General features: G+C 67.8%; 216 protein-coding genes and 2 pseudogenes (2 of these 218 running past the window's edge). 91 read left to right on the plus strand and 127 right to left on the minus strand.

Annotation, left to right across the window (positions count from 1 at the left end):
* The 4 genes in view from AB3K92_RS03515 to AB3K92_RS03530 are tightly spaced (at most 22 nt apart) and all read right to left on the minus strand, a layout consistent with a single transcriptional unit that may run on beyond the window.
* Window positions 1-711, minus strand: partial view of a GMC family oxidoreductase gene (locus tag AB3K92_RS03515; protein WP_369464445.1) — the start only. 960 nt of this gene lie to the left of the window's left edge; only the first 711 of its 1,671 coding nucleotides appear in the window; the start codon lies at window positions 709-711; its stop codon lies beyond the left edge, outside the window.
* Window positions 701-1,366, minus strand: a complete 666-nt coding sequence (locus tag AB3K92_RS03520; protein ID WP_369464446.1) for a gluconate 2-dehydrogenase subunit 3 family protein — start codon at window positions 1,364-1,366, stop codon at window positions 701-703. The genes AB3K92_RS03515 and AB3K92_RS03520 overlap by 11 nt, the downstream gene beginning before the upstream one ends.
* A complete protein-coding gene (locus AB3K92_RS03525) occupies window positions 1,363-2,214 on the minus strand; it encodes a hypothetical protein (protein WP_059555705.1) in 852 nt (283 codons plus the stop codon). Before AB3K92_RS03525 ends, AB3K92_RS03520 begins: the two co-directional genes overlap by 4 nt.
* 22 nt (window positions 2,215-2,236) lie before the next feature.
* Window positions 2,237-3,337: an enolase C-terminal domain-like protein gene (locus tag AB3K92_RS03530; protein WP_369464447.1), complete on the minus strand. Its 1,101-nt coding sequence runs from the start codon at window positions 3,335-3,337 to the stop codon at window positions 2,237-2,239.
* Window positions 3,338-3,467: 130 nt separating this feature from the next.
* Between AB3K92_RS03530 and AB3K92_RS03535 the strand changes: the two genes are divergently transcribed.
* Window positions 3,468-5,285: a thiamine pyrophosphate-requiring protein gene (locus AB3K92_RS03535; RefSeq protein ID WP_369464448.1), complete on the plus strand. Its 1,818-nt coding sequence runs from the start codon at window positions 3,468-3,470 to the stop codon at window positions 5,283-5,285.
* A gap of 40 nt (window positions 5,286-5,325) precedes the next feature.
* On the opposite strand, the gene AB3K92_RS03540 is transcribed toward AB3K92_RS03535, so the two are convergent.
* The gene (locus AB3K92_RS03540; protein WP_369464636.1) at window positions 5,326-7,104 is read right to left on the minus strand and encodes a glycoside hydrolase family 15 protein; all 1,779 of its coding nucleotides are present in this window, start codon (window positions 7,102-7,104) and stop codon (window positions 5,326-5,328) included.
* Between the two features lie 5 nt (window positions 7,105-7,109).
* Entirely contained in the window at window positions 7,110-8,093 is a 984-nt protein-coding gene (locus AB3K92_RS03545) for an SDR family oxidoreductase (protein WP_369464449.1), read from the minus strand.
* Between the two features lie 312 nt (window positions 8,094-8,405).
* Here AB3K92_RS03545 and coxB point away from each other — a divergent pair, with 312 nt between their 5' ends.
* The 5 genes from coxB (at window position 8,406) to AB3K92_RS03570 (ending at window position 15,230) form a co-directional block, all read left to right on the plus strand.
* Window positions 8,406-9,431, plus strand: coding sequence for a cytochrome c oxidase subunit II (gene coxB, locus AB3K92_RS03550; RefSeq protein WP_369464450.1), 1,026 nt, complete (start codon window positions 8,406-8,408; stop codon window positions 9,429-9,431).
* 13 nt (window positions 9,432-9,444) lie between these two features.
* A complete protein-coding gene (ctaD, locus tag AB3K92_RS03555) occupies window positions 9,445-12,084 on the plus strand; it encodes a cytochrome c oxidase subunit I (RefSeq protein WP_369464451.1) in 2,640 nt (879 codons plus the stop codon).
* Window positions 12,081-12,482, plus strand: a complete 402-nt coding sequence (locus AB3K92_RS03560) for a hypothetical protein (RefSeq protein ID WP_021159141.1) — start codon at window positions 12,081-12,083, stop codon at window positions 12,480-12,482. The genes ctaD and AB3K92_RS03560 overlap by 4 nt, the downstream gene beginning before the upstream one ends.
* A complete protein-coding gene (locus AB3K92_RS03565; RefSeq protein ID WP_369464452.1) occupies window positions 12,473-14,083 on the plus strand; it encodes a cytochrome c in 1,611 nt (536 codons plus the stop codon). Before AB3K92_RS03560 ends, AB3K92_RS03565 begins: the two co-directional genes overlap by 10 nt.
* 436 nt (window positions 14,084-14,519) lie before the next feature.
* Window positions 14,520-15,230, plus strand: a complete 711-nt coding sequence (locus AB3K92_RS03570) for a response regulator (RefSeq protein ID WP_048028930.1) — start codon at window positions 14,520-14,522, stop codon at window positions 15,228-15,230.
* Window positions 15,231-15,287: 57 nt separating this feature from the next.
* Here the strand turns inward: AB3K92_RS03570 and AB3K92_RS03575 are convergent, their stop codons facing one another.
* From AB3K92_RS03575 to AB3K92_RS03615, 9 genes are all read right to left on the minus strand, one after another.
* Entirely contained in the window at window positions 15,288-16,466 is a 1,179-nt protein-coding gene (locus AB3K92_RS03575) for a hypothetical protein (protein WP_369464453.1), read from the minus strand.
* Window positions 16,467-16,527: 61 nt separating this feature from the next.
* Complete coding sequence (locus AB3K92_RS03580) at window positions 16,528-17,340, minus strand: creatininase family protein (protein WP_048028934.1); 813 nt, start codon at window positions 17,338-17,340, stop codon at window positions 16,528-16,530.
* A gap of 173 nt (window positions 17,341-17,513) precedes the next feature.
* Window positions 17,514-17,912, minus strand: a complete 399-nt coding sequence (locus AB3K92_RS03585) for a RidA family protein (RefSeq protein ID WP_048028936.1) — start codon at window positions 17,910-17,912, stop codon at window positions 17,514-17,516.
* A 110-nt stretch (window positions 17,913-18,022) separates the two neighbouring features.
* Entirely contained in the window at window positions 18,023-18,799 is a 777-nt protein-coding gene (gene benD / locus AB3K92_RS03590) for a benzoate diol dehydrogenase BenD (protein ID WP_059677962.1), read from the minus strand.
* The gene (gene benC, locus AB3K92_RS03595) at window positions 18,796-19,818 is read right to left on the minus strand and encodes a benzoate 1,2-dioxygenase electron transfer component BenC (RefSeq protein ID WP_021159133.1); all 1,023 of its coding nucleotides are present in this window, start codon (window positions 19,816-19,818) and stop codon (window positions 18,796-18,798) included. Before benC ends, benD begins: the two co-directional genes overlap by 4 nt.
* Window positions 19,819-19,857: 39 nt before the next feature.
* Complete coding sequence (gene benB, locus AB3K92_RS03600; RefSeq protein WP_021159132.1) at window positions 19,858-20,346, minus strand: benzoate 1,2-dioxygenase small subunit; 489 nt, start codon at window positions 20,344-20,346, stop codon at window positions 19,858-19,860.
* On the minus strand, window positions 20,343-21,701 hold the full coding sequence (locus tag AB3K92_RS03605) for a Rieske 2Fe-2S domain-containing protein (protein ID WP_021159131.1): 1,359 nt from the start codon (window positions 21,699-21,701) through the stop codon (window positions 20,343-20,345). Before AB3K92_RS03605 ends, benB begins: the two co-directional genes overlap by 4 nt.
* 117 nt (window positions 21,702-21,818) lie before the next feature.
* Window positions 21,819-22,763: a catechol 1,2-dioxygenase gene (gene catA, locus AB3K92_RS03610; RefSeq protein ID WP_042974834.1), complete on the minus strand. Its 945-nt coding sequence runs from the start codon at window positions 22,761-22,763 to the stop codon at window positions 21,819-21,821.
* A 51-nt stretch (window positions 22,764-22,814) separates the two neighbouring features.
* Window positions 22,815-23,951, minus strand: a complete 1,137-nt coding sequence (locus AB3K92_RS03615; RefSeq protein WP_369464454.1) for a muconate/chloromuconate family cycloisomerase — start codon at window positions 23,949-23,951, stop codon at window positions 22,815-22,817.
* A 536-nt stretch (window positions 23,952-24,487) separates the two neighbouring features.
* On the opposite strand from AB3K92_RS03615, the gene AB3K92_RS03620 reads away from it, so the two are divergent.
* From AB3K92_RS03620 to AB3K92_RS03635, 4 genes are all read left to right on the plus strand, one after another.
* Window positions 24,488-24,997, plus strand: a complete 510-nt coding sequence (locus tag AB3K92_RS03620) for a DUF3592 domain-containing protein (RefSeq protein ID WP_369464455.1) — start codon at window positions 24,488-24,490, stop codon at window positions 24,995-24,997.
* A 365-nt stretch (window positions 24,998-25,362) separates the two neighbouring features.
* A complete protein-coding gene (locus tag AB3K92_RS03625) occupies window positions 25,363-26,769 on the plus strand; it encodes an ATP-binding protein (protein WP_369464456.1) in 1,407 nt (468 codons plus the stop codon).
* A gap of 406 nt (window positions 26,770-27,175) precedes the next feature.
* Window positions 27,176-27,442 (plus strand): hypothetical protein, encoded by a 267-nt coding sequence (locus AB3K92_RS03630; RefSeq protein ID WP_369464457.1) that lies wholly within the window; start codon window positions 27,176-27,178, stop codon window positions 27,440-27,442.
* Between the two features lie 212 nt (window positions 27,443-27,654).
* Window positions 27,655-28,560, plus strand: a complete 906-nt coding sequence (locus tag AB3K92_RS03635) for a DUF6602 domain-containing protein (RefSeq protein ID WP_369464458.1) — start codon at window positions 27,655-27,657, stop codon at window positions 28,558-28,560.
* A gap of 416 nt (window positions 28,561-28,976) precedes the next feature.
* Here the strand turns inward: AB3K92_RS03635 and AB3K92_RS03640 are convergent, their stop codons facing one another.
* Window positions 28,977-29,210, minus strand: coding sequence for a hypothetical protein (locus AB3K92_RS03640; RefSeq protein WP_009691834.1), 234 nt, complete (start codon window positions 29,208-29,210; stop codon window positions 28,977-28,979).
* Between the two features lie 974 nt (window positions 29,211-30,184).
* Here AB3K92_RS03640 and AB3K92_RS03645 point away from each other — a divergent pair.
* From AB3K92_RS03645 to AB3K92_RS03655, 3 genes are all read left to right on the plus strand, one after another.
* Window positions 30,185-31,657, plus strand: a complete 1,473-nt coding sequence (locus tag AB3K92_RS03645; protein ID WP_369464459.1) for a benzaldehyde dehydrogenase — start codon at window positions 30,185-30,187, stop codon at window positions 31,655-31,657.
* Between the two features lie 14 nt (window positions 31,658-31,671).
* Window positions 31,672-32,799: an NAD(P)-dependent alcohol dehydrogenase gene (locus AB3K92_RS03650; protein WP_369464460.1), complete on the plus strand. Its 1,128-nt coding sequence runs from the start codon at window positions 31,672-31,674 to the stop codon at window positions 32,797-32,799.
* A 175-nt stretch (window positions 32,800-32,974) separates the two neighbouring features.
* Entirely contained in the window at window positions 32,975-34,144 is a 1,170-nt protein-coding gene (locus AB3K92_RS03655) for a helix-turn-helix domain-containing protein (RefSeq protein WP_369464461.1), read from the plus strand.
* Window positions 34,145-34,389: 245 nt separating this feature from the next.
* On the opposite strand, the gene iaaH is transcribed toward AB3K92_RS03655, so the two are convergent.
* The 5 genes from iaaH to AB3K92_RS03680 form a co-directional block, all read right to left on the minus strand.
* Window positions 34,390-35,847, minus strand: a complete 1,458-nt coding sequence (iaaH, locus tag AB3K92_RS03660; RefSeq protein ID WP_369464462.1) for an indoleacetamide hydrolase — start codon at window positions 35,845-35,847, stop codon at window positions 34,390-34,392.
* Window positions 35,848-35,949: 102 nt separating this feature from the next.
* A complete protein-coding gene (locus AB3K92_RS03665) occupies window positions 35,950-36,663 on the minus strand; it encodes a helix-turn-helix transcriptional regulator (protein WP_059492958.1) in 714 nt (237 codons plus the stop codon).
* Window positions 36,660-37,094 (minus strand): hypothetical protein, encoded by a 435-nt coding sequence (locus AB3K92_RS03670; protein WP_059657909.1) that lies wholly within the window; start codon window positions 37,092-37,094, stop codon window positions 36,660-36,662. The genes AB3K92_RS03665 and AB3K92_RS03670 overlap by 4 nt, the downstream gene beginning before the upstream one ends.
* Before the next feature lie 138 nt (window positions 37,095-37,232).
* Complete coding sequence (locus tag AB3K92_RS03675) at window positions 37,233-39,392, minus strand: alpha-galactosidase (RefSeq protein WP_230963128.1); 2,160 nt, start codon at window positions 39,390-39,392, stop codon at window positions 37,233-37,235.
* Window positions 39,393-39,731: 339 nt separating this feature from the next.
* A complete protein-coding gene (locus tag AB3K92_RS03680; protein WP_059485871.1) occupies window positions 39,732-40,634 on the minus strand; it encodes a LysR family transcriptional regulator in 903 nt (300 codons plus the stop codon).
* A gap of 158 nt (window positions 40,635-40,792) precedes the next feature.
* Between AB3K92_RS03680 and AB3K92_RS03685 the strand changes: the two genes are divergently transcribed.
* Window positions 40,793-41,569, plus strand: coding sequence for an SDR family NAD(P)-dependent oxidoreductase (locus tag AB3K92_RS03685; protein ID WP_048028956.1), 777 nt, complete (start codon window positions 40,793-40,795; stop codon window positions 41,567-41,569).
* A gap of 28 nt (window positions 41,570-41,597) precedes the next feature.
* Here the strand turns inward: AB3K92_RS03685 and AB3K92_RS03690 are convergent, their stop codons facing one another.
* The gene (locus AB3K92_RS03690) at window positions 41,598-42,794 is read right to left on the minus strand and encodes a sugar transporter (protein ID WP_048028957.1); all 1,197 of its coding nucleotides are present in this window, start codon (window positions 42,792-42,794) and stop codon (window positions 41,598-41,600) included.
* A gap of 213 nt (window positions 42,795-43,007) precedes the next feature.
* Here AB3K92_RS03690 and AB3K92_RS03695 point away from each other — a divergent pair, with 213 nt between their 5' ends.
* Window positions 43,008-43,682, plus strand: coding sequence for an HAD family hydrolase (locus AB3K92_RS03695; protein WP_059492711.1), 675 nt, complete (start codon window positions 43,008-43,010; stop codon window positions 43,680-43,682).
* A gap of 106 nt (window positions 43,683-43,788) precedes the next feature.
* Here AB3K92_RS03695 and AB3K92_RS03700 read toward each other — a convergent pair whose 3' ends face one another.
* Entirely contained in the window at window positions 43,789-44,031 is a 243-nt protein-coding gene (locus AB3K92_RS03700; protein ID WP_021161537.1) for a DUF6566 family protein, read from the minus strand.
* A gap of 191 nt (window positions 44,032-44,222) precedes the next feature.
* On the opposite strand from AB3K92_RS03700, the gene AB3K92_RS03705 reads away from it, so the two are divergent.
* From AB3K92_RS03705 to treY, 11 genes and pseudogenes are all read left to right on the plus strand, one after another.
* The gene (locus AB3K92_RS03705; RefSeq protein WP_369464463.1) at window positions 44,223-44,918 is read left to right on the plus strand and encodes an MgtC/SapB family protein; all 696 of its coding nucleotides are present in this window, start codon (window positions 44,223-44,225) and stop codon (window positions 44,916-44,918) included.
* Window positions 44,915-45,253, plus strand: coding sequence for a hypothetical protein (locus AB3K92_RS03710; protein WP_059648549.1), 339 nt, complete (start codon window positions 44,915-44,917; stop codon window positions 45,251-45,253). The genes AB3K92_RS03705 and AB3K92_RS03710 overlap by 4 nt, the downstream gene beginning before the upstream one ends.
* A 37-nt stretch (window positions 45,254-45,290) precedes the next feature.
* Window positions 45,291-45,613 (plus strand): annotated as a pseudogene (locus AB3K92_RS03715) (endonuclease); the annotation flags it as partial.
* Complete coding sequence (locus AB3K92_RS03720) at window positions 45,517-46,005, plus strand: phage protein NinX family protein (protein WP_059675820.1); 489 nt, start codon at window positions 45,517-45,519, stop codon at window positions 46,003-46,005. The pseudogene AB3K92_RS03715 and the gene AB3K92_RS03720, both read left to right, overlap by 97 nt.
* 154 nt (window positions 46,006-46,159) lie before the next feature.
* On the plus strand, window positions 46,160-49,549 hold the full coding sequence (locus AB3K92_RS03725; RefSeq protein WP_369464464.1) for a maltotransferase domain-containing protein: 3,390 nt from the start codon (window positions 46,160-46,162) through the stop codon (window positions 49,547-49,549).
* Entirely contained in the window at window positions 49,549-52,962 is a 3,414-nt protein-coding gene (gene treS, locus AB3K92_RS03730) for a maltose alpha-D-glucosyltransferase (protein ID WP_369464637.1), read from the plus strand. The genes AB3K92_RS03725 and treS overlap by 1 nt, the downstream gene beginning before the upstream one ends.
* On the plus strand, window positions 52,959-55,166 hold the full coding sequence (glgB, locus tag AB3K92_RS03735; protein WP_059555748.1) for a 1,4-alpha-glucan branching protein GlgB: 2,208 nt from the start codon (window positions 52,959-52,961) through the stop codon (window positions 55,164-55,166). The genes treS and glgB overlap by 4 nt, the downstream gene beginning before the upstream one ends.
* Before the next feature lie 32 nt (window positions 55,167-55,198).
* Window positions 55,199-57,313, plus strand: coding sequence for a glycogen debranching protein GlgX (gene glgX, locus AB3K92_RS03740; protein ID WP_369464465.1), 2,115 nt, complete (start codon window positions 55,199-55,201; stop codon window positions 57,311-57,313).
* 8 nt (window positions 57,314-57,321) lie between these two features.
* Window positions 57,322-59,193 (plus strand): malto-oligosyltrehalose trehalohydrolase, encoded by a 1,872-nt coding sequence (gene treZ, locus AB3K92_RS03745; protein ID WP_369464466.1) that lies wholly within the window; start codon window positions 57,322-57,324, stop codon window positions 59,191-59,193.
* A complete protein-coding gene (malQ, locus tag AB3K92_RS03750; protein WP_369464467.1) occupies window positions 59,190-61,388 on the plus strand; it encodes a 4-alpha-glucanotransferase in 2,199 nt (732 codons plus the stop codon). The genes treZ and malQ overlap by 4 nt, the downstream gene beginning before the upstream one ends.
* Window positions 61,385-64,150, plus strand: a complete 2,766-nt coding sequence (treY, locus tag AB3K92_RS03755) for a malto-oligosyltrehalose synthase (RefSeq protein ID WP_369464468.1) — start codon at window positions 61,385-61,387, stop codon at window positions 64,148-64,150. Before malQ ends, treY begins: the two co-directional genes overlap by 4 nt.
* Window positions 64,151-64,258: 108 nt before the next feature.
* Here treY and AB3K92_RS03760 read toward each other — a convergent pair whose 3' ends face one another.
* A complete protein-coding gene (locus tag AB3K92_RS03760) occupies window positions 64,259-64,534 on the minus strand; it encodes a hypothetical protein (protein WP_369464469.1) in 276 nt (91 codons plus the stop codon).
* Window positions 64,535-64,645: 111 nt separating this feature from the next.
* Here AB3K92_RS03760 and AB3K92_RS03765 point away from each other — a divergent pair, with 111 nt between their 5' ends.
* The gene (locus tag AB3K92_RS03765) at window positions 64,646-65,896 is read left to right on the plus strand and encodes a phosphatidylserine decarboxylase family protein (protein WP_369464638.1); all 1,251 of its coding nucleotides are present in this window, start codon (window positions 64,646-64,648) and stop codon (window positions 65,894-65,896) included.
* An 18-nt stretch (window positions 65,897-65,914) separates the two neighbouring features.
* On the opposite strand, the gene AB3K92_RS03770 is transcribed toward AB3K92_RS03765, so the two are convergent.
* From AB3K92_RS03770 to AB3K92_RS03790, 5 genes are all read right to left on the minus strand, one after another.
* A complete protein-coding gene (locus tag AB3K92_RS03770; protein ID WP_021164227.1) occupies window positions 65,915-66,160 on the minus strand; it encodes a hypothetical protein in 246 nt (81 codons plus the stop codon).
* Window positions 66,161-66,422: 262 nt separating this feature from the next.
* Window positions 66,423-66,755: a DUF1488 domain-containing protein gene (locus tag AB3K92_RS03775; RefSeq protein WP_059648541.1), complete on the minus strand. Its 333-nt coding sequence runs from the start codon at window positions 66,753-66,755 to the stop codon at window positions 66,423-66,425.
* Between the two features lie 4 nt (window positions 66,756-66,759).
* A complete protein-coding gene (locus AB3K92_RS03780) occupies window positions 66,760-67,308 on the minus strand; it encodes a type 1 glutamine amidotransferase domain-containing protein (RefSeq protein WP_059524495.1) in 549 nt (182 codons plus the stop codon).
* Between the two features lie 258 nt (window positions 67,309-67,566).
* Window positions 67,567-67,932, minus strand: a complete 366-nt coding sequence (locus AB3K92_RS03785) for a hypothetical protein (protein ID WP_042978352.1) — start codon at window positions 67,930-67,932, stop codon at window positions 67,567-67,569.
* Window positions 67,933-68,017: 85 nt separating this feature from the next.
* On the minus strand, window positions 68,018-68,464 hold the full coding sequence (locus tag AB3K92_RS03790) for a hypothetical protein (RefSeq protein WP_175925481.1): 447 nt from the start codon (window positions 68,462-68,464) through the stop codon (window positions 68,018-68,020).
* Window positions 68,465-68,637: 173 nt separating this feature from the next.
* Here AB3K92_RS03790 and AB3K92_RS03795 point away from each other — a divergent pair, with 173 nt between their 5' ends.
* Together AB3K92_RS03795 and AB3K92_RS03800 are read left to right on the plus strand one after the other, a co-directional pair.
* On the plus strand, window positions 68,638-68,994 hold the full coding sequence (locus AB3K92_RS03795) for a DUF3175 domain-containing protein (protein WP_059707821.1): 357 nt from the start codon (window positions 68,638-68,640) through the stop codon (window positions 68,992-68,994).
* A gap of 42 nt (window positions 68,995-69,036) precedes the next feature.
* A complete protein-coding gene (locus AB3K92_RS03800) occupies window positions 69,037-70,356 on the plus strand; it encodes a cation:proton antiporter (protein WP_369464470.1) in 1,320 nt (439 codons plus the stop codon).
* 5 nt (window positions 70,357-70,361) lie between these two features.
* Here AB3K92_RS03800 and ligD read toward each other — a convergent pair whose 3' ends face one another.
* The 12 genes from ligD to AB3K92_RS03860 all read right to left on the minus strand — a co-directional run bounded on the left by ligD (window position 70,362) and on the right by AB3K92_RS03860 (window position 80,997).
* Entirely contained in the window at window positions 70,362-73,175 is a 2,814-nt protein-coding gene (ligD, locus tag AB3K92_RS03805; protein ID WP_369464471.1) for a DNA ligase D, read from the minus strand.
* A 22-nt stretch (window positions 73,176-73,197) separates the two neighbouring features.
* Complete coding sequence (locus tag AB3K92_RS03810) at window positions 73,198-74,268, minus strand: Ku protein (RefSeq protein ID WP_369464472.1); 1,071 nt, start codon at window positions 74,266-74,268, stop codon at window positions 73,198-73,200.
* A gap of 37 nt (window positions 74,269-74,305) precedes the next feature.
* Complete coding sequence (locus AB3K92_RS03815; RefSeq protein ID WP_021161221.1) at window positions 74,306-74,809, minus strand: DUF421 domain-containing protein; 504 nt, start codon at window positions 74,807-74,809, stop codon at window positions 74,306-74,308.
* Between the two features lie 12 nt (window positions 74,810-74,821).
* Window positions 74,822-76,927 carry a catalase HPII gene (gene katE, locus AB3K92_RS03820; RefSeq protein WP_369464473.1) on the minus strand — a complete coding sequence of 702 codons (2,106 nt, stop codon included), beginning with the start codon at window positions 76,925-76,927 and terminating at the stop codon, window positions 74,822-74,824.
* Between the two features lie 127 nt (window positions 76,928-77,054).
* A complete protein-coding gene (locus AB3K92_RS03825; protein WP_048028564.1) occupies window positions 77,055-77,441 on the minus strand; it encodes a DUF3022 domain-containing protein in 387 nt (128 codons plus the stop codon).
* On the minus strand, window positions 77,438-77,599 hold the full coding sequence (locus AB3K92_RS03830; protein WP_021161224.1) for a DUF1328 domain-containing protein: 162 nt from the start codon (window positions 77,597-77,599) through the stop codon (window positions 77,438-77,440). The genes AB3K92_RS03825 and AB3K92_RS03830 overlap by 4 nt, the downstream gene beginning before the upstream one ends.
* Window positions 77,600-77,645: 46 nt before the next feature.
* Window positions 77,646-77,834: a DUF3008 family protein gene (locus AB3K92_RS03835; RefSeq protein WP_021161225.1), complete on the minus strand. Its 189-nt coding sequence runs from the start codon at window positions 77,832-77,834 to the stop codon at window positions 77,646-77,648.
* A gap of 92 nt (window positions 77,835-77,926) precedes the next feature.
* Window positions 77,927-79,360, minus strand: coding sequence for an RNA polymerase factor sigma-54 (gene rpoN / locus AB3K92_RS03840; RefSeq protein WP_369464474.1), 1,434 nt, complete (start codon window positions 79,358-79,360; stop codon window positions 77,927-77,929).
* A 251-nt stretch (window positions 79,361-79,611) separates the two neighbouring features.
* Window positions 79,612-79,926, minus strand: coding sequence for a hypothetical protein (locus AB3K92_RS03845; protein ID WP_021161227.1), 315 nt, complete (start codon window positions 79,924-79,926; stop codon window positions 79,612-79,614).
* 25 nt (window positions 79,927-79,951) lie between these two features.
* On the minus strand, window positions 79,952-80,263 hold the full coding sequence (locus tag AB3K92_RS03850; RefSeq protein WP_021161228.1) for a hypothetical protein: 312 nt from the start codon (window positions 80,261-80,263) through the stop codon (window positions 79,952-79,954).
* The gene (locus tag AB3K92_RS03855; RefSeq protein ID WP_081052495.1) at window positions 80,260-80,508 is read right to left on the minus strand and encodes a hypothetical protein; all 249 of its coding nucleotides are present in this window, start codon (window positions 80,506-80,508) and stop codon (window positions 80,260-80,262) included. Before AB3K92_RS03855 ends, AB3K92_RS03850 begins: the two co-directional genes overlap by 4 nt.
* Before the next feature lie 183 nt (window positions 80,509-80,691).
* Window positions 80,692-80,997, minus strand: a complete 306-nt coding sequence (locus AB3K92_RS03860) for a hypothetical protein (protein WP_021161230.1) — start codon at window positions 80,995-80,997, stop codon at window positions 80,692-80,694.
* 149 nt (window positions 80,998-81,146) lie between these two features.
* Here AB3K92_RS03860 and AB3K92_RS03865 point away from each other — a divergent pair, with 149 nt between their 5' ends.
* From AB3K92_RS03865 to AB3K92_RS03885, 5 genes are all read left to right on the plus strand, one after another.
* Window positions 81,147-81,404, plus strand: a complete 258-nt coding sequence (locus AB3K92_RS03865; RefSeq protein WP_021161231.1) for a hypothetical protein — start codon at window positions 81,147-81,149, stop codon at window positions 81,402-81,404.
* A gap of 89 nt (window positions 81,405-81,493) precedes the next feature.
* Window positions 81,494-81,925: a CBS domain-containing protein gene (locus AB3K92_RS03870; protein ID WP_042976181.1), complete on the plus strand. Its 432-nt coding sequence runs from the start codon at window positions 81,494-81,496 to the stop codon at window positions 81,923-81,925.
* Window positions 81,926-82,013: 88 nt separating this feature from the next.
* Entirely contained in the window at window positions 82,014-82,496 is a 483-nt protein-coding gene (locus AB3K92_RS03875; RefSeq protein ID WP_021161233.1) for a PRC-barrel domain-containing protein, read from the plus strand.
* Between the two features lie 469 nt (window positions 82,497-82,965).
* Window positions 82,966-83,640 carry a UdgX family uracil-DNA binding protein gene (locus tag AB3K92_RS03880; protein WP_060309321.1) on the plus strand — a complete coding sequence of 225 codons (675 nt, stop codon included), beginning with the start codon at window positions 82,966-82,968 and terminating at the stop codon, window positions 83,638-83,640.
* On the plus strand, window positions 83,637-84,935 hold the full coding sequence (locus tag AB3K92_RS03885) for an Nramp family divalent metal transporter (protein WP_059620468.1): 1,299 nt from the start codon (window positions 83,637-83,639) through the stop codon (window positions 84,933-84,935). The genes AB3K92_RS03880 and AB3K92_RS03885 overlap by 4 nt, the downstream gene beginning before the upstream one ends.
* Window positions 84,936-85,024: 89 nt before the next feature.
* Here the strand turns inward: AB3K92_RS03885 and AB3K92_RS03890 are convergent, their stop codons facing one another.
* The 7 genes from AB3K92_RS03890 to AB3K92_RS03920 form a co-directional block, all read right to left on the minus strand.
* Window positions 85,025-85,633, minus strand: coding sequence for a DUF892 family protein (locus AB3K92_RS03890; protein WP_048028552.1), 609 nt, complete (start codon window positions 85,631-85,633; stop codon window positions 85,025-85,027).
* A 56-nt stretch (window positions 85,634-85,689) separates the two neighbouring features.
* Window positions 85,690-86,295 carry a DUF4142 domain-containing protein gene (locus tag AB3K92_RS03895; protein ID WP_042976183.1) on the minus strand — a complete coding sequence of 202 codons (606 nt, stop codon included), beginning with the start codon at window positions 86,293-86,295 and terminating at the stop codon, window positions 85,690-85,692.
* Window positions 86,296-86,331: 36 nt separating this feature from the next.
* A complete protein-coding gene (locus AB3K92_RS03900) occupies window positions 86,332-87,189 on the minus strand; it encodes an SDR family oxidoreductase (RefSeq protein ID WP_021161238.1) in 858 nt (285 codons plus the stop codon).
* Between the two features lie 128 nt (window positions 87,190-87,317).
* Window positions 87,318-87,884, minus strand: a complete 567-nt coding sequence (locus tag AB3K92_RS03905) for a hypothetical protein (protein WP_059485916.1) — start codon at window positions 87,882-87,884, stop codon at window positions 87,318-87,320.
* A 61-nt stretch (window positions 87,885-87,945) separates the two neighbouring features.
* Window positions 87,946-88,245, minus strand: a complete 300-nt coding sequence (locus tag AB3K92_RS03910) for a DUF2795 domain-containing protein (protein ID WP_021161240.1) — start codon at window positions 88,243-88,245, stop codon at window positions 87,946-87,948.
* Window positions 88,246-88,279: 34 nt separating this feature from the next.
* On the minus strand, window positions 88,280-89,308 hold the full coding sequence (locus tag AB3K92_RS03915) for an SDR family oxidoreductase (RefSeq protein ID WP_021161241.1): 1,029 nt from the start codon (window positions 89,306-89,308) through the stop codon (window positions 88,280-88,282).
* A 26-nt stretch (window positions 89,309-89,334) separates the two neighbouring features.
* Window positions 89,335-89,754, minus strand: a complete 420-nt coding sequence (locus AB3K92_RS03920; RefSeq protein ID WP_042976175.1) for a BON domain-containing protein — start codon at window positions 89,752-89,754, stop codon at window positions 89,335-89,337.
* A gap of 242 nt (window positions 89,755-89,996) precedes the next feature.
* Here AB3K92_RS03920 and AB3K92_RS03925 point away from each other — a divergent pair, with 242 nt between their 5' ends.
* Both AB3K92_RS03925 and AB3K92_RS03930 read left to right on the plus strand, forming a co-directional pair.
* Window positions 89,997-91,316: a glycosyltransferase family 1 protein gene (locus AB3K92_RS03925; RefSeq protein ID WP_021161244.1), complete on the plus strand. Its 1,320-nt coding sequence runs from the start codon at window positions 89,997-89,999 to the stop codon at window positions 91,314-91,316.
* The gene (locus tag AB3K92_RS03930) at window positions 91,316-92,362 is read left to right on the plus strand and encodes a UDP-glucuronic acid decarboxylase family protein (protein ID WP_192387960.1); all 1,047 of its coding nucleotides are present in this window, start codon (window positions 91,316-91,318) and stop codon (window positions 92,360-92,362) included. Before AB3K92_RS03925 ends, AB3K92_RS03930 begins: the two co-directional genes overlap by 1 nt.
* 19 nt (window positions 92,363-92,381) lie before the next feature.
* Here AB3K92_RS03930 and AB3K92_RS03935 read toward each other — a convergent pair whose 3' ends face one another.
* Window positions 92,382-94,694 (minus strand): ATP-binding protein, encoded by a 2,313-nt coding sequence (locus AB3K92_RS03935; protein ID WP_369464475.1) that lies wholly within the window; start codon window positions 94,692-94,694, stop codon window positions 92,382-92,384.
* A 101-nt stretch (window positions 94,695-94,795) separates the two neighbouring features.
* Between AB3K92_RS03935 and AB3K92_RS03940 the strand changes: the two genes are divergently transcribed.
* Window positions 94,796-95,506 (plus strand): PIG-L deacetylase family protein, encoded by a 711-nt coding sequence (locus tag AB3K92_RS03940; RefSeq protein ID WP_059862639.1) that lies wholly within the window; start codon window positions 94,796-94,798, stop codon window positions 95,504-95,506.
* On the plus strand, window positions 95,485-96,408 hold the full coding sequence (locus AB3K92_RS03945; protein ID WP_369464476.1) for a glycosyltransferase family 2 protein: 924 nt from the start codon (window positions 95,485-95,487) through the stop codon (window positions 96,406-96,408). The genes AB3K92_RS03940 and AB3K92_RS03945 overlap by 22 nt, the downstream gene beginning before the upstream one ends.
* Before the next feature lie 17 nt (window positions 96,409-96,425).
* On the opposite strand, the gene AB3K92_RS03950 is transcribed toward AB3K92_RS03945, so the two are convergent.
* Window positions 96,426-97,793: a sigma-54-dependent transcriptional regulator gene (locus tag AB3K92_RS03950; RefSeq protein ID WP_369464477.1), complete on the minus strand. Its 1,368-nt coding sequence runs from the start codon at window positions 97,791-97,793 to the stop codon at window positions 96,426-96,428.
* 350 nt (window positions 97,794-98,143) lie between these two features.
* Between AB3K92_RS03950 and AB3K92_RS03955 the strand changes: the two genes are divergently transcribed.
* On the plus strand, window positions 98,144-99,172 hold the full coding sequence (locus AB3K92_RS03955; protein WP_059813555.1) for a sigma-54-dependent Fis family transcriptional regulator: 1,029 nt from the start codon (window positions 98,144-98,146) through the stop codon (window positions 99,170-99,172).
* A 10-nt stretch (window positions 99,173-99,182) separates the two neighbouring features.
* On the opposite strand, the gene AB3K92_RS03960 is transcribed toward AB3K92_RS03955, so the two are convergent.
* From AB3K92_RS03960 to AB3K92_RS04010, 11 genes and pseudogenes are all read right to left on the minus strand, one after another.
* Window positions 99,183-100,133 (minus strand): glycosyltransferase, encoded by a 951-nt coding sequence (locus AB3K92_RS03960; protein ID WP_369464478.1) that lies wholly within the window; start codon window positions 100,131-100,133, stop codon window positions 99,183-99,185.
* The gene (locus tag AB3K92_RS03965) at window positions 100,123-101,211 is read right to left on the minus strand and encodes a glycosyltransferase family 9 protein (protein ID WP_369464479.1); all 1,089 of its coding nucleotides are present in this window, start codon (window positions 101,209-101,211) and stop codon (window positions 100,123-100,125) included. The genes AB3K92_RS03960 and AB3K92_RS03965 overlap by 11 nt, the downstream gene beginning before the upstream one ends.
* Window positions 101,208-102,209 (minus strand): glycosyltransferase family 2 protein, encoded by a 1,002-nt coding sequence (locus AB3K92_RS03970; RefSeq protein ID WP_369464480.1) that lies wholly within the window; start codon window positions 102,207-102,209, stop codon window positions 101,208-101,210. The genes AB3K92_RS03965 and AB3K92_RS03970 overlap by 4 nt, the downstream gene beginning before the upstream one ends.
* On the minus strand, window positions 102,206-103,951 hold the full coding sequence (locus tag AB3K92_RS03975) for a carbamoyltransferase C-terminal domain-containing protein (protein ID WP_059492685.1): 1,746 nt from the start codon (window positions 103,949-103,951) through the stop codon (window positions 102,206-102,208). Before AB3K92_RS03975 ends, AB3K92_RS03970 begins: the two co-directional genes overlap by 4 nt.
* A 3-nt stretch (window positions 103,952-103,954) precedes the next feature.
* Window positions 103,955-105,157 (minus strand): glycosyltransferase family 9 protein, encoded by a 1,203-nt coding sequence (locus tag AB3K92_RS03980; RefSeq protein WP_369464481.1) that lies wholly within the window; start codon window positions 105,155-105,157, stop codon window positions 103,955-103,957.
* Window positions 105,154-105,765: a D-glycero-alpha-D-manno-heptose-1,7-bisphosphate 7-phosphatase gene (locus tag AB3K92_RS03985; protein ID WP_369464482.1), complete on the minus strand. Its 612-nt coding sequence runs from the start codon at window positions 105,763-105,765 to the stop codon at window positions 105,154-105,156. Before AB3K92_RS03985 ends, AB3K92_RS03980 begins: the two co-directional genes overlap by 4 nt.
* Entirely contained in the window at window positions 105,756-106,505 is a 750-nt protein-coding gene (locus tag AB3K92_RS03990) for an SDR family oxidoreductase (protein WP_369464483.1), read from the minus strand. Before AB3K92_RS03990 ends, AB3K92_RS03985 begins: the two co-directional genes overlap by 10 nt.
* Before the next feature lie 183 nt (window positions 106,506-106,688).
* The gene (locus AB3K92_RS03995; RefSeq protein WP_059555958.1) at window positions 106,689-107,192 is read right to left on the minus strand and encodes a hypothetical protein; all 504 of its coding nucleotides are present in this window, start codon (window positions 107,190-107,192) and stop codon (window positions 106,689-106,691) included.
* A gap of 132 nt (window positions 107,193-107,324) precedes the next feature.
* A pseudogene (locus AB3K92_RS04000) lies at window positions 107,325-107,659 on the minus strand (ABC transporter ATP-binding protein); the annotation flags it as partial.
* Window positions 107,656-108,459 (minus strand): BON domain-containing protein, encoded by an 804-nt coding sequence (locus AB3K92_RS04005; protein WP_059485940.1) that lies wholly within the window; start codon window positions 108,457-108,459, stop codon window positions 107,656-107,658. The pseudogene AB3K92_RS04000 and the gene AB3K92_RS04005, both read right to left, overlap by 4 nt.
* A 192-nt stretch (window positions 108,460-108,651) precedes the next feature.
* Window positions 108,652-109,029, minus strand: a complete 378-nt coding sequence (locus AB3K92_RS04010) for a hypothetical protein (RefSeq protein WP_048028567.1) — start codon at window positions 109,027-109,029, stop codon at window positions 108,652-108,654.
* A gap of 277 nt (window positions 109,030-109,306) precedes the next feature.
* Here AB3K92_RS04010 and AB3K92_RS04015 point away from each other — a divergent pair, with 277 nt between their 5' ends.
* A complete protein-coding gene (locus AB3K92_RS04015) occupies window positions 109,307-110,899 on the plus strand; it encodes an ATP-binding protein (RefSeq protein ID WP_369464484.1) in 1,593 nt (530 codons plus the stop codon).
* Between the two features lie 10 nt (window positions 110,900-110,909).
* On the opposite strand, the gene AB3K92_RS04020 is transcribed toward AB3K92_RS04015, so the two are convergent.
* The 3 genes from AB3K92_RS04020 to AB3K92_RS04030 all read right to left on the minus strand — a co-directional run bounded on the left by AB3K92_RS04020 (window position 110,910) and on the right by AB3K92_RS04030 (window position 113,227).
* Window positions 110,910-111,233, minus strand: a complete 324-nt coding sequence (locus tag AB3K92_RS04020; protein ID WP_059485944.1) for a hypothetical protein — start codon at window positions 111,231-111,233, stop codon at window positions 110,910-110,912.
* 29 nt (window positions 111,234-111,262) lie between these two features.
* The gene (locus tag AB3K92_RS04025; protein ID WP_369464485.1) at window positions 111,263-112,468 is read right to left on the minus strand and encodes a zinc-dependent alcohol dehydrogenase; all 1,206 of its coding nucleotides are present in this window, start codon (window positions 112,466-112,468) and stop codon (window positions 111,263-111,265) included.
* A 120-nt stretch (window positions 112,469-112,588) separates the two neighbouring features.
* A complete protein-coding gene (locus AB3K92_RS04030; RefSeq protein ID WP_027792504.1) occupies window positions 112,589-113,227 on the minus strand; it encodes a MarC family protein in 639 nt (212 codons plus the stop codon).
* A gap of 134 nt (window positions 113,228-113,361) precedes the next feature.
* Here AB3K92_RS04030 and AB3K92_RS04035 point away from each other — a divergent pair, with 134 nt between their 5' ends.
* On the plus strand, window positions 113,362-113,580 hold the full coding sequence (locus tag AB3K92_RS04035; RefSeq protein WP_301862189.1) for a DUF6566 family protein: 219 nt from the start codon (window positions 113,362-113,364) through the stop codon (window positions 113,578-113,580).
* Window positions 113,581-113,621: 41 nt separating this feature from the next.
* Here the strand turns inward: AB3K92_RS04035 and AB3K92_RS04040 are convergent, their stop codons facing one another.
* Together AB3K92_RS04040 and AB3K92_RS04045 are read right to left on the minus strand one after the other, a co-directional pair.
* A complete protein-coding gene (locus AB3K92_RS04040; RefSeq protein WP_369464486.1) occupies window positions 113,622-113,999 on the minus strand; it encodes a DUF5594 family protein in 378 nt (125 codons plus the stop codon).
* Window positions 114,000-114,036: 37 nt separating this feature from the next.
* Window positions 114,037-115,569, minus strand: a complete 1,533-nt coding sequence (locus AB3K92_RS04045) for an FAD-dependent oxidoreductase (RefSeq protein WP_249456118.1) — start codon at window positions 115,567-115,569, stop codon at window positions 114,037-114,039.
* A gap of 236 nt (window positions 115,570-115,805) precedes the next feature.
* Between AB3K92_RS04045 and AB3K92_RS04050 the strand changes: the two genes are divergently transcribed.
* Window positions 115,806-116,966, plus strand: a complete 1,161-nt coding sequence (locus tag AB3K92_RS04050; protein WP_192387941.1) for an NAD-dependent formate dehydrogenase — start codon at window positions 115,806-115,808, stop codon at window positions 116,964-116,966.
* 34 nt (window positions 116,967-117,000) lie between these two features.
* Here AB3K92_RS04050 and AB3K92_RS04055 read toward each other — a convergent pair whose 3' ends face one another.
* The 5 genes from AB3K92_RS04055 to AB3K92_RS04075 form a co-directional block, all read right to left on the minus strand.
* Complete coding sequence (locus tag AB3K92_RS04055; RefSeq protein ID WP_059862665.1) at window positions 117,001-118,425, minus strand: PLP-dependent aminotransferase family protein; 1,425 nt, start codon at window positions 118,423-118,425, stop codon at window positions 117,001-117,003.
* A gap of 382 nt (window positions 118,426-118,807) precedes the next feature.
* On the minus strand, window positions 118,808-119,062 hold the full coding sequence (locus AB3K92_RS04060; RefSeq protein ID WP_021157957.1) for a hypothetical protein: 255 nt from the start codon (window positions 119,060-119,062) through the stop codon (window positions 118,808-118,810).
* A gap of 34 nt (window positions 119,063-119,096) precedes the next feature.
* The gene (locus AB3K92_RS04065) at window positions 119,097-119,552 is read right to left on the minus strand and encodes a DUF1269 domain-containing protein (RefSeq protein ID WP_048028537.1); all 456 of its coding nucleotides are present in this window, start codon (window positions 119,550-119,552) and stop codon (window positions 119,097-119,099) included.
* Between the two features lie 103 nt (window positions 119,553-119,655).
* Window positions 119,656-120,105 (minus strand): phosphate-starvation-inducible protein PsiE, encoded by a 450-nt coding sequence (locus AB3K92_RS04070; protein WP_042973791.1) that lies wholly within the window; start codon window positions 120,103-120,105, stop codon window positions 119,656-119,658.
* A complete protein-coding gene (locus AB3K92_RS04075) occupies window positions 120,102-120,512 on the minus strand; it encodes a LysR family transcriptional regulator (protein ID WP_369464487.1) in 411 nt (136 codons plus the stop codon). Before AB3K92_RS04075 ends, AB3K92_RS04070 begins: the two co-directional genes overlap by 4 nt.
* Window positions 120,513-120,880: 368 nt before the next feature.
* On the opposite strand from AB3K92_RS04075, the gene AB3K92_RS04080 reads away from it, so the two are divergent.
* The gene (locus AB3K92_RS04080; RefSeq protein WP_369464488.1) at window positions 120,881-121,942 is read left to right on the plus strand and encodes a Dyp-type peroxidase; all 1,062 of its coding nucleotides are present in this window, start codon (window positions 120,881-120,883) and stop codon (window positions 121,940-121,942) included.
* A gap of 176 nt (window positions 121,943-122,118) precedes the next feature.
* Here the strand turns inward: AB3K92_RS04080 and AB3K92_RS04085 are convergent, their stop codons facing one another.
* Complete coding sequence (locus AB3K92_RS04085) at window positions 122,119-122,508, minus strand: GIY-YIG nuclease family protein (RefSeq protein WP_021157953.1); 390 nt, start codon at window positions 122,506-122,508, stop codon at window positions 122,119-122,121.
* Between the two features lie 439 nt (window positions 122,509-122,947).
* Between AB3K92_RS04085 and AB3K92_RS04090 the strand changes: the two genes are divergently transcribed.
* The 4 genes from AB3K92_RS04090 to AB3K92_RS04105 all read left to right on the plus strand — a co-directional run bounded on the left by AB3K92_RS04090 (window position 122,948) and on the right by AB3K92_RS04105 (window position 130,005).
* Complete coding sequence (locus tag AB3K92_RS04090) at window positions 122,948-123,763, plus strand: family 1 encapsulin nanocompartment shell protein (protein WP_060375840.1); 816 nt, start codon at window positions 122,948-122,950, stop codon at window positions 123,761-123,763.
* Window positions 123,764-123,865: 102 nt separating this feature from the next.
* Window positions 123,866-124,135, plus strand: a complete 270-nt coding sequence (locus tag AB3K92_RS04095; protein ID WP_226193153.1) for a hypothetical protein — start codon at window positions 123,866-123,868, stop codon at window positions 124,133-124,135.
* 628 nt (window positions 124,136-124,763) lie between these two features.
* Window positions 124,764-127,601 (plus strand): ATP-dependent Clp protease ATP-binding subunit, encoded by a 2,838-nt coding sequence (locus tag AB3K92_RS04100; RefSeq protein WP_369464489.1) that lies wholly within the window; start codon window positions 124,764-124,766, stop codon window positions 127,599-127,601.
* Between the two features lie 124 nt (window positions 127,602-127,725).
* A complete protein-coding gene (locus tag AB3K92_RS04105) occupies window positions 127,726-130,005 on the plus strand; it encodes an FdhF/YdeP family oxidoreductase (RefSeq protein ID WP_059555803.1) in 2,280 nt (759 codons plus the stop codon).
* A 137-nt stretch (window positions 130,006-130,142) separates the two neighbouring features.
* On the opposite strand, the gene AB3K92_RS04110 is transcribed toward AB3K92_RS04105, so the two are convergent.
* Window positions 130,143-131,564, minus strand: a complete 1,422-nt coding sequence (locus AB3K92_RS04110) for a cytosine permease (RefSeq protein ID WP_369464490.1) — start codon at window positions 131,562-131,564, stop codon at window positions 130,143-130,145.
* Between the two features lie 402 nt (window positions 131,565-131,966).
* Between AB3K92_RS04110 and AB3K92_RS04115 the strand changes: the two genes are divergently transcribed.
* On the plus strand, window positions 131,967-132,890 hold the full coding sequence (locus AB3K92_RS04115; RefSeq protein WP_059485967.1) for a LysR substrate-binding domain-containing protein: 924 nt from the start codon (window positions 131,967-131,969) through the stop codon (window positions 132,888-132,890).
* Between the two features lie 58 nt (window positions 132,891-132,948).
* Here AB3K92_RS04115 and argE read toward each other — a convergent pair whose 3' ends face one another.
* The 8 genes from argE to AB3K92_RS04155 form a co-directional block, all read right to left on the minus strand.
* Window positions 132,949-134,112 (minus strand): acetylornithine deacetylase, encoded by a 1,164-nt coding sequence (gene argE, locus AB3K92_RS04120; protein ID WP_369464491.1) that lies wholly within the window; start codon window positions 134,110-134,112, stop codon window positions 132,949-132,951.
* Window positions 134,105-134,782 (minus strand): DUF1028 domain-containing protein, encoded by a 678-nt coding sequence (locus AB3K92_RS04125; RefSeq protein ID WP_059862671.1) that lies wholly within the window; start codon window positions 134,780-134,782, stop codon window positions 134,105-134,107. The genes argE and AB3K92_RS04125 overlap by 8 nt, the downstream gene beginning before the upstream one ends.
* An 8-nt stretch (window positions 134,783-134,790) precedes the next feature.
* Window positions 134,791-135,228 carry a RidA family protein gene (locus AB3K92_RS04130; protein WP_021157943.1) on the minus strand — a complete coding sequence of 146 codons (438 nt, stop codon included), beginning with the start codon at window positions 135,226-135,228 and terminating at the stop codon, window positions 134,791-134,793.
* 85 nt (window positions 135,229-135,313) lie between these two features.
* Window positions 135,314-136,654 carry a flavin-containing monooxygenase gene (locus AB3K92_RS04135; RefSeq protein WP_369464492.1) on the minus strand — a complete coding sequence of 447 codons (1,341 nt, stop codon included), beginning with the start codon at window positions 136,652-136,654 and terminating at the stop codon, window positions 135,314-135,316.
* 228 nt (window positions 136,655-136,882) lie between these two features.
* A complete protein-coding gene (locus AB3K92_RS04140) occupies window positions 136,883-137,329 on the minus strand; it encodes a hypothetical protein (protein ID WP_059623789.1) in 447 nt (148 codons plus the stop codon).
* A gap of 157 nt (window positions 137,330-137,486) precedes the next feature.
* Window positions 137,487-138,110: a hypothetical protein gene (locus AB3K92_RS04145; protein WP_369464493.1), complete on the minus strand. Its 624-nt coding sequence runs from the start codon at window positions 138,108-138,110 to the stop codon at window positions 137,487-137,489.
* A 29-nt stretch (window positions 138,111-138,139) separates the two neighbouring features.
* Window positions 138,140-138,433 carry a RebB family R body protein gene (locus AB3K92_RS04150; protein ID WP_021157938.1) on the minus strand — a complete coding sequence of 98 codons (294 nt, stop codon included), beginning with the start codon at window positions 138,431-138,433 and terminating at the stop codon, window positions 138,140-138,142.
* Window positions 138,434-138,538: 105 nt separating this feature from the next.
* The gene (locus tag AB3K92_RS04155; protein WP_048028512.1) at window positions 138,539-139,096 is read right to left on the minus strand and encodes an RNA polymerase sigma factor; all 558 of its coding nucleotides are present in this window, start codon (window positions 139,094-139,096) and stop codon (window positions 138,539-138,541) included.
* A gap of 404 nt (window positions 139,097-139,500) precedes the next feature.
* On the opposite strand from AB3K92_RS04155, the gene AB3K92_RS04160 reads away from it, so the two are divergent.
* Window positions 139,501-140,175 (plus strand): Crp/Fnr family transcriptional regulator, encoded by a 675-nt coding sequence (locus AB3K92_RS04160; protein WP_369464494.1) that lies wholly within the window; start codon window positions 139,501-139,503, stop codon window positions 140,173-140,175.
* A gap of 76 nt (window positions 140,176-140,251) precedes the next feature.
* Here AB3K92_RS04160 and AB3K92_RS04165 read toward each other — a convergent pair whose 3' ends face one another.
* The 5 genes from AB3K92_RS04165 to AB3K92_RS04185 all read right to left on the minus strand — a co-directional run bounded on the left by AB3K92_RS04165 (window position 140,252) and on the right by AB3K92_RS04185 (window position 143,281).
* The gene (locus tag AB3K92_RS04165) at window positions 140,252-140,575 is read right to left on the minus strand and encodes a RebB family R body protein (protein ID WP_059675304.1); all 324 of its coding nucleotides are present in this window, start codon (window positions 140,573-140,575) and stop codon (window positions 140,252-140,254) included.
* Window positions 140,576-140,780: 205 nt separating this feature from the next.
* Window positions 140,781-141,155: a RebB family R body protein gene (locus tag AB3K92_RS04170; protein ID WP_021157935.1), complete on the minus strand. Its 375-nt coding sequence runs from the start codon at window positions 141,153-141,155 to the stop codon at window positions 140,781-140,783.
* A gap of 186 nt (window positions 141,156-141,341) precedes the next feature.
* Complete coding sequence (locus AB3K92_RS04175; RefSeq protein WP_021157934.1) at window positions 141,342-141,674, minus strand: RebB family R body protein; 333 nt, start codon at window positions 141,672-141,674, stop codon at window positions 141,342-141,344.
* A gap of 108 nt (window positions 141,675-141,782) precedes the next feature.
* Window positions 141,783-142,436: a hypothetical protein gene (locus AB3K92_RS04180; protein ID WP_369464495.1), complete on the minus strand. Its 654-nt coding sequence runs from the start codon at window positions 142,434-142,436 to the stop codon at window positions 141,783-141,785.
* A gap of 386 nt (window positions 142,437-142,822) precedes the next feature.
* Window positions 142,823-143,281, minus strand: a complete 459-nt coding sequence (locus tag AB3K92_RS04185; RefSeq protein ID WP_059623794.1) for a hypothetical protein — start codon at window positions 143,279-143,281, stop codon at window positions 142,823-142,825.
* On the opposite strand from AB3K92_RS04185, the gene AB3K92_RS04190 reads away from it, so the two are divergent.
* Window positions 143,280-143,432: a hypothetical protein gene (locus AB3K92_RS04190; RefSeq protein ID WP_155635292.1), complete on the plus strand. Its 153-nt coding sequence runs from the start codon at window positions 143,280-143,282 to the stop codon at window positions 143,430-143,432. The two genes, AB3K92_RS04185 and AB3K92_RS04190, sit on opposite strands and share 2 nt — an antisense overlap.
* 161 nt (window positions 143,433-143,593) lie before the next feature.
* Here the strand turns inward: AB3K92_RS04190 and AB3K92_RS04195 are convergent, their stop codons facing one another.
* Both AB3K92_RS04195 and AB3K92_RS04200 read right to left on the minus strand, forming a co-directional pair.
* Window positions 143,594-144,025, minus strand: coding sequence for a hypothetical protein (locus AB3K92_RS04195; protein WP_027792478.1), 432 nt, complete (start codon window positions 144,023-144,025; stop codon window positions 143,594-143,596).
* 87 nt (window positions 144,026-144,112) lie between these two features.
* Entirely contained in the window at window positions 144,113-145,741 is a 1,629-nt protein-coding gene (locus AB3K92_RS04200) for a tyrosinase family protein (RefSeq protein WP_369464496.1), read from the minus strand.
* 935 nt (window positions 145,742-146,676) lie between these two features.
* On the opposite strand from AB3K92_RS04200, the gene AB3K92_RS04205 reads away from it, so the two are divergent.
* Window positions 146,677-146,832, plus strand: a complete 156-nt coding sequence (locus AB3K92_RS04205; RefSeq protein WP_021157927.1) for a hypothetical protein — start codon at window positions 146,677-146,679, stop codon at window positions 146,830-146,832.
* Between the two features lie 209 nt (window positions 146,833-147,041).
* Complete coding sequence (gene trpS, locus AB3K92_RS04210; RefSeq protein WP_369464497.1) at window positions 147,042-148,055, plus strand: tryptophan--tRNA ligase; 1,014 nt, start codon at window positions 147,042-147,044, stop codon at window positions 148,053-148,055.
* A gap of 113 nt (window positions 148,056-148,168) precedes the next feature.
* Here trpS and AB3K92_RS04215 read toward each other — a convergent pair whose 3' ends face one another.
* Window positions 148,169-148,579, minus strand: coding sequence for a VOC family protein (locus AB3K92_RS04215; protein ID WP_059853476.1), 411 nt, complete (start codon window positions 148,577-148,579; stop codon window positions 148,169-148,171).
* A 377-nt stretch (window positions 148,580-148,956) separates the two neighbouring features.
* Between AB3K92_RS04215 and AB3K92_RS04220 the strand changes: the two genes are divergently transcribed.
* Window positions 148,957-149,403: a hypothetical protein gene (locus tag AB3K92_RS04220; RefSeq protein WP_369464498.1), complete on the plus strand. Its 447-nt coding sequence runs from the start codon at window positions 148,957-148,959 to the stop codon at window positions 149,401-149,403.
* 22 nt (window positions 149,404-149,425) lie between these two features.
* Here AB3K92_RS04220 and AB3K92_RS04225 read toward each other — a convergent pair whose 3' ends face one another.
* The 5 genes from AB3K92_RS04225 to AB3K92_RS04245 form a co-directional block, all read right to left on the minus strand.
* On the minus strand, window positions 149,426-149,812 hold the full coding sequence (locus AB3K92_RS04225; RefSeq protein ID WP_059862689.1) for a VOC family protein: 387 nt from the start codon (window positions 149,810-149,812) through the stop codon (window positions 149,426-149,428).
* A 34-nt stretch (window positions 149,813-149,846) separates the two neighbouring features.
* Complete coding sequence (locus AB3K92_RS04230) at window positions 149,847-150,440, minus strand: SMI1/KNR4 family protein (protein WP_369464499.1); 594 nt, start codon at window positions 150,438-150,440, stop codon at window positions 149,847-149,849.
* A gap of 71 nt (window positions 150,441-150,511) precedes the next feature.
* The gene (locus AB3K92_RS04235) at window positions 150,512-151,432 is read right to left on the minus strand and encodes a bestrophin family protein (RefSeq protein WP_369464500.1); all 921 of its coding nucleotides are present in this window, start codon (window positions 151,430-151,432) and stop codon (window positions 150,512-150,514) included.
* Between the two features lie 163 nt (window positions 151,433-151,595).
* Entirely contained in the window at window positions 151,596-152,603 is a 1,008-nt protein-coding gene (gene cydB / locus AB3K92_RS04240) for a cytochrome d ubiquinol oxidase subunit II (protein ID WP_021157920.1), read from the minus strand.
* A 3-nt stretch (window positions 152,604-152,606) separates the two neighbouring features.
* Window positions 152,607-154,007 carry a cytochrome ubiquinol oxidase subunit I gene (locus AB3K92_RS04245; protein WP_021157919.1) on the minus strand — a complete coding sequence of 467 codons (1,401 nt, stop codon included), beginning with the start codon at window positions 154,005-154,007 and terminating at the stop codon, window positions 152,607-152,609.
* Between the two features lie 425 nt (window positions 154,008-154,432).
* Between AB3K92_RS04245 and fdhD the strand changes: the two genes are divergently transcribed.
* From fdhD to moaD, 5 genes are all read left to right on the plus strand, one after another.
* Window positions 154,433-155,302 carry a formate dehydrogenase accessory sulfurtransferase FdhD gene (fdhD, locus tag AB3K92_RS04250; RefSeq protein ID WP_369464501.1) on the plus strand — a complete coding sequence of 290 codons (870 nt, stop codon included), beginning with the start codon at window positions 154,433-154,435 and terminating at the stop codon, window positions 155,300-155,302.
* Window positions 155,302-156,516 carry a gephyrin-like molybdotransferase Glp gene (glp, locus tag AB3K92_RS04255; RefSeq protein ID WP_369464502.1) on the plus strand — a complete coding sequence of 405 codons (1,215 nt, stop codon included), beginning with the start codon at window positions 155,302-155,304 and terminating at the stop codon, window positions 156,514-156,516. The genes fdhD and glp overlap by 1 nt, the downstream gene beginning before the upstream one ends.
* Window positions 156,517-156,721: 205 nt before the next feature.
* Window positions 156,722-157,846, plus strand: coding sequence for a GTP 3',8-cyclase MoaA (moaA, locus tag AB3K92_RS04260; protein WP_369464503.1), 1,125 nt, complete (start codon window positions 156,722-156,724; stop codon window positions 157,844-157,846).
* 46 nt (window positions 157,847-157,892) lie between these two features.
* A complete protein-coding gene (locus AB3K92_RS04265; protein WP_021157914.1) occupies window positions 157,893-158,465 on the plus strand; it encodes a molybdenum cofactor biosynthesis protein MoaE in 573 nt (190 codons plus the stop codon).
* Window positions 158,466-158,517: 52 nt separating this feature from the next.
* A complete protein-coding gene (gene moaD / locus AB3K92_RS04270; protein WP_059623811.1) occupies window positions 158,518-158,775 on the plus strand; it encodes a molybdopterin converting factor subunit 1 in 258 nt (85 codons plus the stop codon).
* Between the two features lie 186 nt (window positions 158,776-158,961).
* Here moaD and AB3K92_RS04275 read toward each other — a convergent pair whose 3' ends face one another.
* The 5 genes from AB3K92_RS04275 to AB3K92_RS04295 all read right to left on the minus strand — a co-directional run bounded on the left by AB3K92_RS04275 (window position 158,962) and on the right by AB3K92_RS04295 (window position 163,527).
* Entirely contained in the window at window positions 158,962-159,168 is a 207-nt protein-coding gene (locus AB3K92_RS04275; RefSeq protein ID WP_059862694.1) for a helix-turn-helix domain-containing protein, read from the minus strand.
* A 926-nt stretch (window positions 159,169-160,094) separates the two neighbouring features.
* Complete coding sequence (locus AB3K92_RS04280) at window positions 160,095-160,445, minus strand: H-NS family nucleoid-associated regulatory protein (RefSeq protein WP_059485994.1); 351 nt, start codon at window positions 160,443-160,445, stop codon at window positions 160,095-160,097.
* 370 nt (window positions 160,446-160,815) lie between these two features.
* The gene (locus AB3K92_RS04285; RefSeq protein WP_021157909.1) at window positions 160,816-161,847 is read right to left on the minus strand and encodes an extracellular solute-binding protein; all 1,032 of its coding nucleotides are present in this window, start codon (window positions 161,845-161,847) and stop codon (window positions 160,816-160,818) included.
* Window positions 161,844-162,695 (minus strand): ABC transporter permease, encoded by an 852-nt coding sequence (locus AB3K92_RS04290; protein ID WP_369464504.1) that lies wholly within the window; start codon window positions 162,693-162,695, stop codon window positions 161,844-161,846. The genes AB3K92_RS04285 and AB3K92_RS04290 overlap by 4 nt, the downstream gene beginning before the upstream one ends.
* Window positions 162,682-163,527 carry an ABC transporter permease gene (locus tag AB3K92_RS04295; protein ID WP_113046059.1) on the minus strand — a complete coding sequence of 282 codons (846 nt, stop codon included), beginning with the start codon at window positions 163,525-163,527 and terminating at the stop codon, window positions 162,682-162,684. The genes AB3K92_RS04290 and AB3K92_RS04295 overlap by 14 nt, the downstream gene beginning before the upstream one ends.
* Before the next feature lie 662 nt (window positions 163,528-164,189).
* Between AB3K92_RS04295 and AB3K92_RS04300 the strand changes: the two genes are divergently transcribed.
* Together AB3K92_RS04300 and AB3K92_RS04305 are read left to right on the plus strand one after the other, a co-directional pair.
* Window positions 164,190-164,642, plus strand: coding sequence for a GNAT family N-acetyltransferase (locus tag AB3K92_RS04300; protein WP_048028446.1), 453 nt, complete (start codon window positions 164,190-164,192; stop codon window positions 164,640-164,642).
* 15 nt (window positions 164,643-164,657) lie between these two features.
* Complete coding sequence (locus AB3K92_RS04305) at window positions 164,658-165,677, plus strand: AraC family transcriptional regulator (protein WP_369464505.1); 1,020 nt, start codon at window positions 164,658-164,660, stop codon at window positions 165,675-165,677.
* A 156-nt stretch (window positions 165,678-165,833) separates the two neighbouring features.
* Here AB3K92_RS04305 and AB3K92_RS04310 read toward each other — a convergent pair whose 3' ends face one another.
* Window positions 165,834-166,235, minus strand: coding sequence for a hypothetical protein (locus AB3K92_RS04310; RefSeq protein ID WP_021157904.1), 402 nt, complete (start codon window positions 166,233-166,235; stop codon window positions 165,834-165,836).
* 409 nt (window positions 166,236-166,644) lie between these two features.
* Between AB3K92_RS04310 and AB3K92_RS04315 the strand changes: the two genes are divergently transcribed.
* The gene (locus AB3K92_RS04315) at window positions 166,645-167,568 is read left to right on the plus strand and encodes a recombination-associated protein RdgC (protein ID WP_042973774.1); all 924 of its coding nucleotides are present in this window, start codon (window positions 166,645-166,647) and stop codon (window positions 167,566-167,568) included.
* A gap of 357 nt (window positions 167,569-167,925) precedes the next feature.
* On the opposite strand, the gene AB3K92_RS04320 is transcribed toward AB3K92_RS04315, so the two are convergent.
* Complete coding sequence (locus AB3K92_RS04320; RefSeq protein WP_369464506.1) at window positions 167,926-168,273, minus strand: hypothetical protein; 348 nt, start codon at window positions 168,271-168,273, stop codon at window positions 167,926-167,928.
* A gap of 81 nt (window positions 168,274-168,354) precedes the next feature.
* Window positions 168,355-169,779: a PLP-dependent aminotransferase family protein gene (locus AB3K92_RS04325; RefSeq protein WP_369464507.1), complete on the minus strand. Its 1,425-nt coding sequence runs from the start codon at window positions 169,777-169,779 to the stop codon at window positions 168,355-168,357.
* 553 nt (window positions 169,780-170,332) lie between these two features.
* Here AB3K92_RS04325 and AB3K92_RS04330 point away from each other — a divergent pair.
* Entirely contained in the window at window positions 170,333-172,510 is a 2,178-nt protein-coding gene (locus tag AB3K92_RS04330) for a DUF4132 domain-containing protein (protein WP_369464508.1), read from the plus strand.
* Window positions 172,511-172,520: 10 nt separating this feature from the next.
* On the opposite strand, the gene AB3K92_RS04335 is transcribed toward AB3K92_RS04330, so the two are convergent.
* Window positions 172,521-173,933, minus strand: coding sequence for a PLP-dependent aminotransferase family protein (locus AB3K92_RS04335; RefSeq protein ID WP_059708966.1), 1,413 nt, complete (start codon window positions 173,931-173,933; stop codon window positions 172,521-172,523).
* A gap of 231 nt (window positions 173,934-174,164) precedes the next feature.
* Between AB3K92_RS04335 and AB3K92_RS04340 the strand changes: the two genes are divergently transcribed.
* Window positions 174,165-175,394 carry an NAD(P)/FAD-dependent oxidoreductase gene (locus AB3K92_RS04340; protein WP_369464509.1) on the plus strand — a complete coding sequence of 410 codons (1,230 nt, stop codon included), beginning with the start codon at window positions 174,165-174,167 and terminating at the stop codon, window positions 175,392-175,394.
* 40 nt (window positions 175,395-175,434) lie between these two features.
* A complete protein-coding gene (locus AB3K92_RS04345) occupies window positions 175,435-176,586 on the plus strand; it encodes a branched-chain amino acid ABC transporter substrate-binding protein (RefSeq protein ID WP_021157897.1) in 1,152 nt (383 codons plus the stop codon).
* 30 nt (window positions 176,587-176,616) lie between these two features.
* Here the strand turns inward: AB3K92_RS04345 and AB3K92_RS04350 are convergent, their stop codons facing one another.
* The 3 genes from AB3K92_RS04350 to AB3K92_RS04360 form a co-directional block, all read right to left on the minus strand.
* Window positions 176,617-177,525: a hypothetical protein gene (locus AB3K92_RS04350; protein ID WP_021157896.1), complete on the minus strand. Its 909-nt coding sequence runs from the start codon at window positions 177,523-177,525 to the stop codon at window positions 176,617-176,619.
* A gap of 89 nt (window positions 177,526-177,614) precedes the next feature.
* Complete coding sequence (locus AB3K92_RS04355; RefSeq protein ID WP_369464510.1) at window positions 177,615-177,938, minus strand: TfoX/Sxy family protein; 324 nt, start codon at window positions 177,936-177,938, stop codon at window positions 177,615-177,617.
* Between the two features lie 263 nt (window positions 177,939-178,201).
* Window positions 178,202-179,134 carry a GlxA family transcriptional regulator gene (locus tag AB3K92_RS04360; protein WP_042973773.1) on the minus strand — a complete coding sequence of 311 codons (933 nt, stop codon included), beginning with the start codon at window positions 179,132-179,134 and terminating at the stop codon, window positions 178,202-178,204.
* 83 nt (window positions 179,135-179,217) lie between these two features.
* On the opposite strand from AB3K92_RS04360, the gene AB3K92_RS04365 reads away from it, so the two are divergent.
* Window positions 179,218-179,934, plus strand: a complete 717-nt coding sequence (locus AB3K92_RS04365) for a DJ-1/PfpI family protein (protein WP_059621104.1) — start codon at window positions 179,218-179,220, stop codon at window positions 179,932-179,934.
* Window positions 179,935-179,970: 36 nt separating this feature from the next.
* On the opposite strand, the gene AB3K92_RS04370 is transcribed toward AB3K92_RS04365, so the two are convergent.
* Complete coding sequence (locus AB3K92_RS04370; RefSeq protein WP_021157892.1) at window positions 179,971-181,707, minus strand: site-specific integrase; 1,737 nt, start codon at window positions 181,705-181,707, stop codon at window positions 179,971-179,973.
* A gap of 473 nt (window positions 181,708-182,180) precedes the next feature.
* Between AB3K92_RS04370 and AB3K92_RS04375 the strand changes: the two genes are divergently transcribed.
* A complete protein-coding gene (locus AB3K92_RS04375) occupies window positions 182,181-183,392 on the plus strand; it encodes a tetratricopeptide repeat protein (protein WP_369464511.1) in 1,212 nt (403 codons plus the stop codon).
* A gap of 56 nt (window positions 183,393-183,448) precedes the next feature.
* Here the strand turns inward: AB3K92_RS04375 and AB3K92_RS04380 are convergent, their stop codons facing one another.
* On the minus strand, window positions 183,449-183,640 hold the full coding sequence (locus tag AB3K92_RS04380) for a DUF2964 family protein (protein WP_059486014.1): 192 nt from the start codon (window positions 183,638-183,640) through the stop codon (window positions 183,449-183,451).
* A 15-nt stretch (window positions 183,641-183,655) separates the two neighbouring features.
* A complete protein-coding gene (locus AB3K92_RS04385; RefSeq protein WP_021157889.1) occupies window positions 183,656-184,129 on the minus strand; it encodes a universal stress protein in 474 nt (157 codons plus the stop codon).
* 365 nt (window positions 184,130-184,494) lie between these two features.
* On the opposite strand from AB3K92_RS04385, the gene AB3K92_RS04390 reads away from it, so the two are divergent.
* Window positions 184,495-185,256 carry a 2-keto-4-pentenoate hydratase gene (locus AB3K92_RS04390; protein WP_042973772.1) on the plus strand — a complete coding sequence of 254 codons (762 nt, stop codon included), beginning with the start codon at window positions 184,495-184,497 and terminating at the stop codon, window positions 185,254-185,256.
* Window positions 185,257-185,638: 382 nt separating this feature from the next.
* Window positions 185,639-187,051 carry a 3-deoxy-D-arabino-heptulosonate 7-phosphate synthase gene (locus AB3K92_RS04395; protein ID WP_369464512.1) on the plus strand — a complete coding sequence of 471 codons (1,413 nt, stop codon included), beginning with the start codon at window positions 185,639-185,641 and terminating at the stop codon, window positions 187,049-187,051.
* A gap of 45 nt (window positions 187,052-187,096) precedes the next feature.
* Here AB3K92_RS04395 and AB3K92_RS04400 read toward each other — a convergent pair whose 3' ends face one another.
* On the minus strand, window positions 187,097-187,771 hold the full coding sequence (locus tag AB3K92_RS04400; RefSeq protein WP_369464513.1) for a helix-turn-helix transcriptional regulator: 675 nt from the start codon (window positions 187,769-187,771) through the stop codon (window positions 187,097-187,099).
* Between the two features lie 297 nt (window positions 187,772-188,068).
* On the opposite strand from AB3K92_RS04400, the gene AB3K92_RS04405 reads away from it, so the two are divergent.
* Complete coding sequence (locus AB3K92_RS04405; RefSeq protein WP_369464514.1) at window positions 188,069-190,249, plus strand: hypothetical protein; 2,181 nt, start codon at window positions 188,069-188,071, stop codon at window positions 190,247-190,249.
* Window positions 190,250-190,292: 43 nt separating this feature from the next.
* Window positions 190,293-190,982, plus strand: a complete 690-nt coding sequence (locus AB3K92_RS04410) for a DUF3142 domain-containing protein (protein ID WP_369464639.1) — start codon at window positions 190,293-190,295, stop codon at window positions 190,980-190,982.
* A 42-nt stretch (window positions 190,983-191,024) separates the two neighbouring features.
* On the opposite strand, the gene AB3K92_RS04415 is transcribed toward AB3K92_RS04410, so the two are convergent.
* On the minus strand, window positions 191,025-191,399 hold the full coding sequence (locus AB3K92_RS04415; protein ID WP_369464515.1) for a gamma-glutamylcyclotransferase family protein: 375 nt from the start codon (window positions 191,397-191,399) through the stop codon (window positions 191,025-191,027).
* Window positions 191,400-191,455: 56 nt separating this feature from the next.
* A complete protein-coding gene (locus AB3K92_RS04420; protein WP_192387913.1) occupies window positions 191,456-192,106 on the minus strand; it encodes a LysE family translocator in 651 nt (216 codons plus the stop codon).
* Between the two features lie 165 nt (window positions 192,107-192,271).
* On the opposite strand from AB3K92_RS04420, the gene AB3K92_RS04425 reads away from it, so the two are divergent.
* Entirely contained in the window at window positions 192,272-193,192 is a 921-nt protein-coding gene (locus AB3K92_RS04425; protein ID WP_042973769.1) for a LysR substrate-binding domain-containing protein, read from the plus strand.
* A gap of 126 nt (window positions 193,193-193,318) precedes the next feature.
* On the opposite strand, the gene AB3K92_RS04430 is transcribed toward AB3K92_RS04425, so the two are convergent.
* The 3 genes from AB3K92_RS04430 to AB3K92_RS04440 all read right to left on the minus strand — a co-directional run bounded on the left by AB3K92_RS04430 (window position 193,319) and on the right by AB3K92_RS04440 (window position 196,062).
* Window positions 193,319-194,155: an alpha/beta fold hydrolase gene (locus AB3K92_RS04430; protein ID WP_021157880.1), complete on the minus strand. Its 837-nt coding sequence runs from the start codon at window positions 194,153-194,155 to the stop codon at window positions 193,319-193,321.
* A 351-nt stretch (window positions 194,156-194,506) separates the two neighbouring features.
* Window positions 194,507-195,214, minus strand: coding sequence for a pirin family protein (locus AB3K92_RS04435; RefSeq protein ID WP_369464516.1), 708 nt, complete (start codon window positions 195,212-195,214; stop codon window positions 194,507-194,509).
* An 83-nt stretch (window positions 195,215-195,297) separates the two neighbouring features.
* Entirely contained in the window at window positions 195,298-196,062 is a 765-nt protein-coding gene (locus AB3K92_RS04440; protein ID WP_369464640.1) for an SDR family NAD(P)-dependent oxidoreductase, read from the minus strand.
* A 141-nt stretch (window positions 196,063-196,203) separates the two neighbouring features.
* On the opposite strand from AB3K92_RS04440, the gene AB3K92_RS04445 reads away from it, so the two are divergent.
* The 3 genes from AB3K92_RS04445 (at window position 196,204) to AB3K92_RS04455 (ending at window position 198,218) form a co-directional block, all read left to right on the plus strand.
* A complete protein-coding gene (locus AB3K92_RS04445; protein ID WP_369464517.1) occupies window positions 196,204-197,121 on the plus strand; it encodes a LysR substrate-binding domain-containing protein in 918 nt (305 codons plus the stop codon).
* Window positions 197,122-197,282: 161 nt separating this feature from the next.
* Entirely contained in the window at window positions 197,283-197,780 is a 498-nt protein-coding gene (locus AB3K92_RS04450) for an alpha/beta hydrolase fold domain-containing protein (protein WP_369464518.1), read from the plus strand.
* Between the two features lie 33 nt (window positions 197,781-197,813).
* Window positions 197,814-198,218 (plus strand): nuclear transport factor 2 family protein, encoded by a 405-nt coding sequence (locus AB3K92_RS04455; RefSeq protein WP_021157875.1) that lies wholly within the window; start codon window positions 197,814-197,816, stop codon window positions 198,216-198,218.
* 146 nt (window positions 198,219-198,364) lie between these two features.
* Here AB3K92_RS04455 and AB3K92_RS04460 read toward each other — a convergent pair whose 3' ends face one another.
* The 3 genes from AB3K92_RS04460 to AB3K92_RS04470 all read right to left on the minus strand — a co-directional run bounded on the left by AB3K92_RS04460 (window position 198,365) and on the right by AB3K92_RS04470 (window position 201,252).
* On the minus strand, window positions 198,365-199,111 hold the full coding sequence (locus AB3K92_RS04460) for a hypothetical protein (protein WP_060156423.1): 747 nt from the start codon (window positions 199,109-199,111) through the stop codon (window positions 198,365-198,367).
* 240 nt (window positions 199,112-199,351) lie between these two features.
* The gene (locus AB3K92_RS04465; protein WP_369464519.1) at window positions 199,352-200,152 is read right to left on the minus strand and encodes a phosphodiesterase; all 801 of its coding nucleotides are present in this window, start codon (window positions 200,150-200,152) and stop codon (window positions 199,352-199,354) included.
* A 269-nt stretch (window positions 200,153-200,421) separates the two neighbouring features.
* A complete protein-coding gene (locus tag AB3K92_RS04470; protein ID WP_369464520.1) occupies window positions 200,422-201,252 on the minus strand; it encodes an oxidoreductase in 831 nt (276 codons plus the stop codon).
* Between the two features lie 94 nt (window positions 201,253-201,346).
* On the opposite strand from AB3K92_RS04470, the gene AB3K92_RS04475 reads away from it, so the two are divergent.
* Window positions 201,347-202,318: an AraC family transcriptional regulator gene (locus AB3K92_RS04475; protein WP_059494068.1), complete on the plus strand. Its 972-nt coding sequence runs from the start codon at window positions 201,347-201,349 to the stop codon at window positions 202,316-202,318.
* Between the two features lie 45 nt (window positions 202,319-202,363).
* Here AB3K92_RS04475 and AB3K92_RS04480 read toward each other — a convergent pair whose 3' ends face one another.
* From AB3K92_RS04480 to AB3K92_RS04495, 4 genes are all read right to left on the minus strand, one after another.
* Entirely contained in the window at window positions 202,364-202,528 is a 165-nt protein-coding gene (locus AB3K92_RS04480; protein ID WP_192499573.1) for a hypothetical protein, read from the minus strand.
* 36 nt (window positions 202,529-202,564) lie between these two features.
* Window positions 202,565-203,254: a CoA pyrophosphatase gene (locus AB3K92_RS04485; RefSeq protein WP_369464522.1), complete on the minus strand. Its 690-nt coding sequence runs from the start codon at window positions 203,252-203,254 to the stop codon at window positions 202,565-202,567.
* Between the two features lie 281 nt (window positions 203,255-203,535).
* Complete coding sequence (locus tag AB3K92_RS04490; protein WP_369464523.1) at window positions 203,536-204,741, minus strand: MFS transporter; 1,206 nt, start codon at window positions 204,739-204,741, stop codon at window positions 203,536-203,538.
* The gene (locus AB3K92_RS04495) at window positions 204,738-205,103 is read right to left on the minus strand and encodes a RidA family protein (RefSeq protein WP_060088600.1); all 366 of its coding nucleotides are present in this window, start codon (window positions 205,101-205,103) and stop codon (window positions 204,738-204,740) included. Before AB3K92_RS04495 ends, AB3K92_RS04490 begins: the two co-directional genes overlap by 4 nt.
* A gap of 139 nt (window positions 205,104-205,242) precedes the next feature.
* Here AB3K92_RS04495 and AB3K92_RS04500 point away from each other — a divergent pair, with 139 nt between their 5' ends.
* From AB3K92_RS04500 to AB3K92_RS04525, 6 genes are all read left to right on the plus strand, one after another.
* Entirely contained in the window at window positions 205,243-206,061 is an 819-nt protein-coding gene (locus tag AB3K92_RS04500; RefSeq protein ID WP_059555872.1) for a TrmB family transcriptional regulator, read from the plus strand.
* A 94-nt stretch (window positions 206,062-206,155) separates the two neighbouring features.
* Entirely contained in the window at window positions 206,156-207,013 is an 858-nt protein-coding gene (locus AB3K92_RS04505; protein WP_369464524.1) for a PhzF family phenazine biosynthesis protein, read from the plus strand.
* Window positions 207,014-207,265: 252 nt separating this feature from the next.
* The gene (locus AB3K92_RS04510) at window positions 207,266-207,943 is read left to right on the plus strand and encodes a hypothetical protein (protein ID WP_369464526.1); all 678 of its coding nucleotides are present in this window, start codon (window positions 207,266-207,268) and stop codon (window positions 207,941-207,943) included.
* A 335-nt stretch (window positions 207,944-208,278) separates the two neighbouring features.
* Window positions 208,279-209,205 carry a ribokinase gene (gene rbsK / locus AB3K92_RS04515; protein ID WP_059555877.1) on the plus strand — a complete coding sequence of 309 codons (927 nt, stop codon included), beginning with the start codon at window positions 208,279-208,281 and terminating at the stop codon, window positions 209,203-209,205.
* Window positions 209,206-209,246: 41 nt separating this feature from the next.
* On the plus strand, window positions 209,247-210,620 hold the full coding sequence (gene fucP, locus AB3K92_RS04520) for an L-fucose:H+ symporter permease (protein ID WP_059862737.1): 1,374 nt from the start codon (window positions 209,247-209,249) through the stop codon (window positions 210,618-210,620).
* A gap of 2 nt (window positions 210,621-210,622) precedes the next feature.
* Complete coding sequence (locus tag AB3K92_RS04525) at window positions 210,623-211,675, plus strand: aldose 1-epimerase family protein (protein WP_369464527.1); 1,053 nt, start codon at window positions 210,623-210,625, stop codon at window positions 211,673-211,675.
* 34 nt (window positions 211,676-211,709) lie between these two features.
* Here the strand turns inward: AB3K92_RS04525 and deoR are convergent, their stop codons facing one another.
* The gene (deoR, locus tag AB3K92_RS04530; RefSeq protein ID WP_021157862.1) at window positions 211,710-212,480 is read right to left on the minus strand and encodes a DNA-binding transcriptional repressor DeoR; all 771 of its coding nucleotides are present in this window, start codon (window positions 212,478-212,480) and stop codon (window positions 211,710-211,712) included.
* Between the two features lie 146 nt (window positions 212,481-212,626).
* Here deoR and deoC point away from each other — a divergent pair, with 146 nt between their 5' ends.
* From deoC to AB3K92_RS04550, 4 genes are all read left to right on the plus strand, one after another.
* On the plus strand, window positions 212,627-213,307 hold the full coding sequence (deoC, locus tag AB3K92_RS04535; RefSeq protein ID WP_059585868.1) for a deoxyribose-phosphate aldolase: 681 nt from the start codon (window positions 212,627-212,629) through the stop codon (window positions 213,305-213,307).
* Window positions 213,308-213,657: 350 nt separating this feature from the next.
* Entirely contained in the window at window positions 213,658-215,193 is a 1,536-nt protein-coding gene (locus AB3K92_RS04540; protein ID WP_369464528.1) for a catalase, read from the plus strand.
* Between the two features lie 93 nt (window positions 215,194-215,286).
* Window positions 215,287-215,928, plus strand: coding sequence for an ankyrin repeat domain-containing protein (locus tag AB3K92_RS04545; protein ID WP_059494050.1), 642 nt, complete (start codon window positions 215,287-215,289; stop codon window positions 215,926-215,928).
* 108 nt (window positions 215,929-216,036) lie between these two features.
* A complete protein-coding gene (locus tag AB3K92_RS04550; RefSeq protein WP_060375867.1) occupies window positions 216,037-216,903 on the plus strand; it encodes a DUF2071 domain-containing protein in 867 nt (288 codons plus the stop codon).
* Window positions 216,904-216,911: 8 nt separating this feature from the next.
* On the opposite strand, the gene AB3K92_RS04555 is transcribed toward AB3K92_RS04550, so the two are convergent.
* Window positions 216,912-217,859, minus strand: coding sequence for an ATP-binding protein (locus tag AB3K92_RS04555; RefSeq protein WP_060148284.1), 948 nt, complete (start codon window positions 217,857-217,859; stop codon window positions 216,912-216,914).
* 26 nt (window positions 217,860-217,885) lie between these two features.
* Window positions 217,886-218,794 (minus strand): DMT family transporter, encoded by a 909-nt coding sequence (locus AB3K92_RS04560; RefSeq protein ID WP_027792389.1) that lies wholly within the window; start codon window positions 218,792-218,794, stop codon window positions 217,886-217,888.
* A 90-nt stretch (window positions 218,795-218,884) separates the two neighbouring features.
* Between AB3K92_RS04560 and AB3K92_RS04565 the strand changes: the two genes are divergently transcribed.
* Window positions 218,885-219,685 (plus strand): helix-turn-helix transcriptional regulator, encoded by an 801-nt coding sequence (locus AB3K92_RS04565; RefSeq protein WP_042973765.1) that lies wholly within the window; start codon window positions 218,885-218,887, stop codon window positions 219,683-219,685.
* A 25-nt stretch (window positions 219,686-219,710) separates the two neighbouring features.
* Here AB3K92_RS04565 and AB3K92_RS04570 read toward each other — a convergent pair whose 3' ends face one another.
* Both AB3K92_RS04570 and AB3K92_RS04575 read right to left on the minus strand, forming a co-directional pair.
* Window positions 219,711-220,196 (minus strand): DUF1772 domain-containing protein, encoded by a 486-nt coding sequence (locus AB3K92_RS04570; protein WP_059856117.1) that lies wholly within the window; start codon window positions 220,194-220,196, stop codon window positions 219,711-219,713.
* Entirely contained in the window at window positions 220,193-221,023 is an 831-nt protein-coding gene (locus tag AB3K92_RS04575) for an NmrA family transcriptional regulator (protein WP_113047641.1), read from the minus strand. The genes AB3K92_RS04570 and AB3K92_RS04575 overlap by 4 nt, the downstream gene beginning before the upstream one ends.
* Window positions 221,024-221,116: 93 nt before the next feature.
* Here AB3K92_RS04575 and AB3K92_RS04580 point away from each other — a divergent pair, with 93 nt between their 5' ends.
* From AB3K92_RS04580 to AB3K92_RS04600, 5 genes are all read left to right on the plus strand, one after another.
* Window positions 221,117-221,782 (plus strand): TetR/AcrR family transcriptional regulator, encoded by a 666-nt coding sequence (locus tag AB3K92_RS04580; protein WP_059555889.1) that lies wholly within the window; start codon window positions 221,117-221,119, stop codon window positions 221,780-221,782.
* Window positions 221,783-222,510: 728 nt separating this feature from the next.
* Window positions 222,511-224,175 carry an AMP-binding protein gene (locus AB3K92_RS04585; RefSeq protein ID WP_369464529.1) on the plus strand — a complete coding sequence of 555 codons (1,665 nt, stop codon included), beginning with the start codon at window positions 222,511-222,513 and terminating at the stop codon, window positions 224,173-224,175.
* A complete protein-coding gene (locus tag AB3K92_RS04590; RefSeq protein ID WP_060331873.1) occupies window positions 224,172-225,059 on the plus strand; it encodes a hypothetical protein in 888 nt (295 codons plus the stop codon). The genes AB3K92_RS04585 and AB3K92_RS04590 overlap by 4 nt, the downstream gene beginning before the upstream one ends.
* On the plus strand, window positions 225,038-226,168 hold the full coding sequence (locus tag AB3K92_RS04595) for a 3-oxoacyl-ACP synthase III family protein (protein ID WP_369464530.1): 1,131 nt from the start codon (window positions 225,038-225,040) through the stop codon (window positions 226,166-226,168). The genes AB3K92_RS04590 and AB3K92_RS04595 overlap by 22 nt, the downstream gene beginning before the upstream one ends.
* Window positions 226,165-226,237 carry the start of a ketoacyl-ACP synthase III gene (locus tag AB3K92_RS04600; RefSeq protein ID WP_369464531.1) on the plus strand. Its footprint extends 926 nt past the window's final position, so the window shows 73 of its 999 coding nt (coding positions 1-73); it begins with the start codon at window positions 226,165-226,167; its stop codon lies beyond the right edge, outside the window. Before AB3K92_RS04595 ends, AB3K92_RS04600 begins: the two co-directional genes overlap by 4 nt.

The raw sequence follows: 226,237 nt of genomic DNA on the forward strand, positions 1-226,237 counted from the left end.
GTTGGTCGCGCAGCCGGCAATGCAGAAGCCGCGATACACGCACGGGTGCGCGCGACCGCGCGGTGCGGACAGCGTCGCCAGCGGAGTCGGTGTCCAGCCGATGCCGAGGGCGTCCGCGCCGCGCGCGAGCACCAGCGCGGCCGCATTCAGTTCATGCGCGCGATACGGATAGCGCGGGCGGGGCGGTCCCCACGGGTAACGCACGGGCCCGCTGATCTTCAGCGCCTGTTCGACCTCGCCGTAGTAGCGCCACATCTCGCGCCAGTCGAGCGGCCAGTCGACGCCGTAGCCGAGCGCGGTACGCGAGCGAAACCACTCGGGCCGGAAACGCAGCGACACCATCGCGAAATGCACGGTGCTCCCGCCGATCGCACGGCCGCTGTTGTTGGTGCCGAGCGTGAGCGGATCGGCGCCGTCACAGATCCGCTCGTCGGTCCAGAACAGCTTGTGCTGGTGCGTCTCGTCGGACGCGAATTCCTCGAGCGGCCGCCACCACGCGCCTGCATCGAGCGCGACGACCGAGAACCCGTATTCGGCGAGCTTGCACGCGAGCGTGGCGCCGCCCGCGCCGGTGCCGACGATCACGAAGTCGACTTCGTCTTGGTCGCCGAACATGCGCATCGGCGACCAGCCGCCGACGCGCAACGGATCGGGCGCGCGGCCATCGCGGCCGCGCGGCGTCTCGGGAAACGGCGATGTGTCAATGGCCATCGCGGTCGCCCTCGTCCACGCGCGCTTCAGCTTCCCAGGGGTCACGCCGGTTGAATCCCATCCGCACGTAGCCGCGCGGGCTCGCGGGGCCACCGAAGCCGATCTCGTTCCAAGCGAACGGGTGGCTGTAGTACGCACCGCAGATATCCATCAGCACTCGCTTCGCGAAGAACGTACGCGGATCCATGCCACCCCAGACCGGCGCGACGCTTCGATCGATTTCGCCGTGCTGCACCGCATGCAGCAGCACGTCGGCGTCGTTCGCGTCGAGCGAAGCGAACGCGCGGCCGTGCGCATGGTGCGCCATCGCGTCGAGCGCGGCGAGGCCGGTCTGCCAAGCGGCCCGCAGCGGCGGGAGACGCGCATCGCGGTAGCCGTCACCCTCATCAGCCGCGAGTCGCGCGTCGAGCAGTGCCGCCGTCGGGACCACGCCGGCATCGCCCGGCTCCTGCGGCACGATGCGCGCGCACAGCGCATCGAGCGTCGCGAATCGTTCGGCATCCAGATGACGCGGCGCGGCGTCCTCCACCCGCAGCCGCGCATCGATCGCGCGACGCGTTGCGTCGTTCCATGACGGCGTGTCACGTTTGGCAAGGACGTCGTAACCCGCATAGCGCGGCAGCGCGACCGCCGTGCTGCCGCGCACACCGCTCATTGCCCTTCCCCTTCGGCGAGTGCGGTGGCGGCGAGCCCCGCGATCGCGAGTGCGGTGAAGCCCGGCGGCGCCGGCAGCGGCGGGCCGGACAGTACGTTCTGCGCCGCATTGCCCCAACCGCCCATCTGCCGCGCGACGCCGCGCGCATGGAACGCGACGCCGACGGTCCCGAGTACCGCCGTCGCGCGCAGCCACACGCGGCAGAACCGCAAGTCCGCGCTCCGGCGCGACAGCGCGAGCTGCGCGGTCGCGAGCGCGGCAATCGGCGGTACGACGAGCGGCGCGAACATCGCGCGATGCTGGAACGCACCGCGAAAATGCAGCAGCCCGACTTCGCCGAGCGTGCCGACGAGCCCCGCCGCGACCAGCGCGGCCAGTGCGCGCCCGGCCGGCAGGCCGGCGAGCCGTGGCGCCTCGGCCGGACTCGCGCGCAGCCGCTCGCCCGCCGCGCCGAGCGCGCCCGCCAGCAACAGCGCGAATGGCGCGCCGAGCGGTGCGCCGTAGAACAGGTTGTGCCAGCTGAAGCCGCCGGGCCGCTTCGTCACGTTGTACAGGTGGAATGCAGCGCCCGCGACACCCACTGCGGCCGACGCGACGTGCACGGCGTCACGCAGCCGGTGGCGTGCGGGCGTGTCGTCCGCGTGGCCGTGCACGCTCGCGATCACCGACAGCGTCGACATCGCGAGCGGCGCGAGCATCGCGCGATTGTGAAACGTGCCGCGATAGTGTTCGACGCCGCTGTCGGCGAGTACCGAGCCGGCCAGCAGCAGCGCGCTTCGGTTCAGCAGCCGTACGGCGTCGGCCAGCAACCTGTCGCGCTCGGCGACGCGATCTCGGGGGTGTCGCATCGTGCCTCCTTGCGATCGGGATTCAGAGTGCGAAATCGCGCAGGTCGGCCGCGCGCAATTCGAGGCCGAGCCCGGCGCGCGTCGCATCGATTCCGAGCGTGCCGTCGACGAGCACCGGCGCGCCGTCGAACAGCATTCGCTCGATGCGCACGTGATCGTGAAACCACTCCACATGACGCAGGCGCGGCGCTACGCATCCGACATGACGATGCAGCGCGGGCGCGCAATGCGCGGACAGGTCGACGTGATGCGCATCGGCCAACGCGGCCGCGGCGAGAAAACCGCTGATGCCGCCGCAGCGCGTCGCGTCGGCCTGCAGCACATCGACCGCGCGTGCCTCGAGCAGGCGCAGGAAATCGTCCGGCGTGTACGCGTACTCGCCGGCCGCGATGTCGACCCGCGCGCCGACGTGCTCGCGCACGAACCGCAGCCCTGCGACGTCGTCACTGCTGACCGGCTCCTCGAACCAGCGAATGCCGTAATCGGCGGCGGCCTGCGCGAACTCGACGGCGGTGCGCGGCGCATACGCGCCGTTCGCGTCGACGAACAGGTCGACACGCGGCCCGAGCGCGTCGCGTGCCGCGCGCACGCGCGACGGATCGCGCACGTCGTTCGCACCGACCTTGATCTTGCATGCGCGCACGCCTTCGGCACGCCACCCGTCGAGCTGCGCGGCGAGCGTGCGCATATCGTAGGTCGTGAAGCCGCCGCTGCCATACACCGGCACGCGTTCGCGCACGCGGCCCAGCAGCAGCGCGAGCGGCGCGTCGGCGAGTTTCGCCTTCGCATCCCACAGCGCGGCATCGATGGCCGAAATCGCGGTGGCCGCGATGCCGCTACGGCCGATATTGCGCACGGCGCGCCGCATCGCATCGACGGCGGCCGGCACGTCGACCGCCGGCCGGTTGCGCAACACACCGGCCAGCAGCGACGTCACGAGCGGCACGGCGCTCGCGTCCGTATACGTATAACCGAGCCCCGTCACGGGTCCCGCGTCGATCTCGACGACGATGACGGTCGTCGCGGTCCACGCGTAGGTGCCGTCGGCTTCAGGCCGGTCGGTCGGCATGCGGTACGCGCGAGCGCGCACGTCGTCGATCGCCGGTGCGGTGGAAAGTGCCATCGTTGCGCTCCGGTCTGCTTGCAACTTGCTCGCGGACATTCGGTGCAACCGGTGTGCCTGACGCCGGCCGTGCGGCACAGGCCTTGCGCGACGGTCTGCATCGGCTCATTCGGATCCAAGGAGAATCGGCATGGCGACAGTGGCGGATTTCATCGTCGAGCGGCTGTACGACTGGGGCGTGCGCCGCATCTACGGCTACCCGGGCGACGGCATCAACGGCTTCTTCGGCGCGCTGCGCCGCGCGGAAGGCAGGATCGAATTCATCCAGGCACGCCACGAGGAGATGGCGGCCTTCATGGCGTCCGCGCATGCAAAATTTACAGGCGAGCTCGGCGTCTGCGTCGCGACGTCGGGCCCCGGTGCGTCGCACCTCGTGACGGGCCTGTACGACGCGCGGCTCGACCACATGCCGGTGCTCGCGATCGTCGGCCAGCAGGCGCGCGCGGCACTCGGCGGCCACTACCAGCAGGAAGTCGATCTCACCGCGCTGTACAAGGACGTCGCCGGCGCATTCGTGCAGCTTGCAACCGTGCCGGGCCAGGTGCGGCACCTGGTGGACCGCGCCGTGCGCACCGCGCTCGGCGCACGCACGGTCACCGCGCTCGTGCTGCCGAACGACCTGCAGGAACTCGACTATTCGCCGCCGAAACGCGCGCACGGCACCGTGCATTCGGGCATCGGCTACACGGCGCCGAAAGTCGTGCCGTATGCGGACGACCTGCGGCGCGCGGCCGACGTGCTCAACGCGGGCTCGAAAGTCGCGCTAGTGGTCGGCGCCGGCGCGCTGAAGGCGACCGACGAGGTGATCGCAGTGGCCGACCGGCTCGGCGCGGGCGCCGCGAAGGCGCTGCTCGGCAAGGCCGCACTGCCGGACGACCTGCCGTGGGTCACCGGCTCGATCGGGCTGCTCGGCACCAAGCCGAGCTACGACCTGATGACGGAATGCGACACGCTGCTGGTCGTCGGGTCGGGCTTCCCGTATTCGGAGTTTCTGCCGAAGGAAGGCCAGGCGCGCGGCGTGCAGATCGACCTGAAGGCCGACATGCTGAGCCTGCGCTACCCGATGGAAGTCAACCTCGTCGGCGACAGCGCCGAGACGCTGCGCGCGCTGCTGCCGCTGCTGAACGAGCGTCGCGACACCGCATGGCGCGACCGGATCGCGAAATGGAACCGCGACTGGCGCGACACGCTCGCGGCGCGTGCCGCCGCGAAGGCGAGCGCCGGGGGCGGCGTGAATCCGCAGCGCGCGTTCACCGAACTGTCGCCGCGCCTGCCCGACGACGTGATCCTGACGAGCGATTCGGGCTCCTGCGCGAACTGGTACGCGCGCGACCTGATGATACGGCGCGGGATGATGGGGTCGCTGTCCGGCGGGCTCGCGTCGATGGGCGCCGCGGTGCCGTACGCGATCGCCGCGAAGTTCGCGCACCCGGTGCGCCCGGTGATCGCGATGGTCGGCGACGGCGCGATGCAGATGAACAACATGGCCGAGCTGATCACGGTCGCCAAATACTGGCGGCAGTGGCCCGACCCGCGCTGGATCTGCATGGTGCTGAACAACGAGGACCTGAACCAGGTCACGTGGGAACAGCGGGTGATGGAAGGCGACCCGAAGTTCGACGCGTCGCAGCAGATCCCGAACGTGCCGTACTACCGCTTCGCGACGCTGCTCGGCCTGAAGGGCATCTACGTCGACGATCCGGAGCAGCTCGGCGCCGCGTGGGACGAAGCGCTCGCGTCTGACCGGCCCGTCGTGCTCGAGGTGAAGAGCGACCCCGAGGTGCCGCCGCTGCCGCCGCACGTGACGCTGCAGCAGGCGAAGCATTTTGCCGAGACGCTGGTGAAGGGCGATACGCGCGAAACCGGCGTGATCGTCGGAACCGCGCGGCAGGTGCTGTCGGCCGTGCTGCCGGGCCACGGCGGACACGGCGGAAAGGACGGGACGTAACAAAAACACGCGCGTGCGCGGAACGGCGCGACGCGGCGCGTCAGCCGAAGTCGACGTCGTCCCGCCCGTCGCCCCGCAGCGCGAGCGCCGTGTTCACCAGTCCGACCTGCGCGAGCGTGAACGGAAAGTTTCCGCACATGCGCCGCGCCTTCACGTCGTACTCCTCGGACAGCAACCCGACGTCGTTGCGCAGGCCGAGAAGCCGCTCGAACAGCGCGTGCGCGTCGTCGTCGCGCCCCTGCATCCGGTAGACCTGCGCCAGCCAGAACCCGGCGGCGAGAAACGCGCCCTCCTCGCCTTCGCAGCCGTCGGCGAAGCGCGGCGGGCGATAGCGGAACGGCAGACCGTCCTCGATCAGTTCGCGCTCGATCGCGGCAACCGTCGCGACGACGTGCGGGTCGCGCGCGTCGAGCATTCCCGTCAACGGGATCAGCAGCAGGCTGATGTCGAGCCCGTCGCCGTCGAAACGGTCGGTGAAACGGCCCAGTTGCGCGTGGTAACCGTGCTGGAGGACCTCCGCCCGCACCGTATCGGCCCAGCGCCGCCAAACGTCGAACGGCGCATGATGGCCGAATGCGCGCGCGGAGCGATATGCGCTTTCGACCGCGGCCCAGACCATCACCTTCGACGACGTGAACGGATGGCGGCCGCTGCGCACTTCCCAGATCCCCTCGTCCGGCTCGCGCCAGATGGTCGCGAGATGCTCGATCAGCCGCCGCTCGAGCGTCCACGCGTCGTCGTCGGGCGGCAGCCCGTGGCGGCGCGCCTGGTACAGTGCGGCCAGCACCTCGCCGTACACGTCGAGCTGTTGCTGTTCGGCGGCTGCATTGCCGAAGCGCACCGGCCGCGCGCCTTCGTAGCCGGCCAGGTGGGCGGCCTCCCATTCGTCCGCGCGCCGCCCGCCGTCGGCCGCATACAGTACCTGCAGTTGCGACGGATGATCGGCAATCGCGCGCACGAGCCAGTCGCGCCAGCGTGCCGCTTCGTCACGATATCCGCAGCGCACGAGCGCGCGCAGCGTGAAGCTCGCGTCGCGCAGCCAGCAGAACCGGTAATCCCAGTTGCCCGAGCCGCCGAGGCATTCAGGCAACGAACTCGTCGGCGCCGCGACGATCCCGCCCGTGTGCACGCTCGACAACAGCTTCACCGTTATCAGCGCCCGCTCGGTCGCGTCGCGATACGGACCGTCCGGCGCACCGGACGCGGACCACGCACGCCAGAACGCGTGCGTGTCGCGCAGCGATGCGTACGCATCGGGCACGGCCGGCGGCCGGTCGTAGGAACGCGCGTAGCTGATGCAGAAGTCGGCCTGCTCGCCAGCCGCGATGCGTGTCGTGCCGACGAGCCTGTCGCCCCGCACGTCCAGCCGCGCGTCGGTGTCGAGCCACATGGCATCGCCGCCCGTCATCATCCGCCAGCGCCGGCCGAAGCGTCGGCACCACGGTAGCGCGCGGCCGTAGTCGAAACGTACGCCGAGATCGATGTCGAGCGCGACCGTCCCGCGCTCGCCGCGCACGCTGCGGATCAGGCACGGATCGGGCGCCGCCCAGCTCATCCAGTCGATCACGACGACGCAGCCCGATGGCGTGTCGAACGTCGTTTCGAGAATCGCGGTGCCGGGCAGGTAACGACGCCGCGCATGGGTCGAGCCTTCGCGCGGCGCCAGCCGGAAGCGCCCGTTCTCCGGCGTGCCGACGAGCGCGGCAAAGCACGGCGGCGAGTCGAAGTCCGGCCAGCACAGCCAGTCGATGCTGCCGTCGCGTGCGACGAGCGCGGCGCTGCGGCCGTCGCCGACGATTGCGTAATCCTCGATCCGCATCGCGCTCACCGGTTCCATCTGCGGGCCGCGGCGAACGCCGACGCGAGCACCGCGACGGCTGCGCCGAACGCGACGACGCGCGACACGCCGAGCCCGGCGTCGGCGCCGGTGCGACGCGCCTCGGCGCCGAACGCGCCGCGCGTCGCGTGGCGGCCCGGCACGCTTTCCCACAGGTTCGAGACCGGTGGGCCGGCCGGCTCGGCACGTTGCTGGCCGCGCACGGCGGTCTGCGCAAGATAGCGATCGAAGCAGCCGGGCGCGATCCCGTTCGCGACGATCGCCGCGAGCGACGACCAGCCGACCCAGCGCTCGCGGCATGGGTGGCGCGCGGCGCGCACGATCGCGTCGGCCGCGACCTCCGGCGCGTAAACCGGCGCGACGGGACGCGGCGCGTGCGGCAGGACCGATTCGGCCCAGTCGAACTGCGGCGTGTCGATCGCGGGCAACTGCACCATCGTCACGCGCACACGGCTGCGCGCGTGCAGCAGTTCGCAGCGCAGCGCGTCGGTGAAACCGCGAATCGCGTGTTTCGCGCCGCAGTATGGCGCCTGCAACGGAATCGACCGGTACGCGAGCGCCGAGCCCACCTGTACGATCGTGCCGCGATTGCGCGCGCGCATCCGCGACAGCGCCGCCCGCGTGCCATACACGCAGCCCAGATAGGTGACGGCCGTCACGCGCGCATAGTCTTCCGGTGAAATCTCGTCGAACGGTGCGAACACGGTGACCATCGCGTTGTTGATCCAGACGTCGAGCGGGCCGAGTTCGGCCTCGATGCGTTGCGCGGCCGTGTCGAGCGCGGCCGCGTCACTGACGTCGACCGCGATCGGCAGCGCCCGGACGCCATACGCCCGCACTTCGCAAGCGGTGTCGTGTAAAGCGCGCGGATCGCGCGCGAGCAGCGCGACGTTCGCGCCGCGCCGCGCGAATGCATGGGCAGTCGCACGGCCGACACCGGCGCTCGCCCCCGTGATCGCAACGGTCTCCACTTCCGGTCCCTCCTCTGTTGCCAGATCGCCGCCGTGCCGCCACGCTCGCGAACGCACCGCACCGTAATGCGATCGGTGCAGCAAGCGGCATGCCGGGCCGCGTGCCGCCGTTGCGATCCGTGCATCAACCGCGCGGGCACGTCAAACGTCAAGCGTCAAAGCGTGCGCCAAATTTACAACGGTGCGGTAATGCACGGGACGCTGCGCGCGCAACGCGCTCGAAAGCCGTCCGCGCACGGGAATTGCTACGCCACGCACGGGTGTCCGATTGCTGTTCTGTTCTCGCGCCGTCGATCCCGGCAAGGAGCCGCGTTGCCCGTTCCGCTGTCCCTGAAACCGCGCCACGTCGCGTGCATGGCCGTGGCGGCCTGCGCGGTCGCGCCGGCCGCCGCGTGCGCGGCCGCCGAACCGCTGCCGCTCGCGTACGCCGCGCATGCAGCCGGGCCGGCCGCGCAGCCGGTGTTCGTGCTCGGCTGGGCGCTGCTCGGGCTGTGCACGTTCGTGTGCGTCTCGATCGCCGCGCTGCTGCTGCTCGCGGTGTTTCGTCGTCGCCCGGGCGCCGGCAGCCCGGGCAACGGCCTGATGTTCGTGACCGTCGGCAGCGGCGTGTCGATCGTGCTGCTGTTCGCTGCGCTCGTGTACATGCTGTGCGTGCTCGGCGCGGTCGCGTCACCACCCCGTCCGCCCACGCTGACGATCGCCGTGACCGCGCACGACTGGTGGTGGGACGCCCGCTATCCGGCCGGCACGGGCAACGATGCGTTCGTCGTCGCGAACGAACTGCACATCCCGGTAGGCGAGCCCGTCGCGATCGAGCTGAACAGCGCCGACGTGATCCACGCGTTCTGGGTGCCCCAGCTCGCAGGCAAGACGCAGGCGATTCCCGGCCAGACGAACCGGCAATGGCTGCAGGCCGACCGGCCGGGCGTCTATCGCGGGCAGTGCTCGCAGTACTGCGGCGCACAGCACGCGCACATGGCGCTCGAGGTCGTGGCCGAACCGCCCGCCGCGTTTCGCGCGTGGCTGGCCACGCAGCGCCAGCCGGCCCCCGTGCCAGGCAGCGACGCCGAACGGCGCGGCCGGCGCGTGTTCGGTGCGCGCTGTGCGGGCTGCCACGCCGTACGCGGCACCGATGCGACGGGCGATGCGGGCCCCGATCTCACGCACGTCGGCACGCGCCGGCTGCTCGCGGCCGGCACGCTCGACAATACGCCCGACAACCTGCGGCGCTGGATCGCGCATGCGCAGCAGATCAAGCCGCAATCGCTGATGCCGTCGATTGCGCTCGCGCCGCGCGACGCGGACGATCTCGCCGCGTATCTCGCCACGCTGCACTGAACCGAGGATGCCGATGGCCATTGCCCGCGACACGCCGCCCCCGCTCAGCCGCGTACCCGATCTCGGCGAAGCGCCGCCCGGCTCCCCGCACGAGCGCGCGCTCGCCGAGCTGTGGGAATCGGCACCCGGCTGGCGCGGCTGGCTCGGCACGGTCGACCACAAGCGCATCGGCCTGCGCTACATCGTCACCGCGTTCGCGTTCCTGCTGCTCGGCGGCGTCGAGGCGCTGGTGATGCGCATCCAGCTCGCGCGGCCCAATGCGACCGTGCTCACGCCCGCGCAATACGACTCGCTGTTTACGATGCACGGCGTCACGATGATCTTCCTGTATGCGCTGCCCGTGCTGTCCGGCTTCGCGAACTACCTCTGGCCGCTGATGCTCGGCTCGCGCGACATGGCGTTCCCGCGGCTGAACGCGTTCTCGTACTGGGCCTTCCTGTTCGCCGGGCTGTTCCTGTACGCGAGTTTTCCGCTCGGCGCGGTGCCCGACGGCGGCTGGTTCAATTACGTGCCGCTCACGTCGCTCGACTACAGTGCCGGCGCGAACATCGACATCTATGCGCTCGGGATGATCCTGCTCGGCATCTCGACGACCGGCGGTGCCGCGAACTTCGTCGTCACGCTGCTGCGGATGCGCGCGCACGGGATGTCGATCGACCGGCTGCCGATCATCGTCTGGGGCACGCTGACGGCATCGGTCGCGAACCTCGTCGCGGTGCCGTCGGTGAGCCTCGCGTTCCTGCTGCTGTGGCTCGACCGCAATGCCGGCACGCATTTCTTCGACGTCGCGAACGGCGGGCGGCCGCTGCTGTGGCAGCACCTGTTCTGGATGTTCGCGCACCCGTGGGTGTACGTGGTCGTGCTGCCCGCGATGGGCATCGTGTCGGACGCGCTGCCGACCTTCTGCCGGCGGCCGCTCGTCGCGTACGAGGCCGTCGCGGTGTCGACCGTCGCGACGATGCTGATCGGCTTCGAAGTGTGGGTGCACCACATGTTCGCGACGGGCATCGCGCCACTCGCGCTGGCGTTCTTCGGGGCGGCGAGCATGCTGATCTCGATCCCGAGCGCGGTCGCGGTATTCGCGTGGATCGCGACGATCTGGACCGGCCGCCCCGTGTTCCGCACGCCGTTCCTGTATTTCGCGGGTTTCGTGCTGATGTTCGTGATCGGCGGCGTGTCCGGCGTGATGACCGCCGCCGTGCCGCTCGACTGGCAGCTCACCGATACGTACTTCGTCGTCGCGCACCTGCACTACGTGCTGCTCGGCATCAACGTGTTTCCGGTGCTCGGCGGCGTCGCGTACTGGTTCCCGAAATTCACGGGGCGGATGATGAACGAGCGCTTCGGCAAGCTGACGTTCTGGGTCGTGCTGGTCGGCTTCAACCTTGGCTTCTTTCCGATGCATATTTCCGGGCTGCTCGGGATGCCGCGCCGCATCTATACCTATCCGGCCGGGATGGGCTGGGATACATCGAACCTGCTGACGACGATCGGCTCGTTCGTGTTCGGGATCGGCATCGTGATGTTCGTCGTCAACGCGCTGACGAGCGCGCGGCGCGGTGTGCGCGCCAGCGAGAATCCGTGGGGCGCGGCGGGTCTCGAATGGTCGGTCGCGTCGCCGGCGCCCGTATACAACTTCGCGGTGCTGCCGCTCGTCGCGTCGCGCCATCCGCTGTGGGAAACGCGCGACGATCCGGCGCGCACCAGCCTGCGGGTCGGCTACCGGCTCGCGGACGGGCGCGAGGCGCTCGCGGTCACGCCGCTCGCCGCCGCGCCGAGCGCGATCCTGAAGATGCCCGACGACAGCTGCATCCCGTTCGTGCTCGCGCTGCTCGCGACCGCCGTGTTCGCGGCGCTGCTCGTGCGCTCGCCGACGCTCGTCTGCGCGGCCGTCGCCGGTTGCGCGATCGCGACCGCCGCGTGGCTGTGGCCGCGCCGCGTGCTCGGGCAGCGCGCCCGCCTGCCGGCACGCGACGACACGCAGGCGCCGGCCGCCGCGGCCGGGCATCACCCGGACGAACCGCCCTCCGCGACGATGCCGCGCGGCGCGCCGGCCGCGTGCATCGAGCCGCTGCCGGTCGGCAGTCAAGGTGAACGCGCGGGCGGCTGGTGGGGCGTGCTCACGCTGATCGTGACCGAGGCCGGGCTGTTCGGTTACCTGTTGTTCTGCTACTTCTACCTGCAGTCGCAATCTTCCGCGCCGTGGCCGCCCGAAGGCATGCCGAAGATCGGGCTCGCGGCCGCCAATACGGTCCTGCTGCTGTCGAGCAGCGTGTTCGTGTGGCTCGCCGAGCGCGCGCTGCGGGCCGGCAGCCGGCCGCGCGCGGTCGCGATGCTCGTCGTCGCGCTGGTGCTCGGCACCGCGTTCGCGCTCGTCCAGCTGCACGAATGGCGCGGCCACCCGTACGGCCCCACCGCGCATCTGTACGGCAGCCTGTACTTCACGATCACCGGGTTCCACCTCGCGCACGTCGTGGCCGGTCTCGCGATCCTCGCGCTGCTCGCCGGCTGGACGGCCGCAGGCTTCTTCGGCCGCGAACGGCGCGTCGCACTGACGGTCGGCGGGCTCTACTGGCATTTCGTCGACTTCGTGTGGCTGTTCATCTTCACGGCACTGTACGTGTCGCCTCACTGGCTCAGGAGCCCGGGATGAACGGCGCGCGACGCTCGTGGACACCGTGGCTCGCGATCGCGGCCGGCCTCGTCGGCGCCCCCGCGCTGTGGTTCGCGCAAATGCTGGTGTCCGAAACGCTCGCCTCCACCGCGTGCTATCCGTTCGGCATCGAGCAGGCCGTGCCGCGCTGGGCACATGTTGGCGCGTGGCTCGCGCTGATCGCAGCGGGCGCTTTTGCGCTGGCCGCGGCCTGCGCGACGTGGCTCGCACACGCATGGCGACACCGGCACGATGCCGATGCGCCCGCCATGGCACGCGACGACAGCACGCGCTTTCTCGCGCGCTGCGGGATGCTCGCCGCGCTCGGCTTCGTGATCGGTCTCATGTTCACCGGGATCGTCACGGCTTTCGTGGGGCCCTGCACTCCATGGCACTGATCCTGATTCCGAATCCGAAGCCGCCCGGGTTCGCGCGGCTTCGCGTGCCGGGCCGCCGCACCGGCGTCGCGCTTGCGATATGCGCCGCGCTCGCGGGCTGCGGCCCGCACGACGAGAAGGGGACGAACGACAATACGGCACAAGCCGCGTCGTCGGCGTCCGCGCCGACGATCGAGCCCGACGCCGATTCGAATGACTGGCATTTCACGCGGATTCGCGAATCGGTGCCCGCAGCCAGCGCGGCGATGGCGGCGCGCGCGAAAGACGATCCACGGCTTGCGCCGCTGCGCTGGGCCGGTGCTTCTGGTGCTTCTGGTGCTTCTGGTGCATCCGCGCCGCCGGGCCCGGTGCCGGACGCCCGAACCCGCCGCCCGGCCGTCGCGGCCGCTGCCGCCGATACCGACACCGCGACGATCGCGCGCGGCCGTTACCTCGCCCGCGCCGGCGACTGCTCGGCATGTCACGACGCGGCCGATCACACGCCGTATGCGGGCGGCCAGCCGGTGAATTCACCGTTCGGGCCGATCTATGCGCCGAACATCACGCCGGACCCGGTACACGGGATCGGCAACTACACGCTGCGCCAGTTCGACAATGCACTGCGGCGCGGCGTACGCGCGGACGGCGGCCGGCTGTATCCCGCGATGCCGTACCCGTCGTTCGCCCGCCTGAGCGACGACGACGTGCGTGCGCTGTACGCGTATTTCATGCGCGGCGTCGCGCCATCCCCGAACGTCGCCAGGCTCACGCAGTTGCCGTTTCCGTTCGACCAGCGCTGGGCACTCGCGCTCTGGAGCACCGCGTTCGCCAACCGCGACCGGTTCGTGCCGCAGCCGTCGCAATCGGCCGAATGGAATCGCGGCGCGTATCTCGTGCAGGGGCCCGGCCACTGCGGCGCGTGCCATACGCCGCGCGGCCCCGGCTTCAACGAACGCGGCTACGACGAGCGCAGCGCCGCCTTCCTGACCGGCGGCATCAACGACCACTGGTTCGCGCCGAACCTGACCGGCGCGGACACCGACGGCCTCGGCAGCTGGTCGGTGGACGATATCGCCGCCTTCCTTCGTGACGGTCATGCGGTGCGCGGCGCGGTGTTCGGCGCGATGGCACCCGTGGTCGGCGAGAGTACCGCGCTGCTCACCGACGCCGATCGCCGAGCGATTGCCGTCTATCTGAAATCGCTGCCGGCGCGCCCGACCGCCGCGACGAATCCGCTGGGCATCGGCACCCCGCGGCTGACGGCGGCCGGCCCGCGTCCGGAAGGCGGCCAACAGGCGCCCGGCGCCGGCGTGTATGCGGGCTTCTGCGCGCGCTGCCACGGTGCGGCCGGTACCGGCGTGCGCGATCACGGGCCGCCGCTCGCGGGGAATTCAGCCGTGCTCGCGGCCGACCCGACCAGCGCAATCCGCATCGTCGTGGAAGGCGCCCGCCCGGCTCCCGGGGAGCCGGGGATGATGCGCCGGATGCCGTCGATGCGTGGCACGCTGACGAGCAGCGAGATCGCATCGGTGGTCAGCTATGTGCGCGGCGCGTGGGGCAATCGCGCGGCGCCGGTGTCCGAGCAGGAGGTGAGACGGTTGCGCAAGGCGATCCGACGGTAGCGCGAAGGCGGTCTCCCGCGTCGATACGGCGGGCCATACGCCACCCGGCAGGTAATATTTTGTAATGATATGTAGAGCAATCTTTACCGGTTTTGCTCTGGCAAGCGCGCGCAACGCCCGCACGCGCGGCGACTTCGCAAACGTTTCCGCACGAACGACACCCCTCCCGGTATTTCAGCCGGTTGCACGCCGGGTACCGCTCCGAACGTGTTTACGCGTACATCGCGTCGTTCGACTAAACACGACACCGCCCCTTCATGCGTTCGCGTTCCTGCAACGCGACGATGCCCCGCCCGCAGCGAGACTCACCGAACGATGCAGATTTCGCCACATTCTGCCGGAATGTTTCTCAGTATCATGCGCGTCTCTTCGGCTTCCCCATGTTCGGACGGGCCTGAGCGCTCGCCACTTTCCCGTTTCGCCCCCTCGTTTAGCGATGCCCATCCGAATCCTGCTCGTCGAAGACGACGTCCCATTGTCCTCGCTGATCGCAGACTATCTGCGCATGCATCAGTACGAGGTGGACACGCTGTTCGACGGCACCGACGCCGTGTCCACGATCGTCGCGCGCCGCCCCGACCTGGTGCTGCTCGACATCAACCTGCCGGGCAAGGACGGCTTCGAGATCTGCCGCGACGCACGCATGCAGTACGACGGCATCGTCATCATGATGACGGCCCGCAACGAGCAGTTCGACGAGTTGCTCGGCCTGGAATTCGGCGCGGACGACTTTCTCCGCAAGCCGATCGAGCCGCGCATCCTGCTCGCGCGGATCAAGGCCCACCTGCGACGGATGCGCTTGCGCCCGGTCGACGGCGCGCCGGCATCGCCGCAGCGATTCGAGTTCGGCAAGTTTTCGATCGACCGCGCGGATCGCAAGATTCGCCTTCCCGACGGCAGCGCGCCGCGCCTGACCTCGACCGAATTCGACCTGCTGTGGGCCCTCGTCTGCCGCGCCGGCGAAGTGGTCAGCCGGGAAGACCTGACGCAGCTGTTACGCGGAATCGAGTTCGACGGCTTCGACCGCTCGATCGACGGCCGCATCTCCAAGCTGCGCCGCAAGCTGCGCGACGACCTGACGGAACCGAAGCGCATCAAGACGATCCGCTGCAAGGGTTATCAGTTCAGCAAGCATGCGTGGGAGTGAGGCACCGCCGGTCGTGACACGCGAGCGCACGACCGCGCGCCCTGACCGTCCGCCGCCCTACCGCATGTTGCCGGTATGGCCCAGCGAATAGCGCCCCGGCTGCGGCCACACCGTCAGGCCGTGCGGCTCCATGCCGACGGGAATCGATCGAACCGTGCCGCTCGTGGTGTCGATCGCGTAGACGACGTCATCGAAGCGGCCCGACAGCCACAGCGTCTTGCCGTCCGCGCTGACGTTGCCCATGTCGGGGCTGCCGCCGCCGGGGATCGGCCAGTTCGCGACCACCTTGCGCGTCGCGAAGTCGAGCACCGATACGCTGCCCTTGCCATGGCGCGGCCCGTGGACGAGATTGGAGCCGCGATTCGCGATGTAGAGCTTCGTGCCGTCGCGGCTCGGATACAGCCCGTGCGTACCGACGCCGGTCGGGATGAAACCGGTTTTCGCGAAGCGGTCGCCGTCGACGACGTATAGGCCGTCCGCCATCATGTCGGCGACATAGAACAGCTTGCCGTCCGGCGACACGCGGATGTCCTGCGGCATCCCTTTCCGGTCGAGTTCGAGGTAACCGAGCACCTTGCGATTCACCAGGTCGATCTTCGCGAGCTTGCCGCCGAACTCGCACGTGAAGAGCGCATACCGGCCGTCGATCGAAAAGTCCGCATGGTTGATGCCCTTGCATTGCGGCACCTCGAGGCTCGATTTCAGCGCCATCGTGCCCGGGTCGTGGAAGTCGAGCCGCGCATGCGCCTCGGCCACGACGATCGCCTCCTTGCCGTCGGGCGTGAAATACATGTTGTACGGATCGTCGACGCGCACTGCCGGGCCGGGCTTGCCCGTCTTCGGATCGATCGGCGTCAGGCTGCCGTCGGTGCGCCCTTCCGCATTGTTGGCGACCCACAGCGTCCGCAGGTCCCATGCCGGCACGACATGCTGCGGGCTGCGGCCGACGGCAAACCGGTCGACGACCTTGTACGTGGCCGGGTCGATCACGTAGACGTCGTTCGATCTTAGGTTCGGCACATAGATGCGCGACAGCGCGCCCGCCACCGCCGCGCTCATGCGGCCGGCCTGGGCCTCGCCGTACAGGTTGTCCGGGTTGATGACGGGCGGCATGCCGGGTACGGCCGCGACGGCGGACGCCGCGATCGCACCCTGGGCGCAAAAGCCGGCCAGCGCAGCCGCGACGACGATCGCGGGACGGGGGAAGCGGATATGAAGGCGAAGGCGCGGTTGCATGACGATGTCCCGGTTCGATGGCATGGAACGACGGCAAAGGCGGCGCAATGGCGCGGCGGCGTCAGCGGCCGGCGGTTTCCTTTCTGATCGCGTCGACGGTGCGCGACACGATCGCGTCGGTGCCCAGCCGGCCGAGTTCGACGCTCGCATGACGCGGATCGCCGCCGTAAACGCCGTCGACGGCGCCCGGCTTCGCGGCGTTGCGCAGCTTGTCGACCCTGACCATGCCCGGCGCGACCGCCAGCAGCAGCGACGTATCGGCCAGCCCCGCGTGCGTGCCGATGTCCGCGGCCGGCACACCGTGCTCGCGCAGGAGTTGGTCGTAACCGTCGGAGCTGGTGCCGTAATACTCGGCCGGCACGAACGCGCGCGCGCCCGTGCCGGCCCACGACTTGTTCAGCCGCGCGACCGACTGCCGGATGTCGTTCTGGTAGCCGCCGTGATCGCCGAGGAACACGATGTTCGTGAAGCCGTGGACCCGGAAGCTGTTGGCGGCGGACTCGAGGGTCTTTTCGAAGACGTCGTCGGGCACGGTGATCGTGCCGGGAAAGCGCATGTGCGAGGTCGGCGGCGCATAACCGCCCTCGGGCACATAGGCGATGACGGGGGCGACGATCGCGTTGCCGAGGCCTTGCGCGATCCGCTCGGACAGTACCGCGACCCGCGCATTGTGCTTGCCCAGCGCGACGTACGGCCCGCTTTGCTCGGTTGCGCCGACCGGGATCAGGATGGTGGTCTTGCCGGCCCGGATGCTGTCGCGCAGTTCGGTCCAGGTCATGTCTTCGAGCCGCACCGTGGCGGGCGCCTGGGCGAGCGCGGCTTGCGCGACGGTGAAAGCGACAGCGGCGAAGACGGCGCGTGGCAGGCATTTCATCGCGGATTCTCGACGGAAGGAAAGAGATGACGCTGCGTTCCCTCGCACCATAAACGAACTCGCGCGACTTGTCGCCGACCGCGGCGTAACGACGCACGCCCGACGTCGCGAGAAAGCATTTCGTCAGGATTGACCGCTGGATCGCGACGTCTCTCGTTCCGTGCCCGCACGCGTCACGCCGGCAACACGGCCACCGCCTTGATCTCGACGATATAGCCGGGCGCGCCGCCCAGCATGTGCGCGCCGACCGCCGTCCATGCCGGCTTCGGGTGGGCATCGAGGTAGCGGTCGCGCACCTGCATGAACAACGGCAGGTCGCGCATGTCGGTATGGAAGGTCGTCAGGTCGACCACGTCGCTGAACGATGCACCCGCCGCGTTCAGTACCTGCTTCAGATTCTCGAACGCCTGCACGATCTGTGCTTCACGATCCTCGACGAGTTGCATCGCCGCATCGCGGCCGATCTGGCCGGATACGTACAGCGTATCGCCGACCTTCAGGCCGGGCGCATAGCCGATCTTCTCGTACACCGCTTCCATTCCCGCCGGAACGATGGCTTTGCGATCACGCATGGGAGTCTCCGTGGCCGGCGTCTTCGCGCCGGCCGGTTGGTGGGTGGATAGATGGATGGGTTGTCGACGAACATCCTGGACACATGCCAGGCGGCGCGACGACGCACGACTCAACCCGTATCGCCGCCCGCGACCGGCAGCACCGTGCCGGTGATGTAGCTCGCCTCGTCGGAGGCGAGGAACAGGATCGGCGCGACCTGCTCGTCGAGGCTGCCGTAGCGTTTGAGATACGCCGATTCCGTGACCTGGCGCACGGCTTCGCCCATCCATGCCTGTTCCCGTTCGCTGTCGCCGGCCGCATTGCGCGGCACGCGGCGCGGCGGTGCGCTGGTGCCGCCCGGCGCGGTGGCCACGACCCGGATGTTGTGTTCCGCATATTCCATCGCGAGCGCCGACGTCAGTGCATTGACGCCGCCTTTCGCCGCCGAGTACGGCACGCGGCGAATCCCGCGCGTCGCGTTCGACGAGATGTTGACGATCGTGCCGCCGCCGCGCGCGAGCAGGTGCGGCAGCACCGCATGACAGGTATAGAGCGTCGGCATCAGCGAACGGCGGATTTCCGCGTCGATCTGCGCGGGCTCGAATTCGGCGAACGGCCGCATGCGGATCGCGCCGCCCACGCCGTTGATCAGGATGTCGATACCGCCGAACGTCTGCACCGCGTGCGCGATCGCCGCATGCGCGCCGTCGTAGGTTTCGAGATCCGCGACGAACCCGGCCGTCTCGCCGCCCGTCGCTTCGGCCGCGACCTCGGCGACGAAATCCGCGCGATCGACGAACAGCACCCTGCCGCCTTCGGCTGCCGCGCGCAGCGCGACGCCGCGGCCGATGCCCTGCGCGGCCCCCGTGACGACGATGACCTTGCCTGAGAATCGCTGCATGATCATGCCGCCTTTGCCGTGACGTTGGGGGTGAACTTCTCGTAGTGGAAGCTGTTCGGCTTCACGCCTTCGTCGTCGAAATACTTGCGCACCGCGTCGACCATCGGCGGCGGCCCGCACAGATACACGTCGACGTCGCCGTCGTTCAGCGCATCGGCCGGGATGTGCTGGGTGACCCAGCCCTTGCGCGGATGGCTCGACGCCGCGTCGGCCACGACCGTCGCGAAGCTGAAGTTCGGCAGCTTCGCCGCATACGCTTCGATCGCATCGACGAGCACGAGGTCGAGATCGCGCGTCACGCCGTAGATCAGGTGCACCTTCTGCTGCGAGCCGCTGCGCGCGAGCACCTCGAGCATCGACAGGAACGGCGCGAGCCCCGTGCCGCCGGCCAGGAACAGCAGCGGCCGCTGCACGTCGCGCAGGTAGAAGCTGCCGAGCGGCCCGTGCAGTTCGAGCGTGTCGCCGGGCCGCGCCGATTCGAGCCACGTGCTCATCACGCCGCCGGGAATCTTCTTGATCAGGAAACTCACCTTCGCATCGGCCGGCGCCGACGAGAACGAATACGAACGGTGCTGGCCGCTCGCCGGCACGTCGATGTTCACGTACTGGCCCGGCAGGAACACGGGCGCGGCCGTGCCGACGTCGAGTTCGAGCACGACGGCCGCATCGTTGTGCTGCTCGACCTTCGTCACCGTGGCCGCGAACCCGCTCTGGCCCGTCTTGCACGCGACCGACGACGTCGGCACCGCGATCACGCAATCGCTTTGCGGCACCATCTGGCAGGTCAGCACGAGGCCGCCGTCCTTTTCGTCTTCGGTGAGCGCGTCGTCGATGTAGTCGTCGCCGAGATCGTAGCGGCCGCTCTCGGCGCGGCACTTGCAGGTGCCGCACACGCCGTCGGAGCAATCCATCGGCAGGTTGATCTTCGCGCGGAACGCCGCGTCGAGAACCTTCTCGCCGGCCTTGCAGTCGATGAAGCGGGTTACCCCGTCCTCGAAGTTCAGTGCAATCTTGTAGCTGGACATGGCGTCACCTCCACTTCCTTTCATGACAAAACAACAGCGTCAGACGTGATAGACGTCGAGCACCTGCCGGATGTAGTCGTTCTTCAGCACGATCTTCTTGTACGAGATCAGCAGCTCATCGCCCGCGTTGCGCAACGTGACGAACATCGTGCCGAAGAAGTGATCGGTCACGCGGTAGCGGTGGTTCAGCGTGTGAAAGTTGTAGCGCACGTCCACTTCGTTCTCGCGTTCGGCCAGCACCTCGACGTTCGTCACGTTGTGGCTGGTGCGCGGCTCGGGCGTCGATGCGCCGCTGCGCTCGGTCTTGATCCGGAACACGCGATCCTCGAGGCCGCCGCGGTCCGCGTAATACATCAGCGAGATCTGGCTTTGCGGATCGTCGGTCGGCCGATCGTCGTCGTCCCACGCGGGCATCCAGTACGTGACGTCCTCCGTGTAGCAGGTCAGCCACTCGTCCCACTGGCGATCGTCGAGCAGGCGCGCTTCGCGATACAGCGCGGCGCAGACAGTCCGGTAATCGAAGCTCATGCTGCCACCTCCCCGCGTTCCTTCTTCAGCGCATCGCGCATCACATTCACCCAATGTTCGTGCTGGCACACGAACAGCCCTTCGTCCTCGCTGCGCTCGCCGGAAATGCGCGGGTTCAGCCCCATCTTCCTCGCGTTCTCGTCGGGCCCGTCGACCCACAGCGGCGCGCCGCGCGACAGGTCGTTCCACATCGCCGTGATGCCCGCATAACCGGCCTGGCACGCGCGAAACTCCTCGAGATCGTCGGCGGTACCCATGCCCGTCACGTTGAAGAAATCCTCGTACTGGCGGATGCGGGTCGTGCGGTCGGCTTCGCTCTCGCCCTTCGGCGCGAAGCAGAAGATGCTGACTTCGGTCTTGTCGACGCCGAGCGGCCGCACCACGCGGATCTGCGTGCTGAACTGGTCCATCAGGAACACGTTCGGGTACACGCACAGGTTGCGCGTCTGGTTGACGATGAAGTCGGCCTGCACGTCGCCGACGCGCGCCTTGATTTCATCGCGATGCTGGTACACGGGCCGCACTTCCGGGTTCATCGTCTTCGTCCACAGCAGGATGTGGCCGTTGTCGAAGCCGTACACGCCCGCGACCGACTTGCTCCAGCTGTTCGCGTCGACGGCCTTGGTGCCGTCTTCCTTGCGGCGGCCCATCGTCGCCGCGTAGTTCCAGTGCACGGTGCTGACGTGGTAGCCGTCGCAGCCGTTCTCCATCTGCATCTTCCAGTTGCCTTCGTAGATGTAGGACGAGTTGCCGCGCAGCACCTCGAGCCCGTTCGGCGCCTGGTCGACGATCTGGTCGATGATCACGCGCGCCTCGCCGAGGTAGTCCTCGAGCGGCAGCACGTCGGCGCCGAGGCTGCCGAACAGGAAGCCGCGATAGTTCGCGAAGCGCGCCACCTTCTTCAGGTCGTGCGAACCGTGCGTGTTGAACTGCACCGGGTATTCCGTCGTCTTCTCGTCCTTCACCTTCAGCAGCTTGCCGGTGTTCGAGAACGTCCAGCCGTGGAACGGGCACGTGAAGCTGCCCTTGTTGCCGTGCTTGCGGCGGCACAGCATCGCGCCCTTGTGCGCGCAGGCGTTGATGACCGCGTGCAGCTCGCCGGTCTTGTCGCGCGTGATCACGATCGGCTGGCGGCCGATCCACGTCGTGTAGTAATCGTTGTTGTCGGGAATCTGGCTTTCGTGCGCCAGGTACACCCAGTTGCTTTCGAAGATGTGCTTCATCTCGAGCTCGTACAGCTCGGCGTTCGTGAAGATGTCGCGGCGGCAGCGGAATACGCCGGCCTCCTTGTCGTCCTGCACGGCGGTGGCGAGCAGGTGATCCAGGTCGTTGGCTTGGTCGATCGTGGCGGACATGATGGCTCCTCCCATGCGCGTGCCGCGTCCTGCAAGCACGCTCGCATCGGTAATCGGTTGAATCTCGCGGGAACCCGGCCGGCGGCGGCGCCTGCGCGCCGCCGTGCCGGCGGGCGGTTATGCCGTGGCGGAAGCGCGCAGGCGTTCGACGATCTGGTTGTCCTTGCCCTCGACGCGCGGCGTCAGGACGAAGTTGAACTCGATGTCCTGGTACGCGTCGGCCTTCAGGCCGAGCGCGGCGCCGCCGGTCTTGCCGGTGACGGGCGGGATCAGTTCCTCGCGGGTCGCATACGCGAAGTCATCCCAGATCAGCGGGTCGCCGTCGATGTTGAACTGGGTCGTCAGCTTGCGGTGGCCGTCGCTGGTCACGAAGAAGTGCACGTGCGCCGGGCGGTTGCCGTGGCGGCCGAGGCTGTCCAGCAGCTGCTGCGTCGCGCCCTGCGGCGGGCAACCGTAGCCGACCGGCATCAGCGTGCGGAATTCGTACTTGCCGTCGGCGCCCGTCTTCACCGCGCCGCGCAGGTTGAAGTCGCTCTGCTTGCCGGTCGGGTCGAAGTGCGAGTAGAAGCCGTGCGAGTTCGCATGCCAGCACTCGACCACCGCGCCGGCCACCGGTTTGCCGTCGACACCGGTGACCGTGCCGTGGATCACGAGCGGGCCCGCGCCGTCGTCCGCATCGAGGTCGATCTTCGCGACGCCGTCGCGCACCGGTGCGCCGGCGACGTACAGCGGCCCTTCGATCGTGCGCGGTGTGCCGCCGTCGAGGCCGAGCGCTTCGTCCTCGGCGTCCATCCGGATGTCGAGAAACTTCTCGAGGCCGAGGCCGGCCGCGAGCAGCGCCGCTTCGCCGTCCTGGCCGAGCTTGTTCAGGTAGTTCACGCCGGCCCACACTTCGTCGGGCGTGATGTCGAGATCGTCGATCGCCTTGAACAGGTCGCCGAGCAGCCGCAGCACGACCTGCTGCGTGCGCGCGTTGCCGCCCTTCGGGTTGTCCGCGCCCGCGTTCGACGCGGCTTTCAGCAGATCCTGCACTTCCCGGGTTTCGAAAACTTTGACGCTCATGATGATGTCTCCACGTGTATTTGGGGGAATGACGGCGGTGCGTGACTCGGGTTACCGCGCGACGCGGGTGAGTCCGTCGCGGGTGAAACGCCTGACCTTGTCCTCGTCGAGTTCGATGCCGAGACCGGGGCCGTCCGGCACGGTCAGTTCGAAGTCGCTGTAATCGAGCGGCTGCGTCAGGATCTCTTCGGTGATCAGCAGCGGCCCGAACAGTTCGGTGCCCCACTGCAGGTTCGCGAAACTCGCGAACAGGTGCGCGGACGCCACCGTGCTGAACGCGCCTTCGAGCATCGTGCCGCCGTACAGCTCGATGCCGGCCGCGTCCGCGATCGCGGCCACGCGCTGCGCGGCGAACAGGCCGCCGCTCTGTTCGATCTTGATCGCGAACACGTCCGCGCCGTGATGCTTCGCGATCTCGAACGCGCTGTCGGGGCCCTGCAGGATTTCGTCGGCCATCAGCGCGACCGGGAAGCGGCGCATCAGGCGCGCCAGCGCCGCGGCCGAGGCCACCGGCTGCTCGACCAGTTCGCAGCCGGCATCGGCTAGCGCCGGAATCGCGCGCGCGGCCTGCGTTTCGCTCCACGCCATGTTCACGTCGACGCGCACCGATGCGCGATCGCCGACGGCCTTCTTGATCTCGGCCACGTGCCGGATATCCGTCTCGGGTGCCTTCGCGCCGATCTTCAGCTTGAACACGTTGTGGCGGCACTGGTCGAGCATGCGCTCGGCTTCGGCGATGTCGGTGGCCGTGTCGCCCGACGCGAGCGTCCACGCGACCGGCAGGCGATCGCGCCGGCGGCCGCCGAGCAGCTCGCTCACCGGCACGCCGAGCCGCTTGCCGTGCGCGTCGAGCAGCGCGGTTTCGAGCGCGCTTTTCGCGAAGTGATTGACCTTCGCCAGCTTGCCGAGGAACGCCATCAGCGTCTGGATGCGCGTCGCATCCTTGCCGACGATCGCCGGCGCGAGGTACGCGTCGATCGCGAGCTTCATCGCTTCGGGGCTTTCCGGGCCGTAGGCCATGCCGGCGATCGTCGTGCCTTCGCCGAGGCCCGTCACACCGTCGCTGCAGAACACCTTCACGAGCATCAGCGTCTGGCCGTGCATCGTGGCCACCGACAGCTTGTGCGGGCGGATCGTCGGCAGGTCGACGAGGCGGGTTTCGATACGTTCGATGGTGACGGAGGACATGGGGCACGCGGTGGGGGTGAAGTTCTTGAGGCGATTTATACGTCCCGGCCAGATGGAGCGTCCAATACTTTTAGGCGGGATTTTTGATACCTGACAGGTATTGAATTCGCGCTCATCACGCTGAATACTGCGGTGCGCCATACCTTTTTTGGCTAGGTATGCGGGCTGAGAGGCTTGATGGGGCGCGGTCGTGCGGATGCGGGGTACCGCTTGGACGGGGGCGCAATGCGGCGGCTCGTGGCGGCGGGAAAACGGCCTGAAACCGGCGGCCTGCCGAGTCGATCAGGGTTTTCCTGACGGGGGAAATGGTGCGGCTGGCCGTCCGGGCTTCAGCTTCGGCGTCTGTTTCCGCGAACAACCGGAAGGAATCGGGTTGGCGGGTGTTCGCACAGGCAATCAACGATTGCGTAGCCAACCTTCAATCAGGCTGATGAGCGAATTTCCGTGTACGGCCAATTCCGGCCTCTCGACACGGCAGTCAAGATTGGCGACAATTTTCCGGATCATCAGGGCGTCAATGCCAACACGGACAAGCCATGAAACTCAAGATATTGGGTACAGTGTTCCTGCTCCTGGTTGCTTCGCTTGTTGTCGGCCTGCTTGGATATACCGGTGCCCGTGCGGGGGGAAAGCTGTACTACCTCGCGGTGCAGCGCACATGGCCCACCGCCGAAGCAACCGTCACATCCGAAGGTACGATCTCAAGAACGCTCAAATACGGAAAGCATCAGTGGGCTCCGTCGTGGAAATATACGTACGCCGCGAACGGTAAACGGTATAGCGCAGACAGTACCAGCATCGCTTACGGCTACGACGTGAACTGGTACGACTACGAACCAGCCGCCGCCCGAGATGGTTCATCGCGTCCGGTCGGCTCGACCGTCCGGGTTTATTACGATCCGGGAAACCCGTCACACTCCGTGCTAGATCAAGCCACGTTTGATCTGGTGGATGCGATAAACGCGGGGATATTCATTCTAGTGCTCGCGAAAACCGTGGACTTCTTGCGCTCGGGGCGACGACGTGCTGCGGGCGACTCCTTGTGATGTAGGGCGCCAGTCGTATCATTTACTCCGTTGTTCCTCGAATCGGCACCGAACAATGGCCGCTTTGGGGAATGGCGAAAGACCGCTCCGGGTCGGCAACCGTCGGCCACATCCGTCGGTTGGCGGCCACAACAGGCCAGTGGCAACCTCCACCCAAATCTCCCCAAAGCAGTCATACGTACTTTGGGCTACGCTCCATTACAATGCATCACGCTTCGCCACATAGCGTTAGCTTGACGGCGGGGCGGCGACGTGCATGAAAGGCGTATGCTTTCTGTTGTCGTAAGTACCAGTTCTTATACGAACCCATGGGTTTATTGCCAAAGATTCAATCCGAACGCACTCGTACATATAACCAGGGCAACATGTATCCAGTCTACGAAATCGATGATGCTCAAGCGGCCAGCATTATGGCGACGCAGGAGAGCTACCTTAATGACATCAAGGCGCGAGAGATCAAGCCTGCGAAACTGTCGGAGACAATTTCGGCCTTTGCGAACGCTGCCGGGGGCGACGTCTACATCGGAATCGGAGAGGATAAGGTCGCGAAGACGCGAACTTGGTGCGGGTTCGATGACCCTGAGCATGCGAATGACATATTTCACACACTATTTCAGGCGCACTCATTCGGGAATCACCTTAGATTTGAATTTCTTCGAAACAATGCACACCCCGGTCTTGTTCTTCACATTACCGTCAAGAAGGTCAAGGAGATCGTCAAGTCATCGTCCGGCGAGATCTTTATTCGAGTAAACGCCGGCAAGCAGAAGATAGACACTGCGGAGAAGATAAGGCGCCTTGAACTTGATAAAGGAATCGTCACATTCGAAAATGAATGGGTGGAAGTTCCTCTGTCAAAAATTGAGAACAGCCTCTCTATTTTGAAATTCTTGATTAATGTTATTCCAACCGGAGAGCCTATAACATACTTAAATAATCAAGAGTTAATCAAGGAAGGTCATGCGCGCGTCTGCGGAGTTCTCCTGTTCTGTGATGAGCCGGCAGTCTTCCTGCCTAAACGAAGCAGCATAAAGATCGCTCGTTACAAAACCAAGGATAGCGACATTGGTCGGGAATTCCTCGATGGCAACCCTATCACTATTGAGGGGGACGCTTATAACTTGGTGTATAAGGCCGTATCAGAAACCAAGAGGGTCATTGAGGGAGTCAAACGCTTAGGCGAAGAAGGCCTTGAGTCTGTCGAATATCCAGAAGAGACACTACACGAGGTGATAACCAACGCTGTACTTCACCGCGATTACAGCATCGTTGCCGATGTGCAGATCCGGGTTTTTGACAATCGAGTCGAAGTTGAGAGTCCTGGTAGGTTGCCTGGCCACGTAACTACGACCAACATTCTTGACACGCAAAGTGCCAGAAATCCTGCGCTCGTTCGCCTAATCAACAAATTTCCGGATCCTCCCAACAAGGATCTCGGCGAGGGTCTCGATACAGCATTTAGGGCAATGGAGGCATTGCGCCTTAAGCCGCCTGCCATCCTCGAAAAGGACGCATCGGTTCTCGTCATCATTCGCCACGAGTCCCTCGGTTCTCCGGAAGAGCTTGTGATGAAATACATGGAGACCAATGCAGAGATCACAAACACTTTGGCTAGGGAAATTACCGGAATCAAGAGCGAAAACAGCATGAAGAACGTTTTCCTGCGCTTAAAGGCACGAGGCATGCTTGAGCCGATTCCAGAAAGAAAGGGGTCGGCATCCGCATGGAGAAAGCCTGCTGCAGGACAAGACGACACCAATTCCGGCAAGTAGCCACGCAAGTTCGCATCGACTAACAGGCCTCAACCCGACCTGCGCGGCATCCTACGTAGGCGGGTGAACTCTTCGTCGAACGTCCACTAATCAAAAACCTGACCGTCAGCAATGGGTGGCGGATTCAACTGGTCGCGGTCCGCCGGAACTGCGGCCGGCCGAGTCCGGCCGGTTCTGTTGAAAAACTCTTCGACCACGGCTACGGCGAGGTTTTTGAGGGTCCTCTTACCCCCAACCGATGCTCACGAGCCGCTTGTAGGGCGATCTGAGAGGTCGATTTTTCGCGAGCCGGTCCCGCGGCATGAGAAAAGGAGTTTTTCAACAGAATCGGCCAGTTTCGGACACCCGACCTTGGCACATAGATCGCCGACAATCGTGGCGACTCCCTCACTCAAGCTCCACAACGATGAAAGTATCCCGGGATTTCGGAATTGTTGTCCGACGGGCCGCGCTTGGGGCCAAGAACATCGACCTGTCAGCGGTCAAGACCGAGTTCAATCTCGCGAGATACTTTGACGAATCTGACAATCTGGTATCGCTTGGTCCTTTTTTTGGAGGCGATGCAGCCGACGAATGCATGAGAGCTTTGGAAAAGCTTGGTCTCACGTATATCGAAGACTTTTTTATCTTCGAGGGGTTTGTGCCCGAATGGTGCTCGTTCGAGATATTCTGAACGCGGCCACAGGCAAGATGCGTTGGGCTTCGGCCGTGAGTGGCCAGTGGACGGCCTACCCACGATCGGTGACAATCGACCGGCGGATTCCGATCGACGGTGAAAGATGAGCGGCAACCAGGCACAATGATTAAGGCGTTCGCGACAAACAGTCATCGTAAGAATCGTACCATGAAGCGGCAACCGAATCCTTCAAATCCATTCAGATTACAATGAACAATACGGCCAAGCGGTTTTATGAAATTGAGCAGAGCAAGCTGCTTTTGGATTTCGAAAAAATTTCACTTTTTACAAAACATCCAACTTCGCTGGGTGCTTTTCGCGAAAGTAGGCTGCGTCAGTATTTGCGCGATTTCACACCGAAGCAGCTATCGATGGGAACAGGATTTGTGTCGGCATTCGATGTGCAATCCGAATCTGGCGAGCTTATCCAGAGTCGACAAATTGACTGCCTAGTGTTCGATGAGACTCAACGTCATCCCGAACTATGGACTTCCGATTACGTAGTTATTCGACCGGAAGCTCTATATGCGGCCATTGAGATCAAAAGTGAATTGACGTTGTACAAGCAAATCGCAAAGTCAGGTGATAAAGCCGACCAATTCCCGCTTTCAAGAAACGGAGAGCGATTCCGTTGGGCTGGGACGTTGATTGACGCGCTTCAAAATATCAAATCGATCCGGGATGCAACATCCGCCGCTAAGTGCGCGCCATTTTTGGCGATATTTGGTTACAATTCAAGTTTCGATATACGAAGATTTTTCAATGCGCTCGACAATGGCGACATTCAGCAGCAACTGGGGATTTCTCATATCGACGATTTTCCACCTGCCATTTGTGTGCCGGGAAAATTTCTAATACATCTCTCTCCGTATGATTTCACTGAAACAGCTCCGCATCACGATAGTTTTACGGCGTTCATGAATGTGATAGAGCCGCTTGAAGTATCGGCGGCTTATCCTTTACAATTTTTCACGAACTTTTATCTCAATCAAATCGGAGGCACACTCACTGGCTCACCGCCAAGCGGGGGAGGACTGAATTCGGGATCCTCGGCGAAGATAAAAATATGGGTGGAGCATTTTGACTTAAACACGGAAGGATACGAAGATCAGTGAATTTATTGTTTATTGAGAATAAAATTAGCGACTACCAATGGTTTTGGCTATGCCCCTGCAGTCGATTTTTGATGATCACCAATCTGCGCTAACCGTCGCTGCACACGTGCGCGACTCGGACGCTGTTCACTCGACCGTTTTACAAGGGTCGGCCGCTTTCGGAAAAACTTGAGCGTGGTCGGCAACGGAGGTCGCCTATCGATGAAACCTACACGCGGAACGACTTAGCCATTGACTACCCACCTCGTCAGCCACTGAACGTCTGCTATTGGCGTGGATGAAAGACTGCTCAGGGTCGATCTGCGCCGGTCATGCGTCACAGAACGGCGGCCGGCCGCCGTCGGCGATGGATTCAAGCGGCCGTTCGACACAGCTTTTTAGATCGTCGGCAATCGGTGCAGACAAGGGCGTAGCCTTTAGCGGTTACCGTCGATCAGATCGTTCAGCAGCGCATCGAACGCGGCCTGTGCGTCTTCAAGTTCCTGCAGGGCGGCATCAAAGGTTTGCAGCGCGAACGGCGAAGGCTCGCCGCTGCCTTGCGGCGGAAATTGCTTCTGCATCGAGGCGAACGTACTCTGCACGCGCAGCGTGGCGGCCACCATGCGCTCCATCGCCTGGGTTTCTTCGGCTCGGGCCTGTTCCGGACTCATTCCTCTCTCCTTGGATGGTTTTCTTGAAGATCAGATCGTACACGCTGTGTCCGTTCTTGCCGCCCTTGGCAGAACGACTCCGCTGAAGGTTCCAACGGCACGCTGCGGGAAAAGCGATTTAATCGGGAAGGATTCCGCAGTCGCGCCGAGGCCAAGATACTCATCGGGCGTGGCTGCAAAATCCCGCCGCAGGTCACTATTAGTAAAATCAAATCTCGATGGTTATAGACATGAACCGCAATAGAACGCGCACGGCCGTGTGTTTGCTCGCGCTCTTATTCTTGTCAAAGGTTGGAGCGCAAGGCGTGAGGACCGAGCCGTTGCCTTGGCACCGGCGCCATCAAGTACTTGCCTACGGTAGCTGTGGATGTGCCGATAGTTGCTGGGTCGCGACGTTAACCGATACCCGGACTCATGCAAAGGTGGCAACCTTACGCTGCGATTGCGCGGAAGTATTTTTTTCCAAGAATGACGGGAAGGAACAGGTATACGCACGGACCTGTGCGGCCTTTGAGGGCAATGACAAGTTTGGCCGTATTGTCCAAACCATGGAAGCTTTAACGCGCTAGCACCGGGAGAGGCACCGCTATGCGGTGCAACGTTCGTGGCGAATGCTTCGAATGTCCGTTTTGCGCAAACACGCCCCCCTTGCGGGTCGCCAACTACCGCTCCGACGAAGCGTGAGCTCAGGTGTCTTCCCACAGGTTTGCGCGCCGAGCCTTCAGACGCAGCGCACGTCGCACTACACCTGCCATAACCTGCCGAGTCCCCAGACGGCGTGCGGCACCAACCCGCACAACGACTGTTCAGTTTCCGCACACAAATTCGCAGACGCCCCCCATTCCGCGCGCCCTCCGCGGGTGGGAAGAAACCCGGATAGCCCCGCTTCGCCGCGCCCGCCTACCCTCGCGCGCATGCCGGTCGGGACGATGCAAGGCCCGATCCGGCGGGTCGGAATTTCCTCAGGAGCGTACATGGATAGCAGCAGCAACACGGCACTGTTCGACGCCGACATCTGGCACGGCAAGACTTTCAACGGACGCTGGCACGCCAGCCCGCACGCGGCCGACGTGATCGAACCCGCGACCGGCAACACGCTCGGCCGCCTCGGCCTCGCGGATCGCGCAGCGGTGGCCGAAGCGTCGGCCGCCGCACATCGCGCACAGCCCGCATGGTTCGCGCTGCCGTACGACGAGCGCGCGGCCGTCCTGCGCCGCGCGGCCACCGTCGCGGAAACGCACTTCGATGCGATCGTCGACTGGCTCGTGCGCGAAAGCGGCTCGACGCGCGCGAAGGCGTCGTTCGAAACGTCGGTCACGATCAAGGCGCTGCACGAAGCAGCCGGGCTGCCGTCGCGCGCGGCAGGCGAAGTGCTGCCGTCGGCGGCCGGCCGGCTGTCGCTCGCGCGCCGCCGCCCGCGCGGCGTCGTTGGCGTGATCTCGCCGTTCAACTTCCCGCTGTACCTCGCGATGCGCGCGGTCGCGCCCGCGCTCGCGCTCGGCAACGCGGTCGTGCTGAAGCCCGATCCGCGTACCGCCGTGTGCGGCGGCGTCGCGATCGCCCGCGTGTTCGAGCTCGCCGGCCTGCCGGAAGGCGTGCTGCACGTGCTGCCCGGCGACGGCGCGGCCGGCGCCGCACTGGTTGCCGATCCGCACATCGCGATGATCCAGTTCACCGGTTCGACCGCGGCGGGGCGCAAGGTCGGCGAAGCCGCCGGCCGCCACCTGAAGAAGGTCTCGCTCGAACTCGGCGGCAAGAATTCGCTGATCGTGCTCGACGACGCCGACCTCGAGCGCGCCGTCGCCAATACCGCGTGGGGGGCGTATCTGCATCAAGGCCAGATCTGCATGGCGACCGGCCGCGTGCTCGTGCAGCGCAGCATTCACGACCGCTTCGTCGCGAAGCTCGTCGAGAAGGCGCGAAGCCTGCGCGTCGGCGATCCCGCAAGCGCGGACGTCGGCCTCGGGCCGCTGATCAATGCCGCACAGCTCGACCATGCGGCGAGCCTGGTGGACGCAGCCCGTCGCGCGGGCGCGCGCGTCGAGACCGGCGGCGGCCATCGCGACCTGTTCTTCGAGCCGACCGTGCTGAGCGGCGTCGCGCCGGGCAACCCGGCGTTCGACGAGGAGATTTTCGGGCCGGTCGCGGTCGTCGTGCCGTTCGATACGGACGAGGACGCCATCGCGCTCGCGAACCGCACCGAATACGGGCTGTCGACGGCGATCCTGTCCGCCGACGTCGGCCGGGCACTCCGGATCGGCGAGCGCCTGAACACCGGGCTGCTCCACATCAACGACCAGACGGTCAACGACGAAGTGATCAACCCGTTCGGCGGCGTCGGCGCATCGGGCAACGGCTCGAGCATCGGCGGCGCGGCAAACTGGGAGGAGTTCACGCAGTGGCAGTGGCTGACGATCAAGGGTGAAGCGCCGCTGTATCCGATTTGACAAGGAGACCGAACATGTACACCGAAAACGATACCCGCGTCGTCACCGCGGCCGTCGCGCGCGCGGCCGGCGCACCCTTCTCGATCGAATCCGCCCGCCTGCGCGCGCCGCGCGGCGACGAGGTGCGGGTGCGCGTCGTCGCGACGGGCCTGTGCCACACCGACTTGATCGTGCGCGACCAGTACTACCCGGTACCGCTGCCGGCCGTGCTCGGTCACGAGGGCGCCGGCGTGGTCGAGGCGGTCGGCCCGAACGTGAAGACGCTCGCCGTGGGCGATCACGTGGTGCTCACCTACGGCGCGTGCGGCCACTGCCCGTCCTGTGTCGGCGGTCACGGCGCGTATTGCCGGCAGTTCTTCGGGCTGAATTTCGGCGGCGCCGACGCCGACGGACAGACCGCGATCCGCGACGAAAACGGGCAGCCGCTGCACGATCATTTCTTCGCGCAGTCGTCGTTCGCCAGCTATGCGCTCGCGCGCGAGAACAACGCGATCAAGGTGCCGCCGGAAGCGCCGCTCGAGCTGCTCGGGCCGCTCGGCTGCGGGATCCAGACCGGCGCCGGCGCGGTGATCAATTCACTCGCGGTGCGCCCGGGCAGCAGTTTCGCAAGCTTCGGCGCGGGCGCGGTCGGCATGAGCGCCGTGATGGCCGCGCGCGTCGCCGGCGCGACGACCATCATCGCCGTCGACATCGTGCCGTCGCGGCTCGCGCTGGCGCTGGAGCTCGGCGCGACGCACACGATCAACAGCAAGGAAGTCGATGTCGTCGACGCGATTCGCCAGATCACCGGCGGCGGCGTCGACTACGCGCTCGAATCGACCGGGCTGCCCGCCGTGCTGTCGCAGGGAATCGAAGCGCTCGGCTCGCGCGGCACGATGGGCGTGGTCGGCGCGCCGAAGCTCGGGACGAAGGCGGAATTCGACGTCAACAACCTGCTGCTCGGCGGTCGTTCGATCCGCGGCATCGTCGAAGGCGACAGCGTGCCGCAGACGTTCATTCCTCAGCTCGTCCAGCTGCATCTCCAGGGGCGGTTTCCGTTCGACCGGCTGGTGAAGTTCTATCCGCTCGAACAGATCAACCAGGCCGCGGAGGACAGCAGCCGCGGCATCACGCTCAAGCCGATCCTGCGTTTGCCGCATTGAGCGGCGACATGCCCCGGGTCGCGGGGTAAATCGCGACCGGGGGCCGCATGGGCCTCGTGCGGCAGCGTAGCCGCCGCGAAAATACCGCGCCGCGGGCGCCGGGCTATATTACGCATTCGCGCGACACGCGGGCCGGCACGTCCGGCCCGAACCTTCGACCCAACTGGAGCGCAGCGTGAATGCAGCCCCCGAATCCCCTGCACGGCCGGTCGACCTCGACCGGCTCCGCGCCCGCTTCGCGGCGGGCGAACCGCTGCCGGAAACGGCGTTGCCGGCCGGCGTCGCGCGCTCGTGGCTGCGTTCACGCGACGCCGGGCTCCGGCCGTGGCAAACCGCCCGCTACGAAATGCAGCGCGAACTCGACGAATCGCGCGCGGACCGTCGGCTGACCCGCTGCGTCGCGCCGGAAATCGAGCAGCTGTGGGCCGCGTTCGGCGGCAGCGAGTGGACGATCTTCTGCGTCAATCCGCGCGGCACGATCGTCCACGCGCGGCGCAGCCCGCATTGCGACGACACGCTGCTGACGCCGATCGTCGCCGGGCGCCGGATCGTCGAGCCGAACATCGGCACGACCGCGCCGAGCTGCGTGATTCACGACGGCACCGAGGCGGTCGTCGCGGGCGCCCAGCACTATCTCGACGAATTCTCGCGCGTGTTCTGTCTCGCGGTGCCGCTGGTCGGCTTCGACGGGGAAGTGATCGGCGCGCTGGACATTACCGGCGTCGGCCGGCGCAATGTCGTGCAGTTGCGCGAGCAGTTCCGGCATGCGGCGCTGTCCGCCGAACAGCGACTGTATGCGATGCTGCGCGACTGCCATCTGCTGCAGGTGCAGTACGATCCGCGCTGGCTCGGCACGCCGCTCGCGGGCGTCGTCGCGCTCGACGAGGCGGGCCGCGTGCGCGCGGCGAGCCGGCTCGCGCGGCAGATGCTCGAGCTCGCGCCGGCCGGGCCGGTCGAACCGCACGATCTCCGGCAACTCTTTCCCGGCGCGACGCCCGCGCAGCAGCGTCGTTTGCTGACACCGGCGCGTACGCCGCAGCGGATCGCGCGCGACGACGGCAGCCACATCTGGGTGCGGGCCGTGCGCGCACCGCTCGATCGGGCGGCGACGCGGCGGCAATCCGATGCGCTGGAAGACGCAGCCGACGCGTGCGGCACGGCGCCGGCCGCCAGCCCGCAGGCCAGCCTGCACGAGCAGTCGCTCGACGCGATCCGCCGGGCGGTCGACGAGCACGACGGCAATGTGTCGGCCGCTGCGCGGCAACTGGGCATCTCGCGCACCACGGTGTACGCGAAGCTCAGGCAGCTCGATGCAGCGGGAATCACGAACGCCGGCGCGCATTGATACTGAGTGCGGCGATGGCGCCCGCGCTCCCGCCCGCCTCTCGTGCGGCCGCAACGTGAGTCACACGATCCCGACTGCGCCGACCCCGCCGCCCAAGGTGCCGATCCACGGCCGTTCGGCGTCAGCGGAATCCGCAGGTCGTGCATGTCGGCCGGCTTCGCGGCGAGCGCCGCCGGCTTCGACGATTCAGCCGCCGCCCCGTCCACGTCCGCGGGGCGGCAAAATGGCGGCGCGGCGGCGCGGCGTCAGCCCAGATAACCGCCCAACCTGCCCTCGACCCCGAACCCGTCGTCCGGTGCAGGCAGTCGCCCGAGCACCCGCTCGACCTCCAGCGCGACCGCGATGAGTTCGCGATCGGTGCCGGCCGCGCCGTCGAGTGCGAGGCCGACCGGTAGCCCGTCCACCGTCAGGCCGGCCGGGATGGTCATGCCCGGCACGCCGGCGTTGCTGCCCGGCTCGGTATTGCGGATGTAGGTCGAGAACACCGAAGCGGTTTCGCCGTTGAGCATCATCGTGTCGCACGCCGGGATCGGGCACGCGGTGGCGATCGTCGTCGGAAAGACCAGCGCGTCGGCACCGCTGTCGGCGAGGCACTGCCGATACGCGGCACGCGAACGCGTCCGCCGGTCGAGCGCGGTGAGGTAGGCCGCTTCGCCGATCCCGTCGGGGCCGGTGACATGGCGGGCGATCTTCGCGACGTCCGGGCTCCCCACGTTCGCGACGATGTCGTCGACCGTCAGGTCGTAGCCGTTCTCGACCAGGTACGCGTGCATCGACGAACGGAATTCGTACATCGCGATGACGGCCGGCTCGTCATCGAAGAACCCCGGATAGTCGTTCAGGTCGAGGTCGACACATTCGAATCCCGCCTGCTCCAGCTTCGCCACCGCGGCATTCGCGACCGCGTCGACGTCCGGCGCGAGGCCGCGCCAGAACGTCGTGCGCGGAATCGCGAGACGCACGGGGCGCGTCACGCTGCGCACAGGGGGCGACAGCGGCGCGGCGGCGCCGGCGAGAATCGCGTCGAGCAGCGCGATGTCCTCGACCGACCGCGCGATCGGGCCGACGGTGTCGCGCGTGCGAGAAATCGGCGCCACGCCGCCCGACGGGTAGCGCCCCACGGTCGGCCGCAGGCCGACGGCACCGCACAACGCGGCCGGAATCCGGACCGAGCCGCCGGTGTCCGTGCCGAGCGCGGCGGGCACCACGCCCGCGCCGACCAGCGCGCCCGAGCCGCTGCTGCTGCCGCCCGGAATCCGGTTGAAATCGTACGGGTTGCGTACCGCGCCGGTGACGCGGTTGTTGCCCGACACGCCGAACGCCAGCTCGTGCAGGTTGGCCTTGCCCGCGATCAGCGCCCCGTGCGCGAGCAGCCGCGCCACCACCGGCGCGTGCTGCGGCGGCACGCGGTTGTGCAGCGCCAGCGTGCCGTTGCCGGTCGGCAGGCAGGCGGTGTCGATGTTGTCCTTGATCGCGATCGGCAGGCCCAGCAGCGCGTGCGGGGTGGCCGACGTCGCGAGGTCGCGGTCGCAGCGGGCCGCTTCGGCGAGCAGCCGCGCATCGTCGACGCACGTGAAACCGTTCAGGTAGCGCCAGCGTGCGTGCCGCTCGATCAGCGCGTATGCGTACTCGACACAGGAAAACTCCCGGCGCAGGATCGCGTTCCGGGCTTCGGTGAGCGTCAGGGTTCCTAGGGTGGGCATCGTCGTCGTTCCTCGTCACGGGGGATCGCCACAAGGTAGGGCGTGCCGATTTTGACGCCCATCATCACAATGGATGACCCCGGCCGACGGCCGCGCCGCCGGTCACGCCAGCGCGGCGGCCAGGCTCGCGCGGTTGGCGACGCCCTTCTTCGCCATCACGCGCCGCAGATGCGTGCGGACCGTCGCCAGCCCGATGCCGAGCGTGCGCGCGACGTCCTTGTCGGTGTAGCCGGCGGCGACGAGCCGCGCGACGTCGCTCTCGCGTTCGGTCAGCCCGGTACACGCATGACGCCGCCTCAGCAGCGCACGCCGGAAAAACGGCTCGATGCCGTCCAGCAGCAGCTTGTCGCGCTCGGTGAAGTCGGGCCGGCCCTGCGCACGCCAGATGCGCAGGTCGCCGACGTGCGTCGCGCCATCGAACGCATAGACGTTGATCCCGTGATGCATGCCCTCGCGGCTCAGGAAGTCGCCGTAGAACGCGGTGCGTTCGAGCTCGCGGCGACTCATCACCTCGTCGACGCAGGTCGCCACGCGGCGCGCGCACAGTTGCGACGTAACCGGGTCGATATGCTGGAACCACGCTTCGTACCGCGCGATCTGCGACGGGTCGAGGTTGTACGAGAATCCGTTGCGCCAGAGCCCGGTTTGCGCGTCGCACTCGAACGACGCGGCGAAATCCGCGCGCATCAGCCGGGTGATCTCGGGCAGCACGACCGTCCTCACGTCGACGACCGGCCCCAGCTCTTCGAGGCGGGCGACGATGTCGCCGAACAGCCGGAGTTCCTCCGGCGTGATCTCGGAGACGGAAAGGTTCATGATGCGGCCGCGACCGTCGCCTGCCATAACGCGGCCACGCCGGTGTAATCGTCGACCTTGAAAGCCGAGCCATCCTGAACATGGACCCAGCCGAACGTGCGAGCGGCCAGCGGCTTGTCGTGGTCGTCCGTCGCGATCTTGACGATCGCATGCGCGCGGATATGCACGACTCCGTTCGGATAGTCGGACGACGGGTTTGCCAGCGTCACCGTCACGAACGGGCCGAGATCCTGCAACAGTTGCGCAGCCGGCGGATTGTCGGCCATCAGCAACGAGCCGCCCTTCACGCGGTCGTCCACGCGGATGGCCGTGCCGCCCGGCCGCCGGTGCGCGGCGGTCGGCAGCGACATCCACAGCACGTGCGCCGGGTTGAGATAGACCACATCGGGTTCGCCCATCGCGTCGCGGGTTTCAATCCGGGTAATCGGCATGCAGGGTCTCCAGTCGAATGTCGGGCACCGCGTGCGGGTGCGGCGGCACCATGATGATGCCGCAATATGTCGGCTTGCAACGTGCCCGTCGATGCATGGCGCAACCGCCCTCGACCGGGAAGCCGCGCCACGCGCTCGTCATTGCTTGGCCGGCGCGCCGATGCCGTCGATATCGGGTGCCCAGCCCGTCGGATTGGCAAACTTCAGCGTGTTGGCGCTGCCCTGCCGGAACGCGCCCGTTACCGTCAGCGTCGACACGTTCCCCCATCCGCCTGTCGACGGGAACGACACGGACACGGGGGCCGCGCCGTCGAAGCTGAGCTGCGCGCTGCGCGGCGCCGAATCGCCGTTCACGTAGGCGATCGCGACGCTATAGGTGCCGTCCGCCGCCACCGAGATGCCGTTGATCGTCAGCGTGCCGTTGCTGGTCCCGTCACCGTTGCCGACATAGCCGACGTCCTGCCCGCCCGAGCACGCGCCGCATGACGACACGCGTGCCGCACCGCCGAGCGTGTTGCCGGCCGCCTCGGCCTCGTAGGCCAGCGGCGGCGGCGGCGGAACCTTCACCGGGCCGGCCACCACGGCAATCGACGTGACGTCGGGGGCCGCCGTCGTGCCACCGAGGCTCGACAACGTCAACGTGTTCTGCCCGGACTTCAGGTTGACGAAGACCGTCACCGTGCCGACGGCCTTGCCCGTGGGCGGAAACGCGAGTGTCGTTCCGTTGCCGCCGTTCGCACCGAGCCGTGCCTCGACGGTTTCCGTCCCGGTGTTCAGGTACGCAATCTGCACAAAACCGCCCGCCGTTTGCGAGCTCACGTCATTGAACGTCACCGCACCCAGCCCCGTCACCTTCCTGCCGCTTGCACACGCCGCGCAGTCCGCAATGGTCGCGCCGCCCGACAGGGTGCCCGGCAGGTAGGTGGTCGACGGCAGATCCGTGCCGCTCAGCACGAGCATCACCGTGCCGCCGGCCGGCACACTCGCGACCGTATAGGAACCGGTGGCCGCACCGAGATCCTTGTGCGCCCAGACGTCGCGGACGACGGCCGAGGTGCCGGCGGCGAAACCGAGTTGCTGCCACGTGACCGTCATGTCGCTTGCCGCCGTACCGTTGTTGAACAGCAGAACCGCGCGTTTGCCTGCGCCGGCCAGCAGCTTCGCCCACACCTGCTGCCCGTTGGCGTCGGCGACCTTCAAGCCCTGCAGGCCCAGCATGTCCTGGTCGATCGCGATCAGCTCGGGATTGGTCAGCAGGCTCACCGTCTCGCTCGACAGCGACTTCGACAGGTCGTTGCCGAGTATCATCGGCGCGCCGGCGATGGCCCACAGGTTCACGTGCGCAAGATCGTTCGCCGCCGTCATGCCCATGCCGGCCACCATCATGTCCGGATCGTTGTAATAACCGGTGTGCTGGCCTTCGGGGTGATAGTTGCCGTTGAAGTTGCCGAGCACCGAGCCGAACTTCGGCACGCCGCTCCCCGGCCCGTAGATGTCGCCCGTCGTGCGCCATGACGTCGCGATGCCCGCGCCCCAGTCCCACGGCCCGAGGTTGTAGTCGGGATAGCCGCTTTGGCCGAGCGTGCCCCAGTCGCACATGTTCAGCACCAGCCGCTTGCCGGTGGCGACATAGGCTTTCTGGATCGCCTGCGAGATCGCCGCATAGGCTTGCTGCGGATCGTATCCGGCCGCACGGCCGCCGCACCAGTCCACCTTGACGAAGTCATAGCCCCATTGCGCGAACTGCAGGAAATCGTGATCGTAGTGCGCATAATCGCTGCCGACGAAATGCGTGCCGTTCGTGTTGCCGCAGCCCTGCGGCCCGGAATCGATATAGATGCCGGCCTTCAATCCCTTGCCGTGAATGTAGTCGGCCATCGCCTTCATCCCGCCCGGCCACTGGTTGGTGGGATTGCCGTTCATGTCGACGTTGAGGATGAAATTACCGTTCGCGTCGCGCTTTCTCGACGTCCACCAGCCTTCGTCGATATTCACGTACTGGTACTTGTTGCCCGTCGCGAGGTTCGCATTCAGCGCAGCCAGCCCGTCCGCCTGCGCCTTGATCGTATCGAAGCTGACGTTTTCTTCGAGGCTGTTCCATGACGACCAGCCCATCGGCGGCGGATTCACCGCGATCTGCTGCAGTGCAGTCGGCGACGTGTCCGTCGTGGTCGTGCTGCCGCCCGTCGTCGAGGTCGCTCCCGTTCCCGTCGCCGACGTGCTCGTTCCCGGCGACGAACCGACATCGTCGCCTCCGCATGCGGACAGGCCGATCGCTGCCGCCGCAAGGCATATCATCAATATTCCTAAATGATTTGTGCGCTGCATCTTCGTCTCCCGATTGTTGTAAACGACGCACGTCGATCAGCCTTGTGCGCGTACGCAGATTAATGACGTTCGTTTCCCCGTTTCAATCTTTGCGGCACGCGGCCACATATTGGGAGATGGCGGTTTTCCGGTCGCCCATCGCCTTGTCGCCAATGGTTTGAGCAAATGACCGCAAAAACCCAATCTTTGGAAACTCGATCGACTGGACGGAAACAATTCGGATCGTTGTTGCCGGTTTGACGCGAAACCGGACAGGCGTGTTGCCCCCGCCATGAGCGGGCGGGCTGCCGGACCATGCGGACGCGTCGCCTACGCGCGCGACGTTGCGTGCGCGAGCTTCGCCACCAGTTCGTCGTACACCACCCGGATACGCCGCGGCATCGGGCCGCGCCGCGGCCGATACACGTGCAGTTTCCACGGCTCGGGTTCGATGCTCGGCAACAGGCGCACCAGGCGCCCCTTCTGGACGTGCGGCCTGACCAGGTACTCCGAGCACTGACCGAACCCGATCCCCGCGCACACGGCCTCGATCTCCACTTCGGTGTCGTCCGTCAGATAGGCCGGCGATGACGGAACGAATTGCTGCTCGCCGCGAAACACCCATGGCCACGGCCGTCCGTTCGCGCGGTCGATCAGGCAGGTGACCGGCATCGCCGCGAGTTCCTTGCGGCTTTTCGGCTCGCCCAGTCGCATGATCAGCGACGGTGCCCCCACGACCCACATCGGCAACGGCCCGACCATGCGTGCGACGAAGCGGTTGTCGCCGATTGCGCCGACACGCACGCCGATGTCGATCTGCTCGTCGACCACCGGCGACGGCGCATCCGACAGCCGCAGGTCGGGCACGAGGTCCGGATACCGCTGCATCAGGTCGATCAGGATCGGCTGGACGTAACGACGCCCCATGCCTGACGGCGCCGTGACCCTGACGATACCGGCGGGTTCGTCGGCCTGCCCGGCCGCCGGCCCGAACAGCCCGTCGACGGTAGACAGCGCCGCCTTCGCGTCGCGCGCGAACGACTGCCCGAACGCGGTGATCCGGATGCTGCGGGTCGTCCGGTGAAACAGCGTTTCGCCGAGCATCTCCTCCAGTTCGCGCACCGCGCGCGTCACGACCTGCGGCGACACGCCGAGACGCGCCGCCGCCTCGCGGAACGTGGGTGCCGCGGCCGCCGCTGCAAAAATCTTGAGGAGATCGAGTCGATTGAGCATGGCGAACCCTTCTGACGTTCCCTGAGCGACGCGTTTAATTCCGAAATCAGGAATTCTGAATGCGAGATTGTTCCATTTTATTGCGGCAACCGAGCGACCACAATGAGCACCAGACGTCGCATTGACGTGGATGATCAACCCTTCAGGAGCAACACATCATGAACGCAAGCACGCAAACCGCCCCACTCGCAAACCGCGTCGCCGTGGTGACGGGCGCCAGTTCCGGCATCGGCCGTGCGTCGGCGATCGAACTCGCGCGACGCGGCGCGAAGGTCGTCGTCAGCGCCCGGCGCAAGGCCGAACTCGATCGACTGGTCGACGAGATCGTGACGGCCGGCGGCGACGCCCGCGCATGTGCCGCCGACGTCGCGAACGAAGACGATCTGCGCAAGCTCTTCGATTTCACGGTTGCGACCTACGATCGCCTCGACATCGCGTTCAACAACGCCGGCACGGAAGGCGTATTCGCGCCGCTACTCGAGCAGAATGCCGAGCGTTTCGACAAGGTGTTCGAGCCGAACGTGCGCGGCGTCTTCAACTCGATGAAGTACGCGGCCGAGATCATGCTGCGCCAGGGGTCGGGCAGCATCATCAACAATGCGTCGATGGGCGGGCTGATCGGATTCGAGAATGCGTCGGTCTATATCGCGAGCAAGCACGCGGTGATCGGGATGACGAAGACGGCGTCGATCGAGTGGTTCAAGCACGGCGTGCGCGTCAATGCGCTGTGCCCGGGGCTGATCGAAACGCCGTTCCATCACCGCGGCATCTGGCCGTCGGACGACGCGCAACAGGCATTTGCCGCATCGACGCCGGCAGGACGGTGGGGCTCGGCCGAGGAGATGGCGACGATCGTCGCGTTCCTCGCATCGGACGATTCCAGCTATGTGTCGGGGCATGCGCTCGTGGCCGACGGCGGCTATTCGGTGGCGTGAGATGCCAGGCGCGATCCGTGGCGCGGCTTCACGGCGCCGCGGCTGCCTCCTCCCGCTTCGCGTGAAGCCGTAGCGCGAGCCACGCGATCCCGACCGCGCACGCACCGACCACGCCGCCGAAGGTGCCGATCCACGGCAGCCCGAAATCGCCGGCGATATGGTTGCCGAGAAGCGCGCCCGCGCCGATCCCGACGTTGTACAGCCCGGAGAAGATCGACACCGCAAGATCGGTCCCCTCCGGTGCCAGTTTCAGCACCCACGCCTGCATCGCCAGGCCGAAACAGACGATCGCGCCGCCCCATACCAGCGTATGTACGGACAGCGTCACGATGTTCAGCGCGCACGGGAACAGGATCAGCAGACATCCCGAGAGCGCGACGATCGAAGCCAGCAGAAAGTCGTCCGGCCGGTGCGGGAAAATGCGGTTGAAGCAGATTGCGGCCGGCATCCCGGCGACACCGAACAGGATCAGCACGTACGTAATCCGGCTGCTGCTCGCGTGATTGACGCTTTGAACGAACGGCTCGATGTACGTGTACGACGTGAAGTGCGCGGACACGACGAGCACCGTAATCGCGTACAACGCGACCAGCGCCGGTTTGCGCAGGAACACGCCGACGCTGCTGAGCGACCCCGCGCCCTGGCTCGGCAGCGCAGGCAACGTCGCGCGCAGCAGCAGCAACGCGATACCCGCCGCGCCCGCGACGATCAGGAACGTGACACGCCAGCCGAATGTCTCACCGATCACGCGTCCGAGCGGAATGCCGGCGACCATCGCGATCGACGTGCCCATCGCGAGCATGCCGAGCGCGCGGCTTTTCCGGTCGGGCGGCGCGATCCGCACGGCCAGCGGAACGGAAATCGACCAGAACACCGCGTGCGCGCAGGCGATGCCGAGCCGGCCGATCATCAGCACCGTGAAATTCCACGCAACGCCGGTGACGACGTGGCTGCCGATGAACACCAGCAACGCGCAGGACAGCAGCTTGCGCCGCTCGACGTGACGCGTGAGCAGCGTCAGCGGCAACGACACGACGGCGACGGTCCATGCGTAAATCGTCAGCATCAGCCCGACGTCGGTGGGCTGCATGTGAAGGCTGTCGCCGATCGAGCCGAGCAGCGCAACCGGTACGAATTCGGTGGTATTGAAGATGAAGGCGGTCAGGGCCAGGGCCAGTACGCCCCACCATGAGTGCTCGGAACTGAAGGCGTCCGGTGTTGCCATACCTGGGATCGACGAGGGTTGGGGCGCGTGCGGCGCGGGAATCGCGGCCTGGCGTATCGCCGCGATTGTACCAGCGGCACCTGACACGGCGCGGCGCGTGGCGGCCGCGGGACATGGTCATGACACGGCCTTGCGCCGATAATGTGCGGCACGCTTTCGCGCCCCGTTCGCTCGCCCCTTGTTCGCTCGCCTCCGGCGAGCCAGGAGATTCACATGCGCATTGAAACGTCATTTCTGTTCGATCTCGACGGCACGCTCGTCGACAGTGTCTATCAGCACGTGCTCGCGTGGAAGGAGGCGCTCGATGCCGAAGGCATCGAACTGTCGGTGTGGCGCATCCACCGCAAGATCGGCATGAGCGGCGGCCTGTTCCTGAATCAGCTGCTGCGGGAGACGTCGGGCAACCTCGACACCGAACGCGTCGAGCGCCTTGCCCGCCTGCATGCGGCCGCGTACCAGCGGCTGCGCGCGCAGGTCCGGCCGCTGCCCGGCGCGCGCGAATTGCTGGCCGCGCTGTCGGCGGCCGGCATCCGCTGGGCGATCGCGACCAGCGGACGAATGGAAACGGCCGCCATCAATCTCGAGGCGCTCGGCGTCGATCCGGCGAAGCACGTCGTGGTCACGCGCGACCAGGTCAAGTACGCGAAGCCCGACCCCGACCTGTTCCTGACGGCCGCCGCGCAGCTGAACGTGCCGATCGAGCACACCGTCGTGGTCGGCGACAGCATCTGGGACATGCTCGCCGCGAGCCGCTGCCGTTCGCTCGGCGTCGGGCTGCTGTCGGGCGGTTACGGCAGCGACGAGCTGGAACGCGCGGGCGCGCTGCGCGTGTACGACGATCCGGCCGATCTGCTGTGGCATCTCGACGAGATCGCCGCGCGCCCCTGAACCGCCCGCCTCGCCGACGGCACCCCTGCGCGGGATCGCCGTCGGTTTCGCCGGCCACGAACGGCCGGCCACGCCGCGCCGTAACGCCAAGCGGCCGCCGAGCGGCTCAATCGTCGTCCACCCGCTTGTCGATCAGGTACCGACCCCGTTCGACGCCCGCGCGCAGCGCCTCGACCTCGGTCAGCCACTCGGGGCCGGCCGGCTCCGGCACGATCAGCTCGACGCGCGCGCCGCCGACATATATCTGAACCTCGTCGCGCCACGCGCCGCGTTCGTCGCGCCGGGCCCAGACGAGGATTTCATGGCCGCGATACGGGTCGCGAACCTGTGCGTCCTGTTGATGTTGCATGGTGGCCTCCTGTCCTTATCTGCGATTCCGATGCAAAAAATGCGCGCCGCATGACCGCCGCGCGCGCCGCGAACCTTGTGCGCACGCGCCGTGCCCGGCCGGCACGCGGCTTGCGTCCCGTTGCGTATCGACCGTATCGACAGTCTTGACCGCTCCGGGCCGCCTCGCGCGGGCCGCAAGGATTTCCCATCATGATCGGCCACCTCGAACTTCTTGGACGCCTGCTGCTGGCCGCGCTGCTCGGCAGCGTGATAGGGCTCGAACGCGAACGCCTGAACTGGGCCGCCGGGCTGCGCACGCACATGCTCGTGTGCGTGGGCTCCGCGCTCGTGATGCTGGTGTCGACGTTCGGCTTCGAAGACGTGCGCGGGCAAAACGGCGTCGTGCTCGACCCCTCGCGGGTCGCCGCGCAGGTGGTGTCGGGCATCGGTTTTCTCGGCGCGGGCTCGATCCTGCTGCGCGGCGAAGTCGTGCGCGGGCTGACGACCGCCGCGAGCCTGTGGGCCGTGGCCGGTGTCGGCCTTGCCACGGGCGGCGGCATGTACATGGCGTCGATCGGCGCGACGGCGATCGTGCTCGCGATCCTCGCGGGCGTGAAACCGCTCGAGCGCCGCTTCATCGCGCAGCGCCAGCAACGCACGCTGCGGCTCGTGGCCGAACGCGGCGGCCTGACGCTCGGCACGCTGCACGAAGCGCTCGGCCCCGGCCGGGTGCGCGTGAAGCGGTTCATCGTCCAGCAGTCGGACGACGATCCCGGCACCGACGACATTTCGGTTTCGTTCTCGCGCACCAGCGGACCGGAATTTGCCGCCATCTGCGAAACGCTGCAAAGCATCGCCTGCGTACGGACCTGTCAACCCGATACCGCGTCAAGGAGCTTCGTGTGACCCGCACCGACCTGCTCTCCCATCTCGTGTCGTGCCAGCTCGCCGCGCGCATGCGGTCCGGCGCATGGCTCCCGATCCGCCAGCTCGTGGGCGCGCAGCGCGCATGGCTCGCGAGCCATCGCGCCGAATGCGGATGGCTCGAGCGGATCAAGATCGCGGACGCATCGACGACGATCGCGCAAGGCATCTACGACATCGCGGTCGCGCACGGCGATCCGGCCAGCGGCGAACGCGTGCGGCTCGACGCGGATTCGCCGGAACTGCAGGCGCTGCGCGCACGCTGCGACGCGCTGCTGCAGCATATCGACGGCGACCGGGACGTCGACGCGCGATGATCGTTCGGGATCACGCGACACGCGCCGACGCGACGGCCGACAGCCGACAGCGCCGCGCACATTCCCGACCCTGTGCCCGGTGTTCTCGCTGCCCCGGATCCGGATCCATCCGGGCGAGCTGCTGATCGACGTGGCCACGCATCGCAGCGTGCGCGCGCGGCATGCATCCGACCACCATCCACTGATCGCCCGCATACGCGCGACGCGCGCGACGGGCACGTCGCTTGCGCGGTGAGCCGGTTTCGACCGGACGGAGCTCACCCATGCGAACCGACGCCCTCGACGGACAGGCACTCGACTACTGGTGCGCCCGCGCGCTCTGCGCGGACGACGAAGACACGCTGCGCTTCACCGCCGTGACGCCGACCGTCGTCGTGACGGCCGCCTGCGACGCGTTCCGGCACCTGGATGCCCCGTTCACGCCATCGACATCGTGGGCCGACGCCGGCGCGGTGCTCGACCGCGTCGACGATCTGCGGATCACCCGCCACGGCGACGACGTCGAATGCGACGCCACCTTCGCCGACGGCCCGTCGACCTGCGGCGCGCACGCCCGCGATGCACGCGTGGCGCTGCTGCGCGCGTTCGTGCGTGCGCGCTTCGGCGACGAGATCGACCCGCCGCCGCCGTTCGCGCACCGGATCGAACACGGCGCCGTGGTGCGCTACGCCCCCGGCGTGCCGCTGCCCGACGCGGACGACGATCGCGGCACAGGCGACAGCACGGATATCCGCTCGATACCGCGCATGTAAGTGCATGCATGTACCCGGCGTTCATGTAAAAACGACAGTCCCGGCACCGGCCGGCTTCCTGCACACGCCTTGCCCGGCGGGACACCGCCCGGCGGGCACGCGCGTTGCGGCACACCGGCGTTATCGACTGCCGCCACCCGCTCCGCGCCACGCCATGGACTCCACGCCGACCTTCGCCCCGCACCTCTATTTCTGCGACGCCCGCCTCGTCGGGCCGCTCGACGCATGGCCGCAGACATTCGCGCACATCGCGGGCATGGGCTTCGATCACGTGCTGGTCGGCGGCTTCTGGGCCGCGAGCGTCGCCGGCTTTCCGCGTCACGTGGCCGATTTCCGGCGTCCGGCCCAATCGTTCGCGACACGTGCGAGCGCACTCGAAACCTTCTCGCGGCTCGCCCAGCTCGCCCAGGGTCACGGGCTGCGCCTGCTGCTCGAAGTCGTGCCCGACCGCATCGCGCGCGACAACCCGCTGCGCGCCGAACATCCGGACTGGTACGTCGAGCGCACGCACGACGACGCGCTGATCGATCCGCGCGGCACCGCGCACGCGCTGGACCTCGCCCACGCGAACCTCGGGAGCGACGCGGTGCGCGACGCGCTGGCAGCCTGGTGGTGCGCGCACCTCGGCGCATTCGCCGATGCGGGTGCCGCCGGCTTCCTGGTCGACGCGCCGCATCATCTGCCGGCCGACTGGTGGCCCGGCTGGCGCGCGGCGCTGCGCCGGGCGCGCCCGGACGTCGCGGTGCTCGCGGGCGTGCCCGGCCATGCGCGGGACGCGCTCGCGCAGCTCGAAGGCACCGGGTTCGACGCGGTGTTTTCATCGGTACGCTGGTGGGACCTGCGCGCACCGTGGTTCGTCGACGAACACCGGCTGCTGCGGCGCATCGGCTCGCCGATCGCGTTTCCCGACGCGTTCGACGGCGCGCGCCTCGCCGACGACTGGCCCGACGCGCCGGACGACACCGTCGCCCGCGCCTATCGCCGCGCGCTGTGGACGGCCGCGGCCGTCGGCACCGGCTGGCTCGTGCCGATGGGCTTCGAACGCGGCGTCACGGTGCCGCTGATGGCGCGCGACGCCGATGCGGCGCGCTACCGCGCCGCGTTCGAGCGCGCGCGCTTCGACCTGTCGGGCGCGATCGCCGATGCGAACGCGTGGCGCCGCGCCACGCCCGTGGCGGCCGCGCGCGGCGAAATCGTGCAGCTGAGCGCGCCCGGCGCGGCGGCGACCACGCTGCTGCGCGGCATCGGGCCGTCGCTCGAACACGACGAAGCCGCGCTGCTGATCGCCCTGAATCCCGATCTCGACGCGGCGGCAACGGTCGACCCCACGACGATCCTGCCCGGCGTGCCGGGCGGATTCACGCGCGTCGTCACGCACGACGGTACGCGAGCCACCCCGCCGGCCGCGCTGGAACCGTTCACGCTCGAACCCGGCGCCTACGCGCTGCTGCATGCGTGGCCCGCACCGCCCGCCACGACACGCGCCGACGCCGCGAGCGAGCGCGGCGCGCTGTCCGCCGCGCTCGCGGCCGACCGGATCGCGATCGAGCGCGTCGAGCCGTCGGTCGACGGCGGCCGCTTCGCGGTCAAGCGCGTGATCGGCGAGACGCTCGTCGTCCATGCATCGATCTTCACCGACGGACACGCGCATCTCGCGGCCGCGCTGCAGTGGCGCGCCGCCTGCGACGACGACTGGCGCGAAATCCCATTCGAAGCCGAACCGAACGACGGCTGGCACGCACGCGTCACGCTCGACCGGTTCGGCCGCCACGAGTTTCGCGTGATCGCGTGGCGCGACGACTGGGCGTCGCTCGTCGACGATGTCGCAAAGAAAAACGCGGCCGGCCAGGACGTGACGCTCGAACTGCGCGAAGCGCAGCTGCTGCTCGCGACCGCGCTCAGGCTCGCCGATCCGCTCGATGCGCGCGCGCTCACGCGGATGGAACAGCTGGCCGCCGGGTTCAAGGACGCGCCGGCCGACGCGCGGCTCGCGCAACTCGGCGCGGCGCCGCTCGCCGATGCGTTCGCGGCGCTGCGCTACCGCCCATTCGTCACGCACACGACGCCCTTCCCGGTCGACGTCGAGCGCCGCGCGGCGCGCTTCTCGAGCTGGTACGAGATGTTTCCGCGCTCGGCGAGCGACGACCCGGACCGGCACGGCACGTTCGACGACGTGATCGCGCACCTGCCGCGCATCCGCGACATGGGTTTCGACGTGCTGTATTTCCCGCCGATCCACCCGATCGGCACGACCGCGCGCAAGGGGCGCAACAACAGCCTGACGGCCGGCCCCGACGACGTCGGCAGCCCGTATGCGATCGGCTCGCCGGACGGCGGCCACACGGCCGTGCATCCGCAGCTCGGCACGCTCGAATCGTTCCGCGCGCTGGTCGACGCCGCGCGCGGTCACGGGCTCGAGATCGCGCTCGATTTCGCGATCCAGTGCTCGCCCGACCATCCGTGGCTCGCCGCGCATCCGGGCTGGTTCGCGTGGCGGCCCGACGGCTCGCTGCGCTTCGCGGAGAATCCGCCGAAGCGCTACCAGGACATCGTGAACCCCGATTTCTACGCGCCCGATGCGTTGCCCGACCTGTGGCTCGCGCTGCGCGACGCAATACTGTTCTGGGTCGACGCGGGGGTACGGATCTTCCGCGTCGACAACCCGCACACGAAGCCGCTGCCGTTCTGGGCATGGATGATCGCCGACGTGCGCGGCCGGCATCCGGACGTCGTGTTCCTGTCCGAGGCGTTCACGCGGCCGGGGATGATGTATCGCCTCGCGAAAGTCGGCTTCTCGCAGTCGTACACGTACTTCACGTGGCGCGAGTCGAAGCGCGAATTCATCGACTACCTGACCGAGCTGACGGCCGGCCCCGCGCGCGAGTTCTTCCGCCCGAACTTCTTCGTCAACACGCCCGACATCAACCCGCGCCACCTGCAGAACGCGCCGCGCACGCAGTTCGTGATCCGCGCGGCACTCGCGGCGACGCTGGCCGGATCGTGGGGCATGTACTCGGGCTTCGAGCTCGGCGAATCGGCGCCGCTGCCGGACAGCGAGGAATACGCGGACGCGGAGAAGTACGAGCTGCGCGCGCGCGACTGGCGCCGCGCCGCGCACATCGGCGCCGAGATCGCGCGGCTGAACCGCGCGCGACGCGCTCACCCGGCCCTGCAGACGCATCTCGGCATCACGTTCGCCGACGCGGACAACGACGCGGTGCTCGTGTTCGTGAAGGCGACGCCGGCGTTCGACAGCGTGGTCGCCGTCGCGATCAGCACCGACCCGTGGCATCCGCAGGTCGCGAACTTCACGCTCGACGCATCGCTGTGGCGCGGTTTCGGGCTCGTCGACGGCGAACCGCTCGACGCGCTCGAACAGGACGCCACGCACGCGGAAACCTGGCGCGGGCACCGCCAGTACGTCTCGCTCGATCCGCACGTGCGGCCGTATGCGATCTGGCGGCTCATGCCGTCTCCAGGCGCCGCGCGGGCGGCGGCGCGCGAACCGGGCGACGCCCGGCCCATTTCGGGAGCCCATGGATGATGAAACGCGAAGATTCCCTCGACGACGTGCGTCGCGCACAGTTCCCGTCGCTCGAGCCGGCCGGCACGCCGCGCCGGCGCCGCGCGCGCCGCCGCGCGCCGGCCCTCTGTGCGGACGATCCGCTGTGGTACAAGGACGCGATCATCTACCAGGTGCACGTGAAGTCGTTCTACGACTCGAACAACGACGGCATCGGCGATTTCCCCGGCCTGATCGCGAAGCTCGACTACATCGCCGAACTCGGCGTCGACACGATCTGGCTGCTGCCGTTCTACCCGTCGCCGCGCCGCGACGACGGCTACGACATCTCCGACTACCGCGACGTGCATCCCGACTACGGCACGCTCGCCGACGTGCGGCGCTTCATCCGCGAAGCCCATGCGCGCGGCATCCGCGTGATCACCGAGCTGGTGATCAACCACACGTCGGACCAGCATCCGTGGTTTCAGCGCGCGCGCCGCGCGAAACCGGGCTCGAATCACCGCGACTACTACGTGTGGTCCGACACCGACACGAAATACGCGGGCACGCGGATCATCTTCCTCGATACGGAAACGTCGAACTGGACCCACGACCCGCTTGCCGGCCAGTACTACTGGCACCGCTTCTATTCGCACCAGCCCGACCTGAACTTCGACAACCCGGCCGTCGTGCGCGAGGTGCTGCAGGTGATGCGCTTCTGGCTCGACCTCGGCATCGACGGGCTGCGGCTCGACGCGGTGCCGTACCTGGTCGAGCGCGAAGGCACGAACAACGAGAACCTGCCCGAGACGCACGCGATCCTGAAGCAGATCCGCGCGACGATCGACGCCGAGTACCCGAACCGGATGCTGCTCGCCGAGGCGAACCAGTGGCCGGAGGACGTGCAGGAGTATTTCGGCGACGAGAACGAATGCCACATGGCGTTCCACTTCCCGCTGATGCCGCGCATCTACATGTCGATCGCGAGCGAGGACCGTTTCCCGATCGTCGACATCATGCGGCAGACGCCGGCGCTCGCGCCGAGCAACCAGTGGGCCGTGTTCCTGCGCAACCACGACGAACTGACGCTCGAGATGGTCACCGACTCCGAGCGCGACCTGCTGTGGCAGACCTACGCGAGCGACCGGCGCGCGCGGCTGAACCTCGGCATCCGGCGCCGGCTCGCGCCGCTGATGGAACGCGACCGGCGCCGCATCGAGCTGATCAACTCGCTGCTGCTGTCGATGCCCGGCACGCCGGTGATCTATTACGGCGACGAACTCGGGATGGGCGACAACATCCATCTCGGCGACCGCGACGGCGTGCGCACGCCGATGCAGTGGTCGTCGGACCGCAACGGCGGCTTTTCGCGCGCCGACCCCGAACTGCTGGTGCTGCCGCCGGTGATGGGCTCGCTGTACGGCTATGACGCGATCAACGTCGAGGCGCAGACGCGCGACCCGCATTCGCTGCTGAACTGGACGCGGCGCATCCTCGCGACGCGCCGCGCGTCGCAGGCGTTCGGGCGCGGCACGATCCGCTTCCTGCGCCCGGATAACCGCAAGGTGCTCGCGTACCTGCGCGAGCTGGACGGCCACGATCCGGTGCTGTGCGTCGCGAACCTGTCGCGCGCGTCGCAGGCCGTCGAACTCGACCTGTCCGGGTTCGCGGGCCGCGTACCGATCGAGATGACGTCGGATTCCCCGTTTCCGCCGATCGGCCAGCTCCCGTATCTCCTCACCTTCCCGCCGTACGGCTTCCTGTGGTTCGTGCTCGCCGAACATGGCCGCGAGCCGTCGTGGCGGCAGCCGCACGCGGAAGCGCTGCCCGAATACGTGACGCTCGTGATGCGGCGCGGCGAGGCGCGGCCGAACCTCGAGCAGCTGCACACGCTCGCGCACGACGCACTGCCGTCGTGGCTCGCGCGGCGGCGCTGGTTCGCGTCGAAGGACCGCACGATCGGCGAGGCCCGGCTGAGCGTCGTCACGCCGGTGCCGGGCGAGCCGTTCGAGTATGCGGAGGCCTGGGTCGAATCGGGCGCGCAGCGCGACGTCGAACGCTACGTCGTGCCGCTCGCGGCCGCATGGGGCGGCGAGACCTCGCAGCCGCTGTTCACGCAGCTCGCGCTCGCGCGCGTGCGGCGCGGCCACACGATCGGCTACCTGACCGACGCGTTCGCGCTGCCGGCGTTCGCACGCGGGATGCTGCGCAAGCTGCGCGACGGCGCCGTGGTGCCGACCTCCGACGGCGGCCGCCTCGCGTTCCTGCCGGAAGACGCGCTCGCCGCGCTCGACCCCGGCGACGACGCCGAAGTGCGCTGGCTCGCGGCCGAGCAGAGCAACAGCTCGCTCGTGATCGGTGACGCGATCGTGCTGAAGCTGGTGCGCAAGGTCGCGCACGGCGTGCATCCGGAAGCGGAAATGAGCCGCTACCTGACGCGGATCGGCTACCCGAACACCGCGACGCTCGCCGGCGAAGTCGTGCACGTCGACCCGGACGGCACGCCGCATACGGTCGCGATCCTGCAGCGTTATGCGGACAACCAGGGCGACGCGTGGACGCGCTCGTTCGACTTCCTGCGCCGCGCGGTGGACGAGCTCGCGCTGCCGGCCGCGGACAACGACGAAACCGGCGACGCCGACGAGGAACCCGAAGCGCTGCTCGGCTACGCGGCGTTCGCGGGCATCATCGGCACGCGGCTCGGCCAGTTGCACGTCGCGCTCGCGCAGCCGTCCGACGACCCCGCGTTCGCGCCGGAGCGGGCGACGCCCGGCCATGTCGACGGCTGGTGCGCGGACGCGATCGCGTCGTTCGAGCGCGCGCTCGACGTGCTGCACACGCGGCTCGATGCGCTCGATCCCGCGATGCGCGCGGCGGCCGACACGCTGCTCGCGTCGCGCGACGCGGCCGTGCGGGCGCTCGGCGAACTCGTGCCGCGCACGCTCGACGCGCAATGCATGCGGATTCACGGCGATTTCCATCTGGGACAGGTGCTCGACGTGCAGGGCGACGCGCTGCTGATCGACTTCGAAGGCGAGCCGGCGCGCCCGCTCGAGCGCCGCCGCGCGAAGTCGCATCCGCTGCGCGACGTGGCGGGCCTGCTGCGCTCGCTGTCGTATGTGAGCGCGACCGCGCAGTTCGCGATCGAGAAGGCGCCGCCGCAGGCGGCCGGCCGCAAGCGTGCGCTGTTCGACCGCTTCGGGCAGGCCGCCGCCGACCGTTTCGTCGACTGCTATCGCGCGGCCGCCGACCTCGCGCCCGCGCGCTTCGTCGATCCGCGCTACGCCGACCGCCTGCTCGCGCTGTTCCTGATCGACAAGGCGTCGTACGAGCTGTGCTACGAAGCGGCGAACCGCCCCGACTGGCTGGGCGTGCCGGTCGGCGGGCTCGCGGCGCTGGTCGAACGGCTGCTCGACGACGGCGGCGCATCCGACGACGGAGGCACGCGATGACCGATACGCTGTTCGAACGATCCGACATCGACGCGCTGCTCGCCGGACGTCATCCCGATCCGTTCGCGTGCCTCGGCCCGCACGGGCAGACCGGCCGCACCGTCGTGCGCGCGCTGCTGCCCGGCGCGACCGGCGTGCACGTGCTGTCGCCCGACGGCGACGAACTCGGCACGCTCGCCTGCGTCGATCGCGCCGGCTGCTTCGCGGGCACGATCGCGCGCAACGGCGGCGCCCCGCACTACCTGCTCGCGGTCGACTGGCCGGACGCGCGGCAGGTGATCGACGATGCGTACGCGTTCGGCACGCTGCTCGACGACGCAACGCTCGCGCGCCTGTCGGCCGGCGACCCGGCCGCGGTGCTCGACTGCCTCGGCGCGACGCCCCTGCGCATCGACGACACCGACGGCGTGCGCTTCGCGGTCTGGGCGCCGAACGCGCAGCGCGTGTCGGTGGTCGGCGATTTCAACGCATGGGACGGCCGCCGCCATCCGATGCGGCTGCGGCAGCCGTCGGGCGTGTGGGAGCTGTTCGTGCCGGGCATCGGCGCGGGCGAGTGCTACAAGTACGAGCTGCGCGCGGCCGACGGGCGCGTGCTGCCGCACAAGGCCGACCCCTGTGCGCGCGCGACCGAGGCGCCGCCGCGCACGGCGTCGGTCGTCGCCGACGTCGCCGCGCTCGACGCGTTCGCGTGGCACGACGACGGCTGGATGCACGCGCGGCCGCGTGCCGACCGCTACCGCGTGCCGTGGTCGATCTACGAGGTGCACGCGGAATCGTGGCAACGCGTGCCCGACGAGATGAACCGCAGCGCGACGTGGGACGAACTCGCCGAGCGGCTGATTCCGTACGTGAAGGGGATGGGCTTCACGCACGTCGAGTTCATGCCGATCGCCGAGTACCCGTTCGGCGGATCGTGGGGCTACCAGCCGCTCGCGCAGTTCGCGCCGTCCGCGCGCTTCGGGCCGGTCGACGGTTTCGCGCGCTTCGTCGACCGCGCGCATGCGGCCGGCATCGGCGTGCTCGTCGACTGGGTCCCCGCGCATTTCCCCGATGATCCGCATGGCCTTGCGCAGTTCGACGGCACGGCGCTGTACGAGCACGCCGACCCGCGCGAAGGCCTGCATCCCGACTGGCACACCTGCGTGTTCAACGTCGGCCGTACGGAAGTCGGCGCGTTCCTCGCCGCGTCGGCACTCGCGTGGGCGCGCCGGTATCACGTCGACGGCATCCGCGTCGACGCGGTCGCGTCGATGCTGTACCGCGACTACTCGCGCAAGGAAGGCGAATGGGTGCCGAACGTGCACGGCGGCCGCGAGAACCTCGAATCGGTCGCGTTCCTGCGCATGCTGAACGACACGCTGCACGGTGCGGCCGCGCCGGCCGGCGTCGTCACCGTCGCGGAGGAATCGACCGCGTGGCCGGGCGTCACCGCGCCGACCGGCGACGGCGGCCTCGGCTTCGACTTCAAGTGGAACATGGGGTGGATGCACGACACGCTCGCGTACCTGCGCGAAGACCCGGTGCACCGCCGCTATCACCACGACCGGATGACGTTCGGGCTCGTGTACGCGTTCTCCGAGCGCTTCGTGCTGCCGCTGTCGCACGACGAGGTCGTGCACGGCAAGGGCTCGCTCGTCGCGAAGATGCCGGGCGACGCATGGCAGCGGCTCGCGACGCTGCGCGCGTACTTCGGCTTCATGTGGGCGCACCCCGGCAAGAAGCTGCTGTTCATGGGCAGTGAATTCGCGCAATGGGCCGAGTTCGCGCACGACGCGACGCCGCACTGGGACCTGCTCGACGCGCCCGCGCATCGCGGCGTGCAGCGGCTCGTGCGCGACCTGAACCGCACCTATGCGGCGGAACCGGCACTGCATGCGCTCGACTGCCACGCGGCCGGCTTCTCCTGGCTGATCGGCGACGACCGCGACAACAGCGTGTTCGCGTTCGCGCGCCGCGACGACGCCGGGCACCTCGTGGTCGCCGTCTGCAACTTCACGCCGGTGCCGCGCGCGGCCTACCGCATCGGCCTGCCCGCCCCCGGGCAATGGCGCGAGCTGCTGAACACCGACGCCGCCCCGTACGGCGGCACCAACGCCGGCAACGACGGCGCCGTGTGGGCCGAGGCCGTGCCCGCGCACGGCGAGGCGTGGTCGGCACTGCTGCGCCTTCCGCCGCTCGCGACACTGTGGCTGACCCCCGCCTGATTACCCGCGCCCTCGACACGGAGATCCGCCCCATGCCGACCGCCCTGCCCACCCGTCTCGAATCCGGCCGCAGCTATCCGCTCGGCGCGACCTGGGACGGCCTCGGGACCAATTTCGCGGTGTTTTCCGCGCACGCGCAGCGCATCCAGCTATGCGTGTTCGATCCGACCGGCCGCAAGGAACTCGCGCGCCTCGACCTGCCCGAATGCACCGACGAGGTGTGGCACGGCTACCTGCCCAACGCGCATCCGGGCACCGTGTACGGGTTTCGCGCGGACGGCCCGTACCAGCCGCAGCACGGCCATCGCTTCAATTCCACCAAGCTGCTGCTCGACCCGTACGCGCGCAAGCTGGTCGGCCAGTTCCGCTGGTCGGACGCGCTGTTCGGCTATCGCGTCCATTCGAATCGCGCGGACCTGTCGATGGACCGCCGCGATTCGGCGCCCGCGATGCCGAAGTGCGTGGTGGTCGACGAGGCGTTCGACTGGAGCACCGACCGGCGCCCGCGCGTGTCGTGGCGCAACACGGTGATCTACGAGACCCACGTGCGCGGCACGTCGATGCGCCGCGCCGGGTTGCGCCCGCCCGAACGCGGCACGTTCTCGGCGTTCGCGCATCCCGCGTTCATCGATCACCTGCTGTCGATCGGCGTGACGACGGTCGAGCTGCTGCCCGTCCACGCGTTCCTGCAGCAGCGCGCGCTCGTGAACCGCGGGCTGCGCAACTACTGGGGCTACGACACGGCCGCGTTCTTCGCGCCGGAGCCCGCGTATCTCGCGACGCGGCGGCTCGACGAGATGCGCATCGCGATCCGGCAGTTGCATGCGGCCGGCATCGAGGTCGTGCTCGACGTCGTCTACAACCATACGTGCGAGGGCAACGAGCTCGGACCGACGCTGTCGTGGCGCGGCCTCGACAACGCGAGCTACTACCGGCTCGTGCCGGGCGACCAGCGCTTTCATGTCGACGAGACGGGCTGCGGCAACACGCTGAACCTGTCGCATCCGCGCGTGGTGCAGATGGTGATGGATTCGCTGCGCTACTGGGCCACCGCGTTCAACGTCGACGGCTTCCGCTTCGACCTCGGCGTGACGCTCGGGCGCGAGGCGCACGGCTTCGATCCCGGCGCGGGCTTCTTCGACGCGTTGCGGCAGGACCCGGTACTCGCGCAGCGCAAGCTGATCACGGAGCCGTGGGACCTCGGCCCCGGCGGCTACCAGCTCGGCCGCCACCCGCCCGGTTTCGCCGAGTGGAACGACCGCTTTCGCGACACCGTGCGGCGTTTCTGGCGCGGCGACGCGGGCCAGCGGCCGGAGCTCGCCGCGCGGCTCGCCGGGTCGGCCGACCTGTTCAACCACCAGCGGCGCCACACGTGGGCATCGATCAATTTCGTCACCGCGCACGACGGCTTCACGCTCGCCGATCTCGTCTCGTATTCGGCGAAACACAACGAAGCGAACGGCGAGGACAACCGCGACGGCCGCGACGACAACTGCAGCGCGAACTGGGGCGCCGAAGGGCCCACCGACGATGCCGCGATCCGCGCGGTGCGCGCACGCGTCGCGCGCTCGATGCTCGCGACGCTGTTCACCGCGCTCGGCACGCCGATGCTGGTGGCCGGCGACGAGTTCGGCCGCACGCAGCACGGCAACAACAACGCGTATTGCCAGGATAACGAACTGTCGTGGCTCGACTGGGATCTCGCCCACAGTGACGAAGCCGTGACGCTGATGCGCTTCGTGTCGCGGCTCGCCGCGCTGCGGCGCATGTATCCGGTGATGTCCGCGCCGGGTTATCCGTCGGGCGACCGCAACGCCGCACCGGGCATGGCGGAGATCGACTGGTTCGACGAGCGCGGCGTCGCGATGACCGTGCCCGCGTGGCAGGACCGCGAACGCCGCGCGCTGACGATGCGGCGTGTCGGCACGGGCCGCACCGGGCGCACCGAGGCGCTGCTGGTGATGCTGAACGCGTCGTCCGAGACGATCGTGTTCGCGCCGCCCGCGCCGATGCTCGAATACCGCGTGCTGGTCGACACGGCCACGCCGGACGCCGGCCCGCGCAACTGGCCGGCCGACGGGCTCGACGTCGCCGCGCATGCAGCCGCGATCGCGGTGGCCGCCGTGCCGCCCGACCCGCCCTCCTGAGGACCGCCATGACATCCCGTTCCGATCGTCCAACCGGCACGCACGCGTTCGAATCGTCGTTCGGCGCGACCTGCGTCGATGCCGAACGCACGCGCTTCCGGTTTTGGGCGCCCGCCAGCCGCACGGCCGCCGTCGAACTGCACGACGATAGCGAACACACGATCCCGATGACACCCGTCGGCGACGGCTGGTTCGAGACGGTCGCGCCGTGCGGCCCTGGCGCGCTGTATCGCTACCGCCTCGACGACGGTCTCGCGGTGCCCGACCCGGCGTCGCGCTTCCAGCCCGGCGGCGTGGACGGCCCGAGCCAGGTCGTCGATCCGGCGTCGTATCGCTGGCGCGACGGCGCATGGCGCGGCCGGCCGTGGCACGAGACGGTGCTGTACGAGTTGCACGTCGGCGCATGCGGCGGCTACGCGAGCGTCGAGCGGCGGCTGCCGGCCATTGCCGCGCTCGGCGTGACCGCCGTCGAGCTGATGCCCGTCAACGCGTTTCCCGGTTCGCGCAACTGGGGCTACGACGGCGTGCTGCCGTTCGCGCCCGACGCGTCGTACGGGCGGCCCGAGGAGCTGAAGGCGCTCGTCGACACCGCGCACGGGCTCGGGCTGCAGGTGTTCCTCGACGTCGTGTACAACCACTTCGGCCCCGAAGGCAACCTGCTGCCGCGCTACGCGCCCGCCTTCTTCCGCGACGACCGGCGGACCGCGTGGGGGCCCGCGATCGATTTTTCGCACCCGCAGACGAGCGCGTTCTTCATCGAGAATGCGCTGTACTGGCTCGACGAATTCCGTTTCGACGGGCTGCGCATCGACGCCGCGCACGCGATCGGCGACGACGCGTGGCTGCGCGAACTCGCGCGCCGCGTGCGGGCGGTTGCGGGCGACACACGCCACCTTCATCTCGTGCTCGAGAACGAACGCAACACGGCGAGCCTGCTCGGCCTCGGCGGTTTCGATGCGCAGTGGAACGACGATTTCCACAACAGCGCGCACGTGCTGCTGACCGGCGAGCGCGACGGCTACTACCGCGCGTACGCCGACGCGCCGCTGCGCCATCTCGCGCGCACGCTCGGCGAAGGTTTCGCGTACCAGGGCGAACCGTCGCCGCTGCACGACGGCGCCGCGCGCGGCGAGCCGAGCGCGCACCTGCCGCCCACCGCGTTCGTCACGTTCCTGCAGAACCACGACCAGATCGGCAACCGCGCGTTCGGCGAGCGGCTGCGCGCGCTCGCGAACGACGACGCGGTGCGCGCGGCCACCGCACTGATGCTGCTCGCGCCGCCGATCCCGCTGCTGTTCATGGGCGAGGAAGACGGCAGCACACAGCCGTTCCAGTTCTTCACCGACTATCGCGGCGCGCTCGCCGACGCGGTGCGCGAAGGCCGGCGCCGCGAATTCGCGGCGTTTCCGGCGTTCGCCGATCCCGCGCATCGCGACCTGATTCCCGACCCGAACGACATCGCGACGTTCGTCCGCTCGTCGTCGCACCATCCGCCGGACGACAACTGGCCCGATGCGGCCGCATGGCAGCGCTTCTACCGCAGCGCGCTGACGGTGCGCGCGGTGCTCGTGACGCCGCATCTGCCGGGTGCGCGGGCACTCGGCGTCGACCTGCTCGCGGGCGACGGCGACCCTGCGGCGCTCGTCGCGCGCTGGCGCCTCGGCGACGGCAGCACGCTGACGATCGCGCTGAATCTCGGCTCGCTCGACGCGGCACTGCCCGAACTGCCGGTCGGCAAGATCGTGTTCGAGACGCCGCCGCGCGCCCGCGACCGGCTGCCCGACCTGAAGCTGCCGCCACGCGCGTGCATCGCGTGGCGGGACGGTGCGGTCAACCACGATGCGCGGCACCATCGCGCGAACGGGCAGAGCCGATCATGACGACCGACGTTTCGATCTCGACACTCGCGCACGCGGCCGGCCTCGAAGCCGACTGGACCGATGCCGGCGGCATCGCGCGGCGGGTGGACGACGGCGCGCTCGCCGTGCTCGTCGATGCGCTGGGCTGGCCGTGCGGCACGGCGGCTCAGCGCGTCGACAGCGCGGCGGCGCTCGCGGGCGAACACACGGCGGTACCGCGCGTCGTGACCGGCGACGCGGGCCTGCCGCTGCCCCTGCCCGCCGCGCTCGCGCAACCGGGCGCGCGCTTCCGGATCACGCTCGAAGCGGGCGGACACATCGACGGGCGCGTGGATGCGCACGGCGCATTGCCGCCGCTCGCGATGCCCGGTTACCACGCGCTCGACATCGGCGACCGGCGCATCGGGCTGACGATCGCGCCGCCCCATACGCCCCCGTTCGACACGCGTGCGACGGATGCGGGCAACCGCTGGGGCATCGCGGCGCAGCTCTACAGCCTGCGCCGCGCGGGCGACGGCGGCGCGGGCGACTACACCGCGCTCGCGCGGCTGGCCGCGCGCGCGGCGCGGCATGGCGCACAGGCAGTGGCGATCAGCCCGACGCACGCCGGCTATCCGGCGCTGCCCGCGCACGACAGCCCGTATTCGCCGTCGTCGCGGCGCTGGCACAACGTCGCGTATCTCGACTGCGACGCGGTGCCGGGCGCCGAGGCCGTGCGTCACGTGTCCGGCGCGGCAGCCGATGCGCCGCTGATCGACTGGCCGCACGTGCTGCCGCTGAAGCTGCGCCGCCTGCGCGCGTGCTTCGACGCGTGGCGCGCCGACGACGCCCCGTCGCGCGACGCGTTCCAGCGGTTTCGCGCGACGGGCGGCGCGGCGCTCGACGCGCATGCGCGCTTCGATGCGCTGCAGGCGTTCTGCATCGAACACGGGCTCGGGGCCGACTGGCGGCAGTGGCCGGCGCCGTGGCGCGACCCGGCATCGGCGGAAGTCGACGCATTCGCGCACACGCATGCCGATACGGTCGCGTTCCATACGTTCCTGCAATGGTGCGCCGCGCGCGCGCTCGGCGACGCGCAGCATGCGGCCCGCCGCGCCGGCATGGCCACCGGGCTGATCGCCGATCTCGCGGTCGGCTCCGATCGCGCGGGCAGCGACGCATGGGCGCACGGCGCGACGCTGCTGCGCGGCGTATCGCTCGGCGCGCCGCCCGACCTGTTCAACGCGGCCGGCCAGGCGTGGGGCGTGACGACCTGGACGCCGGACGCGCTGCGCGCGGAAGGTTTCGTGCCGTTCATCGAGCTGCTGCGCGCGGCGTTCGCGCACGCGGGCGGCATCCGCATCGATCACGTGCTCGGCTTCGCGCGGATGTGGATCGTGCCGGACGGCGGCTCGCCGCGCGACGGCGCGTACCTGCGTTATCCGGTCGACGATCTGATGCGGCTCGTCGCGCTCGAGGCGGCCCGCCATCGTGCGCTCGCGATCGGCGAGGATCTCGGCACGGTGCCCGCCGGGTTTCGTGAACGGCTCGGCGCGCAGGGGGTCGCGGGCATGCGCGTGCTGTGGTTCGAGCGCGATGCGGGCGGCGCGTTCCGGCAGCCGTCCGAGTGGGACCGCGACGCGATCGCGACGACGTCGACTCACGATTTGCCGACCGTGGCCGGCTGGTGGCGCGGCGTCGACCTGGCCTGGCGGCAAGCCGCGGCCCAGGCCGCCGCGCAGCACGACGACGCGGATAGGCACGACGTGGCCGCTCCCGCGCCGGATGACGCCAGTGCGCACGATTCGGACGAAATCGTGCAGGCGCGCGAGCACGACACCACGCCGCGCCCGGAAGCCGGCAACGCGGCGCCGCCCGACGCGCCCGCTGGCCTTCCCGCCGCGCACGCGGAACGCGCCGCCGAACGCGCGGCGTTATGGCATGCGCTGCAGCTGGCCGGCTGCGCGCCGGCCGGCGCCGCCGCCCCGCCGGCCGATGCGCCGCCGGTCGGCGCGATCCTCGCGTACGTCGCGCGCAGCCCGTCGCCGCTCGCGATCGTGCCGCTCGAGGACCTGCTCGCGCTCGACGCGCAGCCGAACCTGCCGGGGCCGCCGTGCGGGCATCCGAACTGGCGGCAACGTCTGCCGCGCACAATCGACATGCTGTTCGACGCCGACGTGCGCGAACGCATCGCCGCCGTCGTGCAGGCGCGCCGTTCGAGGGAGCGCGGCGCATGACGCCGCGCGCGACGCTGCGGCTGCAGCTTCATGCGGGTTTCACGTTCGACGACGCGGCCTCGCACGCCGACTACTTCGCGCGGCTCGGCGTGAGCCACCTGTACCTGTCGCCGGTCTCGGCCGCCGAACCGGGCTCGCGGCACGGCTACGACACCGTGGATTACGGCACGCTCAATCCCGAACTCGGCGGCGAGGCAGGTTTCAATCGGCTCGTCGACACGTTGCGCGCGCGCGGCCTCGGCGTGATCGTCGACATCGTGCCGAACCATATGGGCGTCGGCGGCTCGTCGAACGGCTGGTGGAACGACGTGCTCGAATGGGGCCCCGCCAGCCCGTATGCGCGCCATTTCGACATCGACTGGCATCCGCCCGATCCGGCGCTCGACGGCAAGGTGCTGCTGCCGTGTCTCGGCATGCCCTACGGCGACGCGCTCGCGGCCGGCGACATCACGCTGAACGCAGACCCGGCCAGCGGCCGTTTCTTCATCGCGTGCCCCGGACGGCGGCTGCCCGTGGCGGCCGCCACCTACGCCGACATCCTGCGTCTCGCGAACCGCGCGGACCTGAACGCGCTTGCCGAACGCTTCGACGCCGCGCCGGCGCGCGACAGTGCACGGCTGGCCACCGCGCATGCCGCGCTGCGCGATCACGCGGCCGCGCACGGCCCGCACGCGCTCGACGCGGTGCTGCGCGGCGCCGACCCGCGCGTCGCGCGCTCGCGCACCAGCCTGCACCGGCTGCTCGAACGCCAGCATTACCGGCTCGCGTGGTGGCGCACGGCCGCCGACGAGCTGAACTGGCGGCGCTTCTTCGACATCGCGACGCTCGCGGCCGTCCGCGTCGACGACGACGCGGTGTTCGACGCCGTTCACGCGCTGCCGTTGCGCCTGCACGCGGCCGGGCTCGTCGACGGCATCCGCGTCGATCACGTCGACGGCCTCGCCGATCCGCGCGCCTACTGCCGGCGGCTGCATGCACGACTGGCCGCGCAGCGCAGCGCGCCGCCGTATGTCGTCGTCGAGAAGATCCTCGCGCCGGGCGAATCGCTGCGCGCCGACTGGGGTGTTGCCGGCACGACCGGCTACGACTTCATGAACGACGTCGGCGCGCTGCTGCACGACCCGGCCGGCGCCGAACCGCTCGCCGCGCACTGGGCGGCCGTGTCGGGCTCGTCGCGCACGTTCGCGCAGGAAGCGCTCGACGGCAAGCGGCGCGTGCTGATGCGCCAGCTCGCCGTCGAGCATGCGCGCACCGCGCGGCTGCTGCACGGGATCGCGCGCGCGTCGCCCGCCACGCGGGACGTCAGCCTGATCGCGATTCGGCGCGTGCTCGGCGAACTGGCGGTGCGGCTGCCCGTGTACCGGATGTATCCGGCACCGCGCGAGGAGCCGGACGATGCCGACCGCCAAGTGCTCGCGCTCGCGTACGAAAGCGCGTGCGCGGCCATCGATCCGGCCGACCGGTTCGCGCTCGATCGCGTCGCCGCGTGGCTGGGCTTGCCGGCCGCCCGCGTGCCGCGCGCGAACGCCGACGCGCTGGCCGCGGCGCGCGTCGCGTTCGCGCAGCTCACCGCGCCGCTCGCCGCGAAAGGCGTCGAGGATACGGCCCACTATCGCTACGGCCGGCTGCTGTCGCGCAACGAGGTCGGCGCCGACGCCGGCGACTTCAGCCTGTCGCGCGGCGCATTCCATGCCCGCAACCGGCGCCGCGCGCGCACCGTGCCGCACGGGCTCGTCGCGACGGCCACGCACGACCACAAGCGCGGCGAGGACGCGCGTGCACGGCTCGCGGTGCTCAGCGAGATCCCGGACGCATGGCGCGCGGCATCGCTCGACTGGAGCGCGCTGAACCTGCCGCACCGGGGCCGCGCAAATCGCGATCTCGCGTGGGCGCCGGGGCCGGCCGCCGAGGCGATGCTGTACCAGACGCTCGTCGGCTGCTGGCCGCCGGCACTCGCGCCCGACGATGCGGCCGGGCTGGCCGGACTCGCCGCGCGCGTCGCGCAGTGGCAGACGAAAGCAGTGCGCGAAGCGAAGCGGCACAGCGACTGGCTGGCGCCCGAACCGGACTACGAGCAGGCTTGCGAAACATTCGTCCGCGCGATCCTGACGCCGCGCGGCGCCGGCGATTTCGCGCACCGGCTGCATGCGTTCGTCGCACGGATCGCACCAGCCGGCGTCGTCAACAGCCTGACGCAGACGACGCTGCGGATCGCGTCGCCCGGCGTGCCAGACCTCTATCAAGGGACCGAGTGCTGGGATCACTCGCTCGTCGATCCGGACAACCGGCGCGACGTGCCGTTCGACGCACTGGCGGCCGAACGGGTCGACGATCCGGTCGCGTCGTACCTGCCGGCCTGGCCCGATGCGCGCGTGAAACGCGCGCTGATCGAGCGGATGCTCGCGCTGCGCGCGCGGTGGCCGGCGACGTTTGCGGACGGCGCGTACGTGCCGCTACGCGTGCGCGGCGGGCTCGCGCGGCACGCGGTGGCGTTCGCGCGGTGCGACGCGGCCGCCACCGTGGTGATCGTCGCGACGCGGCTCGCGAGCCGGTTGCTCGGGGAAGCGCCCGGGATGCCGCGCGTGGCGCCCGCGCAGTGGGGCGATACGGCGGTCGTGCTGCCGCGCGGAGTCGAGGGGCCGTGGATCGACTGGCTGAACGATCGGGACACGATCGATGTGCCCGACGGGGTGCTGGCGCTACGCCGCTGTCTGGCCGGATTGCCTGTTGCGGTGCTCGTGGCGGCGCGTGTCGGCGGTTGAAGGCGCGCGGCCCTGCGGACGTGTGTCGTACCTCGCACGCCGGCGATCGTCGATCCAATCGACCGAACGTCGGCGATCTTGCGCAAGTGCCCAAGCGCGATTGCCCCGTCACGACCACTCTTCGGGCGGTATCGCCCCGCCGTCGTCCTCCCATAGCGGGTTGCCCTTCCTGTCGCCGTCGCGCGCGGCAACGGGCCCGCTCGTCCCGCTTGCGCCACCTGAGCCACCCGCGCCGCGCCCGGCCGGTCGACGCGTGTCGCGCGACGCCGCCTTGGCCGGCCGCACGCGTGTACGCGTCGGCGTCACCGTGTGCTGTTCGCCGCCGTGCCGCGCGCCCGTCTCCTTCGTCTTGTTCGCCTGTCGTGCATTCGAAGCCGCGTTCATCCTCGTCTCCCGTGTAAAAAAACGGACGAACGATCGCCGCAATTTCGGTGCCGCCGCCGGGCAAGCATCTTGCTGATCACGGTCATGACCAACCGACGTCCGGAGGAAGCGATGCCGACCGACCGCAACCCGCCGCCCGCCACGCGCCATCGGCTCGGCGAATGGATGGCGCGCGAAGAAGCCCACATGGCCGCGTTCCGCGAACGGATCGCGGCGGAGGCCCGCGCCCACGCCGGCGACCGCTTGCGCACGCCCGCCGTGCAGGCCCTCGCGCGGCTGTTCGACGACCACGCCGTCCTGCGCATGAGCCTGACCCGCGCGATCGACGAGGCGCTCGACGCGGGCCTGCGGCTCGGCTACGCGTCGATCGGCGACCTGATGACAGTGCTCGATCACCTGATGACCTATACGCCCCCTTTCAGCGAAGCGAGCCTGATCGTGTGCCCGATCAACGCATTCCTCGACTGGCCGATGTGCATGCCGTCGGGCCATGCGGTGTTTCGCGACGCGACCGTCAACGCGCACCTGAAGTGCGTGCTGAACGTGTGGTGCGACTTCCTCGGCGGCCCGCATTCGCGCACGCATCTCGACACGTCGGCGCCCGACGGCTGGTTCTGCGACGCGGCGCGCAAGCGCCTCGGGCTGTCGCAGTTCCAGTATCGCGACGACCAGCCGCACCTGGGCTTCGACTCGTGGAACGACTTCTTCACGCGACGCTTTCGCGATGGCGCGCGCCCGGTCGAGGCACCCGACGATCCGCACGTGATCGTCAGCGCATGCGAGGCCGCGCCGTACCACACCGAATCGAAGTTGAAGCTGCGCGACACGTTCTGGATCAAGGCACAGCCGTACTCGTTGCGCGACCTCTTCACGCCCGCATGGCTGGCGCTCGCCGAGCGGTTCGTCGGCGGCGACATCTACCAGGCCTACCTGAGTGCGTACAACTACCATCGCTGGCATGCACCGGTGCGCGGCGTCGTCACGCACGCGTACCGTGTCGACGGAACCTACTACTCGGTCGCGGAGGCGGAAGGCACCGACCCGGCCGGGCTGAACGACTCGCAGGGTTACATGACGGCCGTCGCCACGCGCGCGGTGGTCGCGCTCTCCTGCGACGATCCCGGCATCGGCACCGTGGCGGCCGTGTTCGTCGGGATGGGCGACGTGTCGTCGTGCGTGATCGACGTCGTGCCGGGGCAGCGCGTCGACAAGGGCGACGAGATCGGCTACTTCCAGTTCGGCGGGTCGACGTACTGCCTGCTGTTCGAAGCCGGCGTGATCGACCGCTTCCTGCCCGCGCCGCCGTTCGACAGCCGGACACCGGTCGTCCAGGTCAACGCGGGCGTCGCGATCGCGCGGTGAACGGCGCGGCGCCGTGCATCACGCGTCGTTCATGTCACTCAGGTCAGTCACGTCGGTCGCGACCCCGTCATGCCGCTGCACGCACTTCAGAACCGACAAGCCGCCGGCCGTCAACACGGGCCGACGCTCGCCGGACGCGTCGTCGCGCTGCATCACGATCAGTTGTTGCTCGACGAGGGCGACGACGTCGTCGCGGTCGATCTGGATCTGCTCCGGTGCGTGATGCACCAGGAACAGCACGGCAAATTCATGGGCGGTCAGCATGCTCGTTCCCCGTCTGCGGCTACGTGCGATACGACGAACGGTCGCATCGGCATGCGGCGCGAATCGTGCGCCGGCAACCGGTCGTTCATGCAGGGAACATGCCAGCCGACACGACGCGAACCGCCCCGCGCGCTCGGCACGCAGCGCGATGTGGCACCGGGCGATGCCTGCGACGCGCGGCAAAGTTTTCAACGGCGTGTAATGCGGGCGGCCGGATCGCCGGATGCGGGGCGGAACGACGCTTCGGGAAGCGCGACGGGAGTCAGGACTTCTCCGGCCCAAACAGCCCGGCCCGCGCCCGACCGCCCGGCGCACGGAAATAACCGCTATGCAGCACCACGTCCGCCCCGCCGCCGTCGGCCAGCACCTCCGCGCACGCGGCCTCGATGCGCGCACGGCCGCGTTCGAACGCATCGCGCAGGTCGGCTTCCAGCGCGGACTGCGCGCCGAAATGGTCTTCCAGCGCCTCGACCGTGATCGCACAGGTTTGCGGCACGCCATCGACGTCGACGACGAAACTCAACTGCAGCGCCGCTCCGTCGAACACGGGCGGCGTGTCGGTCAGCGTCACGCGGCGGGCGGCATCGGCCGGCATCGGCTTACGCCCCCCGCGACGCGAGGCGCTCGACCAGCGCGCCGTTGAACGCGGGCAGGTCGGCGGGCTTGCGGCTCGTGATCAGGTTGCCGTCGCGCACGACCTCCTCGTCGACCCACTTGCCGCCCGCGTGACGGATATCGTCCTGCAGGCTCGGCCAGCTCGTCATCGTACGGCCTTCCACGAGCCCGGCCGACACGAGCAGCCAGCCGCCGTGGCAGATCGCCGCGATCGGCTTGCCGGCGCCGACGGCCGCCGTCACGAATTCGCGCGCCGCCGGCAGCATCCGGATCGCGTCGCCGTTCACGACGCCGCCAGGCAGCACGACCGCGTCGTAATCGCCTTCGCGCGCATCGTCGAACGTGCGGTCGACCTTCACGCGCCCGCCCTTGTCGACGTGCCGGAAACCTTGGATCTCGCCGCGCTTCTGCGAAATCACGTCGACCTGCGCGCCCTCGGCCGAGAGCGCGCGCTGCGGCTCGACGAGTTCGGCTTCCTCGAATCCGTCGACCGCGAGGATGGCCACCTTGCAATGCTCCAGCCTGCCGCTCATGTATGTCTCCTTCGGATGGGCGGCACACGTCGTGCCGCATCGGTCGTCCCGCAATCGGCGTGCCGGCTGCCGGGCGCGCTGCACCTGCACGCGCAGGGTCGCACCCGCTCGCATCGCGACCCCGGCCGGGGAACGACCCGCGATCGCATCGAGGCCGGCACGCGCATGCGCCCGGCCGGCCCGTTCGACGTCGCCGCGCGCCCGGCTGCAAAGATTTCAACGGGATGTAATCCGATGCGGCACGTCGGCCCGCATCGATTACTGCAGGTGCCGCGCCGCATCGAGCATCGCGTCGGTCAGTTCGATCGTCAGCGTCAGGTTTTCGTCGGTGTCGGGCAACTGCTCGAGCGTCTGCTGCACGGCCTCGTGCAGCATCGCGTGCACGCGCGTGCGTGCGCCGTCGTCGAGATCGGCGTAATGCTCCATCGTGTCGCAGTCGAGCGCGAGCACGACCGAATACCGTGCTGCCTCTGGCGGTGCCTCGAGCGCATTCGCCCACGCCGCATGGAACATGACCCTGCCCGTCGCGACGTCGACATGAACCGTCGTATCGAGATCATCCACGTCGACCGCCTCGCCGTCGATCTCGTCGTTCTCCAGCCAAATCCGGGAATTCGATTGCATGATGTCCTCCTGCGTGGTGGCCGCGCGCCCGTCCCGGGAAACCGCGCCGCCATCGCGCCGCGCCGGCCGCGCCGGCACGACACCGTCAATAACCGCTCGAACCCGCGCTGCCGGCCCCGCCGCCGCCGGTGCCCGTCGACCCCGGCGAGCCGCCGTTGCCGGCGCCCGTGCCACCTGTGCCACCTGTGCCGCCCGCGCCACCCATGCCGCCCGTGCCGCCGCCAGCACCGCTCCCGCCCGCGCCTGCGCCGTTGGGGCCGCCGCCCGGCTTCACGTGGTCGGCCGCGCCGCCGTGCGAGCGCATGCCGTGCGTCGCGCCGTGCCGCTGCGTGCGGGCCGGCGGGGGCGGCGCAGCCGTGTTGCCGTTGGTGCCCGGTGTCGACATGTCCATCGACGGAATGGGCGCGCCCGTCCCTTCATCGGGGCGCTGCGAATTCTGCGCCCATGCGGCCGGCGCGGCCGCGACGATCGCGACGGCGGCACCGGCGAGCACGCGCCGCGCGACACACTTCGATTCGAATGCTGGCTTCATGACGTTTTCTCCCTGGTGATGATTCCTTAACGGGCATGCCTGCTCGTTCCGTTTCGCAACGCCCTTCCAGCAATGCCCATGCCGACGTCCGCACACGCCCGCGGCGCGGCACGCGGATTGCGTCGCCCGTCTCCGCAGGACCATCCCTCGACCCCAACACGGAGCCCCGTCACATGCCTCACGCTTCTGCTTCCCACGCACACGGCAAGCGCCTCACGCGCCGTCCCGGCCGCGCCCGCAGCGCCGATCCGGCACACCGCAAGCGCTGGTCCGGCGAAGTCACGCAACGAAGCGATGCACTCGACATCGAGCCCGACATCTTCAAGTCCGACGATCCGGCGGCGATCGCCGCGTCGCTGAAGCGTTCGGCCGAACACAGCCGCCGCCGCAAGGCGTCGCCGTTCCAGTCGGCGATGTCGATGCTGAACTTCTACGTGAACCGCGCGGGCCGCAATCTGCCGAAAACGCGCCGCACGACACTCGAACGCGCGAAACGCAAACTGCGCGAGGCATTCGGCCGCAAGCCCTGACCTGTTGCGCGTCCGCCTTCCCCGCCCGCCGCGAGCCCGCGCATGCATGAGACGCTCTGGTACCTGATCATCGGCGCGGTGCTGCTGGGCATGGGCGTCGCGACGTCCGCGCTGCGCCACCTGCCGTGCAGCACCGCGATGATCTATCTCGTGCTCGGCGTCGCGCTCGGCCCGGCCGGCGCCGGCCTGCTGCATCTCGACCTCGAACGCGACGCGCCGCTGCTGCGTGAAATCGTCGAAATCGCGCTGCTCGTGTCGCTGTTCGCGATCGGGCTGCGGCTGCGCGTGCCGCTGACCGACCGGCTGTGGCTCGTGCCGTGCCGCCTCGGCTTGCTCGCGATGATCGTCACCGTGCCGCTGCTCGCCGCGTGCGCGATACTCGCGCTCGGGCTCGGCTGGGGCCCGGCGCTGCTGCTCGCGGCGATCCTCGCACCGACCGACCCCGTGCTCGCGCACGACGTGCAGGTGCACGACCCGGGCGATCGCGATCTCGTGCGCTTCGCGCTGTCCGGCGAAGGCGGGTTGAACGACGGCATCGCGTTGCCGTTCGCGCTCGCGGGGCTCGCACTGTGCGGCACGCGCGAAGCGACCTACGGGCTCGCGCCGCTGTCCGGTGCGTTCGCGCTCGTCGCGCTGTGGGGCATCGCGGGCGCGGCAGCGATCGGCGGCGCCCTCGGCTGGGTGACGACGAAACTGATCGGCTGGCTGCGCACCCAGTACGCGCAGGCGCTCGGCCTCGAAGGCTTCTTCGCGCTCGCGCTGATCGTGCTGTCGTTCGGCGCCGCGCAGCTCGCGCATACGTTCGGCTTCATCGCGACGTTCGCGGCCGGTGTCGCGATGCGCCGCGTCGAACACCGTGCGAGCGGCGACCGCAAGCCACGCGAAGTGATCGGCCAGATCGATTCGGAAGACGTCGTCGCCACCGAGAAGCATCCGGAGAAAGCGCACGCGTTCATGACCGAATCGGTGCTCGGCTTCACGATCGAACTCGAACGGATCGCGGAAGCCGTCGTGATGACGATGGTCGGCAGCGTGCTCGCGACGCTGCCGGGCCCGCTGCTCACTTGGGGGGCGGCCGCGCTGGCCGCCGTGCTGTTCGTCGTCGTGCGACCGCTCGCGGTGCTGGTCACGCTCGCCGGTTCGCGTGCGACGCAGGCGCAGCGTCGGCTGATGGCCTGGTTCGGCATTCGCGGGATCGGCTCGTTCTACTACCTGCTGTTCGCGATCGAGCACGCGCCGTCCGGCGCGGTGCGCTCGCTGGCGGCACCGGTGCTGGCCGTCGTGTCGGCGTCGGTGATCGCGCACGGGATCTCCGCGACGCCGCTGATGAACTGGTATCACCGGCTGCAGCATCGGCGCTGACGGGTTCACGTCGGCGCCCCGAGCCGCGCACGCATCGACGCCGTGATGCGCTGGCGCGTGTGCGCGTAGCCTTCCCACGGATCGCGTTTCAGCGCGTCGAGCCGTGCGCGGAGCGTGTCGATCGTCCATTGCGCGCCGCCCGTCGTAGCGGGCACCTCGTCCCACTCGAGCGGCACCGACACGCCCATGCCGGGCCGCGCACGCACCGAGTACGCGGCGATCGTGCTCGCGCCGCGGCCGTTGCGCAGGTAGTCGACGAAGATCCTGCCGCGCCGGTGGCGCGGCCCCATCGTCGCGGTAAAGCGCTCGGGCAGCGTAGCGGCGACGTGCTGCGCGACCGCGCGGGAGAAGTCCTTCACGTCGTCCCAGCCCGCATGCCGCGTGAGCGGCACGACGACATGCAGCCCCTTGCCGCCGCTCGTCTTGCAGAACGACACGAGCCCCAGTTCGTCGAGCAGCCCGCGCACGATCTGCGCGGCGTCGATCATCGCGCGCCACGGCAGCGCCGGATCGGGATCGAGGTCGAACACGATCCGGTCGGGCCGCTCGATGTTCGACGCGTGCGCGTTCCACGTGTGCAGCTCGATCGTGCCCATCTGCGCGGCGCCGAGCAGCGCGTCGACGCTGTCGATCGACAGCAGCGGGCCGTGGCCGGGATCGAGTCCCTCGAGCTGCTTGACGAACGGGATTTCGCGGCGCTCCGCATGCTTCTGGAAGAACAGTTCGCCGGCGATGTCGCCCGGCGCGCGCACGAGCGACACGGGCCGGCCTTTCAGGTCGGGCAGCAGCCACGGCGCGACCCACAACCAGTAATGCGCGAGGTCGATCTTGCGCGTGCCGCTGCGCGGGTCGAGCACGCGATCGGGATGCGTGATGCGCACGCGGCCGACATGATCGACGCCGGGTTCGCCGTGCGCGTGGCCGGTGGACGCATGCGATCGTGCGCGCGGCCGGCGGTCGTGACCGGTATCGGTATGCGGTGCATGCGGGTGGTTGTCATGCGGGTTGCCGTGCGCTGCGTGGGGTTCGTCCATCGTCGTCTCCGATTCGGTATGGCGCGGCACTTCGCGGACGATCTGCCGCGCCGGCTTGTCTTCGCGCAGCGCGATGAACGACGCCTGCCGCACGATCCCGTCGCCCGTCCATTCCGCGAATTCGCATTCGGCGACGAGCGTCGGCTCGACCCAGTGCACGCGTGTACGCGACCGTTCGCGCGGCGGCGGGTCGAACGGCGTCGTGTCGCGCTCATGCCTGCGCAGCATCGCCGCGAGCCGGTCGAGCAGGCGCGTGTCGAACCCGGTGCCGACGCGGCCGACATAGCGCAACGGCGGCGTGCCGCGTGACCGCTTGCCGCCCGCGTCCGGCGCATGGACGCCGAGCAGCAGCGCGCCGAACCCGTGCCGGCTGCCCGACGGCTCGGTGTAGCCGCCGATCACGAACTCCTGCCGCCGCCGGCATTTCAGCTTGATCCACGCGGGCGAGCGGCCGCCGCGATAACGCGACTCCGCGCGCTTGCCGATCAACCCTTCGAGCCCCGTGTCGCACGCGTGCGCGATCAGCGGCACGACGTCGTCGCCGAGATCGGGTGAAAAACGCAGCCGGGACGGATCGCTGCCGGCGAGCAGCGGTTCGAGCAGCGCGCGACGCGCGGCGAGCGGTACGTCGCGCAGGTCGTATCCGTCGAGAAACGGCAGGTCGAACACGAACAGCGTCACCGCGTCCGAGCGGCCCGCGCCGAGCGCGTTCTGCAGCGCCTGGAAATCGGGCAGGCCGTTCTCGCCGAGCACGACGGCCTCGCCGTCGAGCCATGCGTTGTCGACTTCGAGCGCGGCGAGCGCATCGCGCGGCGCGCGCAGCTTCGCGGTCCAGTCGCGACCTTCGCGCGTCATCAGCGTGACGTGCCGCCGCGCGCCGCGACCCGCGATCCGCGCGAGGATCCGGTAACCGTCGAATTTCACTTCGTAGCGCCAGTCGCCGTGCGCGGGCGGCGCATCGACCAGCGTCGCGAGTTGCGGCGCGACGCGCTCGGGCAACGCCGCACGCACGGCGCCGTCCACGTGCGACAGGTCGGCCGACGGCCTGCCCGGGTCGTCGTGCGGCGCGTCGCTCATGTCTGGCGCATTGCCGTGGCCGCGCCGCGCGGCACGCGCAGGGGGCGGCTTGTCGCCGTTCCCCTTCGTGCGCGCGGCCTGCGTGTGCCCGTCATGCACGCTGCCGGGCCGCTGCGCGACGACATCGAATGCCGCCGCATCGCGCGCGTCGTCGTCGCGTTCCTTGATCAGCAGCCATTGCTCCTGGCGCCCCTGCTGCCGCCCGCTGCGCACCAGCGCCCAGCCGCCGTGCAGCTTCGCGCCGTCGAGCCGGAACGTCAGCTTGCCGGCACGGTAGCCCGCGCGTGCCTGCGCGACGCCGCCGTCGGGCGTCCACGTTCCTTCGTCCCACACGACGACCGAGCCCGCCCCGTAATGTCCGGCCGGAATCTCGCCTTCGAACGACGCGTATTCGAGCGGATGATCCTCGACGTGCACGGCCAGCCGTTTCACCGCCGGATCGACGCTCGGCCCTTTCGGCACGGCCCACGATTTCAGCGTGCCGTCGAGCTCGAGACGGAAGTCGTAGTGCAGCCGCCTCGCGTGGTGTTCCTGGATCACGAAGCGCAGCGGCCGGGCCGTGCGCGCGGACGTTCCCGCCTGCCGCGACTGCCGCGACTTCCTCGCGTCCGCCTCGGCGGGTGCGCGCCGCCGCCCGTGCGCGCCCTCGGGTTCCGGCGTCGCATCGAAGCGGCGTTTGCGGCGATAGGGGTCGAGTTTCGCGGCCATCGCGTCGTTCTCCGTTGCGCGATCATGCGGCGTGCTTGCGGCGCGCGGCGATCTTCTTCGCCGGGTGCGCCACGGCCGTGCCGTGCTTCGCGGCCGCGCGTTTTGCGGGCGCCTTCGCGGTGCCCTTCTCGGCCCCCTTCTCGGCCCCCTTCGCGGCAGCCTTCTCAGCCCCCCTCGCGCCTCCTTTCGCCGGTGCTTTCGCAGCCGGTTTGCGCCGCGCGCCGGCGGCACGCGAAGATGCCGGCGCCCCGGCATCCGCCTCGTCGCCCGCTTCGTCGCCCGCATCGGCTGCCCGCGCACTGCCGCCCTTCAGGCTGCGTTTCAGCAATTCGGTCAGGTCGACCACGTTGGACGCCGCGCGCCCCGTCTGCGCGGGCCGGTCCTCGATCTCCTCGATCCGGCCCGCGCGCACCTTGCGCTCGACCAGATCGAGGATGTCGTCGCGAAACGTGTCGTGATACTCGTCCGGCGTCCACGAACCCGACATGTCGTCGATCAGCTTCTTCGCCATCGCGAGTTCGCGCGCACTGACGCCCGCGCGCTTCGCATCGCCAGCCGGCACCGACAGTTCGTCGAGCGGGCGCAGCTCCTCCTGCCAGCGCAGCGTGTCGAGCGCGAGCAGCGGCCCGACCGGGATCAGCGCGCCGAGATGCTGACGGTCGCGCATCACGACGTGCGCGATGCCGATCTTGCCGCTGTCCTTCAGCGCATCGCGCAGCAGCGCGTAGACCTTTTCGCCCTTGCGGTCCGGCACGAGGTAATACGGCGTGTCGAGATACAGGAACGACACCGCGCCTTCGTCGACGAACGTGACGATGTCGACCGTCTGCGTCGATTCGGGGTTCGCCGCGCGGATCTCGTCGTCGGTCAGCACGACATAACGCTCCTTCTCGTACTCGTAGCCGCGCACGATGTCCTCGCGCGTGACTTCCCTGCCGGTGCGCTTGTTGATCTGCCGGTAGCCGACCGGGTCCATCGAGCGCCTGTCGAGCAGCCGGAACGACGGCTTCACGGTACGCGTGGCCGGGAACAGCTGCACGGGCACGTGAACGAGCCCGAAGCTGATCGCGCCTTTCCAGATCATCCGTGCCATCGAGGTCCTCCTTGCGGCGTGTGTGGTCCGGCGAACGTCACGGCCTGCGGCAGCGGCTGCGCCGCACGATGCTGACGTGGCCGTTGCGCTCCAGGATCGCCGCGTCGACGTCCGACAGGTCGGTCGCGCCGAGCGCCTGCCGCACGCTTTCGCGGATGTCGGTCGGCGTGAGCAGCGCGGCGCGCATCTGCGCGTCGTCGAAGCGGCCGTTGCGATACACCTCGCGCTCGACGCCCACCAGCAGCCGCTCGAGCCGGCGCGAGCGCACGCAGGCCCAGCCGATCGCGCGATGCAGCAGCGCGATCGCGAACGACGCCGCGACGGTCGCCACGAACGGCGACGCACCGACCACCGCGCGGCTCAGGATCGCGCCGAGCAGGATCCCGACCACGTAGTCGAACGGCGAACGCTGGCCGAACGCGCGCCGCCCCGCGATGCGGATCAGCACGAGCGCGACCAGGGACACGACGATCGCGCGCAGCGCCATCTGCCCGGGGCCGAGCATCCGGCCCTGTCCGAACAGCGCGACGACGATGTCCATGATCGCGCGGCGCTAGGCCGGCAACTCGGCGGCCTGCTGCTCGCGCGCCCACACGCGATGGTGGCCGAGGTGGTCGGACAGCGTATTCAGGATCGCGTCGAGATCGACGGCCTGCCCGACGCACACGCCTTCGGCCGGGTCCGGCAGATGCGCGGCGCTCAGCAGTTGCCGCCCCGACCCGACGGCCGCGATCGGCTTCAGGTGCTTGAACGCCTCGCGCACGAAATGCCGCGCGTCGGCGCAGTGCGCGAGGTCGCGGCCATCGCCGTCGCCGCCGCACACGAACACCGCGTCGAACATCACCGACGGCATGCCGGCCAGCGTCGCCTGCGGCACGATGCTGCCGATCGGCGCGAGCGTCGGCGCGACGATCGTCGGCACCGCATGCGCGGCCTGCAGCGCGTCGCGCACCTGCTCGACGAGCGCCTGGCTCGCACCCGGCGTCGCGATCAGCGCAATCTTGCGCGAGCGGATGCCGGGCTTCGAGCGGCCGATCAGGCTCAGCGCGGGCGAGCGCTCCGCGACGGCAGGCGTCGCGCCCGCATGCGGTGCGGGCAGCCCGAGCCGTTCGGCGACCTGCGCGGCCAGCCCCGCGTCGAAGCGCGCGATGATGTCGTTGACCACCCGCTCGCGAATCCGCGGCTGCGTCACCTTGCCCAGCTCGAAGCAGTACGCGTCGCGGATATGCCGTTGCTCGATCTCCGTCATGCTCTGGTAGAACAGCGCGGCCTGCGAGAAATGATCGGCGAACGATTCGCTTCGCACGCGTACCTTCTCGCCTTCGAGCGGCTCGTGCACGGTCTCGAAGCCGCCGCCCGACGGCGCCGGCGGGGTCTCGCGCGGCCAGCCGCCGCTCGTCGAATTCGGTTCGTAGGACGCCTGCCCGACGTTGATCGTCTGCCGGTGCATCGCATCGCGCTGGTTGTTCGCGAACGGGCACACCGGCCGGTTGATCGGGATCTCGTGGAAGTTCGGGCCGCCGAGCCGGCTCAGCTGCGTATCCGTGTACGAGAACAGGCGCCCCTGCAACAACGGGTCGTTCGTGAAATCGATGCCCGGCACCACATGGCCCGGGTGAAACGCGACCTGCTCGGTTTCCGCGAAGAAGTTGTCGGGATTGCGGTTCAGCGTCATCCGGCCGATCGGCCGCACCGGCACGCGCTCTTCCGGCACGAGCTTGGTCGGGTCGAGCAGGTCGAAGTCGAACTGGCCCGCATCGGCCGGATCGATCATCTGCACGCCAAGCTCGAACTCCGGATAGTCGCCGCGCTCGATCGCCATCCACAGGTCACGCCGGTTGAAATCCGGATCGTGGCCGGCAATCCGCTGCGCCTCGTCCCACAGCAGCGAATACGCGCCGCTCACGGGCCGCCAGTGGAATTTCACGAAACGCTCGGCGCCGTCCGCGTTCACGAAGCGGAACGTATGCACGCCGAAGCCGTCCATCGCGCGAAAGCTCGCGGGCAACGCGCGGTCCGACATCAGCCACAGCACCATGTGAGTGGCCTCCGGCACCAGCGACACGAAATCCCAGAACGTGTCGTGCGCGGACGCGCCGGTCGGCATCTCGTTCGGTGCCTCGGGCTTCACCGCATGCACGAAGTCGGGAAACTTGATCGCGTCCTGGATGAAGAACACCGGCATGTTGTTGCCGACGAGGTCGTAGTTGCCCTCTTCCGTATAGAACTTCACCGCGAAGCCGCGTACGTCGCGCACCGTGTCCGCCGAACCGCGCGGGCCCTGCACCGTCGAGAAGCGCACGTACACCGGCGTTTCGGCGGCTGGGTCCTGCAGGAACGCGGCCTTCGTGAAGTCGGCCATCGGTTCGTAGACGCGAAACACGCCATGCGCGGCCGAGCCGCGCGCGTGCACCACGCGCTCCGGAATGCGCTCGTGATCGAAGTGCGTGATCTTCTCGCGCATGATGAAGTCTTCGAGCAGCGACGGGCCGCGCGTACCGCCGCGCAGCGTGTTCTGGTTGTCGGCGATCCGCACGCCCTGATTGGTGCGCAACGCTTCGTGGTCGGGCCGCGAACGGTGTTCGTCGAGCTGGCGCGACTTCGCGCTGTCGGTCGACTGCGCGGGCGCGGTCTTGCCGGCTGATGTGGAACGGGTCATCGAAAGATCCTCGTGGCATTCGGGTGGGCAGCCGCCACGCAAACCGCCGCGCCGCGGCGCGGGCATGCGGACGGCAGCGAAAACCGGTACGACGGGCGCGATCGCGCCCGCGATGCCGGCTGTGAAATCAGGGCGCGGCCAGCGCCGCGTCGAATTCGGCGCGTGTCACGTCGAGCGTCACGCTGCACTCGATCGCGGCATCCTCGACGCGCGGCTTGCGTTCGTCCACCGCGCGCCGCGCGCGGTCGCACAACCGCGTGCGCACGCGCAGCCGGTCGGCCGCGTCGAGCAATGCATAGCGATCGACGACGTCGGGATCGAACCGCAGGTCGACCGCGCAACGCCATTCGCGTGCGTCCTCGTCGGACGGCACACGCACCCACGACACCTGGATCGTCAGGCCGCCGGATGCGTCGTCCGCATGCACGACGACGGTCGACTGCGACGGAAAGCCGATCGCGAGCGCGTGTTCGAGTTCGGCCACGCGCTGCGACCGGTCGGGCGCGGCACTCATCGTCGCACGACGCCCAGCAGCAGCGTGACCAGGAAGATCACGACGAAGATGTAGAACAGGATCTTCGCGATCTCGGCCGCGCCGGCCGCGATGCCGCCGAAGCCGAACACGGCGGCGACGAGCGCGATGATGAAGAAGATGATGGCGTATCGAAGCATGGAACCCTCCTGGATGACAGCGGTCGTCACCAAACGTCGTCGTCGGTCACGCATCGTGCTTGTGTTTCGGTTTGCCGCGCACGGGCGTGGCAGCCATTTTCTCGAGCTCTTTCTCGCTCATCGACTCGGCCATCGACTTCGCCGGCGGTTTGAGATCCTTCATCTTCGTTTCACCGCGCTTGGCCGACAGCGCCGCGCCTGCGGCACGCTGCTGCGCCTGGGATTTTGCTGGCATGGTTGCACTCCTGTCGTGGGTGGATGCGCGGGCCGACACGACGGGCGGCGCCGCGCGCGGTTGAAGATCGGTTCGGCGGGCAAGCCGTCACGTCACACGGCATCGCGACGCCGCAGGTCGGCCGCGGGAATCTTCATCGCCTGCCGATACTTCGTCACCGTACGACGCGCAAGAAGAATGCCGCGGCCCGCGAGGTTCTCCGTGAGCGCGACGTCGGACAGCGGCTCGGTTTGCCGCTCGGCCGCGATCATGTCGCGGATCAGCACCTTCGCCGCCGACGCCGAGCACACGCCCTTGCCGGCCGCCTCGAGCTTGCGCGGGAAGAAATGCTTGAACTCGAACGTGCCGTGCGGCGTGGCCATGTACTTGTTGCCCGTCGCGCGCGACACCGTCGATTCATGCAGGTCGAGCGCTTCCGCGATGTCGCGCAGCACGAGCGGCTTCATCGCGATCTCGCCGTAACGAAAGAAATCGCGTTGCCGCTCGACGATGCATTCGCCCACGCGCTGGATGGTGTCGAAGCGCTTCTGCACGTTGCGTATCAGCCAGCGCGCTTCCTGCAGCTGCTGGCCGAGCGGCGAATCGCGCTCGCCGCTCGACTGCGCGAACAGCGTCGCGTAGCGCTCGTGCAGGCGCGCGCGCGGCAGCACGGCCGGATTGATCGTCACGATCCATTCGTCGCGTACCTGGCGCACGATCACGTCGGGCACCACGTAGTCGCCGCGCGTGCTGCCGTAGTGATTGCCGGGGCGCGGGTCGAGCCCGCGCACCAGCGCGCAGGCGGCGTGCATCGTCTGCGCGTTGCAGCCGAGACGCCGCTGGATCTCCGCCGTCTCGCGGCGGGCGAGCCGTTCGAGATGCTCGTGCGCGATCGCCTTCGCTTCCGCGAGCGCCGGCGTACCGGCCGGAATCGCGTCGAGCTGCAGCACCAGGCATTCGGACAGCGAACGCGCCGCGATGCCCGGGCGGTCGAGCATCTGCACGAGCCGCAGCGCGATCGCGAGATCCTGCTCCGACAGCAGCAGCGCCGGATCGGCCGCGGCCCGCAGCTCGGCGAGCTCCTGGCGCAGATAACCGTCGTCGTCGAGCGCGTCGATCACGATGCGCGCGGCCTCGCGATCGTGCCTGTTCAACGGATACAGCCTGAGCGCGTCGTGCAGCTGCTGATGCAGCGACGGTTCGGCGGCGATCCATTCACCCGGCGACAGGCCGTCTGCATCGTCGCCCTGGCGGTTCGTGCCGCGCGGCGCGGGTGCCGCCGTCAGCGGCACCTCGCCGTCGGGCGGCCGGACATCCTCGGGCTCGGGCGCCGCTTCGGGCGCGGCCGCTTCCGCCGGCTGCTCCGGCGCGCCGTCGGCGGCTTCCTCGTCGCCCGGGCCGTCTTCGAGAAACGGGTTCATGTCGAGCGCCTGCCGCAATTCCTGTTGAAATTCGAGCGAGGACAACTGCAGCAGCCGCAGCGACTGCTGAAGCCTCGGCGTAAGTGCCAGATGCTGTCGCATCTGCAACGCAAGCGAGACGGGCATCGAAAGCCTCCTGATTGTTCGGTTCGCGGTAGGTCGTCTACACGACTTACGCAGCTTTCGTGCCAATCTGGCGAAGCGCGTCGCCTCGCGGTTCTCGCGGGTTCGCACCCCGCTTCGTCGCTGGCCCGGGCCGCTTTTTTACAAGCCCGCGGCAAGTTTGGGGCACGCAATTCGCTCGTCCGGAAGGGCGTCCGGAGGTGCCCCGAACGCCCTCGCCTGCCTGCCGTGCGTGATGCGCGGAAAACGCCCGATCAGTACTGCATCGGCGGCGGCGTGCCCGGCAACGGCCGGTCGCCCTGCGCGCCGTTCGGCCCCGGCGGCGGCACGTCGGCCGGTTCGCCGCCGGCCGCGCCCTGCGGCATCATGTTGCCCGGCGACGGACGCGTGTCGTAGCGCGTATTCGCGTCCGGCATCGTCGTGGTCGACTGCGCGCCGCGGCCATCCGGCGGTGCGGGCGGCGCCCCGCGCGCCCCGTAGGGGCCGTTCGTCGGTTGCGTGCAGGCAGCGAGCGCGCACGCGGCGGCGAACGCAAGGGCGCCCGCGCGTATCGTCTGGATCGTGTTCATCGAATACCTCCGTCGGATCGATGGCTCAGAGCCGGTTGAAATGGAAATCGCCGGCATAGGCGGTCGGCGTGCGACGCGCCATCATCGTGTCGAATTCGGCCGCGACGCGCGCGAGCGTGCCGCGCTGCCGGTCGATGCCGGCCCGCTCGAGCGCGGCGAATGCGTCGGCGTCGAACGACACCGACAGCGACGCCGGATGGCCGTCGACGCGAAAACCGATATGCAATGCACCGGCCGGGCGCTCCTCGATGTGGAACGGCATCGCGCGCGCTTCGAAATGGCGGCCGAGCGTCTCGGCGATCTCGCGCAGCACGCCGGGTTTCACGCGGACGCTCATCGCCGTGCCTCCGCATGCAGGCGCGTTATCCCGCCGACCGACGGCGCATGCACGGGAGGCTGCCGCGACGGCGGTTCGCGCTCGGGCGGCGCGGTCCCGGGCGGATCGCCCGCCGGTTGCCGGTACGGTTCGGGCAGGTCGGGCGGCAAACCGCCGGGATCGGGGTCGTCGGGATCCGGCTCGAGGTCGGGAAACGGCGGGATGGGCCGCTGCAGCCATTGCGCGGGATCGTGTTTCATCGGCATTCCATCGGGGCGGGTTCGGATCGGCATCGTGTGCGGCGGTCGTGACTGGATACGGAAGTCCCGCAATGCGCATGCCGTCCGGTCGCGACGCCCGCATGCGGGCGCCGGCGCGAACACGCGCGGCCCCATGCGACGCGTCGTGCCTTCGCTACACCGTTCGCTGCAAATCTTTCAAGCACCTCGTTATACGTCGTACGCGGCCATCACGAGCCACAGCTCGCGGCCGTTGTCCTTCACGCATGCCGCCAGCGCATACGAATCGGACGGCTCGCACGCGCGCTGCAGCGCGAAACGCGCCGGTTCGGTCGAACCGAACGTCTCGTCGCCCAGCGGCCGCACGTCGGCCTTTCCCTCGAACATCCGGCGCTCGGGCCGGTAAATCAGCGGTTCGTGTTTCCATTCGTTGAAATGGCTCTTCACCGAATCGAATCCGCCGCCGCATACGTTGATCTCATAACGCACGCCTGGTCGTCGTTTCGGAATCGTCATCGTGCCTCCGCTCGAAATGCGCACGGCAGGCACCGGTCGGGCCGCGCGCCGTCATCGCAGTCGATACGGCAAGTCGTGTGCCGCGTCCGCGAGCCGGGCACGGCCGTTGCGGCAAGCCCGGCTCCTCGTCACCGATATGGAGCCACGCGATGAAGGATTCGACCCGGCCCGGCCGCGACACGCCGGCCCATGAGCGGCATCCCGACCCGACGCCGCCGCTGAAGCACCAGGACCGCGCGCGCACGCGCCATTCGGAACGCCATATCGACAAGCAGCTCGAGGACACGTTTCCGGCCAGCGACCCGCCGGCGACCGGCGGCGTCACGCGGATCGAACCGGACACGCCGCCCGGCACGCACGACGAAGGGCCGTGGCGGAGCCCGCGCGAACGCGACGACGGCGCGTGACGTACCCGAGCGACCCACGCGTGCAGGAAGGCACGCGGCTTGCGGCGTCCGCCGACGAATTCACCGAACCCACCTGCAAGGAGGAAGTCATGCATCGCGTCAACGAAATCATGTCGCAGGACGTCGTGCGCATCGCGCCGACCGACTCGATCCGTCATGCCGCGCAACTGATGGAGCGCTACGACATCGGCGCGCTGCCCGTGTGCGACAACAACCGGCTGATCGGGATGGTGACGGACCGCGATCTCGCGGTGCGCGCGATCTCGGCCGGCAAGCCGCCGGAAACGCGGATCCACGAGGTCGCATCGGGCCCGATCGAATGGTGCTTCGACGACGATTCGCTCGACGAGATCCAGCACTACATGGCCGACGCGCAGTTGCGCCGCCTGCCCGTCGTCGATCACGACAAGCGGCTGGTCGGCATGCTGTCGCTCGCGGACATCGCGACGCGCTCGGCCGGCCCGGAGCGCGACGACGTCGCGAACACGCTGGAAGGCGTGTCGCAACCGAAGCAGACGTGACGGCGCGATCCTCGCGCCGCACGCCACCCGCGCGACCCGCAGGGCCCGCCCCGGGCACCGTCGCGCCCCACGCAGACTGGAGGAAACCATGCAGACTTCCGATCAAGGTCAGACCCGCATCATCGGCAAGGGCGCCGCAACGGCGGCCGGCCCCGGCCCCGACGTGATGGCGGCCGATACGCTGGAAGGCGACAAGGTCTATACGACCGACGGCGACGATGTCGGCAAGATCAAGGACATCATGCTCGACGTGCGCTCCGGCCGCATCGCCTATGCGGTGCTGTCGAGCGGCGGCATCCTCGGCATCGGCGACAAGCTGCACGCCATTCCGTGGAGCGCGCTCACGCTCGACACCGAACGCAAATGCTTCCTGCTGTCGGTGTCGTCCGAGCGCATCCGCAACGCGCCGGGGTTCGACAAGGACCACTGGCCGGCGATGGCCGATCCGCAATGGGCCGAGCCGCTGCACGAGTTCTACGGCAGCGCGCCGTACTGGAGCGCCGGCGACGAACTCGGGCTGACCGACCCGACCGAGGAACTGAACGATCCGCGCGCGCGCGACCGTCACTGATCGCACGACGATGCGGCGCCGGTTCGCCGGCGCATCCGCTTTCTACACGCCCCGCTCGCGCGGGGCGTCTTTTTTGCAAGCCGGGACGGCGCGGGGTGAAGTGCATTGCGTGCGCGATGTGCGCTATGCGCTTTATGTGCGCAACGGCGCCGCATCGATCGCGATGGAAAATATGCGCGATGCCGGGCCGCGGCCGGATCGTCGCCGGGGTCGGGTTGCATCGCGTTTCTCCTTTCCCCGCTCGCGGGAAACCTGTCGCCGCGCAAGCCGCGCCCCCTCCCGACTGCATGCGGCATGCCGGTTGCTGCGTCGTTCGCATCGTCCACACGGAGTGCTTCATGCGCGCGATGCAGTTTCTGCCATCCGGTTTGCTCGGTTTGCTTGCCTCGGCGCGGGCGACGGCCCGATCGCCACGTTGGTCCGGGCAACAACGTCATGCCGCCGCTCCGACCTGTACGTGGGGCGTCGCATGACCCATAAACCGCCGCCCGCTCCCGCCTCGCCGCCCGCCGCCACCGACGACGACGACGCGCCGACGACGCTCGGCGCGTGCCGCCGCTGCGCGCTGTGGGAACACGCGACGCAGCCGGTGCCCGGTGCGGGGCCGCGCGACGCGTCGATCATGCTGGTCGGCGAGCAGCCGGGCGACCAGGAAGACCGCGCCGGCGCACCGTTCGTCGGCGCGGCCGGCCGCCTGCTCGACCGCGCGCTCGACGAAGCCGGGGTCGAACGCACGCACGTCTACCTGACCAATGCGGTCAAGCACTTCAAATGGGAACCGCGCGGCAAGCGGCGCCTGCACAAGACGCCCGCGCAACGCGAAGTGGCCGCGTGCCGCTACTGGCTCGAACGCGAACTCGATGCGGTGCGCCCGCGCGTGGTCGTCGCGCTCGGCGCCACGGCGCTGCGCGCGGTGCTGCAGGACAACGACGCGACGCTCGAGCGCACGCGCGCGCCGGTGCGGACCGCCGGCGGGCAACTCGTCGTCGCGACCTTTCACCCGTCGTACGTGCTGCGCACGCGCGGCGCCGATTCGCGCGAGCATGCGTACCGGACGCTCGTCGACGCGCTGCGTACCGCGTCGGACCTCGCGCACGACACACGCCGCGGCGGCGGGCGCGACTCGCACGGCAACGCCGGATGAGTGCGCCGGACGAAGGGGCGCCGCCGGCGGCCAATGCCGCGACCGCCGGCGCCACGGCGAAACCCTGGTACAAGCGCCTCGGCCCCGGCCTGCTCGCCGGCGCATCCGACGCCGATCCGAGCAACATCGCGGTCTACGCGCAGGCCGGCAGCCAGTTCGGCTTCAACATGCTGTGGATGATCGTCGTCGCACTGCCGATGATGGTCGCCGTGCAGCTCGCGGCGGCCTTCGTCGGACGCCGCAACCGCGAAGGCCTGGTCGCCGGCATTCGCACGCACTTCTCCGATCGCCTCGCCAAGACGCTGATCGTGATGGTCGTGATCGTCAACATTGCGAACGTCGGCGCCGACCTCGCGGCCATGGGCGATGCGACGGCGCTCGTCGCCGGCGGCCGCAGCTACTGGTATGCACCGCTCTACGGGATCGCGTCGCTCGTGCTGCAGGTCACGCTGTCGTACGAACGCTACGCGCGCTGGCTGAAATGGATGACGCTCGGGCTGATCGCGTACGTGCTCGAACTCGGCTTCGTTCATGTCGACTGGCGCGGCGTGCTGCACGCGCTCGCGCTGCCGCAGATCGCGCTCACGCATGCGTATGCGACGACCGCCGTCGCGGTGCTCGGCACGACGCTGAGCCCCTACCTGTTCGTGTGGCAGGCGGCACTGGAAGTCGAGGAAACCGCCACCGAGCAACAAGACGCGACGCCGTCTGCCCGTGGCGAGACCGAACGGCGCGTCACGTTCGACACGTGGGCCGGGATGATCGTCACCAATGCGGTGTCGTTCTGCATCATGGTGATCGGCGCGGCCGTGTTCTTCGCGCACGGCAGGCACGATATCGGCACCACGGCGCAAGCTGCCGAGGCGTTGCGGCCGATCGCCGGCGAAGCCGCGTTCGTCGTGTTCGCGTTCGGCATCGTCGGCTGCGGGCTGCTTGCGATTCCGGCGTTCGCGGGCAGCGCCGCGTACGGCTGCGCGGAAGCGTGGCGATTCCGCGAAGGGCTGAACGAACCGGTGAGACGCGCACCCGCGTTTTATGCGGTGCTGGCGCTGTGCGTCATCGTCGGCATCGCGATCTGCATCGGGCCGATCGACCCGATCAAGGCGCTGTACTGGAGCGCCGTGCTCAACGGCATCGCGGCGGTGCCGATGCTCGTGCTCGTGATGCTGCTGGCGCGGCAGCGCGAAGCCGCCGGGCAGCCTGGTAGCGGAACGGTGTCGATGGTATTCGGCTGGCTCGCGGTGGGCCTGATGGCGGCGTCGGTGGTCACGATGATCGTCGACCTGCTGACCTGAGCCTCACGAGACGGTTGCGTCGGCAACCGGTGAAGCATCACGCGGACAACCGGGCAGCCGCGCGAACGGCTGCCCGCTCAAGTCGTGCGTCACATCATCTTGCCGCGCGAGCGTTCGGCGCGCGCCGCCTCCGCCGCCGATTCGACCTTCTTCACTTCCTCCGGCGGCGGCAGCACGGCCTTGAAGCCCATCGAGTCGATCCACATCTCGCGCGCCCAGCCGCGCGTGTGATACAGGTGGTGATCCTCGTCGGCCTCGACCTCGTCGTGCGCGTCCTTCAATATCTTCGCCGCATCGCCCGACAACTGGTCGGCCGCGTAGCCGATCAGTTCCCAGTTCAGGTGGTCCTTGGTCTCGGCGAGCACCACGCATTCCGCCGCGACGACCTGCGCGACGGCCGGATCGGCCTGCTTCCGCGCCTGCTCGATCACGTGGACCAGCGCCTTGCCGGTGGCCGCGACCGCGCTGCGTCCGGGCGACTGCGCATCGGGGTCCATGCCCAACGTCTCGAACACCTTGCGCAGCACTTCCTGGTGATGCAGCGTCTCGCGGTGGTACTTCTCCCACTCCTTGTGCAGATCGCCGTCGGTCGCGCACTGCAGCGCGGCCTCGTAAAGCTTCGCGCCGCCAAGCTCGGTTTCGTATGCCTGACAGAGCAATTCGCGGATGCCTTCGTGTTTCGGTTGCCGATGGGCCATGACTGCCTCTCCGAAAAAAACGGGCCGCGCGCGGCCCGGGGATGAACGGGCACGCGTTATCGCGCGCCCACCTTGCGTTCGAGCGCCTGCGCCATGCTCAGGTGATGCCTGAGCGTCGGCAGCGTGGCGCTCGCGAATTCGCGCAGTTGCGGGTCGCTGCCGTCGCGCGCCTCGCCTTCGAACAGCGCGACGGCCTTGCGATGCGCGTCGGGGCCGACCGCCGCGACATACGCGACGTCGAAGTCACGGCCGCTCTTGCCGCGCAGCGCCTCGACGTCGGGGTCCGAAATCTGTTCGACCTGCGGCTTCATGCCCTTGCGCGCGGCGATCGCGGTGAGCCGCGCGTTCGCCTTGCCGTGGTCGTTCACCATCTGCTTCGCGAAGGCGCGCACGTCAGGCGACTGCGCCTGCTTCAGCGCGAGCTGGCTGGCCTGCACCTCGGCCTTGCCGGCGATCGCGGCCTTGTCGATGAATTCCGCGTCACCGCCTTGCGGCGCCTTCGCGATCCGCGCGTCGCCCGCGCCCGACGATGGATTGATCACGCCGCCCGGCACATGCGAATTCGATGCGGGCGGCTCGCTCGGCGCCTGCGCGCCGGCGAGCCCCGACACGGCGAACACACCCGCGGCCAGTGCCGCGATCGTCCAGTTCGGATGTCTCATCATCTGCCTTCTCCTTTTCTTGCGTGGATGCGGCCGTCAGCCGCCGACGATCGAGCCGCCGTTCGGGTGCAGCGTCTGCCCGGTCATGTAGCTCGCGCCGTCCGACGCGAGCAGCACATAACAGCCGATCAGCTCGTCCGGCTGCCCCGGCCGCTTGAGCGGCACGTTCGAGCCGAACTTCGCGACCTGCTCGGCGGTGAACGTCGACGGAATCAGCGGCGTCCAGATCGGCCCCGGCGCGACCGCGTTCACGCGAATGTCGCGTTCGGCCAGCTCCATCGACAGCGAACGCGTGAACGCGACGATCGCGCCCTTGGTCGACGAGTAGTCGGGCAGCCTCGGGTTGCCGTGATAGGCCGTCACCGACGCCGTGTTGACGATCCGCCCGCCGTGCTTCATATGCGGCAGCGCGGCCTGCGTGCAGAAAAACATCCCGTACACGTTCGTGCGGAACGTGCGTTCGAGCTGTTCCTCGGTCACGTCCTCGATGCCCGGCTGCGGATGCTGCTCGCCCGCGTTGTTCACGAGCACGTCGAGCCGGCCGAGCCGTTCGACCGTGCGCGCCACCGCATCCTGTGCCTGCCGGCGGTCGCCCACGTCGCACGCGATCGCCTCGCAACGACGGCCGGCCTGCTCGATCAGCTGCTTCGTCCGCGCGGCATCGTCCGATTCCTTCAGGTAGACGATCGCGACGTCCGCGCCTTCCTTCGCGAAACCGACCGCGACCGCGCGCCCGATTCCGCTGTCGCCGCCCGTCACGAGCGCGACCTTGCCGGCGAGCTTGCCGCTTCCGACGTAATCGGCCGCGTCGCCGCGCGGCTTCGGATGCATGTCGCGTTCGGTGCCTGGCTGATGCGTCTGGTGCTGGGGTGGCGGCGTCTGTGCGGTAGTCATCGGTTCCTCCTTGAACGGGTGCCGTTCGTGCTGCGCAAACGGCATGCCGCTGCCGCCCCGCCGGCTGACGGCAGCGCCGCCGCGCTCTCGCGGCAGGCATTGCAACGCGTGTGCAGGAAAGCGCGGGGTCAGCGAGGAGCGCCCGACGCGGGTTCGTCCGGCCGGCGCACCGGGTCGAAATCGCGCCATTCGCCGTCCTGCCAGTCGCCCTCGACGCGCTCGATCGAACGTGCGCCGGTCGCGCGCAGGACGGCTTCGGCCGCGCTCGCCGTGTCGGGCGTCACGCGCGCGGCGAGAATCACGCCCGTTTCGCTCTGCGCGAGCGTGCCCTTGCCTTCGGCCGGCTCGCCGCGCATCCTGCCGAGCGCGCCGCCGAATGCGCCGAGATAGGCACCGGCCAGCGCGCCGGCAGCCGGTACGAACCAGTAGCGCACGCCGATCGCGTAGACGACGAGCCCCGCGACGACGCCGATCAGCAGCCCGCGAAACGCACCGATCATCGCGCCGCGGCCGCCCGGCTTCGCCGCCGTATCGGCATATACGTCGCCACCGATCGGAAAGCGCGCATGCTGGCCACCCGGATTCAGAAAGAAGATCGACACGTCGTCCGGACCGAACGCGCGCTCGTAAAGGTGGCGCGCCCCACCTTCCGCTTCATCGAACGTCGTGAAGCGGCCTGCGACGATCATTGCCATGCTCGTCCTCCTCGTGACGGATCGCGCGCCGCGCGCGGCGACACGCGCGACGCGGCCTCGCCTACATCAGCCGCCCGATTTCCTTCGAGACCGATGCCGGCGTGGCGTACTCGCGGTCGGGAATCCGGCGTAGCATGTCGAGCACGGCGGCGTCCGCGTGCGAGCGTTCCGCGCACTGGACGACCGCCTCCTTGCTCGCCGGGTAGTCCATGCCCTTCAGCGCCTTCTGCACGTCGACCGGGCTCGGCGGCTTGCCGTGGCCGGTCTGGTGCCCGCCCTTGTCGTGGTCCTGCTGCGCGCGCTCGCCTTCGTGCGCGCGGGCGCGGCTGAGTTCGTGGCCCGTGTGTTGTCGGGATGTCATCGAAACCTCCTTGATCGGGTGAACGGAAACGGCATCACGCGGACCCGCGGCGCGCACGCGCGAGCGCGGCGAACACGAGCGCCGCCGCGCCGAGCGCGACCGCGCCGGCCATCTTCGGCCGCTGCACCACCGTGTTGTAGGCACAGCTGCGCAGCACGGGGCCGTCCATCCCTTCACGCTCGTGCAGCGCATGACGCGAGTCGTACAGCGCGTTGTCGTCGCGCGGGCGTGCGGGCCGCACCGTGCGCTGGCCGCGCGAGAACAGCGTGGCCGCGACGCGATCGAACAGGCGCGGCGCGTGGTACGCGCTCGCCGACGTGAATTTCGCGGCACCGCCGACGAACAGCGTGCGGCGCGGATGGGCGGCCGCGAACAGGATCGCGTCGGCCACGAGGTCGGGGTCGTAGATCGGCGGCGGCAGCCTCGGCTCGACGTTCATGTAGTTCTTCGCGTGCATCACGAACATCGTGTCGATCGCGGCCGGCTTGATCAGCGTGACCGACACCGGCAGGTGGTCCGATTCCATCTCGAGCCGCAGCGAATCGGTGAAGCCCTTCACCGCGTGCTTCGACGCGACGTACGCGCTTTGCAGCGGCACCGGCGCATCGGATGCCTCGCTGCCCATGTTGACGATCGCGCCGCCGTGGAAATCGCTCTTGCGGCGGAAGTGGTCCGCCGCGACGAGCGAACCATGCACGACGCCCCAGTAGTTGGTCTCGAACAGACGGCGCTGATCCTCGAGCGGCACGGCGGCCGCCGTGCCGAAGATCGACACGCCCGCGTTGTTGACCCAGGTGTCGAAGCCGCCGTAAGTGTCGACCGCCTTCGCGGCCGCGCGCTGCAGGTCCTCGAGGTTCGCGACGTCGCCGGCGACCGGCACCGCGAGGCCGCCGTGCTGCCTGATTTCCTCGCACAACGTATTCAGCGCGCCCTCGTTGCGCGCGAACAGCACGAGCTTCGCGCCGCGCCGTGCCGCCTTGCGCGCGGTGACGAGGCCGATGCCGCTCGTCGCGCCGGTGATCACGATCGTCTGCTCGCCGACCGGTTTGAGCATGCAGTTCATGACGAACTCCTGTTGCGGCAACGCCGTTACTTGGCCCGGATGGTCAGCTGGTCGTGCACGTCCTGCACGCCGTCCACCTGCTTCACGACGCCGACGGCCTGCGTGCGCTGCTGTTCGTCGGGCACGCTGCCGGTCAGCATCACGATGCCGTGCCGCGTCTTCACGTGAATGTCGCCGGACGACAGGCCGCTCGTGCCGACGAGCTCGGCCTTCACCTTGGTCGTGATCGTCGCGTCGCGGATCTTCCTGCCGGTCGTCGAATGCGACGACGTGGATGACGATGACGACATGGACGACGACGCGGCGCTGTCGTCGCCGGCGGCGAACACGTTCGGCGCGATCGACGCGCAGGCGGCGGCCGAGACGATCGCGATCGCCATGCCGACACGCTGGGCGCGATGGCGACGGATTCGCAGGGAACGGGCTGGGAGCGGGAATACCTTCATCGTGACCTCCTTTCGTCGAGCCGGCACGGCCGGCGGGCGGACACGACGGGCGCAAGCCGCGTGCCGCGGCCGCATCGCCGGTTGCAGGCGGCAATCGCCGGCCGGACGCGCTTTCGTCCAATGCGTTGTAATTTTTTCGACATGCCGGCTGGCGGTTTCCCCCGCAACGGCGCGGGTATGCCGCTTGCCGACAGGCACCCACGGCGGCCCGTCTGCGCGGCCCCGATACCGGGAGCAATGCCATGCAAAGAATCGCGTTGATCAGTGAACATGCATCGCCGCTTGGGGTGATCGGCGGTGTCGACGCCGGCGGTCAGAACATCTACGTCGCGAACGTCGCGAAGCAACTGGCCGAGCGCGGGCTCGACGTCGACGTCTACACGCGTTGCGACAATCCGCACCTGCCGGAAGTCGTGCCGATCGGCACGCGCATGCGCGTGATCCACGTGCGGGCCGGGCCGCCGGCCGACGTGCCGAAGGAGCAGCTGTTGCCGTACATGGTTGCGTTCGCGGACGCCATGATCGCGCGCATGCGGCGCGAGCCCGACCCGGTCGACGTGATGCACGCGAACTTCTTCATGTCCGGCGATGCGGCGCTGCGCGTGAAGCGGCAGCTCCGCATCCCGTTCGTCACGACGTTCCATGCGCTGGGCCGCGTGCGGCGCCTCCACCAGGGCGCAGCCGACGGGTTCCCGGACGCGCGCTTCACGATCGAGGACACGCTCGCGCGGCGCTCGGACCGCCTGATCGCCGAATGTCCGCAGGATGCGCTCGACCTGATCACGCACTATCACGCCGACAGGACGCGAATCGAGATCGTGCCGTGCGGTTTCGACCTCCAGGAATTCCGGCCGGTGCCGCGCATCGATGCACGCGCGCGGCTCGGCTGGCGGCAGGACGCGTTCGTCGTGCTGCAGCTCGGCCGTCTCGTGCCGCGCAAGGGCATCGATACGGTGATAGACGCGCTGGCGCGCATGCCGCGCGATCCGCGGCGGCCGACGCACCTTTACGTCGTCGGCGGCAGCCAGGCGACACCCGACCCCGCACGCGACCCGGAACTCGCGCGGCTTGCCGCGTTCGCTCACGAACTGGGGATCGCCAACCGCGTGACCTTCGTCGGCAGGCGCGAGCGCGACGCGCTGCACCTGTACTACAGCGCCGCCGACGTGTTCGTGACGACGCCGTGGTACGAACCGTTCGGCATTACGCCGGTCGAGGCGATGGCGTGCGCAACGCCGGTGCTCGGCAGCGACGTGGGCGGCATCCGCACGACGGTCGACGACGGCACGACCGGCTATCTGGTACCGCCGCGCGACCCGGCCGCGCTGGCCGCACGCCTCGTACAGTTGCGCGCGCAACCTGATCTGTGCGCGGCCCTCGGGCGCGCCGGCTACCTGCGCGCGCACCGGCTCTACACATGGCAAGGCGTGGCCGACCGGCTCGTCGACATTTACCGCGACGTCGCGCACCCGCAGCGTGCCGGCACATCGGCCGGCACCGGACGGCGCACGCCCGTGGCCGCCACGTCTGCCGTACTCGCGAACCGCAAGGAGAATACGTAATGAAGGGCTACGATCGAAAACGCGTGCTCGTCACCGGCGGCGCCGGTTTTCTTGGTTCGCATCTGTGCGAGCGCCTCGTGACGGCCGGCGACGACGTGCTGTGCGTCGACAACTTCTACACGGGCGCCCGGGACAACATCGCGCACCTGCTCGACGCGCCCAACTTCGAGCTGATGCGGCACGACGTGACGTTTCCGCTCTATGTCGAGGTCGACGAGATCTACAACCTCGCGTGCCCCGCGTCGCCCGTCCACTACCAGCGCGACCCCGTGCAGACGACGAAAACCAGCGTGCACGGCGCGATCAACCTGCTCGGCCTCGCGAAGCGCGTGAAGGCGCGCATCCTGCAGGCATCGACGAGCGAGGTGTACGGCGACCCCGACGTCCATCCGCAGGACGAACGGTATTGCGGCCGCGTGAACCCGACCGGCCTCCGTGCGTGCTACGACGAAGGCAAGCGCTGCGCGGAAACGCTGTTCATGGACTATCACCGCCAGTACGGCGTCGACGTGCGGATCGCGCGGATCTTCAATACCTACGGCCCGCGCATGCATCCGGCCGACGGGCGCGTCGTGTCGAACTTCGTCACGCAGGCGCTCGCGGAAGCGCCGCTGACCGTGTACGGCGACGGCCGGCAGACGCGCTCGTTCTGCTACGTGGACGACATGGTCGAAGCGCTGATCCGGCTGATGGCCGAGCCGGGCGACGCGAGCGAGCCGGTCAATCTCGGCAGCGACGTCGAGATCGCGATGATCGACGTCGCGCGCGAGGTCGTACGGATCGTCGGCACGACAGTGCCGATCGAGTTCCGGCCGCTGCCATCCGACGATCCACGCCAGCGGCGACCGAACCTGGACGCCGCGCAACGGCGGCTCGGCTGGCATGCGACGACGACGCTGGCGAATGGACTCGCGCACACCGCCCGGTATTTCATCCAGCGCCAGGTCACGCACCATGCACCCGGCGACCTCGTGCGCAGCACGCGGATCGCGTCGCACCTGCTCGCGCGGGTTCATACGCAGAACCGGCCGGCACCTGCGACGTAACGCGTCGGCGGCCCGCGCGTCAGCCGTCGCGCTTCGTCGCGTGCGCGATCTTTTGGGCCAGTTCGCGCACGTCGACCGGCTTGCACAGATAGCCGTCGAACCCGGCCTCCAGCGCACGGCGTTCGTCGGCGAGCCCCGCATGCGCGGTGACGGCGAGCACGCACACGTCCGGCTGGCCGCCGTCGCCGTTCATCGACCCGCGCCGCAGCGCATCCAGCAGCCAGAAGCCGTCGCCGTCGGGCATCGCGAGATCGGACAACACGACGGTCGGCCGCATGTCGGCCGCCACCGCAAGCGCTTCGCGGCCCGACGACGCGATCGCGACTGCCGCGCCGAAGGTGGTCAGCGCGGCCGTGAGGCTCGCGCGCGTCGTCCCGTCGTCGTCGACGATCAGGATCCGTTGCGCGTCGAGCGCAAGCGCCTCGCGCGGGCCACTGCCCGCCTGCGCGATGCCCCATGCCATCGCGCCGGCCGGCTGCCAGCCGGCGGGCAGCGTTACCGTGAAGGTCGTGCCGAGATTGCGGCCCGCGCTCGCCACGGTCACGCGGCCGCCGTGCAATTCGGCGATATGCCGCACGATCGACAGGCCGAGACCGAGACCGCGCCGCGACGACGCCGGCGAATCGTCCGCGCGGCGGAACATGTCGAACACGTACGGGACGAACTCCGCCGCGACGCCCTGCCCGGTATCGACCACGGTCAATACCGCACGCGCGTCGTCGCGCGCGAGCCGGACCGTCACGCTGCCGCCGCCCGGCGTGAATTTCAGCGCATTCGAAATGAGATTCGACAGCATCTGCCGCAAGCGCTCGGCATCGCCCGACACGATGCACGACGCGGCATCGCAATCGAATTCGAGCACGATGCCGGCGGACGATGCGGCTGTCTGGAACGCACCGACCGAATCGGCAAACAGCCGCACGAGGTCGACCGGCGTCGTGTCGAGCCGCAGCTTGCCGGTCGCGAGCGACGACGCATCGAGAATGTCGCCGACCATCCGCGTGAGCGAGCGAGCGCTGCGGTCGATCGCATCGACCGCCTGATGCTGCAGCGCGTGATCGGCGGAGTTGCGCAGCACCTCGACCCAGCCGTAGATCACGTTCAGCGGCGTGCGCAGTTCGTGCGATACCGTCGCCAGCAACTCGTCCTTCAGCCGGTTCGACGTGTCGGCCTGGTCGCGTGCATCGCGCGCGCCCTGCAGCGAGCGCTGCACGCGAAGGTCACGACGGCGCTGCGCACCGGTTTCGCGCAGCGTCAGCGACAGCGCAACGCATTCGCGCGCCTCGCCGCGTACCGGGCGCACCGACAAGGTGGCGCGAAAACGCCTGCCATCGCGCCGCACACACAGCAGTTCGATCGGCCCGACCGGTGCGTGCATCCCGCCGAACGATTCGGTCAGCGGATTGCGCCGCAACCAGCGCATCGCGATCAGCGAATCGAACATGCGCCCGCGCGCATCTGCCTCGTCGTAACCGAAGATCCGCTGCGCGGCCGGATTCCAGCTGACAATGCAGCCGCTGTCGTCGATGCCGACGATCGCGTCCGGCGATGCGTCGACGACCGCATGCTGCAACCGTGACGCATCGATGCGCGCGCGGTCCGCGCTGGCATCGCGCAGCAGCAGCACCGCGCCGTCGACGTTGCCGTCCGCGTCGCAGAGCGGCGACGCCACCTCGACGATCGGCACCGGATCGCCGGCACCGCCCGGATGCAGCCAGTGCCGGTCGGACGTGGCGTCAGCGCCATCGAGCGCGCGATCGAGCGGCGTCGTCTGTACGCGCCGCCCCTCATGGTCGACGATCCGCAGCACGTCGCGCACGGGCTGCCCCGTCGCGTCGTCCTGCCGGCAGCCCGCAAGTTTGGCCGCCGCCGCGTTGATATGGGTCAACCGCCCTTTCGTGTCGATCGCGACCACGCCATGCGGCAGCGCACGCAGCACGGCTTCGAGCTGCCGGCGCGCGGCCGCCTCGCGCCGACGGGCGCGATCGTTCGCGACCCGCGTGTGTCGCAACATCGACGCAATCGCACAGACCAGCGCACCGACGAGCATGAACGTACCAAGCTGCACGAGCCGCTCGGGCAGCGGCGCCGGATAGGCGGCCGGATCGGACAGGAACAGCGTCCACACGAGCAACCCGCTCACGACGGTCGACACGACGCCGAACAGGAACGACGTCGCCCACGCGGCGCCGGCGAGCAGCGGGTAGTACAGGACGAACGGCAGGTTCACGCCGCCGAAACGGATCGCGAGCGCCTGCAGCACGGTCGCGATCGCGACCAGCATCACCGCCGTGGCGTAGTTTCCGGCCGGCGGCCGGACCAGGTCGATCATCGAACGCGCTCCTCGGGGGAAGACCGGCGGCGGGCGGGCACGGCGCGTGCTCGCCGGAGGGAACCCGCGGCGCAGCCGCTCCCTCCAGGAACCGCCACGCCATGAACGCTCCAGCACGCTGGCTCGTCGTCTCGCCGCACCTCGATGATGCCGTTTTCAGTTGCGGTCGGCTGCTCGCGCAAGCACCCGGCTCGATCGTCGTCACCGTCTTCGCGGGCATTCCGCCGCGCGGCACGCCCGCGCCGCCCTGGGATCGCCGCGCCGGCTTCGACCATGCCGACGAGGCCGTCCGCGCGCGCCGCGCCGAGGACGGCCGCGCGCTCGCGCTGCTCGATGCGCACCCCGTCTGGCTCGACTTCCTCGACGACCAGTACGGCGTGCCGGCGGCATCGACCGCCATCGCCGCAAGCCTGGCCGAGGCGATCGATACCCATGATGGCTTCGGCGTGCTCGCGCCGGCCGGCCTGTTCCATCGCGATCATCTGCAAGTGCAGCAAGCCGTGCTGTCGCTGCTGCCGCACAACGCCGACATGCCGACGCACGCGTCGCACGTCTGGCGCTTCTACGAAGACGTGCCGTATCGCCGTATCGGCGGACTGATGGCCCGACGCGTGGTCGACTGGCGTGAACGCGGCTGGATCGCGCATCCGGTGGGCGCACCGGCCGGCAGCCATACGCGTGGCGCCGCCGCGAAAGCCGCCGCCGTCGCCGCGTATGCGAGTCAGGTTGCGCTGTTCGAGCCTCATATGCGCGCCGATCTCCAGGAACCCGAAACGTACTGGCGGCTCGCATGCGACGTCACGTTCGCGTAACGCCCGCGCGTATCGCGCTGCCACCGGCCGAACCGCGCATGACCGCCGTCGTGCTGACCTGCCGGCGCGCGGCCGAACTCGCGCATACACTGGCGCGACTCACCGCGTTGCCCGACCGGCCGGCGATCGTCGTCGTCGACAACGCGTCGACCCCTGCGACGGCCGCACTGATCCGCGACCGCTTTGCGCACGCGACGCTCGTGCAAGCGCCCGCGAATCTGGGCGCGGCCGGCCGCAATCTCGGTGCGGCCATCGCACGCACGCGCCACATCGCATTCTGCGACGACGATACATGGTGGGCGCCCGGTTCGATCGCCGAAGCCGCGAACCTGCTCGATGCGTATCCGCACGTCGCGGCCGTCACGGCGCGCGTGCTGGTCGGCCCCGAACAACGCGAGGATCCGACCTGCGGGTTGATGGCCGACAGCCCGCTCGACGCGCCCGTCGCGCTGCCCGGCCGCCCGATCCTCGGGCTGCTGGCCGGCGCGACCGCATTCCGGCGCAGTGCGTTCGTGCAGGCCGGCGGCTACCATCCGCGCTACTTCCTCGGCGGCGAGGAAGCACTGCTCGCGTTCGACCTGTACGGCGCCGGCCACTGGCTCGTGTACGCGCCGCACCTGACCGTGCATCACTACCCGTCGCCCCGCCGCGACGGGCCGGCACGCGCCAGCGTCGCCGCCCGCAACGCGACGTGGACCGCATGGCTCAGGTGGCCGGCCGCGGCCGCATGGCTGTACACCGTGCGACGGCTGCCGCTGCTGCGTCGCGAACGCGCGATCGCGCGCACGCTCGCCGGGCTGCCGTGGATCCTGCGCGAACGGCGTGCGATCCCGCCGCATGTCGAACGCATGCGCCGCCGTCTCGACCGCGATGCGCGTCGTGATGCGGAAACGAGGGGATGAGCACGATCGAGACGGCATCAGGAATCCGGCTTTTCCGCTTCGTCTTCCAGTTGCGCGAGCCGGTTATAGATCGTTTTCAGGCTGACGTCGAGCACCTCGGCCGCCTGCGCCTTCACGCCGCCGCACTGCGCGATCGTGCCGAGGATCAGCTTGCGGTCGACTTCCTCGAGCGGCGTGCCGAACGGCACCGTCACGCGATCCTCGTGCGAATCGACCATGTTCGACAGCTCGTCCATGATCGGCGGCGGCAGCGTATCGATCACGTCGGCGTCGGTGAAGATGCTCGCGCGCTGCACGAAGTTGCGCAGCTCGCGCACGTTGCCGGGCCACTCGTAGGTCTTCAGCGCTTCGCGCGCGGCCGGCGCGAAACGCAGGTTGCGGCCGCTTTCCTCGTTGTAGCGCTGCAGGAACGCATCCGCGAGCATCGGGATGTCATCGCCGCGCTCGCGCAGCGACGGCAGCGGAATCGGGAACACGTTGATCCGGTGAAACAGGTCGGGCCGCAGCTTGCCGTCCGCCATCGCGGCTTCCGGATCGCGGTTCGTCGCAGCGACGATGCGCACGTCGACGTCGATCTCGCGCGTCGAGCCCAGCCGCGTGACGCGCCCCGTTTCGAGCACGCGCAACAGCTTGACCTGCGATTCGAGCGGCATTTCGGTGATCTCGTCGAGAAACAGCGTGCCGCCGTCCGCGCGTTCGAAGAAGCCCTTGTGCTGACGCTCGGCACCGGTGAAGCTGCCGCGGTCGTGGCCGAACATCTCGCTCTCGACGAGGTTCGCGGCGATCGCGCCGCAGTTCACCGCGAGGAACGGGCCGCGGCGGCGCAGGCTCAGGTCGTGCACGGTCTGCGCGGCGAGTTCCTTGCCGGTGCCCGATTCGCCCGTGAGCAGTACCGACGCCTCGGTGCGCGCGACACGACCGATTGCGTCATAGACAGCCTGCATCGCGGGAGAACTGCCGAGCATGCGGCCGAAGCGGCCGAGACGCTTCAGTTCCGAGCGCAGCTCCGCGATTTCCTCGTGCAGCGCGGTGGTGCGCGGCACGCGCGCAAAGATGCTGTTCAGCCGCTGCATGTTGAGCGGCTTCACCAGATAATCGGTCGCGCCGCGCCGCAAGGCGTCGATCGCGGTTTCCAGGCTCGCGTGGCCGGTGGTCAACACCATTTCGCAATGCGCGCGCTTGGGCAACGCGTCGAACAGATCCATGCCGTTGCCGTCCGGCAGCACGAGATCACATAGCACGAGATCGGGCGTATGGGTCGAGACCAGCGTACGCGCCTCTTCGAGCGTGGCCGACGTATCGCACGCAAGCTGCTGCGTGCGTGCGAGCGTGGCCAGCATTGTTCGCGTATCGGCATCGTCTTCGACGATCAGGACGTATGGCATCGAGGCTCCTTGGAATGCGGCCCGGCGCGATCGTCGGCGGGCACCGCGGCAGGTTCGGCGCAATGCGCGCCGCCGCGCAGCCCGCGGCGGCATGCTTCATGCCGCATGCGAACGGGCAGAGAAGTTGTCCGGCACGGACAAACAGGTGCTTAGCAGTATAGAAGAACGAGGTCGCGCATTCGTCGTCCATCTAATAAATCTATCTGTCGACGCTATCTGCATTGCCAGATTCAATGCCGGGAAATCGGCACAAAATGTATCCTCGGTACATGAAAAACGACGTGTGCCACGTCAATTTTTCATCCGGCCTCGACACATTCGGTCATATTTTCCCCATTCGATCTCACATCATGTCGAAATCTGTCGATGAGGGTGCACGTCTGTTCGGTCACTCACGTACGATCCAGGATCTGCTGTTGAAGGTATCGCGCGTGGCGGCGACGCGCATCAGCGTCCTGATCGTCGGCGAAAGCGGTGCCGGAAAGGATATCGTCGCGCGACTGATTCACGATATGAGCCCGCGCCGACGCGGGCCATTCGTCCCGGTGAATTGCGGCGCGATCCCGCACGACATCGCGGAATCGCAATTGTTCGGCCACGAAAAGGGCAGCTTCACGGGCGCCATTTCGCAGCATGTGGGCATGTTCGAAGCCGCACGCGGCGGCACGCTGTTTCTCGACGAGATCGCCGAAATGCCCGCCGAGCTGCAGGTCAAGCTGCTGCGCACGCTGGAGACGAACACCATCGTGCGCGTGGGCGGCCACGAGCCGATTCCGATCGACGTGCGGATCGTGGCGGCCACCCATCACGATCCGGTCGAGGCGCTGCGCACCGGGCGGCTGCGCGAAGACCTGTTCTACCGGATCGCGCCGGTCGCGCTGCACGTGCCCGCGCTCAGGCAGCGCGAGGACGATGTCGGCGATATCGCGCTGCAGATCGTGGAGCGGCTGAATGTGCGGCACCGTACGAGAAAGCGGCTGTCCACGCAGGCGATGAAGGCGCTGCGCGCCTATACGTGGCCCGGCAACGTGCGCGAGCTGCGCAACGCGCTGGAGCGCGCGTTCATCCTCGCCGACGAGCAGATCGAACTGCAGTTGCCGCGCCGCCAGCCGCCGCGCGAGGAAGTGCGCCACAACGCAATGACGCTGCATATCGGCACGACGCTCGCACACACGCAGCAGCGCTTCATCGTCGCATCGCTGCGGCACTTCAACGGCGACAAGCCGCGCACCGCGAAGGCGCTCGGCATCAGCCTGAAGACGCTGTACAACCGCCTCGCGCTGCTGCCCGAGCACGAGCGCAATGCGGTGAGCGGCACCGCCCAGTCCAGTAGTGCGAACGGCGCCGACATGCCCGCTCCGCCCGCGGCGAACCCGTAAGCGCCGCGCATCACGTGGTCACGTCGCGCAGCGCCGTGTCCCAGTCGCGCACGAACCGTTCGATGCCGAAGCGTTCGCAGGCGTCGCGGCGCGCAGCCGCGCCCCACTCGCGCGCGAGTTCCGGCTCGCGGATCAGCGTGCGCATCGCATCGACCAGCACGGGCAGCCGCGTATCGGCCACGCCGTTACAACCGCTCCTCACGAGCTGCGCCATCTCGGTCGTCGCGAGCGCGACGATCGGCAGCCCGATCATCATCGCCTCGATCACCGCGAGCCCGAGGCTCGTGTAGCGGATCGGGTTGAAGAAGAATCGGTAGTGCGACAGGAACTGCGGCAGCGCCGGGTTCGGCACCTCGCCGATCCCGCCGAGCTCGCTCGAACCCATGCCGACCAGGTCGATCGGCACGCTGTGCCGCACGACCTCGAACAGGTCCGCGCCGAGGCGCCGGCCGCGGCGCGCGAGATTGTTGACGACGGCCACGCCCTTCGGCAGCGTGCCGTGATACTCGACGCCGTCCGGCATCAGCACGCCGTGCTCGATCACGCGCGTCGGCGTCACGCCGTTGTCCCACATCAGCGCGTTGAACGGCGTCACGTGCACCAGCAACACGTTCGGGTCCTGCACCGGATGCAGCGTGTCGGTCGGATGCTCGCGCGGCGGATCGTGCTCGACGAACAGCGTCGGCAGCGCGCGCTGCGCTTCGCTCAGCAGCCGCAGGCGGTCGTGCTGGTAATGCTTCACGTGCTGGTACAGCACGCAGTCGAATTCGGTGTCGCGCACGCACTCGACCGGCACCTCGTGCACGTTGTCGCCCCACGGCAGGTGCCCGACGCGGCCCGCATAGCCGGGCGGATGCTGCGGCTTCGTCACGATGTAGAAATCGTGCGGCGCCTGCGACAGGTAATACAGGTAGTTGCCATGCACGTGCCAGGTCAGCACGCGCAACCGCTTACGTGACATGACTTCTCTCCTTCGCGAGCAGGTCGCCCGCCTGGTCGATCACGTCGCCGACGCCGATGGCCGTCGCGCATTCGTGCCCGTACGGGCACGTGTCGAACATGCAGGGCCGGCACGCCGGGTAGTTGGCGAGCACACGATGGCGCGCACCGTCGAGCGGCGCCCAGCGCGCGGTATCGCTGCCGCACGCGACGACGACGCTCGGCGTGCCGAGCGCCGCCGCGATATGCGACACACCCGTGTCGTTGCACAACAGCAGCCGTGCGCGGCCGATCAATGCCGCGAGCGCACCAAGCGGCGTGCGCCCGCACAGGTTCACGCACGGCCGCGCAAGGTGCTCGGCGAATGCGCCGGCCAGCGCCATTTCCGCACGCGTGCCGGTCAGCACGACCTGCCAGCCGTCGTCGGCGAGCTGCCGTGCGGCGAGCGCGAAGCGCTCGACCGGCCAGCGCCGCGACGCCATCCGCGCGCCGGGATGGATGATCACGTAGCGGCCCGGATCGAGTGCGTGTTCGTCGCGGAGTACGTGCCACAGCGCATAGTCGAGGCCGCCGAGCGGGAATTCGAGGTAGTCGCCGCAATCCGCGTAGCCGAGCTTGCGTGTGAGCGCCAGGTAGCGTGTCACTTCCGGTTCGTCGTCGCGCCACACGAGCGTGCAATCGAGCGCGGTCGTGCCGCCGTCGGCCGGGATGAAACCCGCCGTGCGCGTCGCGCCCAGCGACGCGACGATCGCGTTCGTGTGCGCGCCGCTGCCGTGCAACTGAATCGCGAGGTCGAAGTCACGCGAGCGGCATTCGGCGATGAACGCCTCGCGCGTGGCCGTGTCGGGTTCGGGCTGTTCGCCAAGGCCCGGCGCGCCGGGGAACGCGATGAAGCTGTCGATGTAGTCGGAGAAGCGCGACGCGAACTCGCGCGCCCACGGCAGGCCGATCAGCGTGATGCGCGCGTCAGGTTCGCCGCGCCGCAGCGCGCGCAACGCGGGGACGGCGCACAGCATGTCGCCCAGTTGCAGCGCGCGAAATACCGCGATCCGCGTCGGGCCGTGCGAGCTGTCGGCATCGAGACCGTGGTCGGGCGTCACAGGAAGATCACCCGAAAATGCAGCGCCCCGCGCATGCGCCAGTACACCGACACGGGTGGGATCGCAATGGACGTGACGATCATCTCCGCGACGTGCGACGGCGTGAGCTGCGTGCCGCGCAATCGCTTCGCGCAGAATGCCGCGGTAATCGCGGCCCACACCGCCGCGCACACGATCGCCGGCGCCGGCCAGCCGGCGGCGAAACAGCCGATCGCGCCAAGCGCCGCCAGCACGGCCGCGTAGTAGTGCCAGGGCGGCACCCGCCGGATATGACGCCGGTAGGTCGCGCGATGCTTCTTGTACAGCAGCGCGTCGAAATACACCTTCGACTGCTGGCCGATGCTCGCCCCCCAGTGTGCGGGACGCACCGGATGCACGATACGTGCGGCGTCGGCGCCGACGATCGGCCCCGCGTGCTCGCGCAGCGCGAACATCAGGTCCGCATCCTCGCGCCATGCACGCGTGAAGCGTTCGTCGAACCCGCCCACCCGTTCGAGCGCCGCGCGCCGCACAAAGCAGTTCGCGGTCGCGAATTCCGCATGCGCGAGGCCCGCCGCGTCGCGTTCGTAGTCGGTCGGGCACGGCCGCAGCGGCACGTCGATACGGCCGGCCGCGGCGGCGGCTGCCGGCTCGGCGAGGAGCGCGGCCGCGCCATGGCGCAGCCACGTCGGGTCGGGAATCGTGTCGTCGTCGGTGAACGCGATCAATGCGCCGCACGCGCTGCGCCAGCCCACGTTGCGCGCGCCGGCCGGCCCCTGCGTGGCGGGCGCTGTCATGTAGCGGATCGCCGGCCTGGCGGTCACGCGCGCGCGGCACGCGTCGACGACGGGCCGCGCGCTGCCTGCCGGATCGTCGTCGACGACGACGATCTCGTAGGCGGTCGGGTCGAACACCTGCACGCACAGCGCGTCGAGGCAGCGTTCGAGCAGGTCGGGCCGCCGGTAGGTCGGCACGACGACCGACACCACGGGCGACAGGTGCGCGGCGCGTCCGTTCATCTCGGCTTCTCCAGCAGGAACGGACCGATCACGAGCGCGTCGAGCGGCGACGTCCAGAAGCATTCGATCGCATCGCGCGGCGTGCAGACGATCGGTTCGCCGCGCGTATTGAACGATGTGTTGACGAGCACCGGCACGCCGGTGAGCGCATCGAACTCGGTCAGCAGTGCGTGCAGCAGCGGATGCTGCATCTCGTCGACGGTCTGCACGCGCGCGGTCCCGTCGATGTGACGCACGGCCGGAATCCGCGCGGCGCGTTCGGGCACGACGTCGTAGACGAACAGCATGAACGGCGCGCGCAGCGGCGTATGCCGGCCGCCGGCGAACCAGTGATGCGCGCGGCTTTCGAGCACGACCGGCGCGACCGGCCGGAAGTCCTCGCGATCCTTGATTCGGTTCAGCTTGCGCTGCATGTCCGGGTCGATCGGCGAGGCGAGGATCGAGCGCGCGCCGAGCGCGCGCGGGCCGAATTCCATGCGTCCCTGGAACCAGCCGATCACGCGGTTCGCCGCGAGCAGCGCGGCCGTCTGCGCGGCGACGTCGTCGAGCCGCCGGTACGGCAGCTGCGCATCCTTCAGGAACGCCTCGATCGCGTCGTCGCCGTACGACGGCCCGAGATACGCGTGATCCATCCGCCAGCCGCCGCGTGCGCCGCGCATCCGGAAGTCGGTCCACAGCGCCGCGCCGAGCGCCGTGCCCGCATCGCCCGCGGCCGGCTGCACCCACACGTCGTCGAACGGACCGCGATCGCGAATCTTCGCGTTCATCACGCAGTTCAGCGCGACGCCGCCCGCCATCGCGAGCTGCCGCTCGCCCGTCTCGGCGGCCAGCCAGTCGACCGCCTGCAGCGTCGTTTCTTCGAGCACGAGCTGCAGCGCATGCGCGATGTCGCAGTGATGCGGCTCGATCGCGCCGCCACGTTCGCGCGGCGCGCCGAACAGCGCGGCCAGATCGGCGTCGACGACGTCGTAGCGACCTTCGCCGCGATACCGCACCAGTTGGCGCATCGTATCGGCAAACACCGGTTTGCCATACGACGCGAGCGCCATCACCTTGTACTCGTCGGACGAGTGCAGGAAGCCGAGATAGCGCGTCAGGCGCTCGTACAGCAGGCCGAGCGAGTGCGGCAGGTTCACCTGCCCGAGCCGCCGGTAGGTGCGGCCGTCGAATACGCCGTAGCTCGTCGTCGCCCGCTCGCCGCGCCCGTCCATCGTCATCACCGCACAGCGCTCGAACGGCGCCGCGAGAAACGCGCTCGCCTCGTGCGCGAGATGGTGTTCGACGAAATGCCAGCGGAACGGCCCTTCGTGCGTGACGCCGCGAAAACGCCGCTGCAGGTGATGCGGCGCGCCGCCCGCGAGCTGGCGCGGCGCGTTGACGATCGACGACAGGAACAGCGGATGCCACGGCGACGCGCCGTCGTCGCGCGGCGCATGCGCGGAAGGCGACAGCGGCAACGTCAGCGCCGGTGCGGTGCCTTCGCGGTCGAGTTCGAACCACGGGTCGTACGAGTATGCGACGTGATCGACGTCCGCCAGCGCGATGCCGGCTTCGTCGAGACAATAGTCGATCGCGTGGTAAGGCAGCTCCCAGGTCGAGAACGGCACCGGGCGCTTCGCGTGCTTCACGTGCGTGAAGCGTTCGTCCTCGGCCGCCGCGATCACGACGCCGTCGCGCACGATGCATGCGGCGCTGTCGTGGAACGCGGCGTTGATGCCGAGCGTATGGATCGGGTTAGGCATGCGTCAGTTCCTCGTGATGGCGTGCGCGAACGGAATCACGTTCGATGCGGGCCTCTCGACCGGCTCGCCGCCGCGTGCGGCGGCCCGCGCGGCCGTGCGTTGCGCGTGACGCGCGCGGCCACGCAGCAGCGCGTGCACGGCGGCAACCACGTCTTCGACACGCACGCCGAGCAGGCACGGATGGCCCGGCTGGTTGCATGCGCTGCGGTAGCAGTTGCGGCACGGCACGTCGACGTTCAGCACACGGTGCGGCACGCGCCACGGCGTGTGCTGCGGGTTGGTCAGCGCGTACAGGTCGACGACCGGCGTGCCGAGCGCCGCCGCGAGATGCACAGGGCCGCTGTTGTTCGACAACAGCAGGTCGGCCGTCTCGATCAGCGCACCGAGCTCGCCGAGCGGCAATGCGCCCGCAAGCGGCACCGCGCGCGGCCCGGCGCGTTCGCACACCGCGTCGATCAACGCGCGTTCGCCCGCACTGCCCGTCACCGCGATGCCGTCGAACAGCGGCGCGACCGCGGCGGCCGCTTCGCCGAACCGCTCGGCAGGCCAGCGCCGCGACGCCGCGCTTGCGCCCGGATGGACGACCAGCCAGCGCGCCCGGCCCGCCTCCGGCCGGCGCACACCGCCGATGCGCTGCAGCGCGGCCTGCAAACGCACGTGAACCGCGCGCCGTGCCGCGTCGCCCGGCTCGAACCCCATCCGCCAGTCCGATGTCGTCGCGCCGATGGAGCGCACCAGCGCGAGCTGGCGCGCAACCTCGTGGCGCACGTGGGTGTCGGGCTCGGTTTCCGGCACGCGATCGGTCAGCAGTTCATACGGATTCTCGCGGCAATGCGCGAGCCGCAGCGGGATGCCCGCGAGCCAGCACATCATCGCCGCGGGCAGCGGGTTCTGGCTGTAGACGGTGAAGATCACTGCCGCGTCGAAGCGCCCCGCCAGCAGCCGGTCGATCATGTCGAGATCGGCGACCGGGTCGCCGCGCACGTCGGCATGCCGGACCCACGGCGCGTCGTAACGCCACACGTCGTCGACCATCGGCAGGTGCTTCGCGAGCGCGGCACCCGTGCGCGACGTCAGCAGCGTAAGCCGGCGGTCGCGGCCGCCCTCCTTCAGCGCACGCAGCGCCGGCGTCGTCATCAGCACGTCGCCCAGGCTGTCGAGCCGCACGCACAGGATGCGGCGCGCGTGATTCCACGCGGCATTCATCGCCGCACCCACGTGCCGTGCCGGCGCACGGCCTCGCGCGCGACGATGTCGGCGGCCAGGTCGAGCCGGTCGACGACATGGTGCGGCGTGCGCGCCGCGTTGACGCGCCACTCGGTCTCGTGACCTCGGTCGACGAGAATCGTGCCGCAGCGCGCGGTGCGGCCGGCCTCGACGTCATCGAGGATGTCGCCGATCATCCAGCTCCATTCGGGAACGGCGCCGAGCGCGGTCAGCGCGCGGCGCAACATGCCGGGCCGCGGCTTGCGGCAGAGGCAATCGCAGGCATAGCGCGTCACGCTGCCCTGCGGGTGATGCGGACAGTAAAAAAAGTCCGTCAGCGTCGCACCGTTTGCTTCGAACAGTTCGGCGAGACGCTGGCGGACCGCGCCAAGCTCGTTTTCGCGAAAGCGGCCGAGCGCGACGCCCGGCTGGTTCGATACGACCGCGAGCGGCATGCCGGTCGCGCCGAGTATGCGCAGCGCCCGCGCCGCGCCCGGCGCGAGGCGCATGCGCGCGGGATCGACGTTGTACGGCACGTCGTCGAGCAGCGTGCCGTCCTTGTCGAGCAGCACCGCGCCGGGCAGCCGCCGTTCGTGCCTCAGGGCCATGACGACTCCTTCATCGGCAGCACCATCACTTCCGGCACAACGGTGCCCGGCGGCTGTGCGAGCACGAAGCGCACGGCGGCCGCGACGTTCTCCGGCGGCTGCAGCGTGTCCTCGTCGATGTCGGGAAAGCGGTCGAGCAGGAACGGCGTGCGCATCCCGCCCGCGACGATCGCCGACACACGCACCCCGCTCGCGCGCAGTTCGGCATGCAGCGCATGCGACAGGCCGAGCAGCCCCCACTTCGTCGCGTGGTACGCGGACGCATTGGGCCATGCGCGCTTCGACGCGGTCGACGCGATGTTGACGATATGCCCACCGCCGCGCGCCTTCATCATCGGCACGGCCGCATGACACATCAGATACGGGCCGAACAGGTTCGTCATCAGCACCTGGCGCCACGCGTCCACGCTCACGTCGTCGATCGGCGCGGTCACGTCGATCGCCGCGTTGTTGACGATCACGTCCAGGTCGCCGAGCGTTTCGCGCGCGTCGCTGACGACCTCCAGCACCGACGCCTCGTCGCGCACGTCGAGCGGCCGGCCGACGACCTGTCCGCCGTGGCGTTCGAGCCGCTGTGCGACGGCCGCCGCGCGATCGCCGTCGAGATCGGCGACTACCACGTGCGCGCCGTGCCGCGCCAGGTCTTCGCAGATCGCTTCGCCGAGACCGCGGCCACCGCCGGTCACGAGCGCGATTCGTCCCGCGAGCGGGGGGTTGGCTGATTCGTAAGTCACGTTCACGTGCACCTCCTGTCGACGTTCAAGCGCCATGCCGTTGACGGGACGCTTGTCGCGACAAGCATCGATGCACGAGGTACAGCGAGAACCGTGCCGGGCCGCGCGCGTCCGCGCCGCATCGTGCGCGGCCCGGCGATCGCCGACTTTTTTATAAGCTGCTGTAAAAACGGGCCGGGAGGGCCGGGCTCAGATCGCGAGCGCGTCGGGCGTCGCCTGCGCGCGGTGCTTCGCGAGCGCGCGCAGGCAGTGCGCGATGCATCCCGCGAACGCCTCGTCGAACCACGGCTGCGCGCCCGACACGCCGACCACGATTCCGCCGAGCGCGACACCGCCCCACAGATTCGTGTCGCCCGCGCGCAACCGGTATGGCTCCAGCGCCTGCACGACATGGCCGTCGCGGCCCGTCTCCCACGACAGCCGCGCCTTCGCGCGCGCGTAGGCACGGTAGTCGGCGTCCCAGTCCTTCGCGTCGGGCAGCGAGAACTCGTACAGGATCGCGTCCTCGAACGTCGCGTCGAGCGGCCCGAGCGCCGGATCCATGATCACGATGTGAAGGCAGCCGCTGTCGCCGACGAAGTCGCTCTGCAGCGCGGCCGACAGGCTCGGCAGCAGCAGCTCGACGGCCGCCACCGCGGCCTGGCGGTTCGCGAACGCGCTACCGGCGCGTCGGTCGGTCGACGTGGCGGGCATCGGGTGGGAAAGATTCGGCATGGGATTCTCCAGGGGAAAACGCGAGCGCACGCAACGCCGCGATCAGGTCGGCCGCTACCGCGGGCCGGGTCAGGTATGCGCGGAAACCGGCCTCGACCGCGCGCGTGCGGCCGCGTACGCGGGCAGCAGCAGCACCGGCCACGCGACGGGCTGCCCGGCCGCATGGCCGGAACCGTCGACGATGTCCGTAAGCAGCGACGGCACCGAGATGGCCGCCGCCTTCGCGAGCACCAGCAGCGCGATCGCCGCCAGCACGTGTGCACGGTAATGCCGGATCGCGCGCCACGGTTCGGCCGCGATCCGCCGGCGCAGGCCGCGTTCGTCGCGGCGGTCGTGGCCTGCGCCGGCGCGCCGCGCGGGTCGCGCGGGTCGCGTATCGTCGACGCCGGCCGTCATGCGCGCGCGGCTCGCGGTCGGGATCGCGCCGTGGCGTGCGCGGCCGTCAATGGTGCGGTTTGCGCTCGCGGCCGGGCACGACGGCGCCCGGTTCGGGATCGCGCGCGGCCGGCAGCGTCGGCGTGACGGTTCGCTGGTCGGGATGCAGCACCATGCCCGTATCGTGTTCGCCGTCGCGATGCACGCGCACGCGATTCTCGACGTCGCGTACGCCCAAGCAGCCATCGGCCAGATCCTCGATGTCGTGCTTCATCCAGCGTGACGGCACGGTGCCGTCCAGCACGACGCAGCCGTCCTGCACCTGCACGGTGACGTCGCTCACGTCGATGTCGAGCGCATGCGCAAGCCGCTCGCACACGTCCTCGCGGATGCGCTCGTCCGAACGCGTATAGCCTTTCGGCCCGCGACGATGGCGCAGTGCGTCGCGTTCAGCGTCGCCGCCGTACCGCGACGGGTCGGGCGCGTAGCCGCCGTAGCGCGGCGGGTCTCGCGGGTCGCCGCGATCGTGCTCGCCGCCGTACCGGCCCATCCGGAAATGACCGCGGAATTCCGGGCGGTCGCCGCCATACGGGCCTTCACTGCCCTCCGCACGGCGGCCCGGTTCGCGGTAGCCGCGTTCGGCGTCCCATGCGGGCGAGCGCGCACCGCCCTGCCAGTCCGGGTCGGACATGCGGCGCCGCTGGTCCGCCGGCCGCGCGGCGCGCTCGGTCCATTCGCTGCCCCAGTCTTCCGCGCCGACGCTCTCGCTCGCCGAGCGACGGCGGGGCGATTCATGGTCTTCCTCCGGCCATCGTGCCGGGTCGTCCGGGAGGCCGCGCTCGCCGTGCCGTCCGGGATATCGTCGTTGCATCGTGTCTCTCCTTGTTCGCGCCTGCGCCGCGCACGGCCCCATGCCGGGTCGCGACACGGCGCATGCCGGCCGGCTCGAACGCAAGCCGCGTGCCGATATCGTTGCCGTCGCACGACACATGCGCGCCGCGCCGTCGATCCGCTGCCGGGCGCGCGAATCTGCAATGCGATTGCAGTTTTTGCGTACCGGGCGTCATGGCGCGCCGCCGGCGCCCCGATCGTCCGGATCGTCCGGGGCCGCGGATTCTTCGTCGCGATCCGGCCCGCTCAGCCGCTCGGTGCGGTCGGGCTCGATATCGGCACCTTCTACGAATGTCGAATCGCCGTCCGCCGATGCGCGCTCGCCGGTGCCCGCGCGGTCCGTATCGCTGTCGAGCGACGCATCGCCGCGTTCGAGCGCGTGCTCGTCGAGCGGCGAATCGATGTCGAACGGATGGCGCCGCGCGCCGGCCGTGTCGCTGCCGCTGTCGGACGAGTCGCTCGGCCCCAGCGCGCGGCCGTCGCGGCCGCGGCTGGCGTTGTCGTCGTCCGGGCCGGCCGGTTCGTTGTCGGGGTTCAGCGTGCTGTTCATGTCGACCTCCTTGCGTGGCTTGCCGTCGCGTGCGGCCACACGGCCGCCGTCCGACGGGCGAACCGGGCGGTCACGCAACCGGCATGCCGCGTCGCGCGGCCGCACCCGGTTCCGGCCGCCAGTACGACGGACGGCACAACCGATGCGCGCCCATTGGTCAGGCGAATCGAGTTCCCTTATGCTTTGCGGGGTGCCAATCCGATTCCCGTAGCCGCCGCCGGTTCGTCCTGCGGCGGTCCGGCAGCGTTTGCCTGCCCGCCTCCAACCCGCTCCCACGATGAATAGACACGACGCCGATCCTCGCTCGCATCCCCCACCGCCCAGTTCGCCCGACGCGCGCGACCTGGCGCACCGCTTCGCCGAGTTCCGTTTTCAGACGGTCGTCGGCTCGATCACCGATTACGCAGTGTTCATGCTCGATCCGCACGGCAATGTCGCGACCTGGAACGCAGGTGCCGAGCGCATCAAGGGCTATCGCGCGGCCGAGATCGTCGGCCAGCACTTCTCGCGCTTCTATCCGCCCGACGCGATCGCGGCGGGCCGGCCGTCGCGCGGGCTCGACGAGGCGGCCGCGCGGGGTCACTTCGAAGACGAAGGCTGGCGTGTGCGCAAGGACGGCTCGCAGTTCTGGGCGAGCGTGACGATCACCCCGGTGCACGATCACGACAACCAGCTGTGCGGCTTCATCAAGATCACGCGCGACATGACCGAGCGCAAGCGGCTCGAGGAACTCGAAGCGTCGACGCACCGGCTCAGCGTGTTCATCGCGATGCTCGCGCACGAACTGCGCAACCACCTCGCGCCGCTGCGCCATTCGGTCGGCATATTGCAAAACCTGGCCGACCCGGCGCCCGCGCTCGCACGCTGCCGCGACGCCGTGGATCGCCAGGTCGGACAACTGACACGGCTCGTCGACGATCTGCTCGACGTCGGGCGCATCACGGCCGGCAAGGTCGAGCTCGACGATCGCCCCGTCACCGTGCGCGATATCGTGTGTCGCGGCGTCGAGAGCATCCAGCCGAAACTGGCCGCGCGCGGGCAGCACATCCACGTCGATCTGCCGCCCGATGCCGTGCTGCTGCATGGCGACGATGCACGGCTCGTCCAGGTGCTGCACAACCTGCTCGACAACGCGTCGAAGTTCTCGCCGCACGGCGGACGGATCGACGTCGGCGCACGGACGGAAGGGCCGGTGGTCGCGATCCGCGTCTCCGACCTGGGCGTCGGTATCGCGAACGGCGCACTTGAAACGATCTTCGACCTGTTCGAGCAGGAAGGTGCGCCGGGGCGCCGGCCATCCGACGGCTTCGGGCTCGGACTCGCGATCTGCCGGACGTTCGTCGAACTGCATGGCGGACGGATTTCCGCCGAAAGCGCCGGGCCCGGCCGCGGCGCGACGTTCACGGTGCGGTTGCCGATCGACCGGGTGGGGCGCACGGAACGCGTCTGCGTGCCCGAGCCGGCCGCCTTCGCTCAGCCGGTCGCCACGCCGCTGCGCATCGTCGTCGTCGACGACAACCGGGATTCCGCCGACACGCTCGCCGTGCTGCTGCAGATGAAGGGACACGCGCCGCGCGTCGCCTACCGGGCCGACGAAGCGCTGGCACTCGCCCGCGACTTCGTCCCGCACCTGATGCTCGTCGACCTGACGATGCCCGACGTCGACGGCTTCACGTTGCTGTACGAACTGCGCGCGATCGACGCGTTGCGCGACACGACCTGCGTCGCGCTGTCCGGCCACGGGCGCGCGTCGGATCTCGCGCGGACCGAACGCGCGGGCTTCGACGACCATCTCGTGAAGCCTGTCGAGATGGTCGTGCTCGACGCGCTGCTGGAGCGCGTCGCCCACCGGATTCAGCGTACGCCGTAGCCGCCCGTGCTCAGGCCATCGCGCGGCACATCGCCGCGCACGCTTCGCACGCGAGTGCGCAGCGACGGCAATGGGCGTGCGCATGCCGCAGGCACTCGGCCGCGCACAGGTCGCACGCATGCGCGCACAGTGCGCAGACGCCCGGCGCAAGCACGCTGCGGCGCGCCATCGCACCCGACGCGAAGCGGCACAACTGCGCGCATTCGATGTCGAGCGCAATACAGTCGGCCATCGTGTGCGTGTCACGCTCCGCAAGGCACGCGGCCGCGCATGCGTCGCACGCATGCGCGCATGCGTCACACGCAGCCATGCAGTTGTCGTATCGATCGTTCATCGCGGTACTCCCTGTTTCGGTTCGTGTCGTCATGGCGCCAGCTTCACCTTCATCCAGCCCGGCTCGCGCACGTCGAACGCACGATACGCATCGATCGCGTTCGTCAGCGGCTCGCAGCGCGTAAGGACCGACAGCGGGTCGAACGCGCCGCTGCGCACCAGCTCGACGAGCGGCGGCGTGACCGTGCGGTGATTGCAGTTGCCCATCTTGATCGTCAGGTTCCGGTTCATCGCGTCGCCCACCGGAAACACGCGCGATGTCGGCGGATACACACCGATCACCGCGATCGTGCCGGCCTTCGCGACCGCGCGTACCGCCCATTGCAGCACCTGCGACGGCCCGTCGCCCGGCACCCAGTTGCGGCCGTTCGGGTTGCGGCGCGGTGCGATCGCGTCGACTTCCGCGTCGAACGCGCGCGCGGCGTCGCGATCGGCCGCGGCCGGCCCGTGCGTCGCGCGCATCGCGTCGACGCCCACCGCGTCGATCACGCGATCGACACCGATCCCGCCCGTCAGCCGGAGCACGGTTTCGACCGGATCGTCCTCGGAAAAATCGACGATCTCGGCGCCCTGCGCGCAAGCCATCTCGAGACGCGACGCGATCCGGTCGACCGCGATCACGCGCCCGGCGCCCATCAGCTTCGCGCTCGCGATCGCGAACTGGCCGACCGGCCCCGCACCGAACACGGCGACCATATCGCCCGGCTTCACCTCCGCGAGCTGCGCGCCGAAATAACCGGTCGGGAAAATGTCCGACATCAGGATCGCGCGATCGTCGTCGATCGCGTCGGGCAACCGGATCAGGCTCGCGTGCGCGAGCGGCGTGCGCGCGTATTCGGCCTGCAACCCGTCGAACGGGCCGCTGTCCGCCGGGCCGCCGAAAAACGCGGTGCCGGCGCGCGGCCCGCCCGGGTTCGCGACGTCGCATTGCGCGGTGTAGCCCGCGCGGCAGTATGCGCAACTGCCGCAGGCAATCGTCGACGGAATCAGCACGCGATCGCCGCGCCGCAGGTTGCGTACGTCGCGCCCGACCGCCTCGACGATGCCGACGCCCTCGTGGCCGAGGATCGTGCCGGGTTTCATCCCGCCGAGCGTGCCGCGCACCATGTGCAGGTCGGTACCGCAGATCGCGCTGGCCGTCAGGCGCACGACCGCGTCGGTTGCCGCTGCCACTTCCGGATCGGGCACCGTGTCGATGCGAATGTCGCCTATGCCGTGAAATACGACTGCTTTCATGTCTGGCCCTCCTTGTCGATGACGTGAACGGTCGATCAGACCGTCAAGCCGGTCGAGCAAGGCGTGCGCCCGGTCGCGGGCCGCGCGTGGCCATGCAGTGCGTCGGTACCATCGCCGCGTTCAATGCGGCAGCCCGAACGCGGCCTTCAGGCTCGCGACGATCATCTGCATCGCGATCGCCGCGAGGATCATCCCCATCAGGCGCTGGGTCACCGCCGTCACGCGCGGCGACAGGTAATGGCCGATCAGCGGCGCGGACAGCAACGAAACGGCCAGCAGCACGAGAAACGCGGCGAGCCCGAGCGCGAATGCGAGTTCCTGTCCGGTCGAGAACGCACTGTGCCCGAGCACGATCATCGTCGCGATCGTGCCGGGGCCGACGAGCAGCGGGATCGTCAGCGGATAGATCGCGACGCTCTCGGCCGCCGCCGGGTCGGCGCCTTCGTCCTCGCCCGGCGAATGCTGGCGGCTCGGCGCACCGTGCAGCATCGACAGCGCGATCAGCAGCACCAGCAGCCCGCCCGCAAGACGGAAATCGTCGATCGTCAGGCCGAATACGTGCAGGATCGCGCCGCCCGCGACAGCCGACACGATGCAGCCGACCGTCACGCCGATCGCGGCCGTCAGCGCGACCTTGCGGCGCACGCCGTCCGCCGCGCCTTCGGTCAGCGACAGGAACACCGGGATGTTCGCGATCGGGTTCATGATCGCGAACAGCGCCGCGAACACCTTGATCGAAAAGGTCAGGTCGAAGGCCACAGGTTTGCTCCCGTCTCACCCATCTGTTCGTACACCGAATCGCACGCAAATTCCGTTTCGTTTCCGGTGCACGGCGCGCGCCATGCTGCTACGATCGACGCACCGCGTTCATGCACGACGGAGGGCCCCGACCGATGCAAGCCACCGACACCTTCATGGATCACGAGATTCGCGTCGAGGCGACGCGCAACGCGAACGGCGCGTGGGTCGCGCAGGTGCGGATCTTCCGCGACGGCACGCCGGTCGACCTGCCTGCGCCCGAACTCGTCACGCCCGAATGGCTCACGTGCGACGAAGCGCTGCGCGGCGGCATCGACCAGGGCCGCGTGATCGTCAAGACGCGCGACCGCTAAGGTCGCGCGGTTCATCGCCGGCGGGCAGCGCACCGCGCGTTTCACGCATCGAAATCGAGATCGCCGATCAGGATTTCGCGGTCGCGCTGGGTCCGTGAACTGAAGTCGACCGGCAATTCCATCTGCCAGCGTTCGATCGTGACCGGCAGCGCCGCGAGATAGCGGTCGAAGCGGCTGCGGTCGGGCTCGGACAGCAACGCATCGATCGCGTCGCCGCGCCACGCGAGCCGCGCGTTCAGCCGGTTCGGCAGCCCGGCCGTCGACGTGAGGCCGATCACGTCGACACAGGTCGGGCTCCCCTGCCCGTCGTGCGGCACGACTTCCACGCGCACTTCACCAGGCTGATACAGGCCGAGCACGCGCGCCGCGATGTGCGGCGCGAACTCGGTTTCGAAACGTGCGCGGATGTCAGGGCTCATCTTGCCTCCGGGTTCGAATCATGTCGTCACATGGCCGTCATGCGGCTGCAATCTGCCGCTCGAATGCCGCTTCCGCCTTCAGGCTGTCGAGATCGCGGCCGATCGTCGCGACCGCGAGCCGCGTGTCGCCGCGCCAGTACGCGATCGCGCAGTCGTGCGCGCCGAGGTCGCCGTCGATCTCGACGCGATCCCATTGCTCCGCATGCCCGACGTAGTTGATCGTCAGGTCGTAATGCTGGCTCCAGAAGAACGGCACCGCGTCGAACGGGCGCTGCTGGCCGAGCATGTTGCGCGCCGCGACGATGCCCTGCCGCTCGGCGACGACCCAGTGCTCGACGCGAATGCGCTCACCCGTCAGCGGATCGGGCCAGCGCGCGATGTCGCCGGCCGCGTAGATGCCGGGCACACTCGTCTGAAGGAAGCGGTCGACCGTCACGCCGCGCTCGACGGCCAGCCCCGCGTCCTGCGCGAGCGCGACGTTCGGGTGCACGCCGATGCCGACCAGCACGACGTCGGCCGGCAGCACGTCGCCGGTCGACAGCGTCACGCTGTCCGGCGTGATCCGCGCCGGCGTCGCACCGAGATGGAACACGACGCCGTGCGATTCGTGCAGGGCCTTGATCGTGTCGCCGAGTGCTTCGCCGAGCACGCGCGCCATCGGATGCGCATCGGGCGCGACGACCTGCACGTCGAGCCCGCGCGTGCGCAACGCGGCGGCCGCTTCGAGCCCGATGAAGCTCGCGCCGACCACCACGCAGCGGCGCGCCGTTTTCAGCTTGCCGATCAGCGCGTCGCAATCGGCACGCGAGCGCAGCACGCACACGTGCGGCAGATCCGCGCCGGGCACGCTCAGCCGGTTCGGCTCGGCGCCCGTTGCCAGCAGCAGCGCACCGTACCCGACACGGCTGCCGTCGGCCAGTTCGACCGCCTGCCGCGCGGGGTCGATCCGCGCGACACGCGTGCCGCACCGCACGTCGATCCGGTGGTCGGTATAGAACGACGGCGCACGCAGCGGCAGCCAGTCGGCGTCGGCCGTGCCGGCGAGATAGTCTTTCGACAGGTTCGGCCGGTCGTACGGCGGATCGGCATCGGCGGTGAGCAGCGTGACGGGATGCGGATAACCCGCCTGCCGCAGCGTCACGGCGGCCGCGATCGCGGCGGCGCCGCCGCCGACGATCACCACCGACGCGGGCAGCCCGGCCGCATTCAGCGCGGGAGGCGCGGCGGCCGGCCGCGCATCGAGCACGACGGCACGGCCGTCGCGGCGTTCGACGCGCCAGCACGGGAGCCCGTCGAGCGCCGGTGCGCGCAGCAGTGCGCCCGTGCGCAGGCAGAACGCCGCGTGATGCCATGGGCAGTGGATCGTGTCGCCCTCCAGCAGGCCGTCGGCCAATGGCGCGCCGTAGTGCGGGCACTGCGCGCCCACGGCAAACAGTTCGTCGGCGCGGCGCACGAGCAGCACCGCGGTATCGCCGACATGGCCCTCGATCATCGCGCCGTCGGCGAGATCGTCGAGCGCGATGCCTTGCGTGAGGTCGGGGCGTGAAGACGAAGCGTCGCTTCCAGTCATGACGTGGCTCCCTGAGAGTCAGGTAAGGATCCCATTATCGACATCCCATTTGAAAAGAACAGGTACAGACGCCTCCGCAGCGCACGCAAACACCGACTGTAGCTTGTACGCGAGCCATGACGGGCGTAGAACGTCATCAACGTTGCGGCGCAACACACCCGTTGCCTGCGAGGGCACGTCGCGCGTCCTGCGCAATCCGCGTGCCGCATCCCCCCCTTCACCAGGAGTGCTACCCGATGGCCACCGTCCTGTGCGTGCTCTACCCCGATCCGGTCGACGGCTACCCGCCGCGCTACGTGCGCGATGCGATTCCGGTCATCACGCGCTACGCGGACGGCCAAACCGCGCCGACGCCGGCCGGCCCGCCCGGCTTCCGGCCCGGCGAACTCGTCGGCTCGGTGTCCGGCGCGCTCGGGCTGCGCGGTTATCTGGAGGCGCACGGCCACACGCTGATCGTCACGAGCGACAAGGACGGCCCCGATTCCGAATTCGAGCGCCGGCTGCCCGAAGCGGACGTGGTGATCTCGCAGCCGTTCTGGCCCGCGTACCTGACGGCCGAACGGATCGCCCGCGCGCCGAAGCTGAAGCTCGCGCTGACGGCCGGCATCGGCTCCGATCACGTCGATCTCGACGCCGCCGCTCGCGCGCATGTCACCGTCGCCGAAGTCACCGGCTCGAACAGCATCAGCGTGGCCGAGCACGTGGTGATGACGACGCTCGCGCTGGTGCGCAACTACTTGCCGTCGCATGCGATCGCGCAGCAAGGCGGCTGGAACATCGCCGATTGCGTGTCGCGCAGCTACGACGTCGAGGGCATGCATTTCGGCACGGTCGGCGCGGGCCGCATCGGGCTCGCCGTGCTGCGCCGGCTGAAGCCGTTCGGCCTGCAGTTGCACTACACGCAGCGCCACCGGCTCGACGCGTCGGTCGAGCAGGAACTCGCGCTCACGTATCACGCCGATGCCGCGTCGCTCGCGAGCGCCGTCGACATCGTCAACCTGCAGATCCCGCTTTACCCGTCGACCGAGCACCTGTTCGACGCGGCGATGATCGCGCGCATGAAGCGCGGCGCATACCTGATCAACACCGCGCGCGCGAAGCTGGTCGACCGCGACGCGGTCGTGAATGCCGTCACGTCCGGACATCTCGCGGGCTACGGCGGCGACGTGTGGTTTCCCCAGCCGGCGCCGGCCGATCACCCTTGGCGCGCGATGCCGTTCAACGGGATGACCCCGCACATCTCCGGCACGTCGCTGTCCGCGCAGGCACGCTATGCGGCCGGCACGCTGGAGATCCTGCAGTGCTGGTTCGACGGCAAGCCGATCCGCGACGAATACCTGATCGTCGACGGCGGCACGCTCGCGGGAACGGGCGCGCAGTCGTACCGGCTGACGTGACGCCACGCGCCGCGCCCGACGCGCGGCGGTACGGTCAGTCGACGCAGCAGGCGGCGAGCTTGCCGACGGTCACGACCGCCTGCTCGATCTCCGGCGACCACGGGCTGCTGTAGTTGAGGCGGATGAAATTCCGGTAGCTGTCCGCGATCGAGAACATGTAGCCGGGCCCGATCGTGATGCCCTGCTCCAGCGCGAGCTGGTACAGCCGCATCGCATCGACTTGCGCGGGCAACTCGACCCACAGCACATAGCCACCCGCCGGGCTCGAGATGCGCGTGCCTTCCGGGAAGAACCGCGACACCATCGCCCGCATCAGGTTCGCCTGCTGCGCATATGCCTTGCGAATCCGCCGCAGGTGATGCTCGTAGCCGTCGCGTTCGAGAAACTCCGCGATCGCGAGCTGCGGCAACGACGGCGTCGCGAGCGTGTTCAGGAATTTCAGTTTCTCGACCTGCTCGCGATAACGGCCCGGCAGCGCCCAGCCGATCCGGTAGGCGGCCGTCAGGCTCTTCGAGAACGACGCACAATGCAGCACGATGTCGTGGCGGTCGAACGACTTCAGCGTGCTCGGATGCATGTTGCCGAAGTACAGTTCGTTGTACACACCATTCTCGATGACCGGCAGGTCGGCCTTCGCGGCGAACTCGACCAGTTCGCGCTTGCGTTCGTCGGGCATCTGGAAGCCGAGCGGGTTCTGGAAGTTCGGCATCACCATGCACGCGGCGATCGGCTGCGACTTCGCGATCGCGGCCAGCGCCGCGATGTCGATCCCGTATTCCGGATGCGTGGCCACCTCGATCGCCTTCATCCCCATCCGCTCGATCGCGTGCAGCATCGCGTAGAACGTCGGCGATTCCACCGCGATCGTGTCGCCCGGCTTCGCCACCGCCTGCAGGCACAGGTTGATCGCCTCCGTCGCGCCGACCGTCACGATGATCTCGTTCGGGTCCACCGACATCCCGTTTTCCAGGTAGCGCCGTGCGATCTGACGGATCAGCCGCGGATGCCCCGGCGGCAATCCGTCCGTCACGCCCCACAGCGACTTGTCGCGGCCGGCCGCATACGCGTAGCGGTTCAGCTTCTCGAACGGGAACAGGCTCGGGTCCGGGTACGGCGAACCGAGCGGCACGGCGTCGTCGGTGCCGATCGAGCGCAGCGTCGACAGCACGAGCCGGCTCACGTCGACCGACGACGAGATCGCGATCGGCTTCGACGGCCGCAGCTCGCGCACCGGCGCATGGCCGTCGTCGCGCCGCAGGTTCACGAAATAGCCGGACTGCGGGCGGCTTTCGAGCAGCCCGCGGCTTTCCAGCAGCAGATACGCGTGCAGCACGGTCGTGATGCTGATCCGGTGCTGCTGGCTCGCCTGCCGCACCGACGGCACACGATCGCCGTGTCGATATACGCCTTGCCGGATGAGTCTCTCTACGTCGTTTGCAAATTTCTCGTAGAGCTTCATCCGCCTCGCCCCGCCAGCGGTGAACCGGCCTGCGCTGCACGGGCGGCATGGCCGCGCCGGTGCACGAAGCCGGATAGCCGTGCCCGGGCGCGGGGGGCCCGGTTCGAACCTCGTCCGTTATCGAAATTGAAGGCGGATAGCAACGCGAATCTCATCTAGACAAGGTTCGGCATCCTACTGCGTCATTTCGACGAATGTAAGTGACAGTTTGGCGAGGAAACGCCAAATCCGGTTGGCGTGGTGAACAGATTCGAACGCGGCGGAACGGCCCGGCGCGGGGCCATTCATCGGGCGCACATGCAGGCGCATGGGCGCGCGTATTGCCGCCGGCCGGCGGGCGGCCATCACGCGAAGCCCGGTCATGCTCGGGCCTCGCGTGCGATCAAGCGTCGTCGACGTTGTCCGCGTAGTGGTCGATCGCGACCTTGCACTCGTCGAACACCACCGTCAGCCACGCGACGTCGTTCGACTCGACCCACTTGCGGATCTGCAGGAATTGCCCGGTGCCGAGATCGGCGACGCGCGCCGGATCGTCGGTCGTCACGTCGACGGCCGCGATCGCGCGCTTGCCGCTGCCCGGCAGCGGCGTCAACGTCGCCGCGATGTCGAAGCGACGGTACGATTGATCGATGCGTATGCGGTTCTCCCGAAGCTGACCGAAAGGAAGCGTCTCAATCGAGCGCCTGGCGGAACACCTTGCCGCCGAATCCGGTCACGACGTTGTCGACCGAGAACGGCGTGTCCTCCTTCGCTTCGAGGATGACCGCGACGCTGCCGGGCACGAGCCGCGCCGCAATCGTCTCGACGAACGTGCCGTCGAGCAGCGCGTTGCCGGCCGCTTCCGCGAGAATGCCGGCCCCCGCGCCGGCCGCCATGCCGGTGACCACACCAAGCGGCCCGGCGAGCAGACCGAGCAGCCCGCCTGCGATCGCGCCGATCACGCCGCCCTTGAACGGCCGCGATTCGGCATCGAGCACCGCGAGCTTGCCGGTCGCGTCCTTCTCGACGACGACGCCGTTCTCGATGTGGAATCCCTCATGCTTGTCCGACAGCGCCCCGAAATCGCTCGCGGCCCGACGGGCCGTGTCGACGCTGCCGAACACAGCGACGATCAGTTGCCTGGTCATTCGATACCTCGCCCGGTTGGTTGGTCAGTTTGATCAGTTTGGCCGCATTGGCCGCCTTGGCCGCTTACAGCCGCCGCGCCGGATGCGGCACGCCACCCGCTCCTCACCTGCGCGCATGCACATCGTCCTCGACATCGTCGACGTCCGCCGGAAAGCGATGCTGGCCGAAACTCAGGATCAGCACGCCCACCGCGAGCAGCACGATTCCGAACGTCGTCATCAGCATCCGCTCGGGGCTGTCGGTCGCCCCGCGCAGGATCAGGTCGCGCGCGAGCGACGTCATCGCAATGAACAGCGGAAACCGCACGGGCAGCCGGCCGAGCCGCAGGTAGCGCACGTCCATCGCGAGCACTTCCAGGTACAGGAACATCAGCAGCAGGTCGGTCAGCGACACTTCGCCCGCCAGCACGACCTTCCACGCTTCCTGCGCCATCGCGAACGCGGTCGCGAGCCCGATCACGATCAGCCCGGCCAGCTCGGCCGCGTGAAGGAAATGGCCGAAGCGGCGGCGAATGCGCTCGGCCGGCGAGCGGGGAACGGTGGTCGTATTCAAGGTGACAGTCGCGTTGAGGAAACTTGAACGGCGCCGGGTGGCGGGAACGCCGCGTCGTGCGCGGCAGCATGCACGGTCCCGCTATCGGGTGCGTCGGGTGCGTCGTGCGCGTCGGCCGCGTCGAGCGCATCCGGCACCGCCGGCGCGTGCGGGCCGGCCGCGCCGATCGCCTGCTCGACCGCGGACAACGTCCGGCGGCAGCATACGTGGAACGCGACGCCCGCATCGGAGCAGGCCACGTCGTCGTGCTCGCGGCACAGCAGCAGGCGGCAGCCGAGATACCGTTCGAGGCAGTCGATCCGTTCGCTCACCTGCGCTTCGTCGAGCCGCAGTTCGGACGCCGCACCGGACAGGCCGCCACGCTCGACCACCGCGACATACACACGCATCGCTTCCAGCAGGTTCATGATGACGCTCCTCGTCGGCGGGCGCAGCGGAACCTAATCTACTGCACGCGGCATGCGCGCTCAAGAGCACAGCGCCGCGCACGCCAGGAGTACAGCTGCGCGTGCGCCGCCCGAAACCCGGCCCTGTTTGACGCATTCGCATGACAGTTCGGCGATACGGGTTCCAAAGCCCCGCCGAAGCTGCTAGATTGCTTGCTCGACGACGTTACGCGGTGCGGGCCGGTCACGCGCCGCGCGGCCGGCCGCCACCGCCGCGGCCCGTTGCGCGAGGCACGCGCGACGTCCTTCATCCGCATGACACAAAGAGAACAGTCGCATGACACAGTTCAACCGTTCGCCTTCGCGCGCCACGGCCCGCCCGTCCCGACATGACTGACCGGCAGCCCGCGATGCAGACACCTCCCCCGCTCTCCCAGGCCGTTCACAGCCCGATCACGCGCAGCGCGATCTTCCTCGTGGCGACGATCAATCCCGGCGCCGAGCACGCCGACACGATCCGTTCGTGGTGCGGCGACATCGCCGCGCTCGTGCGCTCGGTCGGCAAGCGCGTGCCGGGCGGCAACCTCACCTGCGTATGCGGCTTCGGCGCCGACGCATGGGACGCGCTGTTCGGCGCCCCGCGCCCCGCCGCGCTGCATCCGTTCCGCGAGTTCGGCGCGGGGCAGCGCGTCGCGGTCGCGACGCCGGGCGACATCCTGCTGCACATCCGCGCGGAAGCGATGGACCTGTGCTTCGAACTCGCGACGCAGTTGCTCGGCGCGCTCGGCGATGCCGTCACGGTGGTCGACGAGGTGCACGGCTTCCGCAATTTCGACCAGCGCGCGATGATCGGCTTCGTCGACGGCACCGAGAACCCGGAAGGCCGCGAGGCGGTCGACTTCACGGTGATCGGCGACGAAGACGCGGAATTCGCGGGCGGCAGCTACGTGATCGTGCAGAAGTACCTGCACGACATGGCCGGCTGGAATGCGCTCGCGGTCGAGACGCAGGAACGCATCATCGGCCGCACCAAGTTGTCGGACATCGAACTCGCGCCGGACGTGAAGCCGTCGTGCTCGCACAGCTCGCTGACCACGCTCGACGAGAACGGCCAGGAAGTGAAGATCCTGCGCGACAACATGCCGTTCGGGCGCCCGGGCGCGGGCGAATTCGGCACCTACTTCATCGGCTACGCGCGCTCGCCGGCGCCGATCGAGCAGATGCTCGAGAACATGTTCGTCGGCCGGCCGCCCGGCAACTACGACCGCCTGCTCGACTACAGCCGCGCGGTCACCGGCTCGCTGTTCTTCGTGCCGTCCGCCGACCTGCTCGAAGCGCTCGTCGATCGCGCGGCGCCGGCCGCCGACGCCGCGCAGCCGGAAGCGTCGCCGTCCGCGCCGCATCGCGACGGTTCGCTGAAAATCGGCTCGCTGAAAGGCGTCCCGTCGTAACGCAGGGTACCGACGGCCGTCCGGCACGCGACCGCGCGCGGGGCGTGTCCGGAACCGCCTCTGTTCAGTCGGCCGCAGTGCGCGTGCAGCGCCGCGCAACAGCCCCCTCCACCGCGCCGCCGCTTATGGACGGTTACGCGCACAGGCTCGCATTCCCGGCACGCCGCCCACGCGACTCAACCCACCAGAATATAGAGCCAGTTCTTCGGCAACGCCCCGCCCGGGCCGTTGCTGCATGCCAGCAGCCGTTCGCCGGATTGGGGGTGCGTGATGCCGGTACGGAACGTCTCGATGGCCTTGCGCTCCAGACGGTCGAACGCGTTCCCGACCAGGTTGTGCGCTTCGAGATAGATCGGTGCCATCAGCTTGAAGTCAGGCTTGGTGGCGCGATGTTTCGCCAGCCGGGTGTACAGGTCGCTGGTGATGCCGATATAGAACTTGCTGTACTCCGGCTTCGCGGCAAACGCGTTCAATACCTGCCGCAAATGCCCGATCACATCCTCGTGATTGATGACGCCCGTCTTCAGCATGTATTTGTCTTCGGGCGAGACGAGTTGTAATGCCATGAACGACCTCCACTTGTTGTGAAGCATCAATAGGCTGCGTCTATGATTCATCCGGGCCCGGCTCCGACGACCGCCCAACCCCTGCTGGCAGACACCCGGCTGGATGAATGTTCGTAAGAATGCACGACTCGCGACAGGACGTCGACCGGAATTGATTCCGCACAGCGTCGAACGCGGCCCGGGCGACGGTGCCGCCGGCACGCCCCGGGTATCGCGGCAATCCGGTCGCGGCATTCCGTGTTCGCCCACCCCCGCACCGCGCGAATTGCATCACAGTTGCGCGACCGCACGGTGTCGTTTCGATTTGTGCTGCAGCGGTGTCGATCGAGCCTGCTAATATTCATTTTCGTCCGCGATCGGCAGGCTGGCATCACGCACAGCCCGTCAGCCGATCGGCCCGCCATCAAGTGTTTCCGCTGACGTGAGGCAATCCAAATCCATGAATAACCTGCACCGCGAACTCGCCCCGATCTCGTCTTCCGCCTGGGAACAAATCGAGGAGGAAGTGGCACGCACGTTCAAACGATCGGTGGCCGGCCGCCGCGTCGTCGATGTCGACGGCCCCGAAGGCCCCGAGCTGTCGGCCGTCGGCACCGGGCACCTGGTCGCCGTCGACGCGCCGCGCGAGCACGTGAACGCGCGGCTGCGCGAAGTCCGCACGATCGTCGAGCTGACGGTGCCGTTCGAGTTGAGCCGCGATGCGATCGACAGCGTCGAGCGCGGCGCGCGCGATGCCGACTGGCAACCGGCGAAGGACGCCGCGCAGCGGCTCGCGTTCGCCGAAGACAACGCGATCTTCGACGGCTACCGGGCCGCCGGCATCGTCGGCATCCGCGAAGGCACGTCGAATCGCAAGCTCACGCTGCCGGCGGACGTCAGCGCGTATCCCGACGCGATCAGCGATGCGCTCGAGGCGCTCCGCCTGGCCGGCGTCGACGGCCCGTATTCGGTGGTGCTCGGCTCGGATGCGTACACGGCGCTCAGCGAGGCGCGCGACCAGGGTTATCCGGTCCTCGGCCATATCAAACGGATCGTCAGCGGCGAGATCATCTGGGCGCCGGCGATCAGCGGCGGCTGCGTGCTGTCCACGCGCGGCGGCGATTACGAGCTGCATCTCGGGGAAGACGTATCGATCGGCTACACGAGCCATACCGACAAGGTCGTCCGCCTGTACCTGCGCGAAACGTTCACGTTCCTGATGCTGACGAGCGAAGCATCGGTGTCCGTCGCACCGCAGGGCAACCCAACGGCCTGACCTCGGCTGTCCGCGCGATGCCCGCCGGGCGTCGCGCGCGGCCGGCCGCACCGCCGGCCGCATGTTCGTCGCCGATCGAGCCCACTTTGCATGGAGTGTGTGATGAGCGAGTCGAATGAGGCATTACAGGCGCTGCAGGCGTCGGTCGACCAGTTGAAGAAGGCGGTCGACGCGAACGCGAGCCGCCAGGCCGGCGATACCGCCGTGCTGTTCACCGTCCTGTCGCTGGTCCTGGCCGAGTTGCCGCCCGACACGCGCAACCTGATCGAGGATTCGTTCTCCGTCTGGGCCAATGGCCTGCCGGATACGGAACTGTCAACCGACGTGAAGCAGATCGCCCGGCAACGGCTCGCGATGACCCTCCCGGACTGACCGCGGCACGCCGCGGTTGCGCCCCGTCCGCGCCGGACCGTGCAACCCGCCTGCTCCTTCGGCCGCCACGCACGCATCGTCCGCGGTGCGCGCATGGTTGCATCCGGCCGCTCGCCGCATGCGCTCCGTGCGGCGCTTCCGTCGCGCCCGGCCACCCGCGGCACCCGCCATCCACCTGCAACCGGCGCCCTGCGCGCCCATGTCGCACCGCGCCCCGCTGGCGTGGCGCCCGCCCCGCTTTCCCGTCACCGCGCGTTACGCGTGCCGCGCACGCCCGCGCCGCCGTGCATCCGCGCGTCTGTGCTCCTCTTCGTCCGTGCGCGCCCGCATCCGAGGGTGCAATTCGCGGCCGGGCCGGCGCGGAACTGTGTCTTGGATGGCCTCCGCCGATTCGCTATTTTGAACGCAGTCGAAGCGATGCCGTGGGCTCCTCCCGGCACGCACGCCTGCCGTCCTGACCGCGATCGCGCACGACGCCGGCGCGCACTGCGCGATAGCCCGGGCACGGCCCGGGCGCCGCCGTGCCGCCCTGCTTCATGTCGTGCGCTCGCGGTCGGGCCGCGCAAGCGCCGCACCGCATCGGGACTTCACCCTTCGACCCACTTTCACCGACAGGAGCCAGACCACCATGCCCGCACTTTGCGATATCTGCCACGCCCGGCCGGCCGTCGCGCGCGCAACCGTGATGCAGGACGGCGAGCGCAAGACCATCTCGATCTGCGACTACCACTTCCGTCAGCTGATGCGGCATCAAAGCATGCTGAACCCGTTCGATTCGCTGCTGGGCGGCGGCTCGTCGTCGCTGTTCGGCGGGCTCGGTGACGAATCGCCGCTCGCCGCCGAAGTCCCGCGCGAATCGGTCGACCCGACCGACGCGTTCAGCGAGCAGACGCTGGAACTGCTGCAGCGCGCGGCCGAGAAGGCGCACGAGCTGCGCCGCAGCGAGCTCGATTCCGAACACCTGCTTTACGCGCTCGCGGACACCGACGTGTGCGCCGCGCTGCTGAAGGAACTGAAGCTGTCGCCGCAGGACATCCGGTCGTACATCGACGAGCACGCGCACACCGGCACGGCCGACCCCGATGCGCCGCTCGACAAGCTGTCGATCTCGCCGCGCGTGAAGAAGGCCGTGCAGTACGCGTTCCAGGCGTCGCGCGATCTCGGCCATTCGTACATCGGCCCCGAGCACCTGCTGATCGGGCTCGCGTCGGTGCCGGACAGCGTCGCCGGCACGCTGCTGAAGAAATACGGCGTGACGCCCGAGGCGCTGCGCCAGAAAGTCGTGAAGGTGGTCGGCAAGGGTGCCGAGGACGGCCGCGTCGATGCGCCGACCGGCACGCCGAACCTGGACAAGTTCGGCCGCGACCTCACCGCGATCGCGCGCCAGGGCAAGCTCGACCCGGTGCTCGGCCGCGCGCAGGAAATCGAGAGCACGATCGAGGTGCTCGCGCGCCGCAAGAAGAACAATCCGGTGCTGATCGGCGAGCCGGGTGTCGGCAAGACGGCGATCGTCGAAGGGCTCGCGCAGCGGATCGTCAACGGCGACGTGCCCGAGGTGCTGCGCGACAAGCGGCTCGTCGAAGTCAACATCAACTCGATGGTGGCAGGCGCCAAGTATCGCGGCGAGTTCGAGGAGCGCGCGAAGCAGCTGATCGACGAAGTCACGGCGAAGCAGGACGAACTGATCCTGTTCATCGACGAGCTGCATACGATCGTCGGCGCGGGCCAGGGCGGCGGCGAAGGCGGCCTCGACATCGCGAACGTGCTGAAGCCCGCGCTCGCGCGCGGCGAGCTGAGCCTGATCGGCGCGACGACGCTCAACGAATACCAGAAGTACATCGAGAAGGACGCCGCGCTCGAGCGGCGCTTCCAGCCGGTGTTCGTGCCGGAGCCGAGCGTCGAGCAGACGATCGTGATCCTGCGCGGGCTGCGGGACAGCCTCGAGGCGCATCACCAGGTGACGTTCGCCGACGACGCATTCGTCGCGGCCGCGGAATTCGCCGACCGCTACATCACGTCGCGCTTCCTTCCCGACAAGGCGATCGACCTGATCGACCAGGCCGCCGCACGCGTGCGGATCGGCGCGACGTCGCGCCCGGTCGACATTCAGGAAGGCGAAGCGCAGATCGCGCAACTGAAGCGCGAGCAGGACTACGCGACCTCGCGCAAGCGCTTCGACGAGGCGAAGCAGTTCGAGGAGCAGATCAACGCGAAGCAGAAGGCCGTCGACGAGATGATGGAGGCGTGGCAGCGCAAGACGGGCTCCGAGACGCTCGAGGTGACGGTCGAATCCGTGGCCGAGGTCGTGTCGCGGCTGACCGGCATCCCCGTGTCCGAACTCACGCAGGAAGAACGTCAGAAGCTGCTGAAGATGGAAGAGCAGCTGCGCGAGCGCGTGGTCGGCCAGAGCGACGCGGTGGTGGCCGTCAGCGATGCCGTGCGGCTGTCGCGCGCGGGGCTCGGCCAGACGCACCGGCCGATCGCGACGTTCCTGTTCCTCGGGCCGACGGGCGTCGGCAAGACCGAACTCGCGAAGGCGCTGGCCGAGACCGTGTTCGGCGACGAACAGGCGATCATCCGCATCGACATGTCCGAGTACATGGAGCGGCACGCGGTCGCGCGGCTGATCGGCGCGCCGCCCGGCTACGTCGGCTACGACGAAGGCGGTCAGCTCACCGAGCGCGTGCGGCGGCGCCCGTACAGCGTGATCCTGCTCGACGAGATCGAGAAGGCGCACCCCGATGTGTACAACGTGCTGCTGCAGGTGTTCGACGACGGGCGCCTGACCGACGGCAAGGGCCGCGTGGTCGACTTCAGCAACACGATCATCATCGCGACGAGCAACCTCGGCGCCGCGATCATCATGGACAACCTCACGCAGCCGGAAGCCGCGCGCAAGACCGACAAGGCGATCCGCGAGGAACTGATGCAGGTGCTGAAGGGCCATTTCCGCCCCGAGTTCCTGAACCGCATCGACGAGGTGATCGTCTTCCACGCGCTGTCGAAGGAGAACATCCGCTCGATCGTGCAGATCCAGCTCGACCGCGTGATCCGCACGGCCGCCGCGCAGGACATCACGCTCGTGATGGGCGATTCGCTCGTCGAGCACCTGACCGAAGCCGGTTACCAGCCGGAGTTCGGCGCGCGCGAGCTGAAGCGCCAGATCCGTCAGACCATCGAGACGCGGCTCGCCAAGGAGATCCTCGCCGACCGGCTGAAGTCGGGCGACAAGTGCGAGGTCGACTACGACAAGGACAGCGACGAAGTGAAGTTCAACAAGCTCGCCGCGCCTGAAGCGAAGGAAGCGAAAGAGACGAAGGAAGCCGACGGCAAGGCCAAGCCCAACGGCCGGGCCGCCAAGGCGGCAGCAGACGCGAAGCCGCACGACACGCCCGCCGACGCCCCGCCGCCCGCGGCGAAGCCGTCGGGCAAGAAGTCGTCCGGCGCGAAGAAAGACGCCCACTAAAACAACGCATGCCCTGCAACCCGGGGCACGCATGACCGGCTCCGTCCGCCGGACGGAGCCGCCCCACGCCGCGACACGGCGCAACCGAGCCACCCGCACCGGGCCCGGCTATTGGAGATTCACCATGACAAATCGACGCGAAGTGCCAGGCATCAGGAAGTACGACGGGCCGGCCGGCGGTTGGGGCGCGCTTCGCGCGACAGCCGACGCGGTGCGTACCCAGATGGAGACCATCGAGGCGCCGATCGTGCTGATGCGGACCAACCAGCCCGACGGCTTCGACTGCCCCGGCTGCGCGTGGCCCGACAAGGAACACAAGTCGACGTTCCAGTTCTGCGAGAACGGCGCGAAGGCCGTCACGTGGGAAGCGACGACCAAGCGCGTGACGCCCGAGTTCTTCGCGGCGAACACCGTGTCGTCGCTGCTGCGCATGTCGGACTACGAACTGGAGAACATGGGCCGGCTCACGCATCCGCTCGTCTACGATCGCGCGACCGACACGTTCCGCGAGATCGCATGGGACGATGCGTTCGCCCGCATCGGCGAAGTGCTGCGCGCGCTGCCGCCGGAGCAGGTCGAGTTCTACACGTCGGGCCGCGCATCGAACGAAGCCGCGTACCTGTACCAGCTGTTCGCGCGCGAACTCGGCACCAACAACTTCCCCGACTGCTCGAACATGTGCCACGAGCCGACCAGCGTCGGCCTGCCGCAGTCGATCGGCATCGGCAAGGGCACCGTGTCGCTGGAGGATTTCGACCACTGCGAGCTGATCATCTCGATCGGCCACAACCCCGGCACGAACCACCCGCGGATGATGGGCACGCTGCACGAATGCTCGCGGCGCAACGTGCCGATCATCGTGTTCAACCCGCTGCGCGAGCGCGCGCTCGAACGCTTCGCGGACCCGCAGGACATGATCGAGATGGCGTCGTTCGGCTCGACGCGGATCGCGTCGACGTACTACCAGGTCGATGCCGGCGGCGACGCGGCCGCGCTGAAGGGCATCATGAAGGCGCTGCTGAAGCTCGAAGCCGAGCAAGGCAACGTGCTCGACCGCGATTTCATCGCGCAGCACACCGACGGCTTCGACGCGTTCTCGGCCGACCTCGAAGCCACGTCGTGGGACGACATCGAACGCGCGAGCGGCCTCAGCCAGGCGCAGCTCGAACAGGTCGCGATCGCGTACGCGAAGTCGAACGCGACGATCGTCACGTACGGGATGGGCGTCACGCAGCACAACAAGGGCACCGCAACCGTGCGCCTGATCGCCGACCTGCTGCTGATGCGCGGCAACATCGGCAAGCCGGGCGCCGGCGTGTGCCCGCTGCGCGGCCATTCGAACGTGCAGGGCAACCGCACGGTCGGCATCACCGAAAAACCGTCGGCCGAGTTCCTGAAGAAGATCGAGGACGTGTGCGGCTTCACGCCGCCCGCGCATCACGGGCACGACGCGGTGCAGGCGATGCAGGCAATGATCGACGGCACCGCGAAGGCGCTGCTGTGCCTCGGCGGCAACTTCGCGGTCGCGCTGCCGGATCCGGAACAGTCGTTCCCGGCAATGGCGAAGCTCGACCTGAGCGTGCATCTCGGCACGAAGCTGAACCGCTCGCACCTGCTGGTCGCGAAGGAAACCTTCATCCTGCCGGTGCTCGGCCGCACCGAGCTCGACATGCAGGCCACGGGCCGCCAGTCGATCACCGTCGAGGATTCGATGTCGATGGTCCACGCGTCGGCCGGCAAGCTCAAGCCGGCGTCCGACCAGCTGCGCTCGGAGCCCGCGATCGTCGCGGGGATCGCGCATGCGACGCTGCCGAACAGCAAGGTCGCATGGCTCGACCTGATCGCCGACTACGACCGCATCCGCGACCTGATCGACCGCACGGTGGACGGCTTCGAGGCGTTCAACGAGCGCATCCGCACGCCGGGCGGTTTCCGGCTGCCGCTGCCGCCCACCGAACGCGTGTGGCCGACGCCGACCGGCAAGGCGATGTTCTCGGTCTACAAGGGCGTGAAGGAGGATGCCGACGTGCTCGGCGGCGAGCAGGTGCTGCGGCTCATCACGCTGCGCAGCCACGACCAGTACAACACGACGATCTACGGGCTCGACGATCGTTATCGCGGCGTGTTCGGGCGTCGCGACGTGCTGTTCATGAACCCGGCCGATCTCGCGAAGTACGGGCTCGAACACGGCGACCTCGTCGACATCGAGACGATCACCGCCTCGGGCCGCACGCTGCGTCTCGAGAAGATCACCGCGATCGAGTACGACATCGCGCCGGGTTCGGTCGGCGCGTACTACCCGGAAGCGAACGTGCTCGTGCCGCTCGACTACATCGACAAGGAAAGCGGCACGCCGTCGTACAAGTCGGTGCCGGTGCGGGTGGCACGCTCGGCGGTGGTCTGATCCGCGGGCAGGCAGGTTCGCGTCGCGGCACGCCGCGTGCCTGAATCCGCCTGCCGCCCCGCTCCCGCCTTTCCGGGCCGCCGCATCGCAACCGATGCGGCGGCCTTTTCATTTCATCGCGCCGAACGACGCCCGGTTTACCGCACCGCCGTCGGTGGCATCGTCGCCCCCGTCTGCCGGCGCCGATACGCGCTGTCGCGCGTCGCGAGCCAGTAGTACAGCGGCGACGTCAGCGCGAGCCCCACGAGCCACGACAGGTCCGCGCCGCCGAGATGCGCGGGAATCGGGCCCGCATACATCGGCGTATTCATGAACGGGATCTGCACCAGGATGCCGATCGCATACGCGAGCAGCGCCTGCGGGTTGAAGCGGCCGTAGATCCCGCCGTCGGCCATGAAGATCGACTGGATGTCGTACTTGCCCTTGTGGATCACGTAGAAGTCGATCAGGTTGATCGCGGTCCACGGCACCAGCACGACGAGCAGCGCGAGCACGAGATCGACGAGGTTGCCGACGAAGTTCGTCGACGCGCCGATCGCCGCGTAGCAGCACGCGATGAAGATCACGACCGATACCACCGCGCGCGCCTTCGCGGTCGGAATCCATTTGTACGCGAACGTCTGCACCGACGTGATCACCGCGAGCACCGCGCCGTACAGGTTCAGCGCGTTGTGGCTGATCACGCTCAGCAGGAACAGCACGAGCATCAGCGGGCCGAGCGGGCCGGTCGCCTGCTTGACCGCATCCATCGTGTCCGCGCCGGCCGGCACCGCGAGCACCGCGACCGCGCCGAAGATGAACGCGAGCGTCGAGCCGATCGTGCAGCCTAGGTAGGTCGCCCAGAACGTCGACGCCACGCCGACGTTTTCCGGCAGATAGCGCGAATAGTCCGACACGTACGGTGCGAACGCGATCTGCCACAACGCCGACAGCGACACCGTCGCGAGCCAGCCCGCGAAGTCGAAGCCGCCGCGCGTCAGGAAATCGTCGGTCGTCACGTGCGTGAGGATCATCCAGAAGCCGACGACGATGCCGATGCCGAGCACCCACGTGCCGATCCGGTTCAGGATGTGGATGAACCGGTATCCGACGATCCCGATCAGCCCCGAACCCACCGCGCCGATCACGATGCCGACGGGCACCGGCACCGACGCCGCGATGCCGTGCACCGACTTGCCGGCGAGCACGATGTTCGACGCGAAGAAGCCGACATACATCACGGCCGCGATCACGGTCACGAGCAGCGCGCCCCACGAGCCGAACTGCGCGCGGCTCTGGATCATCTGCGGGATGCCCATCTGCGGCCCCTGCGCCGAATGCAGCGCCATCAGCACGCCGCCCACCGCCTGGCCGACGACGATCGCGACGATGCCCCATAGCAGGTTCAGGTGGAACATCTGCACGCCGAGCGCGCCGGTCACGATCGGCAGCGGCGCGATGTTGCCGCCGAACCAGAGCGTGAACAGGTCGCGCACCTTGCCGTGGCGCTCGGCGGGCGGCACGTAGCCGATCGTGTGCTTCTCTATCATCGGGGACGCATTGCGTTCCGCGTTCGTCATGGTGAAGTCTCCTGTCCTGCGCGGCGATGCGCGCGTGCCGTGTCAGCCGGCGCGCGTCGGGGTGCGCGCCTGCAATCGGGTCCGGATACGCGAACGACGACGCACCGCGTGCACACGCGGCGGAGTCGAACGCAGCAGCCAAAACACTCGCGGGGACGGATGACATGCCCCGCCGGCGCGTGTGCGGCCGCTTCGTGATCGTGGTGATCGTCGCGATCCAGGTTGGAGACGATGGTGCGCCACGGGTATCGCGACCGGAAAATACTAAAAATATTTCCGGGACATACGAAAAAGCTCTGCAGCGGAAATTCCGGCGCCGGGGCCTTTCAGGTAAGGTGCTACGCACAACCATGGACAGATTGCGCCCGGGCGGCACGCCGGGGCCGTGCATCAGAGGTGCGTGTGGCTCACTACACTTTGCGGCAACTGAAATACTTCGTGACGACGGTGGAATCCGGCAGCGTGGCCGAGGCCTCGCGCCAGCTCTTCATCGCGCAGCCGTCGATCTCCAGCGCGATCAAAGGGCTGGAAGAAAGCTTCGGCGTGAAGCTGTTCATTCGTCATCATGCGCAGGGCGTATCGCTGACGCCGGGCGGCACGCGCTTCTACCGGAAAGCGCAGGAGCTGCTGCGCATCGCGCACGAATTCGAACAGAACGCGCTCGCCGACAACGACGTGATCACCGGGCAGATCGACATCGGCTGCTTCGAGACGGTCGCGCCGCTCTACCTGCCGCAACTGATCGCGGGCTTTCGCGAGCGCTACCCGGGCGTGAACATCCGGCTGCGCGACGGCGACCAGCAGGAACTCGTGCAGGGCCTGACGTCCGGCACGTTCGATCTCGCGCTCATGTACGACCACGATCTCGACGGCACGATCGAGACCGAGCCGCTGATGCCGCCGCAGCAGCCGTACGTGCTGCTGCCGGAGAACCACCGGTTCGCGGGCCAGGCGCACGTGTCGTTGCGCGACCTCTGCGTCGAGCCGATGATCCTGCTCGACGTGCAGCCGAGCCGCACGTATTTCGTCAGCCTCTTTCACGAACTCGGGCTGACGCCGAACATCGTGTTCGGGTCGCCGTCGATCGAGATGGTGCGTGGCATGGTCGGCCAGGGATTCGGCTTCTCGCTGCTCGTCACGCGCCCGCATTCCGAATACACATACGACGGCCAGCGGGTCGTGACGATCGGCCTCAGCGAAACGGTGAGCCCGTCGGGGCTCGTGAGCGCGCGGTTGAAGCGCGGCCAGCTCACGAAGCAGGCGCAGTCGTTCGTCGACTTCTGTCGCGAGCGGCTCGCGCAGATCGTCGCGGAAACGGCGAGATAAGACGCGCAAACACGCACGCACCGCGCGAGGCGGTGCGTGCGTGTTTGCAGTGACGATTTCAGGCGGCCGACGACAGATACGCAGCCAGACGACCCAGCATCGCGTCGCATCCATGCAGCTGGTCGAGCGTGACGAACTCGTCGGGCTTGTGCCCCTGGTCCATGCTGCCGGGCCCGCAGACCACGGCCGGAATCCCGGCCTGCCCGAACAGCCCGCCCTCGGTGCCGAACGCGACCGTGCCGAACGCATCGGAACCGCTCAGCGTCGCGAGCAGGCGCGCGGCCTCGCCGTCCGGCGCAGTAGCCAGCCCCGGATACGCGCCCAGCGGCTGCAATCGAATATCGGTGTCGGGCCGCACCGCACGCATTCGCGGTAACAGTTCGGATTCCGCATAGTCCTGCAGCTTGCGCGGCACGTCGTGCGCGTCGAAATCCGGCAGCGCACGCACCTCGAAGTCGAATTCGCATTCGGCCGGCACGATGTTCAGCGCACGGCCACCCTTGATCAACCCCGTCTGCACGGTCGAGAACGGCGGATCGAAACGGCCGTCGTGCCGTTCGGGCCGCGCGAGCGCCGCGCCGATCTCGCCGAGCCGGCCGATCAGCTTCGCCGCATAGTCGATCGCGTTGACGCCCGACGGCGCATACGCCGAATGGCACGCGGCCCCCTTCACGTGGCAGCGCATCGCGAGCTTGCCCTTGTGGCCGAGCACCGGCTTCAGCCCGGTCGGCTCGCCGATCAGGCACAGGCGCGGCCGGTGCGCACGCGCGGCCAGTGCGTCAAGCATCGGCCGCACGCCGAGGCAGCCGACTTCCTCGTCGTACGAGAACGCGAGATGCACGGGCACGCGCAGCGGACGCGCGACGAACGCCGGCACGGCCGCGAGCGCCGACGCGATGAAGCCCTTCATGTCGGCCGTGCCGCGCCCGTACAGGCGGCCGTCGCGCTCGGTCAGCCGGAACGGCTCGACCGTCCACGCCTGCCCGTCGACCGGCACCACGTCGGTATGGCCCGACAGCGCGATGCCGCCGCGATCGCGCGGACCGATCGTCGCGTACAGGCTCGCCTTCGTCCGTTCCGCGTTGTAGAACAGTTCGCTCTCGACGCCGAAGCCCGCGAGATAGTCGCGGATGAAACCGATCATCTCGAGATTCGAATCGCGGCTGACCGTCGCGAAACCGATCAGCCGCTCGAGCAACGCGCGGCTCGACGTGTCATTCATCGCCCGGTACTCCGTAGCTCGGCGCGGCGGTCGGGTTCAGCGCGCGCGTCTGGTAGTCCTGCATCTGCGGCCGATACGCCCGCCACAGCGCATCGAGCTGCCCGACCGGATCGGCTTCGGCCCAGTCGACGCGCAGGTCGACGATCGGCCAGGTCACGTCGCCGGCCACCTTCAGCGCGGCCGAATGCACCGGCCCCGCCTCGCCGCCGGCCGCGATCGCCGCATGCATCGCGGCGAGCAGGCGATCGGCGAGCAGGCCGGGTGCCTGTTCGAAGGCGCGCGCCATCGCGTCGATCACGTCCGGCGAAGCCAGCAGGTTGCCGGCCGCCACGCACTGTTCGCCACGCACCGCGTGATGCGTGCCGAGCGCTTCCTTGCCGGTGAAGCACGCCGCCTGCCCCTGCCCGTCGATCACCGTGACCTGCCGGTACTGGCTCCAGCCGTTCGCGCTGAGCGCGCGGTCGAGCGCCGCGGCGGGCGCGAGCTGTTCGTGCTCGATCAGGTCGAGGATCTGCGGGCCGAGCGCCGGCAGCGTGATGTTCTGCGTCGCGACGGCGCCGACGCCCGCGCGCACCCACGGGCAGCGCGCGCCCACCGCGATGCTCGACGAGCTGATCGCGATGCCGAGCTGGCCCGTCTCCGGGCAGCGCCCGACGATGGAAAAAGTCATGTCGCCTCCTATGCGCGGTTCGGCTGCCAGTTGTCCGGAATCACGGCGATCACGTCGATTTCCATCAGCCACTGCGGCTGGCCGAGCGCGGACACGACGAGCCCCGTCGAGATCGGATACACGCCCTTCAGCCACTTGCCGACTTCCTGGTACACCGGCTCGCGATAACGCGGGTCGATCAGGTAGGTCGTCGTCTTCACGATGTGCGTGAGGTCGCTGCCGGCTTCCTCCAGCAACTGCCTGACGTTCTTCATCGCCTGCTCGGCCTGCGCGCGCGGGTCGCCGAGGCCGACCAGGTTGCCGTCGAAGTCGGTGCCGACCTGGCCGCGCACGTAGACGGTGTTGCCGGCCCGCACGGCCTGGCACAGGTCGTTGTCGAGCGTCTGGTTCGGGTAGGTATCCTTCGTGTTGAACATGCGGATACGGGTATGGGTCGGTTGGCTCATCGAAATCCTTCAGTCGTCAGGGGGCACGCCGCCGCACCGGTCGCGAACACCATCGCGGTGCGGCAGGCGGGCGGCATGGGGTCGGTCAGTTGACCGCGTCGGCGAGCGGCCGCGCGTCGGCATGCGCCGCGGCGCCGCCCGGCTCCGGGCACGATGCCGAGCGGCGCTGCGATGCGTCGTGGTATTCGAGGTAGGTGCGCTGCGTCGCGATGTGATCGGCGATGTGCCTCGCGTCGTGCCACACGCCCCAGATGAAGCTGGAGCCGCGCCGCGACAGCCATGGCAGCCCGAGGAAATAGATGCCCGGCTCCTTCGACACGCCGCGCTGGTGCTGCGGCTTGCCGTTCGCGTCGAACGCATCGACCTTCAGCCAGCCGTAGTCGACCGCATAACCCGTCGCCCAGACGATCGACGTGACGCCCGCGCCGGCGAGATCGAGCGCGAGGATCGGGTGCGCGACGCAGTCGGGGTTCGGCAGGATGTGGCGGGCGTCGGGTTCGGCCGGCAGGTCGAGGCCGTTGCGGGCCGCATAGGCGTCGGCCGCGTCGAGCAGCGACAGGTAGTTCTCGTCGCCGCGCGCGAGATTGATCGCGAGGTCGCGCTCGAACGTCGCCACGCCGCCGCTGAACGACTTCGTCAGCCCGACGAGCGTCACGCCCTGGTTCGCGAGCTTGCGGAAATCGACCGTATGGCCGCCGCGCGCGCCGCTCACTGCGATCGTCACGTGTTCGCGGCCGGGCGTCGCGACTTCCTTGTCCCATTCGCCGAGCACGCCGAGCCACCAGCAGAAGTCGCGGCCGCGATACGCGCGCGGCGGGCGGTCGTGCGGGCCCACCGACAGGTAGACCCGGCGGCCCGCGCGCTGCAGCTCGTCGGCGATCTGCACGCCCGACGAACCCGCGCCGACCACGAGCACCGCGCCGTCCGGGAGCTGGCCCGGGTTGCGGTAGTCGGCGGAATGAAGCTGCACGAGGCGCGCGTCGTCCGGTGCGATCGGCGGAATCACCGGGCGCTGGAACGGCCCCGTCGCGACGACCACGCGGTTCGCCTCGATCGTGCCGTCGGAGGTCTCGACGACGAAACCCGGCTTGCCCGTATTGCGCACGACCCGCTTCACCTCGACGCCGGTGCGGATCGGCGCGTCGAACTTGCGCGCATACGCTTCGAAGTAGTCCGCGACCTGGTCTTTCGACGCGAACGCGTCGGGGTCGAGGCCGTCGAATTCGAGCCCCGGGAAGCGGTCGTGCCACGCGGGGCCGTTCGCGACCAGCGAATCCCAGCGCCCCGTGCGCCAGCGTTCGGCAATGCGGCTGCGCTCCAGCACGAGATGCGGCACGCCCAGCTTGCCCAGGTGCTCGCTCATGGCCACGCCGGCCTGACCGGCGCCGACGACGAGCGTATCGATTGAGGTTGTTTCGACTGCCACGGCTGTCTCCTTCTGAAGTGCGGCTCGGCGCGACGCGCGTGCTGTCGCTCGAGCTGGAATGGAGACATTCTGCTGACACGCCGCTTGCGGCGAAATGATGATTTTTGTTGGTGTTGATGAGCAAAAAGCTGGGGGCGCGCGCGGGCGGCCAGCGGCACGGGACGACGCGCCCGTGTTGCACCGGCGCCCGCCCGGACGGCGGGCGCCTGCTTCAACCGGTCGCGCCGGCTACGCGTTCGTCCATGGGCCGGCGCCCTGCCGATACTGGATCACGCCGCCGTTGATCCGCACCCGCAGGTTGCCGTCCGGCAACGGCACCCAGTTCTGCATGTCGAGGCTCAGCATCAGCGCGGCGAAGAAATCCCGCAGTTGTTGCGACTCGCTGGCCTGCCAGAGATCGATGCGCCCGAGGCAGGTACGCAGGTCGCCGCTCTGCTGCATGATCGTCTCGACCTGCCCGGCCACGTTCGCCGACGGGTCGTACACCTTGGTACCGTCGTCGCTGACGATCGACAGATGGATCGCGCGCACCGACGCCGGCTGGCCCGGCGTCTGCTCGACGAGCGCGATGCAGCTCGTCATCGCGCCGAAATCGATTTCCGCCGCGTCTCCCCAGATGCGCTCGCCAACCGCCAGCGGCGCGGGACCTTGTACGTTCTGAATGTCGTAGGGCATGGGTTCCTCACTTGACTCGATGGGACTGCCGGTGGCGGGCCCGCGACGTGTCCGCGAAAGCGGACACGTGTCGTTCCCGCCGCTCACCTCCCGCGGCGGGCCTGACGGCCCGGCGGGTCGTGTCGATTGATTCCTGGCCGCCGCGCGCGGTCGCGCGCTACGCACCCTTCTTGTCCAGCAGCGCCTGATACCGCTGCAGGCTCTCGTCGATCTTGTCGAGCGCGATGCTCGCGGCCTCGCCTTCGATCGCCTCCGCGGCACCCGCGACGACCGCCGCCGTCGCGACGAACAGGTCGGTCAACAGCAGGCCCACCGCATCCATCGCCATCCCGCGCACGTTCTCGTCGATGGTCTTCTGCGCCAGGTCCTTCATCAGCACGCTCTTGCCCGCGATCGCCAGCGACGTCGACGCCTCGAAGTAGTTGGCCGCCGCCTGCGCGACCATCCCGCCCGCCTGCGTGATCATCATGTTCGGGCCGACGGCGATCTGCGTCGTCGCGTAGGACGCCGCCTCCGCGTTGATCGCCTGCACGGTCTGCAGCGCCGAACCGCCGCCCCCGGCCGGACCGGCGACCTGGTTCGGCGCCTTCAGCGCATCGGTGAGCCTGCGCAGCCGGTTGACCGGCCATGCGCGCGCGCCGGCCTTCGACGCCGCGACGGGCGGTGCGACATCGGCGGGCGTCGTTGCGTCGGCCGGCGTCGTTGCGCCTGCTGCCGCGGGCGCGCCATCGTGCGGCGCCTGCGGCGCACCGTCGCCGCCTCCGCCCAAAAGGCCTTTCATGTTCATGGTTCAGGTATCCCGAGAGTCGACTAATGCGTGGAACCCGTCTGCGGCCCGGCCGCCGGGGCTTGCGCCGCGCCGCCCGATGCCGGCTTCGGCGACGCTTCGACGGACAGGATCATGGCCACCGCCTTCGACACGACGGCGTTCGAAATCTGGTTCAGCGCCGCCTGCTGCTGCGTCATGTTCTGCGCCGAGATGCCGACGGCCTGGCTGAACATCTGGTAAAGCATGCCCAGCGCCTGGGCCGGGGATCCCGCGACGACGTTGACATTGGTCTGCGTCAGCGCGTCGGTAACCTGCTCATTGACTTTGTCTGCCACGAGGCCTCCTCGGATCTCGGCTCCGGCATGCGATTGAAGGAACGGCGGGCCATCGACGCCGCGCATGCCGTTAGGAACGCTGCATGCCCGCGTTCGTGAACGCGCTCACGCGAGTTCCTCGCGCAATTTCCTGCGCAGCAGCTCGACACGCTTCCTCGCCAGCGGCTCATTGATCCCGAGCGTCGCCGCGATGTGCAGATAGGGCCGGTCCTCCTCGAACTTCAGCGTGAACAGCATCTGCTGCTGCGACGGGAGCGTGGACAGCACCTGCTCGAGACGCAGCAGCTGTTGCCGGAGCAGCAGCTGCTGCTCCACCGACGGCGCGTGGCCGGCCAGCTCGACGGTGTGATCGTCGTCCCAGCCCGGGTCGAATTCGAGCATGCCGCTTTCGCGCACACGGCGGCGCGCGCCGTCGAGGAACGCGTGGTTCAGCGCCAGAAAGAGAAAGCCGGCCAGGTTCCGGACGCGCTCGGGCGAACGTTGCAGGTAGATGTGGACCTTGAGCGCGGTATCGGAGAGCAGTTCGTCGGCGCGGTGGATATCGCCCTTGCACAACAGGCGCGCGCGCCGCCGCAATTTCCCCTGCATTTCCCGCCATGTGTGATCGAGCTGCTGCGCCGGTGACTCAGGCGTCGAAACAGCGTGCTGGTTCGAGGTTGTCATCCCGTGCCTTCCTTTTTTATGGAAAACACAGAATCGATTCGGTGCCGGGAATGGCGCTGTTACCCGCGTAACACCGTTTTAAAGATAATCCCTTCGTGTAAATTTTCTTGATTATTGTGAACGGAAACTTTAATTCCCCGGCATCTCCTCATCCGTCGTTTCGGGCGCGCCGCCGAGCGTAACCAATGGCATTTCGATGAAAAATGGCGACTGCCGCCGCGATGCGATTACGCCGGCACGCTGCTGCCGATGTCGGTCGACCAAAGGTCCCTGGCGCCGAAGCAAAACCATATCGGGATCACTTTCCCATTATCTGGTTATTTTCATCATTCATTTTCACGTAATGCCAAAGGCAGCGTTTTTCGCTAGGTGGCCGCATCGTCAAACAACCTTGCACGGAAAACATGCCTGCCCTCGTCAACGGTCGAACGCTGTGCAATATCCCGATACTCGCCGATCTTCCGGAAAGCCTGCTCGCTCACATCGAGCGGCATCTCGCGCCCTGGCCCGAACACGGCAATCGCCTGTTGTTCTTCAAGGGCGATCCGGGCGATTTCGTCGCCTTCGTGCACTGCGGCCGCGTGTACAAGACACTGCACGAACCCGGCGGACGCGAACTCATTCTCGGCCACTCGTCGCCGGGTGAACTCATCGGCGAAAACACGCTGGTTCGTGCCCACCGGCGCAGCTTCACCGCGCAGTTGAGCCCCGACTGCCGCGTGTCGCTGCTGCATCGCCAGTACTTCGCGCCGCTGCTGGCCAACGCGGATTTCATGGCGCGCATCCACGAGCAACTGTGCCGGCACGTGCACCAGCTGAGCGACTTCGTCGAATCGACGTGCCTGTACCGGCTCGAAGCCAGGCTCGCGCGCCATCTGCTGAACCGCATGCAAGGGAACGATCTCGAGGTGCGGCTGCCGGAGAGCCAGAGCATCCTCGCCGCGATGCTCAACGTCAGCCGGCCGCGACTGAACAGCAGCCTGCAGAAGATGCAGCGCGACGGGCTGATCCGGCTTCACGCGCACGGCGTGACGATCGAGAAACCGGAGCAGTTGCGGACCATCGTCAACGCCAATTGACGCGCCGGGCGCGTGCGCCGCGACGCCGCGGCGGCGGGAGGTCGCGCGCGCCGGGTTGCGCGGCGCGCGGGGAAGATCAGCCGCGCCAGTGGCCGATGGCGTTCATCAGCTGCGCGACGGCGGTCAGTTGCGACGCAAGGTTGTCGTTCGCGGAGCGCGCCGCGGAGGCCACCGCCACCGGCGAGCCGGCGTAGAGCTGCATGATGCCGACGGTCGTGGCGGCGAGGTTGGACATCGCCTGGTTCGCCTGCATCTGCACCGCGTTGTGAAGCAGGATCGCGGACGCATGGCTGTTCGACTGCATGAGCGTGCCCAAGGCCACGGCGGGCGCTTCGCCCACCACCTTGACGTTGGCTTGCGTGACCGCATCGGTCACCGCGGCGGAAACCTGTTCCGGCATGTCGTTGCTCCTGGTTTGCCCGCCCGCTGCGATGCAGTCACGGCGAACGCATGAATGGGTCGGTCGGCGACGTGCGCCGGACGGTTGCATCGGTGCGTGCGAGCGCTCGTCGTCGCGAGCGTCGCGAGCGCCGGGACGACGACGGGCGCCGGGCGACAGCCGCGAGGATCGGGGCCGCCGCCCGGCGTCGACGCCGGGTTACGCGTCAGGCCAGCGCCTTGCCGAGCGCGAGCACATCGGCCAGCACGGACAGCACGCCGTTCGAGCCGATTTCCGTCGCGGCGGCGCCGGCGCTCGCCGGCCCGAGCGTGTAGAGCTGCATCGTGCCCACGTTCGTCGAGGTCGGCAGCTGTACCGCGGCCTGCGACTGCTGCTGCACGGCGTTCTCGAACAGCACGCTGAGCGAATGGCTCTGGGCCTGGTACAGCGAGCCCGTTGCCATCGCCGGCGCTTCACCCACCACCTTGACGTTGGTCTGCGTGACGGCGTCGGTGATCGCGGCATTGACCGCGCACGTCTTGCAGTTGCAGGGGTCTTTCGGATCCTTCGGATCCGTCGGGGCGCTTGTATCATTTGCCATCGAATTTCTCCTGGTTTGCGAACGGGCGCCGCATCGAATCGGCTCTACCCGTCCTGTCGTTTGCTCCGGAACACCGCGCGGCACCGCTGTTCAGGCGCCGGCGGACGTGCTGCGGTTCGGCGGCGCGGCGGATCGGCGGCCCGTGCCGCTTGCGCCGCCGCTCGACCACGGCGTGGCGACCGCGCGTTACGGGCGCATCGCCTTCCCGATCGCGATCACGTCGGCCAGAATGGAGATGATCCCGTTCGCGCCGATTTCCGTGGCGGCCGCCCCCGCGCTTTCCGGCCCGATCGTGTAGAGCTGCATCGTCCCCACGTTCGTCGACGTCTGCGACTGGATCGCGGCCTGCGACTGCTGCTGCACCGCGTTCTCGAACAGGATGCTGAGCGAATGGCTCTGGGCCTGGTACAGCGAGCCCATCGCCATCGCCGGCGCCTCGGCGACCACCTTGACGTTGACCTGCGTGACGGCATCGGTAATCGCGGGATTGACCTGGCACACCTGACACGTATCACCCATTTTTTGCTCCTTGATTCACGTAGTTGAGAGGTCGCACATCGGGGCCGGCCGGTCTCGTGTCCAGCCGCCGGACTTCAGCCGCTCGACTTCAACCGCATGCCCGGTGTGCTACTCCATGGACGCTGGCCCGGGGGTATCGTGAACAGAAGCAGTGGCGGTGGCAGCGGCCGGTTCGTGCAGCTCGGCCGGACGGGCGCCGATGCGTTGCAGCCGCTCGTCGATCGCGTCGAGCCGCACGGCGAGCCGTTCGGCGAGCGAATCGACGTAGTGCCGGAAGCAGGTGTCGATTTCCTGCCGGATGAGGCCGGTCAGCTGTTCGCCGATCACCGCCAGCGCCTCGCGGGTGCTGTCCTGGATGTCGGCCGCAGCGGACGCCGGTGCGTCGTCCGGCGGCTCGTGCGCGTCGAGTACGCCGGACACCTTCTGCTGTTCCGACGCCAGCATGCCGAGGGTCGTCTCGTTCTGCGCGTCGATCGTCTGCAGGATGCCGCGCATCTTCTCGTACGCCTTCTGCTGGTTGAGCTGCAGAAAATGCTTGACCTGCTCGCGCGCCTCCTGCCGGGTTTTCAGGCGCGGCAATGGCGGGTTCACGGCGCTCGCCTGCGTGGCCGCGCCGGCCGCGCCGGCCGCCGGGGCCGGCTGGGCCGCGTGACGACCCGGCAGCCGCTCGAGCAGCGCCCGTTCTTCAGCCGGCTCGAGCGGCCGTCCCAATCGTTTCTCCGCGAACTGCCGCAGCAACGGGTCGAGTGCGTCGTCGCTCATGGCTCACGCCTCCTCGAGGTCGGCCCGCGGCGCCGGTGCGTGCGGTTCGGGTACGGATGGACGCGGCGCAGGGGCGCCGACGCCGGCGTACTGCAATGGATATCGCATGGTGTTCTCCGGGAAATGGACAGACGGCGGCCCCGCCGGAAATTTCGGCGGGACCGCTGCAGGGACGAATCGTGAGAAGGGTCTGTGAAATCGGTTGTCGCCGTGCGTCGCGCCTACGCCGGCGGACAATGCGCAGGCAAGCCGTGCCGCTGCGCATGCCGGCCGATACCGTTGCGCTGCGTTCGCCCGCCGCCCGGTGCGTGGTCTCTTTCATTGAAATCGACCTGCGCCACGATCATGTTCCGCCGAATTCGATCGCCAACCTGTTTTTTGCCATCCTAAGTAATCTGGCCGTTCTTGTTTCGCAAGCGGCCTTTCAGCGATTCCTCTGCGAGGGCCGCTCGATCGCTCAGTGCGTAGAACGCCAGCATGCTGACGAGCATCGCAAAGGCCACGCCGCTCGTATCCCAACGCAGCCCCACGCTGTCTGCGATTGCCCTGATCGCGGTCATGCCGAGCGCCATGACGAGCAACATCCCCGCGAATTCGAGCGCGATCCGCACCGGCGCCCTGACGAGCACGCGTACCGGGCCGCGTCGATGCCCGTCCTTGCGGTCGGCTTCGCGCCGAATCAGCAGCGCCAGCATGGCCAGCATCGACATCGGGAACCACTGGAGATGGAGCACCAGCATGTTCCACATGGCACCGGTATCAAGCGTGCCGCCGCAGATGTCGAGAATGGCCTCGAGGGGCGCCCGCATCGCATCGAGCGTCAGTCCCGCGCAGATGGCGGCCATGCACCAGAGCATCGACCGGCGCGCGCACCTGCCCGGCGATCCGCCTCTCGTCGAGTACCTCGCCACGCCGCAGGCAAGTGCACCGATGCCGTTCCATATCCAGCTGGAAGGGGCACCATGCAGCCTCGTCGGCAAGTCGCACGCCAGGTAGCCGAGGGTCGCGAACGCCAGCGCGCCGCGCACGCGTTCGGGCATCGGGAGCATGGCCGTTCGCGCGGGCCCGGCCTCCACGCATGCGCGGATCGCGCCCGTCACCGTTGCCGGACGCCTGGCCGGGTCGGCCGGCGGAGCACTGCGGGCAGTCATGGCCGTTCAGGCGGGATCTCGCATGACCGCATACCACGAGCACACCACCCCGGCCGGCGCGACGCCGCCGTTGCCGCTCGCATGCGGAACCGTCCGGACGATCGAACCGGTCAGCGCCGGACGCTGGTTGATGCCGTTGGGCCAGGGCGCGCTCACGTACCCGACATAGTCGTAGACCCACTCCTCGCCGCTGACCACGCCGCGCCCCTGGAAGCGGACGGTGCCGGGATTCCCGTAGCTGATCCAGCCGTTGAGCTGCAGCTCCCATCCCGGGCCGAAAATGCGCCCCTTGAAAATGCCCGCCGGTGCCTGCGCGATCTCGATCGTGCCGAGGCCGAATTCCAGGTCGTTGAATGCGGTGGCCGGATCGGGATCGTTCAGGAAACTGCGATAGGTCCACTGGCCCACCAGGCTGCCGGTTTCGGGTGTGTAGCTCATGCGCGCGCCTCCTCTTCATGTCCGTGTCGTCGAAATACCGAAGTGAACCGGCGCCACGCGATGGCGCCGGTTCGTCACGCGCCGTCGTTACCGGACCTCGAGCCGGAACAGTTTCGGCGCGGCCTGCGGAGCCGCACCGGCGACGGCTTGCGAAGCGGGCGGCGAAGCCGGTTGCGTCTGCAGGCGTACGCCTTCGCGCGTATGGATCTCGACGTCGTACAGGGCCCCCTCCACCGCACTCACCGAGAACTGGTCCAGCGGAAAGAACGCCTTCACTTCGAGGTGCGTCTGGCAGTTCGCGCAGTACTGCACGCTCCAGCGGCTCAGCACGGCCTCCGTGCCGAGCAGGTGCCGCTCGCCGTCCACGTTGACGTACGCGGAGACCAGGAACGACCCCGCGATCGGCGCACGATTCAGCCCGGACACGCGCACGACCTTGCTGCTGTTGCCGGCCGGTACGGTCGTCGCCGCCAGCGAGAGCTTCGGCAGGTCTTCCAGCGAACCGGGGCCGTACGTGTAGCCGAGTTGCTCCTCGATGTTGATGCAGTCGAGCGACGTATAGGCGCGCTCCTTGCCGTTCTCGCTCTTCTTGAACGGATCGAGCGGCGACGAGAGCGTGAGCCACGAGTTGGGCACCGTGCCCGGCGTCGGCCCCTGCGCGTCGACCGAGTTGGTGCCCGGATACTCGGCGATGACGTCGAGGTGCTGCGTGAAGCCGTGCCGCTTCTGCCACAGCCAGAACACGCGATCGATGAAGCAGTGATGGAAATAGAAGATCGGGTCGAGGCCCGCCGTGTCGTTTTCGCCCATGTCGCCGTTGGCGCCCGGAATCGGCGAGAAGTCGCCCTTGTTCGGGCCGTGCGGCACGTCGAACCCGCCGACCGCCAGGTGAATCTTGTTGTGCGGCGACTCGAGCGGGACGACGGGAATCGCGCCTTCCGGCAGATTCTCGTTCCACTGGGCCGCGGACGTCGTGTTGGAAAACACCGTGTAGTTCGGCGCGTCCAGGCACTGCTCGAACTTGCGCTTCACGTTGGTCGGCACCACGTTGCCCTTCACGACGATGTAGGACGTGAGCCAGTCCACGATGTTCCGGTTCAGCAACACCACGTTCTCCTTGGCATCCTTGAACCGGGCGTTGTGCTTCTCGGTCGCGGCCCGGTCCTTGTCGGTACCCACGAGCCCCGACAGCGGGTAGCGAACCGTGACGTACGGCAGCGGCTTGCTGTAGTTCGGATCGTCGCCGTTGATGTTGTCGGTGATCGCCCGGTTGAACGTGAAGGAGGCCAGCGGATTCGGAATCTTTTCGCCGTCGAGCTCGAAATCCGGGTCGGTCAGTGCCCACGGGATGCCTTTCGTCAGCGACTCTTCGCTGGTTTCGTCCCAGAACGGCAGCATCACCTGCTCGCATCCGGGGATGCTCTGCAGCGCCTGTTCCAGCCGCAGCAGGTACGCACGGTGCCAGGTGGGGAACAGCACGTTTCCGTGGTTGCAATAACCGCCCCAGTAAGACGCCGAGCCCCAGCCGGCGCCGCGGAACGGCTCGCCGTGGAAGCCGCCGATCATGAAGAACGAGTTCGGATCGTCGGGCGGCAATGCCTTGATCCCTTTCCACGCGCGCATCAGGTCTTCCAGCGGCTTTTTGTTGCCTTTCCGATATTCGACTTGCAACGATTCGATCGACGGGCGAACTCTGACTCCAGATGCGTTATTCATGATATATCCAGCCTCCTTCGTGGGTGGCATTAGGGTTTGGCCGCCAGGTTTTGAACGTAAGCAGGTAGTTAATAAAACATTTAAACTCGCGCTCAATCGAATTCGTTTTATTCAAATAGCGTGTGGCATTTTGAAAGCATTAATCGGCGGGCCATGGGCGGGCCCGCGTGGTCACCTGATCGCCTCCATGGGCGCGGACACGCGCAACAGGCGTAGCACGCCCTCGGGAAAGGGGCTCCGCCTTCAGATCGTAGGGATGCTGTAGTGAATCGATGTCACTTCGTCAGGCACCAATACCCGACAAAGTGACCGTGATACCCCGTTAGCGTTTTATCCTGATTTGGTATGAGTAAATAAAGCAGATGGAATTGGTTTTAGCAAGGACAAGGTGTCATGGATTCTCAAAAAAATCCGGAGGCGAAAGTGATGATTGGCCCATTTAATTTTCCGAAATAATCGCACCAATTTACGACGCGATAGTAATAAACAGGCTCGGGATAATCACAGGTGCGTGTCGATGTTGACGAATACCATCGATCGGCGGGCACCTTACGGTTGTCAGTTGCCACGCATGCGACTGAAAGCTCGCGGAGAACGGGCAAGGTTGCATCGCGGCATCTGGATGACCCCATCCCGAGCCGGTAGCGTCACGGCCATTCGACGCGCCCCCCCTGCCCCCTGCGGCCCTGCCCCCGACAATTCTTGACTGTGTCCACGCCGCCGAACTGGTAGGATGCCGGTCGCGTCGGCATGGATGGCAGCCAAAGGGCGTTCAACCGTCCCTTTTTATGCCCGCCAGCGGCCAACCCCGCCGGCCCGCTCGGGCACGGTGCCCGGCCGCACCCCAGCCCCCGTCGAACCCCGCAACACCCCGGCGTCGCCTCACCCGACCCGTTGCAGCAACCGTTGGAGTGGCGCCTCGCGCGCCAGCAAGCATGAAGAACTCGAAGCCGCCCACCCGCCTCCCGCGCGAGAAAGACCGCACGCCGCTGGTACGCGCCGGCGCGCTGCTGTTGATGGCCGGCCTGCTGTACCTGCTGTGGCCGTCGGCCGAAACCGCCTACCTTGCGATGGAGTCCGTCATCCGCTGACACGGCACGTCCGTCCCCGCACTACGCTATACTCGCGCAATGGAAACCCGACCCGCCTCGCCGAACGTGCATTGCTGGTGGCGCGCCTGACCCAGGCGGCCCGTTTCCTTTTGCATGTCCCAAACGTGATGCCGCCAGCCATGGCGGCATTTGCGTTTCTGCGCAGACGTCATGGCTGGCGGCTTCGATAACCCGGAGCAACGATCAACATGACCCACCCGACCCGACCGACCATCCTCACCGGCGACCGCACGACCGGCCCGCTGCACCTCGGCCACTACATCGGCTCGCTGCGCGCGCGCGTGCAGATGCAGCACGAAGCGAAGCAGTTCCTGCTGCTCGCCGACACGCAGGCGCTGACCGACAACATGGGCCGCCGCCAGCGCGTCACCGAGAACGTGATCGAAGTCGCGCTCGACTATCTCGCCGTCGGCATCGATCCGGCAATCTCGACGATCGTCGTGCAGTCGCAGGTGCCCGAACTCGCCGAGTTGTCGCAATACCTGCTCAACCTCGTCACGGTCGCGCGCCTCGAACGCAACCCGACCATCAAGGAAGAGATCCGCCTGCGCGGTTTCGAGCGCGACATCCCGGCCGGCTTCCTGACCTACCCGGTGAGCCAGGCGGCCGACATCACCGCGTTCAAGGCGACGCACGTGCCGGTCGGCGACGACCAGCTGCCGATGATCGAGCAGACCAACGAACTCGTGCGCCGCTTCAACGCGACGGTCGACCAGACCGTGCTGGTCGAATGCGAGGCCGTGCTGTCGGCGGTCACGCGGCTGCCGGGGATCGACGGCAAGGCGAAGATGAGCAAGTCGCTCGGCAACGCGATCACGCTCGGCTCGACGCCGGACGAGATCACGCAGGCCGTGAAGGACATGTACACCGACCCGAACCACCTGCGCGTGAGCGATCCCGGCCAGGTCGAGGGCAATGTCGTGTTCACGTTCCTCGATGCGTTCGAGCCCGACGTGCAGAAGGTCGACGAGTTGAAGGCGCACTACCGTCGCGGCGGGCTCGGCGACAGCGTCGTCAAGCGCGTGCTGAACGAGCGGCTGCAGGCGCTGATCGAGCCGATCCGCGCGCGCCGCCGCGAATTCGAGGCCGACAAGGCCGAGGTGATGGCGATCCTGAAGCGCGGCACGATGCACGCGCGCGACGTGGCCGGCGCGACGCTCGCGGAGGTGAAGGGGGCGATGGGGTTGAACTACTTCGATTGAGCGGCGCAGGCAGCGCGTGCATAAACGCGCGCCGCGCGCCGGACAGTATCGGGCCGGCGCGTGGTGATTACCGCATCACGTGCGCGTGCGTGCGTCGCTGCAACCGCCTCTCGTCACGATGCGTGCGCCGGCACGGACGCGTGGCACACCGCCTCGACCCGGTTGCCGGCCGGGTCGACGAGAAACGCCCCGTAGTAGTCGCCGTGATAATGCGGCCGCAAGCCGGGCTCACCGTCGGACCGCCCACCCGTCGCGAGGCCGGCCTCGAAAAACGCGTCCACCTGCGCGCGGCTCGCGGCCTTGAAGCACCAGTGCCGCTTGCTCACGCCGATTTCGGCGGGATCCAGGTAGATCGCGAGAAAGGTCGATGCGGTGTCGTTCGCATTGCAGCGTTCGCCGTAGCCGAGTGCGGTGCCCCGGTCATAGACCCTGGCCGCGCCCAGCGCGGCCATGATGGCATCGTAGAACGGGCGCGCCAGTTCGATATCCGGCACGCTGATTGACACGTGATCAAGCAGTTGCATTGCATCTACTCCGTTGAAGGGCACACGAGTCTACATGAGCGCGACAATTCGCGCCGAAGCCACGCTGCCGCTCGTGGGCAATACCTGCACACGCGACGCTGTCACGCGTGATGTCGTTCATGACGGTAGCGGGCCGTCCCCTGGTCCACTCCGCCGATGCCGCGCCCGCGCACCCCGCTATCGTTTCGCATGCGATCCACGGACGACGTCCTTCCGAGCACATTGGTCGAGCACTTCGAGGTCGGTGACCCGGTTTCTTGATAGGCTTCATTTCGGCGGTTCTCCTGTCCGCGAGCCTGGTCCTGGATAGGAGAACCGCGCGAATCCCCGCAGGAACCGCCGCCTTCGACCTGCAACTACTTTCGGGACTCCGCCCAATGTCAGCCGACGAATCGATACACGCGTACCCGTGGGAAGAATCCACTTTCAATTGTGCGTGTTTTGGTAGCGAGACGAGGAGACTCACTGGCGAACTGCACCAAGACGATTCAGTGGTTGGCGTCTACTTCGTCCAATGGGCACCCGGAAGGCCGGACCATCCACCGATCATCGACCTCGCGTTGGGCGACTGGGGGGAAAGCGCCGGGCCTGCCGACCGCGTTCTGGTTTCATTGATCTATATTCCGCGCGAGGGAGGCGGTCCTGTCTCCGTCGTGAACGCCGCGGAACGGGGTGTCGATATTTCCGACTTGATTGAATTCGCGCTTGCCCGGGAGCAGGTCATCGGTACGCCGCTGGCCCCGTTGGTGTTTCAGATGATCGATGCGCTCTGGATCACCGACCCTCGAATTGCCGACGTCAAGGCACTGGACAACATCGTGTAGATCAACCTCGAGCGGCGCGGCGTCACTTCATCTGCATCAGTTGAATCAGGTTCCCGCAGGTATCGTCGAGAACCGCGACGCGCACGGGCCCCGCGTCCATCGGCTCCAGCGTGAAATGAACGTCGAGATCCCTGAGCCGCGCGAATTCCGCATCGAGATCGTCGACCTGGAACGATGCCGCCGGAATGCCGTCCTCGTACAGCGCCTGCTTGTAAGGCCCGACCGCGCGATGGTTGCTCGGCTCGAGCAGCAGCTCGGTGCCGTCCGGCTGGTCCTTCGACACCACGGTCAGCCAGCGGTACTCGCCCACGGGCACGTTGTTCTTCAGCTTGAAACCGAGCTTGTCGGTATAGAACGTCAACGCCTTGTCCTGGTCGTCGACAAAAATACTCGTCACGTAGATTCGCATTTCAACCTCTCTGAAATAGCAGCCGTCGCCGCCGCTATTCTTCGTCGAAATCGATGACAAACGCATAACCGCCGTCGATCAGCTGGCGCAGGTAACCGTCGAAGTCGTCGGCGATCACCGCGTAGCTGTCGGGATCGTGCAGGAAGCGCACGACCTGCCCGATCTTGCCGCCCGCCGCCGGCTCGAAGTCGATGTAGAGCTGCGACGTGCCGCCGTTGTTCATGCAATGCGAGAAGCACAGCCGCCGGCCCATCGGCAGCGCGATGTCGATGCGCGGGTCGACGAGTTCGCCGTCGTCGTTCGCGTCGTCGCCGTAGATCTCGGCGATGCTGTCGCGGTACTTCGCCCCTTCCTCGAGCATCTGCGCGGCCGACAGCAGGTAATACGGGTATTCGTGAACGTCGGAGCCCAGCACCAGCACGTTGATCGTCGTGCCGCCGTAGTCGCGCCAGTAGGTGCCGTCGAGCTTGCCGAGCAGTTCGAGCAGGCTGGCCGGGCACTGCGGATACGCGGCACGCAGCGCGTCGAGCTGCGCGGGCGTCGCGCCCGTGGCGGCGGCGAGCGCCGCGTTGTCGGTGTCGGGCAGCACGGCACGCAGGCCGGCGAGATAGGTGTCGACGAGGGTCATTGCGTCAGGTCCAAAGAACAGGCCAGCGCCATTCTAGCGCCCGACGCGACCCGCCCCTTCCGCGCACTCACCTACGTGATCTGATACGTCGACGCCGGCACGAATTCCTCCGGCAGCGGGCGATCGCCCAGTTCGAGCACCGACCGTTCGATCGTGCGTGCCATCGCATCGAGCGCCAGCGCGTTCGGCGCGAGGCCGAACGGCTCGGCCACCTCGTTCGCGATCGCCTCGAGCGCGATCAGCGTATATGCGATGAACACGCAGATCAGCGGCGTGAAGAATTCCGTCGAATCGACGAGGCCGAACGGCAGCAGCACGCAATACGCATACACGGTGCGATGCAGCAGCACGCTGTACGAGAACGGGATCGGCGTCGACAGGATGCGCTCGCAACCGCCGACCGATTTGCCGAGCTCGTCGAGTTGCGCCTCGAACATCCAGCAGATCGCGTCGCTGCCGGGCGCGCGGCCCAGCGCGCGGACGATGCTGCCGCGCAACTCGTCGAGGATCGCCACGGGCTTGAAACACTTGCCCGCGAGCGCGGCGGTGCGTTCCGCGCCGAGGATCCGCTGCAGGTCCTGTGTCGGATCGGTATGACGCAGCTGATGCTTCAGCGCATAGGTGAACGCGATCAGCAGGTCGGCAAGCCGGTCGCGCTCGGCGTCGCCGACGCTGTCGGGCAGGTAGCGATTCAGTTGCGACGTCAGCGCGCGCGCCGCGATCAGCAGGTTGCCCCACAGATGCCGCGCCTCCTTGAACCGCTCGAAGCTCGCGTTGTTGCGAAACGCGAGGAAGATCGCGAGCGCCAGCCCGAACAGCGTGAACGGCGCGGTATTGAGGGGAATCTTCTCGCCGAAGATGCGCCCGTTCGTGAAGACCGCCAGCGTGCTGACGATCGCCATGAACACGAGCTGCGGAATGATCGATTGCAGCACGGAGCCGTTCCAGACGAACAGCATCCTGAGCCAGTTTTGTCGTGGTCGGACGATCATGGTGTTTTCTCGACTGCCAGGGAAATACGCGATACGGCACGCCGGCGCCCGATGCGCAGCGGCCCGCGCGTGGCGGGCCGCTGTCGGGTGGATGCCGGGCCGGGCGCCGTGCTGCGCGAGATGATACGCCCGCGCGCGCCGCGCCCGTCACATCATGCGGCGCTCAGTGATAACCGACGTCGCCCTCGCGCACCTTGCCGCGGAACACGCGGTACTGCATCGCGTTGTACACGAGGATGATCGGCAGCACGATCACGGTGCCGATCAGCGCGAACTTCTGGCTCGAATGGCTCGACGATGCATCCCAGATCGACAGCGACGGGGGCACGATGTTCGGCCAGATGCTGATCACGAGCCCCGTGTAGCCGAGGAACACGAGCGCGAGCGTCAGCAGGAACGGCGTGGCCTCGTGCGCGCGCTTCACCGAGTGGAAGATGCCCCACACGCATGCAACGACGAGGATCGGCACCGGCAGGAACCAGCCCAGGTTGCCGCTGCCGAACCAGCGGTGCGCGACGGCCGGCAGCCCGATCACGGTCCACAGGCTGACCACACCCATCACGGCGAGCAGCACGCCCGCGAGCGGCTTCATCAGCAGCCGCATCTTGCGCTGCAACTCGCCGTCGACCTTCAGGATCAGCCAGCCGCAGCCGAGCGTCGCATACGTGACGAGCACGCCGATCCCGCACATCAGGCTGAACGGCGACAGCCAGTCGAACGGGCCGCCCGCGAACTGGTTGTTCACGATCTTGATCCCCTGCAGCAGCGAACCGAGCACGATCCCCTGGCAGAACGCCGCGAGCGCGGAGCCGCCGATGAACGCGAGATCCCACATGTGTTGCGTGCGGGTGGCCTTCGCGCGCAGCTCGAACGCCGCGCCGCGAAAGATCAGCCCGACCAGCATCAGGACGAGCGGCAGGTAGTTCGCGGGCAGCAGCGTCGAATAGACGACCGGGAATGCGCCGTAGAGCCCCGCGCCGCCGAGCACCAGGAACGTCTCGTTGCCGTCCCACACCGGCGCGACGGTGTCGAGCATCACCTGGCGCTCGGCCTTCGCATCGAAGAACGGAAACAGCAGGCCGATGCCGAGATCGAAGCCGTCCAGCATCACGTAGATGAATACACCGAGGCCGATGATCGCGGCCCACACGACAGGAAGATCGATTTGCATGGCTTACTCCGCTTCGGTCACGTTCAGCGGCGTGGACAGTGCGCTCTTGCGCAGCCCCGGATGCCGGTGCAGCTCGATATATCCGGCCTGGGCAGCCGGCCCGCGCTTCATCAGTTTCATCATGTAGTAGATACCTGTTCCGAATACCAGGAAGTACACGACCACGAAGACCAGCAGCGACACGCCGACCTGCTGAGCGTTGAGCGGAGAGACGGAATCGACGGTGCGCAGCACGCCGTACACGGTCCACGGCTGCCGCCCGACCTCGGTCGTGATCCAGCCGGCCAGCAGCGCGACGATGCCCGAAGGCCCCATGCAGACCACGAACCACTGGAACCAGCGCGTTTCATAGAGGCGCCCGCCCTTTCTCAGCAGCAACCCGAGCAGCGCGGTGAGCAGCATCAGCATCCCGAGGCCGGCCATGATCCGGAACGTCCAGAAGATGATCGGCGAGTACGGGCGGTCCTGCGGCGGGAATTCCTTCAGCCCGCGAATCTCGCCGTCCCAGCTGTGCGTGAGGATCAGGCTGCCGAGGTGCGGCACCTGGATCGCATAGCGCGTGGTTTCGGCCTGCATGTCGGGCAGCCCGACGAGGTTCAGCGCCGTGCCGCCCTTCTCGGTTTCCCACAGCCCTTCGATCGCCGCGATCTTGGCCGGCTGGTATTCGCGCGTGTTCAGCCCGTGCGCGTCGCCGACGACGATCTGGATCGGCGCGAGCACCAGCAGCATCCACAGCGCCATCGAGAAGCTGCGCTTCACCGGCTCGTCGCGGCGCCCCTTCAGCAGGTGCCACGCACCGCACGCGGCGACGATGAAGCCCGCGACGATGAACGCCGCGATCGTCATGTGCACGAGACGGTAAGGGAACGACGGGTTGAACACGACCTTGAACCAGTCGACCGGCACGACGAGGCCGTTCTCGATCTTGTAGCCCTGCGGCGTCTGCATGAAGCTGTTCGACGCGAGGATCCAGAACGTCGAGATCAGCGTGCCGACCGCGACCATCAGCGTCGCGAAGAAGTGGGCGCGCGGGCTCACGCGCTGCCAGCCGAACAGCATCACGCCGAGGAAGCCGGCTTCGAGGAAGAACGCCGTCAGCACTTCATAGGTGAGCAGCGGGCCCGTGATGTTGCCCGCGACGCGCGAGAAGCCGGCCCAGTTCGTGCCGAATTCGTACGCCATCACGACGCCGGAGACCACGCCCATCCCGAAGCCGATCGCGAAGATCTTCGACCAGAACTGGAACATGGATTTGTAGGCGGCGTCGCCGGTGACGAGATAGCGCCATTCCAGCACCGCCAGGAAGCTCGCCATACCGATGCTGATCGCGGGAAACACGATGTGGAACGACACCGTGAATGCGAATTGCAATCGTGCGAGATGGAACGCATCGAAGATTTCCATGACCGTAATTTGCTCGTGTTTGTGAGGACGTCCGCCCGAAGCAGGAAATCGCGCGACGGCTTGCCGAAGACACATGCGAACACAAAACGGTCACTCGCATGGCGTCGGAGCGTGAATGACGATATCGCGTTTGCAACGATACTCGCAATCGTTCGAACGTGCGCTGAAACTGTGCTGCTTCCGTTGCCGAAGATGTGTGTACGGAAAACACATTTCGCGCCGGCGGGACGTTCAGCTGTACTGCTTTCCGCACTGCGGCGCTGTACATCGGGCGCACTGTTCATCCCCGTTAACATCCGATGCAACGCCTGCCCGCGGCCACGGCGCGCCTCTCGGCCGCGCCCGCCCGGCAGCCCCGATTCCCCTGGTCCGGCGCACGCGCCCGACCCGGCCGGCCCGCCGGCCGATCCGCCTGGAGAAACCGCATGGAGTCCTGCATCCGCCGCGACGAGCCGACCGGCAGCACCGCGTGTCATGTGACACGTCACCGTGCCGGCGAAGTGCGCGACACCGTCGATCGCGTCGTCGACGAAACGCCGGTTGCACTCGTGGTCAACGGTATTGCGCACACGGTCATGATGGCGACCCCGATCGACCTCGACGCGTTCGGCCTCGGCTTCGTGCTCAGCGAAGGCATCGTCGAGCGTGCGTCGGACGTGTTCGACATCGAGAGCGAATGCCGGCCCGGCAGCGCCGAAGTGCGCCTGACCGTGTCGCAGCAGGCGTTCATGGCACTGAAGGCGCACCGACGCGCGCTGGCCGGCCGCACCGGCTGCGGTGTCTGCGGGATCGAAAGCATCGCGCAGCTCGACCTGCACCCGCCGCGCATCGCCGCCGCCGGTGCGGCCGCCGGCATCGGCGCCAACGCGATCGCACGCGCCGCACGCACGCTGCCGGCCCGCCAGACGCTGATGCGCGAGACCGGCGGCATCCACGCGGCTGCCTGGTGCGACCGGGACGGCGCCGTGCTCGACGTGTTCGAGGACGTCGGCCGCCACAACGCGCTCGACAAGCTGATCGGCCGGCTCGCGCGGCGCCGCGCCGACCTGCACGACGGCTTCGTGTTCCTGTCGAGCCGCGCGAGCTACGAACTGGTGCGCAAGGCCGCGCGGGTCGGCATCCCGATGATCGCGACGATCTCGGCGCCGACGTCGCTCGCGATCGACGTCGCCCGCGAAGCCGGCGTGCGGCTGCTCGGCTTCTGCCGCAACGACGGCTTCGTCGAGTACGTGTCGCCCGACGCCGTTCACCCCGACCAACCGGCGCTTGCACAAGCACACCCGGACTTCTCCTGATGAAACCACTGACCGATTTCGATACCGCGCAGCAGCATTTCGCGAGCGCGTTCGCGCCGCTCGGGGCCACCCTGTCCGTCCCGGTCGCCGAAGCGGCAGGCCACGTGCTGGCCGCGCCGCTCGCCGCCGTGCTCGACCAGCCGCCGGCCGACCAGAGCGCGATGGACGGCTACGCCGTGCGTCACGCGGATCTCGCACTCGGTGAGCCGCTGCACGTCGCGCAGCGCTGTTATGCGGGCGACATGCCGGCGCCGCTGGCCCCGCGCACGGCCGCGCGCCTCTTCACCGGCAGCCTGATTCCGCCCGGCGCGGACACCGTCGTGATGCAGGAGCATGCGCACGAGCAGGACGGCCGGGTCGCATTCGACGCGCCGCAGCGCAGCGGTTCGCACATCCGCCGCCGGGGCGAGGAAGTGCGCGCCGGTGACCTCCTCGTGCCGGCCGGCGTGCGCATGAGTGCGATGCATGTCGGCGTGGCCGCCGCGCAAGGGTTCTCGCGTATCGACGTGCGTCCGGCGCTGCGCGTCGGCATCCTGACGACCGGCGACGAACTCGTCGCGTGCGGCGAGCCGCGTGCGCCGCAACAGATTTACAACAGCAATGCGCCGATGCTCGGCGCGCTGGTCTCGGGCACCGGCGCCGAGGTCGCGATGAGCCTGCATGCCGCCGATACCGCACCCGCCGTCGATCGCGCGCTACGCGATCTGCACGCGGGCTGCGACCTGGTGATCTGCGTCGGCGGCGCGTCGGTCGGCGACAAGGATCTGCTGCGCCCCACGCTCGACGCGCTCGGCGCATCGTTCATCGTCGCCGGCGTGCGCATGAAGCCGGGCAAGCCGGTTGCACTCGCGCGGCTCGACACGCGGCCGGTGGTGCTGCTGCCCGGCAACCCCGGCGCGGCGATGACCGCGTTCGCGCTGTTCGTCGCGCCGCTGATCCGCCGCCTGCAGGGGCGCGCCGCACGCCTGCCGACCGTGCCGTCGCTGCCGATCGACGGCGACTTCGAACCGGACGCGCAGCGCGAGCGCTTCGTGCGCGTGCACTGCACGGTCGGCCTCGACGGCATGCCCGTCCTCGATACGCTGCGCCAGCAAGGCGCCGGCACGCTGCAGTCGCTCGTGCAGGCGAGCGGGCTGGCCCGGCTGCCCGCCGGGCGACGCATCGCGAACGGCGACGCGGTACCGTATTACGAATTCGCGCCGTGGCTCGCATGAGCGCGACGCCCGACTCGCGCCCGCTGCCGCTGCCGCGCATGCATCGCGCGTCCCGCGCCGCGAACTGTATTCCTGCAATTCGGGCGCGATTGTGTCCCTGCCGGAAAAACCCGGCGGACTATCCTCACGATGAGGCTCGTCACGCGCCGTGCGCCGCCATTTCGGCATGCGCACGGCCGACCGGCGCCGCCCCTTCGCTTACTTCATGCAGGCCGACGAACCGATTGTGAATGCCATCGTTTCCGCCGCGCCGGCCGCCGCCGCAGCTTCCGGCGGCGCATCGCCCGGCGCCTTCCCCCGCCCGACCGACACGCTCGGCCGCCCGCTGCGCGACCTGCGCCTGTCCGTCATCGACCAGTGCAATTTCCGCTGCGGCTACTGCATGCCGCGCGAGAGCTTCGGCGCCGACTATGCGTTCATGCCGTCGTCCGAGCGGCTGTCGTTCACGCAACTGGAAAAGATCGCCCGCGCGTTCACGTCGCTCGGCGTCGAAAAAATCCGCATCACGGGCGGCGAGCCGCTGCTGCGCCGTAACCTCGAAGCGCTGATCGAACGCCTCGCCGCGCTGACGACCGTCGACGGCAAGCCCGTCGAAATCGCGCTGACGACCAATGGCTCGCTGCTGGCCGCGAAGGCGCGTTCGCTGCGCGACGCGGGCCTGTCGCGCGTGACCGTCAGCCTCGATGCGCTCGACGACGCGATGTTCCGCCGGATGAGCGACGCCGACGTGCCCGTGTCGCGCGTGCTGGCCGGCATCGAGGCCGCGCAGGCGGCCGGGCTCGCGCCGGTCAAGATCAACGCGGTGATCGAGCGCGGTGTGAACGACGGCCAGATCCTGCCGCTCGTGCGGCACTTCCGGCATACGGGCGTGGCCGTGCGTTTCATCGAATACATGGATGTCGGCGGCGCGAGCTTCTGGTCGGGCGACAAGGTCGTGCCGGCCGCGCAGATGCGCGCGCTGATCGATGCGCACTATCCGCTCGTGCTCGTCGGCGAACCGGCGCACGATGCGACCGCGATCCGTTGCGCGCACATCGACGGTGCAGGCGAGGTCGGCTTCATCGCGAGCGTGTCGCATCCGTTCTGCGGCACCTGTTCGCGCGCCCGCGTGTCGGCCGACGGCACACTCTATACGTGCCTGTTCGCGACGCAAGGCACCGACCTGCGGCCGTGGCTCGACGAAGCGGTGTCGAGCGCCGACCTCGCCGCCGCCGTGCGCGATCGCTGGACGCACCGCGACGATCGTTATTCCGAGCGCCGGGCCGCGCGGCCGGCCCGCGTGCCGGGCAAGACCTATCCGACCGTGCGCATGTCGCTCGTCGGCGGCTGAGGGCCGCCGCGCGACACCGCACGCGCCGCCAAATGGAGAACCAGTCATGACGACCTTCACCGAATCCCCTGCCGGGCTGCCGGACGATCCGTTGCGTGCCGGCGGCCACCCGCCTCCCGTCGATGCGGCCGACCCGCACCACGAACCGCCGCCCGCGATTACCGCCGGCTTCGAAGTGCGCGTGCAGTACGCACCGATCGACGCAGGCGCGGAGCTTGCGCCGATCGTTCGCAATCCGAATGTCGGTGCGGTCGTGAATTTTCTCGGGGTCGTGCGTAACGAAGGTGATGTCGACGATGTCGTCGCGCTCGAGGTCGAGCACTACCCGACGATGACCGAGCAGGCCCTGTGGAGCATCGTCGAGGAAGCCAGCGCGCGCTGGCAGCTCGAAGCGGTGAAGATCGTGCATCGCGTCGGGCGCATCCCGCTCGGCCAGGCCGTCGTGCTGGTCGTGGTGGCCGCCGCGCATCGCGCGTGTGCGTTCGATGCGTGCGAATTCCTGATGGACTTCCTGAAGACCCACGCGCCGTTCTGGAAGAAGGAGATCCGGCACGACGGCGAATCCGGCTGGGTCGAGGCGAAGGCGCACGACGACCAGGCGATGCGGCGCTGGGGCTGAGCCGGTCCGCCGCGCGTATTCCGATTCCGCCGACTCCATTCAAGACATCGCAATGAAACTGACGATCAAATACTTCGCAAGCATTCGCGAACAACTCGACCGCGACGAGGAAACCGTCGAGATCGACGCACGCGAACTCACCGTCGACGCGCTGCGCAGCACGCTGGCCGCGCGCGACGCCCGCAGCGCGGACGCGCTGCGGATGGACCGGCCCGTGCGCGCGGCCGTCAACCTCGAGATGGTGACGGGTGAATTCGTCGTGCGGGAGGACAGCGAGGTCGCGTTTTTCCCGCCGGTGACGGGCGGGTGACGTCGCGACGGGCGGGATCCCGCCGGTGCCGGATACGGGCCGGCGCGCGGCGGCTGCTTGCCCTTCACGATACCGATCCCGGGTTCCGTCAGCCCGATGCGTACGCGCAGATGCCGTCCGGTTCCGCAGGCAACGCGCATCATCGCAATGGGCCCCGACCAGGACAGGCCCGTCGCTGGCAATGTTTCACGAACAGGGTTCGGCCCAACGAAATTCAGACGGCGACATGCTCTCCCAGCGGATGAGTGCACGGCGGAAATTCCCGAGACTGTCGTAGCCGAGCAGGAATGCAATTTCCTGCAGGCCGAGCTTGCCCGCCTTCACGCGCTCAACCGCCAGCGCGTGGCGCACGCTTTCGAGGATCTCGCGATACGACGTTCCGTCGTCGGCCAATCGCCGGTCGTCGCTCTGATTTCACCGCTTTGGCACCGGCCGATGACTCCCAAGGGACTTGCATGGGACCGCATCCATGCGACGGAGCCGGAACGACGCCTCGCGGCCGACGCCGCTGCGCGCAGCGGTATGACGGGGTTCGTGGCCGCGACGTGATTCAAGCTTCGCGCGGGCACGACCATCACGGCGCAGCGGATATTGCCAGCACCGTTGTCGATCCTGGCCAAGCTCACATGCGTTCCCTCGCGGAATCGCCTCATGCAACGGGAGAGAACACGCTTACGCCCCTGACTGCGAGAGGCCGGACTTTGAAATGCGTCTTCATCGGCATCGCGGGGAACGAGATTTTTCCCTGCGCTCTAACGTGAGCGAAATTTCCAGGAGATCACTTGCGAGTACTTGTGCCTGTTTCGCTTGCTCCGCGTGGCGCTTGAGGTCTTCCAACGGCGAACCCAACTGATCCTCCGTTCCACCCATGAAAATCAGGACCGCAGCGTTGGCGTGGGCGCGGGCACGCGCGGCGTGGAACTGCGCTTTCCGGACACGTGAGCCGATCAGGTCTATGTGAGCGCGAGTGCTCGGAAAATGCGCGGTCGGCAGCCTCGAGTGCCGAACTTCGAGACTTTCGAGTTCGGAGACACTCGCTTCCGCTCTGACGGCAGAAATGGTAGCGGCGAGGACCACATCGGCCCCGCTCGGATCCTCGACAAGAACGCTCGACGATTGACGGCCGATTTGCTTGCGATTCGCCGCTGGAATGCAACTCGAAACCCGAGCACGAATGCGTCTCGACGCAACGCGAATTCGGTCGAGCAACAAGGATATGGACATGGCAGGGCATACGCCTATGCATGAGCCGGACCGGCACTCAGCGGCCAACGACCGTATTCGGGATGATGCGTGACGACGGACGATGGCATGGCAAGTCAACTCAGTGCATCGGCTGCCGATGATGCCGCCGGCTCCGCGATCCGATTCGACCGGTGGATCAGAAACTGCTCCCTTGCTCGGCCAGCGATCCACCGAGGCTCTCGTCCCCGCCCGCTCCATAAGGCACCAGACTCCGGATCACGATACTTTACAGTGGCCGGGCCGCGACGCTTGCCGCGACGCAGCTTGAGCTTGCGTTCAGAGAACAGGTCCTCCGGCATCAGGTCGAACTCCTCGATCAATTTTTGTATTTCCTTGACCGCACTCGCCAATTCCTGAGTGCGAGCAAGCTCAGCCTGCTTTTGAAGTTCCTGAATCTGCTCTTTCAAATCACGGTAGCTTTGCATATCGTATTCTCGAAGAGAAGAGAGCCAGGCACTCGCCTTGGTTCTCGGATGTTGCGATCATTAAATATAGGTGTGCGAATTATATGAATCAGACGCACCACACCCGTATGGCATCAAAAGCGCGATCGAGAGCGGGATCGCGAACCGCCTGCGCCGAGATCTCGCGAGTCGCCGAACACAGGCAGGGCCGGCGACAGATTACCGGCTCCGTGCCCTGGTGTTCGATCCCCGCTGGGGACGACGACCGCATTGGGTGATTCGGGCAGAGGCAGTGGCTGGCGCGCTTGCGCGGCGCGCCTCGTTCACGATCGACTCCGTATCTGCCAGAGCGGATCTGGTCATCCGGGACGCCATCGACGTTCAGCGCGCTTCATTGATTTCCCTTCAGCTTCAGCCACACCTTGTTACGCAGTTGAATCGCTGCAGGTGAACACATCTTGTAAGGCTTGAGTCGATCCTTATACTGCTCCGGCGTCTTGATCGCAGGATTGTCATGCAGCGCAGGATCAATGTAGCGCTCCGATCCGGTAATCTCGTTGCTGTACCGTAGCGCGTTCGTCACCAGCGCGATGTTCTCGGGTCGCATCATCCAGTCGATGAACTTGTAGGCCGAGTCGACATTTCGCGCTTTTGCCGGAATAAGCAGGCTGTCCATGAACAGTCGGACGCCCTCTTTCGGATACACGAATCGGATAGTCGGCAAGCGATCCTGTGCTCGCGCAGCCGCACCGTTCCAGACGTGCTGAACGATGATTTGCCTGGAAGCGAGACGATCGACCGTTCCGTCGTTGCTATAGGTCTTCACGAATGGTTTCTGCTTCTGCAGCACGTCGAGGACGCGTTTCGCATCGTCGGGGCGTTCGGTGCATTCATCCTGTCCCAGATACCAGCTCGCTGCCATGTACAGTTCCTCCTCGACGTCCAGATCGCCGACCTCGCCGCGAAGTGCGACGGGGGGCTCGAAGAACGACTTCCAGCTATCGTCGAGGCGTCCGCCGGGCACACGCGCGCTGTCGTAAGCAAACCCGGTCAGGACGACCGTGAAGGGCATCGCGTAGTCCCGCTGGGGATCGAACGACGGATGACGGTACTCGGGCTTGATGTTTGCGACATTCGGCAACTTGCGCTTGTCGAGCTTGAGCAGAAGGCCCGACTTCACGAGCACCGGAACGTAGTAGTCTCCGGCTACCACAACGTCGTACCCCCCTCCTCCTGCCTGCAGTTTCTGGGTCAGCGCTGCATCGCTCGCATAGGTGTCGAGTGTCGTCTCGATGCCGGTATCAGCCTGGAACTTCTTGAGCAAATTGACAGGCAGGATGTTCGGCCAGCTTCCGATATGTAGCTCGGCGGCCTGGGTCGTGACAGCGGCAAGAAGCAACATCGCACCGATTGTTTTTTTCATGCTGTTCCTATTGCGTGGAGATTGGCGTGGTGTATTTCGGACTGCTCGGCTCGGGATCTTCTTTTACCTCGAGCACCGATGATCCAGACTACCGTCAGTTGTATTGTCGAGAGGCCGATGACGACGGTTGACACGGCGCTGACCTTCGGTGTGATTCCGATCTTCAATGCACCGAAGATATACATCGGCAATGTGGTCATGCCGGCGCCGGCGAGAAAGTAGCTGGTGACGTAATCATTCATCGACGCGACGAATGACAGCAAAGCCCCCGCGATGATGCCGGGTAGCGCCAAAGGCGCGGTAACTTGCCGAAATGCAGCCCATGGCGTGGCCGACAGGTCCGCGGCCGCCTCGAGCAGCGTGCGATCGATCGTCTTGAGTCTTGCTCTGATCGGCAGATAGGCAAGCGGCACACTGAACACCACATGAGCAAACAGAACGGCGCCGAATCCAAGCTCTGACTCGAACATCGAGAACAGCATCATGGTCGCGATCGCCAGCACGATTTCAGGTATCGCGAGCGGAAGCGCAATGACGAGTCCGACCGAATCGAAACCACGCCGCTCACTTCTCGACCACCAGGCGACCGCCGCGCTCGTCGCGAGCGTGGTGGAGAGCACCGTCGACGCCAGCGCCAGCAACAGTGAATTCTTCGCGGCACGGACCAGTGTCGGATCGGACCAGGCCTCAACGTAACCTCGAATGCCAAACCCGTCCCATATGAGGGCCGACGGGCCGACGTTGAAGCTCATCGCCATCACGGTCAGCATCGGCAGATAGAGGAACACCAGCACCGCGCACGCGATCGTTGCGGTCAGCGGAAACCGGCGCAGTTCAGGCGAAATCATGAATGCGCTCCTGCCGCTGGAACAGCGAACCGAGTCGAGACGCGAGCATCGCCAGAAGCACCGCGGCGAGCAACGCGAACGACATCGCGGCGCCCAAAGGCCAGTCCCGTCCGCCGGCAAACTGGAAGTCGATCAGATTGCCGATCATGAAAGCGTGGTTACCGCCGAGCAGACCCGGGATCGTATAGGAACCCAGCGCCGGAACGAAGACGAGCCCGATTCCTGCCATGATGCCCGGACGGCAACACGGTACGACGACATGGACCAGTACCGCCGGCTTGTGTGCCCCCAGATCGTAGGCCGCTTCGGCCAACCGCCAGTCGAAGTCATCAAGCGCAGCGAAGATCGGCAGAACCATGAACGGCGTGAACGCATAGACGAGACCGATCAGCGTCGCGAGATCGGTGTAGAGCAATCCGAGCGGGCCATGCATGAGGCCGGCTCTGGACAACATCTGATTCAAGAGGCCGTCGTCCGCAATGACGATGATCAAGCCGTACATCTGGACGACGACGCAGGTCCAAAACGGGATCGTGATCAGGATCAGCAACGCGGCCTTCCACTTCAGGGAGCGCGTCGCCATGAACAGCGCCGTCGGGAACCCGATCAGCAGACATCCCGCGGTGGTCAGTACGGCCATGGTCATCGACCTGATGAAAATGGCGAGATAACCCTGCTGAAGGACGCGTCCCCCATCCCAGTCCCGATCGAAGACAATCCGCTCGTACGCGCCGGCAGTGAAGTCGCCCCACGAGACGCCGCCGAAGTCGCGCGGTGCACTGAGCGAGACCACTGCCAGAACGATCATCGGAAGGACAACGCCCGCGATCATGACGAGCGCCGTCGGGCTGGCCATTGGCCGCCATGATTTCAGCAGATTGAGTATTCGGACTCGGCGCACTGCCAACTACCTCAAATCATTCAGTTCGATTGGCAAGAAGCGTACCAAATCGATGGCATCATTTATAGTCGGCATGTGTGCCGATCACGCCAATGTGTTATCCCTGTGTGCCATTTCCATTATAAATTTGAGGAAATGTATTTTATTGCGGATTATTGCATATATAGAAATTCCGGCGCTCGAGTCTTACTGAGGGCGCCATCCACAATATTCGGGGCTAACCGAATATTTCGTCTAAATATTCGGTCACGGTGCACAGCGCCATGCGCCGACGCCAAGCCGGTAATTCGCGGAGCGTACGACGGCGTCGCCGGCAGAATCGCTTGACTCCAGCCTCCGGAGCGAACGCGTGGATGCCACGGTTTCCATGCAGCCCCAACTGCTCCATAACGAACAACAAGCGACGCACGTCAATTGGATCAATAACACTCACAATAATTCTGTTGACGGATGTTCGTTATAGTGCTCCGTTGACCAGCAGGGCTATCTGACACCCGCGATCACGTCCGTTGGAGAATTTGCAAAAATCGTGAGATAGTTATCCGAGTTTCGCCACGTAAATTTCACATAACGAGAAGAGAGACGGTAAAAACATGGCCACTGCTGAGCAGCTAGAATACCGACCGATGACTGAGCGCGACGTCGGCGCTTTTTATGATGTGCGATTCTCCGTGAGCGAGAATAGAATCCATCCCCACCAGGTTCATCTTCTGAACCGCAACCTCCTGATCGAGAAAATCAGGCAGGGCGGTGGCTGGATCTGTGAATGTGGCGACGAGGTCGCCGGGGTCTGCCTGCCGGTCATCACCGAGACGCCGTTCATCTCGGCCTTGTTTGTGGCACCGCGGTTCCATGGTGTCGGCATCGGCCGCGAGCTGCTTGCCCGTGCGCTTGCATGGCTGAAAGACAAGGGAGTGAATCATGTCACCCTTGTGACCGATCCAGGCTCGCGGGCCGATGGCTTTTACCAGCGTCTTGGGTGGAAGCGCGGCGAATTGGACGAGTACGGGTGTCAGGTCGTATTTACAAAGTTGCTTGTGGACTAGAATCCAAGGAGTCGAATGAAGCCGGTAGCCGACGCGATTCGCCGCACTGCTGCGCAATGTCCAGCGCCACTGCACACCATCTTCATCACGCTCGATTTGATGAAGCGCATGGGTGTTCCGGTCGACGTCCTGCTGAAAGGCACCGGCATTTCTCCTGCAGACATCGAGCGGCCCGGTGCAATGGTGACGCATGCGCAGGAAATGGTCCTGTTTGCGAATGCGCTGGAAGCGACCGGCAACAGCGCGATCGGACTGCATATCGGATATGCAATCCCGGTGACGTCGTACGGCCTGCGCGGCCACGCGATGCTGGTGAGCCCAACGTTGGGCGATGCGCTGCGCATGGGCTTCGAGCACCCGTTGCTCGGGATCAGTTATTTCAGAATCCGGATAACCACAATAGGCGAGACCGCGAGGATTATAGTCGGCGGCTATACCTATCGTACCGACCTGCTTGTCGTAAATACCGACATGGTATTTACCGCTTTACGTCGACAGATACGCGATTTGATCGGACACAATCCCGTTTTTTCCAGAATAGGGTTTGTTTTTCCCGAGCCGCCACACGCGAGTTCTTACGCTGAATTTTTTGACTGCCCCATCGAATTCGAGGCCGATGAAAATTACCTCGAATTCAGCTCATCGGTGCTGGAGATTGCCCTTCCGCTCGCCCATCCGATCGAATTCGAAGTCGCAAGGAAAGCATGCGCCAAGCGTGAATTTGAACTGGCGCACTGGGTTCCGTCCGACCTCATCGGGCGGCTGCTCGCTCTTATGTATGACGACCCTACGTGCCAGGATATCGCGGAACAATCCAGAAAGCTTGGAATGTCAATGCGAAGTTTGCAGCGGAAGCTTCAGGAAATGGGGACATCGTTTAGCGACCTGTATGATATTGTCCGACAAGATCTGACGTCGCGGTATCTTGCGGAAAAGGAATACACAATCAAGGAGATAGCAGCCAGATTGGGGTATAAGAATTCCTCCGCATTCAGTCGGGCAATGAAACGATGGTCAAGATTGTCACCTGAATGATCGCAACATTTCCGAAGAGGCGCCCGTCGCAAGGGCCGTCTTCTTGCTGCTATCAAACATCGGGTTTCTCACCGAGTTATGACCTCGGCCCTTACGCCGCGACACAGAGGGCATTCGTCGGCGGATTTCCTGGCGTGCTCCGATGAAACGGACAAGCTATCCGAATACCCGCGCCCATACCGCCCGAAGGCGTCGCGCGCGGTCTTCGAGGAGATAGGAGGCCGCCAGCGTCAGGAGACCTGAAATTGCGCCCGTCACGATGTGCTCGAGATAGGGGATGCGGTAGTGGCTCGTGTGCGAGTAGGCGTCGCCCAACGTCGTCAGGCAGCCGACGATCAGCGCATTGCCGTATCGATGCGCATAGAGTTTCGCCACGGGCGTGAACGTCAAAAGGACGGCCAGGAGTCCGGTAAGCAGACCTGTATGAAATGCGATAGTCCAGTGGGCAACGCTCATGATGTTGCCCCAGCTCCCCGGCATGCAGGTCATGCACGCACTGGTCGGCTGCCAGAAGCGCTGGATAAACAGTCTGACGCGATGTTTCCACTCGGTTGACATGATGCATTCCCGTCGATGCCGTTGTCATGGCCAACGCCGCCACACGTATCGTTGAAGCAGTTTCCACACCCTTCAACGAGCTTGCTACCCCCGTCCTGGACGGGCCGGCCGTAGGCCAGAGAGGCAGAACAATAACCCGGACATGGGGGGAATACTACTCCACGACCGGAGGGCCGCTGCTTCGACCGAGGCCGGCATTCGACGCTCGCGTCTGTCGGTGCGATCCTGCCCATGACGGGCATCGGGCGTCGGGCTTTCGCGCGAAGTCGCCGTCCGGCGTCAACGGCAAATTCAGCCGGTCCATGCGACAGCGCGATGGAATCGTTCAGCCGGTGTATCGACGTTTGATGCCCTGCCTGGCCGGCGAACGTCCCCGTCATATAGAATGATGCGCTTTGCCCGTACGCCCATGTGGTTCAAGAATCTTCAGCTTCATCGTCTTCCGGCCCCCTGGGCCGTTACCCCCGACCAGATGGAAGCCTGGCTGGCGCCCTACGCGTTTCAGCCGTGCAACAGCATCGAGATGCAGCGCTTCGGATGGGCGTCGCCGCGTGACGACGGCGCGCTTGTGTATTCGAACAACCGGCAGATGCTGCTGGTGTTTCGTTCGGAAAAGAAGCTGCTCCCGGCGTCGGTCATCAATCAGGTGACCAAGGCCCGGGCGCTCGAGGTCGAGGAGCAACAGGGCTTCAAGGTCGGACGAAAGCAGCTGCGCGAACTCAAGGAGCAGGTCACCGACGAACTGCTGCCGCGCGCGTTCAGCATTCGCCGCGATACTCGCGTGTGGATCGATACGGTGAACGGCTGGCTCGTCATCGATGCGGCTTCACAGGCGCTCGCCGACGAGATCCGCGGCCTGCTCGTCAAATCGATCGACCAGTTGCCGCTCGCCGGCGTTCAAGTGGCGCATTCTCCGGTTGCCGCGATGACGGACTGGCTGCTGTCCGGCGAAGCGCCGGGCGGATTCACCGTGGACCAGGACGCCGAGTTGCGTTCGAGCGGCGAAGGCGGCGCCACGGTGCGATACGTCGGCCACGCGCTGGAAGCGAGCGACATGCGCCGGCACATCGAGGCCGGCAAGCAATGCATGCGCCTCGCGATGACCTGGAACGACCGGATCTCGTTCGTGCTGACGCCGTCGCTGACGATCAAGCGCGTGACGCCGCTCGACGTGATCAAGGAGGCGGCGGATCCCACCGCGCAGAACGACGACGAGCGCTTCGATTCGGACGTCACGCTGATGACGGGTGAATTGGCGCGGATGCTCGCCGATCTCGTCGACAGCCTCGGGGGTGAGCAGCAGCACGACTCGATTCAAAAGGCAGCAGCCTGAACGCCGTCGGTTGTCGCGGATCATGGCTCGGTGACAACGAGGCTTCGCGCTGACGCGATGTTTCGAGGAGACCTGTCGCCGCGCCGGCGACGGGTCGCACCTCAATGACGATCGTCGGGATCAGTCGTCAACGACGACCGTTTCCGGTTCGACTTCCGACATTCATCAAGAGACCGAAGCAATATCTATCGCCGACTTGTGACAAGAGTCGCTGACGCGAGTCCTCCACGATTCGCGATTAGAGTCGGCAACAGACCGGAAGAGCAAAGCGAGGCAGCGCTCGACGCGAAGCGGTGTGACAGGGCCGTGGCCCAATGCTTCTTCCAGCGAGTGCTCCGCACCGGACAAGATCGTCACCTATCCGGAGCTCGCAAGAGTGAGCATGTTTTCGTCAGAACGGCTGCGCGCATGAGCAGCCGCGCCGAGAACAGTCATCAGCCCAAGCGCGAACTCAAGCGACGCGTGCGCGGCTTTCGACTGCCGGAGCGGGCGCAGGCATTCCTGCCGTGCTTCGTTCCGACTCGCCAACGCTTCGCGTTCAGTCGTCATTTGCCGCAGGCTCCAAGCAACCGCAAGCAACTTCGCGATGCGACTCGAAACCCGGCGCCCTTTCACCGGCATTACCCCGAATCCGTGCGGCGACGCCTGCATGGCAGCTTCAACAGTGTGGTGTTGTCCTGCCAACGCCAACGTGGCAAAGCTCATCGCACTCCCCCGCCAAACCAAAAACAAAGCCGGCCCCAAGCCGGCTTCGTCATGCCCCCTCGAGCAACAACACGCCCCCCGTCACTTCATGCAAGCCGAGGCGAGCTTCCCCACCGCAATCACCGCCTGCTCGATCTCCGGCGACCACGGACTGCTGTAGTTGAGGCGGATGAAATTCCGGTAGCTGTCCGCGATCGAGAACATGTAGCCGGGCCCGATCGTGATGCCCTGCTCCAGCGCGAGCTGGTACAGCCGCATCGCATCGACTTGCGCGGGCAACTCGACCCACAGCACATAGCCACCCGCCGGGCTCGAGATGCGCGTGCCTTCCGGGAAGAACCGCGACACCATCGCCCGCATCAGGTTCGCCTGCTGCGCATACGCCTTGCGCAAGCGCCGCAGGTGATGCTCGTAACCGTCGCGTTCGAGAAACTCCGCGATCGCGAGTTGCGGCAACGACGGCGTCGCGAGCGTGTTCAGGAATTTCAGCTTCTCGACCTGATCGCGATAACGGCCCGGCAGCGCCCAGCCGATCCGGTACGCGGCCGTCAGGCTCTTCGAGAACGACGAGCAATGCAGCACGATCCCGTTGCGGTCATACGACTTCAACGAACTCGGATGCGCATCGCCGAAATACAGTTCGTTATACACACCATTCTCGATCAGCGGCATTCCGGCCTTCGTCGCGAACTCGACCAGTTCGCGCTTGCGTTCGTCGGGCATCTGGAAGCCGAGCGGGTTCTGGAAGTTCGGCATCACCATGCACGCGGCGATCGGTTGCGACTTCGCGATCGCGGCCAGCGCCGCGATGTCGATCCCGTATTCCGGATGCGTGGCCACCTCGATCGCCTTCATCCCCATCCGCTCGATCGCATGCAGCATCGCGTAGAACGTCGGCGATTCCACCGCGATCGTGTCGCCCGGCTTCGCCACCGCCTGCAGGCACAGGTTGATCGCCTCGGTCGCACCGACCGTCACGATGATCTCGTTCGGGTCCACCGACATCCCGTTTTCCAGGTAGCGCCGTGCGATCTGACGGATCAGCCGCGGATGCCCGGGCGGCAATCCGTCCGTCACGCCCCACAGCGACTTGTCGCGGCCGGCCGCGTACGCATAGCGGTTCAGCTTCTCGAACGGGAACAGGCTCGGGTCCGGGTACGGCGAGCCGAGCGGCACGGCGTCGTCGGTGCCGATCGAACGCAGCGTCGACAGCACGAGCCGGCTCACGTCGACCGACGACGAGATCGCGATCGGCTTCGACGGCCGCAACTCGCGCACCGGTGCATGGCCGTCGTCGCGCCGCAGGTTCACGAAATAGCCGGACTGCGGGCGGCTTTCGAGCAGCCCGCGGCTTTCCAGCAGCAGATACGCGTGCAGCACGGTCGTGATGCTGATCCGGTGCTGCTGGCTCGCCTGCCGCACCGACGGAATCCGGTCGCCGTGCCGATACACGCCCTGGCGGATCAGGCGCTCGATGTCGTCCGCGAGCTTTTCATAGAGTTTCATCGGGTGCCTCCCGCCGGCCTGCGCAGCCGCCCCGCCCCGCTGCGCTCATCCGATACGCACGGGTTCCGCCCGTCGGCCGGGCCATCGTGATTCCTGATCTTTCCCTCCGGTTTTGCCTTTTCCATCGCACTGGCTCGCTCTTGAAGATGCGCCAGCAGGGTTCCGGTACGACTGGATCTGCGGCACTGTGCCCTTGATGCTGGAATCTTAAGAGCAGAACAGTTGGCGACGAGTACACACATCGTTCGCGCGAACAAGAGTACAGTTCGGCGCGAATCGCGCATCGTGGGCGAACTGTACGTCTTATGAAACGGCCGGGCCGCCGCAAGCGGCGCACAGCGTGGCCGGATCGGCCCGGAACGCCCGCCGCACGGCCTTCCGCCCGGCTGCATCAATTGGGGTGCAATACTGTGCGTCCGCTCGGTTTTCATTCCCGGAGTCAGACCATGCAGTACACGATCGAACAGGCACCCAACCTCGGCGGCGTGATCCGCGCTGCCCGGAACGTCCGGAAATGGCGCGGGAACGATGCGGTCGGCACCGGGGCCCGCGGATGACTGATCGCGCCCTCGTCGACCAGCTCGTCGCGCGGCTGACCAGCCGTGCCGACCATCAGCGCTTCGCCGGCGCGCCGATCGACCTGTCGACGCTCGACGCGCACGCGCTCGGCGCGGTCTGGCCGGCCCTGCGCCGTGCCGAGTACGAGATCATGGTGCGCGACCATGCATTCGAGGATCCGCGCGCCGATTTCGCGCGCTGGCTGCACCGACAGATCGATGCGCTCGGACTCGTGCCGCTCGTCGACGCCGATGCCGCGCTCGAACTGTTCCGCGACATCCCGGCCGGCGGCTGGAAACGTGCACTGGAGGAATTGCCCTGTCTCGACGCGCTGCCGTCGCCCGCGCTGCAGGCCGAACTCGCGCGCATCGCGGGCGAGCCGGAGGAAGGCGACGAGCGCACCGCAGCCAGCACGTATGGCGTGTATACGCTCGACCGGTTCGCCGGCCGCCGCGACTTCTCGGCGCGACGCGACGCGTATGCGCAGGCGCTGGCGGATTCGCCGTTTCGCGTGCGCGAACTCGACGTGCTGCCCGAACTCGGGCTGGCCGGGCTGCTCGCGCTGGCCGCGACGAACAACGGTTATTTCGCGCCGAGGCGGTTGTGGCTCGACTTGAGCGATCCGGCCGTCACGCTCGCGGAAGACGCCGCGTATGTCGCGTTCGCGCGCGATGCGCTGACGGAAGCCGCGCAACGACTGGCGGCGCTCCATGCGGGCGCCGTCCCATACGAGGCCGATCGGGCATTCACGACCGACGACGCGCAGGTCGTCGCCCGGGCCGCCCGCGTGGCCGCCTATCGCGACGAAGCATGGCTGCGCCCGCTGATCGGGCCGCTGCTGACCGGCGTGTGCGTCGCGCCGACGGCCGCGAAGACCGCGCCGTCCCAGTCGCTCGCGATCGCGCTCGGCCACGCGGTCGAGACGATCCCGACCCCCGAGGGCGTGCGCGCGCTGCGCGATGCACTCGCCATCGTGCGTCACGCGGGCGTGCAGAAGAAGCTGGCACGCAACCTGAAGCCGGCCGAGCGCGCGCTCGGCGAGCGGCCGCACACCGCGCTGCGCATGACGCTCGACGCGAAGCCCGACAAGAAACAGCTCGCGATGCTCGCGACCTGCATGGAAGCCGGCTTCTGGCAGTCGATGACGCTCGGCCACGCCGAATGGCGCGAACGCCTCATCGATGCGCCGGCCGGCGCCGCGTTCGCGGCGCGCACGATCTGGCACGCGCGCGGCCGCGATGGGTCGACGCAGTCGTTCATGCCCGAGATCGCAAAGGGCAAGGTCGTGCTGCGCGACGCGGCCGGGCACGCGATCGACATCGCCGGCGACAGCGACATCCGGTTATGGCACCCGCTGCTGGCCGATGCGGACGAGCGGCTCGCGTGGCAACGCGCGATCGTCGGCCGCACGCTGCGGCAGCCGGTCAGGCAGGCCTTCCGCGAATACTACGTACCGGCCGACGGCGACGCGTCCGCCAGCGATTCCGCGATGTTCGAAGGCCACGTGCTGTCGAGCCGGCAGTTGATCGGCGTCGCGCGTCGCGAAGGCTGGTCGATCCGCGCGTACGACGACGGGCTCGTCCGAGAATTCGGCGAAGTGCGCGCGACTTTCTTCGTCGATGCGCGGCTCTATCCGGGCTCGGAAAGCCACGGCACGTCGCGCCGGCTGCACTTCGAACGCCGGCACGACCGGCACTGGATACCGCTGCCGATCGGCGAAATCGATCGTGTGGTGTTCTCGGAAGTGGCGCGCGCGGTCGATCTGCTCGTCAGCGTCGCCGCGTTCGCGCTCGACGACGACGCAACCCGCGCGGCGACGGCCGCGCTCACGGCCGACCCGGTGCGCCAGCGCGAGCGCGAAGCACAACGCTGGCAGCGCCTGAACCGGTTGTCGGACGTGCCGCTGGGCACGATGGCGCGGCATCGCCGGCACGTGCTGTCGCTCGTGTTCGCCGGGCCGGTGGCGCAAGGGAAGATGACGATCGATGAACGGCATGTGCGCGTCGGCGCGTGGTCGGTGCATTGCGCGACCGGGCGTGTGACGCGCGACGGCGAACCCGTCGATGCCGCGATCGAGCCGCCGCCATCGCCGCTGCGCGCAGTGCCGTGGCTGCCTTACGACGAAGCGCTGCTGCAGCGGATCGTCGACGTCGTCGCGGGGTTGCTCGATTGAGCGGACGCCGTCAGATCGAACCGAACAGCGCGCGCGGCCGGTCCTTCAGCGTGCCGGCGAGAATCCGCAGCCCGTTGACGAGTTCGTCGCGCGAGGCAGGGCACGCGAGGTTGATGCGCACGCCGTGCTCGATCTCCGCGCGATCGACCGCGAACGTCGACGACGGCATCACGATCACGCCGCGCGCCTTCGCGTTCGCGGCGAAGTCGTCGGCGCGCCACGGCGGCGGCAGGCGCAACCACACGAACATGCACGCCGGGTCGGATTTCAGCTGCCCGGCCGGCAACAGCTCCCGCGCGAGATCGACGCGCGCGCGGATCTCCGCGAGTTGCGCGCCCATGATCCGCGCGGCGGTGCCGTCCTCGATCCACACGGTCGCGATCAGCATCGACGTGGGGGCCGGCATCCACGCGGTCGTGCGCACCGCCTCCGCGCACAGTGCGACGCTGTCGCGCGGGCAGCTCAGGTAACCGAGGCGCAACCCCGGCGCGAGGATCTTCGACGTCGCGCCGATATGAAACGTCAGCTCGGGGCACAGCCCCGCGATCGCCGGCAGCCGGTCGCGCACGAGCGGGCCGTATACGTCGTCCTCGATGATCGTCACGTGATGGCGGCGCGCGATGTCGACGAGCGCCATCCGGCGCGCGAGGCTCATCGTCGTCACGGTCGGGTTCTGCAGGTTCGGCACGACGAAGATCGCCTTGACCGGCATGCGCTGGCAGATCCGCTCGATCTCGTCGGGCAGCAGGCCGTCGTCGTCGGCCGGCGCGCTGACGATCTCGAACTGGAATACCGGCGCGAGCGCCTTGAGCCCGTAATACGTGAGGCGGTCGGCCACGATCACGCCGTCGGTGCCGATCAGGCTGTTCAGTACCGCGTACAGCCCGTGCTGCGCGCCGCTCGTGACGACCACCTGGTCGCGCGACGGCGCGAAGCCCGGCGCGGCGAGCCACTGCGCGCCGGCGGCGCGCGCCCAGTCGGGGCCCTGCGGCGGCTGGTATTCCTGGAGGGCGGCGAAACGCGGGTCGTTCGGCAGCGTGCCGAACGTCTGCGCGAGGCTCGCGAGAAACTCGCCGGTGGCCGGGCGGTTCACCGTCAGGTCGATCACGCCGTTGCCCGCCGCGAGCGACGCGCGGGCCGGCTCGATGCTCGGCATCGCGCCGCCGGTGACGAGCGAGCCGCGCCGTTTGCTGCCGATCACGAGGCCGCGCAGCTGCAATTCCTTGTACGCCCGGGACACGGTCGACACGTTGATGCCGAGCTCGGTCGCGAGCTGGCGCTGCGGCGGCAGGCGGCTGCCCGGCGGATACATGCCGCTGCGAATTTCCTCCTCGATCGAGCTCGATACCTCGACGTAGGTCGGCCGCTTCGCCTGCGCCGGCGCGCCGCCGTCGCGCTCGCCGGAAAGTTTGTCTGATGCCATTTATCGCCCGTGACCACACAAAAAGCGTTTGTCTGCCATTTTGACCTGCCCAGCGATTGTATCCGACATCCCCTCCCCGTCAAACGTCAGTTGAAAAATCTGTCGAATCAGTCAGTTGGAATCGGGTAAACACTAGCGCCACACAATCTCATTTTGATTGCACACAAAAAATTACTGTGTGATTCTTGATCGCAACTTTGTGTGAATCATGTGGACCGGAGGGAACGCGTCATGGCGAATGTCGCCATCGTGGGTGCAGGCTTCATCGGGCTCGGCGCGGCTGCATGGCTGCAGCGCGACGGGCATCGCGTGACGCTGTTCGACCCGGCCGGCATCGGCCAGGGCGCGTCGTTCGGCAATGCCGCGACGTTCGCGCCGTACGGCTGCGTGCCGGTGAACGGCCCGTCGGTGTTCCGCGACATGCCGCACTTCCTGTTCGCCGCCGACAGCCCGCTGCGCATCCGCTGGCCGTACCTGCTGCACGGCGCGCCGTGGCTCGCGCGGTTCCTGCTCGCATCGACGCCCGCGCGCCACGCACGCAGCGCGACCGCGCTGGCCGCGCTGCTGTCGCGTGCCGCCGACGGTTATACGCCGCTGCTTGCACCGTCGCGGCTCGCCGCGTTCGTGCGGCCGCGCGAATGCCTGTACCTGTATGCGCGGCAGGCGTCGTTCGACGCCGCGCAGCCGTCGCTCGCGCTACGGCGCCGGCTCGGCGTGCCGTTCGAGACGCTCGACGCGAGCGCGATCCGCCGGCTCGAGCCCGCACTCGCGCCGATCTTCACGCGCGGCGTGCTATTCGTCGGAAGCTGGCACTTCTCCGATCCGTGCGGATTCCTCGGCGCCCTGTTCGCGCACCTCGCCACCGGCGGCGCCGCGCTCGAACGCACGCGCGTCGAACGGATCGAGCCCGCCGGCGACAGCGTGAACGTGCATGCGGGCGGCGCCGCGCGCACGTTCGATCACGTCGTCATTGCCGCCGGCGCCCGCTCGCGCGCACTCGCGTCCGCGTGCGGCGACACGGTGCCGCTCGATACCGAGCGCGGTTATCACGTGCAGTTCGGCGCGCACGAGCCGATCGTCTCGCGGCCGGTCGGCTGGGCCGAGCGCGGCTTCTACATGACACCGCTCGACGAAGGGCTGCGCGCGGCCGGCACCGTCGAACTCGGCGGCTTCGACGCGCCGATGAATCCGTCGCTCGTCGCACTGCTCACGCGTTCCGCGCGCGAAGCCGTGCCGTCGCTCGGCGCACCGACGCGCAGCTGGCTCGGCTTCCGGCCGACGCTGCCGGACGGCGTGCCCGTGATCGGCCGCGCGCGGCGCAGCGCGCGCGTGATCCACGCATTCGGCCATCAGCATCTCGGCGTGACGCTCGCCGGCATCACCGGGCAAATCGTCGCCGACCTCGTCGCCCAGCGCGCACCGCCGCTGGACCTCGCACCGTACCGGGCCGCGCGATTCTGACGCGCGCCGCGATTTTCACCACTGCAAGGAGGCATCCATCATGAATCGTCGTAACTGGCTGGTTTGGCTGGCCGTCTGCTCGATCGGCACGGTCGGCGCATCCGCGCAGGCCGCGGACCCCGAAACCGTCAAGATCGGCTTCGCCGGCCCGCTGACGGGGCCCGTCGCGCGCGTCGGCAAGGATCTGCAATACGGCGCGCAACTCGCGCTCGACGAAGAGAACGCGAAACATCCGACCGTGGGCGGCAAGCCCGTGCGCTTCGTGCTCGACGTACAGGACGACCAGGCCGATCCGCGCATCGCGATCCAGGTCGCGCAGAAGCTCGTCGACGACGGCGTGGTCGGCGTGATCGGCCACTACAACTCGGGCTGCAGCATTCCCGCGTCGGCCGTCTACAAGCAGGCGAACGTCGCGATGATCACGCCCGGCTCGACCAATCCGCAACTGACGATGCAAGGTTTCAAGAACGTATTCCGCACGATGGGGCACGACGGCGTCGGCGGCGTGGTGGCCGGCCGTTTCGCGGTCGAGCAGCTGAAGGCGAAACGGATCGGCATCATCGACGATCGCACCGCGTTCGGCCAGGGTCTCGCCGACGCATTCGAGAAGGGCGTGAAGGACGCGCACGGCAGCATCGTGTCGCGCGAATACACGAACGACAAGGCCGTCGATTTCCGCGCGATCCTGACGACGATGAAGAGCAACAACGTCGACCTGCTGTTCTTCGGCGGCCTCGACGAACAGGGCGCGATGCTCGTCAAGCAGATGCGCTCGCTCGGCATCCGCGCGCAGCTGTTCGGCGCCGGTGCATTGAAAAGCAATGCATTCCTGAAGATCGCCGGCACCTCGGGCGAAGGCACGCAGGATCTCGAACCGGGGCCGGCGCTCGACAAGCTGCCTTCCGCGGTCGCGTTCGCGCAGCGCTACAAGGCACGCTTCAACCAGGATGTGGAGCTCTATGCGCCGTTCTCGTACGACGCGGCGCTCGCGATGATCGCGGCGGTACGCAAGGCCGATTCGCTTGATCGCGGCAAGATCGTCGCGAGCCTGCCCGGCGTGTCGGTCACCGGCGTGACCGGAAAGATCTCGTTCGACGAGCGCGGCGACCTGATCAAGCCGCCGTACACGCTGTTCCGCGTCGAACAGGGGCAGTGGCACAGCATCCGCACGGTCGGCGGCGCGTCGAACTGACGCGCGGCGGCGCGACCGGGAACCACACCGTCATCGCGCCGCCTGCTGCCGCTGCACCTCCTGCGCTTTCATCTGCAGATACGCGCCGCGCTCGACCTCGTGCAGCTGCTGCGGATACTGCTCGGTCGCGTCGAACCAGCGCGCGAGGCGCTGGTCGAGCGGCTTGTCGAGCGTCGCGAGATACGCATCGATCGCGAGGTAGTAGCGCATCGTGTTGCGCTCCAGCAGCCCGCGCACGCCGCCGACGTACTGCGGCTGCGCGGCCGATCCGCCGACGTTCGTGAAGCCGACCTTGTCGCTGCCGACGGTCGCCAGGTAGGTCTTCATCGCCATGCGGCCGACCGTGCCGAAACCATACGAATACGTGAGATGCAGGAACGTGCGCGACGCGCCGACCGGCACGGCCTCCAGCGCGATCCGGTAATCCTTCGTGCCCATCGGGCCGCTGTCGGCGGTCAGGTCGACCTGGAAATAGTCGGGCGATGCGGCCGCCACGCGATAGCGGAACTGCACGCGATAGGTGTCGGACAGCTTCTGCTGGATCTTGCGGCCGAGGTTCACGTCGAGCACCGGGCCGTTGCCGCCGCCCGATGCATGACAGTACTTCGTGTTCAGGTGCAGGATCAGCACCGCGCACCAGTTCGCGGGGCCCTGCGCGGGATCGTCGAGCTGCCCGCTCACGACCGAGAACGGATAGTCGACCACCGCGTAGATGTCGCCCTTCAGCGACGACGATGCTTCCGCCGATTCGAGCACCAGCGGCCGGTGAAACGCGTTGTCCTTCAGTTGCGCGCCGAGGCTGCGGTAACGGTCGAGCAACGCCGCCGCGTCGTCCGCGCCGAACGACAGCGCGCTCCAGCCCGTACACAGGGCCGCGACGAGCGCGTACCGGGCGCAGCGAGCCAGCCACGTGCCGCGCGGATGTCCGGATGTCTTCATTCTTGTGCTCCCGCCTGGCGCGCGAGGGTCGCGCACCTGTGTCACAGAATACGCCTGGCCGCAGCGCAACATTGCATGCGAAAAGGCCGCTATCGACGCCGCTTCACCGGCACCGGCAACTGCGCGGCGGTGATCCGGATCAGCGCCGACAGCCATTCACGATCGTCCCAGCGCGCGCCCGAGATGACGAGGTGCGGCTTCGCGCCCGGATACGGCGAGCCTTCCTCGCACGCGCCGAGAAACGCACGGCCTTCGGGCGTCGGCTTGACGAACAGCCGATCGTCGCAGACGAGCGCCGCCATCTTGCCGTCGCAATAGATACCGTACTCGCCGAACATCTTGCGCGCCGATATCGTGCCGGCCGCCGCCATCTGCTCGACGATGAAATCGACTGTGCCCTGGCTCGATGCCATCCCTGCTCCTTCCAAAAGGCGTATGACCGCAGCGTGTGCCCGACCGTTCCGCCTGATCGATGGATGCGCTGCGGTGCGTCATCCATTCGTCGGCGGAACGCGCATTCGGGTGCATTCAGGCACATGCAGGCATTCCCGGCCCGCGACACGCTGCGTGCCATGCCGTGTCGTGTCGTGTCGTTCCGTGTCGCGACAGTCACATGACGGCGCGCGGCCGAGCGAGACGACCGCGATCGACGACGTAACAAAGCGACAACGCCCGCCTACGAACGCAATGCCGACGGCGCGACGCCCAGCCAGCGATGAAAGCTGCGCCGCATGTTTTCGGTATCGCCGAAACCGCACTCGTTCGCCACGCGCTGCAGCGACGCCGCCCCGCTTTCGAGCGCCGCGCGAGCGGCTTCCACGCGCAGTTTCTCGACGGCCTTGGCCGGCGTGAGGCCGGTTTCCGTCTGGAACGCCCGCGCGAACTGACGCGGGCTCATGCACGCCTGCTCGGCTAGGTCGCTCACGCGCAGGCGCGCGCCGAGATTGCGGCGAATGTGGTCGAGCAACGGCTTGAAGCGCCCTTGCGCGCTGTCGAGCTCGATCAGCGCCGAGAACTGCGACTGTCCGCCGGGGCGCCGGTAGTACACGACCAGACGTTTCGCGACGGCGCGCGCGAGCCGTTCGCCGCGATCCTCGCCGATCAACGCGAGCGTCAGGTCGATGCCGGCCGTGATGCCGGCGCTCGTCCAGAACGGCCCGTCGTTCACATAGATGCGATCGAGCGCGAGCCGCACCTGCGGAAACGCCCGCGCAAACCGCTCGCCGCAGCCCCAGTGCGTGGTCGCCAGCCGGCCGTCCAGCACACCGGCGGCGGCCAGCAGCAGGCTGCCCGAGCAGACACTCGCCACGCGGATGCCGCGCGCCGCGCAGCGCCGGACGAACGCGCACGTCGCCGCGTCGGCCATCGCGGCATCGACGCCGTCGCCGCCCGCGACCAGCAACGTGTCGAGATCCGCCGCATCCGGCAACGGTTCGGCGTGCCAGCTCACGCCCGACGAACTGCGCACCAACCCCGGCTGCGCCGCGACGATGCGAACCGCGTAATACGGCGTGCGCGCGTAGTCGGCCATCTCGAACGCGGAAACGGGCCCGGCGGCATCCAGCACCTGGAAACCGGGATATACGAGCATGGCGACGCGATGGGTCATGGCAGAAAGTGCGGGAGAAATGACATTGCGACGGACAGCGCGCGGCGCGATGCTACACGCCGCTCATACCTGGGGAGATCGTGATGGCCACCACGCCGTTCATCGTCGTATTCGCATTGTTCGATCATGTCACGCAGCTCGATTTCACCGGGCCGGACGAAGTGTTCTGGCGTCTGCCGGGCGCGCGGATCCGGCGGGCCTCGGTGCGCGGCGGATCGATTCGCGCGGACAGCGGCCTGACCGTTGCCGAGGTCGAGCGGCTCGCCGACATCGCGCATGCCGATCTCGTCTGCGTGCCGGGCGGGCTCGGCGTGATCGATGCGATCGCCGACGCTGCATTCGTCCGCGAGGTGCGCCGGCTCGCGCTCGGCGCCCGCTATGTTACCTCCGTGTGCAGCGGGTCGCTGGTGCTCGGCGCGGCCGGGTTGCTGCAAGGCCGGCGGGCCGCCTGCCACTGGGCGTGGCGCGACCTGCTGCCGCCGTTCGGTGCGATCGTCGACGAAGGCCGCGTGGTGCGCGACGGCCCGGTCGTCACGGGCGGCGGCGTCACCGCCGGCATCGACATGGCGCTCTCGGTGATGGCCGACCTGGCCGGCCCGGCCTACGCGCAAGCGGTGCAGCTCGGCATCGAATATGCGCCCGAGCCGCCGTTCGACTGCGGACGTCCCGAGCGGGCCGCGCCGGACATTCTCGCGTCGGTGTCCGCGCTGTTCGAGCGCGTGCGGCCCGATCGTCATGCGGTCGTGGCGCGTGCGGCTCAGCACCTCGCGCAGCCCGACGCGAACCGACAACCGGCATGACGCGCACGCGGACCCTGCCGGATCGTCGAGACGTCGTTACTTGTCTGCCGCAAACGCGCTCGACATCTGCCGCGCCCGCTTCACGTCGTCGCCGTGCAGGTAGATCGACGTCGTCGAGATCGACGCATGCCGCAGGTTGTCGCGCACGGTCGTCAGCTCCGCGCCGCGCGCCAACGCATGCGTCGCATGCGTGTGGCGCATCCAGTGCGGGCTCGCCTGTCGCAGCTTCTGCGCGAGCGCGGGGTTGTCGGCCTCGACCTGATCGGCCGTCTGCGTGAAGAAACGCTGCATCACCTTCCACAGCCGCACGCTCGTGATCGCGGCCGCGCCGTCTTCCGCGAGGCTCGCGATCAGCGGCGTATCGGGCCGCCAGCGCACCGGCGTGACCGGCAGCCGGCGGGCGACCAGGTAACGGTCGAGCGCCGTGCGCGCGAGTGGCGGCAGCGCGACGCGCGCGGCCTTGCCGCCCTTGCCGACCACCTTCAGCCACGCGTCGCCGTGCGCATCCGTCTCGATGCCGCCGAGCGTCGCGCCGACCAGCTCGCTCGCGCGCAGCCCGGTCGCATAACCGAAATCGAGAATGAAGCGCAGCCGTTGCGCGGCGGCCGGCGTCCAGCCCGACTGCGGCGCACCGGCCGCCGTGCCGGTGCGGAACTCGAGCCCGTCGGCGATCGTGCGCACGAGCAGCCATTCGCCTTCGGTGAACGCGTGCGACGTGTCGAGTGCGTTCGCGCCGCGCGTGTCGCGCACCTTGACGCCCGCGAACGGATTCGCCAGCAGATAGCGCTGTTCGATCAGCCAGCGGAACAACGCGCCGAGCACCGACAGCGTGTACGCCGCCGAACGCGCGGACAGCGCGCCCGAGAACGGCCGCCAGTCGGGCGCGCCGCGCGGCCGCACGGGCCCGACCCAGCGTTCGTGCGGGCTCGGGCGCCGCACGAATGCGCGATACGCGACCGCGTCCTCGGTCGTCAGCGACGACAGCGCGCGGCCGCGCTCGACGATCGCCCACAGGATCAACCGCTCCGCCTCCTTCCGGTACGCACGCCGCGTCGCGGCCGATTCGTGCAGCGACAGCCACGCGTGCACGGCCGCGTAATCGTTGTCCGCATCGAGCGTGCTGGTCGCGCGCGGCGCGCGGAACGTCCCGGCCGAGCCGTCGACCTCGTGCGGCAGCTTCAACTGCTCCCACGGCACGATGCTGCCGCGCGGCGTCGCCGCGATCAGCGCGCGCGCCCGTTCGGTCAGGTCCGGATGCGCGGCGAAAAACGCCTCGATGTGCCGCGCACCGGCCACGCCGAGGCCCGCGATCGCACGCCACCACTGGCGCCGGCGCGGAATCCGCACCGTGAGATCGGCGAGCGTCGCGATCCCGTGCGCCCGCAGCGCGGCGACCGCACGCGCGGGCAGCCACAGGCCGACGTCGTCGCTGATCTGCGGGACCGGCGCGCGCGCATGACGCAGCAGGCCGATCGCTTCGGCGGCCGCCTTCGCCTCCCGAATACGCTCACCGTCGGGATGACCGAGACGCTCCGCGAGATCGGGCCGGCCGGCCTGTCGCGCGACGCGCACGAGGCGGCGGCGAATCCCGCCGATCACGCCGCGCGCCGAGCGCCCTTCGCCGAGACGATCGGGCAGGTAGCGTTCGACGGCCTGGCGCACGGTCATGCCCGCGTACCATGCGCGCAGCGCGGCCAGTTCGTCGGCGTCGGGATAACCTGCGGGCGCAGGCGCGGAATCGGAGGAAGGCGGTGAGGCGAGGCGCGGTTTCATGGGCGCCAGTTTGACAGAAGCGCGCGCGGCCGGATACGTCGCGCACGGCGTTCCGGGGGCGGCGGGCGCCGAGGCGCGCCGGAAAGATCGCAGCGGTGACGCGTAGCGCGAAAGGATGCGAGGATCGATCGAATTGCGGTCGTTTCACCCGTTTCATCGCTGTGGAATCGATTATCGTGCGGGTCGACATGTCACGACCCGACACGAGTCGCGACATCGTCGATCCACGTGCGACACCGAAACCAAACGGGAAACGAGCGCCCGGTACACGCCTGCTATGCTGCGCACTGCATTCGCGCGTCATGCGTCCGCCGCTTCCTTGCATGACGCTGCGGCGCGCGGGTTCCGCACTGAATTGCGCCGAGCGCCCCTACGATCCGCCGCAGGCCGCCGACGGTTTCGCAACAGCGTCAACGCATGTCGATTTCAGGCCGTCGAACAACAAGATCCATACCGACAAGCACGCCAATTCCATGACATTCCGACTTCTCGCCGCGCTCGCTGCCGCGGTCTTGAGCTGCGCCGTGCTGCCCACCGCCCACGCGCGCACCTATGTCCCGCCGACAGCGTCGTTCGGCAACGGGCCTTATGTGCATCGGTTCGTGCTGCGCGACCCCGTCACGCACCGGCCGCTGCCGAATGCGCGATACCGGTTGCTGCTGCCCGGACACGCGATCGCGGGGCTGCCGCGCCATCAAGCAGGCGGCAACAGCGTCGTGTTCGGCACGACCGATGCCGCCGGACGCACCGTGCGGATCCGCCTGCCCGCGCGGTACCCCGAGAGCCAATGGGCGCTTCAGCCTGTCGTGGGCGAAGGCGACAGCGGCGGGACGTTTCAGGTGATCGACGAAGATACGGGGCGGCCCTACGGCCATTACCCGTACGTACTCGACGTGACGGGGGAATACCTCGTCTGCGGGCGCATCGATGCCAACGGCTACACCGTCTTCGTGCAGTCGAACGTGAACCGCAAGCTCAGGTTGCGTCGCACGGTATTGCGCGCGCCGGCGGACACCGACTGGTGTGCGGGGCCCGGCACGGACATCGCCAACCATGCCGGCGATCCGGGCACGCCCGATCTCTACACGCAGTATCTCGGCAGCCTGGTCGCCGACGGCCGGCACCTCGGCCGGGCACTCCGGGAACAGATCGCGGCCAAGATGATCGCGCTGGCGATTGCCGAGCGGGACGAAGGCCGCATCGACACCGCGCTCGACGCAGGCAATTTCTCGGGCGACCTGTTGAACGGCATCGGCTACGACCTCGTCAACGCCGGCCTGAAGATCGATCGTGCGATGGCGATGATCGATGCGCGCCTCGCGCAGTCACCCGATGACCCGTATGCGCTCGACAGCAAGGGCTGGGCGCTCCATCGCCTCGGTCGCGACGACGAAGCGCTGACGTGGTTCGACCGGTCGATCGCGATCCTCGCGAAGGAAGGCGACGCGGACAAGGACGTGCGCGAAGCCCATGCGACCGGGCTGACGCACAAGGGCGAAGTACTGTGGAAGCTGGGCCGCGCGGATGACGCGCGCGATGCGTTCGCGCAGGCGCGGAAGATTCAGCCGGACAACGCGGACCTGGAAGAAACACTGAAGCGGCTGAACGTGGGGGCGAGCCCGGACGGCGCGGCGTCGCCCGGTACGAGCAGTACGAGCAGTACGAGCGGTACACGCGGTACGTAAGCGCACGCACGCGCCGCGCGCCGTGATTTCAGGGAGCGACGCCGCGTAACGCGTCGTCACTCCTCGCCTTTCGCGCCCGGATTGAGCATCACGACGAAGCCGGCCACGCCGACGACCAGCGCGATCGCGCCGCCGCGCAGCGCCATCGCGTTGTCGAACAATAGCCCCGTCACGACGGCCATCATCCCCACGAGCGAGACGAACACGGCGATCGCCGCGACGACGATCCGGGATTGGCGGCGTATCATTGCGCCCCCTCCGGGTTACGCGGCCGCAGCCGCTACGTCGGCATCGTCGCCGCGAATCAGCAGCACCGGACACTTCGAGCCGCGCACGAAGCGCTCGGCGACGCTGCCGAGCAGCACGCGCCGGATGCCGCGCCGCCCGTGTGTGCCGACCACCGCGAGATCGATCCCGCCTTCCTTCACGTAGCGCTGCAGGCGTTCCGAGATGTCCTCGCCGATGCTCTCCGTCTCGACGAGTTCGGCCTCGCCTTTCGCACCGGCGAGCGCGATGACCTGTTCGGCTTCGCGCAGCACCTTGCGCCCGTCGTCACGCATTTCCTCGACGAGCGCGTGCGGATCGAAACGGCCCGCGTAAGTGAACAGCACCGACTTGTCGACCACATACACGGCACTGACGTGCGCGTCGCCTGCCAGCGCGACCTTTACGGCCTCGGCAAGCGCGAGTTTCGACGAAGCGCTGCCGTCGACGGCCACCATGATCTTCTTGTACATGCAAACCTCGCTGGGGTGAATTGCCGCGCGGCTGGGTGCGCGCGGCCTGTCACCATCATCGGCGGACGGCAGGTTCGAATGTTGACGGCGATCAAGCGAGTGCCCATGCCGGCAGCGACCGGCCGACGCAGGGCGCGGCACGCGCGCCGGAGCCCGCACCCTTGTGCGTCTTCGCGTATGCGGCGCGCGATACGCGTGCCTGTCGAACCCGCCGGCGCGCGACGGAATCCGCCGAGCCCGCGGCGGCCGCGCGCCGCCCGCGCGCACCGGAATCGAGCGGTCACCATGCCGAAGGCGCTATCATCGGATGTGCGACTTTCGTCCGGCCCTTATTTGCCGGCCCACTTTCAACTCGCTCAACCGACATGACAACGACTACCGAACGCGTGGACGGCGCCGCCCAGCATCTCGTCGCCGCCCGCCATGCCGGCTCGCCCGGCCCGCTACTGCCCGATGCACTGCGCCCCGACGACATCGACACCGCGCTCGCGATCCAGCAGCGCGTGGCCGACCTGCTCGGCGAACCCGTCGGCGGATGGAAATGCGCGCTGCCGCCGCCCGACCGCGTGATCCTCGCACCGATCTTCGCGTCGACGATCCGCGAGGCCGATGCGCCGTACCGCGTCGTCGGCGGCCCGATCGTGCGGATCGAACCGGAAATCGCGTTCGTGCTCGATCGCGACCTGCCCGCGCGCGAACAGCCGTACGACGAACAGGACGTGCGCGACGCGATCCGCGAGGTGCGCATCGTGCTCGAGGTGCTCGGCTGCCGCTATGCGGAGCCCGCGCGCGCGTCGAAGTTCGAGCTGCTGGCCGACGGGCAATTCAACCAGGGGCTGTGCGTCGGCCCGGTCGTGCCCGACGGGCTGAACGTGCCGCTCGAGACGCTGGCGCTGTCGTTCGAAGGCGCGCTGAACCGCACGATCGACGGCCGCCATCCGGACGGCGATCCGCTGAAGCCGCTGGTGTGGCTCGTCAACTTCCTCGCATCGCGCGGCGACCCGGTGCGCGCCGGGCAGATCGTGACGACCGGATCGTACGCGGGCGCGATCGACGTGCCGCTCGGCGATGCGCTGACGGTTCGCTTCGGCGAGCTCGGCAGTTTGTCGGTGACGTTGACGGCCTGATGCTCGCGGCGCGCGGGCCCGGCTGACCGGCCGGCCGCGGTCGCCAATCGCCGCCGGCCGGCCGTTCAACCATCCCTGGAAACCATCCCTGGACGACGTGACGTCCATGACAAACCGCAGCAACTCACACAGAGTGACTCCGATGGGTGAAACGACGGGCCCGTTCGACGCGGGTGTGGGCACACCGCGCGACCACACCCTGACCATCGAGACGCTGACGAAAGACATCGCGCGGGACTGACACCGCGAGCACTCGTGCTCCGCGCCGGCGCGACTGCCCTGCCATCCGCTCTTTCGGCCACACCGTGATAACGTTGCACATCCCCGCGCACACCGCGCCCCACCTCTTGGCATGCGCACCGCTTTCACGCCGATATCGAACATGTCGCTGACACCGCTTCCCGCCCTGCTCGACGAAACCCTGCGCACCGTCGTGCGCCGCTACCGGCTGCCGCCGCTCGACAGCGCGTCGTCGCCGGCCGACGCCGCGAACCCGGCCGCTACGCTTGCGATCGTGATCGAGGAAGCGCGCAGGATGCGCAGCGACGGGCACACACCCGACGCGGCGCTGCGGCAGCGCTTCATCGACGCCCTCGCGCGGATGATCCGCGATGCGATGGATACGCATTCCGGCGATCCCGCGTTTCAGGCCGCGGTGCTGCGGCACGATGCGCCGAGCGTGCGCGAATACGCGTCGTTGTCGGCACACGCGGAGCAGGACCGTCGCGCGCTGCACTCGGCCGTCAACGCGATCGCGCACCCCGCCAAGCTCGAGCGCAGCGCCCGGCCGTGGCAACGCGACGGGCTCGCGCGGCTGCATGCGGCCGCCACCGGCGCGTCGTGGGCCGATCTGCACGACACGCTGCGGCACCTGCTCGCACTGCCCGACATGAAGACCGACCCGGCCTTCGAACAGGACATCGTCAAGCTGAAAGACAGCCCCGCGCTCGAACGCCTGCTGCGCGTCGACGCCCTGGCATCGGACGAGCACGTGCGCCGCTACCGTGCGCTGTGGGTCCGCCAGGGCCCGCTCGAAGGCAGCTCGGTCGCCGTTGCACAGGGCGTCGCATCGCAGCAGCGCGGCGCAGCCGTCGAAGCGCTGGCCGCGCAGGCGCTCGACGCGCTGGCCCGCAGGCTCGACGCCGTCGACGCACGCCGCACGTACCGGGTGGTGACGTCGATGCGCGTGCCGTCGTCGATACCGGGCCGGCACGATCGCGCGAAAACCGAATGGGACGCGATCCTGCTCGAACGCCCTCGCGGCGACGACCCGGCGCCCGCGTGGAACGTGCGCTTCCTCGTCGAAGCGAAAGCGTCCGCGGATGCCGCGACGACCGATCTGCCGCGGCTGCTGCGCGGCCTGACCCTGCTCGCGCAGGCCGACCCGGACACGATCTATTCGTTCGAGACGCACCAGGGCACGGTGCGCGTGCACGGCGCGTCGCTGCGGGCGCTGACGACCGACGACGCCGCGCTGCAACGGGAAGTGCTCTATTGCTGCGATGCGTCCGCGGACGCGACGCCGCGCCTGCTGGGCGCCGCGAGCCGGATGCAGTTGCTGTCGGCGCAAGCCAGCCTCGAGTACGCGAGCGCGCTCGCGCAACAGCCGCATACCACCCCTGACGGCCTCGCCGTCGTCTGGCACGCGCTGCTGACGATGCCGCAATGGCATGCGGTGCTGCACCAGTACCCGTCGTTGCGGCAGGTGCGCGAGCTGATGGTGGCGATCGACGACTTGCGGGCCGCGATCGACGAGGTCGATGAAGGCGGCGCGGCCAGCAGCGTGTACGCGTGACGCACGAAACGAGCCGCCGCGCGGCGTCCGGAACGCGCGGCCCGCTCAGTTGGTGAGCACACCGAACGGCAGCGTCCATCCTGCCAGCCGCCCGCCATCCCCCCATCGATCGCCGGCCGCATCGCACGGCAGCAGAATCGGCGCGGCCGCGCATTCGAGCGTTTCCTTCGGCGTATGGCCGAACTCCGCCTTGAACAGCCGGTGGAAATACTTCTCGTCGGGAAAACCGTGCGCCCACGCGATTTCCGCGATGCGCTGATGCCGGCGCTGCGGGTCGCCGAGCACGTGGTACGCGTGACGCAGCCGCCGCCGCGTGATCTGCCGCATCACGCCGCCGTCTTCCTTGAACAGCTGGTAGAGCCGCGCTCTCGACACGCCGATGTCGCGGCAGATCCGGTCGGGATCGAGGTCGGGCTCCAGCAGATGCACGTCGATGTAGCGGCGGACCCGCTCGGCCAGCGCCCCGCCGATCGGGCCGCGTGCGTCGTGCAGCGCCTGTGCCGTCGGGGCGACGGCCGCGGCGAGCAGCAGCAGCATCGACTGGACGATGCTCGGGATCTCGTGCGTGCGCAGATTCGGCAGATTGCGGAACAGCGACAGCATGTGGTCGCCGAGCAGCCGCCCGACGCCGCTCGTCAGCGTCTGCCCGTGCGCCTGCGCCGCATGGCTCGGCAGCAGGTACCTGGGCACGAAAACCGGCATCCGTGCGCCCTCCGTCATGATCGGCTCCATCGTGCGGATCGATGCGAACACCGCCTTCGGCAGACCGCCCCCGTCCGGCAGCGAGGACGCCGACCGACGTCTGTCGTCGAAGGTCCGTCGCTGCCGGCTGCATCTTAATTCAGGCGGTCCGGATTCAAGGTGGCGATGCGTCCACACTGAGTGGACTTCCATTTCGCCGGCCCGCCTGCGCGCGCTCGCGGCCGGGGCCGCGGGTGCGGTACGATACGCGCCGGGGCGAAACGCCTCACCTGAGAGACCCGGCCTCTGCGGCCCCACACCCGGCACAAGAAAAAAATGCCCAGAAACCCATTTCTGCACCGACACCTGTTCGCCGCGCTGGCGGCCGGACTGTTCTGGATTCCGGCTGCCCATGCCAGCGGCGACGATGGCTGCTACGCGCCCACCACGCTCCGGCAGACCGCCTACTCGTGCGCCAACGTGCCGATGCTGAGCCCCGCGAACGACACGCGCATCAACGCGATGCTGATGATGGTCGACAGCGCCAAGGTCGCGCAGGCGTTTCCGGACCCGAAGACGATCCCCGCGAAAGACCGGATCAACCAGATCATCGTGCCGTTTCCGATGGACTTCTCCGGGTGGATCTACATCGGGCAGAAGGAGCCTGACGCGACCGCCAAGGCCGGCAACGCGGCGGATAGCGACGCATCGTCGAACCGGTACGCCGACGGCGAAGGCAGCATCTGCCGCAGCATGAACTCGGGCGCCGACGCGTTCAACGACGCACTGGGCGGTGCCAGCGGCCTCCCCGCCGACGAAGCCGCACGCCTGCGCGCGGCCCGTGCCGACATCGCGCAGAAGACCTGCAACGCCGGCGGCGCGAGCGCCGCGTGGACGAAACCGCCGGTCAAGTCGCCGCTCGGCCAGCAGTTCGCCGCGTACCTCGACGGCACGAACGCGTTCTACCGCGCCGATTTCCTCACCGCGACCCGGGCCTTCGCGAACGCGTCGCACAGCGCGAACCCGTGGCTGAAGGAAACCGGGCTCTACATGGCCGGGCGCGCGCAGCTGAACGCCGCGCAGGCCAACGTGTTCGACAACGACAACCCGACGCCGTCGCTCGGCCGCGTGACGAAGGTGTCGCTCGACGCCGCGAATACGGTGTTTCGCACCTACCTGAAGATCTATCCTCAGGGACGCTACGCGACCTCCGCGAACGGGCTGTTGCGGCGGGTCGCATGGCTCGGCGGCAACGTCACGCAGCAGGCCGACCTGTACGGCCACGCGCTCGCGCGCTGGTCGCCCGCGACGTCGAACGTGCCGCTGATCCAGCTGGCGAACGAACTCGACAGCAAGCTGCTGTTCGGCTCGGAATTCGACGCGCGCCAGATCCAGTCGCCGACCGTGCTCGCGACCGTCGACCTGCTGCGCATGCGCACGTCGGACAACAGCGATTCGAGCCGCAGCAAGCCGCTGACCCTGGACGAACTGCAGGCGCAGAAGCCGCGCTTCGCGAACGCGCCCGCGCTCTACGACTACCTGCTCGCGACCTGGTATGTCCAGATCGGGCACAAGCCGGACGCCGCGCTCGCGTTGCTGCCGCAGGCGCCCGCCGAGCCGCTCGACTACTTCGGCCTGAGCCAGCAGGCGCTGCGCGGGTTCGCGCTGGAGGATAGCGGCCAGGCCGACAAGGCGCGCCAGCTGTGGCGCGACCTGATCCCGCTCGCGAAATTCCGCTACCAGCGCGAGGCGCTGGAACTCGCGCTCGCGATCAACCTGGAACAGGCCGGGCTCGTCAACGATGCGTTCGCCGACGATTCGCCCGTGCAGAACGCCGCGATCCGCGCCGTTCTGCTGCGGCGCGCCGCCAATGCGGACCTGCTGCGCGCGCAGGCACAAAACCCCGCGGCCGGCAGCGCGCTGCGCGACACCGCGCTGTACACGCTGTTGTACAAGGAACTCACGCGTTCGCACTACGCCGAGTTTATCGCCGACGCCGCGCTGGTGTCCGGCACGCCTGCCGATCCGTTGAAGCCGTTCGTCGCGCCCGGCGCGAAAAACGAAGACGGCTACACGTGCCCGTCCGCGCGCGACATCGCGGCGACGCTCCAGCAGAATCCGGCCGACGCGAAAGGGTTGAACTGCCTCGCCGATTTCGTGCGCGTCAACCCGCTCACGGCCAACCTCGAAGGCGATGCGGTGCCTCCGTGGATGCGCAACGCGTCGTCGGCGACCGCCGCGCGCGTGCCGCCGACGCTCGGCGCGGCGCCGTCGCAGTTCGCGGGCAAGCCGTACGAGCGGATGTCGAGCTACGTGACGGTGATGGCCGATACACAGGCGAACCCGAACGACCGCGCGTATGCGTACTACCGCGCGATCAGGTGCTATGCGCCGGCAGGCTCCAACGAATGCGGCGGCAAGGACGTGCCGAAGAACGTGCGCAAGCGCTGGTTCGATACGCTGAAGGCCAGCTACGCGGGCAGCCTGTGGGCGCAGAAACTCCGCTACTACTGGTAAGCGCCGCGTGAAGCGTGTCGCGATTGTCGCGTATGTCACGTGTATGGCGCTGCTGCTGGCCGGACGCGTCGCGCAGGCCGGCACCGTCGATGCCGCGCAGTACGACACGTTCTGGCTGTGGGCGGGCGTGAAGCCGCAGGCGGTCGTGCGCGGCGCCCGCGCCGTCTACGTGCTGCAAGGGCAGATCGAGGCATCGCCGCGCGACGAGTCGCAAGTACGCGTGATCGCGCAGGGCGTCGCGCTGCCACCCGCGCCGCATGCGCGCGTGTGGCTCGTCTATCGTGCGCATACGCTGCGCTGGACGCCGCGCGTCACGCAGATCATGCTCGCGCAACTCGAACGCTGGCGCGCGTCGGGTCGCACGATCACCGGTATCCAGATCGACTTCGATGCACGCACGCGCCACCTGCAGGACTACCTCGAATTCCTGCGGACGCTGCGCGAGACGCTGCCCGCCGATTGCCGGCTGAGCATCACGGGGCTGCTCGACTGGAGCAGCCGCATCGATACCGACCAGGTCAACCAGCTCAGGGGGATCGTCGACGAAGTCGTCGTGCAGACCTACCAGGGCCGCCGCACGATCCCCGACTATGCGGACTACCTGCCGCGCGTCGCGCGGCTGCAATTGCCGTTTCGCATCGGCATCATCCAGGGCGGCGCATGGGATGCGCCGCCCTACCTCGCGGCAAACCCGTGGTTCCGCGGTTATGTCGTGTTCCTGCGCAACGGGTAGCGGAAAACACGCGACGACGTCGATCGTTCCCGTGCCCCGGATTCACTCCCGGCGCGGCGAACCCGCATCCACGTACACCCACGCGCTGACGCCCGATTCCAGCACCACGCGATCGCGGCGATACGCGTCGACTTCGTAGTCGTCCGCGTGCTGCAGTTCCTCGCGCGTGATCGCGAACACGGTGCCCGTGACGCGGTCGCCCGGTCGGCCGGTATAAGCCACCACCGGATGATGCGTCTTCCCGCTCGTCGCGACCACCTCCGGATCGTCGATCTTCAGCATCATCATCGCGTAACCGGGCATCGCATCCTCGCGACCGTCGAGCCTGCGGCCGAAGGTGGCGAGCTGCACCGGTTCGAGTTGCAGCGTGCCATAGGAAAAGAGGTGCTCGGAGAAAGTCGGGGCAGTGCTGGACATGATTGAACTCGACAAAAAACAGGACAAGCGAAACGTCACGCAGATCGTCCGCTGGCTTACGCACCGCCCGCGATCGCGCCGCCGAGCCCGGCAAGCGCAATCACGAGCAGCGCACCCGCCGACGAGGCCGTGATCCATCGTTGCTTGCGGTGAATCAGCGGATGGTTGATCGCGGCCATGTAGCCGGTCATGATCGTGAAATCGACCGCGATCCACAGCAAGGCCAAGATGGCCAGGCTCACGCGGGAATCCGGCGTGATGCCGACGAACTGCGGAAAGAACGCGACGAAGAACAGCAGGTCCTTCGGGTTCGCGATGCCGACGAGAAAGCCGCGCACCACCCCCGGCAAGCGCCACGCCTGCGACGCCGGTTCGCCTGGCGCGGCACCGTTGGCGTCGCGCGTACGGCCGGCGCGCCATTCGCCGAGCAGCGTCCGGACGGCCAGCACCGCGATGAAGACGCAACCCGCCACGTGCAACCCCGTGAGCAGGCGATCGCTGACGAGCACGACGCCGAACACCATCAGCATCGCCCCCGCGATCATCACGAGGCTCGCGGCATTCGCGCCCACCGCGGTCAGCATGCCCTGGCGGAACCCGCGCCGCGCGACGGTGCCGACCACGAGCATGACGACGGGGCCGGGCGTCGCGATGAGCAGCACGATCGCGGCGAGATAGGCGAACAGCAGCGGGTAATGGAGTGCCATGACAAAAAGTTGTTTGATGGATCGACGCGCGTGCGCGCTACGATGGCATCATCGGGATTCAGCGCGGCGGATTGCACGGTTTTTTGCAGTATCGCGTGCCCGGTCCGCTGCTGAAAAACGGAAAATCCTGTCGAATGACATGAGTTTTATTCATATTCAAGCCCCGTGAAGGCCAAACCGCTCCCCCCTGTCTACGCGTTGCGCGCATTCGAAAGCGCCGCGCGCACCGGCTCGTTTACGCTTGCCGCCGAGGAACTGAGCCTCACGCAGAGCGCGGTGAGCAAGCACGTCAGGACGCTCGAGGCCTACTTCGGCCGGAAACTGTTCGTCCGGCGCGGCCCCAGGATGACCGTGACGGCGGAAGCGCAGATCTTCGCGTCGGGCCTGCGGCGCGGCTTCCGGCAGATCGAGGAAGCCTGCATGCTGTTCCAGTCGCAACGCGACGTGCTGCGGCTCAAGGCGCCGTCCACGCTCACGATGCGCTGGCTGCTCGACGCGCTGGCCGCCTTTCGCGACACGCGGCCCGCATTCGAGGTGCAGATCGCGAGCGTGTGGATGGATGTCGACACCGTCGATTTCTTCAGCGAATCTTACGATTGCGCGATCCTGCTCGGCACGGGCAAGTTCGGCGAGGCCACGCAGTGCGTGAAGCTGTTCGACGAATGGCTGATTCCGGTGTGCTCGCGTGCGACCGCGACGGTCGCACGCACGAATCCGGCGGCGTGCGAGCTGATCCACCCGTCGCCCGACCGGCGCGACTGGCGCCGCTGGCTCAAGGGCAGCGGCCACGACCTGGACGTGGACATCACGCGCGGGCAGGTGTTCGACATGCTCGAACAAGGCATCGCGGCGGCCATCGCCGGCCACGGCATCTCGATCGGCGATCTCGCGCTGTGCGCGACGGCAATCGACGAGAAGCAACTCGTGCTGCCGTTCAAGACGGCCGTCAATACCGGCGACGCGTACTACCTCGTCTGGCCGGACGACTCCGGCAAAGCCGCACAGGTGCGCGAACTCCTCGCGTTCCTGGAAGGCCGGATGCCGCGCCTGACGTTTCCGGGCATCCGCTTCAACGGGCCGGGCTGAACCCTGCGGCCGCCTGGGCGACGGGGCAACAGGCGCTGACGGGCGCTACCGGCCACGGTTACCGGGTGCCGCCAGCCGTCCAAAAACGACGCAGCCCGCGAAGCGGGCTTGCGTCGAGCGTCACCGTTACGCCTGCACGAAAGCCAGCAGGTCGGCGTTGAGGACGTCCGCGTTGACCGTCAGCATCCCGTGCGAATAGCCCGGATAGGTTTTCAGCGTGCCGTTCTTCAGCAGCTTGATCGACTTCAGCGCGGCATCCGCGATCGGCACGATCTGGTCGTCCTCGCCATGCAGCACGAGCGTCGGGACGGAGATCGACTTCAGGTCTTCGGTCTGGTCCGTTTCCGAAAACGCCTTGATGCCTTCGTAATGCGCTTTGGCGCTGCCTTCCATCCCCTGCCGCCACCAGTTCCGGATGACGCCCTGATGCACGGTTGCACCTTCGCGGTTGAACCCGTAGAACGGGCCGCTCGGGACATCGAGGAAGAACTGCGCGCGATTGTCGGCGAGCGCCTTCCGGAAGCCGTCGAACACCTCGAGCGGCAAGCCTTCGGGGTTCGAATCGGTTTTCAGCATCAGCGGCGGCACCGCGCTGACCAGCACCGCCTTCGCGACGCGGCCGGCCGGCTCGCCGTGCTTCGCGACGTAGCGTGCCACTTCGCCGCCGCCGGTCGAGTGACCGATATGCACCGCATTGCGCAGGTCGAGCGCTTCGACGACCGCGAACGCATCGGCCGCGTAGTGATCCATGTCGTGGCCGTCCGACACCTGCGCCGACCGGCCGTGGCCGCGCCGGTCGTGCGCGATCACGCGGTAGCCCTTCTGGACGAAGAAGAGCATCTGCGCATCCCAGTCGTCGCTCGACAGCGGCCAGCCATGGTGGAACATGATGGGCTGCGCGTCCTTCGGGCCCCAGTCCTTGTAGAAAATCTCGACGTGATCCTTCGTTGTGACGTATGGCATCGCGATGCTCCTGTGACGTGGATGAACATGGCACTCTGGCCGGGAGCCATTATCGGACAGTATTGTTAAACGATGACGCCACGATGCAAGCGAGCGTCGGCAATCGGGTCAACATGGGCGCTGCCACGAAGGGCGAACGATGGGGCTGCGTCAACTGTATAAGGCTGGAATGGGCCACACAGACGGCGTCAGATCGGCTGAGTCAGTTCGGCCGACCTCCGCCACAGGCAACGTCGGTATCAACGTCTGCAGTTCACCCCAAAACAGCCACCCAACGCTCACAGGCGCGTTTTCCCGAATGCAGAAACAGCAATGAATGGGGCTACGGCACGCCCTGATGGAGCCGTTGTCCTAGCGTAAGAGCTCGACAATCACGACATCGGTGTCGTCTCGCGCCCTCAACACGAGCCGCGTTTCATTGCGAACGGCAATGCCATCGCGTTGCGCCAGCCTGATCGGCCCTACGTCCAGTCGCCCATGATCCGCAACCAGGTAAGCCGAACCGGGCATCGGCAAAACGTGCTGCATTGCCGTGCCTTCGCGCAGCGTCGCGATACGCAAACGTGCGTCGGCGTGAATGGGCAATGCGCCGGCGCGGACATCCTCCGGATCGCCGCTCGCCAGCGTAACGAATCGGCCCTCGCGACATCCGGGCGAACAGACGCGCGTCGCGCAGCGCGGTGTACCGGCAGGTATGTGCGGACGGAGCCAGACCTGGAACTGCCGCGCGGGTATGTTTTCCTCGTTGCGCTCGGCATGATGGATCGCCGTGCCGGCACTCATCACGTGGACGCAGTTGGCAACCAGGCGCGCGCGATTGCCCGCATCGTCTTCGTGCGTGATGGCCCCCGAACGTACCCACGTGACGATCTCGACGTCGCGGTGAGCACGAAGCCCGAGGCCCGCCTGCTGCGCGAATTCGATGTCGTTCCACATATGGAGCGGACCGAGCGGCGTATGGTCGGTGCGCCCGACGTCGCCCGCGCGGAAATGCTGGCGGACATCGACGCCGTCGCGCCGGATTGCGTCAAGCGAAGGAAATGGCCGATGTTCAATCATGACGATGCTCGATTCGAGTGCGCCGGGCGTGGATCGCGATCGCCGAAGACCGCGTCCACCACACCCCGCGCGGTCAGCCTGGCTCAGATCTGCTGCTGGCCGCCGTCGACGAACAATTCGATGCCGTTCACGAAGCTCGCGTCGTCCGAGGCCAGGAACAGCGCCGCGCCGGCGATCTCTTCCGGTTCACCGAGGCGCCCCATCGGAATCAGGGAAGCCAGGTAATCGGCAAGCCCTTGCCGTTGCGTGGCGTCGTCACCGGCGAGGTCGAGCAGGCCGGGCGTGCGAGTCGCGCCCGGGCTGATCGTGTTCACACGGACGCGGCGCTCCTTGAGGTCGAGAATCCAGCTGCGTGCAAAGGCACGCACCGCCGCTTTCGAAGCCGAATACACACTGAACGCCGCGGTGCCTGCGCTACCCGCCGTCGAGCCGGTGAGAATCACCGATGCGCCCTCGGCAAGCAGCGGTAGCGCCTTTTGCACCGTGAACAGCACGCCCTTCACGTTTCGGTCGAAGGTGTCGTCGTAGTGCGCTTCGGTGATGCTGCCGAGCGGCAGCATCGAGCCGCCGCCGGCGTTCACGAACAGCACGTCGACGTGCCCCTGTTCTTCCTTGATTTGCGCATACAGCGCGTCGAGCTCATCCAGCCTGGTGGAATCCGAACGTACGCCGGTCGCCTTGCCGCCGGCTTCGCGAATGCCCTGCACGGCGGCATCGAGTTCGGCCTGGCGGCGGCCCGTGAGATAGACATGAGCGCCTTCCGCCGCGAAGCGTTGAGCGGTGGCGAGACCGATACCGCTGGTTGCGCCGGTGACGAGTGCGATCTTGTTGTCGAGTTTGCGTGCCATGGTGATTCTCCTTGCGGTTGGTAAGTGGGTCACTGCGTTCGGTGTTGCGTGTTGCGATGTGTGGAGAATATCGACGGCCCGATCTTTTCGAAATAGAATTAATCGCAATCAAACGTTGCACAAATGAAATGATGAGGGGAAATGGCTCAACTACCTGATTTCGAGGGGCTGGCGATGTTCGCGAAGGTGGCCGAGCACGGGTCGTTTGCGGCTGCCGCGCGTGCGACGGGGGTGTCGGTCGCCACGGTCTCGCGCGGTGTCGCTCGCCTGGAAGAGCGGTTGGGCGCACGGCTGTTCAATCGCACGTCACGCCAGCTCTCGCTCACCGAGTTCGGCCGGACAATCAGCGAGAAAGCCGGCGAGATCTATCGACAGGCCGAGGAAGCGGAAAGCTCGGCGCGCGAAATGTCGATGCAGCCACGCGGGCTGGTGCGTCTGGCCGTGCCGATGTCGTACGGGCTGCGCTGGGTTGCGCCCCTGCTGCCGGGCTTCTTTCGCGCTTATCCAGAGGTGTCGATCGACCTGCATCTGTCGGATGCGTCGGTCGATCTGGTCGCCGATGGGTTCGACGCCGCGCTGCGTATCGCCGCGCTTCCGGATTCATCCCTGGTCGCGCGGCGGTTGTGCGCAGTGACGCAATTCGTGGTGGCGTCGCCCGAATATCTGAGGCGTGAAGGACGGCCCACGCATCCGCGCGAACTGGCGGATCGTCCTTGTCTCTCGTACGCGTACCGCGCGCGTAGCGCTGTATGGCGCTTCACGAACGACCGAGGCGAGGAGGAACCGGTGATGCCGACGGGCCCGCTGCGCGTGACCAATTCCGATGCGCTGCTGCCGACGCTGCTCGATGGCCTGGCGATCGCCGAGTTGCCTGAATTCATCGCGGGCGAATATCTGGCCGATGGCCGCCTCGAGGCGATCCTGACCGACTGGTCGCTGACGAAGGGCGGTCTTTATTTCGTTACGCCGTCGGCGCGCGCGCGGCCCGCGAAAGTCGCGGCGCTGTCGGATTATTTTGCCGAGCACCTTTCCGAGCCAACATGGCGGTGGCCGAAATGATCCACCTGCGCGGTTGATCAGCCGGCGTCCATCGTTGCATTCATGCAATGATGGATTTCAAACGATTCTATTTCGACAATAACGTCCGATCCGTATTCTCCTTTCCACCGGCTGCAAGACATTACGTCGCAAGCCACTCGACCAGGCAAAGGAGAATCACGATGAACACGCAAGTCTCACCGAACACGCCCGATACCGCGACGGTTGCCTTCCTCGACGCGCTGAACAGCGCCACCGGCCCGGCACTCCGCTTCCAGGGCCTCATGTGGCCGGTGGCCGACCACGCATTCGACAATGCCTCGTATGACGCCTTCGCCAATGGCTACTTCCTGAGCCGCGACATGACGAAGTGGTTCTGGAATGCGTACACGACCGACGAAGCCGAGCGCAACGAACGCTATGCGTCGCCGCTGCGCGCCTCGCTCGACGAATTGAAGGGCTTGCCGCCCGCGCTCATCCAGACGGCGCACTTCGACGTGCTGCGCGACGAAGGCGAGGCATATGGGTATCGGCTCGACCAGGCGGCCAACGACGTGACGACGACCCGGTACAAAGGCACGATCCACGACTTCGGCCTGCTCAACGTGCTTGCTGCCGACGCACCGACGCGCGCTGCCGTGCAGCAGATGGCGACTGCGTTGAAGACGCGTCTGCAATGAATCGCATCCTTTCACGCCTTTATCGAGCCGATCATGAACAACGCCAAACAACTGCTTTTCGCTTACCTCGAATCGATTCGTGACCCACGCGCGGCCGGCGCACTGTTTGCTGACGACGGCGTGCTTGAACTCCCTTATCTGAAGTCGCTTGGCATTGACGGGCGAGCACAGGGGCCAAAAGCGATCGAAGGCTTCATCGCCTCGCTGCTCGCGAAAGTGCCGGATTTTGCGTTCCGAAACGTGCGGCTGCTGATCGAAACGCCTGAGCAGGTATTCGCCGAATATGAAGTCGAAGCGCTCGTTCCATCGACGGGGAAAATCTATCGCCAGTTGTACGCAGGGCGGCTGGTGGCACGCGACGGCAAAATCCTGCTGTTGCGCGAAGCACTGGATACGATGGCTGCGGCACACGCATTCTCGACGGCGCAGCCCAATTGAAGAGATGACGATGAAAGGCCGCTCGATCAATCGAAGCGGCCTGCCGATGTTTCATCCCGGCTGGTCGAACGCGGCTGGCGGCCGCACTACAACGCGCGAGCGGCGCAGTTCGGCCCGGAGCGGACAGCGCGCCTTTCCCGAAGCAGTCACTCACTGTGACGTTGTAGGTGGCGATTATTCAACGCCTCGAGAAATGAGCCGGGTATTGGTTGCATCTCGCCGTCAGGCCCTATCACACGAATCTGCGGATCATTGACGGCAACTTGCAGCCCCGGCGGCAAGGCAAAGAATTTGATCAAATCGGGTCTATCTACGCCCAATTGATAGAGCGAAATTCTGATGAATTGCCCGGGATTCTGCAAACCAAGTTCATCATTCAAATCTGTGAGCGACCAACCAGAGTCTGTTTCATGAGCGAGATCACGAGTCAGCAGTACACGACATGCGCTCTTGTATTCGGCGTGCACAACTGCACTTTGCCGTAGCGAAGGAAAGTCAGGTTGCAGATCCGTGGCGACGCTTCCGACCACGTCCTTCTGATTGCGCAGGTGCATCAGCGTGCTGTTGACGGAATCGATGAACCTGATCGGAATCTCCTTCATATCGGGTTCGGTGATGCGCAGTGTGTCTGTCGCCCCTCCATCGAGCATCGTTAGCATCCAGCCGATCTGCAGGGTCTCGCCCGCGCGGAATCGCTCGCCGTCGGCGACACGCTGCTCAAGGAAGCGTAGCAGCCAACTGATGTCCTGATCGGGGATTGCACCGTTGGTGACCTGAATCTGGAATTCCGGATGGGCAAACCGCTTGCAATCAACGGTTCTATGAATAGAATCGGTCCGCTGCTGCGCAGCTTGTTTCGAGCCGATCGATCGAAATAGCGAGCGAAAAAGCATAGTTCACGTTCTTGGGTGGCAGGCGATTGTCGCCCATCCTGACCATGATATCGGAGGTCCAATGCTGACCGGAAGTCGCCGGTTGGCGCTCGGTGCGGCTCGACCGGCGGTAGGCAACCCGTTGCGGAGCTTGGCGTCGAAAGTCGAGATGTCTGATCAGTGGTAACAAGCGGTCGCCGCCTGCCTACAGCATGCGAATGCCTCGTACGTCATCGACCGCTGTGTACTTGACGAGGGCGCTTACGCGAAGGGGAACGGGCCTTCGAAATGCCCCACGTAACACAAGTGGGAGACCGCTGACTGACCGCGACCTGTCCAGCGATGGAGCATGTATGCAGGTGGTTCGAGAAAAGAAGCGGGCTGCGCGTCCGCTTCAACGCGCAGCGCAATCTGGGTGGTCGTGCTCGGGCAGGTGAGTACCGGAACGCTCCCAAGACGCGTCTGCATTGACCGGTGGACGTGCCCGGCAAGAATGCGATCTACATTGCTATGCCGCGCAAGAACCCTGGCAAATGCATCCGCATTTCGCAACCCGTAGATGTCCAGATAAGGAATGCCGGTCATGAACGGTGGATGGTGCATGACGATAACCACGGTTCGACTGCGATGCTCGGTAAGTTCACTGTCGAGCCACGCCAAGGTTTCGGCGTCCAGTTCGCCGTGATGTAGTCCAGGAACGGAGGTGTCCAACGCCACGACGCGTAGTTCGCCCACGTCTAGCGCGAACGAGAGTGCACCCTCGTTCGGAAGCCACGCGTGATCCGAGAACGCGGCTCGCAAATTGCCACGGTCGTCATGATTACCCGGCAGAACCACGAACGGTCGCCTCAACTCGACAAGCAATTCGCGAAGTTTTTGATACTCGTCTTCGGTGCCCTCGTCCGTAAGGTCGCCTGAGATGACAATCAGGTCTGGCTCAGGTCGAATGCGGTTCAGCGAATCGACGGCTGCCGAAAACATGACATTTGAGTCCACAGCGTCTTGATATAGGACACCGTGAGGCCGGACATGAATATCCGAAAGTTGTGCGATGACCGTCATTCAGCGCTCCGTTGAATTTGACCTGCCGGTACATGGATCACAGAGATTTTGGGGCAGACAAAATTCGCCCATCGACAGAGCCTTTCTGTGGCAACGATCTTGCTCCACGCGCTCCCAATTGTGCGTCCGGGTGGCTGATTCGGGATGACACGCAGGCGCTGGGTGATGAAGCACGAAAGACCGCTTCTGCGCCGATCCCCCCTGACGAAGCAATCCCACACCCGACCCGACGCCGACTGCCTGACAGCTCACATCTCGACTTACGCCCTTCAACCATCCGTCGAGACCGTCATCGCCTCCCACGCCCGGATTTCCTCGTCCAGCGCCGCGAGTTTGCCGCGCACGAGCCGCAGCGCATCGCTGCCGAGCAGCAGATGGGCCGGCGGATGTTGTGCCGCAACGACGGCGAGTATCGCCCGCGCCGCTTTCACCGGATCACCCGGTTGCTTGCCGCTCTTCTCCTCGCGCGCCTGGCGAATCGGGTCGAAGATCGCGTCGTAATCGGCGATCGAGCGCGGCGTGCGCATCATCGACCGGCCGGCCCAGTCGGTGCGGAACGAACCCGGCGCCACGGCCGTCACCGCGATGCCGAACGGCTCGAGTTCCTTGCCGGCGGCTTCGGAAATGCCTTCCAGCGCGAACTTGCTGCCGCAGTAGTAAGCGATGCCCGGCATCGTGATGTGGCCGCCCATCGACGTGATGTTGAGGATGCGCCCGCGCCGCCGCTCGCGCATGAACGGGACGACCGCCTTCATCATCGCCACCGCGCCGAATACGTTCACGTCGAACTGCCGGCGCATCTCCGCGAGCGGCGCTTCTTCCATGATCCCTTCGTGCCCGTAGCCGGCGTTGTTCACCAGCACGTCGACGGGCCCGACGTTCGCCTCGATTTCGGCCACGACACCGTCGATGCGATCGAAATCGGTCACGTCGAGCACCCGCGCGAATGCCCGCGCGGACAGCGCTTCGAAAGCCTGCGCCGCCTGCGCGCTTCTCACGGTGCCGACCACCGTGTGACCTGCCGCGAGCGCCTCTTGCGCGAGCGCGCGGCCGAAGCCGCTGCTGACGCCGGTAATGAGCATGAGGTTTGCGGATGCCATGTGAGCTTCTCCCGAATGTCGATTGGAGCGTGCATACTAGTCTGACGAACTCCGTCGAATAAGCCCGATTCCGCTGATTTTCTTGCACAAAACTATGAGCCTCGAGCCAGCCTCTGCCCAATCCCTGTCGCTGCCGCCGCGCGACCGAAAGCGCCTGGTGACGCTGCTGCGCGCGCTGGCGCCCGACGAAGGCTACAACCTGACGGCACTGCCGAGCGTGCGCATCCTGCGTTCGAACCGCGCGCTGTCGCGCACGCCGGTGCTGTACGACCCGGGCATCGTGATCGTGTGCCAGGGCTGCAAGCGCGGCTACTTCGGCGGCGAGCGCTATCTGTACGACGAGCATCACTACCTGGCGGTGTCCGTGCCCGTGCCGTTCAGCATGGAAACCGACGCCACGCCCGAGCGCCCGCTGCTCGCGCTGTATCTGCACCTCGATTTCACGATGGCCGCCGAACTCGCGGCACAGATCGACCGCGAAGGCATCGCGGAGCCCGTGCAGGCGCCCAGGAGCATGATGTCGACGCCGATGGATGCAACGATGCACGCGTCGGTGCTGCGTTTCGTCGAGGCGATGGGCCGGCCGCTCGATGCCGCGGTGCTCGGCCCGGCGCTGCTGCGCGAGTTGTATTTCCGCGTGCTCACCGGTGCGCAAGGCAGCGCGATGCGCAGCGCGCTGGCGATGCGCGGGCAGTTCGGCCGGATCGGCCGGTCGCTGCGCGTGATTCACGCCGATTACGCGCAGCCGCTCGACGTGCCGCAACTGGCCGACGCTGCCGGCATGAGCGTGCCGAGCTTTCACAGCCACTTCAAGGCAATCACGCAGGTATCGCCGATGCAGTACCTGAAGTCGACACGCCTGCATCAGGCGCGGTTGCTGATGGTGCGCGAGGACCTGACGGCGGAGGCGGCCGGCTACGCGGTCGGTTATACGAGCCCGTCGCAGTTCAGCCGCGAATTCAAACGCCTGTTCGGCCTGACGCCGGCGAAGGAAACGCAGCGCATGCGCGAGAGCTTCGCCATTCCGGCGGCATTCGACGATGCGGTGTTCGTGTCGTCGCATTGAATCGGGTACCGCGCCAGGCCCGCGCGCCGCATGTCGTCGGCCACATCAGGCCCGCTGCCGATAGATGCGCGCGACGCTCGCCAAGAACGACAGCGCGGCGATCGCGCTGTCGAGTGCGGACATGAATACGCCGACCAGAATCGCGACGGCCGCAAAATAGCGGCGACGGATGTCGAATCCGTCGTCGCCGAACGCTTCCGCGATCTCCATGAATCACCCTTGCCGGACGCAGGCCCGGCGCATGAACTAGTCGCGACGCGCCGGCTCGCCGTGCGTAGCATCGCGTGCCAGGCCCGCGAGCGAATTCAGGATGAAGGCCGTCACGCCCCAGATGTCCTGCGTCTGCTCCGCCCAATACCACGCGCCCATGCGTTCGCCGTCCGTGTATTGGCGCGGCAGATCCGGATTCAGCAGCGCGGCGAACGGAAACTCGAAGATTTCCGCGACTTCCGCGGGCGCCGCCTCCCAGGTCGCCGTTTCCGGCACGATGCCGATCACGGGAAAGATCGCGTGGTGGCGCTTCCTGGTTTTATGGATCGGCAAGCTGCCGACCACGCGGACCGCGCCGGGCGCGAGACGGATCTCCTCGAACGCCTCGCGCAACGCGGTCGCGCCGATATCGCGGTCGGCTTCCGCCGGGCGTCCGCCCGGAAAGCTCACGTGCGACGAGTATTCGCTGAGATTCGACGCGCGCCGGGTCAACAGGATCGTCGGTTCGCGCCGCGCGACGATCGCGACCAGCACCGCCGAGAATTTCCACTGCCCGTCGTTGTCCGCGAGGAATTGCTTCGCCGTCGCCCAGTCGGTGCCGGCAGGAATGCCGTGACCTTCGACGCCACGGACGATCGCTTCCAGCGCGGCCTGCGGCGAGCCGGCTTCCGCGTGCGCGCTTGCCAACCCGGCGCCGGTATTCACGACGCCTCTGTCTGGTTCCATGTCTGCCTCCTGCATGCGGCACCTGCACACGCTGCACGACACTGAACCCGACACGTGTTGCATGGGCACGGCGTCGTTGTGGTCATTCCGATGAACGGGTGTTCGCATGCGATCGCAAACGACACGCGCGGGTGCGCAACTGCCTGCTCCGGCTTAAAGACATCCGCTTCCGTTGCGGATGATTGAATGCCGAAACCCGATCGCCGTCGATCAACGGAGAAACCGATCATGCACGAAAAAGCGGGATTCCGTTCGACCTCGCGCGCACGTCGCGTCCTCGCTCAGGCGACGGATGTCGGCTCGCTCCGCGCATCGATGCGCGCCGATGCGGTACCGATCCACCCGGCCGCCGCGATGGCCGCTGCCGCCACGATCATCATCGCGCCCCACCCGACCCGCGCGTTGAGCAGCCCGGCCGCGACGGCACCGCCGGCACCGGCCGCGTAGTACAGCGTCAGGTACGCTGCGCTCAAGGCCCCGGCCCTGGCCGGCTGAATCGCGACGACACGCGTCTGGTTCGCGACCTGCGCGGCAAAGCAACCGGCATCGAACAACGCCAGCCCGGCAGCCAGCCATCCGGGACGTCCGAGCGCAACGGCAAGGAGCAAGGTCGACACGGCCGCTACGACAAGCCCGCCCCGGATGACCGCGCGATCGCCGAATCGATCGGCGAGTTTACCGGCAACGCGCGTCACGCCGAGGCCCAGCACGCCCGCGAGACTGTATGCACCGATCGCGGCGGCACCCAGGTTATACGGCGGCTCGGCCAGACGAAGCGCGAGCCCCACCCAGACCAGGTTGAACGCGAAGAACCACAGCATGCCGGCGCAGGTACGACGCCTCAACGGCGCACTGTCGCGCAGCAAACGCGGAATCGCACCGATCGCGTTCGCACGGCCGGGCAGCCCTTCCGGCCGGCCGCCCGGCAACAGCAGAGCACCGCCGACGGCGGCCAGCGCAACGCATCCGGCCAGCACGAGCAACGCGCCGCGCCATCCGCACCATTGCGACAACACGCCGCCCGCGAAACGGCTCAGCAGGATTCCCGCGGAAATGCCCGCCGACACGGCTCCCATCGCCACGCCGCGCCGTTGCGGATCCGCGTGTTTTCCGGCGACGGCGCTGCATTGGGCCGCCACCGTCGTTGCCGCGCCCACCAGGAAAAACGCGGCGTCGAGCACGAACGGCCCGGGCGACAACGACGCGCACGCGAGCAACAACGCGAGCGCGCCCATCTGCATCGAGACGAGCACGCGCGGGCTGAAGCGGTCGACCAGCGGCACCAGCACGGCGAGGCCGACCAGATAACCGAGCATCGTCACGGACGCGAGCGCCGCCATGCGCGACGCCGCCACCCCGAACTCGCTCGCGATCGCCGACAGCGACGGCTGCAACGCATAGCCGTTGGCGATCGCCACGCCGGCCGCCAGCGCAAGCACGGCCGTCGCGGTGCGGGACAGCGGCCCGCGGTTGCCGGCGTCGGTCATGCCGCGGCCCTGACCGCGATCGCCTCGACTTCGACCAGGATCTCCGGATCGACGAACGGAAGCGCATGCACCAGCGAAAACGCCGGCCGGATTTCGCCGTAGATCTCCCCGTGCGCGCGTGCGGCGGCTTCCCAGTTGTCGAAGTCCGCGACCACCAGGCGGCTCTGGACGACGTCGGACAACGAGAACCCGCTGTCCGCCAGCACCCGGTCGATCGTCGCCAGCGCATCGCGTGTCTGCGCGTACACGTCCGCGCCTTTGCCGGCCGTCCCCGAAATGTAGATGGTGTTGTCGACGACCACCGCGCGCGAGTAGCCGACCTTGGGCTCCCACGGGGAGCCGGTGCTGATCCGTTTTCGCATGTTGAAGATCTCTCCAGTCAGGTTGAGAAGCGTCGCCTACTACTTGGGTAGTAAGTTCGAGCGATTGTATACTACTCCAGTAGTTAATCAAGCAGACCCATGCAAGTCGCCGTGGGCGCAAGAGCCGGAGCCGATACACATGAGCGAAAACACGGAGCTGATCACGTCGTTGATCCGGCTTGGATTCACCCAGTACGAAGCGCAGGCCTACGCGGCCCTCGTCGGGCAGGCCGCGCTGACGGGGGCGGAAGTCGGCCGGCGCGCCGGCATGCCGCCTTCGAAGATCTATGAAACGCTGGGTCGCCTGGAGGCGCGCGGTGCGGTGCTCGTCAACCGCTCCGAGCCCGTCCGCTACGCGGCCGTGCCCCACCGGTCGTTGCTCGAGGATTTGCGCAAGCGCTTCAATGCGGATCTCGAAACGGCCGCGGGCGCGCTCGACCGGCTGCCGGTTCAACAGGAGCCGGGGCTCGTCTGGTCGCTGAGCGGGCGGGAAGCGATCGCCAGCGCCTTCGCGCGCGTCATCGTCAATGCGAAAACCCAGATCTTCGCGGGCGTCTGGGACGAGGAGATCGACGCCCTCGGGCCGCTGCTCGAGGCCGCCGCGGCACGCGGCATCGACACGCACGTGGCGATTTACGGCAATCGCACGCTCAACGGGCCGCGCCACTACGACATGGCCAAATGCGGTGCCAGCGCGCGGCTCAGGCTGTCCGGCCGCCGGCTCGCCGTCGCCGTGGCGGACAACACCGAGGCCGTGGTGGCGGAATTCGGCGATCATTCGCCCGATCACGCCACCTTGACGACCAACCCGGTCATTGCGCTGCTCGCGGTCGAGTACATCAAGGCCGACGTGAGCGGGCGCGTGTTGATCGACGCGATGAGCCCGGCGGAGTACCGGAAAGTCCTGAAGCATCCCGACATGCAGGCGATGCTTGCGCCGCTCGACAACGCGAGCTGACCCATGCGACCCTGCACGGCTGCCCGCGCGGAGTGCATCGCGCGGCGCGCACTCCACCCCGGTACGTGAATCACCACACTGACGCGAGCGTCCAATGACCGCCTATGCCTTCCGCCTGCTGAACGTATTCGCCGAATCGACGTTCGGCGGCAACCCGCTTTGCGTATTCGAGGATGCACGCGGCATGGACGACGCGACCATGCGGGCGCTCGCCGTGCAGTTCAACCTGTCCGAAACGACCTTCGTGCTGCCGTCGGAGCGCGCGCATGCGCGGGTTCGCATCTTCACGCCGGGCTACGAGATGGCCTTTGCCGGCCATCCGACGCTCGGCACCGCGCATGTCGTGCGCGACCTTCTGGGCGCGGGCAACGAACTCGCGCTCGAATTCAAGGCCGGCGTGGTCGACGTCGGCGCGCACGGCGACGTGTGGACGTTTACCGCGCCGCATGCCGGCATGCCGAAGACGGCGGCTTGCGAGTTGTCCGATGCCCGGACGGCGGCCCTGCTGGGGCTGACGGAAGACGACCTGCTCGCCCCGCCGGTCTGGATCGATACCGGCGCCGACCAGTTGCTCGTCGCGCTGAAAAACCCCGCCGCCGTGCGCCGCGCGCAGCCCGACAGCGCGGGCATCGGCGTCTGGCCGACCAGCAGCCTCGGCCGCAAGACCGCGTATGTATTCGCGTTCGATGCCGAGCGGCCGGGCACGGTGGTGTCGCGTTACTTCTTCGTGAAACAAGGCAGCGTGTCGGAAGACCCGGGGACGGGATCGGCCTGCGCGAACCTGGGCGGGTGGCTGCTTGCGATGAACCGCGACCTGCCCGCCGCGTTTCAGGTCGAGCAAGGCGAAGCCGTCGGTCGGCCTTGCCTGCTGCGATTGTCGGTCAGTGCAGACGGCAAGATCGGTGTCGGCGGGCGCGTGATCGAACTCGGGCGCGGCGTCGTCGACGTGTAGGGGCGCCGGGCGGAAATATCGTCGCGATCTTCAGCATCGCGCTGCGCGCGGGCAACCGGTTGCGATGACGAACCGGCCGCTACCGTCCGGCCACCGCCGGATCGGAAATGCGGTGCGGCCGCCCCGCCCGCCACGCCGCGATATGCCGACGACAAGGTCGCGGCTATCGCCGGATCGATACGCAGCAAGCACGGCATTCACCGCCGCGTTTGTTATGCTGCGCGCATCGCCAGCCCGAGCCGATCGCCGCTCATGAACGCCCTCGCCCCCTACCTCGCCCGCACGCTGCACGCCGCCTGCGATACCTGCTTCGGCACGGCCGCCGTCTGGCCGCTCGTCGAGCACGCGTATAGCGAACCGCAACGCCACTACCACACGCTCGCGCACCTGGCCGAGCTGTTCGCGCATCTCGCACCATATCGCGCGGAACCGCTGTGGCCGGCGATCGAGCTTGCGGTATGGGCGCACGACTTCGTGTACGCAACGACACTGCCGGATCATGCGGACAACGAAGCACACAGCGCGCAATGGCTCATGCAGGTCACGAACGCACACTGCAGCGCATCCTGGTTGCGTGCGCACGCATCGCATGTGTCCGTTGCGCACGATCTCGTACTCGCGACGAAATCGCACCGGCTGCCCGATGCGTTCGCGTCCGCCCCGGACGTGCAGCGTGCCGGCCGGCTTTTTCTCGACGCGGATCTCGCGATCCTCGCGGCCGCGCCCGATCGACTGCGCGAATACGATCGCGCAATCGCATGCGAGTGGGCACAGGACCCCGATGCGCCGTCGGCTGCATTCCGCGAGGGTCGCAAGCAGGCGCTTGAACGCCTGCGCGCGCAGGCCCCGCTGTTTCAATCGGCGGAATTCGCGCCGCTCACACCGCTCGCGCAGCGCAATCTCGATACGCTGATCGCCGAGTACGCGTAAGCGCCGGGCAAGAACACGCGAAAGCGCCCGCATCGCCGCCGCCGGATCGGTCGAGCCGGCCCGTCACGTCACGCCCGGCGACTCTCCCCACACCCGAACGGCACTCCGCAGCGCCGGGGCCCTGCCGCGTCGAATTCATCCGACATCCGACGGCAAAACCGGCCAACACGTCGATTTCCCCGAGAAGCCGCCCCATCCGCATCGCGCGCCGATGCGTAACCCTTCAAACATCATGTGATTGCATTTTCACATCCAATGTGATTTTATTATCACATCGTGCATGCCGTCGCCCACCACCCGCGCGGCGCACCCCCCATACCAAGGAAGAGACGCAGATGGAGACAATCGCCGTTATCGGCAGCAACATGGTCGACCTCGTGACCTATGTCGCACGCATGCCCGCCCGGGGCGAAACGCTCGAGGCGCCGAATTTCGAACTGGGCTGCGGCGGCAAGGGCGCGAACCAGGCGGTCGCGGCCGCCCGCCTCGGCGCGCGTGTCGTGATGGTCACGAAGGTCGGCGACGACGTATTCGCCGACAACACGATCCGCAACTTCGCGCGCGAAGGCATCGACACCACGCACGTGCGCAAGGTCGCTGGCGTACCGAGCGGCGTCGCGCCGATCTTCGTCGAGCCCGATTCGAGCAACAGCATCCTGATCGTCAAGGGTGCCAACCGCCACCTGACGCCGGCCGACATCGACGCGGCCGCGCCGCAGCTCGCCGAATGCGCACTGATCGTGCTGCAACTCGAGATCGAGCTCGACACCGTCTATCACGCGATCGAATTCGGCGCACGCCACGGCATCCCGGTGCTGCTGAACCCCGCGCCCGCGGTCGCCGATCTCGATTTCGAGCGGATCCGCACCGTCGAATTCTTCGTGCCGAACGAAACCGAGCTCGCGATCGTGTCGGGCATGCCGGTCGATTCGCGCGACACTGCGGCACGCGCCGCCGAAGCGCTGGTCGCGCGCGGGCTGAAGCACGTGCTCGTCACGCTCGGCAGCGACGGTTCGCTGCTGGTCTCGCGCGACGGCGTGCGGCACGTGCCCGGCGTGCCGGTCGACGCGCGCGACACGACGGGCGCCGGCGACGCCTATATCGGCTGCTTCGCGCGCTGCTACGCCGCATCGCGCAACGCGCTCGACGCGATGCGTTACGCGTCCGCGTATGCCGCGCATTCGGTCACGGGCCTCGGCACGCAGAAGTCGTACGCCGACACCGCGACGTTCGAACGCTTCCTCCGCGACGCCGGCATCTGAACGGCGCCTTCATCGACGAGACAACCAGGAAGGAGACACCCATGGGCCGAGCCAGAATCGAACACACACCCGACGGCTATTACCTGAACCGCACGCCGCTCTTCGCCTTCACGCTGCTGTGCTGCCTGTTCGCGCTGTGGGGCACCGCCGCGAACCTGAACGACGTGCTGATCGCGCAGTTCAAGAAGTCGTTCTTCCTGTCCGATTTCGAATCGGCGTTCGTGCAGTCCGCGTTCTATCTCGGCTACTTCTTCCTCGCGATTCCCGCCGCGACCGTCGTGAAGAAGTTCAGCTACAAGACGACGATCCTGGTCGGCCTGCTGCTCTACACGACCGGCTGCCTGCTGTTCTTCCCCGCCGCGTCGATGGCGAAGTACGGGATGTTCCTCGTTGCGCTGTTCGTGATCGCGGCGGGCCTGTCGTTCCTCGAAACCGCGTCGAACTCGTATTCGACGCTGATGGGCCCGCGCGAAACCAGCACGCGGCGGCTGAACATCTCGCAGACGTTCTATCCGTTCGGCGCGATGGCCGGTGTCTACATGGGCAGCTTCCTGATCTTCAAGGAAGGCGATGCGTCGCACGCGCAGCTTGCCGCGATGTCGGCGGCCGACGCCCACGTGCACCAGCTCGCGATGATCCAGGCCACGCTCGAGCCGTACAAGTGGCTGATCGTCGTGCTCGTCGCCGTGTTCATCGTGTTCGCGCTCACGCCCTACCCGGCCTGCAAGGGCAACGGCCCCGGCGCGGCCACGCACCGGATCGATGCGCGCGGCACGCTCGCGCGCCTGTTCGGCAACCGGCGCTTCGTCGCGGGCGTCGTCGCGCAGTTCCTGTATGTGGGCGCGCAGGTGGGCGTGTGGAGCTTCACGATCCGGCTCGCGATGCAGATCGGCGGCCTCACCGAGCGCGGCGCGTCGCACTACCTGCTCGCGACGTTCTTCGCGTTCTTCGTCGGCAAGCTGGTCGCCACGCTCGTGATGAAGCGCGTCGGCCCGGCCAAGGTGCTGATCGTCTACGGCATTCTGTGCATCGCGCTGCTCGCGTACACGATCAGCGTGCACAACATCACGGCCGTCTATGCGGCCGTGGGCGTGAGCGTGTTCCTCGGCCCGTGCTGGCCGACCATCTACGGCCTCACGATCGACGGGCTCGGCAAGGACACCGAATACGGCGGCTCGATCCTCGTGATGAGCATCGTCGGCGGCGCGGTCGTGCCGCTGATCCAGGGGCTGATCTCCGACCACACCGGCGGCAACATGCAGCTCGCGTTCGTCGTGCCGCTCGCCTGCTTCGTCGTGATCGTCTACTACGGCTTCTACTGCCTGCGCCACCTGCCCGCCGCGACGCCCGACGCAACCGCCGACGGCCACGCATCCGCGCGCTACGCCGCCACGCGCAACACGTCGGGAGCATGAGCATGCGAGGCGAAATCGAACTGCGGCGCGACGACTTCCGCGACACGCCGCGCACGCTGTACCGCACCGACGGCCTGACCGTCACCGCGTTCGCGTATCCGTCCGGCGTCGAGGCGCTGAAGCTCGAGAACCGGCGCGGCCATCTCGTCGTGCTGCCGTATCTCGGCCATATGATCTGGGCCGCCGCGTTCGACGGCCGCGACCTGACGATGAAGCACATGTTCCGGCAACCGAAACGCGCGGCTTCGATCATCGATACCTACGGCTGCTTCATGTTCCACAGCGGGCTGCTGCGCAACGGCTGCCCGGGGCCGGACGACACGCACGCGCTGCACGGCGAGATGCCGTGCGCGCCGATGGACCGCGCGAGCCTGGTCATCGGCGCGGATGCGGGCGGTGCGTTCGTCGAAGTGACCGGCGAGTACGAATACGTGCAGGGTTTCGGCAGCCACTACATGGCGCGTCCGTCGGTGCGGCTTGCGGAGCACGACGCGCAGATGACGATCTCGATGGACGTGACGAATCTCGGCGGCACGCCGATGGACCTGATGTACATGGCGCACCTGAACTACGCGTACGTGCCCGGCGGCCGTTTCGTGCAGTCGCTGCCGCACAACGGGCTGCGGCTGCGCGACAGCGTGCCCGCGCACGTGAAGCCGACCGCCGCGTGGCGCGACTACACGGCCACGCTCGCGCGCGACCCGCAACGGCTTCACACGCTCGATGCGCCCGCGCTGTACGACCCGGAGATCGTGTTCTTCATGAACGATGCGGAAACGGATGCCGGCGGCGTCGCGCATTTCCGGCTCGAGCATCCGGACGGCGGCGCATTCCACACCGCGTACCGCCCCGAGCAATTCCCGCACGCGACGCGGTGGATCCTGCACAACGCGGACCAGCAGGTCGCCGCCTTCGCGCTGCCGTCGACCTGCGAGCCGGAGGGTTATCAGGCCGAGCGCCGCAAGGGCCATGTCGCGACCCTCGCGCCGGGCGCGGCGCGCCGCTTCGAAGTCGTCACGGGCTACCTGAGCGCGGCGGAAGCCCGCCATGCCTGAGGCGATGCAAAGCGCGATGCCCGCCCGCGCGGCGTCAGGTCACGAGCGCGATCCCGTGTTCGCGGATCGCCGTTTCGTAGCGGCTGCTCAGTTGCCCGTCCGAGATCACGTAGTTGAAGTCGGTCAGCTCGGCGAAATAAGCCGCGCGCACTTCGTCGAACTTCGTGTGGTCGACGAGCAGGAAGCGGTTCTGCGCGCGTTCCATCACCTTCTTCTTCGCGTCGACTTCGTGGAAGTTGAAGCAGGTCACGCCGCAGCGGTCGCTCACGCCGGCCGCCGAGATGAACGCCTTCGACACGCGCACCGTATCGAGGATGCCCGTCTCGGCCACCGACTCGAACACCATGTTCTTGCGATGGTACGCACCACCGCACAGGATCACGCTGCAATGCGGCTTCTGCTGCAGCTTCGCGAACACGTTCAGCGAATTGCAGACGGCGGTGAATTCGAGGTCGTCCGGAATGAAGTCGACGACGAACGGCGTGGTCGAGCCGCAGTCGACGAAAATCGTGTCGCCGGTCGTCACGAACTGCGCGGCCAGCTTGCCGATGCGGCGCTTCTCCTCGGTCTGCCGGTTGTTCTCGGCGCTGACCACGTACTCGCCGATGTCGCTGCGCTGCGCGGCGAAGTGGCGGGTCACGTAGCCGCCGATCAGGCTGAGGCCGTGCGGGTTGTCCGCGAGATCGCGGCGGATCGTCATTTCCGATACGCCGAACAGCTCGGCGACTTCCTTCAGATGAATCGCGTTCTGCCCTTGCAGCACGTTCATCAGCGTCTTGATTCGTTCGCCCTTCTTCGTTTCCATGCCAGTATCCTGCGTGCGCGCCGCGTCCGTCGCTTGTCGTGCCGGGCGCGCGGGCCCGGCCGGAATGTCGTATTTGTAACAAACCGATGTGAAAACATCAACTTTCCGTGTGCCCTTCCGGCACACGATCCGTGGAGTCCTGAAACATGCCGCTTTCCAACGCCCAACTCGCTCAAACCATCGATCACACGCTGCTCGCGCCCGACGCGAGCGACGCGCAGATCCGCGACCTCTGCCGCCAGGCGGCCGAGCATCGCTTTTACTCGGTCTGCGTGAATTCGGCGAACGTGCCGCTCGCCGCGCGCGAGCTGGCCGATACCGGCGTGCTCGTCTGCGCCGTGGTGGGCTTTCCGCTCGGCGCGGGGCTGTCGGCCGCCAAGGCATTCGAAGCCACCGCCGCGATCGCGGCGGGCGCCGGCGAGATCGACATGGTGATCAACATCGGCGCGCTGAAGAGCGGCCGCGCCGACGACGTGAAGGCCGACATCGAAGCCGTGCACCGCGCCTGCGGTGCGGTGCCGCTCAAGGTGATCCTCGAAACGGGGCTGCTGACCGACGACGAGAAGGTGCGCGTGTGCGAAATGTGCCGCGATCTCGGCGTCGCGTTCGTGAAGACGTCGACAGGGTTCGGCCACGGCGGCGCGACACTCGCGGATGTCGCGCTGATGCGCCGCACGGTCGGCCCCGTGCTCGGCGTGAAAGCATCGGGCGGCGTGCGCGACCGCGCGGCCGCGCTGGCGATGATCGAGGCCGGCGCGACGCGGCTCGGCACGAGCTCGGGGGTGGCGATCGTCACCGACCAGGGCGGCGGCGAATCGGCGTATTGACGACGCGGGGCGCTGACGGCTGCGGTGGTGCGCTTCGCGCCGCCGCCGCGGCCACCACGCGCGTTGTCGATCATTTTCAGCGGCATGGCAGTCGGCATGGTCGTCGCGTCGTCGATCCGGTTCCACGCACGTACTGCGCTGCTTCAGATCGATGGAGCATCCATGGCCCGTATCGCGTTAGTCTGCCACCCTGAGACCAGCGATAAAATAACTTAGTTAACCGAATCATCGGCAAGAACCAACGCTCACCTATCACTCAATTAGAGAGATTCAATTGGCATCGCGCATGTCGACGAGACTACAGTTCGGCGGGGTCTTCCCCCGAATTTCATCCAAGGAACCTCATCGATATGTCAAACACCGCGAATCGCTTCTTGCAGAGCATGATTGCCGCGGCCTGCGTCGCATTGGCCTCTTCCAACCACGCTGCCGAACTGACGCGCGACAACGGCTCGCCCGTCGGCGACAACCAGAATTCGCAGACAGCCGGGCCGAACGGGCCGGTGCTCCTGCAAGACTCGCATCTCATCGAAAAACTCCAGCGCTTCGATCGCGAACGCATCCCCGAGCGTGTCGTGCATGCCCGCGGCACCGGCGCGTTCGGTGAATTCGTGCCGAGCGCCGACATCAGCGACCTGACGACGGCCAAGGTCTTCACGCCCGGCACGAAAACGCCCGTATTCGTCCGCTTCTCGACCGTGATGGGTTATCGCGGCTCGCCCGAGCAGGCGCGCGATCCGCGCGGTTTCGCCGTGAAGTTCTATACGGAACAGGGCAACTGGGATCTGGTCGGGATCAACCTGCCGATCTTCTTCATCCGCGACGCGATCAAGTTCCCGGACTTCGTCCATGCGAACAAGCCGAGCGCGGTCACCGGCGTGCAGGATGCGAACCTCGCGTTCGATTTCTTCGCGCACGCGCCCGAAGCAACCAGCATGCTGACCCGGCTGTACTCGATCGAGGGCATGCCCGATTCGTACCGGAACATGGACGGCTACGGCGTGCACGCATTCAAGTTCGTCAACGCCGACGGCAAGTACACGTACGTGAAGTTCCACTGGAAGAGCGCGCAAGGGATGCACGGGCTGCGCCCGAAGGACATTCCCGGTTCGATCGGTGCCGACTGGAACCTGATGACGAACGACCTGTACGGCGCACTGAAGGCGGGCAACGCGCCGAAGTGGGATCTCTACATCCAGGTGCTGAAGCCGTCCGAGCTCGACGCGTTCGACTTCAACCCGCTCGACGACACCAAGGTATGGACCGGCGTACCGGAGCGCAAGATCGGCACGCTGACGCTGAACCGTGTGCCGGACAACTACTTCGAGTCGACCGAGGAATCCGCCTTTGCCCCGTCTCGGATGGTGCCGGGCATCGAGCCGTCGGAAGACCGGATGCTGCAGGGCCGGATGTTCTCGTACGCCGATACGCAGATGTACCGCCTCGGCGCGAACTTCAACCAGTTGCCGATCAATCGTCCGCGCGTGCCCGTCACGAACAACAACCAGGACGGCGCGATGAACTTCGGCGACCGCAAGGGCGAAGTGAACTACGAGCCGTCGGCGCTGAACGAACTCGCGCAGAACCCGCGGTACAAGTCGGTCCAGACGCCGCTTGCCGGCACGACGCAACAAGCCGCGATCCGCAAGACGCTGAACTTCCGGCAGGCGGGCGAGTACTACCGCACGCTGCCCGCGCAGGAGCGGCAGGATCTGGTGACCGCGTTGTCGGGTGACCTGAACCACGTGACGAACGACGCGAACAAGTACGCGATGCTGTCGTACTTCTACAAGGCCGATGCGGACTACGGGACGCGCCTGGCGCGTGCCACGCACGCCGACCTGACCCGCGTGAAATCGCTCGCCGACAAACTCGTCGAGAACTGATCGGGCAATCCCGCGAAGGCTGCCGGTGCGGCCTTCGCGTCCCGACCCATCGATCCGATTGCGCCGCGCGGCCATGCGCGGCGCGCATTGCTGATGAAGAATCGACTCCGAACCGCCCTCTCCCGCGCGCTCGCGATCGCCGGAGCCGTCGTGCTCGCGGCCTGCGCACCAACCGCACCGCCCGCGGCCGTGCCGCACCCCGATGCGCACACCGACCTGCGCCGCTACGACGACGCATGGTTCGCCGCCGCGCGCCTCGGTCGCATCGACATCCTGCAGGCACTCGTCGACGCGCGCTATCCGATCGACGCGACGACACGCGAAGGTTATACGGCGGTCATCCTGGCCGCCTATCGCGACCAGCCTGCAACGCTCGACTATCTGCTGCGCAACGGCGCGGACCCGTGTCTCGGCGATCGTCACGGCAACACGGCCCTGATGGGCGCGCTGTTCAAGGGCGAGACCGCGATCGCGAAGCGGCTGGCCGATACGCACTGCCCGATCGACCAGACCAATCACGCCGGCGAAACGGCGCTGTCGTTCGCCGCGCTGTTCGGCCGCCTCGACATGCTGCCGGTGCTCGTCGCACACGGCGCGAACCCCGATCACGTCGATGCGCTCGGGCGCACCGCACTGCAGAACGCGATCCTGCAAGGCAACGACGCCGCGGTGGCCGCACTGGAAAAGGTTGGCGCGACACCGAATGCCGATGTGACGTTGCGCTCGAGACCGTGACTGCTCGACCTTGAACCTGCCTTCAACGGCATGATTTCCGATCGGCAAAGCAGGCACCGACCGTTTCGACGAAGGCGCCTCTTCCGCCCGCTCCGCGACATCGGCACAATGCCGGTCATGCGCCAAGACAACGCCTTCGTCTACCCGTCCGCCGGCCCCGTCGGCCGCCTCGCCAACCGGCTCGTCGCGAGCCGCCCGCTATTGCGCGCACGTCGCGCGCTGCTGTCGCGGCTGCCGTTCCTGCAACTCGCGAGCGAAGTCGAGAACGTCGTGTACTGCACGTGGCTCGTCGATGTCGCCGCCGTCGCGCACCTGGTGCCGCGCGGCGTCACGCTCGCGAGCCGCGACGGCCGCACGCCGTTCACGATCCTCACCTACGCGCACCGCCATTTCGGCCCGCGTATCGCGGGCCCGCTGCGACGCGTGTTCCCGTCGCCGCTGCAAAGCAACTGGCGGCTTTACGTCGATGCGCTGCCGGGCGGCGTGCCGGCCGATCGCACGGTGCTGTTCGTGAAGAACGTGTTCGATCATCCGCTCTATGCGCTCGGCAGCCGGCTCTTCAGCGACGCGCTGCCGTCGCATCTCGCCGCGCGTTTCACCCATGCCGTGCAGGACGGACGTTATCGAACGCTGCTGTCAGGCGGGACCGGAAGCGCGCCCGATTTCCACTGCTCGGCGGCCGTGTCGAACGACGACACGCTACCCGCCGCGTTCGCGCCGTTCTTCGAAAGCTGGCGCGACGCCGTCGCCTACCTGTCGCTGCAGCACGCGGCCGTCGCGCATGTCGCGGACTGCGACGGCCTCGCCCATGCGTCGATCGACCTGCCGATCGACATCGATGCGGTCCGGCCGCTGAAACCGGTCGAACCGGTCGGCGGCGGCGCCTTCCTCGCACGGATCGGCGCGACCGGCGAACCGCTGTGCTTCGTCGTGCCGGATGTGGCGTTCCGCGTGTTGTCGGAGCGGGTGCTGTAACGCCCCGCTCAACCCGCGCGCCGCGCGTGCGCGGGTTCGTCCGCGTCGCGTTCGTCCGCCAGCCGCCCGAGGTAATCCCGCACGAACTGCCCGGCAATCCGCCCCGACCGCGCACCGCGTTCCAGCGCCCACTGCAGCGCCGGTTCGCGCGCCGCGCGGATCTGCTCCGCATCGAACCCGGCTTCCACGAGCCGGCTTTCGACGACGGCCAGGTACGCATCCTGCGTGAACCCGTAGAACGTCACCCAGATCCCGAAGCGCTCGGACAACGATATCCGCTCCTCGACCGCATCGCCCGGATGCAGCTCGCCGTTCTCCGCGCGCGACACGTTCGCGTTGTCGCTCGCCTGCTCGGGCATCAGGTGGCGGCGATTCGACGTCGCGTACACGAGCACGTTCGACAGGTCGCTCGCGACCGAGCCGTCGAGCACCGTCTTCAGTTCCTTGTACCCGGTCTCGCCGGCCTCGAACGACAGGTCGTCGCAGAACACGATGTACCGCTCGGGCCGCGCACGCACCAGCTCGACGATCGCCGGCAGATCGCTCAGCCGTTCCTTGCCGACCTCGATCAGCCGCAGCCCGTGCGGCGCGAACGCGTGCAGGCACGCTTTCACGATCGACGACTTCCCGGTGCCGCGCGCGCCGGTCAACAGCACGTGATTGGCCGCGAACCCGCGCACGAACTGCCGCGTGTTCCGTTCGACGATCGCCACCTGGCGCTCGACGTTGCGCAGCGCATCGAACGTTGTCAGCGCGGGCGCCGCGACCGGTTCGAGCGGCGCCGTGCGCGGCCCGCCGTCGAAACCGCGCCAGCGGAACGCGACGGCCGCGTCGAAATCGACGGCCGCCGGGCGGCCGGTGCCCGCAAGTGCCTCGAGCGCGGTCGCGATCCGTTCGAGCTGGTGCGCGAGCGCCGGACCGTCGACGGATGCGCGCGCGTCCGGCAGCGCGGCCATCAGGTTCTGCATGTCGCGGTCGCCGCTCATTGCCGTACTCCCTGCGACGCACTCGCGTGGAACGGGAACCGCTGCGCGATCGCCACGCCGACGAGCGCGACGCCGCCGCCGATCAGGTGATACAGCCGCAGCGATTCGCCGAGCAGCACGATCGCGCCGCCGGCCGTCATCACCGGCAGCAGGTTCATGAACATCGCGCAGCGGCTCGGGCCGAGCAGCCGCACGCCCTGCATCCACAGGTACGGCAGCACGACCGACGCCAGCACGCCGGCATACAGGATCAGCGGCACGCTCGCGCGGGTCGGCCACGCCGCCTGCGCGGGCAGGCGCAGCAGCATCGGCACCATGAAGACGAGCGCGGCGAGCGCCTGCACGTAGGTCGACTGCCACGCCGGCAGCGCGCCGATGCGCCAGCGCTTGAGCAGCACGCCGTACAGCGCATACGCGGCCGATGCGGCCAGCATCAGCAGGTCGCCCGCATGCACGCCGCGCGCGGCGATCGTCGTCGGGTGCCCCTCGGCGATCAGGTAGACGACGCCCGCGAGCGACAGCACCCCGCCGCCGATCATGCCGGCCCCCGGCGGATCGCCGAGCAGCAGCGAGCTGAGCGCCATCGTCATCAGCGGCACGAGCGCCGTGATGATCGCCATGTTGGTCGCGCTCGTCGTTTTCGCGGCCTCGTAGGACAGGCTCTGGAACAGCGCCATCGCGAGAAAACCGAGCACCGCGAGCTTCGGCAGGTGCGCGACGAGCGCCGCGCGGTTGCGCCACGCGGGGCGCAGCGTGAACACGCTCATCAGCGCGACGGCGAGCAGCAGCCGGTAGAACGTGATCGCCGACGGGTCGATCGTCGATGCCGACAGCTTCGACACGACCACGTTGCCGGCCCACAGCGCGATCGCGCAGAAGGGAAACAGAAAAGGAGGCTTGTTCATCGCGTTTGACGGATTAATATCGTGGCAGGGTGCGGGCGTGAATCGGAACGCCATCGTGCCCGCCCGCCCAACTGCCTGTCTCACGCCAAAATGTCAGGACCTGTCGCCAATCGGACACTCGAGCCCACCCCGCCGCTTGCGCACCTGCGCTACGAATCGACGCCGATGCCCGTGTCGGCGATGGCGGCGGCGTACCCGCACGGCACGTCGATACCGACGCACTGCCATCGCCGCGCGCAACTGCTCTATGCGATCGAGGGCGTGATGCACGTGCAGTCCGAAGGCGCGTCGTGGGTCGTGCCGCCCACGCGCGGCGTGTGGCTCGAAGCCGGCCTCGACCACACGGTGCAGATGAGCGGCGACGTGCAGATGCGCACCGTGTTCGTCGAACCGGGCACGGTCGAGCACCTGCCCGCGCGCAGTTGCGTGGTGGAAGTGCATCCGCTGCTGCGCGAGCTGATCCTCGCCGCGGTCGACGTGCCGCTCGACTACGCGCCGGGCTCGCGCCACGATCACCTGATGCACCTGCTGCTCGCCGAGGTGACGGTCGCGCCGCTGCTGCCGCTGTACCTGCCGTGGCCGCACGACGCACGGCTGCGGACGATCTGCGACTCGCTCGTCGCCGCGCCCGACGATCCACGCACGATCGCCGAATGGGCCGACCGGCTCGGCCTGTCGGTCCGTACGCTGCATCGCGCGTTCCGGCGCGAGACGGGGCTCAGCTTCCGCCGCTGGCGGGAGCAGGCGCGGCTGCTGCTCGCGCTCAAGCGCCTCGCGCACGGCGAGAAGGTGCTGACCGTCGCGATGGATCACGGCTACAGCAGCCAGAGCGCGTTCTCGGCGATGTTCAAGCGCCATTTCGGCGTGTCGCCGTCGGCGTTTTACGCGTAGCGCGTGGCCGTGCGCGACGGGGGCGCTACCGCGCCGCGATCCCCGCGATGAAGAACACGCACGCGGCGGCCGACGCGACCGTGCGCACGTGATTCCACCTCGTCCAGTCGTGCACGTAGCGCGTCCACAGCGCGGCGCCGTGCGCGGTCGACGGATCGGCCGCGGCGAGCGCATCGTTGAGCGGCACGTTGACGGCCATCGTCACCGCGAACATGCCGAATACGTACAGCACGCCGCCCGCGAGCGCGGCCATCGCCCCCGGCTGGCCGCGATCGAGCAGCGCGATCACGACCAGTGCCAGCGCCATCAGCGTCGTGACGAGGAACAGCGGCATGAACGGCGAACGCACGATGTCGACGTTGATCGCGTTCATCGCGGCCACGCCGGCTTGCGGCGCGATCCGTCCGAGCGACGTCATCACGAACGCCGAAAACGCGAAGTACACGCCGGCCATCAGCCCGCAGCCGATGGCCGAGCCCCACAGCAGGACGGGCGTCACGAACGCGATCATGATCGTGCGCTCCACACGCCGGTCGCGGCCGTCGCGCGCGCATAGTCGGCGAAGTCGCGTGCCGGCCGCCCGAGCGTCGCTTCGATGCCGTGCGTCACCGCGCTGTTGCGCCCGTCGAGCACCACGCCGAACAGATCGTCGAGCAGCGCGACGACCGGCTCCGGTACGCCGGCCTCGCGCAATCCGGCCACGAATGCATCGGCCGGAATCTCGCGATAGACGACCGGCCGGCCGGCGGCCCGCGCGATTTCGCCGACCGCTTCGGCGAACGTCAGCGCGCGCGGGCCCGTGACCTCGATTACGCGGTTCGCGACGCGCGCCTCGGTGAGTGCGGCCACCGCGACGTCCGCGATGTCGTCCGCATCGACAAACGGCTCGCGCACCGCGCCGGCCGGCAGCGCGACTTCGCCGGCCAGCACGCCGTCGATCAGGTAGCCCTCGGAGAAGTTCTGGTTGAACCAGCTCGCGCGCACCACGCCCCAGCCCACGCCCGACGCCTGCAGCGCGGCCTCCGCGGCCTGCGCGCGCGGCTCGCCGCGCCCGGACAGCAGCACGACGCGCTCGACGCCGCTTTCCCGCGCCAGCCGCGCGAACGCGGCGATCGCGTCCACCGCGCCCGCGACCGCCAGATCGGGCTGGTAGGTCACGTACGCGGCCGACACGCCCGCGAGCGCGGCGGGCCACGTCTCGGGCGCCGTCCAGTCGAAGCGGACGGCCGACGTGCGCGACACGGGCCGGGTCGCGATGCCGCGCGCGCGCAGCCGTGCATCGACGCGGGCGCCCGTCTTGCCCGAACCGCCGACGATGAGGATGGGAAGTGCCGACATGACCGTCTCCTTTGACTAAATACGAGAACTTCTCGTATTTTGAAAACACGATAGACTCTCGCATTAGCAACGTCAAGGTTTTCCGGAGGCGGCATGGGCCGACAAAAATCGGGGCAAAACGACCAGCCCGACGCGGCGGCAGCGGATGCGCCGGCGCGCGCGCGGCTGGTACCGACGCAGCAGCGCAGCCGCGAGCGGTTCGAGCGCATTCTCGCGAGCGCGTCGGAGGTGATGATCGAGAAAGGCTGCGACGCGTTCCGGATGAGCGACATCGTCGAACGCACAGGCATCTCGTTCGGTTCGCTGTACCAGTACTTCCCGGACAAGGCGGCCGTGATCGGCACGCTCGCGGAGCGCTACAACGAAGCCGGGCACGACTGCGTGCGGCGCGATCTCGCCGCGATGAAGTCGCTCGACGACCTGCACGCCACGCTCGCCCGCATCACGGACAGCTATTACCGGATGTTCGTCGACGAGCCGCTGATGCGCGACATCTGGCGGGCCACGCAGGCCGACCGCGCACTGCAGGCGCTCGACCGGGCGGACGGCGAGTTTCTGGCGGGGCTGTTGGCGGATGCGCTGCGGGAACTCGCACCGGCGGTGCCCGACGTGCAGTTGGCCGCGTTCTCGGAATTGACGATGGTGTTGATCGCCGCGGCGGTGCGACATGCGATCGAGTTGCCGCCGAAAGCGGCGCGCAGGATTCTCGCGATGTTCAAGCAAACATTGCCGGAAAATCTTTCCGTGCTCGACAGCTAGGGCGTGCACGAATTTGATAACCGGGTAATTCCCATTCCCCGCTCGTTATTGAATATTCGACAATATAATTACAAGAATCCCCAAGGGCGCAGCGCGAGACCGCGGCGCCCGCATTCCTGATTCCCCATTCAAACTGCCTCAAAGTTCCGCTACGCTCGAAAGCGCGGGGCTTTCTTTTTTTTGCGCAGCGCAATCCGCTTCGTGAAGCAACGTGCGTTTCGCGCCGATGAACTCCGCGGCGCTTTATTCAGCATTGCGGCAGCCAGACTCCGCCGGCGTCAACAAATCGCCAGATGATTTACCGGAACAGATTAATTAAAAAATGACGATGATCAATGGAATCGATTTCAATCGATAACCACAATCACCCTTCGATTCTTCCATTTACTTTTCAATATTTATTCCGTTAAGCTTGCGCCAATATTTTTTTGACACCACCCAGATTGATCGATGAATTTCAGATCCAGGCGCATTTGAATTAAACCGATCGATTATTGTTTATTTTGAAAATCAAATGAGACGATATCACTCCACCGAAACCGGCCAGCCTTCATCCGGTTGACCCGGCGCGCCGTGCGTCGCTCGGCGGCAGATGCCTGCCGGCCCGACCACATCTCTTTGGCATCGCGATTCAGGCTTCGCGGGCCGCGCCCGGTCATGGCGCACGGCCCGCGCGGCACCGCACTGCTATCACGAACTTCGAACTCACACTCTTGCGAGCGCTGACGATGGACGACTTTTGCCGCGCGAATTTGCCCCCTGCCGAGGATTGGCCGACGTTCGTCTTCGAATTGCCGGGGCTGCAGTTTCCGCCGTTTCTCAATTGCGCCGCCGCGCTGCTGGATACCGCCGTCGACGAGCGCGGCTGGGGCGATCGGGTCGCGATCACGACCGGGTCGGGCATCACGTGGTCGTATCGCGAATTGCGCGATGCCGCCAACCGGATCGCCAACCTGCTCGTCCATGACGGGGGCCTCGTGGCCGGCAATCGGGTGCTGCTGCACGGCGCGAATCACCCGATGCTGGCCGCCGCGTGGTTCGGCGTGGTCAAGGCCGGCGGCATCGCCGTCGCAACGATGCCGAAGCTGCGCGCGGGAGAACTGTCGACCATCATCGGGCGGGCCCGGGTCACGCACGTCATCTGCGAAGCCGGGCTGTCCGCCGAACTCGACGCGGCGATGACGAGCCTGCAGTGGCGCGGCGACGTTCGACGCTACGACACGGACGACACGCATCCGCACGCGCGCTGGCTCGACGGCCATTCGGCGGCATTCTCGGCCGCCGAAACACGCGCGGACGATCCCTGCCTGATCGCGTTCACGTCGGGAACGACTGGCGAACCGAAGGCCACCGTCCATTTTCATCGCGACGTGATGGCGGCCTGCCACTGCTTTCCGCAGCACGTGCTCCGGCCCACGGCCGATGACGTCTTCTGCGGATCGCCGCCGCTCGCGTTCACGTTCGGCCTCGGCGCGCTGCTGCTGTTTCCGGTCAGCGTCGGCGCGAGCGTCGTGCTGTTGCCGAAAGCGGGCCCGGAACAGCTGCTGGCCGCCGTCGAACGGCATCGGGTCAGCATCCTGTTTACGGCGCCGGCGGCCTATCGGGCCATGCTCGACCATCTCGACCAGCGCGACCCGTGCGACATCTCTTCCCTGCGCAAATGCGTGTCGGCGGGCGAGGCGCTGCCGCCATGGACGCGCGATGCGTGGCAGATCCGCACCGGCCTGCACCTGATCGACGGCATCGGGTCGACCGAGATGCTGCACATCTTCGCGTCGACCGGCGATACCGGCACGAAGGACGGCGCGATCGGCAAGGCGGTGCCCGGTTACCGCGTTGCCGTCGTGGACGAACACGGCCAGTGCCTGCCGCCCTACGAGATCGGCTACCTGGCCGTGCAGGGGCCGACCGGATGCCGCTACCTGAACGACACGCGGCAACGCGACTACGTCAAGCACGGCTGGAACCTGACGGGCGACAGCGCCTACCTGGACGAGGACGGCTACCTGTTCTACCAGGCACGCGCGGACGACATGATCATCACCTCCGGCTACACGGTGTCGCCCGGCGAAGTGGAGCAGGCGCTGCTGCGCCATCCGGATATCGCCGAATGCGGCGTCGTCGGGCACGTCGACGAACGGGGCGGCACGCTCATCTGCGCGCACGTGGTGCTGCGCCCGGGCGTCGACGGCTCGGATGCGTTGACGACGCAGCTTCAGCAGCACGTGAAAAGCGTGATTGCGCCATACAAGTGCCCGCATCGCGTGGCCTATCACGCCGCCGGTTTGCCGCGCAACGAATCGGGCAAGTTGCGGCGTGCCGTGCTCCGGCAGGCCGGTCATGGCGCGGCGCGTTCCATGAATCAAGCAGTCCAAAGCGAAGAAATCCTATGAAAATTCTCGGCGCCGCGGCGGCCATTCCGGCCCCCGCGACCACCGCGCAATCCTGCGCGAACGACTACGCGATCAAGGCGGCCAGGCAGGCGCTGCAACAAGCCGGTTGCCTGCCGTCGGAACTGGATCTGATCGTCAGCCTGTCGATCTCCCCCAGCCGGATGGCGGATGCGCCGTCGATCGCGGGCCCGCGCCTGGCGCACCCCGTGCAGCGCGACCTGCGTGCGCGACATGCGGCCGTGTTCGACCTGCTCGATGCGGACTGGACGCTCGCACTCGATCTCGCGCAAAGCCATTGCCGGCAGCTCGGCTATCGGCGCGCGCTCGTCGTTCGCGCGGAAGCGCTCGCGGACGTCGAGCAGGTGGCCGAGAGCGGCTTCGCCGACGGTGCGGGCGCGATCGTGCTGACGCCGTCCGGCCATGACCGTGCATATGCGAGCCGCTACGCGGACCTCGATTCCCCGCCGTTCGCGACGCTCGACGCGCTCGCGCCCCGGCGCGTGAACGGCAGCCTGTCGCTGGCCCGCTTCGAAAGCCGGTTCGATCGCGCCACCGGCCGCTTCGACGCCGAACCGGCCAATGCGGGCGCCGCGGTCAACGCAATGCTCGACGCGGCGCAAAGCCGCATCGACCGGCGTGCCGCCACGCTGTTCTACGAATCGTGGCTGGGCGGATGGCCGTCGATCGCCACCGGCGCGCGGGATGCTTTCCGCGTCGACGTCGTCACCGGTCCGGCGGAGATCCCGAACCCGTTCCAGCTGCCCGCGTGGCTCGCGTCGCGCGTCGCAGATTCGATTTCGTTGCGTGACGATGAACGGACGGTGATCGCCATGACACTGGACCCGTTCCGGCCGCGCATCGCGTGCAGCACGATGGAGGTCTGACGGTGCACAACGTCCGAATCGCAAGTCTCGCCTGCCGCCTGCCGGCCCGCCAGGTACCCAACGACGATCCCGTCTTCGCGGGCGTCGAGCCCATTCCGGCGGAATGGTGGCAATTCTGGGGCATCGAATCGCGCCACATGATCGACCCCGATGCCGGCGAATCCGAACTCGCGCTGGCCGAGCGCACGGCCCGCGACGCCCTCGCGCGTGCCGGCGTGGAACCCGCCGAACTCGACCTGGTGCTGTTCAACATGACATCGCCGTTCGTGTCGCTCGACGACGGCCGGCGCCGGTTCGCGCCGCGGCTCTCGCGCGCGCTGCGCGACCGGCTCGGCGCCACGCGCGCGCTCGATGCCGATATCGAGATGGAATGCGCGAGCTTCGTGCTGCAACTGCAGCTCGCCGCCAACCTCATCAAGCAAGGGCGCGTGAAACGGGCGCTGGTGTGCTCGTCGGAGCGCATGTCGGCGGTGGTCGACTACACGAGCAAGTCGTCGACGAACTTCGGCGACGGCGCGGCCGCGGCCGTGCTCGTCGCGGAGCCGGCCGACCCCGACGGCGCCGACTGGCTGGATGCCGCGTATCACAGCGACGCCACTCGCTACGACCTCGTGACGATGCAGTGGCGCAACGCGCAGGCCGCGGCCGACGACGACGCGGAAACCGGCGCCGACAACCCGTTCGGCGTGTATTTCACGCTCAAGCCCGAAGCGCAGGAGGCGATCTCGCGTTTCATGCCGGTGGCCATTCCCGACATCGTCGAGCGCCTGCTGCACCGGAGCGGCACCGGCATCGCCGACGTCGATGCGATGGTGTTCCACCAGCCGTCCGCGCTGCTCGTGCGCTCATGGGCACAGCGGCTCGGGCTCAGACCCGATCAGTACGTGATTCGCGTGGCCGATTGCGCGTGCCTCGTGTCGGCCGCCGTGCCGTTCGCGCTGGCCGAGTCGATCCGGCAGGGCGTGATCCGGCCGGGGTCCAAGGTCGTGATTGCCGGCGCGGGCGCGGGCTGGGGCTTCGGCGCGCAATTGTGGCGCTGGGGCGAAACCGTCGTGTCCGATGCGGGCGGCGCGGTCGCCGTCGTGACGGAACAGGAGGGTCACGCATGAGCGCCCGTCTCGTCATCGCCGGTTTCGGCCATGCGCTGCCCGAGCGAATCGTCGGCAACGACGAAGTCG

The sequence above is a fragment of the Burkholderia sp. Bmkn7 genome, from assembly GCF_041103175.1.
Lineage (GTDB): Bacteria > Pseudomonadota > Gammaproteobacteria > Burkholderiales > Burkholderiaceae > Burkholderia > Burkholderia cepacia.

Bases quoted from the DNA above. Each gene is read 5' to 3' on its own strand.
- AB3K92_RS03520 (WP_369464446.1), bottom strand. From the start codon at position 1,366: ATGAGCGGTGTGCGCGGCAGCACGGCGGTCGCGCTGCCGCGCTATGCG.
- AB3K92_RS03525 (WP_059555705.1), bottom strand. From the start codon at position 2,214: ATGCGACACCCCCGAGATCGCGTCGCCGAGCGCGACAGGTTGCTGGCC.
- AB3K92_RS03530 (WP_369464447.1), bottom strand. From the start codon at position 3,337: ATGGCACTTTCCACCGCACCGGCGATCGACGACGTGCGCGCTCGCGCG.
- AB3K92_RS03535 (WP_369464448.1), top strand. From the start codon at position 3,468: ATGGCGACAGTGGCGGATTTCATCGTCGAGCGGCTGTACGACTGGGGC.
- AB3K92_RS03540 (WP_369464636.1), bottom strand. From the start codon at position 7,104: ATGCGGATCGAGGATTACGCAATCGTCGGCGACGGCCGCAGCGCCGCG.
- ctaD (WP_369464451.1), top strand. From the start codon at position 9,445: ATGGCCATTGCCCGCGACACGCCGCCCCCGCTCAGCCGCGTACCCGAT.
- AB3K92_RS03560 (WP_021159141.1), top strand. From the start codon at position 12,081: ATGAACGGCGCGCGACGCTCGTGGACACCGTGGCTCGCGATCGCGGCC.
- AB3K92_RS03565 (WP_369464452.1), top strand. From the start codon at position 12,473: ATGGCACTGATCCTGATTCCGAATCCGAAGCCGCCCGGGTTCGCGCGG.
- AB3K92_RS03570 (WP_048028930.1), top strand. From the start codon at position 14,520: ATGCCCATCCGAATCCTGCTCGTCGAAGACGACGTCCCATTGTCCTCG.
- AB3K92_RS03575 (WP_369464453.1), bottom strand. From the start codon at position 16,466: ATGCAACCGCGCCTTCGCCTTCATATCCGCTTCCCCCGTCCCGCGATC.
- AB3K92_RS03580 (WP_048028934.1), bottom strand. From the start codon at position 17,340: ATGAAATGCCTGCCACGCGCCGTCTTCGCCGCTGTCGCTTTCACCGTC.
- AB3K92_RS03585 (WP_048028936.1), bottom strand. From the start codon at position 17,912: ATGCGTGATCGCAAAGCCATCGTTCCGGCGGGAATGGAAGCGGTGTAC.
- benD (WP_059677962.1), bottom strand. From the start codon at position 18,799: ATGATCATGCAGCGATTCTCAGGCAAGGTCATCGTCGTCACGGGGGCC.
- benC (WP_021159133.1), bottom strand. From the start codon at position 19,818: ATGTCCAGCTACAAGATTGCACTGAACTTCGAGGACGGGGTAACCCGC.
- benB (WP_021159132.1), bottom strand. From the start codon at position 20,346: ATGAGCTTCGATTACCGGACTGTCTGCGCCGCGCTGTATCGCGAAGCG.
- AB3K92_RS03605 (WP_021159131.1), bottom strand. From the start codon at position 21,701: ATGTCCGCCACGATCGACCAAGCCAACGACCTGGATCACCTGCTCGCC.
- catA (WP_042974834.1), bottom strand. From the start codon at position 22,763: ATGAGCGTCAAAGTTTTCGAAACCCGGGAAGTGCAGGATCTGCTGAAA.
- AB3K92_RS03615 (WP_369464454.1), bottom strand. From the start codon at position 23,951: ATGTCCTCCGTCACCATCGAACGTATCGAAACCCGCCTCGTCGACCTG.
- AB3K92_RS03620 (WP_369464455.1), top strand. From the start codon at position 24,488: ATGAAACTCAAGATATTGGGTACAGTGTTCCTGCTCCTGGTTGCTTCG.
- AB3K92_RS03625 (WP_369464456.1), top strand. From the start codon at position 25,363: ATGTATCCAGTCTACGAAATCGATGATGCTCAAGCGGCCAGCATTATG.
- AB3K92_RS03630 (WP_369464457.1), top strand. From the start codon at position 27,176: ATGAAAGTATCCCGGGATTTCGGAATTGTTGTCCGACGGGCCGCGCTT.
- AB3K92_RS03635 (WP_369464458.1), top strand. From the start codon at position 27,655: ATGAACAATACGGCCAAGCGGTTTTATGAAATTGAGCAGAGCAAGCTG.
- AB3K92_RS03640 (WP_009691834.1), bottom strand. From the start codon at position 29,210: ATGAGTCCGGAACAGGCCCGAGCCGAAGAAACCCAGGCGATGGAGCGC.
- AB3K92_RS03645 (WP_369464459.1), top strand. From the start codon at position 30,185: ATGGATAGCAGCAGCAACACGGCACTGTTCGACGCCGACATCTGGCAC.
- AB3K92_RS03650 (WP_369464460.1), top strand. From the start codon at position 31,672: ATGTACACCGAAAACGATACCCGCGTCGTCACCGCGGCCGTCGCGCGC.
- iaaH (WP_369464462.1), bottom strand. From the start codon at position 35,847: ATGCCCACCCTAGGAACCCTGACGCTCACCGAAGCCCGGAACGCGATC.
- AB3K92_RS03665 (WP_059492958.1), bottom strand. From the start codon at position 36,663: ATGAACCTTTCCGTCTCCGAGATCACGCCGGAGGAACTCCGGCTGTTC.
- AB3K92_RS03670 (WP_059657909.1), bottom strand. From the start codon at position 37,094: ATGCCGATTACCCGGATTGAAACCCGCGACGCGATGGGCGAACCCGAT.
- AB3K92_RS03675 (WP_230963128.1), bottom strand. From the start codon at position 39,392: ATGATATGCCTTGCGGCGGCAGCGATCGGCCTGTCCGCATGCGGAGGC.
- AB3K92_RS03680 (WP_059485871.1), bottom strand. From the start codon at position 40,634: ATGCTCAATCGACTCGATCTCCTCAAGATTTTTGCAGCGGCGGCCGCG.
- AB3K92_RS03685 (WP_048028956.1), top strand. From the start codon at position 40,793: ATGAACGCAAGCACGCAAACCGCCCCACTCGCAAACCGCGTCGCCGTG.
- AB3K92_RS03690 (WP_048028957.1), bottom strand. From the start codon at position 42,794: ATGGCAACACCGGACGCCTTCAGTTCCGAGCACTCATGGTGGGGCGTA.
- AB3K92_RS03695 (WP_059492711.1), top strand. From the start codon at position 43,008: ATGCGCATTGAAACGTCATTTCTGTTCGATCTCGACGGCACGCTCGTC.
- AB3K92_RS03700 (WP_021161537.1), bottom strand. From the start codon at position 44,031: ATGCAACATCAACAGGACGCACAGGTTCGCGACCCGTATCGCGGCCAT.
- AB3K92_RS03705 (WP_369464463.1), top strand. From the start codon at position 44,223: ATGATCGGCCACCTCGAACTTCTTGGACGCCTGCTGCTGGCCGCGCTG.
- AB3K92_RS03720 (WP_059675820.1), top strand. From the start codon at position 45,517: ATGCGAACCGACGCCCTCGACGGACAGGCACTCGACTACTGGTGCGCC.
- AB3K92_RS03725 (WP_369464464.1), top strand. From the start codon at position 46,160: ATGGACTCCACGCCGACCTTCGCCCCGCACCTCTATTTCTGCGACGCC.
- treS (WP_369464637.1), top strand. From the start codon at position 49,549: ATGAAACGCGAAGATTCCCTCGACGACGTGCGTCGCGCACAGTTCCCG.
- glgB (WP_059555748.1), top strand. From the start codon at position 52,959: ATGACCGATACGCTGTTCGAACGATCCGACATCGACGCGCTGCTCGCC.
- glgX (WP_369464465.1), top strand. From the start codon at position 55,199: ATGCCGACCGCCCTGCCCACCCGTCTCGAATCCGGCCGCAGCTATCCG.
- treZ (WP_369464466.1), top strand. From the start codon at position 57,322: ATGACATCCCGTTCCGATCGTCCAACCGGCACGCACGCGTTCGAATCG.
- malQ (WP_369464467.1), top strand. From the start codon at position 59,190: ATGACGACCGACGTTTCGATCTCGACACTCGCGCACGCGGCCGGCCTC.
- treY (WP_369464468.1), top strand. From the start codon at position 61,385: ATGACGCCGCGCGCGACGCTGCGGCTGCAGCTTCATGCGGGTTTCACG.
- AB3K92_RS03760 (WP_369464469.1), bottom strand. From the start codon at position 64,534: ATGAACGCGGCTTCGAATGCACGACAGGCGAACAAGACGAAGGAGACG.
- AB3K92_RS03765 (WP_369464638.1), top strand. From the start codon at position 64,646: ATGCCGACCGACCGCAACCCGCCGCCCGCCACGCGCCATCGGCTCGGC.
- AB3K92_RS03770 (WP_021164227.1), bottom strand. From the start codon at position 66,160: ATGCTGACCGCCCATGAATTTGCCGTGCTGTTCCTGGTGCATCACGCA.
- AB3K92_RS03775 (WP_059648541.1), bottom strand. From the start codon at position 66,755: ATGCCGGCCGATGCCGCCCGCCGCGTGACGCTGACCGACACGCCGCCC.
- AB3K92_RS03780 (WP_059524495.1), bottom strand. From the start codon at position 67,308: ATGAGCGGCAGGCTGGAGCATTGCAAGGTGGCCATCCTCGCGGTCGAC.
- AB3K92_RS03785 (WP_042978352.1), bottom strand. From the start codon at position 67,932: ATGCAATCGAATTCCCGGATTTGGCTGGAGAACGACGAGATCGACGGC.
- AB3K92_RS03790 (WP_175925481.1), bottom strand. From the start codon at position 68,464: ATGAAGCCAGCATTCGAATCGAAGTGTGTCGCGCGGCGCGTGCTCGCC.
- AB3K92_RS03795 (WP_059707821.1), top strand. From the start codon at position 68,638: ATGCCTCACGCTTCTGCTTCCCACGCACACGGCAAGCGCCTCACGCGC.
- AB3K92_RS03800 (WP_369464470.1), top strand. From the start codon at position 69,037: ATGCATGAGACGCTCTGGTACCTGATCATCGGCGCGGTGCTGCTGGGC.
- ligD (WP_369464471.1), bottom strand. From the start codon at position 73,175: ATGGCCGCGAAACTCGACCCCTATCGCCGCAAACGCCGCTTCGATGCG.
- AB3K92_RS03810 (WP_369464472.1), bottom strand. From the start codon at position 74,268: ATGGCACGGATGATCTGGAAAGGCGCGATCAGCTTCGGGCTCGTTCAC.
- AB3K92_RS03815 (WP_021161221.1), bottom strand. From the start codon at position 74,809: ATGGACATCGTCGTCGCGCTGTTCGGACAGGGCCGGATGCTCGGCCCC.
- katE (WP_369464473.1), bottom strand. From the start codon at position 76,927: ATGACCCGTTCCACATCAGCCGGCAAGACCGCGCCCGCGCAGTCGACC.
- AB3K92_RS03825 (WP_048028564.1), bottom strand. From the start codon at position 77,441: ATGAGTGCCGCGCCCGACCGGTCGCAGCGCGTGGCCGAACTCGAACAC.
- AB3K92_RS03830 (WP_021161224.1), bottom strand. From the start codon at position 77,599: ATGCTTCGATACGCCATCATCTTCTTCATCATCGCGCTCGTCGCCGCC.
- AB3K92_RS03835 (WP_021161225.1), bottom strand. From the start codon at position 77,834: ATGCCAGCAAAATCCCAGGCGCAGCAGCGTGCCGCAGGCGCGGCGCTG.
- rpoN (WP_369464474.1), bottom strand. From the start codon at position 79,360: ATGCCCGTCTCGCTTGCGTTGCAGATGCGACAGCATCTGGCACTTACG.
- AB3K92_RS03845 (WP_021161227.1), bottom strand. From the start codon at position 79,926: ATGAACACGATCCAGACGATACGCGCGGGCGCCCTTGCGTTCGCCGCC.
- AB3K92_RS03850 (WP_021161228.1), bottom strand. From the start codon at position 80,263: ATGAGCGTCCGCGTGAAACCCGGCGTGCTGCGCGAGATCGCCGAGACG.
- AB3K92_RS03855 (WP_081052495.1), bottom strand. From the start codon at position 80,508: ATGCCGATGAAACACGATCCCGCGCAATGGCTGCAGCGGCCCATCCCG.
- AB3K92_RS03860 (WP_021161230.1), bottom strand. From the start codon at position 80,997: ATGACGATTCCGAAACGACGACCAGGCGTGCGTTATGAGATCAACGTA.
- AB3K92_RS03865 (WP_021161231.1), top strand. From the start codon at position 81,147: ATGAAGGATTCGACCCGGCCCGGCCGCGACACGCCGGCCCATGAGCGG.
- AB3K92_RS03870 (WP_042976181.1), top strand. From the start codon at position 81,494: ATGCATCGCGTCAACGAAATCATGTCGCAGGACGTCGTGCGCATCGCG.
- AB3K92_RS03875 (WP_021161233.1), top strand. From the start codon at position 82,014: ATGCAGACTTCCGATCAAGGTCAGACCCGCATCATCGGCAAGGGCGCC.
- AB3K92_RS03880 (WP_060309321.1), top strand. From the start codon at position 82,966: ATGACCCATAAACCGCCGCCCGCTCCCGCCTCGCCGCCCGCCGCCACC.
- AB3K92_RS03885 (WP_059620468.1), top strand. From the start codon at position 83,637: ATGAGTGCGCCGGACGAAGGGGCGCCGCCGGCGGCCAATGCCGCGACC.
- AB3K92_RS03890 (WP_048028552.1), bottom strand. From the start codon at position 85,633: ATGGCCCATCGGCAACCGAAACACGAAGGCATCCGCGAATTGCTCTGT.
- AB3K92_RS03895 (WP_042976183.1), bottom strand. From the start codon at position 86,295: ATGAGACATCCGAACTGGACGATCGCGGCACTGGCCGCGGGTGTGTTC.
- AB3K92_RS03900 (WP_021161238.1), bottom strand. From the start codon at position 87,189: ATGACTACCGCACAGACGCCGCCACCCCAGCACCAGACGCATCAGCCA.
- AB3K92_RS03905 (WP_059485916.1), bottom strand. From the start codon at position 87,884: ATGGCAATGATCGTCGCAGGCCGCTTCACGACGTTCGATGAAGCGGAA.
- AB3K92_RS03910 (WP_021161240.1), bottom strand. From the start codon at position 88,245: ATGACATCCCGACAACACACGGGCCACGAACTCAGCCGCGCCCGCGCG.
- AB3K92_RS03915 (WP_021161241.1), bottom strand. From the start codon at position 89,308: ATGAACTGCATGCTCAAACCGGTCGGCGAGCAGACGATCGTGATCACC.
- AB3K92_RS03920 (WP_042976175.1), bottom strand. From the start codon at position 89,754: ATGAAGGTATTCCCGCTCCCAGCCCGTTCCCTGCGAATCCGTCGCCAT.
- AB3K92_RS03925 (WP_021161244.1), top strand. From the start codon at position 89,997: ATGCAAAGAATCGCGTTGATCAGTGAACATGCATCGCCGCTTGGGGTG.
- AB3K92_RS03930 (WP_192387960.1), top strand. From the start codon at position 91,316: ATGAAGGGCTACGATCGAAAACGCGTGCTCGTCACCGGCGGCGCCGGT.
- AB3K92_RS03935 (WP_369464475.1), bottom strand. From the start codon at position 94,694: ATGATCGACCTGGTCCGGCCGCCGGCCGGAAACTACGCCACGGCGGTG.
- AB3K92_RS03940 (WP_059862639.1), top strand. From the start codon at position 94,796: ATGAACGCTCCAGCACGCTGGCTCGTCGTCTCGCCGCACCTCGATGAT.
- AB3K92_RS03945 (WP_369464476.1), top strand. From the start codon at position 95,485: ATGCGACGTCACGTTCGCGTAACGCCCGCGCGTATCGCGCTGCCACCG.
- AB3K92_RS03950 (WP_369464477.1), bottom strand. From the start codon at position 97,793: ATGCCATACGTCCTGATCGTCGAAGACGATGCCGATACGCGAACAATG.
- AB3K92_RS03955 (WP_059813555.1), top strand. From the start codon at position 98,144: ATGTCGAAATCTGTCGATGAGGGTGCACGTCTGTTCGGTCACTCACGT.
- AB3K92_RS03960 (WP_369464478.1), bottom strand. From the start codon at position 100,133: ATGTCACGTAAGCGGTTGCGCGTGCTGACCTGGCACGTGCATGGCAAC.
- AB3K92_RS03970 (WP_369464480.1), bottom strand. From the start codon at position 102,209: ATGAACGGACGCGCCGCGCACCTGTCGCCCGTGGTGTCGGTCGTCGTG.
- AB3K92_RS03975 (WP_059492685.1), bottom strand. From the start codon at position 103,951: ATGCCTAACCCGATCCATACGCTCGGCATCAACGCCGCGTTCCACGAC.
- AB3K92_RS03980 (WP_369464481.1), bottom strand. From the start codon at position 105,157: ATGAATGCCGCGTGGAATCACGCGCGCCGCATCCTGTGCGTGCGGCTC.
- AB3K92_RS03985 (WP_369464482.1), bottom strand. From the start codon at position 105,765: ATGGCCCTGAGGCACGAACGGCGGCTGCCCGGCGCGGTGCTGCTCGAC.
- AB3K92_RS03995 (WP_059555958.1), bottom strand. From the start codon at position 107,192: ATGCCCGCCACGTCGACCGACCGACGCGCCGGTAGCGCGTTCGCGAAC.
- AB3K92_RS04005 (WP_059485940.1), bottom strand. From the start codon at position 108,459: ATGCAACGACGATATCCCGGACGGCACGGCGAGCGCGGCCTCCCGGAC.
- AB3K92_RS04010 (WP_048028567.1), bottom strand. From the start codon at position 109,029: ATGAACAGCACGCTGAACCCCGACAACGAACCGGCCGGCCCGGACGAC.
- AB3K92_RS04015 (WP_369464484.1), top strand. From the start codon at position 109,307: ATGAATAGACACGACGCCGATCCTCGCTCGCATCCCCCACCGCCCAGT.
- AB3K92_RS04020 (WP_059485944.1), bottom strand. From the start codon at position 111,233: ATGAACGATCGATACGACAACTGCATGGCTGCGTGTGACGCATGCGCG.
- AB3K92_RS04025 (WP_369464485.1), bottom strand. From the start codon at position 112,468: ATGAAAGCAGTCGTATTTCACGGCATAGGCGACATTCGCATCGACACG.
- AB3K92_RS04035 (WP_301862189.1), top strand. From the start codon at position 113,362: ATGCAAGCCACCGACACCTTCATGGATCACGAGATTCGCGTCGAGGCG.
- AB3K92_RS04040 (WP_369464486.1), bottom strand. From the start codon at position 113,999: ATGAGCCCTGACATCCGCGCACGTTTCGAAACCGAGTTCGCGCCGCAC.
- AB3K92_RS04045 (WP_249456118.1), bottom strand. From the start codon at position 115,569: ATGACTGGAAGCGACGCTTCGTCTTCACGCCCCGACCTCACGCAAGGC.
- AB3K92_RS04050 (WP_192387941.1), top strand. From the start codon at position 115,806: ATGGCCACCGTCCTGTGCGTGCTCTACCCCGATCCGGTCGACGGCTAC.
- AB3K92_RS04055 (WP_059862665.1), bottom strand. From the start codon at position 118,425: ATGAAGCTCTACGAGAAATTTGCAAACGACGTAGAGAGACTCATCCGG.
- AB3K92_RS04065 (WP_048028537.1), bottom strand. From the start codon at position 119,552: ATGACCAGGCAACTGATCGTCGCTGTGTTCGGCAGCGTCGACACGGCC.
- AB3K92_RS04075 (WP_369464487.1), bottom strand. From the start codon at position 120,512: ATGAACCTGCTGGAAGCGATGCGTGTGTATGTCGCGGTGGTCGAGCGT.
- AB3K92_RS04080 (WP_369464488.1), top strand. From the start codon at position 120,881: ATGACTGACCGGCAGCCCGCGATGCAGACACCTCCCCCGCTCTCCCAG.
- AB3K92_RS04085 (WP_021157953.1), bottom strand. From the start codon at position 122,508: ATGGCATTACAACTCGTCTCGCCCGAAGACAAATACATGCTGAAGACG.
- AB3K92_RS04090 (WP_060375840.1), top strand. From the start codon at position 122,948: ATGAATAACCTGCACCGCGAACTCGCCCCGATCTCGTCTTCCGCCTGG.
- AB3K92_RS04095 (WP_226193153.1), top strand. From the start codon at position 123,866: ATGAGCGAGTCGAATGAGGCATTACAGGCGCTGCAGGCGTCGGTCGAC.
- AB3K92_RS04100 (WP_369464489.1), top strand. From the start codon at position 124,764: ATGCCCGCACTTTGCGATATCTGCCACGCCCGGCCGGCCGTCGCGCGC.
- AB3K92_RS04105 (WP_059555803.1), top strand. From the start codon at position 127,726: ATGACAAATCGACGCGAAGTGCCAGGCATCAGGAAGTACGACGGGCCG.
- AB3K92_RS04110 (WP_369464490.1), bottom strand. From the start codon at position 131,564: ATGACGAACGCGGAACGCAATGCGTCCCCGATGATAGAGAAGCACACG.
- argE (WP_369464491.1), bottom strand. From the start codon at position 134,112: ATGAATGACACGTCGAGCCGCGCGTTGCTCGAGCGGCTGATCGGTTTC.
- AB3K92_RS04125 (WP_059862671.1), bottom strand. From the start codon at position 134,782: ATGACTTTTTCCATCGTCGGGCGCTGCCCGGAGACGGGCCAGCTCGGC.
- AB3K92_RS04130 (WP_021157943.1), bottom strand. From the start codon at position 135,228: ATGAGCCAACCGACCCATACCCGTATCCGCATGTTCAACACGAAGGAT.
- AB3K92_RS04140 (WP_059623789.1), bottom strand. From the start codon at position 137,329: ATGCCCTACGACATTCAGAACGTACAAGGTCCCGCGCCGCTGGCGGTT.
- AB3K92_RS04145 (WP_369464493.1), bottom strand. From the start codon at position 138,110: ATGAAAGGCCTTTTGGGCGGAGGCGGCGACGGTGCGCCGCAGGCGCCG.
- AB3K92_RS04155 (WP_048028512.1), bottom strand. From the start codon at position 139,096: ATGACAACCTCGAACCAGCACGCTGTTTCGACGCCTGAGTCACCGGCG.
- AB3K92_RS04160 (WP_369464494.1), top strand. From the start codon at position 139,501: ATGCCTGCCCTCGTCAACGGTCGAACGCTGTGCAATATCCCGATACTC.
- AB3K92_RS04165 (WP_059675304.1), bottom strand. From the start codon at position 140,575: ATGCCGGAACAGGTTTCCGCCGCGGTGACCGATGCGGTCACGCAAGCC.
- AB3K92_RS04170 (WP_021157935.1), bottom strand. From the start codon at position 141,155: ATGGCAAATGATACAAGCGCCCCGACGGATCCGAAGGATCCGAAAGAC.
- AB3K92_RS04175 (WP_021157934.1), bottom strand. From the start codon at position 141,674: ATGGGTGATACGTGTCAGGTGTGCCAGGTCAATCCCGCGATTACCGAT.
- AB3K92_RS04180 (WP_369464495.1), bottom strand. From the start codon at position 142,436: ATGAGCGACGACGCACTCGACCCGTTGCTGCGGCAGTTCGCGGAGAAA.
- AB3K92_RS04190 (WP_155635292.1), top strand. From the start codon at position 143,280: ATGCACCAGAGCATCGACCGGCGCGCGCACCTGCCCGGCGATCCGCCT.
- AB3K92_RS04185 (WP_059623794.1), bottom strand. From the start codon at position 143,281: ATGGCCGCCATCTGCGCGGGACTGACGCTCGATGCGATGCGGGCGCCC.
- AB3K92_RS04195 (WP_027792478.1), bottom strand. From the start codon at position 144,025: ATGAGCTACACACCCGAAACCGGCAGCCTGGTGGGCCAGTGGACCTAT.
- AB3K92_RS04200 (WP_369464496.1), bottom strand. From the start codon at position 145,741: ATGAATAACGCATCTGGAGTCAGAGTTCGCCCGTCGATCGAATCGTTG.
- AB3K92_RS04205 (WP_021157927.1), top strand. From the start codon at position 146,677: ATGAAGAACTCGAAGCCGCCCACCCGCCTCCCGCGCGAGAAAGACCGC.
- trpS (WP_369464497.1), top strand. From the start codon at position 147,042: ATGACCCACCCGACCCGACCGACCATCCTCACCGGCGACCGCACGACC.
- AB3K92_RS04215 (WP_059853476.1), bottom strand. From the start codon at position 148,579: ATGCAACTGCTTGATCACGTGTCAATCAGCGTGCCGGATATCGAACTG.
- AB3K92_RS04220 (WP_369464498.1), top strand. From the start codon at position 148,957: ATGTCAGCCGACGAATCGATACACGCGTACCCGTGGGAAGAATCCACT.
- AB3K92_RS04225 (WP_059862689.1), bottom strand. From the start codon at position 149,812: ATGCGAATCTACGTGACGAGTATTTTTGTCGACGACCAGGACAAGGCG.
- AB3K92_RS04230 (WP_369464499.1), bottom strand. From the start codon at position 150,440: ATGACCCTCGTCGACACCTATCTCGCCGGCCTGCGTGCCGTGCTGCCC.
- AB3K92_RS04235 (WP_369464500.1), bottom strand. From the start codon at position 151,432: ATGATCGTCCGACCACGACAAAACTGGCTCAGGATGCTGTTCGTCTGG.
- cydB (WP_021157920.1), bottom strand. From the start codon at position 152,603: ATGCAAATCGATCTTCCTGTCGTGTGGGCCGCGATCATCGGCCTCGGT.
- AB3K92_RS04245 (WP_021157919.1), bottom strand. From the start codon at position 154,007: ATGGAAATCTTCGATGCGTTCCATCTCGCACGATTGCAATTCGCATTC.
- fdhD (WP_369464501.1), top strand. From the start codon at position 154,433: ATGGAGTCCTGCATCCGCCGCGACGAGCCGACCGGCAGCACCGCGTGT.
- glp (WP_369464502.1), top strand. From the start codon at position 155,302: ATGAAACCACTGACCGATTTCGATACCGCGCAGCAGCATTTCGCGAGC.
- moaA (WP_369464503.1), top strand. From the start codon at position 156,722: ATGCAGGCCGACGAACCGATTGTGAATGCCATCGTTTCCGCCGCGCCG.
- AB3K92_RS04265 (WP_021157914.1), top strand. From the start codon at position 157,893: ATGACGACCTTCACCGAATCCCCTGCCGGGCTGCCGGACGATCCGTTG.
- moaD (WP_059623811.1), top strand. From the start codon at position 158,518: ATGAAACTGACGATCAAATACTTCGCAAGCATTCGCGAACAACTCGAC.
- AB3K92_RS04280 (WP_059485994.1), bottom strand. From the start codon at position 160,445: ATGCAAAGCTACCGTGATTTGAAAGAGCAGATTCAGGAACTTCAAAAG.
- AB3K92_RS04285 (WP_021157909.1), bottom strand. From the start codon at position 161,847: ATGAAAAAAACAATCGGTGCGATGTTGCTTCTTGCCGCTGTCACGACC.
- AB3K92_RS04290 (WP_369464504.1), bottom strand. From the start codon at position 162,695: ATGATTTCGCCTGAACTGCGCCGGTTTCCGCTGACCGCAACGATCGCG.
- AB3K92_RS04295 (WP_113046059.1), bottom strand. From the start codon at position 163,527: ATGATCGCGGGCGTTGTCCTTCCGATGATCGTTCTGGCAGTGGTCTCG.
- AB3K92_RS04300 (WP_048028446.1), top strand. From the start codon at position 164,190: ATGGCCACTGCTGAGCAGCTAGAATACCGACCGATGACTGAGCGCGAC.
- AB3K92_RS04305 (WP_369464505.1), top strand. From the start codon at position 164,658: ATGAAGCCGGTAGCCGACGCGATTCGCCGCACTGCTGCGCAATGTCCA.
- AB3K92_RS04310 (WP_021157904.1), bottom strand. From the start codon at position 166,235: ATGTCAACCGAGTGGAAACATCGCGTCAGACTGTTTATCCAGCGCTTC.
- AB3K92_RS04315 (WP_042973774.1), top strand. From the start codon at position 166,645: ATGTGGTTCAAGAATCTTCAGCTTCATCGTCTTCCGGCCCCCTGGGCC.
- AB3K92_RS04320 (WP_369464506.1), bottom strand. From the start codon at position 168,273: ATGAGCTTTGCCACGTTGGCGTTGGCAGGACAACACCACACTGTTGAA.
- AB3K92_RS04325 (WP_369464507.1), bottom strand. From the start codon at position 169,779: ATGAAACTCTATGAAAAGCTCGCGGACGACATCGAGCGCCTGATCCGC.
- AB3K92_RS04330 (WP_369464508.1), top strand. From the start codon at position 170,333: ATGACTGATCGCGCCCTCGTCGACCAGCTCGTCGCGCGGCTGACCAGC.
- AB3K92_RS04335 (WP_059708966.1), bottom strand. From the start codon at position 173,933: ATGGCATCAGACAAACTTTCCGGCGAGCGCGACGGCGGCGCGCCGGCG.
- AB3K92_RS04340 (WP_369464509.1), top strand. From the start codon at position 174,165: ATGGCGAATGTCGCCATCGTGGGTGCAGGCTTCATCGGGCTCGGCGCG.
- AB3K92_RS04345 (WP_021157897.1), top strand. From the start codon at position 175,435: ATGAATCGTCGTAACTGGCTGGTTTGGCTGGCCGTCTGCTCGATCGGC.
- AB3K92_RS04350 (WP_021157896.1), bottom strand. From the start codon at position 177,525: ATGAAGACATCCGGACATCCGCGCGGCACGTGGCTGGCTCGCTGCGCC.
- AB3K92_RS04355 (WP_369464510.1), bottom strand. From the start codon at position 177,938: ATGGCATCGAGCCAGGGCACAGTCGATTTCATCGTCGAGCAGATGGCG.
- AB3K92_RS04360 (WP_042973773.1), bottom strand. From the start codon at position 179,134: ATGACCCATCGCGTCGCCATGCTCGTATATCCCGGTTTCCAGGTGCTG.
- AB3K92_RS04365 (WP_059621104.1), top strand. From the start codon at position 179,218: ATGGCCACCACGCCGTTCATCGTCGTATTCGCATTGTTCGATCATGTC.
- AB3K92_RS04370 (WP_021157892.1), bottom strand. From the start codon at position 181,707: ATGAAACCGCGCCTCGCCTCACCGCCTTCCTCCGATTCCGCGCCTGCG.
- AB3K92_RS04375 (WP_369464511.1), top strand. From the start codon at position 182,181: ATGACATTCCGACTTCTCGCCGCGCTCGCTGCCGCGGTCTTGAGCTGC.
- AB3K92_RS04380 (WP_059486014.1), bottom strand. From the start codon at position 183,640: ATGATACGCCGCCAATCCCGGATCGTCGTCGCGGCGATCGCCGTGTTC.
- AB3K92_RS04385 (WP_021157889.1), bottom strand. From the start codon at position 184,129: ATGTACAAGAAGATCATGGTGGCCGTCGACGGCAGCGCTTCGTCGAAA.
- AB3K92_RS04390 (WP_042973772.1), top strand. From the start codon at position 184,495: ATGACAACGACTACCGAACGCGTGGACGGCGCCGCCCAGCATCTCGTC.
- AB3K92_RS04395 (WP_369464512.1), top strand. From the start codon at position 185,639: ATGTCGCTGACACCGCTTCCCGCCCTGCTCGACGAAACCCTGCGCACC.
- AB3K92_RS04400 (WP_369464513.1), bottom strand. From the start codon at position 187,771: ATGACGGAGGGCGCACGGATGCCGGTTTTCGTGCCCAGGTACCTGCTG.
- AB3K92_RS04405 (WP_369464514.1), top strand. From the start codon at position 188,069: ATGCCCAGAAACCCATTTCTGCACCGACACCTGTTCGCCGCGCTGGCG.
- AB3K92_RS04410 (WP_369464639.1), top strand. From the start codon at position 190,293: ATGGCGCTGCTGCTGGCCGGACGCGTCGCGCAGGCCGGCACCGTCGAT.
- AB3K92_RS04415 (WP_369464515.1), bottom strand. From the start codon at position 191,399: ATGTCCAGCACTGCCCCGACTTTCTCCGAGCACCTCTTTTCCTATGGC.
- AB3K92_RS04420 (WP_192387913.1), bottom strand. From the start codon at position 192,106: ATGGCACTCCATTACCCGCTGCTGTTCGCCTATCTCGCCGCGATCGTG.
- AB3K92_RS04430 (WP_021157880.1), bottom strand. From the start codon at position 194,155: ATGCCATACGTCACAACGAAGGATCACGTCGAGATTTTCTACAAGGAC.
- AB3K92_RS04435 (WP_369464516.1), bottom strand. From the start codon at position 195,214: ATGATTGAACATCGGCCATTTCCTTCGCTTGACGCAATCCGGCGCGAC.
- AB3K92_RS04440 (WP_369464640.1), bottom strand. From the start codon at position 196,062: ATGGCACGCAAACTCGACAACAAGATCGCACTCGTCACCGGCGCAACC.
- AB3K92_RS04445 (WP_369464517.1), top strand. From the start codon at position 196,204: ATGGCTCAACTACCTGATTTCGAGGGGCTGGCGATGTTCGCGAAGGTG.
- AB3K92_RS04450 (WP_369464518.1), top strand. From the start codon at position 197,283: ATGAACACGCAAGTCTCACCGAACACGCCCGATACCGCGACGGTTGCC.
- AB3K92_RS04455 (WP_021157875.1), top strand. From the start codon at position 197,814: ATGAACAACGCCAAACAACTGCTTTTCGCTTACCTCGAATCGATTCGT.
- AB3K92_RS04460 (WP_060156423.1), bottom strand. From the start codon at position 199,111: ATGCTTTTTCGCTCGCTATTTCGATCGATCGGCTCGAAACAAGCTGCG.
- AB3K92_RS04465 (WP_369464519.1), bottom strand. From the start codon at position 200,152: ATGACGGTCATCGCACAACTTTCGGATATTCATGTCCGGCCTCACGGT.
- AB3K92_RS04470 (WP_369464520.1), bottom strand. From the start codon at position 201,252: ATGGCATCCGCAAACCTCATGCTCATTACCGGCGTCAGCAGCGGCTTC.
- AB3K92_RS04475 (WP_059494068.1), top strand. From the start codon at position 201,347: ATGAGCCTCGAGCCAGCCTCTGCCCAATCCCTGTCGCTGCCGCCGCGC.
- AB3K92_RS04480 (WP_192499573.1), bottom strand. From the start codon at position 202,528: ATGGAGATCGCGGAAGCGTTCGGCGACGACGGATTCGACATCCGTCGC.
- AB3K92_RS04485 (WP_369464522.1), bottom strand. From the start codon at position 203,254: ATGGAACCAGACAGAGGCGTCGTGAATACCGGCGCCGGGTTGGCAAGC.
- AB3K92_RS04490 (WP_369464523.1), bottom strand. From the start codon at position 204,741: ATGACCGACGCCGGCAACCGCGGGCCGCTGTCCCGCACCGCGACGGCC.
- AB3K92_RS04495 (WP_060088600.1), bottom strand. From the start codon at position 205,103: ATGCGAAAACGGATCAGCACCGGCTCCCCGTGGGAGCCCAAGGTCGGC.
- AB3K92_RS04500 (WP_059555872.1), top strand. From the start codon at position 205,243: ATGAGCGAAAACACGGAGCTGATCACGTCGTTGATCCGGCTTGGATTC.
- AB3K92_RS04505 (WP_369464524.1), top strand. From the start codon at position 206,156: ATGACCGCCTATGCCTTCCGCCTGCTGAACGTATTCGCCGAATCGACG.
- AB3K92_RS04510 (WP_369464526.1), top strand. From the start codon at position 207,266: ATGAACGCCCTCGCCCCCTACCTCGCCCGCACGCTGCACGCCGCCTGC.
- rbsK (WP_059555877.1), top strand. From the start codon at position 208,279: ATGGAGACAATCGCCGTTATCGGCAGCAACATGGTCGACCTCGTGACC.
- fucP (WP_059862737.1), top strand. From the start codon at position 209,247: ATGGGCCGAGCCAGAATCGAACACACACCCGACGGCTATTACCTGAAC.
- AB3K92_RS04525 (WP_369464527.1), top strand. From the start codon at position 210,623: ATGCGAGGCGAAATCGAACTGCGGCGCGACGACTTCCGCGACACGCCG.
- deoR (WP_021157862.1), bottom strand. From the start codon at position 212,480: ATGGAAACGAAGAAGGGCGAACGAATCAAGACGCTGATGAACGTGCTG.
- deoC (WP_059585868.1), top strand. From the start codon at position 212,627: ATGCCGCTTTCCAACGCCCAACTCGCTCAAACCATCGATCACACGCTG.
- AB3K92_RS04540 (WP_369464528.1), top strand. From the start codon at position 213,658: ATGTCAAACACCGCGAATCGCTTCTTGCAGAGCATGATTGCCGCGGCC.
- AB3K92_RS04545 (WP_059494050.1), top strand. From the start codon at position 215,287: ATGAAGAATCGACTCCGAACCGCCCTCTCCCGCGCGCTCGCGATCGCC.
- AB3K92_RS04550 (WP_060375867.1), top strand. From the start codon at position 216,037: ATGCCGGTCATGCGCCAAGACAACGCCTTCGTCTACCCGTCCGCCGGC.
- AB3K92_RS04555 (WP_060148284.1), bottom strand. From the start codon at position 217,859: ATGGCCGCGCTGCCGGACGCGCGCGCATCCGTCGACGGTCCGGCGCTC.
- AB3K92_RS04560 (WP_027792389.1), bottom strand. From the start codon at position 218,794: ATGAACAAGCCTCCTTTTCTGTTTCCCTTCTGCGCGATCGCGCTGTGG.
- AB3K92_RS04565 (WP_042973765.1), top strand. From the start codon at position 218,885: ATGTCAGGACCTGTCGCCAATCGGACACTCGAGCCCACCCCGCCGCTT.
- AB3K92_RS04570 (WP_059856117.1), bottom strand. From the start codon at position 220,196: ATGATCGCGTTCGTGACGCCCGTCCTGCTGTGGGGCTCGGCCATCGGC.
- AB3K92_RS04575 (WP_113047641.1), bottom strand. From the start codon at position 221,023: ATGTCGGCACTTCCCATCCTCATCGTCGGCGGTTCGGGCAAGACGGGC.
- AB3K92_RS04580 (WP_059555889.1), top strand. From the start codon at position 221,117: ATGGGCCGACAAAAATCGGGGCAAAACGACCAGCCCGACGCGGCGGCA.
- AB3K92_RS04585 (WP_369464529.1), top strand. From the start codon at position 222,511: ATGGACGACTTTTGCCGCGCGAATTTGCCCCCTGCCGAGGATTGGCCG.
- AB3K92_RS04590 (WP_060331873.1), top strand. From the start codon at position 224,172: ATGAAAATTCTCGGCGCCGCGGCGGCCATTCCGGCCCCCGCGACCACC.